The organism is Plantactinospora sp. WMMB782 (assembly GCF_049179135.1).
GTDB lineage: Bacteria > Actinomycetota > Actinomycetes > Mycobacteriales > Micromonosporaceae > Plantactinospora.
Genome location: NZ_JBMHMC010000007.1, coordinates 2501195 through 2730584, shown reverse-complemented (window position 1 = coordinate 2730584; position 229390 = coordinate 2501195). Strand labels below are relative to the sequence as shown.

At 71.9% G+C, this 229390-nt stretch carries 201 protein-coding genes, 5 tRNA genes, 5 pseudogenes and 1 riboswitch; of the genes and pseudogenes, 101 read left to right on the top strand and 110 right to left on the bottom strand.

Annotated features, from left to right (window positions below; translation table 11 throughout):
• Positions 1–130: 130 nt before the first annotated feature.
• Positions 131–820 carry a hypothetical protein gene (locus ACN28A_RS14565; protein WP_421395731.1) on the top strand — a complete coding sequence of 230 codons (690 nt, stop codon included), beginning with the start codon at positions 131–133 and terminating at the stop codon, positions 818–820.
• 611 nt (positions 821–1431) lie between these two features.
• Here ACN28A_RS14565 and ACN28A_RS14560 read toward each other — a convergent pair.
• On the bottom strand, positions 1432–1755 hold the full coding sequence (locus ACN28A_RS14560; RefSeq protein ID WP_278065295.1) for a hypothetical protein: 324 nt from the start codon (positions 1753–1755) through the stop codon (positions 1432–1434).
• On the bottom strand, positions 1755–2579 hold the full coding sequence (locus ACN28A_RS14555) for a GntR family transcriptional regulator (protein ID WP_421395729.1): 825 nt from the start codon (positions 2577–2579) through the stop codon (positions 1755–1757). The genes ACN28A_RS14560 and ACN28A_RS14555 overlap by 1 nt, the downstream gene beginning before the upstream one ends.
• Positions 2580–3116: 537 nt before the next feature.
• Between ACN28A_RS14555 and ACN28A_RS14550 the strand changes: the two genes are divergently transcribed.
• From ACN28A_RS14550 to ACN28A_RS14480, 15 genes are all read left to right on the top strand, one after another.
• A complete protein-coding gene (locus tag ACN28A_RS14550) occupies positions 3117–3356 on the top strand; it encodes a DUF6284 family protein (RefSeq protein WP_421395727.1) in 240 nt (79 codons plus the stop codon).
• The gene (locus ACN28A_RS14545) at positions 3356–3730 is read left to right on the top strand and encodes an RRQRL motif-containing zinc-binding protein (RefSeq protein WP_421395725.1); all 375 of its coding nucleotides are present in this window, start codon (positions 3356–3358) and stop codon (positions 3728–3730) included. The genes ACN28A_RS14550 and ACN28A_RS14545 overlap by 1 nt, the downstream gene beginning before the upstream one ends.
• The gene (locus tag ACN28A_RS14540) at positions 3727–4398 is read left to right on the top strand and encodes an NUDIX domain-containing protein (protein WP_421395724.1); all 672 of its coding nucleotides are present in this window, start codon (positions 3727–3729) and stop codon (positions 4396–4398) included. Before ACN28A_RS14545 ends, ACN28A_RS14540 begins: the two co-directional genes overlap by 4 nt.
• Entirely contained in the window at positions 4395–5189 is a 795-nt protein-coding gene (locus tag ACN28A_RS14535) for a DUF2637 domain-containing protein (RefSeq protein WP_421395722.1), read from the top strand. The genes ACN28A_RS14540 and ACN28A_RS14535 overlap by 4 nt, the downstream gene beginning before the upstream one ends.
• 93 nt (positions 5190–5282) lie before the next feature.
• A complete protein-coding gene (locus ACN28A_RS14530) occupies positions 5283–5705 on the top strand; it encodes a DUF3307 domain-containing protein (RefSeq protein WP_421395720.1) in 423 nt (140 codons plus the stop codon).
• A complete protein-coding gene (locus tag ACN28A_RS14525) occupies positions 5702–6106 on the top strand; it encodes a hypothetical protein (RefSeq protein WP_421395719.1) in 405 nt (134 codons plus the stop codon). The genes ACN28A_RS14530 and ACN28A_RS14525 overlap by 4 nt, the downstream gene beginning before the upstream one ends.
• Before the next feature lie 16 nt (positions 6107–6122).
• Positions 6123–8255, top strand: coding sequence for an FtsK/SpoIIIE domain-containing protein (locus tag ACN28A_RS14520; protein ID WP_421395717.1), 2133 nt, complete (start codon positions 6123–6125; stop codon positions 8253–8255).
• A 458-nt stretch (positions 8256–8713) separates the two neighbouring features.
• Positions 8714–9010: a hypothetical protein gene (locus ACN28A_RS14515; protein WP_421395715.1), complete on the top strand. Its 297-nt coding sequence runs from the start codon at positions 8714–8716 to the stop codon at positions 9008–9010.
• Positions 9007–9342 (top strand): hypothetical protein, encoded by a 336-nt coding sequence (locus ACN28A_RS14510; protein WP_421395713.1) that lies wholly within the window; start codon positions 9007–9009, stop codon positions 9340–9342. Before ACN28A_RS14515 ends, ACN28A_RS14510 begins: the two co-directional genes overlap by 4 nt.
• Positions 9343–9507: 165 nt before the next feature.
• On the top strand, positions 9508–10446 hold the full coding sequence (locus ACN28A_RS14505) for a bifunctional DNA primase/polymerase (protein WP_421395712.1): 939 nt from the start codon (positions 9508–9510) through the stop codon (positions 10444–10446).
• Positions 10443–11189, top strand: a complete 747-nt coding sequence (locus tag ACN28A_RS14500; protein ID WP_421395711.1) for a hypothetical protein — start codon at positions 10443–10445, stop codon at positions 11187–11189. Before ACN28A_RS14505 ends, ACN28A_RS14500 begins: the two co-directional genes overlap by 4 nt.
• Before the next feature lie 144 nt (positions 11190–11333).
• Positions 11334–12908 (top strand): hypothetical protein, encoded by a 1575-nt coding sequence (locus tag ACN28A_RS14495; protein WP_421395709.1) that lies wholly within the window; start codon positions 11334–11336, stop codon positions 12906–12908.
• Positions 12909–13394: 486 nt separating this feature from the next.
• Complete coding sequence (locus ACN28A_RS14490; RefSeq protein WP_421395707.1) at positions 13395–13562, top strand: hypothetical protein; 168 nt, start codon at positions 13395–13397, stop codon at positions 13560–13562.
• Positions 13559–13768, top strand: coding sequence for a helix-turn-helix transcriptional regulator (locus ACN28A_RS14485; RefSeq protein WP_421395706.1), 210 nt, complete (start codon positions 13559–13561; stop codon positions 13766–13768). Before ACN28A_RS14490 ends, ACN28A_RS14485 begins: the two co-directional genes overlap by 4 nt.
• Complete coding sequence (locus ACN28A_RS14480; protein ID WP_421395705.1) at positions 13765–15168, top strand: tyrosine-type recombinase/integrase; 1404 nt, start codon at positions 13765–13767, stop codon at positions 15166–15168. The genes ACN28A_RS14485 and ACN28A_RS14480 overlap by 4 nt, the downstream gene beginning before the upstream one ends.
• A 123-nt stretch (positions 15169–15291) precedes the next feature.
• Here the strand turns inward: ACN28A_RS14480 and ACN28A_RS14475 are convergent.
• Positions 15292–15378, bottom strand: a tRNA-Ser gene (locus ACN28A_RS14475).
• A gap of 245 nt (positions 15379–15623) precedes the next feature.
• On the opposite strand from ACN28A_RS14475, the gene ACN28A_RS14470 reads away from it, so the two are divergent.
• Positions 15624–16601 (top strand): NAD(P)H-quinone oxidoreductase, encoded by a 978-nt coding sequence (locus ACN28A_RS14470; RefSeq protein WP_421395703.1) that lies wholly within the window; start codon positions 15624–15626, stop codon positions 16599–16601.
• Here the strand turns inward: ACN28A_RS14470 and soxR (ACN28A_RS14465) are convergent.
• Positions 16584–17081, bottom strand: coding sequence for a redox-sensitive transcriptional activator SoxR (gene soxR / locus ACN28A_RS14465; protein WP_421395702.1), 498 nt, complete (start codon positions 17079–17081; stop codon positions 16584–16586). The genes ACN28A_RS14470 and soxR (ACN28A_RS14465) overlap by 18 nt on opposite strands.
• A 79-nt stretch (positions 17082–17160) precedes the next feature.
• Between soxR (ACN28A_RS14465) and ACN28A_RS14460 the strand changes: the two genes are divergently transcribed.
• A complete protein-coding gene (locus ACN28A_RS14460) occupies positions 17161–17889 on the top strand; it encodes a transketolase (RefSeq protein ID WP_421395701.1) in 729 nt (242 codons plus the stop codon).
• 105 nt (positions 17890–17994) lie between these two features.
• Positions 17995–18897, top strand: coding sequence for a transketolase family protein (locus ACN28A_RS14455; protein ID WP_421395699.1), 903 nt, complete (start codon positions 17995–17997; stop codon positions 18895–18897).
• 26 nt (positions 18898–18923) lie between these two features.
• On the opposite strand, the gene ACN28A_RS14450 is transcribed toward ACN28A_RS14455, so the two are convergent.
• The 5 genes from ACN28A_RS14450 to ACN28A_RS14430 form a co-directional block, all read right to left on the bottom strand.
• Positions 18924–19628 (bottom strand): glycosyltransferase family 2 protein, encoded by a 705-nt coding sequence (locus ACN28A_RS14450; RefSeq protein WP_278065278.1) that lies wholly within the window; start codon positions 19626–19628, stop codon positions 18924–18926.
• A gap of 215 nt (positions 19629–19843) precedes the next feature.
• A complete protein-coding gene (locus ACN28A_RS14445; RefSeq protein ID WP_421404382.1) occupies positions 19844–21265 on the bottom strand; it encodes a HAMP domain-containing sensor histidine kinase in 1422 nt (473 codons plus the stop codon).
• On the bottom strand, positions 21234–21947 hold the full coding sequence (locus ACN28A_RS14440) for a response regulator transcription factor (protein WP_421395697.1): 714 nt from the start codon (positions 21945–21947) through the stop codon (positions 21234–21236). Before ACN28A_RS14440 ends, ACN28A_RS14445 begins: the two co-directional genes overlap by 32 nt.
• A gap of 190 nt (positions 21948–22137) precedes the next feature.
• On the bottom strand, positions 22138–22716 hold the full coding sequence (locus tag ACN28A_RS14435) for a hypothetical protein (RefSeq protein WP_421395695.1): 579 nt from the start codon (positions 22714–22716) through the stop codon (positions 22138–22140).
• Positions 22717–22775: 59 nt separating this feature from the next.
• Positions 22776–23975: a thiolase family protein gene (locus ACN28A_RS14430; RefSeq protein WP_421395693.1), complete on the bottom strand. Its 1200-nt coding sequence runs from the start codon at positions 23973–23975 to the stop codon at positions 22776–22778.
• A 131-nt stretch (positions 23976–24106) separates the two neighbouring features.
• Between ACN28A_RS14430 and ACN28A_RS14425 the strand changes: the two genes are divergently transcribed.
• Positions 24107–24574, top strand: coding sequence for a PH domain-containing protein (locus tag ACN28A_RS14425; RefSeq protein WP_421404380.1), 468 nt, complete (start codon positions 24107–24109; stop codon positions 24572–24574).
• Between the two features lie 42 nt (positions 24575–24616).
• On the opposite strand, the gene ACN28A_RS14420 is transcribed toward ACN28A_RS14425, so the two are convergent.
• Positions 24617–25528: a rhomboid family intramembrane serine protease gene (locus ACN28A_RS14420; RefSeq protein WP_421395691.1), complete on the bottom strand. Its 912-nt coding sequence runs from the start codon at positions 25526–25528 to the stop codon at positions 24617–24619.
• An 80-nt stretch (positions 25529–25608) separates the two neighbouring features.
• Positions 25609–26139 carry a peptidylprolyl isomerase gene (locus tag ACN28A_RS14415; RefSeq protein WP_421395689.1) on the bottom strand — a complete coding sequence of 177 codons (531 nt, stop codon included), beginning with the start codon at positions 26137–26139 and terminating at the stop codon, positions 25609–25611.
• A gap of 189 nt (positions 26140–26328) precedes the next feature.
• Here ACN28A_RS14415 and ACN28A_RS14410 point away from each other — a divergent pair, with 189 nt between their 5' ends.
• Positions 26329–27036 carry a hypothetical protein gene (locus ACN28A_RS14410; RefSeq protein WP_421395687.1) on the top strand — a complete coding sequence of 236 codons (708 nt, stop codon included), beginning with the start codon at positions 26329–26331 and terminating at the stop codon, positions 27034–27036.
• Positions 27037–27107: 71 nt separating this feature from the next.
• Here ACN28A_RS14410 and corA read toward each other — a convergent pair whose 3' ends face one another.
• The 3 genes from corA to ACN28A_RS14395 all read right to left on the bottom strand — a co-directional run bounded on the left by corA (position 27108) and on the right by ACN28A_RS14395 (position 30233).
• Entirely contained in the window at positions 27108–28259 is a 1152-nt protein-coding gene (corA, locus tag ACN28A_RS14405; RefSeq protein ID WP_421395686.1) for a magnesium/cobalt transporter CorA, read from the bottom strand.
• Between the two features lie 401 nt (positions 28260–28660).
• Entirely contained in the window at positions 28661–29755 is a 1095-nt protein-coding gene (locus tag ACN28A_RS14400; protein ID WP_421395685.1) for a PLP-dependent aminotransferase family protein, read from the bottom strand.
• Positions 29756–29840: 85 nt separating this feature from the next.
• On the bottom strand, positions 29841–30233 hold the full coding sequence (locus ACN28A_RS14395; protein ID WP_421404378.1) for a cyclic nucleotide-binding/CBS domain-containing protein: 393 nt from the start codon (positions 30231–30233) through the stop codon (positions 29841–29843).
• 113 nt (positions 30234–30346) lie between these two features.
• Between ACN28A_RS14395 and ACN28A_RS14390 the strand changes: the two genes are divergently transcribed.
• The 5 genes from ACN28A_RS14390 (at position 30347) to ACN28A_RS14370 (ending at position 34337) form a co-directional block, all read left to right on the top strand.
• Positions 30347–30796 carry an NUDIX hydrolase gene (locus ACN28A_RS14390; protein WP_421395683.1) on the top strand — a complete coding sequence of 150 codons (450 nt, stop codon included), beginning with the start codon at positions 30347–30349 and terminating at the stop codon, positions 30794–30796.
• Positions 30793–31692 carry a hypothetical protein gene (locus tag ACN28A_RS14385; protein ID WP_421395681.1) on the top strand — a complete coding sequence of 300 codons (900 nt, stop codon included), beginning with the start codon at positions 30793–30795 and terminating at the stop codon, positions 31690–31692. Before ACN28A_RS14390 ends, ACN28A_RS14385 begins: the two co-directional genes overlap by 4 nt.
• Positions 31693–31847: 155 nt before the next feature.
• Complete coding sequence (locus ACN28A_RS14380) at positions 31848–32579, top strand: sugar phosphate nucleotidyltransferase (RefSeq protein WP_421395680.1); 732 nt, start codon at positions 31848–31850, stop codon at positions 32577–32579.
• Positions 32567–33634 (top strand): iron-containing alcohol dehydrogenase family protein, encoded by a 1068-nt coding sequence (locus tag ACN28A_RS14375; RefSeq protein ID WP_421395679.1) that lies wholly within the window; start codon positions 32567–32569, stop codon positions 33632–33634. Before ACN28A_RS14380 ends, ACN28A_RS14375 begins: the two co-directional genes overlap by 13 nt.
• Positions 33609–34337 carry a CDP-alcohol phosphatidyltransferase family protein gene (locus ACN28A_RS14370; protein ID WP_421395677.1) on the top strand — a complete coding sequence of 243 codons (729 nt, stop codon included), beginning with the start codon at positions 33609–33611 and terminating at the stop codon, positions 34335–34337. The genes ACN28A_RS14375 and ACN28A_RS14370 overlap by 26 nt, the downstream gene beginning before the upstream one ends.
• A gap of 60 nt (positions 34338–34397) precedes the next feature.
• Here ACN28A_RS14370 and ACN28A_RS14365 read toward each other — a convergent pair whose 3' ends face one another.
• The gene (locus tag ACN28A_RS14365) at positions 34398–35561 is read right to left on the bottom strand and encodes a glycosyltransferase family 4 protein (RefSeq protein WP_421395675.1); all 1164 of its coding nucleotides are present in this window, start codon (positions 35559–35561) and stop codon (positions 34398–34400) included.
• A gap of 84 nt (positions 35562–35645) precedes the next feature.
• Here ACN28A_RS14365 and ACN28A_RS14360 point away from each other — a divergent pair, with 84 nt between their 5' ends.
• The 5 genes from ACN28A_RS14360 to ACN28A_RS14340 all read left to right on the top strand — a co-directional run bounded on the left by ACN28A_RS14360 (position 35646) and on the right by ACN28A_RS14340 (position 41983).
• The gene (locus tag ACN28A_RS14360) at positions 35646–36518 is read left to right on the top strand and encodes an Fpg/Nei family DNA glycosylase (RefSeq protein WP_421395674.1); all 873 of its coding nucleotides are present in this window, start codon (positions 35646–35648) and stop codon (positions 36516–36518) included.
• A gap of 428 nt (positions 36519–36946) precedes the next feature.
• The gene (locus tag ACN28A_RS14355; RefSeq protein WP_421395672.1) at positions 36947–38515 is read left to right on the top strand and encodes a sugar transferase; all 1569 of its coding nucleotides are present in this window, start codon (positions 36947–36949) and stop codon (positions 38513–38515) included.
• Positions 38516–38698: 183 nt separating this feature from the next.
• Positions 38699–39919 carry a DUF4429 domain-containing protein gene (locus ACN28A_RS14350; protein WP_421395671.1) on the top strand — a complete coding sequence of 407 codons (1221 nt, stop codon included), beginning with the start codon at positions 38699–38701 and terminating at the stop codon, positions 39917–39919.
• A gap of 83 nt (positions 39920–40002) precedes the next feature.
• Positions 40003–41217: a sensor histidine kinase gene (locus tag ACN28A_RS14345; RefSeq protein ID WP_421404376.1), complete on the top strand. Its 1215-nt coding sequence runs from the start codon at positions 40003–40005 to the stop codon at positions 41215–41217.
• 10 nt (positions 41218–41227) lie between these two features.
• On the top strand, positions 41228–41983 hold the full coding sequence (locus ACN28A_RS14340; RefSeq protein ID WP_278065258.1) for a LytR/AlgR family response regulator transcription factor: 756 nt from the start codon (positions 41228–41230) through the stop codon (positions 41981–41983).
• Positions 41984–42153: 170 nt separating this feature from the next.
• Here the strand turns inward: ACN28A_RS14340 and ACN28A_RS14335 are convergent, their stop codons facing one another.
• The gene (locus ACN28A_RS14335) at positions 42154–43413 is read right to left on the bottom strand and encodes an RNA polymerase sigma factor (RefSeq protein ID WP_421395669.1); all 1260 of its coding nucleotides are present in this window, start codon (positions 43411–43413) and stop codon (positions 42154–42156) included.
• Between the two features lie 24 nt (positions 43414–43437).
• Entirely contained in the window at positions 43438–43803 is a 366-nt protein-coding gene (locus tag ACN28A_RS14330; RefSeq protein WP_421395668.1) for a YciI family protein, read from the bottom strand.
• Positions 43804–44057: 254 nt separating this feature from the next.
• Here ACN28A_RS14330 and ACN28A_RS14325 point away from each other — a divergent pair, with 254 nt between their 5' ends.
• Complete coding sequence (locus tag ACN28A_RS14325) at positions 44058–45359, top strand: D-alanyl-D-alanine carboxypeptidase family protein (RefSeq protein WP_421395666.1); 1302 nt, start codon at positions 44058–44060, stop codon at positions 45357–45359.
• A gap of 76 nt (positions 45360–45435) precedes the next feature.
• On the opposite strand, the gene ACN28A_RS14320 is transcribed toward ACN28A_RS14325, so the two are convergent.
• The 5 genes from ACN28A_RS14320 to ACN28A_RS14300 form a co-directional block, all read right to left on the bottom strand.
• On the bottom strand, positions 45436–45846 hold the full coding sequence (locus ACN28A_RS14320; RefSeq protein WP_421395665.1) for a VOC family protein: 411 nt from the start codon (positions 45844–45846) through the stop codon (positions 45436–45438).
• A 93-nt stretch (positions 45847–45939) separates the two neighbouring features.
• Complete coding sequence (locus ACN28A_RS14315) at positions 45940–46338, bottom strand: helix-turn-helix domain-containing protein (protein WP_421395663.1); 399 nt, start codon at positions 46336–46338, stop codon at positions 45940–45942.
• Between the two features lie 294 nt (positions 46339–46632).
• On the bottom strand, positions 46633–46929 hold the full coding sequence (locus ACN28A_RS14310) for a DUF5615 family PIN-like protein (protein WP_421395662.1): 297 nt from the start codon (positions 46927–46929) through the stop codon (positions 46633–46635).
• Between the two features lie 63 nt (positions 46930–46992).
• Positions 46993–47220 carry a DUF433 domain-containing protein gene (locus tag ACN28A_RS14305; RefSeq protein WP_421395660.1) on the bottom strand — a complete coding sequence of 76 codons (228 nt, stop codon included), beginning with the start codon at positions 47218–47220 and terminating at the stop codon, positions 46993–46995.
• A 324-nt stretch (positions 47221–47544) separates the two neighbouring features.
• Positions 47545–47949, bottom strand: coding sequence for a hypothetical protein (locus ACN28A_RS14300; RefSeq protein WP_421395659.1), 405 nt, complete (start codon positions 47947–47949; stop codon positions 47545–47547).
• 179 nt (positions 47950–48128) lie between these two features.
• Between ACN28A_RS14300 and ACN28A_RS14295 the strand changes: the two are divergent.
• From ACN28A_RS14295 to ACN28A_RS14275, 5 genes and pseudogenes are all read left to right on the top strand, one after another.
• A pseudogene (locus tag ACN28A_RS14295) lies at positions 48129–48578 on the top strand (GNAT family N-acetyltransferase); the annotation flags it as partial.
• A 41-nt stretch (positions 48579–48619) separates the two neighbouring features.
• A complete protein-coding gene (locus tag ACN28A_RS14290; protein WP_421395658.1) occupies positions 48620–49153 on the top strand; it encodes a tyrosine-type recombinase/integrase in 534 nt (177 codons plus the stop codon).
• Between the two features lie 484 nt (positions 49154–49637).
• Positions 49638–49922 carry a hypothetical protein gene (locus ACN28A_RS14285; protein WP_421395657.1) on the top strand — a complete coding sequence of 95 codons (285 nt, stop codon included), beginning with the start codon at positions 49638–49640 and terminating at the stop codon, positions 49920–49922.
• Between the two features lie 1344 nt (positions 49923–51266).
• On the top strand, positions 51267–51461 hold the full coding sequence (locus tag ACN28A_RS14280; RefSeq protein ID WP_278065249.1) for a hypothetical protein: 195 nt from the start codon (positions 51267–51269) through the stop codon (positions 51459–51461).
• Positions 51461–51880: a DUF6941 family protein gene (locus ACN28A_RS14275; protein WP_421395656.1), complete on the top strand. Its 420-nt coding sequence runs from the start codon at positions 51461–51463 to the stop codon at positions 51878–51880. Before ACN28A_RS14280 ends, ACN28A_RS14275 begins: the two co-directional genes overlap by 1 nt.
• Before the next feature lie 121 nt (positions 51881–52001).
• Here the strand turns inward: ACN28A_RS14275 and ACN28A_RS14270 are convergent.
• Positions 52002–52075, bottom strand: a tRNA-Gly gene (locus tag ACN28A_RS14270).
• A gap of 212 nt (positions 52076–52287) precedes the next feature.
• Between ACN28A_RS14270 and ACN28A_RS14265 the strand changes: the two genes are divergently transcribed.
• Positions 52288–53298 (top strand): zinc metalloprotease, encoded by a 1011-nt coding sequence (locus ACN28A_RS14265; RefSeq protein ID WP_421395655.1) that lies wholly within the window; start codon positions 52288–52290, stop codon positions 53296–53298.
• Between the two features lie 17 nt (positions 53299–53315).
• Here ACN28A_RS14265 and ACN28A_RS14260 read toward each other — a convergent pair whose 3' ends face one another.
• Positions 53316–53888 (bottom strand): pyridoxamine 5'-phosphate oxidase family protein, encoded by a 573-nt coding sequence (locus tag ACN28A_RS14260; protein ID WP_421395653.1) that lies wholly within the window; start codon positions 53886–53888, stop codon positions 53316–53318.
• Positions 53889–53988: 100 nt separating this feature from the next.
• On the opposite strand from ACN28A_RS14260, the gene dcd reads away from it, so the two are divergent.
• Positions 53989–54567 carry a dCTP deaminase gene (dcd, locus tag ACN28A_RS14255; protein ID WP_421395652.1) on the top strand — a complete coding sequence of 193 codons (579 nt, stop codon included), beginning with the start codon at positions 53989–53991 and terminating at the stop codon, positions 54565–54567.
• Positions 54568–54669: 102 nt separating this feature from the next.
• Here dcd and ACN28A_RS14250 read toward each other — a convergent pair whose 3' ends face one another.
• Entirely contained in the window at positions 54670–55710 is a 1041-nt protein-coding gene (locus tag ACN28A_RS14250) for an NlpC/P60 family protein (RefSeq protein ID WP_421395650.1), read from the bottom strand.
• A 12-nt stretch (positions 55711–55722) separates the two neighbouring features.
• Positions 55723–55863, bottom strand: a riboswitch (cyclic di-AMP (ydaO/yuaA leader).
• Positions 55864–56152: 289 nt separating this feature from the next.
• Between ACN28A_RS14250 and ACN28A_RS14245 the strand changes: the two genes are divergently transcribed.
• On the top strand, positions 56153–58177 hold the full coding sequence (locus ACN28A_RS14245; RefSeq protein ID WP_421395649.1) for an N-acetylmuramoyl-L-alanine amidase: 2025 nt from the start codon (positions 56153–56155) through the stop codon (positions 58175–58177).
• Between the two features lie 4 nt (positions 58178–58181).
• On the opposite strand, the gene ACN28A_RS14240 is transcribed toward ACN28A_RS14245, so the two are convergent.
• The 3 genes from ACN28A_RS14240 to ACN28A_RS14230 all read right to left on the bottom strand — a co-directional run bounded on the left by ACN28A_RS14240 (position 58182) and on the right by ACN28A_RS14230 (position 61661).
• Complete coding sequence (locus ACN28A_RS14240) at positions 58182–59222, bottom strand: hemolysin family protein (RefSeq protein ID WP_421395647.1); 1041 nt, start codon at positions 59220–59222, stop codon at positions 58182–58184.
• The gene (locus ACN28A_RS14235) at positions 59219–60655 is read right to left on the bottom strand and encodes a hemolysin family protein (RefSeq protein ID WP_421404374.1); all 1437 of its coding nucleotides are present in this window, start codon (positions 60653–60655) and stop codon (positions 59219–59221) included. Before ACN28A_RS14235 ends, ACN28A_RS14240 begins: the two co-directional genes overlap by 4 nt.
• A gap of 277 nt (positions 60656–60932) precedes the next feature.
• A complete protein-coding gene (locus tag ACN28A_RS14230; protein WP_421395645.1) occupies positions 60933–61661 on the bottom strand; it encodes a hypothetical protein in 729 nt (242 codons plus the stop codon).
• Between the two features lie 203 nt (positions 61662–61864).
• Between ACN28A_RS14230 and ACN28A_RS14225 the strand changes: the two genes are divergently transcribed.
• A complete protein-coding gene (locus ACN28A_RS14225) occupies positions 61865–62530 on the top strand; it encodes a DedA family protein (protein ID WP_421395644.1) in 666 nt (221 codons plus the stop codon).
• Between the two features lie 110 nt (positions 62531–62640).
• On the opposite strand, the gene ACN28A_RS14220 is transcribed toward ACN28A_RS14225, so the two are convergent.
• The 4 genes from ACN28A_RS14220 to ACN28A_RS14205 form a co-directional block, all read right to left on the bottom strand.
• Positions 62641–63285: a response regulator gene (locus ACN28A_RS14220; RefSeq protein WP_421395643.1), complete on the bottom strand. Its 645-nt coding sequence runs from the start codon at positions 63283–63285 to the stop codon at positions 62641–62643.
• Positions 63276–64529 carry a sensor histidine kinase gene (locus tag ACN28A_RS14215; protein ID WP_421395642.1) on the bottom strand — a complete coding sequence of 418 codons (1254 nt, stop codon included), beginning with the start codon at positions 64527–64529 and terminating at the stop codon, positions 63276–63278. Before ACN28A_RS14215 ends, ACN28A_RS14220 begins: the two co-directional genes overlap by 10 nt.
• 102 nt (positions 64530–64631) lie before the next feature.
• Entirely contained in the window at positions 64632–66791 is a 2160-nt protein-coding gene (locus ACN28A_RS14210; protein WP_421395641.1) for a (Fe-S)-binding protein, read from the bottom strand.
• Positions 66792–67012: 221 nt separating this feature from the next.
• On the bottom strand, positions 67013–67276 hold the full coding sequence (locus tag ACN28A_RS14205) for a cell division protein CrgA (RefSeq protein WP_421395639.1): 264 nt from the start codon (positions 67274–67276) through the stop codon (positions 67013–67015).
• 225 nt (positions 67277–67501) lie between these two features.
• On the opposite strand from ACN28A_RS14205, the gene ACN28A_RS14200 reads away from it, so the two are divergent.
• Genes ACN28A_RS14200 through ACN28A_RS14185 form a run of 4 tightly spaced genes read left to right on the top strand, consistent with a single transcriptional unit; the run spans position 67502 to position 71479 of the window.
• On the top strand, positions 67502–68311 hold the full coding sequence (locus tag ACN28A_RS14200) for a DUF881 domain-containing protein (protein ID WP_421395637.1): 810 nt from the start codon (positions 67502–67504) through the stop codon (positions 68309–68311).
• On the top strand, positions 68308–70509 hold the full coding sequence (locus tag ACN28A_RS14195; protein WP_421395636.1) for a class E sortase: 2202 nt from the start codon (positions 68308–68310) through the stop codon (positions 70507–70509). Before ACN28A_RS14200 ends, ACN28A_RS14195 begins: the two co-directional genes overlap by 4 nt.
• 6 nt (positions 70510–70515) lie before the next feature.
• Positions 70516–70821 (top strand): hypothetical protein, encoded by a 306-nt coding sequence (locus ACN28A_RS14190; RefSeq protein ID WP_421395634.1) that lies wholly within the window; start codon positions 70516–70518, stop codon positions 70819–70821.
• Positions 70822–70828: 7 nt separating this feature from the next.
• Entirely contained in the window at positions 70829–71479 is a 651-nt protein-coding gene (locus ACN28A_RS14185; RefSeq protein WP_421395633.1) for an aminodeoxychorismate/anthranilate synthase component II, read from the top strand.
• 83 nt (positions 71480–71562) lie between these two features.
• Here the strand turns inward: ACN28A_RS14185 and pknB are convergent, their stop codons facing one another.
• From pknB to ACN28A_RS14150, 7 genes are all read right to left on the bottom strand, one after another.
• On the bottom strand, positions 71563–73359 hold the full coding sequence (gene pknB, locus ACN28A_RS14180) for a Stk1 family PASTA domain-containing Ser/Thr kinase (RefSeq protein WP_421395632.1): 1797 nt from the start codon (positions 73357–73359) through the stop codon (positions 71563–71565).
• Between the two features lie 19 nt (positions 73360–73378).
• Positions 73379–74761, bottom strand: coding sequence for a serine/threonine-protein kinase (locus tag ACN28A_RS14175; RefSeq protein ID WP_421395630.1), 1383 nt, complete (start codon positions 74759–74761; stop codon positions 73379–73381).
• A 1-nt stretch (position 74762) separates the two neighbouring features.
• The gene (locus tag ACN28A_RS14170; RefSeq protein ID WP_421395628.1) at positions 74763–76268 is read right to left on the bottom strand and encodes a peptidoglycan D,D-transpeptidase FtsI family protein; all 1506 of its coding nucleotides are present in this window, start codon (positions 76266–76268) and stop codon (positions 74763–74765) included.
• On the bottom strand, positions 76265–77656 hold the full coding sequence (locus ACN28A_RS14165; protein ID WP_421404372.1) for an FtsW/RodA/SpoVE family cell cycle protein: 1392 nt from the start codon (positions 77654–77656) through the stop codon (positions 76265–76267). The genes ACN28A_RS14170 and ACN28A_RS14165 overlap by 4 nt, the downstream gene beginning before the upstream one ends.
• Before the next feature lie 145 nt (positions 77657–77801).
• Positions 77802–79229 carry a PP2C family protein-serine/threonine phosphatase gene (locus ACN28A_RS14160; protein WP_421395627.1) on the bottom strand — a complete coding sequence of 476 codons (1428 nt, stop codon included), beginning with the start codon at positions 79227–79229 and terminating at the stop codon, positions 77802–77804.
• A complete protein-coding gene (locus ACN28A_RS14155; protein ID WP_278065213.1) occupies positions 79226–79708 on the bottom strand; it encodes an FHA domain-containing protein FhaB/FipA in 483 nt (160 codons plus the stop codon). Before ACN28A_RS14155 ends, ACN28A_RS14160 begins: the two co-directional genes overlap by 4 nt.
• A 5-nt stretch (positions 79709–79713) precedes the next feature.
• Positions 79714–80502: an FhaA domain-containing protein gene (locus ACN28A_RS14150; protein ID WP_278065212.1), complete on the bottom strand. Its 789-nt coding sequence runs from the start codon at positions 80500–80502 to the stop codon at positions 79714–79716.
• A gap of 277 nt (positions 80503–80779) precedes the next feature.
• Between ACN28A_RS14150 and ACN28A_RS14145 the strand changes: the two genes are divergently transcribed.
• The 5 genes from ACN28A_RS14145 to ACN28A_RS14125 all read left to right on the top strand — a co-directional run bounded on the left by ACN28A_RS14145 (position 80780) and on the right by ACN28A_RS14125 (position 85129).
• Positions 80780–80862: transfer RNA gene (locus ACN28A_RS14145), tRNA-Leu, on the top strand.
• 113 nt (positions 80863–80975) lie between these two features.
• Entirely contained in the window at positions 80976–82061 is a 1086-nt protein-coding gene (locus ACN28A_RS14140) for an NAD-dependent epimerase/dehydratase family protein (RefSeq protein ID WP_421395626.1), read from the top strand.
• Positions 82058–82864, top strand: coding sequence for a WecB/TagA/CpsF family glycosyltransferase (locus tag ACN28A_RS14135; RefSeq protein WP_421395624.1), 807 nt, complete (start codon positions 82058–82060; stop codon positions 82862–82864). Before ACN28A_RS14140 ends, ACN28A_RS14135 begins: the two co-directional genes overlap by 4 nt.
• A 79-nt stretch (positions 82865–82943) precedes the next feature.
• Complete coding sequence (locus tag ACN28A_RS14130) at positions 82944–84353, top strand: hypothetical protein (protein WP_421395622.1); 1410 nt, start codon at positions 82944–82946, stop codon at positions 84351–84353.
• The gene (locus tag ACN28A_RS14125) at positions 84350–85129 is read left to right on the top strand and encodes a 3-ketoacyl-ACP reductase (protein WP_421395621.1); all 780 of its coding nucleotides are present in this window, start codon (positions 84350–84352) and stop codon (positions 85127–85129) included. Before ACN28A_RS14130 ends, ACN28A_RS14125 begins: the two co-directional genes overlap by 4 nt.
• Positions 85130–85193: 64 nt before the next feature.
• On the opposite strand, the gene ACN28A_RS14120 is transcribed toward ACN28A_RS14125, so the two are convergent.
• Positions 85194–87062, bottom strand: coding sequence for a S8 family peptidase (locus ACN28A_RS14120; RefSeq protein WP_421395620.1), 1869 nt, complete (start codon positions 87060–87062; stop codon positions 85194–85196).
• A 249-nt stretch (positions 87063–87311) separates the two neighbouring features.
• Between ACN28A_RS14120 and ACN28A_RS14115 the strand changes: the two genes are divergently transcribed.
• Positions 87312–87911: a hypothetical protein gene (locus ACN28A_RS14115; protein ID WP_421395619.1), complete on the top strand. Its 600-nt coding sequence runs from the start codon at positions 87312–87314 to the stop codon at positions 87909–87911.
• Here ACN28A_RS14115 and ACN28A_RS14110 read toward each other — a convergent pair.
• The 3 genes from ACN28A_RS14110 to ACN28A_RS14100 all read right to left on the bottom strand — a co-directional run bounded on the left by ACN28A_RS14110 (position 87879) and on the right by ACN28A_RS14100 (position 89625).
• Positions 87879–88319 (bottom strand): hypothetical protein, encoded by a 441-nt coding sequence (locus ACN28A_RS14110; RefSeq protein WP_421395618.1) that lies wholly within the window; start codon positions 88317–88319, stop codon positions 87879–87881. The two genes, ACN28A_RS14115 and ACN28A_RS14110, sit on opposite strands and share 33 nt — an antisense overlap.
• A 233-nt stretch (positions 88320–88552) precedes the next feature.
• A complete protein-coding gene (locus tag ACN28A_RS14105; RefSeq protein WP_278065204.1) occupies positions 88553–88774 on the bottom strand; it encodes a DUF397 domain-containing protein in 222 nt (73 codons plus the stop codon).
• Complete coding sequence (locus tag ACN28A_RS14100) at positions 88744–89625, bottom strand: helix-turn-helix domain-containing protein (RefSeq protein WP_421395616.1); 882 nt, start codon at positions 89623–89625, stop codon at positions 88744–88746. The genes ACN28A_RS14105 and ACN28A_RS14100 overlap by 31 nt, the downstream gene beginning before the upstream one ends.
• A gap of 587 nt (positions 89626–90212) precedes the next feature.
• On the opposite strand from ACN28A_RS14100, the gene ACN28A_RS14095 reads away from it, so the two are divergent.
• Entirely contained in the window at positions 90213–90515 is a 303-nt protein-coding gene (locus tag ACN28A_RS14095; protein WP_421395615.1) for a hypothetical protein, read from the top strand.
• A 355-nt stretch (positions 90516–90870) separates the two neighbouring features.
• Positions 90871–91554: a hypothetical protein gene (locus ACN28A_RS14090; protein ID WP_421395614.1), complete on the top strand. Its 684-nt coding sequence runs from the start codon at positions 90871–90873 to the stop codon at positions 91552–91554.
• Between the two features lie 22 nt (positions 91555–91576).
• Here ACN28A_RS14090 and ACN28A_RS14085 read toward each other — a convergent pair whose 3' ends face one another.
• Together ACN28A_RS14085 and ACN28A_RS14080 are read right to left on the bottom strand one after the other, a co-directional pair.
• Positions 91577–92362: a PASTA domain-containing protein gene (locus tag ACN28A_RS14085; protein WP_421395612.1), complete on the bottom strand. Its 786-nt coding sequence runs from the start codon at positions 92360–92362 to the stop codon at positions 91577–91579.
• A gap of 187 nt (positions 92363–92549) precedes the next feature.
• Positions 92550–93227 (bottom strand): PASTA domain-containing protein, encoded by a 678-nt coding sequence (locus ACN28A_RS14080; RefSeq protein ID WP_421395611.1) that lies wholly within the window; start codon positions 93225–93227, stop codon positions 92550–92552.
• A gap of 187 nt (positions 93228–93414) precedes the next feature.
• Between ACN28A_RS14080 and ACN28A_RS14075 the strand changes: the two genes are divergently transcribed.
• Positions 93415–94908 (top strand): hypothetical protein, encoded by a 1494-nt coding sequence (locus ACN28A_RS14075; protein WP_421395609.1) that lies wholly within the window; start codon positions 93415–93417, stop codon positions 94906–94908.
• A 121-nt stretch (positions 94909–95029) separates the two neighbouring features.
• Here the strand turns inward: ACN28A_RS14075 and ACN28A_RS14070 are convergent, their stop codons facing one another.
• Together ACN28A_RS14070 and ACN28A_RS14065 are read right to left on the bottom strand one after the other, a co-directional pair.
• Positions 95030–96508: a glutamate--cysteine ligase gene (locus tag ACN28A_RS14070; RefSeq protein ID WP_421395608.1), complete on the bottom strand. Its 1479-nt coding sequence runs from the start codon at positions 96506–96508 to the stop codon at positions 95030–95032.
• A 282-nt stretch (positions 96509–96790) separates the two neighbouring features.
• Entirely contained in the window at positions 96791–97375 is a 585-nt protein-coding gene (locus ACN28A_RS14065) for a YceI family protein (protein ID WP_421395607.1), read from the bottom strand.
• A 100-nt stretch (positions 97376–97475) separates the two neighbouring features.
• On the opposite strand from ACN28A_RS14065, the gene ACN28A_RS14060 reads away from it, so the two are divergent.
• Positions 97476–97967 (top strand): MarR family winged helix-turn-helix transcriptional regulator, encoded by a 492-nt coding sequence (locus tag ACN28A_RS14060; protein WP_421395605.1) that lies wholly within the window; start codon positions 97476–97478, stop codon positions 97965–97967.
• A gap of 206 nt (positions 97968–98173) precedes the next feature.
• Here ACN28A_RS14060 and ACN28A_RS14055 read toward each other — a convergent pair whose 3' ends face one another.
• The 3 genes from ACN28A_RS14055 to ACN28A_RS14045 all read right to left on the bottom strand — a co-directional run bounded on the left by ACN28A_RS14055 (position 98174) and on the right by ACN28A_RS14045 (position 103885).
• Positions 98174–100891, bottom strand: a complete 2718-nt coding sequence (locus ACN28A_RS14055; protein WP_421395604.1) for an ATP-binding protein — start codon at positions 100889–100891, stop codon at positions 98174–98176.
• 84 nt (positions 100892–100975) lie between these two features.
• Positions 100976–103255: an MMPL family transporter gene (locus ACN28A_RS14050; RefSeq protein WP_421395602.1), complete on the bottom strand. Its 2280-nt coding sequence runs from the start codon at positions 103253–103255 to the stop codon at positions 100976–100978.
• Between the two features lie 144 nt (positions 103256–103399).
• The gene (locus tag ACN28A_RS14045) at positions 103400–103885 is read right to left on the bottom strand and encodes a MarR family winged helix-turn-helix transcriptional regulator (RefSeq protein WP_421395600.1); all 486 of its coding nucleotides are present in this window, start codon (positions 103883–103885) and stop codon (positions 103400–103402) included.
• Between the two features lie 51 nt (positions 103886–103936).
• Between ACN28A_RS14045 and ACN28A_RS14040 the strand changes: the two genes are divergently transcribed.
• The 3 genes from ACN28A_RS14040 to ACN28A_RS14030 all read left to right on the top strand — a co-directional run bounded on the left by ACN28A_RS14040 (position 103937) and on the right by ACN28A_RS14030 (position 107291).
• A complete protein-coding gene (locus ACN28A_RS14040; RefSeq protein ID WP_421395598.1) occupies positions 103937–105256 on the top strand; it encodes a multidrug effflux MFS transporter in 1320 nt (439 codons plus the stop codon).
• A 154-nt stretch (positions 105257–105410) separates the two neighbouring features.
• Positions 105411–106673 (top strand): D-alanyl-D-alanine carboxypeptidase family protein, encoded by a 1263-nt coding sequence (locus tag ACN28A_RS14035; protein ID WP_421395596.1) that lies wholly within the window; start codon positions 105411–105413, stop codon positions 106671–106673.
• 66 nt (positions 106674–106739) lie between these two features.
• Positions 106740–107291 carry a DUF1697 domain-containing protein gene (locus ACN28A_RS14030; RefSeq protein ID WP_421395594.1) on the top strand — a complete coding sequence of 184 codons (552 nt, stop codon included), beginning with the start codon at positions 106740–106742 and terminating at the stop codon, positions 107289–107291.
• Positions 107292–107294: 3 nt separating this feature from the next.
• Here the strand turns inward: ACN28A_RS14030 and ACN28A_RS14025 are convergent, their stop codons facing one another.
• Positions 107295–108443, bottom strand: a complete 1149-nt coding sequence (locus ACN28A_RS14025) for an acyl-CoA dehydrogenase family protein (protein ID WP_421395592.1) — start codon at positions 108441–108443, stop codon at positions 107295–107297.
• 127 nt (positions 108444–108570) lie between these two features.
• Positions 108571–110103 carry an acyl-CoA carboxylase subunit beta gene (locus ACN28A_RS14020; RefSeq protein ID WP_421395591.1) on the bottom strand — a complete coding sequence of 511 codons (1533 nt, stop codon included), beginning with the start codon at positions 110101–110103 and terminating at the stop codon, positions 108571–108573.
• A 215-nt stretch (positions 110104–110318) separates the two neighbouring features.
• On the opposite strand from ACN28A_RS14020, the gene ACN28A_RS14015 reads away from it, so the two are divergent.
• A complete protein-coding gene (locus ACN28A_RS14015) occupies positions 110319–110897 on the top strand; it encodes a snapalysin family zinc-dependent metalloprotease (protein ID WP_421395589.1) in 579 nt (192 codons plus the stop codon).
• A gap of 195 nt (positions 110898–111092) precedes the next feature.
• On the opposite strand, the gene ACN28A_RS14010 is transcribed toward ACN28A_RS14015, so the two are convergent.
• The 3 genes from ACN28A_RS14010 to ACN28A_RS14000 all read right to left on the bottom strand — a co-directional run bounded on the left by ACN28A_RS14010 (position 111093) and on the right by ACN28A_RS14000 (position 114185).
• Complete coding sequence (locus ACN28A_RS14010) at positions 111093–111995, bottom strand: hydroxymethylglutaryl-CoA lyase (RefSeq protein ID WP_421404371.1); 903 nt, start codon at positions 111993–111995, stop codon at positions 111093–111095.
• An 8-nt stretch (positions 111996–112003) separates the two neighbouring features.
• A complete protein-coding gene (locus ACN28A_RS14005; protein WP_421395587.1) occupies positions 112004–113350 on the bottom strand; it encodes an acetyl-CoA carboxylase biotin carboxylase subunit in 1347 nt (448 codons plus the stop codon).
• A 226-nt stretch (positions 113351–113576) separates the two neighbouring features.
• Positions 113577–114185 carry a TetR/AcrR family transcriptional regulator gene (locus tag ACN28A_RS14000; RefSeq protein WP_278066450.1) on the bottom strand — a complete coding sequence of 203 codons (609 nt, stop codon included), beginning with the start codon at positions 114183–114185 and terminating at the stop codon, positions 113577–113579.
• A gap of 390 nt (positions 114186–114575) precedes the next feature.
• Between ACN28A_RS14000 and ACN28A_RS13995 the strand changes: the two genes are divergently transcribed.
• The 3 genes from ACN28A_RS13995 (at position 114576) to ACN28A_RS13985 (ending at position 117533) form a co-directional block, all read left to right on the top strand.
• A complete protein-coding gene (locus tag ACN28A_RS13995; RefSeq protein WP_421395585.1) occupies positions 114576–115883 on the top strand; it encodes an MFS transporter in 1308 nt (435 codons plus the stop codon).
• A gap of 205 nt (positions 115884–116088) precedes the next feature.
• Positions 116089–116937 carry a phosphotransferase family protein gene (locus ACN28A_RS13990; protein ID WP_421395583.1) on the top strand — a complete coding sequence of 283 codons (849 nt, stop codon included), beginning with the start codon at positions 116089–116091 and terminating at the stop codon, positions 116935–116937.
• Between the two features lie 26 nt (positions 116938–116963).
• Positions 116964–117533 (top strand): NUDIX domain-containing protein, encoded by a 570-nt coding sequence (locus ACN28A_RS13985; RefSeq protein WP_421395582.1) that lies wholly within the window; start codon positions 116964–116966, stop codon positions 117531–117533.
• Between the two features lie 292 nt (positions 117534–117825).
• On the opposite strand, the gene ACN28A_RS13980 is transcribed toward ACN28A_RS13985, so the two are convergent.
• On the bottom strand, positions 117826–118014 hold the full coding sequence (locus ACN28A_RS13980; protein WP_421395581.1) for a DUF397 domain-containing protein: 189 nt from the start codon (positions 118012–118014) through the stop codon (positions 117826–117828).
• Complete coding sequence (locus tag ACN28A_RS13975) at positions 118005–118817, bottom strand: Scr1 family TA system antitoxin-like transcriptional regulator (RefSeq protein ID WP_421395579.1); 813 nt, start codon at positions 118815–118817, stop codon at positions 118005–118007. Before ACN28A_RS13975 ends, ACN28A_RS13980 begins: the two co-directional genes overlap by 10 nt.
• Positions 118818–119389: 572 nt before the next feature.
• Between ACN28A_RS13975 and ACN28A_RS13970 the strand changes: the two genes are divergently transcribed.
• Both ACN28A_RS13970 and ACN28A_RS13965 read left to right on the top strand, forming a co-directional pair.
• A complete protein-coding gene (locus ACN28A_RS13970; protein ID WP_421395578.1) occupies positions 119390–119647 on the top strand; it encodes a flavin reductase in 258 nt (85 codons plus the stop codon).
• 139 nt (positions 119648–119786) lie between these two features.
• Complete coding sequence (locus tag ACN28A_RS13965) at positions 119787–121271, top strand: hypothetical protein (protein ID WP_421395577.1); 1485 nt, start codon at positions 119787–119789, stop codon at positions 121269–121271.
• Positions 121272–121366: 95 nt separating this feature from the next.
• Here the strand turns inward: ACN28A_RS13965 and ACN28A_RS13960 are convergent, their stop codons facing one another.
• Positions 121367–122269 (bottom strand): sulfurtransferase, encoded by a 903-nt coding sequence (locus tag ACN28A_RS13960; RefSeq protein WP_421395575.1) that lies wholly within the window; start codon positions 122267–122269, stop codon positions 121367–121369.
• A gap of 62 nt (positions 122270–122331) precedes the next feature.
• Between ACN28A_RS13960 and ACN28A_RS13955 the strand changes: the two genes are divergently transcribed.
• The gene (locus tag ACN28A_RS13955; RefSeq protein ID WP_421395574.1) at positions 122332–122943 is read left to right on the top strand and encodes a pentapeptide repeat-containing protein; all 612 of its coding nucleotides are present in this window, start codon (positions 122332–122334) and stop codon (positions 122941–122943) included.
• 3 nt (positions 122944–122946) lie between these two features.
• On the opposite strand, the gene ACN28A_RS13950 is transcribed toward ACN28A_RS13955, so the two are convergent.
• On the bottom strand, positions 122947–123717 hold the full coding sequence (locus ACN28A_RS13950) for an SGNH/GDSL hydrolase family protein (RefSeq protein ID WP_421404369.1): 771 nt from the start codon (positions 123715–123717) through the stop codon (positions 122947–122949).
• A 181-nt stretch (positions 123718–123898) separates the two neighbouring features.
• On the opposite strand from ACN28A_RS13950, the gene ACN28A_RS13945 reads away from it, so the two are divergent.
• Positions 123899–125668, top strand: coding sequence for a proline--tRNA ligase (locus tag ACN28A_RS13945; RefSeq protein ID WP_421395572.1), 1770 nt, complete (start codon positions 123899–123901; stop codon positions 125666–125668).
• Positions 125669–125672: 4 nt separating this feature from the next.
• Here ACN28A_RS13945 and ACN28A_RS13940 read toward each other — a convergent pair whose 3' ends face one another.
• Entirely contained in the window at positions 125673–126893 is a 1221-nt protein-coding gene (locus ACN28A_RS13940; protein ID WP_421395570.1) for an MFS transporter, read from the bottom strand.
• A 65-nt stretch (positions 126894–126958) separates the two neighbouring features.
• On the opposite strand from ACN28A_RS13940, the gene ACN28A_RS13935 reads away from it, so the two are divergent.
• Positions 126959–127357 (top strand): MerR family transcriptional regulator, encoded by a 399-nt coding sequence (locus tag ACN28A_RS13935; RefSeq protein ID WP_421395569.1) that lies wholly within the window; start codon positions 126959–126961, stop codon positions 127355–127357.
• 4 nt (positions 127358–127361) lie between these two features.
• Here ACN28A_RS13935 and ACN28A_RS13930 read toward each other — a convergent pair whose 3' ends face one another.
• On the bottom strand, positions 127362–127991 hold the full coding sequence (locus tag ACN28A_RS13930) for a dTDP-4-dehydrorhamnose 3,5-epimerase family protein (RefSeq protein WP_421395567.1): 630 nt from the start codon (positions 127989–127991) through the stop codon (positions 127362–127364).
• Positions 127992–128156: 165 nt separating this feature from the next.
• Between ACN28A_RS13930 and ACN28A_RS13925 the strand changes: the two genes are divergently transcribed.
• Together ACN28A_RS13925 and ACN28A_RS13920 are read left to right on the top strand one after the other, a co-directional pair.
• Positions 128157–128582, top strand: a complete 426-nt coding sequence (locus tag ACN28A_RS13925) for a CBS domain-containing protein (protein ID WP_421395565.1) — start codon at positions 128157–128159, stop codon at positions 128580–128582.
• Between the two features lie 23 nt (positions 128583–128605).
• On the top strand, positions 128606–129037 hold the full coding sequence (locus ACN28A_RS13920; protein ID WP_421395564.1) for a SufE family protein: 432 nt from the start codon (positions 128606–128608) through the stop codon (positions 129035–129037).
• A gap of 126 nt (positions 129038–129163) precedes the next feature.
• Here the strand turns inward: ACN28A_RS13920 and ACN28A_RS13915 are convergent, their stop codons facing one another.
• Complete coding sequence (locus tag ACN28A_RS13915) at positions 129164–130246, bottom strand: helix-turn-helix domain-containing protein (RefSeq protein WP_421395562.1); 1083 nt, start codon at positions 130244–130246, stop codon at positions 129164–129166.
• Positions 130247–130672: 426 nt separating this feature from the next.
• Between ACN28A_RS13915 and ACN28A_RS13910 the strand changes: the two genes are divergently transcribed.
• A complete protein-coding gene (locus ACN28A_RS13910) occupies positions 130673–130957 on the top strand; it encodes a hypothetical protein (RefSeq protein WP_421395561.1) in 285 nt (94 codons plus the stop codon).
• A gap of 296 nt (positions 130958–131253) precedes the next feature.
• Here the strand turns inward: ACN28A_RS13910 and ACN28A_RS13905 are convergent, their stop codons facing one another.
• The 3 genes from ACN28A_RS13905 to ACN28A_RS13895 form a co-directional block, all read right to left on the bottom strand.
• Complete coding sequence (locus ACN28A_RS13905) at positions 131254–131805, bottom strand: YbaK/EbsC family protein (RefSeq protein ID WP_421404367.1); 552 nt, start codon at positions 131803–131805, stop codon at positions 131254–131256.
• 78 nt (positions 131806–131883) lie between these two features.
• Positions 131884–132078 carry a hypothetical protein gene (locus ACN28A_RS13900; protein ID WP_421395559.1) on the bottom strand — a complete coding sequence of 65 codons (195 nt, stop codon included), beginning with the start codon at positions 132076–132078 and terminating at the stop codon, positions 131884–131886.
• Between the two features lie 350 nt (positions 132079–132428).
• Positions 132429–133004: an exonuclease gene (locus ACN28A_RS13895; protein WP_421395558.1), complete on the bottom strand. Its 576-nt coding sequence runs from the start codon at positions 133002–133004 to the stop codon at positions 132429–132431.
• A gap of 108 nt (positions 133005–133112) precedes the next feature.
• Between ACN28A_RS13895 and soxR (ACN28A_RS13890) the strand changes: the two are divergent.
• A pseudogene (gene soxR / locus ACN28A_RS13890) lies at positions 133113–133547 on the top strand (redox-sensitive transcriptional activator SoxR); the annotation flags it as partial.
• 443 nt (positions 133548–133990) lie between these two features.
• Positions 133991–138673: an HAD-IC family P-type ATPase gene (locus ACN28A_RS13885; protein WP_421404365.1), complete on the top strand. Its 4683-nt coding sequence runs from the start codon at positions 133991–133993 to the stop codon at positions 138671–138673.
• Positions 138674–138699: 26 nt separating this feature from the next.
• Here ACN28A_RS13885 and ACN28A_RS13880 read toward each other — a convergent pair whose 3' ends face one another.
• Positions 138700–139923, bottom strand: coding sequence for a TolB family protein (locus ACN28A_RS13880; protein WP_421395556.1), 1224 nt, complete (start codon positions 139921–139923; stop codon positions 138700–138702).
• Positions 139895–140443, bottom strand: coding sequence for a SigE family RNA polymerase sigma factor (locus ACN28A_RS13875; RefSeq protein WP_421395555.1), 549 nt, complete (start codon positions 140441–140443; stop codon positions 139895–139897). The genes ACN28A_RS13880 and ACN28A_RS13875 overlap by 29 nt, the downstream gene beginning before the upstream one ends.
• A gap of 231 nt (positions 140444–140674) precedes the next feature.
• On the opposite strand from ACN28A_RS13875, the gene ACN28A_RS13870 reads away from it, so the two are divergent.
• The 5 genes and pseudogenes from ACN28A_RS13870 to ACN28A_RS13850 all read left to right on the top strand — a co-directional run.
• The gene (locus tag ACN28A_RS13870; RefSeq protein WP_421395554.1) at positions 140675–142549 is read left to right on the top strand and encodes a PPC domain-containing protein; all 1875 of its coding nucleotides are present in this window, start codon (positions 140675–140677) and stop codon (positions 142547–142549) included.
• Positions 142550–142744: 195 nt separating this feature from the next.
• Positions 142745–143437 carry a cysteine hydrolase family protein gene (locus tag ACN28A_RS13865; protein WP_421395553.1) on the top strand — a complete coding sequence of 231 codons (693 nt, stop codon included), beginning with the start codon at positions 142745–142747 and terminating at the stop codon, positions 143435–143437.
• Positions 143434–144453 (top strand): GlxA family transcriptional regulator, encoded by a 1020-nt coding sequence (locus tag ACN28A_RS13860; protein WP_421395551.1) that lies wholly within the window; start codon positions 143434–143436, stop codon positions 144451–144453. The genes ACN28A_RS13865 and ACN28A_RS13860 overlap by 4 nt, the downstream gene beginning before the upstream one ends.
• 158 nt (positions 144454–144611) lie before the next feature.
• Positions 144612–145589, top strand: coding sequence for an aldo/keto reductase (locus tag ACN28A_RS13855; RefSeq protein WP_421395549.1), 978 nt, complete (start codon positions 144612–144614; stop codon positions 145587–145589).
• Positions 145590–145685: 96 nt separating this feature from the next.
• Positions 145686–147092, top strand: a pseudogene (locus ACN28A_RS13850) (protein kinase domain-containing protein); the annotation flags it as partial.
• 366 nt (positions 147093–147458) lie between these two features.
• On the opposite strand, the gene ACN28A_RS13845 reads toward ACN28A_RS13850, so the two are convergent.
• The 6 genes from ACN28A_RS13845 to gyrB form a co-directional block, all read right to left on the bottom strand.
• Positions 147459–147531 (bottom strand) — tRNA-Ala (locus tag ACN28A_RS13845).
• A 47-nt stretch (positions 147532–147578) separates the two neighbouring features.
• Complete coding sequence (locus ACN28A_RS13840) at positions 147579–147707, bottom strand: DLW-39 family protein (protein ID WP_278065155.1); 129 nt, start codon at positions 147705–147707, stop codon at positions 147579–147581.
• Between the two features lie 42 nt (positions 147708–147749).
• Positions 147750–147823: transfer RNA gene (locus tag ACN28A_RS13835), tRNA-Ile, on the bottom strand.
• A gap of 172 nt (positions 147824–147995) precedes the next feature.
• Complete coding sequence (locus ACN28A_RS13830) at positions 147996–149105, bottom strand: DUF3566 domain-containing protein (RefSeq protein ID WP_421395547.1); 1110 nt, start codon at positions 149103–149105, stop codon at positions 147996–147998.
• 3 nt (positions 149106–149108) lie between these two features.
• Positions 149109–152897, bottom strand: coding sequence for an intein-containing DNA gyrase subunit A (gene gyrA, locus ACN28A_RS13825; protein WP_421395545.1), 3789 nt, complete (start codon positions 152895–152897; stop codon positions 149109–149111).
• Between the two features lie 171 nt (positions 152898–153068).
• The gene (gene gyrB / locus ACN28A_RS13820) at positions 153069–155018 is read right to left on the bottom strand and encodes a DNA topoisomerase (ATP-hydrolyzing) subunit B (RefSeq protein ID WP_421395544.1); all 1950 of its coding nucleotides are present in this window, start codon (positions 155016–155018) and stop codon (positions 153069–153071) included.
• Between the two features lie 583 nt (positions 155019–155601).
• On the opposite strand from gyrB, the gene ACN28A_RS13815 reads away from it, so the two are divergent.
• The gene (locus ACN28A_RS13815; RefSeq protein ID WP_421395542.1) at positions 155602–156156 is read left to right on the top strand and encodes a hypothetical protein; all 555 of its coding nucleotides are present in this window, start codon (positions 155602–155604) and stop codon (positions 156154–156156) included.
• Positions 156157–156283: 127 nt separating this feature from the next.
• Here ACN28A_RS13815 and ACN28A_RS13810 read toward each other — a convergent pair whose 3' ends face one another.
• The 5 genes from ACN28A_RS13810 to dnaA all read right to left on the bottom strand — a co-directional run bounded on the left by ACN28A_RS13810 (position 156284) and on the right by dnaA (position 162992).
• Positions 156284–156952, bottom strand: coding sequence for a DUF721 domain-containing protein (locus tag ACN28A_RS13810; protein WP_421395540.1), 669 nt, complete (start codon positions 156950–156952; stop codon positions 156284–156286).
• The gene (gene recF / locus ACN28A_RS13805) at positions 156942–158117 is read right to left on the bottom strand and encodes a DNA replication/repair protein RecF (RefSeq protein ID WP_421395539.1); all 1176 of its coding nucleotides are present in this window, start codon (positions 158115–158117) and stop codon (positions 156942–156944) included. Before recF ends, ACN28A_RS13810 begins: the two co-directional genes overlap by 11 nt.
• 3 nt (positions 158118–158120) lie before the next feature.
• A complete protein-coding gene (gene gnd / locus ACN28A_RS13800; RefSeq protein ID WP_421395537.1) occupies positions 158121–158993 on the bottom strand; it encodes a phosphogluconate dehydrogenase (NAD(+)-dependent, decarboxylating) in 873 nt (290 codons plus the stop codon).
• Between the two features lie 26 nt (positions 158994–159019).
• Positions 159020–160153, bottom strand: coding sequence for a DNA polymerase III subunit beta (gene dnaN / locus ACN28A_RS13795; RefSeq protein ID WP_421395536.1), 1134 nt, complete (start codon positions 160151–160153; stop codon positions 159020–159022).
• Positions 160154–160883: 730 nt separating this feature from the next.
• Positions 160884–162992, bottom strand: coding sequence for a chromosomal replication initiator protein DnaA (gene dnaA / locus ACN28A_RS13790; RefSeq protein WP_421395535.1), 2109 nt, complete (start codon positions 162990–162992; stop codon positions 160884–160886).
• Between the two features lie 686 nt (positions 162993–163678).
• Here dnaA and rpmH point away from each other — a divergent pair.
• The 10 genes from rpmH (at position 163679) to ACN28A_RS13740 (ending at position 172903) form a co-directional block, all read left to right on the top strand.
• The gene (rpmH, locus tag ACN28A_RS13785; protein ID WP_278065146.1) at positions 163679–163816 is read left to right on the top strand and encodes a 50S ribosomal protein L34; all 138 of its coding nucleotides are present in this window, start codon (positions 163679–163681) and stop codon (positions 163814–163816) included.
• A 35-nt stretch (positions 163817–163851) separates the two neighbouring features.
• On the top strand, positions 163852–164292 hold the full coding sequence (gene rnpA / locus ACN28A_RS13780) for a ribonuclease P protein component (protein ID WP_421395533.1): 441 nt from the start codon (positions 163852–163854) through the stop codon (positions 164290–164292).
• 26 nt (positions 164293–164318) lie between these two features.
• On the top strand, positions 164319–164582 hold the full coding sequence (gene yidD, locus ACN28A_RS13775; protein WP_421404363.1) for a membrane protein insertion efficiency factor YidD: 264 nt from the start codon (positions 164319–164321) through the stop codon (positions 164580–164582).
• Positions 164579–165637, top strand: coding sequence for a membrane protein insertase YidC (gene yidC, locus ACN28A_RS13770; RefSeq protein WP_421395531.1), 1059 nt, complete (start codon positions 164579–164581; stop codon positions 165635–165637). The genes yidD and yidC overlap by 4 nt, the downstream gene beginning before the upstream one ends.
• A gap of 450 nt (positions 165638–166087) precedes the next feature.
• Positions 166088–166597 carry a protein jag gene (locus tag ACN28A_RS13765; protein ID WP_421404362.1) on the top strand — a complete coding sequence of 170 codons (510 nt, stop codon included), beginning with the start codon at positions 166088–166090 and terminating at the stop codon, positions 166595–166597.
• A 7-nt stretch (positions 166598–166604) separates the two neighbouring features.
• The gene (locus ACN28A_RS13760) at positions 166605–167486 is read left to right on the top strand and encodes a 16S rRNA (guanine(527)-N(7))-methyltransferase RsmG (protein ID WP_421395529.1); all 882 of its coding nucleotides are present in this window, start codon (positions 166605–166607) and stop codon (positions 167484–167486) included.
• 64 nt (positions 167487–167550) lie between these two features.
• Positions 167551–168192 (top strand): HAD family hydrolase, encoded by a 642-nt coding sequence (locus ACN28A_RS13755; protein WP_421395527.1) that lies wholly within the window; start codon positions 167551–167553, stop codon positions 168190–168192.
• Positions 168193–169143: 951 nt separating this feature from the next.
• Positions 169144–170241, top strand: a complete 1098-nt coding sequence (locus ACN28A_RS13750; RefSeq protein ID WP_421404360.1) for a ParA family protein — start codon at positions 169144–169146, stop codon at positions 170239–170241.
• A 27-nt stretch (positions 170242–170268) separates the two neighbouring features.
• On the top strand, positions 170269–171300 hold the full coding sequence (locus ACN28A_RS13745) for a ParB/RepB/Spo0J family partition protein (RefSeq protein ID WP_421395526.1): 1032 nt from the start codon (positions 170269–170271) through the stop codon (positions 171298–171300).
• A 571-nt stretch (positions 171301–171871) separates the two neighbouring features.
• Entirely contained in the window at positions 171872–172903 is a 1032-nt protein-coding gene (locus ACN28A_RS13740; protein WP_421395525.1) for a hypothetical protein, read from the top strand.
• 192 nt (positions 172904–173095) lie between these two features.
• On the opposite strand, the gene ACN28A_RS13735 is transcribed toward ACN28A_RS13740, so the two are convergent.
• Both ACN28A_RS13735 and ACN28A_RS13730 read right to left on the bottom strand, forming a co-directional pair.
• Entirely contained in the window at positions 173096–174130 is a 1035-nt protein-coding gene (locus ACN28A_RS13735) for a D-alanine--D-alanine ligase family protein (protein ID WP_421395524.1), read from the bottom strand.
• Positions 174131–174138: 8 nt separating this feature from the next.
• On the bottom strand, positions 174139–175452 hold the full coding sequence (locus ACN28A_RS13730) for a PLP-dependent aminotransferase family protein (RefSeq protein ID WP_421395522.1): 1314 nt from the start codon (positions 175450–175452) through the stop codon (positions 174139–174141).
• A gap of 525 nt (positions 175453–175977) precedes the next feature.
• On the opposite strand from ACN28A_RS13730, the gene ACN28A_RS13725 reads away from it, so the two are divergent.
• Positions 175978–176637: a GNAT family N-acetyltransferase gene (locus ACN28A_RS13725; protein WP_421395520.1), complete on the top strand. Its 660-nt coding sequence runs from the start codon at positions 175978–175980 to the stop codon at positions 176635–176637.
• A gap of 104 nt (positions 176638–176741) precedes the next feature.
• Here the strand turns inward: ACN28A_RS13725 and ACN28A_RS13720 are convergent, their stop codons facing one another.
• From ACN28A_RS13720 to murJ, 7 genes and pseudogenes are all read right to left on the bottom strand, one after another.
• On the bottom strand, positions 176742–177911 hold the full coding sequence (locus ACN28A_RS13720; protein WP_421395519.1) for an N-acetylmuramoyl-L-alanine amidase: 1170 nt from the start codon (positions 177909–177911) through the stop codon (positions 176742–176744).
• Between the two features lie 579 nt (positions 177912–178490).
• Entirely contained in the window at positions 178491–178814 is a 324-nt protein-coding gene (gene trxA, locus ACN28A_RS13715) for a thioredoxin (protein WP_278065134.1), read from the bottom strand.
• A gap of 36 nt (positions 178815–178850) precedes the next feature.
• On the bottom strand, positions 178851–179807 hold the full coding sequence (trxB, locus tag ACN28A_RS13710; protein ID WP_421395517.1) for a thioredoxin-disulfide reductase: 957 nt from the start codon (positions 179805–179807) through the stop codon (positions 178851–178853).
• Between the two features lie 274 nt (positions 179808–180081).
• Complete coding sequence (locus ACN28A_RS13705) at positions 180082–181320, bottom strand: hypothetical protein (protein ID WP_421395515.1); 1239 nt, start codon at positions 181318–181320, stop codon at positions 180082–180084.
• Positions 181317–182141: pseudogene (gene sigM, locus ACN28A_RS13700) on the bottom strand (RNA polymerase sigma factor SigM); the annotation flags it as partial. The gene ACN28A_RS13705 and the pseudogene sigM, both read right to left, overlap by 4 nt.
• 232 nt (positions 182142–182373) lie before the next feature.
• On the bottom strand, positions 182374–183999 hold the full coding sequence (locus ACN28A_RS13695; RefSeq protein WP_421395514.1) for a protein kinase family protein: 1626 nt from the start codon (positions 183997–183999) through the stop codon (positions 182374–182376).
• A gap of 492 nt (positions 184000–184491) precedes the next feature.
• On the bottom strand, positions 184492–186210 hold the full coding sequence (gene murJ, locus ACN28A_RS13690; RefSeq protein ID WP_421395512.1) for a murein biosynthesis integral membrane protein MurJ: 1719 nt from the start codon (positions 186208–186210) through the stop codon (positions 184492–184494).
• 205 nt (positions 186211–186415) lie between these two features.
• On the opposite strand from murJ, the gene ACN28A_RS13685 reads away from it, so the two are divergent.
• Entirely contained in the window at positions 186416–187894 is a 1479-nt protein-coding gene (locus ACN28A_RS13685) for a CCA tRNA nucleotidyltransferase (protein WP_421395511.1), read from the top strand.
• Between the two features lie 53 nt (positions 187895–187947).
• Here the strand turns inward: ACN28A_RS13685 and ACN28A_RS13680 are convergent, their stop codons facing one another.
• On the bottom strand, positions 187948–188679 hold the full coding sequence (locus tag ACN28A_RS13680) for an NIPSNAP family protein (RefSeq protein WP_421395509.1): 732 nt from the start codon (positions 188677–188679) through the stop codon (positions 187948–187950).
• On the bottom strand, positions 188676–189113 hold the full coding sequence (locus tag ACN28A_RS13675; protein ID WP_421395508.1) for an Rrf2 family transcriptional regulator: 438 nt from the start codon (positions 189111–189113) through the stop codon (positions 188676–188678). The genes ACN28A_RS13680 and ACN28A_RS13675 overlap by 4 nt, the downstream gene beginning before the upstream one ends.
• A 138-nt stretch (positions 189114–189251) precedes the next feature.
• Here ACN28A_RS13675 and ACN28A_RS13670 point away from each other — a divergent pair, with 138 nt between their 5' ends.
• Positions 189252–189914 (top strand): hypothetical protein, encoded by a 663-nt coding sequence (locus ACN28A_RS13670; protein WP_421395506.1) that lies wholly within the window; start codon positions 189252–189254, stop codon positions 189912–189914.
• Between the two features lie 120 nt (positions 189915–190034).
• Here the strand turns inward: ACN28A_RS13670 and ACN28A_RS13665 are convergent, their stop codons facing one another.
• From ACN28A_RS13665 to ACN28A_RS13650, 4 genes are all read right to left on the bottom strand, one after another.
• Positions 190035–191564: a flotillin family protein gene (locus ACN28A_RS13665; RefSeq protein WP_421395505.1), complete on the bottom strand. Its 1530-nt coding sequence runs from the start codon at positions 191562–191564 to the stop codon at positions 190035–190037.
• A 94-nt stretch (positions 191565–191658) separates the two neighbouring features.
• Complete coding sequence (locus ACN28A_RS13660; protein WP_421395503.1) at positions 191659–192180, bottom strand: hypothetical protein; 522 nt, start codon at positions 192178–192180, stop codon at positions 191659–191661.
• Positions 192181–192446: 266 nt separating this feature from the next.
• On the bottom strand, positions 192447–193670 hold the full coding sequence (locus ACN28A_RS13655) for a hypothetical protein (protein WP_421395502.1): 1224 nt from the start codon (positions 193668–193670) through the stop codon (positions 192447–192449).
• Positions 193667–194191 (bottom strand): SigE family RNA polymerase sigma factor, encoded by a 525-nt coding sequence (locus tag ACN28A_RS13650; RefSeq protein WP_421395501.1) that lies wholly within the window; start codon positions 194189–194191, stop codon positions 193667–193669. The genes ACN28A_RS13655 and ACN28A_RS13650 overlap by 4 nt, the downstream gene beginning before the upstream one ends.
• 182 nt (positions 194192–194373) lie before the next feature.
• On the opposite strand from ACN28A_RS13650, the gene ACN28A_RS13645 reads away from it, so the two are divergent.
• Positions 194374–194901: a hypothetical protein gene (locus ACN28A_RS13645; protein WP_421395499.1), complete on the top strand. Its 528-nt coding sequence runs from the start codon at positions 194374–194376 to the stop codon at positions 194899–194901.
• Between the two features lie 98 nt (positions 194902–194999).
• On the opposite strand, the gene ACN28A_RS13640 is transcribed toward ACN28A_RS13645, so the two are convergent.
• The 5 genes and pseudogenes from ACN28A_RS13640 to ACN28A_RS13620 form a co-directional block, all read right to left on the bottom strand.
• Positions 195000–197303: an MMPL family transporter gene (locus ACN28A_RS13640; protein WP_421395497.1), complete on the bottom strand. Its 2304-nt coding sequence runs from the start codon at positions 197301–197303 to the stop codon at positions 195000–195002.
• Positions 197304–197431: 128 nt separating this feature from the next.
• Positions 197432–197962 (bottom strand): annotated as a pseudogene (locus tag ACN28A_RS13635) (TetR/AcrR family transcriptional regulator); the annotation flags it as partial.
• Positions 197963–198190: 228 nt separating this feature from the next.
• Complete coding sequence (locus ACN28A_RS13630) at positions 198191–199696, bottom strand: alpha/beta fold hydrolase (protein ID WP_421395495.1); 1506 nt, start codon at positions 199694–199696, stop codon at positions 198191–198193.
• A gap of 349 nt (positions 199697–200045) precedes the next feature.
• The gene (locus ACN28A_RS13625; protein WP_421395494.1) at positions 200046–200336 is read right to left on the bottom strand and encodes a hypothetical protein; all 291 of its coding nucleotides are present in this window, start codon (positions 200334–200336) and stop codon (positions 200046–200048) included.
• Entirely contained in the window at positions 200333–200683 is a 351-nt protein-coding gene (locus tag ACN28A_RS13620) for an ArsR/SmtB family transcription factor (protein WP_421404358.1), read from the bottom strand. Before ACN28A_RS13620 ends, ACN28A_RS13625 begins: the two co-directional genes overlap by 4 nt.
• A 167-nt stretch (positions 200684–200850) precedes the next feature.
• Here ACN28A_RS13620 and ACN28A_RS13615 point away from each other — a divergent pair, with 167 nt between their 5' ends.
• The gene (locus ACN28A_RS13615) at positions 200851–201444 is read left to right on the top strand and encodes a methylated-DNA--[protein]-cysteine S-methyltransferase (RefSeq protein ID WP_421395493.1); all 594 of its coding nucleotides are present in this window, start codon (positions 200851–200853) and stop codon (positions 201442–201444) included.
• A gap of 187 nt (positions 201445–201631) precedes the next feature.
• Here ACN28A_RS13615 and ACN28A_RS13610 read toward each other — a convergent pair whose 3' ends face one another.
• The 3 genes from ACN28A_RS13610 to ACN28A_RS13600 form a co-directional block, all read right to left on the bottom strand.
• Entirely contained in the window at positions 201632–203779 is a 2148-nt protein-coding gene (locus ACN28A_RS13610) for a heavy metal translocating P-type ATPase (RefSeq protein ID WP_421395491.1), read from the bottom strand.
• Positions 203780–203908: 129 nt separating this feature from the next.
• Positions 203909–204988 carry an inositol-3-phosphate synthase gene (locus tag ACN28A_RS13605; RefSeq protein WP_278065114.1) on the bottom strand — a complete coding sequence of 360 codons (1080 nt, stop codon included), beginning with the start codon at positions 204986–204988 and terminating at the stop codon, positions 203909–203911.
• A gap of 23 nt (positions 204989–205011) precedes the next feature.
• The gene (locus ACN28A_RS13600) at positions 205012–205677 is read right to left on the bottom strand and encodes a PadR family transcriptional regulator (protein WP_421404356.1); all 666 of its coding nucleotides are present in this window, start codon (positions 205675–205677) and stop codon (positions 205012–205014) included.
• Positions 205678–205878: 201 nt separating this feature from the next.
• Here ACN28A_RS13600 and ACN28A_RS13595 point away from each other — a divergent pair, with 201 nt between their 5' ends.
• The 3 genes from ACN28A_RS13595 to ACN28A_RS13585 all read left to right on the top strand — a co-directional run bounded on the left by ACN28A_RS13595 (position 205879) and on the right by ACN28A_RS13585 (position 211076).
• On the top strand, positions 205879–206346 hold the full coding sequence (locus tag ACN28A_RS13595) for a DUF5318 domain-containing protein (RefSeq protein WP_421395489.1): 468 nt from the start codon (positions 205879–205881) through the stop codon (positions 206344–206346).
• 200 nt (positions 206347–206546) lie between these two features.
• Complete coding sequence (locus ACN28A_RS13590) at positions 206547–209423, top strand: transglycosylase domain-containing protein (protein ID WP_421395488.1); 2877 nt, start codon at positions 206547–206549, stop codon at positions 209421–209423.
• 150 nt (positions 209424–209573) lie between these two features.
• Positions 209574–211076: a glycosyltransferase family 87 protein gene (locus ACN28A_RS13585; RefSeq protein ID WP_421395487.1), complete on the top strand. Its 1503-nt coding sequence runs from the start codon at positions 209574–209576 to the stop codon at positions 211074–211076.
• Positions 211077–211133: 57 nt separating this feature from the next.
• Here the strand turns inward: ACN28A_RS13585 and ACN28A_RS13580 are convergent, their stop codons facing one another.
• Positions 211134–213731 (bottom strand): hypothetical protein, encoded by a 2598-nt coding sequence (locus tag ACN28A_RS13580; RefSeq protein ID WP_421395486.1) that lies wholly within the window; start codon positions 213729–213731, stop codon positions 211134–211136.
• A 12-nt stretch (positions 213732–213743) separates the two neighbouring features.
• On the bottom strand, positions 213744–214523 hold the full coding sequence (locus tag ACN28A_RS13575) for a deoxyribonuclease IV (protein WP_421395485.1): 780 nt from the start codon (positions 214521–214523) through the stop codon (positions 213744–213746).
• 958 nt (positions 214524–215481) lie between these two features.
• Between ACN28A_RS13575 and rpsF the strand changes: the two genes are divergently transcribed.
• From rpsF to rplI, 4 genes are all read left to right on the top strand, one after another.
• The gene (gene rpsF / locus ACN28A_RS13570) at positions 215482–215772 is read left to right on the top strand and encodes a 30S ribosomal protein S6 (RefSeq protein WP_101368798.1); all 291 of its coding nucleotides are present in this window, start codon (positions 215482–215484) and stop codon (positions 215770–215772) included.
• A 74-nt stretch (positions 215773–215846) separates the two neighbouring features.
• The gene (locus ACN28A_RS13565) at positions 215847–216398 is read left to right on the top strand and encodes a single-stranded DNA-binding protein (RefSeq protein WP_421395483.1); all 552 of its coding nucleotides are present in this window, start codon (positions 215847–215849) and stop codon (positions 216396–216398) included.
• 44 nt (positions 216399–216442) lie between these two features.
• Entirely contained in the window at positions 216443–216682 is a 240-nt protein-coding gene (gene rpsR / locus ACN28A_RS13560) for a 30S ribosomal protein S18 (protein WP_007073789.1), read from the top strand.
• A 14-nt stretch (positions 216683–216696) separates the two neighbouring features.
• Positions 216697–217146, top strand: coding sequence for a 50S ribosomal protein L9 (gene rplI, locus ACN28A_RS13555; protein WP_278065107.1), 450 nt, complete (start codon positions 216697–216699; stop codon positions 217144–217146).
• A 213-nt stretch (positions 217147–217359) separates the two neighbouring features.
• On the opposite strand, the gene ACN28A_RS13550 is transcribed toward rplI, so the two are convergent.
• Positions 217360–220122: a hypothetical protein gene (locus ACN28A_RS13550; RefSeq protein WP_421395480.1), complete on the bottom strand. Its 2763-nt coding sequence runs from the start codon at positions 220120–220122 to the stop codon at positions 217360–217362.
• Between the two features lie 458 nt (positions 220123–220580).
• Here ACN28A_RS13550 and ACN28A_RS13545 point away from each other — a divergent pair, with 458 nt between their 5' ends.
• Positions 220581–224753, top strand: a complete 4173-nt coding sequence (locus ACN28A_RS13545) for a replicative DNA helicase (RefSeq protein ID WP_421395479.1) — start codon at positions 220581–220583, stop codon at positions 224751–224753.
• 116 nt (positions 224754–224869) lie between these two features.
• Here the strand turns inward: ACN28A_RS13545 and ACN28A_RS13540 are convergent, their stop codons facing one another.
• The 6 genes from ACN28A_RS13540 to ACN28A_RS13515 all read right to left on the bottom strand — a co-directional run bounded on the left by ACN28A_RS13540 (position 224870) and on the right by ACN28A_RS13515 (position 229381).
• A complete protein-coding gene (locus tag ACN28A_RS13540) occupies positions 224870–225583 on the bottom strand; it encodes a maleylpyruvate isomerase N-terminal domain-containing protein (protein ID WP_421395478.1) in 714 nt (237 codons plus the stop codon).
• A gap of 176 nt (positions 225584–225759) precedes the next feature.
• A complete protein-coding gene (locus ACN28A_RS13535) occupies positions 225760–226173 on the bottom strand; it encodes a zf-TFIIB domain-containing protein (RefSeq protein WP_421395476.1) in 414 nt (137 codons plus the stop codon).
• Between the two features lie 19 nt (positions 226174–226192).
• Positions 226193–226828, bottom strand: coding sequence for a phosphoribosyltransferase (locus tag ACN28A_RS13530; RefSeq protein ID WP_421395474.1), 636 nt, complete (start codon positions 226826–226828; stop codon positions 226193–226195).
• 138 nt (positions 226829–226966) lie between these two features.
• A complete protein-coding gene (gene crcB / locus ACN28A_RS13525) occupies positions 226967–227335 on the bottom strand; it encodes a fluoride efflux transporter CrcB (protein ID WP_421395473.1) in 369 nt (122 codons plus the stop codon).
• Positions 227336–227372: 37 nt separating this feature from the next.
• Positions 227373–227885 carry a fluoride efflux transporter CrcB gene (gene crcB, locus ACN28A_RS13520; RefSeq protein ID WP_421395472.1) on the bottom strand — a complete coding sequence of 171 codons (513 nt, stop codon included), beginning with the start codon at positions 227883–227885 and terminating at the stop codon, positions 227373–227375.
• The gene (locus ACN28A_RS13515; protein ID WP_421395470.1) at positions 227882–229381 is read right to left on the bottom strand and encodes a glycosyltransferase 87 family protein; all 1500 of its coding nucleotides are present in this window, start codon (positions 229379–229381) and stop codon (positions 227882–227884) included. The genes crcB (ACN28A_RS13520) and ACN28A_RS13515 overlap by 4 nt, the downstream gene beginning before the upstream one ends.
• Positions 229382–229390: the final 9 nt, after the last annotated feature.

Genomic DNA, 229390 nt, shown 5'->3' with positions numbered 1-229390 from the left:
CAGCCGAGGCAGGCGGACGCCGGATCCAGCAGGCCAGTCAGAGCACGACACGGCTCCGTCCATCCGGGCGACGCCGTGGTGCGTTTGGCGGATCGTGATCACTTATGCACCGTCGGTACGGTAACCGGCCATGAGCCAGCCACCCGCCACCTCCGGCCCGCCCTACAACCCGCTCGGCGGAGACCCGCAGCCGCCCACCTACAGCACTCCGCTGCTCCTGCCCAGGAAGCGCAAGCCTTGGCCCTGGATCGTCGGCGGCTTGGCCGGCATCGTGCTGCTCTGCTGCGGCGGCCTCGGCGTTATCGGCGCTCTCAGCGACGACCCCACCACCAGCACCACGAACACCTCCGCCGCCGGCACCACGTCGACCACCGCGCCAGCCCCGGATACCACCAGCCCAGCGGCGATGCCGACGACCGCCTCGCCGATCCCGAACAAGACGACCGCCTCGCCGAAGCCGAAACCGGCTCCCAAGGTTACCTACAAGCCACTCACCGAGCGGCAGTGGAAGCTTGTCGTAAAGGACCCCGACAAGTACATCGGGAAGACGTACATCGTGTACGGCGTTGTGACGCAGTTCGACGCGGCGACCGGCACCGACACGTTCCGCGCCGACGTCGGGCACAAGAACATGCAATACGACTTCGAGTACGACACAAATACGCTGCTCACCGCGTCGGCCGCCAAGCTGGAAAACGTGGTTGAGGACGACGAGTTTCGAGCCACGGTCAGGGTGGTCGGCTCGCACTCGTACGACACCCAGATCGGCGGGAACACCACGGTGCCGCTGCTCGCAATCGCGTCCATCAAGGTGCTCTGACGCCGGACACGCAGAAGCGCCCTACCTCCAGGACGAGCCCGGCTGGTGGACGTTCATCGCTTCGTGGCGGCCGATCCACTCTCGGGAGACGGTCACCGGCGGACCGCCGGCCGCGTCGGCGAAAGGGAGGCGACCTACCCGGACACTCCTGGAGCACTGCCGGCGTCCAGTAGGGTCAGCGAGGAGAGCCGGGAAACCCCAGACACGCAAATGACACGACCTGTAGGATTCGGCGCTCCTCGGCGAGCCGAATTGAAGGTCATTCATGCCCGATCAAATCGCCCCGGATCAGCGTTTGTGCTGGTCAGGGGCGATTTGACTGTTCGGGGAGCGGAGGGCGTGGGATTCGAACCCACGAGGACGTTGCCGCCCTACCGGTTTTCAAGACCTTACCAATCAAGGCGTTCACCAGCACGAACACGCCTCGACCGGGACCCGACGACACGGATACGACATAAGGCCCCCTCTGTCCACCCTCACCGACATGGCTGGCCACGGCCAACGCGTCGCGCCCAGCTCGACGCGACGCTTCGTGTAAGGCCGCGCGGTGGAACGCGACGCCTCCGCTCGGTCATGGCTCATCGGCCCGGCTGCGAACCCCCTCTCTCAAGTCAATCTGAACGCGGTACGCGAGGCGAGCGATAGTCCTGCCCGAGGAATTCCCGCCTGTGATCGTCGATGTCTCCGATCACAGCGTCCATAGTTGCCTGCGCGCGGTCTATTTCCTCCTGCAAGCGTCGAATAACCTGGTGCCGTCCGGCGTTGATGAGGCCGGTTACGTCCCCGGCGTCTGAGACTTCGCTAGGTGGCACGTAAAAGCAGTCTTCGTCCGCATAGCGCATAAGTACATCCCGCGCCGTAAACATCACTTGATTCATGGCTCGCTGTACGCGTTCACGTGTCTCGGCGTCCCAAGATGGATCGGCTTCGCTCATCACAGCCCCTTCTCGGCCCGGCGTCGCTCGGCAAGCGGCCACCGCTTAAGTTCTATCGTGTAGGACAGTTGGGTACGGTCGCCCGCTAGGACGGAATCCGAGACCTCTACGACTCGACCATCAGTGTCGATCGAGGTTTTACGCAGCACAAGTACCGCAACCCCGACATCGATGCCTAGCTCCTCGGCCTCATCCGCCGATGGTGGCCTTGCTGTTACCTCTTCTACTATCCGATCAAGCTCGATGCCGATCGTAAATAGCTGATGTTGAGTGCCCCCGGGCCACGGTTCCTTAGTCACGTCGATCAAGTCCGGGTTCACTGCAACCATGTCGTACAGCAAGTAAGAATGACCGAGACCGAACGGGGCAGGCTCGGATCGGGGCCGAGTCCGATAGGTTCGCTCCAATAGCCTCGTGCCAGTCGGTACACCGAATGCCTTCGCTAGATCCTGGTCAGCGATGATCTCATTATATTCTGCATGAAATTCGAGATCTGGCATTTCAAGGCCGGTATCCCGCTCCGTTGAGCCGGTTCCATAGCGCCGATCGAGAGGTAAAAGGACCCTATCCTTTTCCCACTGATGGCGTTCGGATGTGCGCTTTACATGCTGCCTAGGGATGCGCACGAAGGTTCCGTGTCCATGCCGCTTCTCAATCAATCCCTCGGCAGCGAGTAGATCCAACGCTCTCCGCATCGTTACGAGGCTAACTCGGTAGGTCTCTTTCAGTACCGTTTCGGCTGGCATTTGATCTCCGGGCGCGAGGTCTCCGTCACGGATCTTTGCCCTCAAATCTGCCGCAATCCGGTCATACTTCGTCGCCATCTGACTGCCTGCTCCTTCGGTCGTGGGGTCACTCCAAGTTTAAGTCCTCTATAGCTCTTGACATCGGCTGACCGGCCCCTACGATGGTGTCCATCGGTCCTCTAGAGGACCAGAGGATAGGAAGTCCGCCGGTCGGATGTCGGCGTCGGCGTTGCGGCTTTGGCTGCGGCGTTCGCGTACGGACCGCCGCGCACCTGGTCTTTCTCAACTCCACAGCGACAGGAAAAGGCGCTTGCGAGGCCGCGAGCGGTATCCCTGCGACGACGCCGGTAGGTCCCGGTCGAGCGTGGCGAGCGGACGGATAGCGAGCGCTGAAAGCCCTGATGGATGGCCCCGGGCCGTGCCGTGTACCGGCCCGGGGCTCCCCGACCTGTTGAGGAGTGACCGCTATGAGTCTCGCTGGCTGTATCCGGGTGTCCGCCCGGAAGTCGAACCCGCTTCAGCAGTGCCGGTGCGGCGTGGTGTCCACGCGGACCGACCACTGCCCGCCGAAGCGCCGTCGCCGCCGCTGACCTGCCGAGAGGAACCGAGATCCCGATGAGCTTCCACCTGCACCCTGGCGAGCCGACCGCCGCCGACCTGGCCGCGATCGAGCACGAGTGGCCGCTGATCGCCGCTGAGCTGGACGTGTTGGACGCGCAGATCAGCATGATCTACGCCGAGGATCACGGCGGCCCGACCGCGCTGGACTGGCGCCGGCTACGCCGGGCCGAAGCCCGTGTCACGCGGGCCGCCGCCGACCTGACCGCCCGTTCCGACCCGTACCGCGCGGCCTGATGTCCCGGCTCCGCGCGGCCTACCACGACCCGGACGGCGCGCGGTACGGCATCCCTACCTACTGGTGGCAGGGTGCCCCGCCGGGCTACGCCACCCGCCGACAGTTGACCGCCGCCGGTCTACGGCCCGCCGGTCAGCCGGTCGCCGCGCAGATCATGTGGCGCGGTGTCGGCGGCACCCGCGTTGCCTACCTGTACCGGGTCGACCTGGCCCGGCCGAAGCGCACCGCCACCCCCGCTCAACGCGCCGCGATCGGCAAGGCGTTGACGGCCCGCCGGACCTGCCCGACATGCGGGGTGGTCCGGCCCTACTGCATCCCGCGCTCCCTCGGGGAGTGCGTCGACTGTGCCTATCCGCAGGAGGTAGCAGCATGACCCGCACCTTCACCCATCCCAGCGTGCTGGCCGGTATCGCGGCCGGAGCGTCGTGGGCCGATCCGGTGATGGACCCGACCGGCATCGACTGGACCGCCCGCCGGGCTACCGCCGCGATCCCGTTCCCGCTGGTCGACGGACGGCCGGTAAACCCGTACGCGCCTACCGGTGTCCGGTACGGCCGCAACGAGCTTGGCCACTGGGGTGAGCAGCAGTGCGCTGACGCGATCGTGACCGCCACCGACATCTACGGACAGCGGTGGCTGCTCATGGTCGAACGCTCCGACGGCCACGGGTGGGCACTGCCCGGCGGCTACGTCGATCCGGGCGAGACGCCGACCGACACGGCGTTTCGGGAGTTGGCCGAGGAAACCGGCCTGAACCTGGTCCGCAGCGTCCGGCACCGGGTCATGCCGGCCCGGTACGTGCCCGACCCCCGCGCCAGTGATGAGGCATGGATGGTCACCACCCCGGTCCTGATCGATCTCGGTGACGAGTGGCGGGTACTGCCCGACGTGTCCGGCCGTGACGACGCCCGCCGGGCCGCGTGGCTTCGCGCCACCGACTACCGGCACCTCCACCACCACCTGACCGCCACCTACGGCGGCACGGTGTTCCCCGCCCACCGAGACATGCTCGCCACGCTTCTGAACGGAGACCAGTCGTGACCCTGCTACAGCTCAAGCGCATCCGCTGGGCGGTCCGCCTCGTGCTGGCGCTCGGCGTCGCCGCTTCCATTGCCGGGAACGTGTTGCACGCCCGGGAGTCGCTGATCAGTCAGATCATCTCGGCGTGGTCGCCCCTGGCGCTGCTGCTGACCGTCGAGCTGATCTCGCGGGTTCCGGTACACCGCCGGGCGCTCGCGTTCGCCCGGTGGGCCGCTACCGCCGTCATCGCCGGTATCGCAGCCTGGGTGTCGTACTGGCACATGGCCGCTGTCGCCGCCCACTACGGCGAGACCGGCGCCGCGCCGTACCTGCTACCGCTGTCGGTCGACGGGCTGATCGTCGTCGCGTCTATCTGCCTGGTCGAACTGGGCGGACGGATCGCCGCCGCGATCGGCGCCACCACCCCGGCACCGGCCACCGTGCCGCCGCCGGCACCGCCCGCCGATCCGGTCACCACGGATGCCGGTGACGGTACCGACCAGGCGGGTTCCGTCACCACTGCGCAGGTGACGGCACCGGCCGTGCCGGATGACGTCAAGCCGCGCCCGGCCCGTTCCCGGCCGAAGACCCTGACCAGTGCGGAGAAGGTGGCCAGGGCCGCCGCCAAGCTGCCCGGCGCCACCCCCGCGCAGATCGCGGCGAAGGCCGGTGTCAGCGAGTCCACCGCCCGCCGTCACCTGACCACCAGCGGGCCGGTTCCGGTGGCGTCACCAACCGGGCCGGACGCTGCGGAAACGGCACCCGCACCGGCCACCAACGGCCGTCACCCCGACCTGATCGACGCAGCCTAGCCCCGCCCGGCGGCACAGCCTCACGGCCTGGAAACCAGTGCTGTGCCGCCGGCCCTACCTCCGCTGTCCGAAGACCTCGGAAAGGGAACCTTCATGCTCTCATCCGATCCGGTGGCCGTGTTCGCCGCCGTGTTCGCCACCCTCTATGCCGCGCATCAGTTCGCCGATCACTGGGTGCAGACCCAATGCCAGGCCGATCACAAGGGTTCGCCGGGGTGGCGTGGCCGGGCCGCGTGCGCCGCGCACGTCGGCACCTACACCCTGACCGCCGCCGCCGCGCTGGCCTGCCTGCCGCTGTTCCTCGACCTGGCGTTGCCGGTCGGGCCGACCGTCGCCGGTCTGGCGGTGTCCGGGCTGTCGCACTACTGGATCGACCGCCGCCGGCCGCTGCGCCGGTTGGCGGACAGGTTGGGAAAGGACCCGGGCTGGTTGGAACGGGGTGGCGGGTTGTACGCCCTCGACCAGTCCGCCCACGTCGCGTTCCTGTTCGTCGCCGCCCTGGTGGTGGCCGCATGAACCTTCACGCTCACCCGCTGGTCCGGATGCTACGCGCGTTGGACCTGCCCGCCGATGACTACGTGGTGTTCGGGTCCGGGCCGCTGCTGGCCCACGGCCTGCGCACGAACATCGGGGACCTTGACGTGGTGGCCCGTGGCCGGGCGTGGCAGGCGTTGACCGCCGCCGCCCGACCGGTGGCCACCCCGTCCGGGCACGGGCGGATGGTCCGACTCCAGATCGAAGCCGTCACCGACTGGCTTCCCGGGTTCGACACCGACCACCTGATCCGGTCTGCCGAGCTGCACGCCGGTATCCCGTTCGCCTCGCTGGCCGAGGTCCGTCGGTCGAAGCTGACCGCCCGCCGGCCGAAGGACTGGCCCGACCTGGCCCTCATCGACTCCGCACTCACCACCGTCTGACCAGGAGGAATTCGTCATGACGACCAATCCGCTTCTGCCCGACGGGCAGGATGCCGTGGACCCGGGTTCGGCCCGGATCGTTGACCTGAACAAGCGGCGGCAGGATCGGGCCGCCGCCGCTGACGGCCTGGTCACGGCCGATGAGTCCGACACGGAGACCGTGGCGCCGTCTCCGGTGGTGACCGGCGGGCCGGTCGACCCGCCGGACCGGCCCCGGTTCCTGGCCGACGTGTTGGACCAGCCCCGACGGGTGCCGATCCTGCCCCGCTGGCTGACCAGCGGCGATGAGGCACGCGCGACGGCCCGCCGGGCGGTGTCGGTGGCCGGCTATCACGCCGGGGTGCACGCCTTCCGGTCGCCGGTCTACCTGGGCAAGGTGGCCTGGTACGCGCCGAAGGGTGCCGCCCGGCTGGTCAACCGGGTCATCGGCTGGACGACCGCCGAGTCGGGTAACTGGACGTTGCGGCAGGATGCCGCCAACCGCAACGACCCGAAGACGTGGCTTGAGCTGGACCGGCACCGGCAGCGGCAAACGTCGTGGCGGTGGTGGGTGACCAGCGCCGGCACCCTCGCCGGTGGGACCGGCGGGGTGATCCTGTACTCCGACCTGACCCCGTGGTGGGTCAAGGCGCCCGTGCTGGCCGGTGGGCTGGTCGGGTTGGCCCGCTACGGCCGTCCCCTGGATCGGCCGATCATCGCCCGGACCGTGGTGCGGGCCGCGTACCGGAAGCTGACCGCCGAACTGACCCGTAAGGGCATCATGGCGACCGGGCTGGTGAAGCGGCCCGAGGACATCGTGTTCCCGGCCGGGGTCGGTGAGATCCGCCGCGACGGCCCCGGTTACCTCGCTGTGGCTGACCTGCCGGACGGGGTGATCGCGGTCGACGTGGTCGACAAGCGGGAACAGGTCGCCGGTGGCCTGCGTCTGCCGATCGATCAGGTGTGGCCCGAGGTGATGCCGAGGGAGCACCCCGGACGGTTGGCGTTGTGGGTGGCCGACCGGCCGGTGTCGGCGATGAAGCAACCGCCGTGGCCGCTGCTGCGGGGTGGGCAGACGGACTACTTCAAGCCGTTCGTGTACGGGTTCGACCCGCGTATGCGGCCGGTCGACTACCGGATGGACGAGCGGAACAGCCTGTTCGCCGGGTTCCCCGGGTCGGGTAAGAGCCTGTCCGCGCGGGTGGTGCTGGCCGGCATGGCCCTCGATCCGCTGGTCACGTTCGCGGTGTTCGACCTGGCCGGGCGGGGTGACTTCGACGCGTTCGAACCGCTGTGCGCGCCGGGTCTGTTCGGCTCCGGCGCCGACGAGGGCACCAAGCAGGCCGCGTACCGGATGCTGATGTGGCTGCTCAAGGAGTGCGACACCCGTGGGCCGCTGATCAAGTCCTACGCGACCAAGGGCCTGAACAGCGAGAACAAGCTGAACCGGGCCATCGCGCAGAAGGACGCGAGGCTGCGGCCGATCGTCGCCGCGATCGATGAGGTACAGGAGCTGATCACCGATCCGGAGATCGGCAAGAGTGCCGCCGCCGCGAAGACCAGCATCATCAAGCGTGGCCGGGCACTGGGTATCCACCTGGTGCTGATGACTCAGCGGATCGACAAGGAATCCCTGCCCAAGGGCGTCACGTCCAACATCGCGTTGCGGACCTGTCTGGCCGTGCCGTCGCACGTCGAGACGGATCTGGCGTTGGGTACCGGCGCCTACCGGATGGGTGCCCGGCCGACTCAGTTCGAGATCGGCGTCGATGCTGGTTGGGGCGTCCGGGTCGGGTACGGGCCGATGACCTCCGTCCGCGCCGCGTACCTGGACCGGGCCGCCGTGGAGCGGGTCTGCGCCCGTGGTGTGGCCCTGCGCGGCGGCACCGTCGCCGGGGTCGACCTGCCCGCAGCCCGGGACATCCTCGACGACCTCCGGGCCGTCTGGGTGGCCGGGGAACGGGGACAGCACTGGGACACCCTCGCCCCCCGGTTGGCCAACCGCTTCCCGGACGCGTACGGGTCACTGACCGCCGAAGCGCTCTCCGCGCTGGTACGGGCGAAGGGCATCGAGTCACGCAACGTCAAGGCGAACGGGTCGACCCGGCGGGGTGTCTACCTCGCCGAGATCACCACCGTGGTCGACCAACGCGACAGCGACGCCGGCTGAGCCCGGCCGCCGGGGCGGGTAGCAAACACGGCCGGGGTAGCGGCACCGCTACCCCGGCCGCTACCCGCCCCGCCAGCGTCAACACCCACCGGTAGCGGTAGCGGCCCACGGCCTCTACCGCCGGTAACCGTCTGTTGGGAGCCTCCCGTGACCTTCACCCACGCTGCTACCAGCACAAACACGCCCGAAATGTCCGCAGTCCTATTCGCCGGAATCCTCCTGATTGTCACTGTCGGTTATGCGGCCCGCTGCTGGCTGACCCCATTCACAGCCTGTCACCGCTGCGACGGGACTGGCGCCGCACCGCCGACCACGATGGACCGGCTCCGCCGCCGCACACCCCGACCCCGAGCCCTACGCGGACGGCCCGACTGCCGCCGATGCCGGGGCACCGGGCTCCGGCTCCGACTCGGCCGCCGCGCGTTCAACCACTTCCGCCGCATCCGGCGGGCCGCCCGGTGAAGCGCCGACCGACCCCACACACCGACTGGTGCGCCCGCGACCACCGCTGCAACCTCGGCGAGCACCGGTCGGAGGAAATCGTGGTCGACCTGCCCCGGTACGGCCGGGCCGTGCTGACCCGCGTCACCGCTGACGGCGGCACCGGCCACGCCGAGATCAGGCTCCGCGTGGTCCTGGCCGCTGCCGAGCCGGCCGCCCGCCGGCAACTGCTGACCATCCTCGGCGACCTACGCGCGCTGGTCACCCGCGCCGCGCTCGCCGGCCGCCCGACCCCCGGAAGGAGTCCCCGATGATCCTGCACCGCGTCTGCGTCGAACTGACCTGCGACACCGGTTGCGAAGAGCCGTGGGGCGACGAAGGTACGCCGCACTTCACCAGCGAACAGGAAGCCATCGCGTACGCCACGGCCGAGGGATGGACCTTCACCGACGGCACCGCCCGCTGTTCCGACTGCACCGACCGGCACGCCTGCCTGACCCGTGGCCACCAGTGGCAGCCGTGGGAAACCGGCCGAATCGAGAACATCACGCACCGCCGCCGCTGGTGCGGGCGCTGCCCTGACACCGAGTACAACCCGCCGTTGGCCGAACTCCGCGTGCTGATCGCGGCGGCCCGGCAGAGGTGACCCGTGGACCGCGACGCCGGTCGGTGCCGGCACTGGATCGGCACCGGGCGGCGGCACTGCAACGCGACTGACCGGGTGCGGATGTTCCTGCCCGGCCCGCGCTGCCCGCTGCACACCCCGGCCGTCCTCGCTGGCCGGGCTGTCCCTGATGAAGGGAGCTTTCCCATGCCTGATCTGCTCACCACCGCGCTCGACCACGCCGCACGCGGGTGGCACGTCTTTCCGCTGCGGCCGGACGACCGGCCCGGCGACCCGGACCACGCGAAACGGCCCGCGTTCCCGGCCCGCTGCACCGCCGAGCACTGCGACCGGACCGACCCGCGTTGCCGTGCCGCCGGCCGGCACGTCGGGTGGGAGGAACGCGCCACCACCGACCCGGCCCGCATCACCCGGGCATGGTCGCACCGGCCGTACGGGATCGGTATCGCGTGCGGGCCGTCCGGCCTGCTGGTGGTCGACCTGGACGTGTCGAAGGTGCCCGGCGGGCCGGACGGCATCGACACGTTCGGCATGCTCGCCGAGCGGCACGACGACCCGGCCGTGTGGGAGACGTACACCGTCAAGACCGGGCGGGGTGGCCTGCACCTGTACTACCGGCACCCGGCCGCCGGCCCCCGACTGCGGAACACCCAAGGCGACCGGGGTGGACTCGGCCCCGCCGTGGACACCCGATCCCACGGCGGGTACGTCGTCGCCGCCGGCACCACCGTCGCCGGACGGCCCTACGCGGTCGATGGGGACACCGACCCGGCGCCGCTGCCCGGATGGCTTGCCGGGCTACTCGCCCCGGCGCCGCTACCGCCGCAACGGCCGGTGCTGGCCACCATCGGAACCGGCCGCCAGGCGGCATACGTCACGGCCGCGATCGACCGTGAAACCACCCGCGTCGCCTGGTCGACACCCGGCGAGCGGAACCACGTCCTCTACACCGCGTCCGTAGCGCTCGGCCAACTCGTCGCCGGCCGGGCACTCGGCGAGGACGACGCCACGTCGGCACTGACCGCCGCCGCCGGCCGGGCCGGACTCGACACGACCGAGACCGCGCGGACGATCCGGTCCGGGCTGCGGGCCGGAGCGAAGCGGCCCCGGACGGTGGCCGCGTGAGGCGCCGGCCGCGTCTGCTCGACCTGTGCTGCTGTGCCGGTGGCGCTTCCGCCGGCTACCACGCGGCCGGGTTCGACGTGACCGGTGTCGACATCAACCCGCAGCCCTACTACCCGTTCCGGTTCATCCGCGCGGACGCGCTCACCGTGGATCTGACCGGCTACGACGTGATAGCCGCGTCGCCGCCGTGCCAACGCTGGTGCGCTTCCACACCGTCGCACCGCCGGCACGAACACCCGGATCTGCTCGGCCCGGTCCGGGAACGGCTCCGGGCCGCCGTCGCCGAGCCGGGCGGGCCGTGGGCGTACGTCATCGAGAACGTCCCCGGCGCACCGATGGTCGATCCGGTCACCATCTGCGGGGACAGCCTGCAACTCGGCGTGCGCCGGCACCGGCTGTTCGAATCGAACCTCCCGCTCGTCGGCACCCCGTGCTGGCACGATCGGCCCGGCCGACCCGTGCCGGTGTACGGCAGCTACGGGCAACGGACGGGACGAAACCGCACCGTCGATGGGGAACCGTCACCGAACACCGACCAGGCACGCGCCGCGATGGGCATCGACTGGATGCCGTGGCCGAACCTCACACAGGCCATCCCACCTGCCTACACGTTCTGGCTCGGCGTGCAACTCCTCACCCACCGACCCGCCGACCGTGACGTTTCCCCGTCGACGAGTACCCGTGACGCTTCCACCGCGGCAGCCGATGACGGTTCCCACCAGGCGGGTTTCCGTCATCGGTGACGCAACCCCGCCGGCGGGCATGCGTCACTGCCACTGCGGAAGGCCGCTGACCCGGCCCGCGACCGGCCGATGGCCGCGCCACTGCTCGCACGCATGCCGGCAGGCCGCATACCGCAACCGACACACGCCGAGAGGAGAGGCAGCATGACCGACAAGCGTGGCCGGTCGGTACAGGTCGGCACCGGCCCGGAAACGATCCGCGTCATCAAAGCCGCACTGGCCGATGGGCTGCTGCCCGACACCTACGTCTCGGGTGGCGCGCTGGTGCACATGGAGACCGTCTCCGGTGGCCTGCCGAACGTGGCCGCTGACGAGGACTCGCCGCTGCCGGTGTCCGCGTCCACCCTGGCCCCGGCCGGGTTGGCCGCACTGCTGGCCGAACACGCCTACGTCTACCGGCTCAAGACCCGCAAGGCCGACGGCGGACAGCCGGAGGTCTACGAAGACGAGGTGACCCCACCGAGGGACATCCTCGCCAGCGTCCTGGCGGGGAAGACGTGGCCTAACGTGGCCCCGTTGCGCGGGATCATCGGCGCCCCGGTGCTACGCCGTGACGGGACACTGTTGCAGCAGCCGGGCTACGACCCGGCAACCGGCCTCTACCTCGCCGCCAAAGTCGCCCTACCGCCGGTGCCGGACCAACCCACCGCCGAGCAGGTACGGGCCGCGCGGACGTTCCTACTCGGCCGGTTCCTGCGGGACTTCCCATGGTCCGGCCCGGCGGACCGGGCCAACTACATAGCGTTGTTGGCCACGCCGATCCTGCGGCACTTCACCCGATCCCTGACGCCGTTCGCGCTGATCGACGCGACGATGCCGGCCAGCGGTAAGACGATCCTGACCGCCGGACCCGGCATGCTCTACGGCCAGCGCGTCTTGCCGTGGACCTACTCCGAGGAAGAGTTACGGAAGTCGATCACGTCGGTATTCACCGAACAGGTCGGCTGCGTCATCTTCGACAACGTCGCCGAAGGAACCGTGATCGACTCGGCGATTCTCGCGCAACTGGTCACGACCGGGGTGTGGTCCGACCGGCAGCTAGGCGCGTCCCGGAACCTGGCCACCGTCAACGACCGGCTATGGATGGCCACCGGCAACAACCTCCAGGTCGGCGGGGACATGGCATCCCGAACCGTCCGGGTTCATCTCGACCCGAACATGCCCCGACCCGAGGAACGCGACCAATCCGGGTTCGGCATTCCGCACCTCGACCAGTGGATCACCGTCCCCGCCAACCAGTTGACCGTGTTGTGGCATCTGCTGGTGCTGGTCCTCGACTGGACCCGCCACGGGGCACCCCGGGCCGCCGGGGTGTCGATGCGGCAGTTCACCCCGTGGGCACAGTCGTTGGGCGGGTTCCTCGCCCACCACGAGATCGGCGGGTTCCTGACCAACGTCGCCGAGGTACGCGGGGTCGACCAAGACGAAACGCGCTGGCGCGCGTTCCTGTCCTGCTGGCATGAACGCCACACCGGTCGGCGTATGACCGCCGCCGAGCTACGCCGTGACGCCGAACCCCTGCACCTCGGCAGCGACATGCACGACCCGTGGGACGGCCAGTTCATCACCACCGACTCCGGACGCCTGCCGAACCCGCTGCAACTCGGCAAGCTGCTCACCGGGCAGGCCGGTCGGTGGCGCGGTGACCACGTCCTGCGGGCCGGGAAGAACGAGCGTGGCGACCGGGCCGTGTTCTGGGTCGAGCGACACGACGGGTAGAACCCGCTGGAACATCTCCGCATCTCCGCAACGCCGCACCAAACAGCCATCTACCAGCGGAAACACTCTGCGGAGATGGCCAGAGTCGACAACCAATCAATCTCCGCATCTCCGCAACCTCTGCGGAGATGAACCCCGGTTTGCGGAGATGAACCACCACCACCTCCCAAGATCTCCGCAGACGTTTGCACAGGTCAGCGGCATGTTTGCGGAGATGCGGAGATGCGGAGATGTTTCAGCCCCTCCGACAGGAAACGCACCGGGACCGACCTACCCGACCCGCATCGGTCGACCCACCCGTGCCGGCCCGGATCGATCCGTGACCAACGCTCTGAGAGCGACACAGACGGTTCCGCCCATCGCCTTACACCAACCCGCTACAGATCTTGGCTCTCCGTGGCTCTCAACGGGTTACCCAGAGCTGTTCTGTCGTACCGCCAAACCAACCCTCCACACCAGACCAGCAACGGCCGAAAGGTGCCCACGATGCGAATCAGGCTGCACGGCACCCCGACAGAAACGGCGGCAACCCTCGCCGCACTCGCCCGAGTGCTCGATATCCGCCACCAAAGCAGGCCCTACCCGGACCGGCCACCGTCCACCCTGCACCGGATCTACCTCGATGCCACCCCGAGGGAGGACGCCCACCGATGACCACCCGACCGCAGCGCACCACCCTCACCGGTCAGCTACTTACCCTCGCCGAAGTCCTCGACGAACTCCGCGTACCCCGATCCACCTTCTTTCGCTGGAAGGCCACCGGCCGCGCACCCCGAACCATCAAGTACCCCAACGGCAGCCTCTACGTCCGCCGCCGAGACCTCGATACCTGGCTCAACGATCACGAGGAGGCCGCTTGAGCACCTACGACGTACGAATCCACGCGATTCTGACCAATGGTTTGTCCGATAAAAAGAAGTCGTACACAGTGCGGTGGAAGGCTGCTAACAGGCCCTTTCGGAAGACGTTTGCCACCCGAGCATTGGCCGAGAGCTTCCGGTCGAAGCTGGTTGTGGCCCAGCGTGAAGGAACAGCCTTCGATGAAAAGAACGGGCTACCCGAACCCATGGCCCGCGAACTGAACAGCCGGAATTGGTACGATCTTGCCGTTGCTTTTGTCGACATGAAGTGGTCGCGCGCCGCTGCCACTCAGCGCAAGAGCATAGCCGATGCCCTGACCACTGTCACACTCGCATTGCTCACCACTTCGAGAGGAGCGCCAACCGAAGCAGAGATGCGCCACGCCCTCTACACGTGGATTCTCAACAAGGCGCAACGAGACCGGGACAACGGCGAACCGCCTAACGACCTCGCGGCGACGGTACGATGGATCAAAGCGAACACGCTGCCTCTACCGGAAGTAGCCGATCCGGCAACCGTTCGAAAGACGCTCGATCTACTGACCTGCCGGATCGACGGTAGCCCCGCCGCCGCAAACACAGTGGCAAGAAAGCGTGCAGTCTTGTACGGGGCTCTGAAGTATGCCGTCGAGCTGCGCTATCTCGAATCTCATCCGATGGACTTCGTACAATGGCGAGCACCGAAGAACACCGATCAGGTTGACCGGAAGGTGGTGGTAAACCCCGACCAGGCACGCGCGCTACTCCGGGAGGTACGCAACCGCGATGCGCACTTGGAAGGCTTCTTTGCGTGCATGTACTTTGCTGCCCTACGCCCGTCCGAGGTAATCCACCTACGGGCCGACGAATGCGAGCTACCCGAAGAGGGTTGGGGCTGGCTCCGCCTCAGCGGATCTACTCAGCAGGTAGGCGAGGATTGGAGCGATAGCGGCAAGTCGCTTGAGGATCGTGAACTGAAGCACCGGGCGAAGAAGGCGACGAGGGACGTACCGATCTGCCCGGAACTGGTGAGCATCCTACGTCGCCACCTACGGCAGCATTGTCGAGACGCCACCGGACGGATGTTCAACGCTGCCGGCGCTCGACTGGCCCCGATATCGAAAAGCACGTACCTACGCGCGTGGCGCCAGGCACGAGCGGCGGCCCTGACGCCGGTTCAGCAACGGTCGCCGTTGGCCCACCGGCCGTACGACCTACGCCACGCCGCTGTGTCGCTCTGGCTCAACGCCGGGGTGCCTGCCACACAGGTAGCACAGTGGGCAGGGCACAGCGTGCACGTACTGCTGAAGGTCTACGCGTCGTGCATCGACGGCCAGGATGAGGCCGCACGGAAGCGGATCGAGGGAGCGTTGGGTCCGGAGGAGCCGACCGGGGAGACGCCAAAAGGCGCCGACACGTAAACGACACGACCAGTGAGACGCGCCGGTCCCTGGTGAGACAGAGTGAGACGGACTCACCACCTACAGACATGCCCCCTGACTGGCGTTCGCGCTGGTCAGGGGGCATTTTTGCTGTTCGGGGTGCGGAGGGCGTGGGATTCGAACCCACGAGGACGTTGCCGCCCTACCGGTTTTCAAGACCAGCGCCATCGGCCACTAGGCGAGCCCTCCCGGGGCCGTGGTCGTCGATGGGACAGCGGTCCACGGCCGTGCCTAGTGTGCCATGACCGCCGGCCGGCCCGGCACGCCCGGCACAGACCGGCGGACCCGGACGAGAAGATGCCCCACCGGACAGCGGAACGCGGGGCACGACCCGAACCCCGGCGGGCGGTACCGGACCGGACCCCACGAACGGGTCAGGTGACGGCACCGGGTCGAGGCTTGGGCTGGGGACGAGATCGGGTAAGACTGGACCGGTGAAGGCGATCACGATTCCCGAGCCGGGCGGACCCGAAGCGATGGTCTGGGCCGACGTGCCCGACCCGACCCCCGGGCCGGACGAGGTGACGCTCGACGTACGCGCCGGTGCGGTCAACCGGGCCGACCTGCTGCAACGCCAGGGCCACTATCCACCGCCGCCGGGCGCGTCGCCGTACCCGGGTCTGGAGTGTGCCGGCGTGGTCAGCGCGGTCGGCGCCGAGGTGACCGGCTGGAGCGTCGGCGATCCGGCCTGTGCGCTGCTCAGCGGCGGCGGCTACGCCGAGCGGGTGGCGGTGCCGGCCGGGCAGCTCCTGCCGGTGCCGGACGGCGTCGACCTGGTCGACGCGGCGGCGCTGCCCGAGGTCGCCTGCACGGTCTGGTCCAACGTGGTGCAGCTGGCCCGGCTCGGCATGGGCGAGACGCTGCTGGTGCACGGCGGCGGCAGCGGCATCGGCACCTTCGCGATCCAACTCGGCGCGGCCCTCGGCGCCACGGTGCTGGCCACCGCACGGTCAGCCAAGCACGAGCGGCTGCGCGAGCTGGGCGCGAGTGGTGTGGTCGACTACGCCGAGGAGGACTTCGTCGAGGCGACCAAACGGCTCACCGACGGCCGGGGCGCCGACGTGATCCTGGACATCATGGGCGCCTCCTACCTGGGTCGCAACGTCAAGGCGCTGGCCACCGGCGGCCGGATCGTGGTGATCGGGCTGCAGGGCGGACGCAAGGGGGAACTCGACCTGGCCGCGCTGCTGGCCAAGCGGGGCTCGGTGGCCGCGACCGCGTTGCGCTCCCGGCCCGCCGCCGAGAAGGCCGCGATCGTCCGGGGCGTACGCGAGGAGGTCTGGCCGCTTGTCGAGTCGGGCGCGATCCGCCCCGTGATCCACTCCCGGATGCCGATGTCCGAGGCGGCCGAGGCGCACCGGCTGGTCGAGTCCAGCGACCACGTCGGCAAGGTGCTACTCACGGTCGGCTGAGCCACCCGTCGAGGTCAACCGCTGCACACCACTGGCCGGCGGGCCGGCCAGCATCCGGCGTGGGCCGGGACCCTCGGCGGCCAGCTCGTCGTCCGGGTTGTAGAGGTTGCAGCTGCGCAGCGACAGGCAGCCGCAGCCGATGCAGTTGGTCAGCTTGTCGCGCAGCCGGGTCATCAGCTCGATTCGCTCGTCCAGCCGGTGCCGCCACTTCGCGGAGAGCCGCGCCCAGTCCGCCTTCGTCGGGGTACGCCCCTCCGGCAGCTCGGCCAGCGCCGCTCGGATGTCTTCCAGCGACACCCCGAGCTGCTGTGAGATCCGGATGAACGACACCCGGCGCAGCTCGGTCCGGTCGAAGCGCCGCTGGTTGCCGCCGGTACGCCCGGCCCGGATCAACCCCAGCCGCTCGTAGTAGCGCAGCGCCGACGTCGCCACGCCGGAGCGGGCGGCCAACTCCCCGATGGTAAGCGTCTCCTGCCGCACATCGATCCTCCTCGTCCGAAATCCCGCCTCGTCGGAAAGGTATTGAGTTGAAGTGCGCTTCAACTTGCAGGGTAGCTGCATGACGACCACAGCCACCGCACCGGGGCGCACCCGGCAGACTGCGGCAGCGAGCGGGCTGCCACCCGAACTCGGAGCGCTGCTGCGCCGGCTGACCGGCGACGAGAAACACGCACCCAGCGCACACTCGACCCTGGACGTGCTCTGGGTGCTCTACGACCGGGTCCTCCGGGTCTCCCCGGCGAGCGTCGACGACCCCGACCGGGACCGGTTCCTGCTCTCCAAGGGGCACGGGCCGGCGGCCTACTACGCGGTACTCGCCGCCAAGGGCTTCGTCCCGGAGCACTGGCTCGACGACCTGGCCGGCCCGGAGAGCCGGCTCGGTCACCACCCGGACCGGATGCTGGTCCCGGGGGTCGAGATCGGCACCGGCTCGCTCGGCCACGGCCTCGGGCTGGGCGTCGGCACCGCCCTCGGGCTCCGCGCGCAGGGCGTGGCCGAACCCCGGGTGTACGTCCTGCTCGGCGACGCCGAACTCGACGAGGGATCGAACCACGAGGCGATGGCGTACGCCGGGGCGACCGGGCTGGACCGGCTCACCGCGATCGTCGTCGACAACCATTCTGCGAGTCACGGCTGGCCGGGCGGGATCGCCAGCCGGTTCACCGTGCACGGCTGGACCGCCACCACCGTCGACGGCCGGGACCACGACGCGATCGAGACCGCCCTCGCCGCCGCCCGGCCCCGGCAGCCGCACGTCGTCGTCGCGGTCGTCGACCCGAAGCAGTGACGGCAGGACCAGACCAGTGACGGCAGGACCAGACCAGATCAGTGACGGCAGGACCCGACCAGACCAGTGACGGCAGGACCCGACCACACCGAGGAGTGACCGACAATGCGTGACACCTTCGTCGACACCGCCGTCGCCCTGCTGGACGACGATCCGCGTACGGCGGTCGTGCTCGCCGACATCTCGGCGTCGAGCTTCACCGCCGCCGCGCGGGCCCACCCGGACCGGGTGCTCAACGTCGGCATCCGGGAGCAGTTGATGGTCGGGGTGGCCGGCGGGCTGGCCCTGACCGGGTTGCGCCCGATCGTGCACTCGTACGCCACGTTCACCGTCGACCGGGTCTACGAGCAGCTCAAACTCGACCTCGACCATCAGGGCGTGGGTGCCGTGGTGGTGAGCGTCGGGGCGTCGTACGACGGGGCGAGCATGGGCCGGACGCACATGTCCCCCGGTGACGTGGCCCTGCTGGACACCCTCACCGACTGGACGGTGCACGTTCCCGGGCATCCGGCCGAGGTGCCCGGCCTGCTCCGGGCCGCCGCCCAGCACGACGAGCGGGTCTACCTGCGGCTCTCCAGCCAGGTCAACGAGGCTCCGCTGCCCCGGGCGGGCCGGCTGGCGGTGGTACGCCGTGCAACGGCGACCGCCGCCCTGGTGCTGGCGGTCGGCCCGATGCTCCGCCCGGTGCTGGACGCGGTCGCCGGGCTGGACGTGACCGTCGCGTACACCCACACGCCGCGCCCGTTCGACGTCGCGGGGATACGGGAGCTGGTCGGTACGGCCACCGGGACCGGCACCGCCCCGGCGGTGGTACTCGTCGAGCCGTACCTGGCCGGCACCTCCGCCGCGCTGCTCTCCGCCGCACTGGGTGGGGTACCGCACCGGTCGCTCTCGCTCGGCGTGGGACGCACCGACCTGCGACGCTACGGCGCGCCGGCCGACCACGCCCGGTGGCACGGCCTGGACCCGGCGGGACTACGCCGGTCGATCACCGACTTCCTGACCTGAGCCCGCCGCCCCAGGGTGGGCACCGGTCAGCGGCGGCCGGGGGTGTCCCGGCGGCGGGTGCGCTCCCGGCCCAGGATCCAGAACGCCTCGACCCCGTCCTTCCAGGTGATCTTCTTGCCCTCTTCCCGGTTGCGGGCTCGGTAGCTGATCGGCACCTCGTACGGGCGGATGCGGCGGCGCAGCAGCTTGCCGGTGACCTCCGCCTCCATCCCGAAGCCCCGGGACCGGACGTCGAGCGAGCGGAACAGCGCGACCGGCATCAGCTTGAAGCAGGTCTCCAGGTCGCCGATGTAGGAGTTGAACAGCACGTTGGCGGCGGTGGTGACCGCCTTGTTGCCCATCACGTACCAGAAGCTGTAGGCGCTGTGGCTGCCGAATGTCCGATTTCCGTAGACGACCGTGGCCCGGCCGTCCAGCACCGGCGCCAGCAGCTTCGGGATGTCCTGCGGGTCGTACTCCAGGTCGGCGTCGAGGATCACCATGTACTCGCCCTCGGCGTTCTCCACCGCCGTACGGATCGCCGCACCCTTGCCGGCGTTGCGGGGATGGGTGATCACCCGGACCCGGGTGTCGTCGACCCGGCCGAGAATCTCTCCGGTACCATCACGGCTACCGTCATCGACCACGACGAGTTCGATCTCGCACGGGTAGTCGACCGCCAGGGCCTGCTTGAGGGCGTCCGCAAGGCGTTCTTCCTCGTTGTAGACCGGCATGAGGATCGAGAGCTTCACGGGAATCTCCACGGTGCCGACGACGGATCGGCCCTAGCCTAGCCTGACTACCCACCCGAGCCGTGCCTGGCATCCTGCCGCCGGCTCTTCTTCACGCCGGCCGGTGACCGGGTTCGCACCGCCGCGCCGGTGACCGGACGGCGATTCTCTGCCGCCGCGCCGGTGGGCAGACGGTGGGTTCCTACCGCTGCGCCCGGTGACCGGGCGCTGAGTTCCTACCGCTGCGTCGGTAACCAGACGGTGAAGGCCGCGCCACCCTCCGGGGCGTGGCCGGCCGTGATCGAGCCGCCCAGCCGGCGCACCAGACCGGCGGCGATCGCCAGCCCGAGCCCGCTGCCGACCTTGCGGACGCCCTGGTAGCGCTGGCGCAGCGCGCCGCGTTCGAAGGCCACCGCGAGGTCGTCGTCGGTGAGTCCCGGCCCGGCGTCGCGGACCTGCAACACCCCGCCGGGCGGCTCACCCGGCCCCGCCGGCCGGACCGCGAGCACGATCACCCCGCCCGGCGGTACGACCCGGAGCGCGTTCTCCAGCAGCCCGTCCACGACCTGCCGGATCCGGCCCGGATCGGTGTGCACCGGGGTCGGCCCGGCCGGCGCCTCGACCCGGAGTACGACGCCGAGGGCGGCACACCGGGCACTCCACACCTGTGCGGCGTCGGCGGTCAACTGGTTCAGGTCCACCGGTGCCGGTTCCAGGGCGAAGTCGGCCGCCTCCAGCCGGGCCAGCGACAGCAGGTCCCCGATCAGCCGGTCCAGGTGCTCCGCCTCGGTCAGCATGGTCTGCCCGGCCCGCTGCGCCCCCTCCGGGCCGACCACCCCGTCGGCGAGCGCCTCCGCGTAGCCCCGGATCGCGGTCAGCGGGGTACGCAGCTCGTGCGAGACGGAGAGCAGGAACTCCCGCTGCCGCCCCTCGCTCAGGGCCAGCGCGGCGGCCAGCTCGTTCAGCGCGTACGCCAGGTCGGCGGCCTCCTCCGGCGGTTCCACCGGAAGCCGTACCGCCCGGTCGCCGGAGCGTAGCCGGGCCGCCGCCGTCGCCGCGTGCCGGATCGGCCGGGCGAGTCGACGGGCCAGCAGGGCACCGGCCACCACCCCGGCGGCCAGCCCGGCGAGCAGCGGCAGCCAGAGCAGCCCGGCGACGTCTCCCCAGAGTCCGGTGGTGGGCGGTCGGGCCAGCACGATCCCGTTGCCGCCGGGCAGCCAGCGCCCCTCGACCATCGCCGGGTGGCCGCCGACGGGTCGGCGTCCGGAGAAGTTCCGGCCGCCGGCGATCCGGTCGACCAGTTCGGCGGGCAGGCCGGGCCGGTCGGGGCTGCCGGCCCTGATCAGGTACGCGTCGATGCCCTGGTTGCGCAACTGCCGGACGATCCGCTCCTCGTCGGCGGCCCGTCCCCGGTCCAACCGGTTGCGCAGCGCCTCGGCGGCGAGCCGGGCCTGCGCGGCCAGCGCCTCCTGGGCCTGCCGTTCCGCCGAGCGGGCGGCCAGCGGCACGGCGACGACGGCGGTGACGAGGACCGAGACCAGGGCCACTGCACAACTGACCGCCACCGCGCGGGCCGTCAGGGTACGACCGAACCGGCGCGGCCGCTCCGGTCCGCTCTGTGCTTCGTCAGCCGGCACAGGCGTACCCGACGCCGCGATGGGTCCGGATCACGTCGGCGGCCGGGCCGAGTTTGCCGCGCACCTGGGCGACGTGCACGTCGACGGTGCGGGTGCCGGTGTGCGCGGCGTAGCCCCAGACGCCGGCCAGCAGTTCCTCCCGGGTGAAAACCCGTCCCGGCCGGCCCATCAGGTGCGCCAGCAGGTCGAACTCGGTGGAGGTGAGCTGCACCGGTTCGCCGGCGACGGTGACCTGCCGGCGTACCGGATCGAGGGTGACCGGACCGACCACCCGGGGTTGCTCGGCGGCGTCCGGTGCGCCGCCGGTGCGCCGCAGCACCGCCCGGATCCGGGCCACCAGTTCGCGCGGGCTGAACGGCTTGGTCAGGTAGTCGTCCGCGCCGAGTTCCAGCCCGACGACCCGGTCCACCTCGTCGTCCCGGGCGGTCAGGAAGATCACCGGCGTCCAGTCGCCGGCCGCGCGCAGCCGGCGGCAGACCTCGGTGCCGGACAGGCCCGGCAGGGCGATGTCGAGTACGCAGGCGACCGGGCGCAGCCGCCGGGCCGCGGCCAGCCCGGCGTCGCCGTCGTGTTCCACGTGTACGCCGTAGCCGTCCCGGCCCAGGTAGAGCCGGACCAGGTCGGCGATGGACCGCTCGTCCTCGACCACCAGGACGAGTCCTCGGCTCGGGGCGCTGCCCGGTCGCGCACTGTCGACAGCCACCGGCCAATGATCGCCGATCGCCGGCCGGTTGCCCTCACCGGCAACGTTCGGATCCGGTACGGGTTCCGGATCCGCCCGCCAGTGACGCCACCGGCGACCCGACCTACGGCGTCAGGAGGTGTCGGTGAGTTCCGAGTCGCGGGTCCCGGTGCTACGGCGGGGCTGAGTCAGGGTGCTACGACCGGCCGGCTCAGAGTGCTACGGCGGGACTGAGTCGCGGTGCGCGGCTCGGGGTGGCCAGTCGGGCCGGCGGGGCTGGCGCGACCGTCGGCACCGGACGGTGCCGGCTGTCGAGCAGCGCCGGGCGGCCGACCGGTGCGGCACACTCCGCCACCCGGGACCGGACCGCCAGCTTCGGCCGGAAGACCTGGCTGAACAGGGCGTCGAGCTGCCAGAGCTGACTGGGCCGGTCGGCCCGGATCAGGAACCGCTCGCGTACCCCGTCGACGGCGGTCGCGGCCAGCTCGACCATCGAGGCCCGGGGGTCGGGATTCCAACTGACGTGGTTGAGGTGCCGCAGGTCGGTGTTGAGATGCAGGCGCAGCCGGTGCAGCAGCCGGGTCTGCTCGGTCACCACCAGCCGTCGGGTGGTGAGCAGCAGCAGGCAGCCGTTGCCGGGCTGGTCCGGGCGGGTGCATCGGGTCACCAGGACGGTGACGTCCCCGGCCTGCACGCAGTTGCGCAGGAACGGCAGGTGCCGGCTGACCGTCGGGCTGGCCACGCCGGTCTCGGCGGCGGCCGGTAGGAACGTTCGGCTGAACACATCCACGCATCTTCCAACGACATCCCGCCGTGGATGATGCGGCCGAGGGATGGACGAGAATCAGTTTATAGAAGTTCCACGATGGTCGCGTTGGCCATCCCGCCGCCCTCGCACATCGTCTGGAGGCCGTACCGGACGCCGGCGTCGCGCATGTGGTGCAGCATGGTGGTCATGATCCGGGCGCCGGAACCGCCGAGCGGGTGACCGAGGGCGATCGCGCCGCCCCGGGGGTTGAGCAGGGCCGGGTCGGCCTCGGTCTCGGCCAGCCAGGCGAGCGGCACCGGGGCGAAGGCCTCGTTCACCTCGTACACCCCGATCTCCTCGATGCCGAGCCCGGCCCGGCGCAGCGCCTTCGCGGTGGCCGGGACGGGTGCGGTGAGCATCATCACCGGATCGTCGCCGGTGACCACGGCGGTGTGGATCCGGGCCAGTGGTCGCACCCCCCGCTTCCGGGCCCACTCGGCGGTGGTGACCGCGAGCGCGGCGGCGCCGTCGGAGATCTGCGAGGCGGACCCGGCGGTGACCACCCCGTCGGCCCGGAACGGTGTCTTCAGCCCGGCAAGCCGTTCCAGGCTGGTGTCCCGGCGCACTCCCTCGTCGGCGACGACCTTGGTGCCGTCCGGCAGCACCACCGGGACGGTCTCCGACTCGAAGGCCCCGGCGTCCTGGGCCGCCGCCGCCTTCTCGTGGCTGGCCAGCGCGTACTCGTCGAGCTGCCGCCGGGTCAGCCCCCACCGCTGCGCGATCAGCTCCGCGCCGACGCCCTGGTTGAACGGCACGGGATCGTCGGCGGCGAAGCCCGGGGTACCCCGGTAGCGGTCCCGGACCAGGTCGCCGTAGGGCAGGCCGGTGCCGGGCGTGCCGCCGGCCGGGCCGGGCGCGATGCTGCTGCCCATCGGCACCCGGGTCATCGACTCGACGCCGCCGGCCACCACCAGGTCGGCCTGGCCGGAGGCGACCGCCGCCGCCGCGAAGTGCAGCGCCTGCTGGCTCGACCCGCACTGCCGGTCGAGCGTGGTGCCGGGCACCGACTCCGGCCAGCCGGCCGCGAGTACGGCGTTGCGGCCGACGTTCCAGGCCTGCTCGCCGACCTGGGAGACGCAGCCCCAGACCACGTCGTCCACCTCGGCCGGGTCCAGCCCGGTGCGCTCGGCCAGCGCGGTCAGCACCCGCGCCGAGAGGTCGACCGGGTGCACGCCGGCGAGCACTCCGCCGCGCCGCCCGACCGGGGTACGCACCGCACCGACGATCACCGCGTCCGCCATGTCTACTCCCCAGTAACTTGGCTGGACCTCGATAGTACGCGGTCCCGGGTCGATACCACCCTCGGCAGCGCCAGCGGTGTTCCGCGGGCGGCCCGGGCTCGACGGGCGGCGCTCGGCGGAGCGGTGGCATCCTGGGAGCCGTGGACTCCGAACCGGACACCTCCGCCCGGCAGTGGCGCGTCGACCGGGCGCTGCCGCTCTGCAAGCTCGGCGCCGCCGCCCTCTTCGTCGCACTCGGCGTCGCCTTCGCCGACGGCAGTCCGGTACGCCTCGGCGCCGGGCTCCTGGTCGCGGCCGTCCTGCTCGGCTGGGGCGTACGGGACCTGGTGGCGCCGGTCCGGCTCGCCGTGGACCCCGGCGGGGTCACCGTGATCGAGGGCTTCGCCGGACGGCGACACATCCGGTGGGCGGAGATCGAGCGGATCTCGGTCGACACCCGGGCCCGGCTCGGGCTGTCGACCGAGACGCTGGAGATCGACCGGGGCGCCACGCTGCACCTGTTCAGCCGGTACGACCTCGGGGTCGCGCCGCACGAGGTCGCCCAGGTGCTGCGCGCCGTACGCGCGACCGGCCCGGCCGGCGGCCCTCCGACCCGCTGAGCCGACCCGACCAGCCCCGGGCGGAGTCGGAGCGGCGGGTGGTCAGCCGAGCAGGGCGGCGGTCTGCATCAGGGTCAGGCCGATCAGCACCAGGCCGATCACCGCGCCGCCGCCGAACTGGAAGAGCGTCCGGCGGGCCCGGGGCGCGTAGGCGAGCACCAGGGCCATCGCGGCACCGACCGTCAGCCCGCCCAGGTGGCCGGCGATGGAGATCCCCGGCACGGCGAAGGTGAAGACCAGGTTGACCACCAGGATCGGGATCACCGAGGAGGTGTCCCGACCCAGCCGACGCATGATCACGAAGAGCGCGGCGAAGAGGCCGAAGATCGCCGTGGACGCGCCGACCGTACGCGCCTGCGGCACGCTGAACAGGTACGCCGCGACGTTGCCGCCGACGCCCGCGACCAGATAGAGCGCCAGGAACCGCAGCGGGCCCAGTACCGCCTCCAGGGAGCGACCGAGCACCCAGAGTGCCCAGCTGTTCATCAGCAGGTGCAGCAGCCCGTAGTGCAGGAACATCGCGGTGAAGAGCCGGTAGTACTCGCCGGCCGCGACGCCCTCCTCCTGGCCGAACGGGCCGAACCGGTCCAGCCCGAGCACCGCGCCCCAGTCGGTCAGCGGGGTCGCCCCGCCGAGCAGGCCGCCGAAGCCCGCCCCGGCCACCGCGTCGCCGCCCCGGGCGGTGTAGATGGAGATCAGGATCAACGCCACGTTTATCGCGATGAGCGTCTTGGTGACGTAGCCCCGGCGGCCGGCGGCACCGCCACCGAAGGCGGTACGCGCCGGCCGTTGCCCGCGGCGGCCCTCCGCCACGCACTCCGGGCACTGGTGCCCGACCGAGGCCTCCCGCATGCAGTCCGGGCAGATCGGCCGGTCACACCGGGTGCACCGGACGTAGGTCTCCCGGGACGGGTGGCGGTAGCAGACCGGCGTGGTCGGCGGAGACTCGCTCATCCCGCTCCTCCGCCACGCCCGACCATCTCCGACCTCCGCCCGCTACGAGTCATGCACGCAAAGGTACCCCGGGATAGACGTCAGCCGTCCTTACGCTCGATCTCGACGCGCTCGATGACCACGTCCTGGACCGGCCGGTCCTGCGCCCCGGTCGGGGCGTTGGCGATCGAGTCGACGACCTTCGCCGACTCCTCGTCGGCGACCTGGCCGAAGATGGTGTGCCGGTTGTTCAGGTGCGGGGTCGGGGCCACCGTGATGAAGAACTGCGACCCGTTGGTGCCCGGCCCGGCGTTCGCCATCGCGAGCAGGTACGGCCGGTCGAACCGCAGGTCCGGGTGGAACTCGTCGGCGAAGTTGTAACCCGGGCCACCCCGGCCGGTGCCGGTCGGGTCGCCCATCTGGACCATGAATCCGCTGATCACCCGGTGCGAGATGGTGCCGTCGTAGTACGGCCCGCTGCCCGGCTGGCCGGTGCGCGGGTCGGTGTACTGCCGGGTCCCCTCGGCGAGTTCCACGAAGTTGCGCACGGTCTTGGGGGCGTGGTTCGGAAACAGCTCCAGCCGGATCGGACCGGCGTTGGTGTGCAGGATTGCGTAGGCGGCCTCGGCCACGAGTACTCCTCGATCGACATGCCGCCGGCCGCGAGGTGCCGGCCGGCGGGGCGGTCCGCCGGCCAGGAGGCGCAGGCCGGCGCTGGTAGGTGGTTCTAAGCGGATCCTCCCATGTGCCCGTTCTGGCAGTGCGGGCGCATCCGAGGGTGCAGGATGACGGGGGAACAACACCCAAGGAGGTGGGGACCGGTGTTTGGATTCGGGGGGCGCAGATCCCGCAGGAAGCTCGTCAAGGCCGAACTGGGCGAGAGCCTCGATCACCTGATGCGGGCGGCCACCCACGCGGCGTCCGGGGTCGGGGCCACGGTGGGGCCGCGGGCGTACGCCGCCCGGGCCGTTCTCGCGCCGACGGCGAACAGGGTGCGGACGACGGCGTCGGACGGCTGGGAGTCGGCGGTGACCAGGTTCGCGCCGCTGGCCACGGCTGCCACGGACGGCGCCCGCCAGGCAGGCTCGGTCGCCCGCAGCACGAGGTCGAAGAAGATGAGGGCGATGCGGAAGAAGAACTCGACGATGCGTCGACGCTGGCCGGTGCTGGCCGGGCTGCTGGTCGCGGGGGCGGTGGCCGGTGTCATGGGTGCGGCCGCGATGCGGCGGCGCGGGCAGCGCCCGTGGGACGAGTACGACCCGGCGGCCACCCTGGACGCGGTACGGGACGACGCCGCCACGATCGTGGGCAACTCGGCGGGCGGCCCGACCCGGGGCGGCGACGCCGGACCGAAGTCGATGCCGACGGAGAAGCCGGACCGTACGGCGACGGCCGGCGAGAAGATCACGGCCGGCGAGAAGATCACGGCCGGTCCGATCACCGACGGGACCAGGAAGGCGGGCGGGAAGGGCGGCGACAAGTCCGACGGGCTGCTCGGCACCGCCGCCTCGCGCAACAGCGGCAACTGAAGCGGCGGTCGGTCCGCTCGGGCGGCGTGGGACTCCGGGTCCCACGCCGCCGCCGTGCCCGGCCCCGGAGATCAGAGCCAGCGGTTGCGGCGGAACCAGCGGTACAGGCCGAGCGAGATCACCAGCATCAGCGCGAGTACCACCGGATAGCCGTACTTCCAGCTGGTCTCCGGCATGAAGTCGAAGTTCATCCCGTAGATGCCGGCGATCGCCGTCCAGACCGCCGCGATGGCGGCCCATGCGGCGATCTTGCGCATGTCGTTGTTCTGGTCGACCGTCACCTGGGCAAGCCGGGCCTGGAGGATCGAGTTGAGCAGGTCGTCGTATGAGTTGACCTGCTCGACCGTCCGGGTCAGGTGGTCCTGCACGTCCCGGAAGTACCGCCGGATCTCCTTGGGGATCTCGCGGTTCACCTGGGCGGTCAGGGTCATCATCGGCCGTTGCAGCGGGACGACCGCCCGCTTGAACTCCACGAGTTCCCGCTTCATCTGGTAGATCCGCTGGATCCGGCCGTGCGCCTGCCGGGCGAAGACCTCGCCCTCCAGCAGGTCGAGATCGTCGCCGACCTGGTCGGTGACCTCCAGGTAGATGTCCACCACCCGGTCCATCACCGCGTACGCCACCGCCCACGGCCCCTGCCGGAGGATCTCCTGCCGGGCCTCCAGCTCGGAGCGGACCGGCGCCAGCCGGCAGGCGTCGCCGTGCCGGACGGTAAGCACGAAGTTCGGCCCGATGAAGAGCATCATCTGGCCGGTCTCGATCACGTCGGAGTTCTCGGTCAGCTCGCCGTGCCGGACATACCGGACGGTACGCAGCACCAGGAAGCTGACCTCGCCGAAGCGCTCCAGCTTGGGGCGCTGCTCCGCCTTGACGGCGTCCTCGACGGCCAGCTCGTGCAGCCCGTACGCCTCGGCGATGCCGGCCATCTCCGCCTGGCTCGGCTCGTGCAGGCCGAGCCAGACGAACGCACCGGACTGCTGCCGGGCGGTGGCCAGCGCCTCGGCATAGCCCAGCTGCCCCGGCTGCCGAACGCCGTCGACGTAGAGCCCGCAGTCGACCACGCCCTGCCCGTCCGGGCGGGAGTTCTCGGGGTTCCGCTGCTGCCCCACCTCGGTGCTGAGCATCCGGGTCACCGCCGCGCGGACCGGGGCGGCCCAGGCCCGGGGTCTCGGCCGGCTGTTCCCACTGACCGCCACTCGGTCGGAATCGGTCTGGTCCGGCATCGCCACCGCCCCCTTTCGGCCCGTTCGGGTGCGCGTTGCAGCGTACGCCGCCGGCGCCCGGGGCCCGACATGTCGCTGATCACCCCTGGTCGCACGGCAGGTGCGAAGGTCCGCCTCGGGGGGCGGAAAAGTGGTGCCGGGTGGACCGTCCACGTCGGGGGGTAAGGTGCGGACGGCCCACCCGGCACCGTTGGGGGCGGGGGTTCTGCTCTGGCGCACCAACCACGGCGGAAGCCCGCCGTCCCCGGGGGCCGGGGCGGGGGTCTCGACGCGAGTGGCGCTCGCAGCATTGTGGGCCGGCTACCGGCGCGTAGGAAGCCCCGAATTCGCCGTTGACCACTATTGTCGGATATCTGACAGAAGCCTTACGCCCTACCGCAGTCCTGCTACGGCAGACGCGGTCACTGGCGTACCGCCCGGACCGCGTCGGCGAGCCGGCGGACCCCCTCGTCGATCTGGTCGACGGTCACCCCGGAGTAGGCCAGCCGCAACGCGTGCCGACCCCCCTCGACCAGGAAGTCGCTCCCCTTCACCACCGTGACGCCCCGCTCGGCCGCCGCCGGCGCCAGCGCGTCCACGTGCACGCTCTGCGGCAGCTCGATCCAGAGGAAGTAACCGCCGTTCGGCTCGGTGAACCGGGCGTCCGGGATGTGCTCCCGCAGCGCCGCCGCCAGCCTGGCCGCCCGTTCGCCCAGGGCGGTGCTGACGGTCCGGATCGAGCGCTCCAGGTCGCCGTTGACACAGAACTGGTGGACGATCGCCTGGGCCACCAGGCCGGGCGAGATGTAGAGGTTCGTCGCCTCCTTGGCGATCTGCGCGATCAGCGGGGCGGGCCCGACCAGGTAGCCGACCCGGACCCCCGGGCAGACCGTCTTGGTGAAGCTGGAGGCGTGCACCACGGTGCCCTGCCGGTCCAGCGAGAGCATCGAGGGCAACGGCTCGCCCCGGAACCGGACGTCCGCGTACGGGTCGTCCTCGAAGATCGTGAAGTCGTACTCGGCGGCGAGGTCGAGCAGCGCCTGCCGCTTCTCCAGCGACAGGGTCACCCCGGCCGGGTTCTGGAAGTTGGGGATGATGTGCGCCAGCTTGGGGCGTACCCCGGACTCCAGGAGCTTGCCCAGCTCGTCGGTGTCCACCCCGTCCGGCGCGATGGTGACCGGGTGCAGCTCGCCGCCGAGGTTCTGCAGGTTCAACAGGGTCCGGTCGTAGGTCGGGCGCTCCACCACGACCGCGTCACCGGGGCGCACCAGGTGCTGGAACAGGAACGCGTCGGCCTGCAGCGATCCGTTGGTGACCAGCACCTGGTCGACGTCGACGCCGTGCTTGTCGGCGATCCACTTCCGCAAGGGTGGGTATCCGACGGATGTCCCGTACCCGGTGATGCCGGCCGGGTCGGCGTCGAAGGCGCGCACGGCCGCGGCCTTCAGCCCCTCGACGTCGACGATGTCCAGCGACGGCGCCCCACGGGCGAAGGAGATCAGTTGCTCGACAGTCATGACTACCCAGCGTACGGGCGCCGAAAGCGTCCCGGGCGCAGGCACGACAATGTCCGTATCTTGGGCGGACCCCGCCCGGCCGGCGTCAGATCGAGGCGACCGCCGGAGCGCCCACCCAGACCCGGACGATGTCCCGAACCGAGATCATCCCGACCACCTCGCCGTCGTCCAGCACCACCAGATGCCGGAAGCCGCCCCGGGACATCGCCTCGGCCGCCTCGTGCACGGTCCAGTCCGGCCCGGCGTAGACGGCGTCCCAGGTCAGGTGGGCGGCGGTGCGCTCCACGTCGACGTCGAGACCCGCGCCGACGGCCTTGAGCACGTCGCGTTCGGTGATGATGCCGACGCCCTCCGAGTCGGGGTCGACGACCACCGCGGAGCCGACGCCCCGCCCGGCCATCATCTCGGCGGCCTGCCGGAGAGTGTGCTCGGGACCGACCACCAGGACGTCCCCGGACATCGCTTCACGTACCCGCATCATTCATCACGTCCTCGTCGACGGAGATACCGGTAGGGACAGACTGGACGCCGTACCGCCGGAGTACAAGCCGGTGGTACGGGGGGCGGGACCGGGGTGGCTAGTCTCGACGCGTGTCCACAGAGCCCCTACGCTGCGCCGGAGCCCTGATCGTCGATGACGGGGGCCGGATATTCATCCAGCGGCGGTCCCCGAACCGGAAGCTCTTTCCCAACACCTGGGACATCGTCGGCGGTCACCTCGAACCGGGCGAGACGGTCGAGGAGGCACTGTTCCGCGAGGTCACCGAGGAGACCGGCTGGACCGTCTCGCTGGTGCTCGGCCCCGTCGGGGAATACCGCTACACCCCCGACGACGGCATCGAGCGGATCGAGACCGACTTCCTCGTCCGGGTCGACGGCGACCTCGACCGCCCCCGGCTGGAGGCGGGCAAGCACACCGAGTTCCGGTGGCTCGCCGAGGACGAGGTCGCGATCCTCGACGAGCACCGGGACGTCAACGACGGGCTGATCCGGCGGATCGCGGAGGACGGCTTCCGCGCCCTGCGCCTGATCGGCCTGTGAACGACCCGGTCCCGCTCGCCCCGCACCAGGCCGCCGCGCTGGTCTGGCCGGCCGTCGACCGGGTCTTCCGGGCCGTCCTGGCCACCGCCCGGATCCGGGGCGGCGCCGAGCTGGTGCAGAGGTACGGCGGCCCGGCCGCCACCGGTTTCCTGGTCGACTTCCGGACCAGGCTGGCGGCCCCCGGCGGCACCGTCGACCGCACCGGGCTGGCCGCCCTGTTCCGCTACGGCGACCCGGCTGAGTGCCAGCGGGCACTGGACAAGCAGGTCGCGCACGGCATGCTGCACCGGCTGCCGGACGGCGGAATCCTGGCCACCGAGCGCGGCCGGGCCTTCCTGACCGACCTGTTCGCGCTGCACGCCGAGCTGACCGGCGAGATCTGGGCGGCACATCCCGAACGGGTACGCCGGCTCGCCGCCATCCTCGGCCGGCTGCTCTCGGCCGCACTGGCCGACCCGGCCACCACCGCCGCCCCGGCCCCCGGAGCCGCCCCCGACCAGAGCTACGGCTACGGCCGCCTGCCACCCTTCCCCGGTGGGACCGGGCCGACCGACACCGTAGGTGTCCAGGGGCCGACCGACACCGTAGGTGTCCAGGGACCGACCGACGGGCGGGCGTTCGAGGCGATGGCGCCGCCCCACGAGCCGGACGGCACCCCGCCGGGCGTACTGCTGCTCAACCGGCTCGGCGTGCTGCGCTACCACCGCGCCGACGCGCACGCCGCCGCCTGGCAGGCCGCCGGGCACACCGCCCGGAGCATCGTCGAACTGGCGGCGGGACCGGAACGGCTCGCCATCGAGCTGGAGACGGACCGCCGGGCGGCCGGGCCGTACGCCGTGCTGACCCCGCCGGAGCGGCTCCGCCTGCTCGCCGACCTGGCCGCCCTGCCCGGCTGACCCACCAGGTCCGGTACCGCCCCCGGTGGGTCGTCGCGTCCCCTTCACCCAGGGTCACATCGACCCGGGTTGGCCGACCGTTCGCCGGGAATTCGTACTCCGGACACGCGGCGCTATCCTCCGTGCGTCGGACGTGTCGCGAGGAAGGACCCGGAATGATCGGTGTGGTACTGGCCGCGGGGGCGGGTCGCCGGCTGCGGCCGTACACGGACACCCTGCCCAAGGCGCTCATTCCGGTCGACGGCGAGACCACGATCCTCGACATCGCGCTGCGCAACCTGGCCCGGGTCGGGCTGACCGACGTGACGGTGGTGGTCGGGTACGCCGCCGAGGCGGTCCGGGCCCGGCAGTCCGCCCTGCAGGACCGGTACGGCGTCACGCTCACCCTGGTACAGAACGACCGGGCCGAGGAGTGGAACAACGCGTACTCGCTCTGGCTGGCCCGGGAGCACCTCGCCCAGGACGCGCTGCTGGTCAACGGCGACACCGTGCACCCGGTCGACGTGGAGCAGACCCTGCTCGCCGCCCGTGGCCCCGGCATCCTGCTCGCGGTCGACACCGTGAAGAAGCTCGCCGAGGAGGAGATGAAGACCGTCTTCGACGACTCCGGCCAGCTCACCCGGATCAGCAAGCTGCTCGACCCGGCGCAGGCGTACGGCGAGTACATCGGGGCGACCCTGATCGAGGGCCGGATCGCCGGTGAGCTGGCCGACGCGCTGGAGGCGACCTGGCGGCGTGACCCGAACCTCTACTACGAGGACGGCTACCAGGAGTTCGCCCGGCGCGGCGGCGAGGTGCGGGCGGCACCGATCGGCGACCTGCCCTGGGTCGAGGTGGACAACCACGAGGACCTGGCCCGAGCCCGGGAGATCGCATGCCACTACTAGCCCGTACCGTCAACACCCCGCTGGTGATCGACGTGCGCCGCGGCGCGGTCGCGGACCTCGGCGGGCTGCTGGCCGACCGGCGGATCTCGGCCGGCGGCGAGGTGGCGGTGGTGGTCGGCCCCGGGCAGGGTGAGCGGATCGCCGAGCTGTGCCGGCCCGGCCTGGGCAACGCCGACGTCTTCACGGTGACCGGCGGCACCCTGGACGCCGCCCAGGAACTCGGCGACAAGCTGCGCCGACGCTCCTACGACGCGGTGGTCGGGATCGGCGGCGGCAAAACCATCGACACCGCCAAGTGGGCCGCGTCGCGCTACGGCATCCCGATGGTGTCCGTGGCGACCAGCCTGGCGCACGACGGGATCGCCTCGCCGACCGCCTCGCTCGACCACGACGGCGGCAAGGGCTCCTACGGGGTGCACATCCCGATCGCCATCGTGGTCGACCTCGACTTCGTGGAGAACGGCCCGGACCGGCAGACCCAGGCCGGGATCGGGGACGCGCTGAGCAACCTCAGCGCGGTCGCCGACTGGGAGCTGGCGCACCGGGTACGCGCGGAGCCGATCGACGGCCTCGCCGTCACGCTGGCCCGCTCCGGCGCCGAGGCGCTGGTCAACCACCCGGGGAAGATCACCGACGACGCCTTCCTGACCACCCTGGCCGAGGCGCTGATCCTGGGCGGGATCGCCTCGTCGATCTGCGGCTCGACCCGGCCGGTCAGCGGCGGCTGCCACGAGATCTCGCACGCGCTGGACCGGCTCAACCCCGGCACCGCCTCGCACGGCGAGCAGGTCGGGCTCGGCGCGCTCTTCTGCACCTACCTGCGCGGCGACCTGGAGCGGTTCGGCCAGCTCGCCTCCTGCCTGCACCGGCACGGCCTGCCGACCACCCCCGCCGAGCTGGGGCTCGGCGACGACGAGTTCGTGGCGGCCGTCGGGCACGCCCCGAGCACCCGGCCGGACCGCTACACGATCCTGGAACACCTCGACCTGCCTGCTGCGGCGATCGGTGAACGGCTGGCAAACTACGTCGATGCAATCCGTGAACATCTCGGCTGACCTGGTGCCCCCGCCGACCGCCGCCGACTTCTACCGGGTCAACCGGGGCGGCGGCCTGTTCAGCGAGGCGATCAGCCAGCGGATCGGCGCCGCCCTGGCCCTGGCGGCGCACCGGACGGGACTGCCGCCCACCGCGCTGACCATGGCCAACCTGGTGCTCGGGCTGGCCGTGTCGGTGACCGTGGTGACCCTGGCCGGGCCGGTCGCCGCCGGGGAGGTGCCGGCCTGGCTGGTCGGGCTGGCCGCGCTGCTCGGCTGGCAGTTGGCGTACGCCCTGGACTGCGCGGACGGTCAGCTCGCCCGGGTCACCGGTCAGGGCAGCCCGGCCGGCGCCCGGGTGGACGTACTCTGTGACGTGGCGGCCCAGATCGCCCTGGTCACCGCGCTGTCGGCGACGGCGGTGGCGCAGCGGCCGTCGGCACCGACCTGGCTGGTGGCGGCGTTCGCCGGCACCTGGATGGTCAACCTGGTGACCTCGGTGATGGCGGCCGGCCCGAACGCGGCCAGCATGGTCACCTCAACCTCGCTGCCGGTACGCCTGGTGAAGCTGATCCGCGACTACGGCGCGGTGATCTTCCTGGCCGGGCTGGTGCTGACGGTGGTGCCGGAGTGGACCACCTGGCTGATCGCCGCCTTCACTCTCGTCAACGGCGGCTTCCTGCTGGCCAGCATCGCCTTCTCGGCCCGCGCCTCACTGCGCTGAGGTGCAAGGAAGGGCACCCTCTTATCGTTTTCTGTTGTAGCGGGGACCCTTCCTTGCACATCACAGCTGGGCGTAGACGTCCAGGAGTTGCTTGGTGACCACGTCGGGGTGGAAGGTGCGCTCGTAGCGGGCGCGGGCCAGCGGGGCGACGGTGCCGGCGCCGTTGCGGGCGACCGGCAGCCCGGCGGCCAGCGCCGCCGGGTCGGCCGGGACCAGCCAGCCGGCGGGTCCGGCCGGGTCGTCGGCGCCGACCAGGTACGGGATGCCGCCGAGCGCGGTACCCAGCACCGGGCGGCCGGCGGCCAGCGCCTCGATCACCACCGTGGGCAGCACGTCGTGCCAGGTCGGCACGGCCAGCACCACGGCGGTGGCCCGGAGCGCGGCGGCCACCCCGGCCCGGTCCAGCGGGCCGAGGAACTCGACGTCGGCCCGCTCGGCGGCCGCCGCCTCGGCCAGTGGCCGCAGCTCGCCGTCCCCGGCGATGCGCAGCGGCCCGAGCGCACCGACCGGGTGCCGGCGCCAGGCGTCGAGCAGCAGCCCGACGCCCTTCTCCGGGGAGAGCCGGCCGAAGAAGAGGAAGCCGTCGCCGAGCGGCGGCGGCGGGCCGGGGTCCGGGATGGCGTTCGGCTTGACCACGATCCGGTCGTCCGGGATGCCGTAGTCGCGCAGGTGCGCGGCGATCCCGGAGGTGAGCGCGATGTAGCGGTCCACCGAGCGCCAGGTCGGCCGGTGTACGGCCAGGGTGGTCGCCATCAGCGCGCTCTGCGCCCGGGATCCCCGGTAGCAGCGGTGCACGATCGCCGGCACCCCGAGCGCCCGGCCCCGGCAGTCCTGGCAGATCCGGCCGTCCCGGAAGTAGAGCCCGGAGGAGCAGACCTGGCGGTAGTTGTGCACCGTCTGCACCACCGGCACGTTGTGTTTGTGCGCGGTCCGGACCACCCAGGGCGAGAGCAGCGGGTACGGGTTGTGCAGGTGCAACACGTCCGGCCGGTGTTCGACGATCAGCCGGCTCAGCTCCTGCTGCGCCTTTGGCGCGTAGATCGGGGAGATCGGCAGCAGCGCCTTGGCGGTCGGGGAGAACTCCGCGATCTCGTCGGAACTTCGCAGGAAGGGGCGGACGGTCACCCCGGCGGCCCGGAGCTGGACGATCTCCTGGTCGACGATGGTGTTCTCGCCGGACGGCTGCGCCTCGCGGTACCGGTTGTGCGCGACGATCACCTGCACGCCGGTCGCCCCTCCTCCATGATCGGGTCCTTCCCGTCCCGCGCGTCGGGCGCGTGGCCGGGATTGAACGCTACCGTTTATCCCGTGCCTGAGTTACCTGAGGTGGAGGCGCTCGCCGGCTACCTGCGCGAGCGGGCGGTCGGCCGGCGGGTCGACCGGATCGAGGTGGCGGCGATAAGCGCCCTGAAGACGTACGACCCGGCGCCGTCGGCGGCCGCCGGGCGGCAGGTCACGGCGGCGGGCCGGCACGGCAAGTTCCTGGACGTGACGCTGGCCGGCGACGGTGTGCCGGACGTGCACCTGGTGGTGCACCTGGCCCGGGCCGGCTGGCTGCACTACCGGGAGTCGTTCAACTCGGGCGTGCCGCTCAAGCCGGGCAAGGGCCCGATCGCCCTGCGGGTACGCCTCGACGACGGGTCCGGTTTCGACCTGACCGAGGCCGGTACCCAGAAGAAGCTCGCCGTCTACCTGGTGACCGATCCGGCGCTGGTGCCCGGGGTGTCCCGGCTCGGGCCGGACGCGCTCGCCGCCGACCTGCCGACCTTCGCCGAGCGGCTGCGCGCCCGACGGGGCCAGGTCAAGGGCGTGCTGACCGACCAGGAGGTGCTGGCCGGGATCGGCAACGCGTACTCGGACGAGATCCTGCACACCGCGAAGCTGTCGCCGTTCGCGCTCACCAACCGGCTCGGCGACGAGCAGCTGGCGGCGCTGCACGCGGCGACCCGGCAGGTGCTCGGGGATGCCGTCGAGCGCTCGCTCGGCCAGCGGGCGGCGGAGTTGAAGGGGGAGAAGCGGGCCGGGCTGCGGGTGCACGCCCGGACCGGGCTGCCCTGTCCGGTCTGTGCCGACACGATCCGCGAGGTGTCGTTCGCCGACTCCAGCCTCCAGTACTGTCCGAAATGTCAGACCGGCGGCAAGCCGCTCGCCGACCGCCGGCTCTCCCGGCTGGTCCGTTGATCTCCCGACTGGTCCATGGACGGCCCGACGGCCCCGCTGTTGATCGATCGGGTTCGCTGGTTGCGCGCTCGTGTTTGTATGTTGAGCGAAACTGCTTGTACGTTGAGTGATCCCGGCCCGCACTCCGGGTCGAAACCGCCCACCGGGCAAGAAACCGGCAACCGCCGGGCTCTACCGCCACCGTGCTCCGTCGGTATAGTGACCCCGGTCTGCGACTCCGCTGCGGGCGGTCCGGCTCTCGTTGCTGGCGAGGCGGGCGGCGTGCTGTCCCTCGGGTCGGCGTCACCGACGATCACGATTCGCCCCGCCGCGCCGGGAGACGGCGCCGACGGACCGAACTGGGATCGGGGCCGGCATGGGAGAGACTGAGACGGTGGGCGACCCGAGCCCCTTACGGCAGAGGGGCGGCACGTGTCACGCGGGAGGACGTGGGTGAGGTGACGACAAGCCTCCAACGCCCGGTAGGCAACGGCCAACCGAGTACTCTGCGTCACGTCGACAGCTTCGAGATCCAGCCACCGACCGCTTCGCAGCCGAACGGGGTTCCCCGCTCGGCGTGGGCGCGGGCGCGCCGGCGGGTCTCCCGCTGGCACCGGCCGTACATCGCGATCCTGCTGCTGCTCGACTTCGGCGCGGCGGTCCTGGCGAGCTGGCTCGCGATCCAGTCGTTCGACCAGGCGGCAGCCGGTTTCACCGACGCGGACAAGGACCCCACCTGGTTCCACACGGTGTCGTACCTGCTGCTGCCGCTCGGCTGGCTGATCGTGCTCTGGGCCAACGGCGCGTACGACCGCCGCTACCTCGGGCTCGGCACCGACGAGTTCAAGCGGGTCACCCGGGCCGGTGTCGCGGTCGCGGCCAGTGTCTCGTTCCTCGCCTTCGCCACCAAGACCGACCTGTCCCGGTGGACCGTCGGCACCGCGCTGCTCGGCACCCTGCTGCTGGTCCTGCTCGCCCGCTCCGCCGCCCGGCTGCTGCTGCACACGGTGCGCCGCCGGGCCGGGCAGGCCGCCCAGCGGATCGTGCTGGTCGGCACCCTGCCGGAGGCGCTGGAGGTCTACAAGGCGATCAGGCGGGTGCCCGCCGCCGGGCTGGTGCCGGTGGCGATCCACCTCACCGACGGTTACGCCGCCGCCCGGGGCATCGAGACGCCGATCCCGGTCTACGCCGGCCGGGACATCCTCTCGCTGGTCCGGGAGGTCGGCGGCGACACGATCGCGGTCTGCGGATCGGCCAGCACCGAGCCCGGCGAGCTACGCCGGCTGGCCTGGCAGTTGGAAGGGTCCGGCGTCGACCTGATCGTGGCGCCGCAGCTCACCGACATCGCCGGCCCTCGGGTGCACATCCGGCCGATCGAGGGCCTGCCGCTGCTGCACGTCGAGGAGCCGACCCTCTCCGGCCCGGCGCTGCTGGCCAAGAACCTGCTGGACCGGTTCGCCGCCGGGCTGGGACTGCTGCTGCTGGTCCCGCTCTTCGTGGCGATCGCGGTGGCGATCCGGATCTCCGACCCCGGGCCGGTCTTCTTCCGGCAGCCCCGGGTCGGGCACGAGGGCCGGACGTTCCGGGTCTGGAAGTTCCGGACCATGTACGTCGACGCCGAGCAGCGGTTGGCCAGCCTGGTCGACCAGAACGAGACCGACGGCATGCTGTTCAAGATCAAGGAGGATCCCCGGGTCTTCCCGGCCGGGCGGTTCCTCCGGGCCAGCTCGCTCGACGAGCTACCCCAGCTGATCAACGTGCTCCGGGGCGAGATGTCCCTGGTCGGCCCCCGCCCGCTCCCGGCCGACGACGGTGACTTCCTCGGCGACGTCCGGCGCCGACTGCTGGTCCGGCCCGGCATCACCGGGCTGTGGCAGGTCTCCGGCCGTTCCGACCTCTCCTGGGACGAGGCGGTCCGGCTCGACCTCTACTACGTCGACAACTGGTCGCTGGCGTACGACCTGAGCATCCTGTGGCGGACCGTCGGGGTGGTACTGGCCCGCAAGGGCGCGTACTGAGGCACCGGACGGCGCGCAGCCGAGCCGGCACTCGGGCTCCACGGTGCGCTGTCGCATCTTCCGGGCGACTGGCACGGCGCACGAACAGCGACCATTTCCGGGCGAACCGAACGGCGCACGGAGACCCGACCGTCGAGCATCCGGCCGATAAACTTCGGCCCAGCGACGACCGGGGGAGGCTACGTGGCGAGTCGGCCGTTGACCGAGCGGGAACGCTGGCACTACGTCGGTGCACTGCACGGACTCCTCGGCGCCAACCGCCTCGATCTCGCCGGCTTCGAGAAGCGGATCGCCGGCGTCTGGGCGGCGGCCACGGTCGCGGAGGCGGAGGCCGTGCTCCATGACCTCTCCGTCGCGCCACTGCGACTCGTGGTCAAGGGGCTTGACGGCAGCGTGACGCTTGACCGCGACGAGGTCGTACTCGCCTTCGACCGCAGGTGGACGTCCCAGCGGATCAAGCGGGTGCGCAGCCCTCGCCGGATCGGTCTGCCCGCCATCGCCGACGTGGAGTTCCGGCCCCGGAAGTACCTCCGGGTCCGGCTGGCCGGGGAGACAACGGATTACCGCCCCCGAGCGGTGGCGTTCGACGTGCACGCCCTCCAACTCGGGTACGGCAACGAGTCGGAGCAGGCCGCCCTGGTCGCCGAACTGACCGAGCGGATCCGGTCGGAGCCTCGGATACCGGATCCGCGGCTCCTGCCACCGCAGGCCCGGATGGCGGGACTGCCCCCACCGCCGCCGGGTGAGCTCTTCGTCCAGGTGGTCACCGCCACCATGACGGTCACGCTGGACGAGAACGGCGTACTACTCGAAGCCCGGCGGGGACCGCTGCGGGGCAGCCGGAGGTGGATCCCGCTCACCGCGATCGCGGCGGTCGAGTTCGTGCCGGACCCTCCGGGGCTCCGGATGGGACACCTCCGGTTCGTCCTGGCCGGGCTGCCAGCGGGATACCTGCCGCCGAAGCCGGGGCACGACCCCGACGCCTTCGAGTTCGTCACCGGCAGCGACGAGGACGGGCTGGCCGAGGAGCTCGCCACGCAGGTGGCGGCTCGGATCACCCGGCCCCGGGTGGTCGATCCGACGCTGCTGCCCGGCAACGCCCCGGCGCACTGGTCGGCGGTCCCCGTGTCGGGGTGGGGGGCACCGCCGATGCCGACCGCCGGGCAGATGGCGGGCGATCCATATCGGCACCCACCGGCACCGCATCTGGCCGGGTCGAAGCTTCCGGCCAGCTATCCACCGCCCCCGCTCGCTTTGCCGGTTCAGGGCAACCCGGCGGGGCCGTTCTGGGCCGGGGCCGATGTGCCGCACCAACTGAGGGAGTTGGCCCGGCTGCGCGCCGAAGGGCTGATCACCGACCAGGAGTACGAGGCGAAAAAACGGGAGATTCTGGATCGTTGGTGAGGCACGCCGACGGCCCGGGGCGTACCCGGACTGATCGGTGACTTGGCGAACGAGCGGTAAGCCGTCACGATCTCTGGGTGGGGATGCCCGACCTGTCCACGGCGGTGGCCGTGGTGGCGATGATCAGTGCGCTGGCGGCTGCCCTCTTCGCCGTCGTGCGGCTGCGCGCCCGGCGGGGCATCGCCACCGCCACCCAGCGGGCCACCTACGACGTGCTGCACACCGCCGGGCTGGCCGCCGAGCCACTGCGGGCCGGGCTCACCCCGGCCGGTGCGGCGAAGGCGGTACGCCATCTGCGTACCCTGGTCGGCTCCGCCGGACTCGCGCTGGCCGAGCCGGACCGGCTGCTCGCCATCGACGGGCGCGGCGGCCACCACGGCGAGCAACTGCTGGCCGCCGCCGCCGGTACCATCCGAACCCGCCGGTCGACGGTGCTCGGCGAGTCCGACCTGCGCTGCGACCGGGTCGACTGCCCGGTCCGGGGCGCCGTGATCGCCCCGTTGACCGGCCCCGACGGTCGGGCCGGGGCGGCGCTGGTGGCGATCGCCGACGACCAGCCGGCACCCGGCCTGGTGCAGGCCGCCCTGGAGACCGCACACTGGGCGGGCGCCCAGCTCGCGCTCGCCGAGCTCGACTCGTCCCGGGAACGGCTGGCCCGGGCCGAGGTACGCGCCCTGCGCGCCCAGATCAGCCCGCACTTCATCTACAACGCGCTGACCGCGATCGGCTCGTTCGTCCGGACCGACCCGGAGCGGGCCCGGGAGCTGATCCTGGAGTTCGCCGAGTTCACCCGCTACTCCTTCCGGGCGCACGGCGAGTTCACCACGCTCGCCGAGGAGCTGCGCTCGATCGACAGGTACCTGACGATCGAACGGGCCCGGTTCGGCGACCGGCTCCAGGTGAAGCTCCAGATCGCCCCGGAGGTGCTGCCGGTCAGCCTGCCGTTCCTCTGCCTGCAACCGCTTGTCGAGAACGCGGTCCGGCACGGGCTGTCCCGCAAGCCCGGGATGGGGATGCTCAGCATCGAGGCCCGGGACGCCGGTGCAGAGTGCCACATAACGGTCGAGGACGACGGAGTGGGAATGGATCCGGCGGTGCTGGCCGCCGGGATCGCCGACGCCGCCGCCGACCCGGCCGACGACTCCGGCCAGCACGTCGGACTCTCCAACGTGGACGAACGACTCCGGTCGGTCTTCGGGGACCAGTTCGGCCTGGTCGTCGAGACCGACCTCGGATCGGGTACGAAGGTGAGCATGCGGATACCGAAGTTCCACCGTCATGTCCGGGCGAGCGCGTGAGGGCTGCACCGTGACCGGTTTCCTGCGCGTGCTGGCCGTCGACGACGAGCCACCGGCGCTCGACGAGCTGGCATACCACCTGCGGGCCGATCCACGGGTCTCCCGGCTGCACACCGCCGGGGACGCCACCGAGGCGCTGCGGGTGCTCCGGGACGCCGACGTCGACGTGGTCTTCCTGGACATCCGGATGCCGGGGCTGGACGGCATGGAGCTGGCCCGGGTGCTCCGCCGGTTCGCCCGGCCGCCCGCGATCGTCTTCGTCACCGCGTACGACGACGGCGCCGTCGACGCCTTCGACCTCGGCGCCACCGACTACGTCCGCAAGCCGGTCCGGGCCGAACGACTCGCCGAGTCGCTGCGCCGGGTCGTCGGCTCCCGGGTGGTGCCCGCCCATCCGGCCGCACTGGCCCGGGCCGAACCCGACCCGACGATCCCGGTCGAACTGGCCGGCACCACCCGGATGCTGCCCCGCTCCGCCGTACGCTGGGTCGAGGCGCAGGGCGACTACGCCCGGCTGCACACCTCGGACGGGTCACACCTGGTCCGGGTGCCGCTGGCCACCCTCGCCGAACGCTGGGCAGACGCCGGATTCGTCCGGATCCACCGGTCGTACCTGGTGCAGCTCCGACTGATCGCCGAACTCCGGCTCGCCAACTCCGGGTACGTGGTGGTGATCGACGACTCCGAACTGCCGGTCAGCCGCCGGCACACCCGGGAACTGAAGGACAAGCTGGTCCGCGCCGCCAAGCAGGACTGGAACCGCTGACGAACTCGACGAGCACTGACGGACCCGGGCGAGCACTGACGAACTCCGGCGAACGCTGACGGACCCGGGCGAGCAGTGACGAACTCCGGCGAACGCTGACGGACCCGGGCGAGCACTGACGAACTCCGGCGAGCGCTGGCGGACCGGCGGCGTCGGTCGCGTACCGCCGGTCAGGGGTGCTGCCGGGGGTCGAGTTCGGCGGCCCGCGCGGTGAGGTGACGCCGCTCGGGCAGGCTGGCGGTGCGCCGGGCCGCCGCCCGGTAGCCGGCCGCCGCCCCGGCCCGGTCCCCGGAGAGTTCGGCCAGGTGGGCGCGGGTGGCGAGCAACCGGTGATGGGTCGCCATCCGCCTGTCGGCGGCGACGGTCTCCAACAGCTCCAGCCCGGCCGCCGGCCCGCGCACCATGGCGACCGCGACCGCCCGGTTCAGCGTCACCATCGGGTTCCCCGGGATGAGCTGTTCGAGCAGCTCGTAGAGGGCGAGGATCTGCGGCCAGTCGGTCCTGTCGACGTGCTCGGCCTCGTCGTGCACCGCCGCGATCGCCGCCTGCACCTGGTAGGGCCCGACCGGACCCCGGGGCAGCGTCTCGGTGATCAGCGCGACCCCCTCGGCGATCCGCTGCCGGTCCCAGCCTTCCCGGTCCTGCTCGGCCAGCGGCACTAGGCTGCCGTCCGGCCGGGTCCGGGCCGGCCGGCGGGCGTCGGTGAGCAGCATCAGCGCGAGCAGCCCGGCCACCTCGGGATCCTCCGGCAGCAGCCGGTGCAGCCAGCGGGTGAGCCGGATCGCCTCGTCGGAGAGTCGCGGCGCGGTCAGCTCCGGCCCGGTCGACGCGGTATAGCCCTCGTTGAAGACCAGGTAGAGCACGTGCAGCACCGCGTCCAGCCGCTCGGGCCGGTCCGGCCCGTGCGGCGGCTCGAACGGCAGGCCGCTGCTCCGGATGGTCTGCTTCGCCCGGCTGATCCGCTGCGCCATCGTCGCCTCCGGCACCAGGAAGGCGGCGGCGATCTGCCCGGTGTTCAGGCCGCCGACCGCGCGCAACGTCAACGCGATCCGGCTGGCCTGCGACAGCGCCGGATGACAGCAGAGGAAGAGCAGGGTCAGCGAGTCGTCCCGCTCGGTTTCCGGATCGGCGTCCGCCGGCCGGCCCAGCAGCTCGGCCTGCGGGGTCGCCGCGAACACCGCGTCCTCCCGCCGCCGCCGGGACGCCTCGCTGCGGAACTCGTCAAGCAACCGGTGTACTGCGACCGTCACCAGCCAGCCCCGGGGATTGTCCGGGATCCCCTCGGCCGGCCAGCGCAGGGCGGCCCGGAGCAGCGCCTCCTGGGTGGCGTCCTCGGCCGCGTCGAACTGGCCGTACCGGCGGACGAGCGCGCCGAGGACCTGCGGCGCCAACTCGCGCAGCAGCCCCTCCACGGTCCGGTCGACGCTCACCGGTGATCGACGTTCCGGTGCACGTCAGGCCAGGTCGGCGGCGGACTCGTGCAGGATCGGCCAGACCTCGACCGGTTCCTGGTCCGCCCAGGGCATGTCGGCGGCGATCTCGTACGCCCGCGCCTCGCTGTCGCAGTCCAGCAGGTAGAAGCTGGCGATGTACTCCTTGGTCTCCAGGTACGGCCCGTCGGTGACGGCCGGGGCGCCGCCCTCGCGCCGGACCAGCCGGGCCGCGGCGGCGTCGGCCAGCCCGTACCCGCCGAGCAGTTCCCCGGTCTCGTGGTAGCGCCTGTTGAACGCGTCCTGCTTGGCGATCTCCTCCGGCCACGACTCCGCCAGGATCGAGTCCCACTTCTCCTGGTTGCCGTAGATCAGCAGCAGGTACTTCATCTCGGATCCTCCGCTTCGCGTCGTCCCGGGTGCCCGGTCGGCACGCCGTCACCCTACGGACGGAGCCGGCGCCGCGTCCTCGACATCGCCGGCCGGCCACGAGCGGCGGTGCTGTTGCCGGGCGGTGCGACAATGCACTACTTCGCGAGATACGTGCTGCCGGACCCGCCGGCAGCCCGGCCGGGCGATGCCGACACCAGCGCTCCGGCCGGGCCACGCGGCGGGCTGGCATGCCACACGGGGGGATTTGACCGATGCTCGACGCCGAGACGACCCAGGTACTCGAACCTGTGCCGCCACCGCCACCGCCGTCACCGCCGAAGCGGCGTCGAGCCCGCGGCTACTGGCTGCTCGCCATCGGGCTGCTTGTCATGCTGCTGGCCGGTGCCACGCTCTACGCGATCGCGCCGCTGCGCACCCCGCTGCCGACGGCTGCCGTCACGCGTACCTTGCCGGAGGCGACGAGGATTCCCGGCAAGGCGCCGGTGGTGCCGTGGCCGCGGACCGGGCAGGCGGCGCTCTCGGTCGAAGGGGTCGGCTCGTTCGGCACCTCCGGCGGGAACGAGCCGGTGCCGATCGCCAGCGTGACAAAGGTGATGACCGCGTACGTCATCCTCACCGAGCACCCGCTCGACCGGGGCAAGCAGGGGCCGAAGCTGACGGTCAGCGCGGCACAGGCCGCCGCGTACCCGGCGGAGCTGGCCCGGGGCGAGTCGCTGGTGCCGGTTGTCGCGGGCGCGGTCTTCACCGAACGCCAGGCGCTGCAGGCGGTGCTGCTGCCGTCGGCCAACAACATGGCCCGGATCCTCGCCGCCTGGGACGCCGGCAGCGTCGAGGCGTTCGTCGAGAAGATGAACGACACCGCCGACGCGCTGGGCATGAAGGACACCCGCTACACCGATCCGTCCGGGCTCGACCCGGGCACCGTGAGCACCGCCGTCGACCAGGTGATCCTGGCCCGCAAGGCGATGGAACTGCCGGCGTTCGCGGAGATCGTCGCGCAGAAGAGGGCCACCCTGCCGGTCGCCGGCGAGGTGAAGAACTACAACTCGCTTGTCGGCCGGGACGGCGTGGTGGGGATCAAGACCGGTTCCACCGACGAGGCCGGCGGTTGTCTCGTCTTCGCCGCCGTCACCAGGGTCGGCGGCCGGAAGATCACCATCGTCGGTGCCGTGCTGGGGCAGCCCGGCGCGAACACCCCGGTGCAGCTCGACCGGGTCTTCAAGGCGACCCGCCCGCTGGTGCGGACCGCCGCCGCCGCGCTCATTGTGCATCCGATCGTCAAGGTCGGCGACCAGGTCGCCACCGTGCAGGGCCCGCTCGGCACCGGCACCACGATCCACGCCGGGAAGGAACTGTCCGTGGTCGGCTGGCCCGGCATGCGGGTACGGCTGGACGTCGACATCCCGGCCGTACCGGAGCTGCTTCCGGCGGAGACCGAACACGGCTCGATCACCGCGGTCGCCGGTCTCGGGGCGCCGGTGACCGGCACACTCCGCTCCGGGGCACGCCTCGAACCGCCGAGCGACTGGGACCGGATCCGGCAGCACCGCTGAGCTGGCTCGGGCCCGGTCGGGACACTCATTTCGTCCGGGCCGGGCCCGCCAGCGTCAACGGGTTGCGGTAGCGGGTTCAGGACTTGAGCTGGGTGAACCGGATGTTGTTGCCGAACGGGTCGCGCAGGCCGCAGTCGATCCCGTACGGCCGCTCGGTCGGCTCCTCGGTGAACTCGACACCCCTGCCGAGCAGCGTCTCGTACGTCTTCCGGCAGTCGTCCGTACTGAAGATCAACCAGCCGCCGGTCGCGCCCTTCGTCACCAGCTCCCGTACCTGCTGCGCCGTCTCCTCGGAGAGGGCGGGCGGCCCCGGCGTCGTCAGCAGGACCTGCCGTACCGGATCGCCGGGGACGTTCACTGTCAACCAGCGCATGAAGCCGAGATCGGCGTCGGTGTTGACCTCCAGGCCGAGCTTGCCGACGTAGAAGTCCAGGGCCTCGTCCTGGTCGAGGACGTAAATCTGCGAGTGCGTGATGGCGTTGAACATGCCCCTCACGCTACGGCTCGGCCGGGGGAGAAACTTATCCGAAACTGCTCAGTCTGCTGTGCCGTATCCGCAGCTCAGCGGCTGCCGGGAGGGTCAGGCGGTGGGCCGGGTCCAGGCCATCGTGAAACAGTTGGGCACGTTCGGGGGCGCTGCCGGGCGCTGCTTCCGGTACGCCCTCGGCGAGCTGCCGACGATCTCCCGGAAGGTACGGCTGAAGGTGCCGAGGCTGCCGAAGCCGACACCGAAGCAGATGTCGGTGACACTGCGGTCGGTCTCCCGGAGCAGGAACATCGCCCGCTCGACCCGGCGCCGCTGGAGATAGCGGTGCGGGGTCTCGCCGAACGTCGCCCGGAAGGTACGCGTGAAGTGCGCCTCCGAGACGTGCGCGATCCGGGCCAACGCCGGTACGTCCAGCGGCTGCGCGTACGCCCGGTCCATCGCGTCCCGGGCCCGGAGCATCCGGCGGTTGCTCTCCTCGGCGGCCCGACTCACACTTCCATCACACCACGGCTTCCCGTCGCTTCAGCCGTCAGCCTCGCGGGCAACCCGGCCGACCGGGCCGACCTGGGTGGCGGTCGCCCGTCCTCGAGGCGACGGTAGGCCCAGCCCTTCAACGGCCCCCTCGTGCTCGTCGCCGCTGGTTGCCGTCAGCGCTGCTGTCGGTGGAATCCGGCCTGGTGCGCCGCACCGGCTCGGCAACGTCCCGCCACAGCCCTCGCATCAAGGCGCGGTGTCGATTGTCCTGCCCGAATGACACGCTAATGGCACGACAGGGTCCGCTCGCCCTTACCTTAACGGTAGAGGACGGATTCGGAGTCGCTCATTGATCAGAACCACGAACGCACCCTTCGCCAGATCGTCCGCAACCTCGGGAAGGTTCGCAACGAGGATCGACGTCAAGGACGCCGCCGATCGATCGGAGCGCCGGAACAGGACCACGCTGGGCGTGCCCGCCCCGGACCGGGCCAGGATCTCGCCAAAGTCCGTGTCGGCGGAGAGCAGGATCCGTCCGTCACCGACCGCCCTGCCAAGCACCCGGTCGTCAGGCTCTCCGGCCAGACCACAGTCAACGACATGAGGCATCGTGCCCGGCCGCCACGAGGAGGGCAGCGACCCTGATCGACAGACACTCGTCGACCAGGAACCTCATGCGGACAACTTCAACGGCAGTTCTCGCTCGTCGACCGCCCGTGCGGCGAAGCGCAGAGCCGCTATGACGTCGTCCTTCGTCAAGGTGGGGTGCTCCTCGATCACCTCACTGACGCTGTAGCCCTGGCCCAGCAGCCCGATCACTGTCGCCACGGGGATGCGGGTTCCGGCGATACACGGCACGCCACCCATGATCCGATGGTCGATGGAGATCCTGTCGTTCATACACCCATGATGTTCTGTCCCCGGGGCCGCTCGCCAGTAACAGGCGCTCGACAGGCCCGCAGTGCGAGGATCGGCGGAGCCCGACGCCAGGCGCCTCCACCGACCGGATTCCGGATCCCGTCCGACCAGGGCAGGCGCACGGCTGCCTTGAAAATCGAAAATGACAAGGGTCCGGTCTCAGAGAATCGACTTTGCAGCTGGGCCCTTGTCGGTCAAGCGGTGACGGGAATCGAACCCGCACTGGCAGCTTGGGACTTGGACCGAGGCGGGTCGTGGCACGGCGTTTTGCCTGGTCGGTCCCGGGCGGCCTGCCTCGGCCTGGGTCTATCTCGGCTTATGGCCCGTGGATGACCCGGCCTCCTGCTCCTCCGGCGTCGGCCGAAGGCGGTCCCACTGCACGTCGAAGCAGACCAGACCGCGCTCGACCGCCATGCGCGCGGCCTCGACTGACACCTCCTCAGCCAGGCTGTACCGCATAGCAAAGTAGACGATCGGACCTGACGCGTTGTTGATCAGCGGTCCATCAGACCACGGGCTCACGTCATCCTCGTCCTCGGTCAAGTCGATCCAGCGATCGAGTAGGGCCTCGACGTAGGCGCGGACACGCGGGGTCGGCGGCACAGCCTCGTCCGCCCCGATGTACCTCCCGTAGAGCTGCACGAAGGCGGCAGCGCCCGCGACATCGTCGGTCGGCTGGTCGCCCTCCCAGACGGCAAGGTCATGAGTCATGCCGGCAGTGTGCCGGTTCCCGCCGACGCTTAAGCGACGCCGGGGGCTCCAGCGACCCCAGCGGCTCGGTGGCAAGCCAGTCCCGGGGTTGGACTGGCGCGGCGGCCGGGAGCCAAGACCACGACGGCGGCCAGCCCCGCCGGCTCCCGTAACGCCTCGCGTGGACGAGGTGGGGAGCTAGAGTCGCGAGCATGAGCGTCGAGATCGAGGCTGTCCGTGCCGCCGCCGACGAAATCGTGAAGGCGTTCGGCCGACTCCTTCCGCAGTTGTCTCGCTCTGCAAAGCCGCTCGACCTCACGGCCTTGGGCGAGCTGGTGGCGTGGGACGGGAACACTCTGCTCATAGCTCGCCGAGAGGGCGAGATCGTCGGCGCGCTAACCCTGATCATGTTTCCGATTCCCACCGGCAAGCGCGCATGGATTGAGGACGTAGTCGTCGATGAGTCGGCGCGGGGCTTGGGGGTCGGGGCGGCGCTGACCCAAGAGGCTGTCAGGCTGGCTTGGGAGGCGGGCGTTCGGACTGTTGATCTAACGTCCCGGCCGTCTCGGGAAGCGGCGAACCGGCTGTACGAACGGCTTGGCTTCCGGCTGCGGGACTCGCGGGTCTACCGCCTGGCTCACGACGAGTAGACCAGACGGCCGCAACAGAGAGCTGGTCCCCGGCGCGGTTGATGCCGGCGGCGGTCCTGCCGGCGCTGCGCGACCACCTGGCGGCGTTCGTCGACGACAACCCGAACGCGCTGGTCTTCACCGGGCCGAACGGGCGGCCGATCTGGCGGGGCAATCTGAACAAGCTGATCGGCTGGTCGGCGGCGGTCGGCAAGCTCGGCGTGCCGGGGCTGCACTTCCACGACCTGCGGCACACCGGGAACAGCCTCGCCGCCCGGACCGGCGCCAGCATCCGCGAACTGATGGCGCGGATGGGTCACGACTCGCCACAGGCAGCGATGATCTACCAGCACGCCACCGCCGAAGCCGACCGCGCCATCGCCCAGGCGGCCAACGTCGCGATGAAGGCCGAGCGGAAGAAGGCGGACAAGGCGGCGGCCGGCGAGGCGCCTGCGAAGTCGAAGGGCAAGGGCGGCAAGCCGAAGAAGAGCGACGCCTCGAAGAAGGGCGACGGGTCGAAGAAGGCGGGCAGGGGCAAGCGGCGCGGCGGCGACCCGGACGGCGGGATGGCCGGCGTGGTGGCCCGGCGGCGCTAATGGCCCGTGGATGGCCCGAAGCATGATCGCGGCCCGGAACACATCGAAGGCCCTGGCTGGGACTGACGTCCCGACCAGGGCCTTTCGCTTGGAGCGGGTGACGGGAATCGAACCCGCACTGTCAGCTTGGGAACTCGCTGGGGAGCCGATCCGGGCCAAGGTCAACGGGCCGCGCTCCTGGTCACGGTGCCCGTGGTTGACCGCCGTTCCACGTGGCTTCCCGGCGCTACGGGCACGTAGGGGGCACGGGCGCCGGCTGCGTACGTCTGAGCGAGCGGGATCAGCGACGTCCATGACATGCAGCAACAGATCATCAGGTCGCCCGGGCGAGCCTCGCACCTAACGAACGCACAGACCCTCCGTGTCGGCCCAGAACTTGAGGGCCGCTGCGTGCTCTGGTGGGATCTACCTCGCAGGATCCTTGCCGACCTGCCGCGAACGTGTCAGGCTAGCTAGGAGGAGTTTCGTCAGACAAAATGGGGCCGTGGCTAGGCACAAGTACTCGTGGGCACGGGCTGCGACCAAGCATGGCATCGCTCGATCTCGGTCACAGTACGTGATCGAGCACTGCGGTCAGCACTACACCTTGGCCGCTGAACCCCCAGACCGTCCCGAACGCCTGCTGTTCCTCGGTGACGACGAGGACGGCGTGGCCCTGGAAGTTATCGCCGTCGAACTGCTGGACGGCACACTAAGAGTGATCCACTCCATGAACATGCGACCCCAGTACAACCGGCCTTACAGGGAGGCGAAGCCATGGCGCGTATGACTACGAAGGTGACAAAGAGTAGCGCGACCCGCAGCAAGCCCGAGGAGACGAGGGTGCAGGGCCGAGCAGTTCGGGGTAAGCGAGCAACCAAGCCCGAGACGGATTCTCCGACGTCCCGGGACGCGCGCAAGGTCACCCGGACCGCCAGACGGCAGACCAAGAGCGGGGTCACCCTTACCCCGCAGGTAGAGGCCGACCTCACGGCCGAAGCGGAGGCAGGATACGACGTCAGCAAGCTCACTCCTCGACGGGTCGGCCGACCATCCCTCTCGAAAGAAGGCGGGGCCTCGCACAGACTCAGTGTGCGAGTCGATGACCAGACTTTCCAGATGATCCAGAAGGTGGCAGAGCTGACGAACCGCCGCCCGAGTGATCTCGTTCGAGAGGTGCTACAGGCCGCGTACCCCCGCAAATAGATTTGCCGTACTCGCCAGAGCGGACCAGGGGCAGGGCCACATCCGATGGGCAAGATGGGTCGGGCGCGAAGTGCCGACGGTCCGAAGGACAGCCAGCATCCTGGTCGGCCACACGTTGCACGCAGCATGTTCGCCGCCCTTGAAGAACCAAGGCCCTGGCTGGGACTGACGTCCTGACCAGGGCCTCTCGGTTGGAGCGGGTGACGGGAATCGAACCCGCACTGTCAGCTTGGGAAGTGTCGAAGGTAGGCCGCCTGACCAACTGGCGCCCTGGTCACGGCGATCATCTAGCGGCCCCGGACGGCCTCCGCTGTCCTGGCCCAATGGCACGTTAATGGCACGCCGTCGACATGAGCGCTTGGTCGACCTCACGCGCGAGGCGTGGAAGTCGATAGCCATCGGTGCTGGCGTCACTTTGCGGATACCAGTTGATCTTATCCATGGGGTTCCCTCGGCTGCCGTTACAGCGCAGCCTCCTCAGCTCGGTCGACCTGTATCAATAGTCATGCGGGCCATCAAAGGCGAGTATCGGCCCGACCTATCCACCCAACAGCCAGTAGCGGCCAGAACACTGAGATATCTACCCTAAGCCTCTCGCGAGATTCACGGTGGTGACGATGGCTCGGCGTGCCGTCTGGGTGGCAGTGCTCAACATCAGCTGGCGAACCGCGGAGAAGATTGCGGCCAAACATCAACTGACCTGCGACGAGGTACGGGACGCCGTGGTCTGCGTTGCCGGGTTGACGTACAGCTGGGACATCGATGAACATCGTGGGGAGCGAGCGATCATCCAGGTCGAGCTTCGAGGAAGACGCGCCCTGGTTGTCCTATATCCATCCGATGACCCGATTGGGGACGTTTGGAACCTAGGCAGCGCTTACTTTGTTGATAGCTAGCCAGCCACACCAGGAGAAGGGATGATGACCCCATGGCCAGCAACGACGAGTTCTATGAGGCTGACGAGCCGGTAGACAAGATCATAGAGGCGTTCAACCGGGGCGAGAAGGGCGTCACAGGGCGGCCGACCTGGTCAAACACCTCGTACCTGAAGCTACCGGGACGGGTGGAGCAGATCATCAGCAACCTGACCAACAAGTCGACGCGAGAGTTACCCGCCCACTGATGGCTTCACCCGTCGAAGCGCAGCTCATCCTCTGCGACGCTGCGCAGGCTGAGTCTGGCAAAGTCCACATGCTGGGGGCAGGTTGGTCCGTTACGTCCTCCCCCACCGCGCCCCATGCCGTTGCAGTCCTGATCAAGATCCCATGGGATCGGGCAAACCAGCGCCTCCCCCTCAAGCTACAGCTACTGGACTCGGATGGGCGGCCAGTCAAGGTCCCTACAGCAGACGGTGAAGCCTCCATTGCAACCGAGGCCGGCGTCGAGGTCGGGCGACCACCCGGGTTGGCCCCTGGCACAATGCTTGATGCTTCTTTCGCTTTCAACGTCCCATCCCTTCCCCTCGCGCCGGGTCGCTACGAGTGGCGCATGACGTTTGCAGAACAAGAGTATGTAGCAGCATTCACGGTCGGTCGTCGCTAGCACGGACGACGACAGGGCCGACGCCCAGGTGTACCGGTGCTCATGGCGCACGACGTGAGTATGGATCCTGAATATCGAAGGCCCTGGCTGGGACTGATGTCCTGACCAGGGCCTTCGTTGTTGGAGCGGGTGACGGGAATCGAACCCGCACTGTCAGCTTGGGAAGCTGATGTTCTGCCATTGAACTACACCCGCGAGCGGACCCCACTGTACCCGGTCGGGTCCGATCATGCACTCACCTACCCCCGGGTCCCACCCCGACCCCCATCGCCACCTGCTCGAACAGGTAGCGAACCACGCCGCGCCACTTCGTTTGCAACAGAGACCGAGCCCGGTAACGTCCGCCCCACCTGCAACTATGGCTCTGTGTCATCACAGAACCACTCTCCGAAGGCAAGGGTGTGGCAATGGCGTTCCGTGGACTGCGCTGGTCGTCGCGTTCGACCGGCATGACGAGCGTGCTTCTCGTCCTGCTGCTCGGATCCGGTCCGGTGGCGGCGGCACCTCCGGACCCGGCCAGGGAATCCGGCGTAGCGGCCTGCACCGAGACCGCAAAAGGGCGCCCGCACACAGGGATCCCGCACGGCGTCGACCCGAACGCCAGGGCCAGGCCTGGAGCGCCGTACGCGGTCGAGCCCAACGAGCTGACTCCGGCCGAGGCGGCCGAGCGGGACCGCGCCCTCGACGCGGCGTACGCGCAACGGGTCGGGGTGGCGCCGTTCGGCGTACCGAAGAAACTGACGATCACCATCGACGTGGTGTTCCACGTGATCAGTGAGCGGCGGACCCGGGCTGCCGGGGACGTCCCGCTCTCCCTGATCCAGGCCCAGGTCAGGGTGCTGAACGAGTCGTTCGGCGGGCGTACCGGCGGGGCCTGGACACCCTTCCGCTTCCGGTTGAAGAAGGTGAATCGGGTGACCAGACCCGCCTGGTATCCGATCGCGCCGGAGAGCCCGACGGAGACCCAGATGAAGCGGGCGCTGCGGGTCGGCGGCAAGGACACGCTGAACATCTACACCGGGCTGCTGACGGAGAAGCTGCTCGGCTGGGCCACCTTCCCGGAGCGCAAGCTCGATCCGTACGACGGGGTGGTGGTGCTCGCCGAGTCACTGCCGGGTGGGACGGCGGCGCCGTACAACGCCGGTGACACGGCCACGCACGAGGTCGGGCACTGGCTGAATCTCTACCACACCTTCCAGGAGGGCTGTGGCGGGCAGGGCGATCAGGTCTTGGACACGCCTGCCGAGGCGGAGCCGGCCTTCGGCTGCCCGGAACGGCGGGACACCTGCACGGCGAAGCCGGGCGCCGACCCGATCCACAACTTCATGGACTATTCGGTCGACGCCTGCATGTACGAGTTCACGTACGGCCAGACGTTCCGGATGCTCAAGGCGTGGAAGGCGTTCCGCGAGCCGTAGGCGTGGCTGACGGCAGGTCAGGGCGCCGGGACGGGCTGCTCTTCCACCGCCCGGCGCCGGCCGCGCCGCCTCGACCCGGTGGTGGCGCCGACCGGGGTGCCCGGTGCGGCGCCGGCCGGGTCGAGCCAGACCTGCACGGCCGGTCGCTCGGACCGGTCTCCGGCCGCGAGCGGGGTGGCGCCGTTGCTGCCGTGCCGGGCCACCATCGCGACGTCGACGGTGAACTCGAAGAGCCGCCAGTCGACCTGTGGAGCCGCCCGCAGGTTGCCGGCGAGCTGGTCCACCCGGGCCTGGTCGGTCACCGGCCGGGCCCGACCAGCGACGTACGCCTCGTCGTCGCTGTCCTCGGGCGGGAACGAGTGCAGTGCGTAGCGGCCGTCGCGTTCGAGGTCGCGCCGCTTCGGAGAGTCGACGACGAAACAGAAGAGTCCCTCGTCGGTGATGACCGGGGACACCGGGTGCACCCGCGGCCCACCGTCGGCGCGCACGGTCGCCAGGTAGCCGAGACCCGGACCGTACTGCTGGATGAGGACGCGGATCGCGTCGGCGAGTCGTGGCTCGTCAGAGGCGAATTCGGACCAGGATGCCATGCCCACATTCTATCGAACACCTGTTCGATCACCTACCCCGGTCCCACCCATCGGCGAGGTCGCGGCCGGTCACCGTCGCGCCACTCGCTAAGGTGATCCGGTGCTGCTCTCCGACCACGACCTAGTGATCGAGATCAAGGCGGGCACCCTCGCGTTGGAGCCGTTCGAGCCCGCGCTGGTGCAGCCGTCGAGCATCGACGTACGCCTGGACCGGCTCTTCCGGGTCTTCAACAACCACCTCTACACGCACATCGACCCGGCGGTCCAGCAGGACGACCTGACCTCGCTCGTCGACGTGCCGGACGGCCAGCCGTTCGTGCTGCACCCGGGTGAGTTCGTGCTCGCCTCCACGCTGGAGGTGATCTCCCTCGGCGACCAGCTCGCCGGCCGGCTGGAGGGCAAGTCGAGCCTGGGCCGGCTCGGCCTGCTCACCCACTCCACCGCCGGCTTCATCGACCCCGGTTTCTCCGGCCACGTCACGCTGGAGCTGTCGAATGTGGCCAACCTGCCGATCCGGCTCTGGCCCGGGATGAAGATCGGGCAGCTCTGCATCTTCCGGCTCTCGTCGCCGTCCGCCCACCCGTACGGGTCGGCCGTCTACGGCTCGCGCTACCAGGGGCAGCGCGGCCCGACGCCGAGCCGTTCCTGGCAGAACTGGCGCACCTGGCCCACCCGCTGAGGCAAGGCGCCCCCCGTCGTCCGAACGGCAGAACCCCCGCCGCACCTGCGACGGGGGTTCTGCGTTGACTCGGTCGGCCCGGAGACCGTCGACCCGGAGATCTCAGCCCGGTCTGCCGAAGCTGTGGATCTCGCCGTCGTCCATCCGCTTCATCTTCACCGGCTCGCCGGCCCGGGAGGCGTGCACGATCCAACCGTTGCCGACGAACATGCCGACGTGACTGAGGTCGGCGTAGTAGAAGACCAGATCACCGGGGCGCAGCTCGGAACGGCTGATCCGCTTCGTCTGTCCGCGCTGGGCGCGGGCGTTGTGCGGCAGCGAGACGCCGCCCTTGGCCCAGGCGGCCAGGGTCAGACCGGAGCAGTCGTACGAGCCGGGGCCTTCGGCACCCCACTTGTACGGCTTGCCGATCTGGGCGCACGCGAACTTGACCGCCTGGCCGGACGGGCCACCGGGGTAGGTGGCCGGGCAGGGCGCGGGCCGCAGCGGGCCGGCGGAGCCGTTCCCGTACGCCTGGATCCGCAGCTTCTGCAGCCGCTCGACCTCGGCGTCGATCTCCTTCTTCTTCGCCGCCAGTTCCGCCTCGGTCTTGGTCAGCTGGGTGACCAGCCGGTCCAGCGGAGCCTTCTGGGCGGCGTACTTCTCCTTGAGGTCGACGACCTCCTGCACCTCGCGCTGCTGCTGGCGAGCGAACTGGTCGAGCACCGAGAGCTGGCCGACGAGCGCGGTCGGCGACTTCGAGGTGAGCAGGGCGTTGACCGCCGAGGCCTTGTCACCCTTGTACGCCTGCACGGCGAAGTCGCTCACCCTGTTCATCGCGGCGTCGATCTGCGACTGAAGCGGGGCGATCTTCTTCTGCAGGGCGGCGACCTGCTTCTTCTTCGCCGCGAGGTCCTGCCGGGTGGCGTTGTGCTTCTCGACGACCGGCTCCAGCTTGCGCCAAGCGGTGTCGATCTGCTGCTCGATCTCGGCCACCGACGGCTCGGCCAGCGCCGGCGTCGTGCCGGTGAACAGCACGGCGGCGCTGGCGAGTGCGGTGAGGGCGATGACGAGAATGGACCGTCGAGGGCGCGGTTTCGCGTTCCCGGCGTCGGCGGCTGCCGACGGGAGGGAGGGCGACCGCGGCGGGGCAGGGGAAGCCACCGGGGTCCGTACTCCTTCTTCCGTAGCCCGCCTACCGGGTTAGCTGACGGGTTCGGGCGGAAAGAGTGTCGCCCTACCGCAGAAGGCGCGGATTCACCCCAGGATGCTCGGGTCCCCGGTTCGCTCTGTGTGACGATTCGGCGGTGTCGAGACGTCGCCGCCCGGCTAGGCGGCCTGCCGTCGGCTCGACGGTCCCCAACCTTAGAGAAGGGTGTTATCCAAACGCAACCCCGCGATCTGAGTCGATTCGTTGTGTGTCGGAGCGGTCGCGGACGGTGCGAGCCGACCGTCGTCCGAGTCGACCCGCGAGAACCGAGCCGGACACGCTCGGTATAGGTGAAAGATTTCTACATAGCGACGAGCTTATTCGGCAGGTATTGACCACGGCCGTGTCCCGGGTGGAAGGTGATCGGCAGGCCCACCCCCGGCCCCTGGAGGTCCGATGCTTCCCACGACAACCCCGCTGAGCAGGAGAATCGCGATCGGGACCGCCCTGCTCGGCGCCGCCGCACTGCTGCCGGCCAGCCCCGCGCCCGCCGCGCCGCCACCGGCCGAGACCCGGCAGGCCGAGTCCGCCGAGACCCGGCAGTCCGAGTACGCCGCCGCGGCGGCCGAGTTCGGCGTACCCGAGAGCGTGCTGTTGGGCGTCTCCTATCTGGAATCCCGCTGGGACACCAACGCCGGCACCCCGAGCACCAGCGGCGGATACGGCCCGATGCACCTCACCGACGTCGCCGGGCTGGCCGCCGGTCCGGAACACCCGGAACACGGCGAGGACCGGCGCGGCGACCCGGCCCGGCCCGGCCGACCGGCACACCCACCCGCCGCCCCGTCCAGCGACCGGAACAACGACCGCAGCGGCGCGGCGGCACCGTCCGGCGGGCAGACCCTGGACGCCGCCGCCACGCTGACCGGCGTCGACGAGCGGGCACTCCGCGCCGAACCGGCGGCGAACATCCGGGGCGGGGCGGCACTGCTGGCGGCGTACCAGAAATCGCTGGCCGGGCCGACGGGGCGGGCCAGCGACCCGGCGGCCTGGTACGGCGCGGTGGCCCGGTACGCCGGCAGCGACCGCGCGGACGCCGCCGCCGCCTTCGCCGACGAGGTGTACCGGACCGTCGCCGAGGGCGCCAGCCGGACCACCGACGACGGGCACCGGATCACCCTCCCCGGCCATCCCGGGATCGTCCCGCAGCGGCACTGGCTGGACCGGCTCGGCCTGCCCGGCCGGCCCCGCCCGGACGGGCTGGAGTGCCCGCGCGACATCTCCTGCGAGTGGATCCCCGCGCCCTACCAGGCGTTCGGGGAGGGCGACTACGGCAACCACGACCTCTCCGACCGGCCCGCCCGGCAGAAGATCGAGTACATCGTCATCCACGACACCGAGGGCAGCTACGACACCACGCTGCGGCTGGTCCAGGATCCGACCTACGTGAGCTGGCACTACACGCTCCGCTCCGCCGACGGGCACATCGCGCAGCACGTCAAGGGCAGGGACGTGGCCTGGCACGCCGGCAACTGGTACGTCAACGCCAAGGCGATCGGCCTGGAACACGAGGGCTTCGCCGCACAGGGCACCTGGTACACCGAGGCGATGTACCGGACCTCGGCCAAGCTGGTCCGCTACCTCGCCGACCGCTACGACATCCCGCTGGACCGCGACCACGTCATCGGGCACGACAACGTCCCCGGCATCCTGCCGGCGAACGTGCGCGGCATGCACTGGGACCCCGGGCCGTACTGGGACTGGTCGCACTACTTCGACCTGCTCAGGGCACCGTTCCGGGGCATCGGCGCAGCGGCCGCCGGACTTGTCACAATCGACCCGGACTTCGCCGCCAACCGGCCGGCGTTCACCGGCTGCACGGCGGCCGGGGTGCCGTGCCCGGCGCGCGGGTCGTCGTCGGTGATCCTGCGCACCGCACCGGCCGCCGACGCGCCGCTGGTGAACGACCTCGGGCTGCGCCCGGACGGCACCCCGGACACGATGCACATCTCCGACCACGGGGCGCGGGCGTCGGCGGGGCAGACGTACGCGCTCGCCGGCCGGCAGGGCGACTGGACCGCGATCTGGTATCTCGGGCAGCGGGCGTGGTTCCACAACCCGAGGTCGAAGCCGACCGTGAAGTGGACGGTGGGGCTGGTCGCGACGCCGAAGCCGGGCCGGGCGACGATCCCGGTGTACGGCAGGGCGTACCCGGAGCCGGACGCCTATCCGGCCGGCGTACCGGTGCAGCCGGTCACCCCGTTGCAGTACACCCTCGCCGCCGGTCAGCGGTACGCCGTCGGGAACGTGCTGCCCGGCGAGTACTACCGGGCCACCACCTTCGACGGTTCGTCACCCGGCGACTGGACGGTGATCCGGGGCGACATGCGGTACGTCCAGATCCAGTTCGGCCACCGGATCATGTTCGTGAACGCCGACGACGTACGGCTGCTGCCGTCACCGGTCGGCGCACCACACTGAGCCGTCAGGCCGGCGCGGGCTGGCCGGTGCCGGTGGGGTCGGTGGTCGTCCCGACGACGGCGGTGAGCACGTCGTCCAGGGTGACCACCCCCATCGGCACCCGCCCGTCGCTGACCAGGACCATGTGCCGGCGCTCCCGGCGCATCGACAGCAGCAGGTCGGCGAGGCTGCGCTCCGGCGGCACCACGGCCAGCGGCCGGAGCAGTTCGGCCGGCACCGGTGCCCGGCGGGCCGCGCCGGAGTACCCGAGGACGTCCTTCACGTGCACGAAGCCCAGCACCCGGCGGTCGGCCCGCTGCACCACCGGGAACCGGGACCGGCCGGTCCGGGTCGCCAGCACCTCCAGGGCGGCCGGGGAGACGTCCTCGGCCACCGTGGTGACGCTGGCCCACGGGCGCAGCGCGTCGGCGGCGGTACGCCGGTTCAGCGCCAGCGCGGCGGTGATCCGGGCATGCTCCTCGAAGCCGAGCAGTCCCTCGGTACGCGCCTGCGCGACCAGCCCGGCCAACTCCTCGGCGGTGAAGACCGTCTTCACCGCGTCGGTCGCCTCGATCCGCCAGAGCCCCAGGATCCGGGCCGAGGTCCACTTCATCGCCAACAGCAGCGGCTTGGTCGCCACGCAGAAGGCCAGCATCGCCGGCCCGAGCCAGAGCGCCGACGGCTCCGGCCCGGCCAGGGTGATGTTTTTCGGCACCATCTCGCCGATCACCGTGTGCAGGAAGACCACCACGCCGAGCGCGATCACGAAGGCGACCGGGTGCACCACCCGGTCGGGCAGCCCGGCCGCGTGGAACGGCTCCTCCAGCAGGTGCGCCAGGGCCGGCTCGGCGATGGCGCCGAGGCCGAGCGAGCAGATGGTGATGCCGAGCTGGGCACCGGCGATCATCAGCGGGATCTGGTTCATCGCCGAGAGCGCCCAGCGGGCCCGCTGCGACCCGGCCGCCAGCGGTTCGAGCACGGTACGCCGCGACGCGATCAGCGCGAACTCGCTGCCGACGAAGAAGGCGTTGCCGAGCAGCAGCCCGAGCGTGACCAGCAGGTTCATCCGGCCGCCTCGTCGGGGCGGACCACCCGGACCTGCTCGATCCGGTGCCGGACCACCTCGACCACCGTGAACTCGAAGCCCTGCTCCTCGACGGTCTCGCCGCCCTTCGGGATGTGCCCGAACCGGGCCAGCAGGAAGCCGCCCAACGTCTCGTACGGCCCCTCGGGCAGCCGGAAGCCGACCTGTTCGGCCAGCTCGTCGGCGCGCAGCACCCCGTCGACGAGTACGGCGCGCTCCCCACCCGGGGCGGTCAGCTCGACCGGCCGCTCCTCGACCGCGCCCCGCCCGGCCCCGGCGGTGTACTCGACGGTTCCGGCGGCACCCGGGGCGGAACCGGCGCCACCCGGGGCGGGCCGGCCGGCGACCGGTACCGGCTCCTCGGCGACCGGGTCGAACTCGTCGGCGATCTCCCCGACCAGCTCCTCCACCAGGTCCTCCACGGTGACCACCCCGTCGGTGCCGCCGTACTCGTCGACAACTATCGCCAGGTCCGCCCCGGCCGCGCGCAGCGCCGCGAGTACGCCGTCCAGATCCAGGCTCTCCGGCACGTAGACCGGCTCGCGGGCCACCGCCGCCACCGTGGTGAACTCCCGCCGGTGCGGTGGCACGCCGAGCGCCTCGACCACCCCGGCCACCCCGGTGACCAGGTCGACGGTCTCCTCGTAGACCGGGAACCGGGTCCGGCCGGTCTGCTGGGCCAGGGCCAGCAGCTCGGCGACCGGCGCGGTGGCCGGCAGGGCGACCACGTCGACCCGGGGCGTCATCGCCTCGGCCGCCCGCTTGTCGCCGAACCGGATCGTCCGTTGCAGCAGCATCGCGGTCTCCCGGGGCAGCGCACCGGCCTGCGCGGAGATCGCCGCGAGCAGGCCGAGTTCCTCGGGGGACCGGGCGCTGGCCAACTCCTCCTGCGGCTCCACGCCGAGCCGGCGGACCAGCCAGTTCGCCGAGTTGTTCAACGCCCGGATCAGCCAGCCGAAGATCCGGGAGAACGTCCGCATCGGCCCGGCGGTGGCCAGCGCGGCCGGCATCGGCCGGGCCAGCGCGGCGTTCTTCGGCACCAGCTCGCCGAAGAGCATCGACAGCAGGGTGGCCAGGGCCAGCGCCAGCAGCGGGGTGACCCGCGAGGTGGCGTCCCCGGCGACCGGCCGGAGCAGCGGGGTGAAGAGCTTCGCCAGGGCCGGCTCGGCGAGATAGCCGGTCAGCAGGGCGGTGATGGTGATCCCGAGCTGCGCGCCGGAGAGCTGGAAGGAGAGTTCCCGCAGCGCCTTGCGGACCGTGCCGGCCCGCCGGTCCCCGCCGACCACCCGCCGGTCGAGTTCGGACCGGTCCACTGTGACCAGTGCGAACTCGGCGGCGACGAAGAACGCGTTGCCGGCGGTCAGCAGGGCGAAGCCGGCCAGCGGCAGCAGGGTGCTGAGGAGTAGGGCGTCGATGACTGGTTCACCTCGACCGTGGTTGCGTCCCGCCCGTGGCTATCGAGCACAGTACCGGCCCGACCAGGCGTCGGCTGCCCGGTGTCCACGCGCGGGCCAGCACCGCACCCCGGTACTGGCGAGCCGGCCGTCCGGAGTCGGCCGACACCGCGCCCCGGCGGTCGTGAGCCTGCCGCCCCGGGGTGGGCCAGCGTCGGGCCACGGCGTTGCTGGGTCGGCCGCCCCGGGTGGGCAGCGCCGGGCCGCGGCGATCGTGAGCCGGCCGGCCCGGGGTGGGTCAGCGCCGGAAGCAGCGCCAGCCGAACGGGTCGCGGGTGTCCGGGTTCTGCGCGAACGCGTCGTCGCCGTAGGTGTCCCGGCAGGCCCGGTCGATGTCGACGGTCCGGGACGGCAGCAGCAGCCGGTCGCACTCCCAGCCGCCGTCGCCACGGGTGTCCGCCCAACTCGCCGCGACATGCTCGTCGCAGTAGCGATCCATCATCCGGGTCAGCCCGTCCCGGCCGTCCGGGCCGAGCAGCTCGGGCTGCGCCGGCGTGGGCGGCGGGGCGGCCGGCGAGGGCGGGTTGGCGGTCGCGGATGGTGTGGGTACCGCCGCGCCCTGTAGCGGTGGCCGCGACGGTGTCGGCGGTGCGGGCGGGGTCGACGCACCGGCACCGCCGGCCCGGGAGGTCGGGCTCGGGGTCGCCGTCGGGGTGGGTCCGGGCGTACCGGTCGGCCCGGCGGTGTCCGGGGTCGGCGATGCCGGCGGCGGCTCGCCGCCCGGCCCCGGCGGGCTGGTCACCGCCGCCGGCACCTCGACACCCGGTTCGGTGCCGCCACCCCAGACCATGGTGCGCAGGGTGTCCGCCCCGAGCGGGATGGCGAGGAGCAGCAGCCCGGCTCCGAGACCCACCGTGGAGACCAGCCGGAGCCGACGGTTGGAACGGGCCCGGCGGTCGTCCGCCCCGGCCTTCCGGTGCCGTCCGCTCGACTCCGCAACCGTCCACTGTGCTGAGCTTTCCGCCACGCGGCGTCCGCCTCCTCGCGGTCCCAGGGCCGTTCCCGGCCCGTCATCGCCTGGTCGCCGGACCGCCGACGGCGGTGGCGATATCGACAGGTACGAACGGACGCCGTATGTGGTTCACCGCAGTCCGTGACTGTGGTGCGCGGCAGGCGATCGGGCGCCGCTCCACAGGGTTCGGACAGGTAGCACCGGCTAGCGTCGGATTCATGATCGATGATACGACTCCGCTGGCCGCCGAACCGACCCTGTCCGGGATCGCCGAGTGGGCGACCGACCTGATGGACCGGCTCGGTGCCCCCGGAGCCGGCCTGGCGGTGGCTCTGGAGAACCTCTTCCCGCCGCTGCCCAGCGAGATCATCCTGCCGCTGGCCGGCTTCGCCGCCAGCCGGGGCGAGATGAGCCTCTGGTCGGCGATCTTCTGGACCACCGTCGGTTCGGTGGTCGGCGCGCTGGCCCTCTACTACGTCGGCGCGCTGCTCGGCCGGGAGCGGACCCGGGCGATCGCCGCCCGGCTGCCGCTGGTCAAGCTCGCCGACGTGGACCGCACCGAGGCGTGGTTCCTCCGGCACGGGGTCAAGACGGTCTTCCTCGGCCGGATGGTCCCGATCTTCCGGAGCCTGATCTCCATCCCGGCCGGCATCGAGCGGATGCGGCTGGGCACCTTCCTGCTCTGCACCGCCCTCGGCAGCCTGATCTGGAACGCCGTCTTCGTCTTCGCCGGCTATCTGCTCGGCGAGAACTGGCACCTGGTCGAGGAGTACGCCAGCGTCTTCCAGAAGGTCGTGATCGCGGCCGTGGCGGTCGCGGTCGGCTGGTTCGTCGTCGCCCGACTGGCCCGGCGCGACCGCCCGCAGAGCCGGCACCGGATGTGACGAGGCGCCGCAGGGCCCTTCCCCGGGCGGGAAGGGCCCTGCGCTCCACAGGAGCAGCGGTTTCGAACGTTCTGCCAGGCGGCTTCTGCCGCACGGTCCCGCCGCGCGGTTCAGCCGCCGAGATAGCGGAGGACGGCGAGTACCCGCCGGCTGTAGCCGGTGACGTGGGCCAGGTCGAGCTTGTCGAAGACGGCGTTCACGTGCTTCTCGACGGCGCTCTGCGAGACGTGCAACTGCCCGGCGATGGCGGCGTTGGTGTGCCCCTGCGCCATCAGGTCCAGCACCGCCCGCTCGCGTACGGTCAGCCGGGCCAGCGGGTCGGTGTGGCTGGTCCGGGCCAGCAGTTGGCGTACCACCTCCGGGTCGAAGGCGGCGCCGCCCTCGCCGACCCGGGCCAGCGCGTCGAGGAACTCGCCGACCTGAGCCACCCGGTCCTTCAGCAGGTAGCCGACCCCGCCGCTGGAGCTGGTCAGCAACTCGACGGCGTAACGCTTCTCGACGTACTGGGAGAGGACCAGGACCCCGACGGCGGGCCAGCGGCGACGGATCTCCAGTGCGGCGCGCAGCCCCTCGTCGGTGTGCGTCGGCGGCATCCGTACGTCCGCCACCACCGCGTCCGGCGGGTCCGCCGCGACGGCCGCGACCAGGGCGCCCGCGTTTCCGACGGCGGCAACCACCTGGTGCCCCTCCTCGGCCAGCAGCCGGACCAGCCCCTCCCGCAGCAGGGTCGAGTCCTCGGCCAGCATCACCCGCACGGCAGCTCCGCCTCGATCGTCGTGGGCCCGCCGGCCGGGCTGGTCACCCGGAGGCGGCCGTCCAGCGCGGCGACCCGGCGGGCCAGCCCGGACAGGCCGGCGCCGGTCGGGTCGGCCCCGCCGACCCCGTCGTCGACCACCGTCACCACCAACCGCCCCTCCCGGACCGCGACCGCGACCTCGACCTGGCCGGCGCGGGCGTGCTTGGCGGCGTTCGTCACCGCCTCCGAGACCACGAAGTACGCGGCCGTCTCGACCTCCCGCGCGGGCCGGCCGACCAGCCGGCAGTCCACCCGGACCGGCAGCCCGGCGTGCTCGGCGACCCGGGCCAGCGCGTCGGCCAGCCCCAGGTTGTCCAGCGCGGTCGGATAGACCCGCCAGGCGACCTCGCGGAGGTCGTCGAGGACCCGGGCGGACTCCTCGTGCGCCTGGCGCAGCAGCTCGGTCGCCCTGGCCGGGTCGGTGGTCCGGCGGGCCCGGCCGACAAGCATGCCGAGCGCGACCAGCCGCTGCTGTACGCCGTCGTGCAGGTCCCGCTCGATCCGGCGCCGCTCCGCGTCGACCGCCGCCAGCACCCCGGCCCGGCTTGCGGAAAGCTCGGTGATCCGGCGCTCCAGCAGCTCCCGGCCACTCGGCCCGAGGAACCTCCGGGCCAGCCGGCGATCCAGCGCCGCCACGCCGACGACACCCTGCACGGCGAGGAAGAGCAGCACCACGGCCAGCACCCCGAAATACACCACGATCACCGGCGTGGCCTCGATGTCGTCCACCGGACGGCCGACCAGCCAGCCGACGATCACGGCGCCGACCACGATCGCGCCGTACAGCATCATCAGCAACACGATTCCGCCGAGTATGCCGACCGGAGCGCGGGCCGCGAGATAGCCCACCGCACGGGCGTCGCTGACCGTACCGGCCGGACTGTCCCCGAAATACCGCTCCACCCGCCGCCGGTCGTACTCGGCGAGCCGACGGGCGAGCCCGGCCAACCGGCGGCGGGAACTGGGAAATCTGGCGAGGACGGCGTACCCGGGTACGGCGCCGGCCAGGTAGCCGAGGTCGACGAGCGCGGTGGCGGCACCGAGCAGTACCCCGGTGCCGAGGCGCAGGCCGGACCGGAACGAGCGCCGGGGCGGGCGGTCGGCCGGCTGGCCCCACCACGCGGCGCGGCCCGGGGAGCCGGCCGATCCGTCCGGCACCGCGTCCGTCGTCCCGATCCCGATCCCGATCCCGTGCTGCGGCACATCCCGAAGGCTACCGTTGCGGGTTTCCACAGCTCGGAGGCGCCGGATCGCCACAGCCCCCGGCCGGAGTCGGGTCGGGTACCTGCCGTGGGGTGCCCGCCGTCAGGCTCCAGGCCTGACCGAGCGGAGCAGTACGGTGGCGACGTCGACCACCTCGACCTGCTCGCCGGCCGCCTTGCCGTTGACCCCGTCGGTGAGCATCGTCGAGCAGAACGGGCAGCCGACCGCGATCGTCTTCGCCCCGGTCGACATCGCCTCCTCGACCCGGTCGACGTTTATCCGCTTGCCGATCCGCTCCTCCATCCACATCCGGGCACCGCCGGCACCGCAGCAGAAGGAGCGTTCCTGGTTGCGCGGCATCTCGGTGATCCCGTCGGCCGCCGCCGCGCCGAGCACCTCGCGGGGCGGGGTGAAGACCCGGTTGTGCCGGCCCAGGTAGCACGGGTCGTGGTAGGTGAGCCCGCCGTCCACCGGCTGCACCGGAGTGAGCCGGCCCTCGGCGACCAGGTGGGCCAGCAACTGGGTGTGGTGCACGACCTCGAACTGCCCGCCGAGCTCGCCGTACTCGTTGCCGAGGGTGTTGAAGCAGTGCGGGCAGGTGGCCACGATCTTGCGCTTGGCCGGCTCGCGGTCGCCGAACGCCTCGTTCAGGGTCTCGACGTTCTGCTGGGCGAGCATCTGGAAGACGAACTCGTTGCCGATCCGCCGGGCGGGGTCGCCGGAGCAGGTCTCGCCCTCGCCGAGGATGGCGAAGTTCACTCCGGCGGAGTGCAGCAGGGTGGCCACCGCCCGGGTGGTCTTCTTCGCCCGGTCCTCGAACGCCCCGGCGCAGCCGACCCAGAAGAGATACTCGAAGTCGTCCACCTCGCCAACCCGGGGCACCTCGAAGTCGAGCCCCCTGGTCCAGTCCTCCCGGGTGTTCGGCGGGGCACCCCACGGGTTGCCCTTGCTCTCCAGGTTGCGCAGCATCACGCCGGCCTCGGACGGGAAGCTGGACTCGATGAGCACCTGGTAGCGGCGCATGTCGACGATGTGGTCGACGTGCTCGATGTCGACCGGGCACTGCTCGACGCAGGCGCCGCAGGTGGTGCACGACCAGAGCACGTCCGGGTCGATCACCCCGAGTTCCTCGGCGCCCCCGACCAGCGGCCGGTTCGCCTCGGCCAGTGCGAGTACGTCGACTCCCGCGAGCTGCGCCTCGGTCGCCTTCTCCTCGCCGGCCAGGTCCTTGCCACCCCCGGCCAGCAGGTACGGCGCCTTCGCGTACGCGTGGTCGCGCAGCGACAGCACCAGCAGCTTCGGCGAGAGCGGCTTGCCGGTGTTCCAGGCCGGGCACTGCGACTGGCAGCGCCCGCACTCGGTGCAGGTGGTGAAGTCGAGCAGTCCCTTCCAGCTGAACTGCTCGACCTGGGCGACCCCGAACTGGTCGGACTCCGGATCCGCCTCCTCGAAGTCCAGCGGCTTGCCGTTGCTGGTCATCGGGCGCAGCGCACCGAGCCCGGAGCCGGGCCGGCCGGGGTCGCGCTTGAAGAAGATGTTCGGGAAGGCGGCGAACCGGTGCCAGGCGACGCCCATTGTGACGTTCAGCGAGATGACGATGACCCAGGTCATCGAGATCGCGATCTTCACCAGGGCGGTGACGCTGGTTCCCGACTCCCAGGCCGGCAGCAGCGCGCCGACGGCGTGGCTGACCGGGGTGGCCCAGGCCGGGAACTCGAAGTGGTCGGTGGCGACCTTGAAGCCGCGGATCAGGAACCCGCAGACCAGTACGGCCAGCACCACCGCCTCGACGAAGTAGCCCTGCCACATGGTCGAGCCGGTGAACCGGGACCGGCGTTCCGGGTTGCCCGGCCGGTTGCGCAGCCGGATGCCGATCAGCACGCCGATGCCGAGGACGCCGAGGACGCCGATCAGCTCGGTGACCAGGCCGTAGCCGACCCAGTGTCCGACCAGCGGCAGGCCGCCGGTCGGGGTGACCACCTCGAAGTACGCCTCCAGGACCAGCAGCGAGAGGACCACGAAGGCGACCATCACGAACCAGTGCGCGGCGCCCACCACGCTCCAGCGCAGCATCCGGGTGTGGCCGAGCGTCTCCACGAGCATGTTCCGGGCCCGTACGCCCCGGTCGCCGAACCGGGTGGGGTCGGGCTGGCCGAACCGGATCACCGCGGTCATCCGCAGCACCGCGCGCACCGCCAGCCACACCGCGACCGCGGTGATGCCGGCGGCGAGGACCGTGGTGACGATCTGGACGCTGCCCATGCGTGTTGGCCTCCCCGTCCCTGCTGCCTGACCTTGTCTGCCGCGGGCCGGCGGTCGGTCGACCGGCGGCGGCGGCGATGTATGCAGCCTACGCGGCGAGGTTACTCGTTGGTAACGTGACTATCCTCGCAACCCGCACGACGGCACCCGAAGACGGGGCGAGTGCCCGAGACGGGCGACGGCGAGAACCGACGGCGGCCCAGGTCAGTGAGTGGTCCGGGTCAACGCCAGCGGGAGAGCAGGCCCAGCGAACCGACCATCGCGCCGAAGCCGATGGCGAGGTTCCAGTACCGCCAGGTGGCGACGGGGTATTCCATGTCGGACAGGTAGAAGACCACCAGCCAGCCGATGCCGAAGACGATCAAACCGACCGCCGTGGCCGGCAACCAGATCGGGCTAGGCTTGCGGGTCGCCGCGGTGGACGTGGGACGGACGTCCGTCGGCGGGGTGTACACCTTCTTCTTACGTACCTGAGACTTTGGCACGGCGCTCTCCTGAGGGGGTGGTGATCCTCGTCCGGCCTGACAACCGGACGCAAGGGCGACGGTCCATGGCCAATAATGTTCGACAGCTAGCGTAGTCGCGAGAACCCGTTCAGGCCACGGACCCGGGCAGCCGGGTACAGATGGTTGAACGCCCGGATCCCCTCGGTAATTCCCGCGATTGGGACATAATTATCAAATCAGTATAGTCGTGAAGGGGAAGACCCGATGGAGTACACCTCCGGCGTCGCCTCCTGGCGGAAGGTGATCCGCCGCGCCGCCGTGGGCCTGCTGCCCCGGCGGTCGGCCGAGCGCCGCCCCGGGTGGTCGGTGGGCGTACCCCTGATCGCGCTCGCCGCCGGTCTGCTCTTCACCACCACGGCCACCACCGCCGGGGGCACCTCGCTGCGCGAGGACCGGCGCCCCGAGCTGGCGCAGCTCATCGAGAACCGCCGCGACCAGGTGACCTCGGGCCAGGCGCGGGCCGCCGCGCTACGCGACCAGGTGGAGAGCCAGACCGAGTCGCTCGGCGGCTCCGACAGCCGGGTGGCGGCCCAACGGGACCGGGCCACGCGCAGCCGGCAGGCGGCCGGGTTCACCGCGCTGACCGGCCCGGGAATCTCCGTCGAGCTCGACGACGCACCGCAGTCGGCCGACGGCAAGCTGCCCGACGACGCCCGCAACGACGATCTGGTGGTGCACCAGGGCGACGTACAGGCCGTGGTCAACGCACTCTGGGCCGGCGGTGCCGAGGCGATGACAATCATGGGTGTCCGTGTCCTCTCCACCAGCGCGGTACGCTGCGTGGGGAACACCCTGCTCCTGCACGGCCAGGTCTATTCACCACCATTCAAGATCACCGCTATCGGCAATCCCGCCGCACTACAGCGAGCGCTCGCCGCGTCCGAGGGGGTCCGGTTGTTCAAGGACGCGGTCACCCACTACCACCTCGGATACCGCGAGGCGGTGGAGCCCACGGTGACGGTTCCCGCGTACGACGGCCCCGGTGGACTCCGGTCGGCCGAGGTCCCCGGGTGAGTCCGGTGACCGGCGACCCGAACTCCGCCCGCAACGGGCGGCACCGCGCACCGGACGGCGACGACCCGACCATGTTCATCCCCCGGCTGCCCGACGCCGACCCGTCGGACCGTCCGACGGACCGGGCAGCCCGCCCGTCCCACCCGCCCCGAACGGAGCCGGCCGAGCCGCAGGGTCCGGAGCCGGTTGGCCGCCGTGTGCGGATCACCGTCGACCACGTCCTGGCACCGCCGCCCGGCCGAGCGACCGGGGCACCCCAGCCGCCGCCGGCAATGCCCGACACCGCCGGCCTGGCCACGGGACACTCCGGCCGTTATCCGGACACCGATCCGTCCGGGCACCCGGGCACCGGCCGGGCCGGCCACCCGGGCTCCGATCCCGTCGGCCGCCCGGGTGAGGGCCAGGTCGGCTACCCGGGGACCGATCCGACCGGGCGGCGTGGCCCGTCCGGCCCGCCGGAGCCACGTCCGGGCGAGCACGGCCGTCCGGGCGAGCACGGCCGTCCGGGCGAGCACGGCCGTCCGGGCGAGCACGGCCGTCCGGGCGAGCACGGCCGCGCAGGCGAGCAGCGCAGCGCGCCGGAGGGTTACCGGCCGCAGCCGTACCCGCCGGTCGCGCCCGAGTTCCGGGACGCCCGCCCATCGACGGACCGTCCGGAGTCGACACCGCCCGCCACCCGGCACGACGTGGCCGCCGATCCCGAACGCTGGCCGCCTGGCCCGAACACGGTGCCCGACCGCTGGAAGCCGGCGGTCCGGCCTGGCGCCTTGGAGCCCTCGGCTGCCGCCGACCCCGGCCGCTGGGAGCCGTCGTCCCCACCGGGCGACCCCGGCCACCGGGCCGCGGCTGCCCCGACCTCCGCCGCACCGGCGGGCTGGCCGCCGCCGGTGGCATCCGCCGGCAACGCCCGAGCTACCTCCGGCGGTACGCCCGAGCGCCGTGCCGGCGCACCCGACCAGTTCGGCGGCGGCCCGGCGAGCGCCGCCGACCAGATCGGCCGGTACGCCGCCGGACAGACCGACCGGACCAGTCGAGCCGACAGCCCGACCACACTCATCCCGGCCGTCCCGACCCCGGACCCCGAGACCACCGCACCGATCCCCCCGATGCCGCAACGCGGCCCGGGAGCCGAACGCGGCCCGGGAGCCGAACGCGGCCCGGGGGTCGAACGCGGCCCGGGGGTCGACAGTCCCACCACCGCCCTGCCACAGCACGGCTCGGGAGCTGACAGCGTCACCACCGCCCCGCTGCCGCAGCGCGGCTCCGGAGCCGACGCCGCCACCACCGCCCTGCCGCAGGTCCGGCCGGCGGTCACGGCCCGCCGGGACGACATCGAGTCCACCGCGCTGATCGGCGCGATCCCGCCCCGCCCGGCCGGCAGCGACGACGCGGACGACCCGGACCCGGACGCCGAGCAGCGGCCCCGACGCGGCGAGCGGGTCGTCCAGCTCCGGCCGGAGCAGACCGGCGAGGGCTACAAGAGCGTCTACTCCGAGCTGACCCGGCCGTCGATCGCCTCCCGGATCCGCACCGGCGTCCGGGCCACCGGCGAGGTGCTGATCACCTTCGGCCTGGTCGTCCTGCTCTTCGCGGCCTACGAGGTCTGGGGCAAGTCGACGATCGTCAACGCGCACCAGGACGACCTGGGCCAGCAGCTGGCCCAGCAGTGGGACGAACCCGACCCGACGGTCGGCCCCACCCCGACCGCCACCGGCACGCCGAAGCCGCTCAAGCCCGTGCAGGGCAAGCCGATCGCCGGGCTCTACATCCCCAAGCTGGACAAGCAGTGGGTGGTCGTCGAGGGCGTCACCCAGAAGGACATCCGGTACGCCCCCGGCCACTACCCGAGCAGCGCGCTGCCCGGCCAGGTCGGCAACTTCTCGGTCGCCGGCCACCGGAACCGGGCCACCTTCTGGCGGCTGGACGAACTCGACGACGGCGACGCGATCGTGGTCGAGTCCCGGGACGCCTGGTTCGTCTACCACGTGTCGCAGAGCAGGATCGTCCGGCCGTCCCAGGTCGAGGTGGTCGCGCCGGTCCCGGGCAAGCCGGGTGCCAAGCCGTCGAAGGCGATGCTGACCCTGACGACCTGCAACCCGAAGTTCGACAACTACCAACGGTTGATCGTGCACGCCGAGCTGGTCCGTACCGAGCCGAAGAGCGTGGGCTCGCCCCGACCGCCCGAGCTGGGTGGCTGACCGGCCGTGTACGCGTGGATCTGGCGCAAGCTGCCGTTCGGGACTCCGGGCAAGCTGATCGGTTCGTTGCTGATCGTCACGAGCCTGCTCGCCCTGCTCTGGTATGTCGTCTTTCCCTGGGCCGAGCCGCTGCTGCCGTTCGACGACGTCCAGGTCACCCAGGAGGGCGGTGTTCCCGGCGATCCGGTCGACGGCGAGCCCGGGGTGGATGGCGACGATCCGAACCTCGACGGTGAGTCGCCCGGCGACGGGCACGACCTGCCGTACGACACCGATCGGAACAACACCCCGCCCCCGAGTCCTACCAGGTAGGCCGCTGATGCGCGTTCTCGTGATCGACAACTACGACTCGTTCGTCTTCAACCTGGTGCAGTACCTCGGCCAGCTCGGCGCCGACTGCGAGGTACGCCGCAACGACGAGGTCGAGCTTGCCGAGGTGGGCCGGCTCGACGTCGCCGGGGTGCTGCTCTCACCCGGACCCGGCACACCGGACCGGGCCGGCGTCTGCCTCGACGTGATCCGCGAATACGCGGGAAAGCTGCCGATCCTCGGCGTCTGCCTCGGGCACCAGGCCATCGGTGCCGCCTTCGGCGGGAGCGTGCAGCGGGCACCCGAGCTGCTGCACGGCAAGACGTCCGAGGTGCGGCACCGGGGGGTGGGGGTACTGGCCGGGCTGCCGGACCCGTTCACCGCGACCCGCTACCACTCGCTCGCCGTGCCCCGGGAGACGCTGCCGGAGCAGATCGAGGTGACCGGCTGGACCGGGTCCGGCGTGGTGATGGCGATGCGGCACCGTGAGCTGCCGATCGAGGGGGTGCAGTTCCACCCGGAGTCGGTGCTGACCGAGGGCGGCCACCTGATGCTCGCCAACTGGCTGGCCGACTGCGGCCTGCCCGAGGCACTGGACCGGGCTCCGGCGCTCGCCGCCGAGGTCGACGCCCGGCGCCGGGCCGCGTTCGTCACGGCCTGACCCGGCCGAACCCGCCCCGCCGGATCCCGGCCGCCTCCCCGGCGCGCCCGGCGGAAGGCACGCGTGATCCGGGCCAGGTACCGTCAGCGGGTTTCGGTCCGGGTGCCACCGTTCAACGGCGGGAAGATCCCGCCGCCGGCGCCCGGTCCGGAGGGGGTCGGCGTGGGCGTGTTGGGCGGCGGGTCGTCGTCCTCCTCCGCCACGTTGACGGTGATCGTCACGGTGGTCCCGGTGTTCCGCTTCTCCCCGGGGCGCGGGTTCTGATCGGTCACCTCGCCGGCCTCGGCCGGCGGCACCTCGTCACCGTCGACGACCTTCACCCTGAAGCCGGCGTCCTCCAGCCGCTCCCGTGCCTCGTCCTCCTGGAGTCCGGTGACCCTCGGCACCTCGACCACGTTGCCCTTGGAGACCTCGACGGTCACGGTGCTGCCCGGCTCGACCTCCCGGCCCTCGGCCGGGTCGACCTTGGTGACGATCCCTCTGGGTTCGCCGCTGTTGACGTCCTTGCGCTGCACGGTCAGCCCGAGGCCCTTGAGCTGGCTCTCGACCGCCTCGAAGCGCCCGCCCACCAGGCTCGCCGGGATCTCCACCGTCCCCGGGCCCGCGCAGACCCGGATCTCGACCTCGGTCTTGGGCTCGACCTGCGAGTTCGGCTGCTGGCTCTGCGCGGTGACCTGGCCCACCTCGCAGTCCTCGCTGGTGTCGGCCGCGCCGAGCGTGGGGGTCAGGTCGGCCTGGCGCAGGGTGTTCTCGGCCGCCTCCCGGGTGCTGCCGACCACGTTCGGCACCTCGACGGTGGACGGGTTGCCGCCGTTGTTGTCGGCGTTCTGCATCAGGGCGGCGACCAGGGCGATCACGGCGAGCACGCCGAGTCCGCTGAGGGTGGCGATCACCCAGGCGGATGCCTTGCGGCGCCGGGCGTCGCCGACCCGGGCCGGCGGCATCGGCCGGCCGGCCGGGATCGCCCGGGTGGTGGCGGTGTGCGACATCGCCATCGTCTCGTCCTCGCGCAGCACCGGGGTGGCCATCACCGGCCGGCCGGCGGCCGCGCGGAGCAGGTCGGCCCGCATCTCGGCCGCGCTCTGGTAGCGGTTGAGCGGGTTCTTCGACAGCGCCTTGAGCACGATCGCGTCGATCGGCGGGGTGACGTCCGGGTTCAGGTCGCTCGGCGACGGCGGGTCTTCCCGGACGTGCTGGTAGGCGACGCTTACCGGGCTGTCGCCGACGAACGGCGGATGGCCGCAGAGCAGTTCGAAGAGTACGCAGCCGGCGGCGTAGACGTCGGAGCGGGCGTCCACCGCCTCGCCCCGGGCCTGCTCCGGGGAGAGGTACTGGGCCGTGCCGATCACCGCGCTGGTCTGCGTCATGGTGGTGGCGCCGCTGGCCAGCGCCCGGGCGATGCCGAAGTCCATCACCTTGACCTGGCCGGTCTGGGTCATCATCACGTTGCCGGGCTTGATGTCCCGGTGGATGATGCCGTGCCGGTGGCTGAACTCCAGCGCGGCGCAGACGTCGGCGGTGATCTCCAGGGCCCGGCGGGGCATCAGCCGTCCCTCGGCGGCGAGCACCTCCTTGAGCGTCCGGCCGTTGACGAACTCCATCACGATGAACGGCAGCGTCTCGCCGGTCGGGGCGATCTCCTCGCCGGTGTCGTAGACGGCGACGATCGCCGGATGGTTCAGCGAGGCGGCGTTCTGCGCCTCCCGCCGGAAACGCATCTGGAAGGTGTCGTCACGGGCCAGATCGGTACGAAGCATCTTGATCGCGACATCGCGGCCCAGCCGGAGGTCGCGCCCACGGTGCACCTCGGCCATGCCGCCGTAACCGAGCAGCTCGCCGACCTGGTACCTGCCACCCAGCAGGCGGGCCTGCGCCGTCATCTCGTCTGTCGTCCTTCGCTCATCTGGTCACCCCGCCGGGGTCCACGGTCCGCTCCACCAGACGGTACGGCGCACCGGGCGGTGCGTCGCGTCCGGCTTCCGGCCGCAGTTCCGAAATCGCCGCCTGGGGCGCTGGCATGCTGTTGTTCTCGTTCTGGTTCTGTTTCCAGTTGAAGGCGATCACGCCCGAGCAGATCAGTACCAACAGGCCCAGCACGATGAAGAGCGCGATCAGCAACGAGCGGTTCCCGGGCGACGGCGGCGGTGGTCCGACCGGACGCCCCGGATACGAGTATGCGGCCTGCGGCTGGGGCCGGACCGGCTGCGGCACCGCCGCCGCACCCCGGTTGTAGCCGGCGGGCCCGACCGGCGCGGTGCCGGCCGGCGGGCGGTTCACCGGCGGTACGGCCGGCGAGTGTGGCGCCGGAGGCGGTGCCACCCGGGCCGCGACGGGCGGCACCCGGGGGGCGGGGGCGGGCGGGACCGAGGTCGGCCGGGGCGGCATCGCGGGGGACTGCGGCGGTCCGGGACGCTGCGGCGGCACCGGCAGCGAGGCCATCGGCCGGCCGGGCTGGTTGGCCATCCCGATGGTGGCGGCGGCCTGCCGGGCCACCGCGGCCAGCTCGGCGGCGGTCTGCCAGCGCGCCTTCGGGTCCTTTGCCATCGACCGCTCGACAATCGCCCGGACCGCCGGCGGGATGTCGCCGGGAAGCTGCCGGGGAGTGTCCCGGACGTGCTTCATGGCGATCTCGATCGCGCTGTTGCCCTCGAACGGCCGGCGGCCGGCGAGGCACTGGTAGGCGACCACGCCGAGCGCGTACACGTCCGAGCAGGCGGTGGCGACCTCGCCGGCCGCCTGCTCGGGTGAGATGTACGACGCCGTGCCGAGCACCGAACCGGCGGCGGTGAGCTGGCCGACCAGGGCCGAGCGGGCGATGCCGAAGTCGGTGAGCACGAGCGTGCCGTTCGGCCGGACCAGCAGGTTGCCCGGCTTCACGTCCCGGTGCACGATGCCCTTGTCGTGCGCGGCCTGCAACGCGTCGGCGGCCTGCGCGACGAGCGCCATGGTGCGGGCCGGGGTGAGCCGGCCGACCCGGCCCAGCGTCCGGGAGAGCGCGTCGCCCTCGACGTATTCCATCACCAGGAAGGCGATCTGCTGGTCGCTGCCGTAGTCGTAGACGTCGACCACCCCGGGGTGGTTGATGGTGGCCATCGTCCGGGCCTCGCCCCGGAACCGTTCGGCGAAGCCCGGCTCGTCGAGCAGCGCCGGGAGCAGGATCTTGACCGCCACCGTCCGGCCGAGCACCTCGTCGGTGCCCCGCCAGACGTCGCCCATGCCGCCGCCGGCGATCCGCTCGTCGAGGCGGTACCGGTTGCCGAGCAGCACTCCGGGCTTCAGCATCTCAGCGGCCTCCCCGGTCGGCGATGACCGCCCGCATTATCTGCTGGCTGATCCGGGCCGCCTCGGCGCTGCCGCCCGAGCCGGCGTTCTCCAGGAAGACGCAGACCGCCGAGATCGGCTTGCCGGCGCTGTTGATCGCGAACCCGATGAACCAGCCGTGGTCCTCGTTTCTCCCGCCGTTCTCGGCGGTGCCGGTCTTGCCGCCGACCCGGTAGCCGTTGATCCGGGCGTTGGTGCCGGTACCGTTCTGCACCACGCTGACCATCATGTCCTGGAGCTGCTTGGCGACGTCGGCGCTGACCGGCTCGCGCAGCTCCTTGGGGACCGCGGTGTAGTAGTCGGTGGTGCGGTCCGGGCCGAGCTGCTGCTGCACCAGGTACGGCCGCATCTGCCGCCCGTCGTTGGCGACGGTGGCGGCGATCAGCGCGCCCTGCAACGGGGTCATCCGGACGTTGTTCTGCCCGATCGAGGACTGGGCCACCTGCGGCGGGTCGTCGTTGCCACCCGGGGCGGTCATCTCGCCGGTGCGGCTGGCCGCCACCTTCTGGCCCGGGCCGTTCAGCCGGCCGACGGTGAGCTCCTCGTCCTCGAAGCCGAACTGCCGGGCCTCGTCCTTGAGCGTCTCGGCGCCGAGCTTGACGCCGAGCTGCGCGAACCCGGTGTTGCAGGACTCGGTGAGCGCCTGGGTCAACGTCACCTGGGCCTCGGGGCAGATGCTCGGCGCGGCGTTGCGGATCGGCTCGCCGGCGGTCGGTGCCAGATAGCTCGGGCCGGCCGGGATCCGGGTGCCGGGGTCGTACCCGTTCTCCAGGGCGGCGGCCGCGGTGATCACCTTGAAGGTGGAGCCCGGCGGGAAGGTCTCGGCGAGCGCCCGGTTCTTCAGCGGGCCGTTCTCGGCGGCGTCCAGCCGGTTGTACGCCGCCTCGGCCTTCTCGGTGTCGTGGTCGGCCAGCGGGTTGGGGTCGAAGCTCGGCATCGAGACGAGCGCCTGGATCGCCCCGGTGCTGGGGTCGATCGCCACCGCCGCACCCTTGGCCACGTTCTTGCGGTTGTCGGCCAGCTCGCGGAAGGCGGTCTCCTGCGCCCGGGGCGAGAGGGTGAGCAGGATGTTGCCGCCGGCCGTCTGGTTGCCGGTGAAGAGGTCCCGGACCCGGTCGCCGAAGAGCTGGTCGCTGGTGCCGGCGAGGAAGTCGTTCTCGCTCTTCTCGATGCCGGTGTCGGCCAGGTTGACCGGCTTGTAGCCGAGGACGTGCGCGTACACCTCGCCCTTGGGGTAGGTCCGGAGGAAGTTGAGCTTGCCGCCGGTCTCCTTGCTGGTGGCCAGGGGCGTACCGCCGGCCTCGATGATCCCGCGCTTGCGCTCGTACTCGGCGACCTGGACCCGGCCGTTGTAGTCGCTGTTGCGGTACTCGTCGGCCTTGTACGCCTGCACGTAGTTGAGGTTGACGAAGAGCAGGCCGAACAGGACCATCACGACGACGCCGACCTTGCGAAGCGGTGCGTTCACGGCCTGATCACCTCCGTCGTGGCGCCGTGCAACTGTGCCGGCGGACCGGCGGGTACTCCGGCGGGCCGGGCCGGGGAGGCCGAGTCGACCGGCCGGCGCGCCGCGTCGGAGATCCGCAGCAGGGCCGCGATCAGCAGCCAGTTCGCCATCAGCGACGACCCACCGGCGGAGAGGAACGGGGTGGTCTGTCCGGTCAGCGGGATCAGGCCGCTGACGCCGCCGATGATCACGAAGAGCTGGAGGCAGATCGTGAAGGAGAGGCCCCCGGCGAGCAGCTTGCCGAACGAGTCGCGGACGGCCAGCGCGGCACGCAGCCCCCGCTCGATGATCAGCAGGTAGATCACCAGCAGCGCGGAGAGCCCGAAGAGGCCGATCTCCTCACCCAGCCCGGCGAAGACGAAGTCGGTGTGCACCTCGGGGATCTCCGTCGGCTGTCCGGCACCCGGACCGGTCCCGAAGAGCCCGCCGGTGCCCAGCCCCAACAGTCCTTGCAGGGTCTGCCAGCCGGTGCCGTACGGGTCGCCGTACGGGTCGAGCCAGATGTCGACCCGGGTGTAGAAGCTGGCGAAGGGGCCGCCGACGGTGCTGCCGAGATACCAGGCGAGCACGGCGCCGCCGAAGAAGAGCAGCAGACCGATGATCAGCCAGCTGACCCGCTCGGTGGCGATGTAGAGGGTGACCACGAACATGCCGAAGTAGAGCAGCGAGGTGCCGAGGTCCTTCTGGAAGACCAGCACCGCGAGACTGATCAGCCAGACCACGATGACCGGGCCGAGGTCCCGGCCGCGCGGGAAGTCGACGCCGAGGAAGCGCCGGCTGGCCAGCGAGAGCACCTCGCGCTTACGGACCAGGTAGTAGGCGAAGAAGACCAGCAGGGCCAGCTTGGCGAACTCGCCGGGCTGGATGGTGAAGCCGCCGAAACTGATCCAGAGCTTCGCGTCGGACTGCGGGTTGACCTGCGAGTACCTGGCCGGGAGCAGTGCCGGGGTGATCACCAGTACGATGCCGGCCAGCACCAGCGTGTAGGCGTACCGGGAGATCGCCCGGTGGTCGCGGATCAACACCAGCAGGCCGGCGGCGAGCGCGACCGAGAGCAGAGTCCAGGCGAGCTGCCGGCCGCCGGTGCCGGAGAACATGGTCAGGTCGGCCCGCTCGTCCGGGTTTGCCCTGCTCAGGTCCAGTCGGCGCAGGAAGGCCACGCCGAGACCGTTCACCAGGGCGACCGCCGGCACCAGCACCGGATCGGCGTACGGCACCAGGAAGCGGACCACGACGTGCAGCGCCAGGAAGACGGCGGTGATCGAGGCGATCGGCACCCAGAAGTCGAAGGTCACCGTGTCGAGCAGGTTCGCCTCGGCGGTCGCCGCGTATGCCGCCACCACCACCATGGCGAGCAGCAGCAGTGCCAGCTCGGCGTTCCGCCTGGACCGGGCGGCGACTCGGACACGCGGCAGCTCGCCCGTCGGCGCGGGCGTCGATGCCGATCCAGGCGGGGCGGTCACGTGATTTCCCTCGGATCGTCGGAGCTGACGCTCACTCGATCGACCGGCAGCCCGCGGGGTCGCTGACCGGCGGGATCGGGTCGGACGGTGGCGCGTCGGGCGTGTCCGCCGGGGTGGCGGAGGCCCGCACGGTCTGGCCGGGGGTCGGAGTGGGTGCGGTCGGGGTCACCGCGCTGAGGGTCGGCGTCGGCGTCGGGGTGGCACCGGGGGCGGGGCTCGGCTGGCAGAGCGGCTTGAGGTTGGGGTTGCCCGGGTCCTCGTTCGTCAGCTCGGCGAGCCGGCGCTCCGCGTCCGGCTCGTCGTCGGCCTGGATGCCCTGCTTGACCTGTTCCTGGGCGGCGGCGGTCAGGTCTTCCAGCTTGGTGGGGCTGGTCGCGTGCACGTTCGAGAGTTCGAGCCCGGCGATCCGGCCCGGGATGCCCTGGAAGACCGCGAGCTGGCCGTCGTCGGTGGCGCCGACGTAGTACTGCCGCTGGCTGTAGTCCCAGCCGAACCAGAGTCCGGCACCGACCACCCCGAGCAGCGCCACCACGAGTACGGCGGTGCGCAGCGGGTGCCGGCGGGGCCGCATCGACTCGTCGTCGTCGACGGCCGGTTCGGACTCGGCCGGCTCGGGGCTGGCCGGACGGGGCGGCGAGAGCGCCGAGGCGCGGGCGGCCGGGGTCGAGTCGTCGGCCGAGGTCGCCATCCCGCGGTCCCGGGCGGCCGCACCGCCGACGATCGGGGCCGCCTCCAGGATGTCCTGGTCGCTCGCGTCCGCGATGATCACGGTGATGTTGTCCGGACCGCCGCCCCGCAGGGCGAGCTGCACCAGCCGCTCGACGCACGCCTGCGGGTCCTTGAGGTTGCGCATGGTCTCCGCGATGGTCTCCGCGCTCACCACGCCGGAGAGTCCGTCGCTGCAGATCAGGTAGCGGTCGCCGGTGCGCACCTGGCGTACGGAGTATTCGGGGTCGATGTCGCGGCCGTCCAGTGCCCGGGTGAGCAGCGACCGCTGCGGGTGGCTGCTCGCCTCCTCCAGGCTGATCCGGCCCTCGTCGACGAGCATTTGGACGTAGGTGTCGTCCTTGGTGATCTGGGCGAACTCGCCGTCCCGGAGCAGGTAGGCGCGAGAGTCGCCGATGTGCACCATCCCGGTCTTGCTGCCGGAGAAGAGCAGCGCGGTGAGGGTGGTGCCCATCCCCTCCAGGTGCGGGTTGGCGTCCACCGTGTCGCGCAACTGTTGGTTGGCGGTGTCCACGGCCGAACGCAGCGCGTCGACCAGGGCGTCACCGGGGACGTCCTCGTCGAGCGGGGCCATGGCACCGATGACGATGTTGCTGGCGACGTCACCGGCGGCCATCCCGCCCATGCCGTCGGCCACGGCGAGTAGCCGTGGCCCGGCATAGACGGAATCCTGGTTGCCGTCTCGGATCAGCCCGCGGTCGCTGTGCGCCGCGTAACGCAGGGTCAGAGTCATGGCCGTAATTCGAGAGAAGTGCGGCCGATTCGGATCGGCACGCCGAGGGGGACGGGGGTAGGTCCGGTGACCTTAGCGCGATCGAGGTAGGTCCCGTTAGTCGAGCCGAGATCTTCGACGAACCACTGGCCGTTGCGCGGCACGAGCCGGGCGTGCCGGGCCGAGGCGTAGTCGTCGGTGATCACCAGCGTGGAGTCCTCCGCCCGACCGATGGTGATCTGTGCCTCGCCGAGCGTTATCCGCGTGCCGGCGAGCTGGCCCCCGGTGACCACCAACTGGTGTGCCGCCCTGCCCCGCTTGACCTTCGCCGGTTTGTTCTGTCCCAGCGCGGCCCCCACCCCGCGCGGCGCGGCGACGAGCCGGCTCGACCTCGCACCGGCGAAGAGGTCCCGACGGATCACTCCGACCACCGTGAAGACGAAGATCCACAGCAGGACGATGAAGCCGATCCGGGCGACGGTGATGACGAATGGGGGCAAGGTGGTTAGCCGTCCACGCGGAAGGTCAGGGTGGTGGTGCCGAGCTGGATCATGTCGCCCGGGTTCAGCGCCACGGCGGAGACCCGCTGGCCGTTGACCATGGTGCCGTTGGTCGAGCCGAGGTCGGTGAGCACCACCTGGCCGCCGTCGAAGTCGAGCCGGGCGTGCCGGCGGGAGATGCCGACGTCCGGCAGTCGCAGGTTCGCCTGGTCGCCCCGGCCGATCACGGTCGAGCCCATCTGCAACGGGTAGGTGCGGCCGTCACCGGAGACCAGCCGGATGTTGCGGCCACCGGCGCCGTGCCCGGGTGGCGGACCGTACCCGCCGCCCTGGTCGTACGGCGGGTAGCCGCCGCCCTGGTCGTACGGCGACTGGTGCACCGGCGCCACGTCCCCGCCGGTGTAGACCTCGGCGGTGACCCGGAACATCCCCGTGTCGAGGCCGTCCCCGCGCTCGATCTCGACGATGACGTCGCCGTAGACGGTCCACGCCTGCTCGCCGATGAACTCCGCCTGCGACTGGGCCAGCTCCTGGGCCAGCGCGGCGGCGTACGGCGCCAGCCGACTGTGGTCGTACGGTGAGAGATCGATCACGTAGCGGTTGGGTACCAGGGTGCGCCCACCGGCGAGGATCGCCTTGTGCGCCTCTGCCTCCCGCTGCATCGCGTTGAGGATCTCGACGGGGTGCACGACCCCTTTGAACACCTTTGCGAAGGCCCCCTCGACCAGGCCCTCCAGACGCTTCTCAAAGCGTTGCAGCACGCTCACCGGCTCCTCCTCGGGTTCCGAGGACATGATGGTATCCGGCCGCCGCACGTGCGGCTCGCACGCCGCTCGGCCGCCTGCACCCGGCCTCTCCTCAGGGGCCGGGGTTAGTCGTGCTACTCTTCCATCCGCCGCGAGCGGTAACGCCCGCGGCGGCAGTAGGGACAGCGTAGTATGTCCCGGCACATGCCGAAGAGCGGGCTCCGGACATGATTGTTATTGTCCTGTGGCGCACTCGGCGGCGAGACCGGGTGGTTCCGGACCTCTCCTGGAGTGGTTCCGGGGCGATGCGGGTCACGCCTCGCAAGGGGAAGTGGCGGAATGGCAGACGCGCACGGTTCAGGTCCGTGTGCCCGAAAGGGCGTGGGGGTTCAACTCCCCCCTTCCCCACCGCTACGAGGGGCTCCGTGGTGACACGGAGCCCCTCGTTCATATCGGGGCGAAAGCGCCACCGCGCTATGCTCCGGTGGTTTCCGACCCCGAGGGCGACCCAGGAGTGACGTGTGACAGTCGCGTTGGTGACCGGATCCGGCGGCCTGATCGGATCCGAGGCGGTCCGGCACTTCGCCGGGCTCGGCCTGGACGTGGTCGGGATCGACAACGACATGCGCCGGCGGTTCTTCGGCCCGGAGGCCTCCACGGCGTGGAACGTGCTGCGGCTGACGAGTGACCTGGGCGACGCGTACACGCACCACGACGTGGACATCCGCGACCGGGACGCGCTGGCCGGGATCTTCCGGCGGTACGGCCGGGACGTCGGTGTGGTGATCCACACCGCCGCGCAGCCCTCGCACGACTGGGCCCTGCGCGACCCGTTCACCGACTTCGACGTCAACGCCGGCGGCACGCTCAACGTGTTGCAGAACGTCCGCGAGCACTGCATCGAGGCGCCGGTCATCCACTGCTCCACCAACAAGGTCTACGGCGACCGGCCGAACAGCCTCCCCCTGGTCGAGCAGGCCAGCCGCTGGGAGCTGGCCCCCGACCACCCGTACTACGACGGCATCAAGGAGGACATGTCGATCGACGGCTCGATGCACTCGGTCTTCGGCGCCTCCAAGGTCGCCGCCGACGTGATGGTGCAGGAGTACGGCCGCTACTTCGGCATGAAGACCGCCTGCTTCCGGGGCGGCACGCTCACCGGCCCGGCGCACTCCGCCACCGAGCTGCACGGCTTCCTGGCGTACCTGATGCGCTGCAACATGGAGCGCCGGACGTACAAGATCTTCGGGTACAAGGGGAAGATGGTCCGGGACGCGATCCACAGTCACGACGTGGTCGCCGCCTTCGAGGCGTTCTTCCGGGAGCCGCGCTCGGCCGCGGTCTACAACCTCGGCGGCGGGCGACACTCGAACTGCTCGCACCTGGAGGCGTTCGCGCTGGCCGAGCAGATCAGCGGCCAGGAGATGATCACCGAGTACCACGAGGCGAACCGGGTCGGTGACCACCAGTGGTGGATCGGCTCCAACGCCGCCTTCCAGCGTGACTACCCACACTGGAAGCAGATCTACGATGTGCCGATGATCCTCCAGGAGATCTACGCCGCGAACGTCGACAAGTGGGTGCCGCAGGGCGGGGAGACGCCGTGATCTCGCGGGGTAAGCGCAACGTCCTCGGCGTACTCGTCGACGCGGTCGACTACGAGTCCGCGACCGAGCAGGTGGTGGCCGCCGGGCGGGAGCGCCGGCCGATGGCGCTTACCGCGCTGGCCGTGCACGGGGTGATGACCGGGGTGCTGGACCGGGCGCACAACTCCCGGCTGAACGCCTTCGACCTGGTGACCCCGGACGGCCAGCCGGTCCGCTGGGCACTCAACCTGTTGCACCGCGCCGCCCTGGCCGAGCGGGTCTACGGCCCCGACCTGACGCTGGGCGTGCTGGCCAGGTTCGCCGACGAGGGGATGCCGGTCTACCTCTACGGCTCCACCGAGGAGACCCTCGCCCGACTGATCCCCGAGCTGGAGCGGATGTTCCCGGCCCTGAAGGTCGCCGGGATGGAGGCGTCGAAGTTCCGTCCGGTCCGGCCGGGCGAGGACGCCGAGATCGCCGACCGGATCCGCGCCTCCGGGGCCCGGCTGGTGCTGGTCGGGCTCGGCTGCCCCCGGCAGGAGGTCTTCGCGTACGCGATGCGACCGCTGCTCGACATGCCGCTGATGGCGGTCGGGGCCGCCTTCGACTACCACGCCGGCCTGCTCCGCAAGCCTCCGTCCTGGATGCAGCGGGTCGGCCTGGAGTGGCTGTGGCGGTTCAGCCAGGAGCCGAAGCGGCTCTTCCACCGCTACATGGTGCTCAACCCGGCCTACGTGGCCCGGCTGACCGCGCAGCGGCTCGGTATCTGGCGGCCCGACCCGCCGGCTCCGGCCAGCGACCGCCCGACCAGCTTCGCGGTCTGAACCGCCTCGGTCGGCTGGCGAGAAGTCCCGGCCCGGCCGGCGCTGGCGGCTCTGGATAGCGCTTTCCTATGCTGTGCCGATGAGGATCGACCAGGGGCTGACCCCGTCCGCGCTGCTACCGAAGATCGACCGGCTCTGGGAGGCATCGGCTCAGAAGATCGACTCAATCGAGCAGACCTGCCCGCCCGGGGCCGCCTCGCCGGTCTTCACCGTCGAGGGGCGGTACACGGCGCGCGGCTGGACCGAATGGACCCAGGGCTTCCAGTACGGCTCGGCACTGCTCCAGTTCGACGCCACCGGCGAGCGGCGGTTCCTCGACTCCGGGCGGGAGCGGACCGTCGCGGTGATGGCCAGCCACGTCAGCCACGTCGGCGTACACGACCACGGGTTCAACAACGTCAGCACGTACGGGAACCTGTGGCGGCTGATGAACGAGGGGCGGATCCCGGCCGACCGGGCCGAGCGGGACTTCTACGAGTTGGCGCTCAAGCTGACCGGCGCGGTGCAGGCCGCCCGCTGGCGGAACACCGCCGACGGCACCGGTTACGTCTACTCGTTCAACGGGCCGCAGTCGCTCTTCGTCGACACCATCCGGTCCTGCCGGGCGCTGGCCGTGTCGCACCTGCTCGGGCACGTGCTGATGGGCGAGCGGGACGAGCGGATCTCGCTGCTGGGCCGGCTGGTCGAGCACGCCGGCAACACCGCGCGGTGGAACGTCTACTACGGCGAGGGCCGGGACAGCTACGACGTCGCCGGCCGGACCGCACACGAGTCGATCTTCAACGTGAACGACGGCAGTTACCGCTGCCCGAGCACCCAGCAGGGGTACTCGCCGTTCAGCACCTGGACCCGCGGCCTCGCCTGGGCGATGCTCGGCTTCCCGGAACAGCTCGAATTCCTCGCCAGCCTGGCGGACGAGGAACTCGCCCCGTACGGCGGCCGGGCCGCCGTCGAGAAGACGATGCTGCGCGCCGCCACCGCCACCTGCGACTTCTACCTGGCGCACACCCCCACCGACGGCGTGCCGTACTGGGACACCGGGGCACCCGGCCTGGTCCACCTCGGCGACCACCTGGACCGGCCGGCCGACCCGTACAACGCGCACGAACCGGTGGACTCCTCGGCGGCGGCGATCGGGGCGCAGGGGCTGCTCCGGCTGGGCCGTCTGCTCGACCGGGCCGGCCGGACCGAGCAGGGCCGGAGATACTGGCAGGCCGGGCTGACCGTCGCCGGCACCCTCTTCGACGAGCCGTACCTGAGCACCGACCCCCGGCACCAGGGCCTGCTGCTGCACTCGGTCTACCACCGGCCGAACGGCTGGGACCACGTACCGGCCGGGCAGCGGGTGCCGAACGGCGAGTCGAGCATGTGGGGCGACTACCACGCCCGGGAGCTGGCGCTCTATCTCCAGCGGATCGCCCGGGACGAGCCGTACTACACCTTCTTCGGCCCGCTGCGCGACGAGGTACCCGCCGAGGTGACGGCGTGACCGGCCGACCGGTGGCGGTGGTCACCGGCGGCTCGCGCGGCATCGGTCGCGGCGTGGTGCTGGCGCTGGCCGCTGCCGGCCACGACGTGGTGGTCAACTACGCCAGCAACGCCGACGCGGCGGCACAGGTCGGCAAGGAGGTCGAGGCCCGGGGCGGTCGGGCCCTGCTGGTCCGCGCCGACGTCTCCCGGGCCGACGACCGGCGTCGACTTGTCGAGGAGACCACCGCGGCCTTCGGCCGGATCGACCTGCTGGTCAGCAATGCCGGGGTGGCGCCGAGCGTCCGGGCGGACCTGCTGGAGGCCGATGAGGAGTCCTTCGACCGGCTGGTCGGGATCAACCTCAAGGGGCCGTACTTCCTGATCCAGCTCGTCGCGAACACGATGATCGCGCAGCAGGCCGCCGGCCGGGTCGAGCGGCCCAAGATCGTGATCATCTCGTCGATAAGTGCCTACACCGCAAGCGTCAACCGGGGCGACTACTGCGTCAGCAAGGCCGGCCTGGCGATGACCGCCCAGCTCTACGCCGCCCGGCTGGCCGAGCACGGGATCAACGTCTACGAGATCCGGCCCGGAGTGGTCGAGACCGACATGACCGGCCCGGTGAAGGCCCGCTACGACGACCTCATCCACAACCAGGGCCTCACCCCGATCCGGCGCTGGGGGCAGCCGGAGGACGTGGGCCGCGCCGTCGTGGCGGTCGCCACCGACCTGCTCCCGTTCAGCACCGGCCAGGTCATCGACGTGGACGGCGGCTTCCACCTACGCACCCTCTGAGGTGCAGGGAAGGCCCCTTCTCATACAGAAAGCGAGAAGAAGGGGCCCTTCCCTGCACGGAAACCTAGAGGGTGAGGGTCCAGGCGTTGATGTAGCCGGTGTCGCCGGAGTAGACGTCCCGCACCTGCAACCGCCAGAGGCCGTTGCCCGGCTCCGAGGAGAGGTTGACGGTGTAGGTCGCGTTGACGTTGTCGGCACCGTCGAAGATGCTGCTGTTCTTCAGCCGGTAGCCGCTGCCGTCCGGAGCGATCAGGTCGACGACCAGGTCACCCCGGTAGGTGTGCACGATGTCCACCGCCACCGTGGAGGTGTTGGAGGCGTTCCGGTTGCAGCCGGAGAGGGTGATCCCGCTCGTCACGTTGACGTTGGTGTCCGGGATGGCCACGTCGGTCGTGTTGCTCGCCGTGCAGCCGGTGCTGGTGCCGGTCACCGTCAGGACGAACGGGGCGGTCCGGGTCGCCGACGCCCCGGTGCCGGTGATGGTCAGCGGGTACGTCCCCGGCGGGGTGCTGCCGCTGGTGGCGATGGTCAGCGTGGACGAGCCGCCCGAGGTGACCGTCGCCGGGCTGAACGTGGCGGTGGCGCCACTCGGCAGGCCGCTCGCCGAGAGCGTCACCGACTGCGCCGAGCCGGCCGTGGTGGCGGTGGAGACAGTCGCCGACACCGAGCCGCCCGGCGTCGTCGACCCGGCGCCCGGGGAGACCGAGACCGAGAAGTCGTTCGCCGGGGCGTCGTTCACCACGTAGAGCAGCTGGTTCGGGGTGCCGGTGCCGACGTTGGACACCGCGTTCGGCGTGGAGTTGGTCACCAGGTAGTCCCGGACCTGCTGGGGCGACCAGGTCGGGTTCGCGGAGAGCACCATCGCCGCCGCGCCGGCCACGTGCGGCGACGCCATCGAGGTGCCGCTGATCGTGTTTGTCGCGGTGTTGCTCGTCGACCATGCGGAGGTGATGCTCACCCCCGGTGCCAGGATGTCGACGCAGGTGCCGAAGTTGGAGAAGCTCGCCGCCGCGTCGGTGCTCGAGGTGGCGCCGACCGTGATGGCGTTCGACACCCGGGCCGGGGAGTAGTTGCAGGCGTTCTGCCGCACGCCGAGCGCATTGCCGTTGCCGGCCGCCACCACGTAGGTGATGCCGGCGTTTATGGAGTTGTTCACGGCGGTGTCGATCGCGCTGTCCGCCGAGCCGCCGAGGCTCATGTTCGCCACCGCCGGGCGCACCGCGTTCGCGGTCACCCAGTCCATCCCGGCGACCACCTGGGCGGTGGTGCCCTCACCGGCACAGTTCAGCACGCGTACGCCGTGGATCCGGGCCGCCTTGGCCACCCCGTACGACCCGCCGCCCAGCGTGCCGGCGACGTGCGTGCCGTGTCCGTGGCAGTCGTCGGCGGCGCCGCCGTCGATCGCGTCGAACCCGGTGACCGCCCGGCCACCGAAGTCGTTGTGACTGAACCGGATGCCGGTGTCGATCACGTACGCGTTCACGTCCGACGCCGTGTTCGGGTAGGTGTAGGAGCTGTTCAGCGGCAGGCTCCGCTGGTCGACCCGGTCCAGGCCCCAGGACGGGGGGTTCGGCTGGGTGCCGGTGATCCGGTACGTCTTGTTCTGCTCGACGTACGCCACGCTCGGGTCGGCGGCGATCCGCCGCGCGGCCTGTGCCGACGCGCTGATCTCGAAGCCCCGCAGCGCGGAACTGTAGGTGCGGCCAACCGTGCCGCCGTGCCTGCCGGTCAGGCCCCGGGCCGTGGTCGAGACGTTGGTCCGGGCCACCGCGGTGTCCCTGAACACCACGATGTAGCTGCCGGCGACGGCGTTCGGAGCGTCGACGCCCCGGACGGGTGCCTCCGGTGGTGCCGCGGCGGCCGGTAGGGCCGCGGCGGCAATCATGGCCAGAGTGGACACTCCGACGAAAACGGACCTGCGTGGGAGATTCATCTCCCATCCTCCCCTCCGATCGGCGCACGACTGCCCGCCCCCGTGTCAGTGACGGGTCAGCACGACCGATCGAGCTGAGATTAGTCAGAACCGTTGCCCGGCAGTAGATCCTGGAGTGGCTATCTCCGCGAAAAGATGGTCGTCTCTGTGCCGGGCGTCGGTTCCCGCGCCCCCTACGGGTGACTTTTCCGGGAATCGGTGGGGGCAGGCCCGGATTCACCGGAGCGAATTCCGGGCAAGGCTGTTGGCATGGACACCGACCTCGCCATCCTGCTCGCGATCTCCGCCGTGTGGCTGGCGGCCGGTCTCGTCGTCGAAGGGCTGCCCCGGCTACGGGCCGCGCGGGCGCTGCGCAGGCGTACCGGACTGCTTCTCGCACTTGTCGGGTCCGGCCTCGCCGGCCTGGCCGGGGTGCTGCTGACCGGTCTGGTCGAGACGGCGCCGACCCTCGCCGACCGGACCGCGGCCGGGCTCGCGCTGCCGGCGGTGCCCGCGACACTGGTGGCGGTGCTGACCGTACGCCGGCTGCGGCAGCTCCGGGTCGGTGCCGGCACCTTCGGCACGGCACCGGAGACCCCGGCCCCGCCCGCGCTGCGCGCCGCCGCCGCCCATCCGATGACCGCCCTGCCGGTGCAGGTGACCGGCCTGGTGATGCTGCCGGCGCTGGTCACCGCCACCGGCCTGGTGCCGCTGACCAGCCCAGCCATGATCGGGATGGTGCTCACCGCAGCCGTGCTGGCGGTCGGCACCATCGGGGTACGGCACGCGCTGCGGCACAGCCGGCTGGTCGAGCGGGCGGTCACCGTACGGTCCCGCTCAGCGCGAACGGCTGGCGTCCTGCACGTATAGCAGTTCGAGAATCGCCCGGGCCGCCTCGAACCAGCGGTCCAGCCACTCCGGGTCGGGTACGCTGCCCTTCGGCGGCAGTTCCAGCAGCAGCCCGCGCAGCAGCGGATGGTCGACGAGCGGCTCGGCCGGGGTCACGTCCGACCAGCCCGCCGGCGGGAAGACCGGCTCGGTCAGGTTGATGTCCAGCGACGGCAGCGTCGGCGTACGCTCCGGCGGGCTGGCCTGGGCCAGGCCGGCGGCGAGTTCGGGACCCCGCTCCAGCGGGACCGCCTCGGTCGACCCCAGCTCGGCACCGATCGGCGTCTCCGCCACACCGGTGCCGGTGTCCCGGCGGGCACCCCGGTACTTGCCACCGAACTGTTCCGGCTTGGCGGAACCGTTGCCCAGATTCTCCGACCCGATCGTCATCCGTCTCGCCTGCCTCGCTCGGTGTGCGAACCCCCTGAAGCGGCCGGTCATGCCGACTCCGCCGTCTGGTACAACGAGCCGGCCGGTCACCGGCGACGGGTGCGGCACCGGCCGTGGACGCGGCCGACGCGGCCGTCCGGTCGGCTCGGATGCCGACCGGCCGACCGCGCCGGGTTGCTCGCAGGTTCCGCTGACCGTCAGGCCAGGTCGACTTCTCAGGTCAGGTCGACTTCTCAGGTCAGGTCGAATTCGCCGTCCTTGGCGCCGCCGACGAAGGCGTCCCACTCGTCGGGGGTGAAGATCAGGGCCGGCCCGGTCGGGTTCTTGGAGTCGCGTACCGCGATCGCGCCGCCCGCGAAGGCCACCTCGACGCAGTTGTCACAATTCGGTCCGCTACGCGAACTCTTGTGCCAGGCTGCCCCGCTCAGGTCGACGCGGTACCCCTTTGTCTCCACTTCCACAATGGCTCCTCTGCCAGCTTCGAAATCAGCGCGACGGACTCCTCCGGGCGTAGGGCTGCCGCGCGGATGTGATCGAAGATGAATATGTATTTCTGTAGTTCATCCCGCTTCTCCAGAAAGAGACCCCCTGTGGCGTTTTCGGCGTACACCACATCCGGATCGCCCGGTTCCGGGAAGCCCAGGATGGTGAAAGTGCCGTCCATGCCGGCGTGCGCACCGGCCTCGAACGGCAGAACCTGGAGCGTGACGTTCGGTAGGTCAGCGGCTTCCACCAGCCGCTCCAACTGGGCCCGCATGACCGCGTCGCCGCCCACCGGCCGGCTGATCACCGCCTCATCGAGCACCACCCACAGATCGATCGGATCGTCCGGGTCAAGTAACGACTGACGACCCAACCGGACACGGACCCGCTGGTCGACTTCCTCGGCGACCCAGTCCGGCCGGGCGGACCGGATCATCGCCTGGGCGTACTCCTCGGTCTGCAGGAGCCCGGGCACGGTCTGCTGCTCGTACGCCCGGATCGAGGCGGCGGCCGCCTCCAGCCCGACGTACGCCCCGGCGAGCACCGGGCTGTACGGATGCCACCAGCCCTTCTGCCGGGCCTCCCGGGTGATCTGGATCAGCTCGTCGCACTCGGCACCGGTCACGCCGTAGATGCCGAGCATGTCGCGGACGTCCCGGACGGTGGCCGTGGTGTGCCCGGTCTCGATCCGGGACACCTTGGACGCGGAACACTCCAGCAACTCGGCGACGGCCTCTATCGTGACGCCGGCCTTCTCCCTGCGCTGGCGCAGTTCGGCGCCGAGCCGGCGGCGGCGGATGGTCGGGCTCCGGCGCTCGGTCACCGGGTCACCTCCGGGCGATCAATTAGGAGTCGGATTGCCGCCGCAGGGTTCGACCGCCGATCGGCGGGGGTCCATTCGTGGCGGATGGCGCGATGACCATGTCGGCCACAGGTGGCCGAAACCTGGTCCAGTGTGCCGGTTGGACGCAAGACGCGACAAGCGCCGTAACATCCACTATCGCCATCCCGGAGCAAAGGGCAAACTGCAACTTGCATTGATCATGTTCTTGATGCACCCTGTCCGTATGGCTCGGGCTACGCAGCGTTCCCATCTGGTCAGGCGACGCAATGCTCCCCCATTCTCGCCTGACCGCGGGGACGGTCGTGCCGGCGGTACGGCGAGAAGCCCCGCTCCGGGGTAAGAGCCCCCGCCGCTGTATGCCAGAGCCGCTACGGCGGCTGGCGCGTCCCGGAGTCGACAGGCGTCGGCCCGGGGCGATGTGATGGCAACGACACATCGCCCCGGCCGACGTCCCACACCGGGCCGGTCGACGCGGACGGCCATCCGAGGACCGCGCCCCGGACCACCACCAGACCCCCGCCCGCCACTTCCGCCGGCCCCCCGGCGCCAGTCGGACAGGAGCTGATGTGCCCCTTCCCCGCTCCGGTGATGTGCTCCACGTGACCCGCGCGGCAAGCGTCCAGTTCGCCGCGCCGATCTACTTCCGGGTGATCCGGGTGCACGACTGGCAGACCTATCACGGCTGGGTCTGGCTCGACGGGTACGAACTCAACCCGAGCGGTGACGCGGTCGAACGGCGGTCGATATTCGTGCAGGTCAACGGGCTGCGCCAGCTCCAGTCCAACTCCGGACGGCACAACTATCCGCAGCCCCGGCGTCCGCTCCGGACCAACTCCAGCCCGCTCGCCGCACGGGTCCGGGTCGGCTGACCCGCTCGCCGCACGGGTCCGGGTCGGCTGACCGCCACCCCGGTCCGGCGGCACCGGACACCGCATCCGACGGCGGGTCGGACGCCCGCCCGGCACCGCATCAGACGGAAGCCCGGGTACTCGGCGCATGCGACCGAGGGTCGGGTACTCGGCGCATGCGACCGAGGGTCGGGTACTCGGCGCCGCATGCGACGGAGGGTCTGCCACCCGGCGCCGCATTGGCCGGAAGCCCGGACGCACCGCAATCGCCGGAAGCCCGGGCACCGCGCCCGGCCACCGCAATAGACTGGGCGTGTCCCACCCCACCGCTTTGCCACCCGCGCGTCGTCGAGGGCCCCGATCCTGGGAGCCGCCGATGGCCGTCGAGACCTCCGACCGACACCGGACCACGTGTCGGAACATGCGGGTCAGCGTGCTGCTGATCCTGATCACCGTCGGCCTGCCCGGCTGCGCCACCGGCACCGGCACCGGCCGCCCACCCTCGGTACGGCATCCGGCTGCCAATCCGGCGCCGCCGGCCGAGCCGGCACCTGCCGACCCCGACCCCGAGCCGGCCCACTCCGCCGGCCACCGTGACCCCGCCAACTCCGCCGGCCACGGCGACCCCGCCAACTCCGCCGGCCACGGCGCGGCGGCGCTCTCCACACCCGATGCGACGGCGTCCTCCACACCCGGCCCGGCAATGCCCGCCGCACCCGGTGCGGCGGCCGCCGCACCCGACACCGACGCGGAACGGGGCTGGCCGGAGTGGCGCGGCCGGTCCTGGCACCGGTTGCCTGCCCGGGGCAGCCGGGCGGGCACAGCCGGCACCTCCGGCCCCGCCTCCCGGCCCGGCGACGACAGCCGGGGCGGCTATCCGACGCCGGCCGGCCCGGCGCCGGAACCGGCCGGAACCGGGGAACGGCGGGCCGGGCCGGCGCCGCACACCGACGGGCCGCCACCCGGCTACCGGCGGTCACTCGCGTACTCCGGCCTGCTCGGCCTGGTCATCTCGGCCGTCGGGCTGGTGATGGTCGGCACCCGACGCCGCTACTGGTGATCGGTCGGGGATGCGCCGGCGGTCAGCCGCCCGGAGTGGGCTGGGTCGGGCCGACCGGACCGGGTTCGGTGGTCGGTGCACCGGTCGGCGGCACGGCGACCACCAGGACGACCTCGGCACCCCGCTCGAGCTCCGTGCCCGTCGACGGATCCGTGTCCAGCACGGTCCCCGGCAACCGGCCCGAGGTCTGCGGCCGGATCCGGGCCACCAGGCCCAGTTGCTCCAACTCGGCCACCGCCTCCTGCTGGGACAGTCCGACGAGCGGGGGCACCAGGACCGGGGTTCCGGCCGTGGCGCTCGGGGTCGGCGCCGGGGTGCTGGGCGGCGGGGTGGTCGGCGGGACGGTGGTCGGCGTCGGTGCCGGGCTGGTCGCCGTCGGGGACGGGGCGGCGGGGCCGTCGCGCCGGGCCGAGTCGACGATCCACCATCCGGCGGCCGCCAGGACACCGAGCAGGATCACCGCCACCGTCCCGATCAGGATCGGCATCCACCAGCGCCGGTCGTCCGGATCCGGGTCGTAGCCCCACTCCGGCTGCGGCTGGCGGGGCGGCTGGACGCCCCGGGGCGGCACTCCGGCCCGGCCGGACCAGGCCGGCTCGCGGGGCGGGATCGGCGCGGTGGCCTCCGGCGTACCGGGTTGCCGGCGGGTCTCGCCGATCCGGCTGGTGGCGTCGTCCGGCCCGGCGGTCGGCCCGGCGGCGGTCGGCCCGGCGGCCGGGGGCGGCTGATTCCCGGGTATGTCGGAGACGCCCCGGTCTCCGTCCACTCCTCGATCGTCGTCCGAGGGCTGTCGTGGGTCGTCGGACATGGCACGTCCTCTCGCCATCGGAACTGACCGGGCGAACCCCGTCAAACCTATCCGCCCGGACGTGTCGACCACCAACGTCGCGACCGGGCGTGTCCGCGCCGGACCCCCGGGTGCACGAACCGGCTGTCCGCTGCTCCGACGCCCCGGCCGGGGCGGACCTCCCCGGCCGGCGCCGCCGACCCCCGGACTACGGCGTCGGGGTGCCGTCCGGTGCCGGGGCGTCGGAACAGTACAGCCGGACCCGGTCGTTCCAGCGGGCCACCGTCCCGCCGGTCGGGTCCTGGTTGCGCACCGCGCCCCGCTCCCCGGTCGGGTAGCTCGGATAGAGCCCGTCCTCGACCAGCCGGCGCGCGGACAGATTGCAGGACTCGCCGACAAGCGCGGGCACCACCACCTCCGGCGCCGCGCCGACCACTGTGACCCGCACCGTGATGCCCCGCTTCACCGCCGTACCGGCCTTCGGGTTGGTACTGACGACGGTGCGGTCGTCCCCCGCCCGACCGAAGACGAACTGCACGCCGAGACCGAGCCGCCGCAACTCCTCCCGGGCCGACTCGAAGTCCTTCCCGACCACGTTCGGCAGAGGCATCTGGCCGGTCGGCGGCGGGGTGCTGCTCGGCCGGCGGCTGGGCGTACGGCTCGGCGTACTCCGGGGTGGCTTGCTCGTCGCCTCGGCCGTCGGAGTCGGCCCGCCGGCGTCGTACCGGTCGTCCGGGTCGCCTCCGTCACCGGCCAGCAGGTAGCCGCCGAGTGCGCCGACGACGGCGCAGAGGACCAGTCCGACGGCCGCGCCCGCGAACAGACCCGTACGGCTCGAGCCACCGCCGTCGGGGTGCGGGTGTCCCGCCACAGCCTCATCCGTCATGTGCGACCCTGCCTCGCCGTCCGGCGTACGAAACTTCACGCCGTTGTCCCGTCCGACCCCTGGAAGTGTTGCCCGACAGCATCGGCGGACCGGCCACCGGAGCGCAACCGAACACGGTACGTGTCGGGCCGGCTGCCGCCGGTTCACGGCTCGCCGTGCACGTCGGATGGACGCTACGCTGCCCCGCATGGCCGCACGAGGCTGGGGAGGATCCGTCGCGACGGCGGTCGGCGTTGCCGCCGGCACCGGCGCCGCTCAACTGGGCTTCGGCTACGGGCTCGGCATCATCGCCTGGCTGCCGCCGGCCGGCGGGTCGAGCGAGGCGGCCTGGGTCGCCAGTCTCACCTGGGCCACCTGGATAGCCGCCACCTCGACCATCGCCGGTGCGGTCTGCGCCTACCGGCTCGGCGGCGGGGCGCGACGCTCCACCGCACCGGCGGGCAGTCGACAGCCGGCCCTGGGCGGGCTGCTGTGGCGGGCCGTGCTCGCCGTTGCCGCCGCGGCCGGCGCGCTGGTCACCGTGGTGCTTGTCGCCGTACCCGCCCGGGAGGCGGTCCGGGCCGACACGTCCGCTCCGCAGACCGTGGCCGCCGGTTATGCGGTGCTCGGCGTACTGCTCGGGCTGGTCGCGGCGATCTGGGCGATCTCGTCACCGGCGGTCGCCGGCAACGTCCTCGGTACGGTCTGCTGGCTCTGGGCACTGGCACTGATCTCGGTCGTCGACGGCGTACTCTCCGGGCGCGGGCTGGCCGCGGCACAGCTCGGCGTCTGGCAGTTGACCTCGGACGGCGAACGTTTCTGGTTCCGCGAGTACTTCTACTGGCCCGGTGCCGCCCTGTCGCTCGGTTCGGCGCTGCTGATCGGCGCGCTCGCCGCCCGCTCGGCGGCCCGTAGTCCGGCGACCCGGGTCGGTGCCGTCGTCTCCGGCATCGCCGGGCCGCTGCTGGTGGCGGTCGCCTACTTCGTCGCCGCGCCGCGGCTGGTGGGCATCCGCCCCGAGCAGGTGTCGGCGCACCTGATGGCGCCGTACGCGGTGGTGGCCGGACTCGCCGGGTCGGCGCTGGTGGCGGCGTTCGCCCAGCGGGCGGAGACGATGGCCGTGCGGGCGGACGCCGCCCCGGGTTCCGGGTCCGGCTCCGCGCCCGGGACCGATTCCGCCCTCGGCACCGACTCCGCGCCCGGGGCCGGCTCAAGGCCGCCCGGCGCTCGCCCGGAGACGCCGCCGGACGTCGACCCCGACACCGACTCGACCGAGCCGGCCGGCGTGGCGGCGCGATCCGCCCGGCTGCCCGGTCAGCCGACCGGACCGGACCGGCGTGGCACCGACGAGGCCCGGACCTCCCGCCACCGACGCCGCGCCACCGCCACCACCACCGACGCCACCGCCGACGCTGCCGACGAGCAGGACGCCGGGGCGAACAGCGGGCCCATCCCGCCCACCTCCGAGCCGTCTGACACCAGCGGCAGACCGGGTGCCAGCAACAGCCTCCGGCCGGAGAGCAGCAGCCGCAGATCGGAGACCAGCGCAGGCAAGGTGCCGGAGACCGGTGACGCCGAGCAGTCGACCTCGGGCGTCACCGCCGGGGCACCGGACTCGGCCGGGTCGGCGGAGACGACCGGGCCGGCCGACGAGGGTGGCACGAAGGGCAGGCTCGGCAGGTTCGGCCGCCGTTCCCGCTGAACGCTCCCGCTCGGCCGGCCCACCCGATCCGGCCCAGCGAGCCGGCCCCACCCGATCCGGCCCAGAGCTTCCGGGCCCAGCGCTCGCCGCTGTCCGGCAGGTGGCGGACGGGCAGCACGGGTCAGTCGACCGGCCAGGTGTGCACGGGCTCGTCGGTCCGCTGGAGTTCGCCGTACCGGTGCAGCATGTGGTGCAGTGCCTCGGACCGGTCCATCCCCCGGCCGCGTTCGGCGGCCTGCACCGCCTCGACCTGCCAGACCGCGCCGTTGCGCCTGGTACGGCAGCGCTGCTCGATGATCCCGAGCAGCCGATCCCGGTGCTCGGCGCCGACACCGAACCGGTCCAGCCCGGCGGCCGCCCTCGGCAGCAGTACGTCGAGCACCAGTTCGGTCACCTTCACCTCGCCGAGCCTGGGCCAGGTGACCACCGCGTCGATGCCCCGGCGGGCGGCGGCGTGGAAGTTCTCCTCGGCCGCGCCGAAGGTCAGCTGGCTCCAGATCGGCCGGTCGCCCTCGGCCAGTTCCCGGGCGAGCCCGAAGTAGAAGGCGGCGTTGGCCAGCATGTCGATCACGGTCGGCCCGGCCGGGAGTACCCGGTTCTCCACCCGCAGGTGCGGGCGGCCGTTCATGATGTCGTAGACCGGCCGGTTCCACCGGTAGACGGTGCCGTTGTGCAGCCGCAGCTCGGGCAGCCGGGGGATGCCACCGTTGTGCAGCACCTCGACCGGGTCCTCGTCGTCGCAGATCGGCAACAGCGGCGGGAAGTAGCGGACGTTCTCCTCGAACAGGTCGAAGATCGAGGTGATCCACCGCTCGCCGAACCAGACCCGGGGACGTACCCCCTGGGCCTTGAGTTCGTCGGGGCGGGTGTCGGTGGCCTGCTCGAAGAGGGCGACCCGGGTCTCCGCCCAGAGCTGCCGGCCGTGCAGGAACGGCGAGTTGGCGCCGAGCGCGACCTGGATCCCGGAGATGGCCTGGGAGGCGTTCCAGTAGTCGGCGAAGCTGTCCGGCGCCACCTGGAGGTGGAACTGGAGGCTGGTGCAGGCGGCCTCGGAGACGATCGAGTCGGTGTGCGTCTGCAACCGCTCGACGCCCCGGATGTCCAGCTCGATGTCCTCGCCCCGGGCGGCGACGATCTGGTCGTTGAGCACCTGGTAGCGCTCGTTGCTGGAGAGGTTGTCCCGGACCAGGTGCCGGGGGGTGAGGGTGGGGAGGATGCCGATCAGGATGATGTTGGCGTCGGACTTGACCGCCAGTTCTTCCGCCCGGCCGAGACTGGCCCGCAGGTCCTGCTGGTAGTCGGCGAAGCCGGCGCCCTCGATCAGCCGGGGCCGGGCGTTCAGTTCGAGGTTGAACTGGCCCAGTTCGGTCTGGAAACTGGGGTCGGCGAGGTTGTCCAGCACCTCCGCGTTGCGCATCGCCGGTTCGGCGTTCGCGTCCACCAGGTTCAGCTCGATCTCCAGGCCGGTGGTCGGCCGGTCGGCGTCGAAGCCGAAGTCGTCGAGCATGAGCGCGAAGACGTCCAGACACCGGCGGACCTTCTGCCGGTAGCGGATCCGGTCCTCCCGGGTGAAGGGGACCTCCGACACGTCCTGGCCCATCGACCCCTCCCGCCGCGAGGCGCTGTCTGCGCAGTCCAGAGGCGTTTGCCCCGGGGAAGCGCGTTCGAATCACTACCGTAGGAGCGCCGTGCGCGGATGGCCAGGACCACAGCGCCCGCCGCTGCGCGTGAGCGGACAGCCGCGCTGCGTCCACCCTCGCACACCATCGAATTGCCTCTTCCACCGGGCGCATTACCCAAAGAGGCGCCCCGGTCACCATCTGATCGGCAACCGGGGCATCCGGGTCTCGGATCCGACCGCGGCCGGTCGGGTGTCGGGGTGTCAGGCCTGGCGGATGGCCTCGCCCTCGATCTCGATCTTGATCTTCTTGCCGACCAGTACGCCGCCGGTCTCCAGCGCCACGTTCCAGGTCAGCCCGAAGTCCTCGCGGTCGATCTCGGTGCTGGCGGTGAAGCCGAAGATGTCCTGGCCGAACGGGCTGCGCCCGGCACCCTCGAACTCGACCTCCAGGTCGACCTGCTTCGTGACGTCCCTGATCGTCAGGTCACCGGTGAGCACGAACTCGTTGCCGCTGTGCGACTTGACCCCGGTGCTGCGGAACTCCAGGGTCGGGTACTTCTCCGACTCCAGGAAGTCGCCGCTGCGCAGGTGGTTGTCCCGGTCGTCGGCGCCGGTGTCGATGCTGGTGGCCTGGATGGTCGCGGTCACCGAGGACTCCAGCGGGTTCTCGCCGACGGTGATCGTCGCCTCCGCCTCGCGGAACTGGCCACGGACCTTGCTCACCATCATGTGCCGGGCCACGAAACCGACGCGCTTGTGCGCCTGGTCGAGCAGGTAGGTGCCGGCGGTGGGGATGGTCAGCCCTTCCCAGGTACGGGTGGTGGCGGACTCGGCGCTGCTGGTCATGGTGATGCCTTCCCAGGAGATAGGTTGTGTGACCGATGACTGACAGAGCAACTATAGTCACAGCAATATTCCCGGTGTCAACTACTGCTACGATTACCCCGTGACCCAGAACCTGCACGACGACGCCCGGATCACGGCCGTGGGCCTGGTCATGGAGGTGCATGCCGGGCTCGCCGCCAGATTTGCCGCACAGTACGAGGAGCACGGGCTGTCGACGGTCGAGTTCGAGGTCCTGATGCGCCTCGCCCGCTCACCCGAGCACCAGCTCCGGATGACCGACCTGGCCGCCCAGACCTCCCTCTCGACCAGCGGCGTGACCCGGGTCGTCGACCGGATGGAGCGGGACGGCCTGCTCCGCCGCCGCGCCTGCCCCTCCGACCGGCGCAGCGCGTACGCGGTGGTGACGGAGTCCGGGATGGCCCGCCTGGCGGAGACGCTTCCCGGCCACGTCCAACTGATCCAGGACTGGTTCATCGGTCAGCTCGAACCAGCCCAACTGGCGAGCCTGCTCGACTCGCTGCGGATCGTCCGGGACGCGGTCCATCCCGGTGCCACCGCCGGCAGCGCCGCCGAGGCGACCACCGCCTGCTGAGCCGGCGCCTACCTGTCGACACGCCGGTTCCGATGCCGATTTATGCCCCGGATGGGACGTCTGGCATCGGCATGCCCACCGGCAGAAAGACCGGCAGAAGTCACGTGCATATCGTCGCTTCACCCATCAAACGCATAAAACGGGCAAGCAAAGCTGGTTAGTCTTCAGGCAGCCGGGGGGCTCTGGGGACGTGGCGCGGGCGGGGATCAGTGAGGGCTCTGTCGGGGGGCTGTCTCGCTCGCGCCACGGCCCCAAGGTGGCTCGGCACGCCCCCAGGGTGGCTCCTCGTCCGTCAGGCCGACCAGCGCGCGTTCCCCGGGCAGCAGGACGATCCCGCCCTCCCGACACACCTGATAGAGGCGTCTGACCGCCGTCGCCCGCGCCACCGGATCGTCGGTGCTCGCCACCAGCCCGACCAGCGCCTCTGCCACGTCCCGCAGGTCCCGGGAGCCTTCGCAGGCCCGCACGGCCGCCGCGTACCACTCGGCCGCCCACTCCCGGTCACCCCGCTGCGTCGCCAGGTTCGCCTCGATCAGCGCACAGATCCCGTCGTCCCGGGGCGGGATCTCGTCCGGCCGGGAGGGCTCGGACTCCAACTCCGCCGGGCCGGCCTCGCCCGCCTTCCGGGCCCGCAGCTCGGCGAGTACCGCCGCCGCCTCGTCGAGCCGCCCGTCCTGGGTCAGGGCCAGACCGACGGTGCCGAGCGCCCGCCTGCGGTGCCCGGGGTCGCCGAGATCGGCCAGGGCGGCCACCACCCGCCGACCCTGCCGGACCGCGTCCGCGTACCGGCCCTCCAGCCGGGCCACCTCGGCCAGGTTGGCCCGGGCCAGCACCCGGAGCCGCTCCTCGCCGCACTCCCCGGCGAGCCGGTCCACCGCGGCCAGCCGGCGCCGGGCGGCAACCAGGTCGCCGACCCGGATCTCGTGCCAGGTCAGGTTGTTCTGCGCCACCGCCATCTCCCGGACCCGGCCGGTACGGGTGGCCAGCTCCAGCGCCGCCTCGCCGTGCCGCCGCGCCTCGTCGTGCCCGCCGAGCGCCGTCCACACCCCGCAGAGCACGTTCCGGGCCGCCAGCTCACCGGAGACGTCGGCGAGCCGCCGGAACGTCTCCACCGCCGCCTCGACGGTCGACAACTCCTGCGGCCCCGCGCCGTGCTCCTGGGCCAGCTGCGCGACGCCGACCTGCGCCCAGGCCCGGGCCGCCGGTTCGGCGTCGGCGGTACGCGGATCGTCCAGCAACCGGCGCAACCACTGCCGGCCGGCCACGTCCCGTCCCCGGTAGCGCCACCAGCGGGCCAGGTTCCCGGCCAGCCACAGCGCGGTGTGCGGGTCGTCGTTGGCCGAGTACGCGAGCGCGGTCCACAGGTCACCGGCCACCTCGTCGAGCCGGCCGACCGCCTCGACGAGCCGGGCGCCGGCCAGGTCCGGTGCCACCCGGGCGGCCAGCCCGGCGAAGACGGACGCGTGCCGACGCCGGATCGCGGCCAGTTCACCACTGGCGGTGGCACGTTCGGCGGCGAAGTCCCGCACCACGTCCAGGACCCGGAAGCGCAGCGGGCCGGTGCCCCGGGAGCCGATCAGCCCGTGTGCCAGCAGGCGGTCCAGCAACCGGACCGGGTCGACCGGCCAGCCCGACCGGTCGTCGGCATCCTCCACCGACCACGCCGAAGTGCCGGGCGGGACCGACCCGCCGGGGCCGACCGGCCCGCCCGGGCCGACCGACCCGTCGGGTGGGGCCGGGTCGGGGGCGAGCATCGCCTCGGCCAGCTCCACCGACCAGCGGTTGCGTAGTACCGAGAGGCGGCGCAGGGCGGCCCGCTCGTCGGCGTCGAGCAGCCGGTAGCTCGCCGCCACCGCGTCCCGCAGGGTCACCACCGCCTCGCCGGCCACCGGCGGTGCGCCGAGGTCGAGCAGGCGGTTGCCGTACCGGTCGAGCAGCTCGTTCAGGTTGAGCACCCGGCCGTGCGCGGCGGCGAGTTCGATGGCGAGGGGGAGTCCGCCGAGCCGGCGTACCAGCTCGACAAGCGCGGCCACCTCGTCGGGGTGCGGCGGTTCGCGGCCGATCTGGCGCAGCCGGGCGAGCAGCAGTGCCACGGCCGGGTAGTCCGCCGCCACCGCGAGGTCGGCCGGGGCGTCGGCGGGCGGCACCTCCAGCGGGGTGACCGGCCGGACCCGTTCGCCGGCCAGCCCGACCGGGTGCCGACCGGTGGTCAGCACCCGCAGCGTCGGCGCGATCTCGGCTAGCCGGGCCAGCGCCTCGGCCGCCGCCCCGGGCGCCCGTTCGACGGCGTCCACCAGCAGCAGCGAGGGTGCATCCGAGAGCCGGCCGGCGAGGTCGCTGGCCCGGCCGACGCCGAACACCGTGGCGACGACGGAGAGTACGTCGCCCACGGTGGAATTCTCGATCATCACGATCCCGCCGGTGCCGCCGGGAAAGTCGTCGCCGACCTCCCGGGCGACCTTGAGGGCCAGTCCGGTCTTGCCGACTCCGGCGAGGCCGACCAGGCTGACCACGCCACGCGCCACCCGGGACTGTTCGGTCAACATCGCGGCCAGGTCCGCCACGTCCCGGTCCCGCCCGATCAGCTCACCCGGCTCGGGCAGGCCGAAGCCGCGCGATGGCAGGCGTCGGGGCGGCGCGGCGGTGCCGGTGCCGAACTCCACCGCCGGTCCGGCCTGGCCCCGGGCCAGCGCGACGAAGTCGGCCCGGTCCCGACCGGCCAGGCCGAGCGCGGCGGCGAGCAGCTCGATCGTGGTGCGCTGCGGCCGGGACGCCCGGCCCCGTTCGAGGTCACGGACCGTCCGGATCCCGACGGCGGCCCGTTCGGCGAGTTCGGCCTGGGTCAGCCCGGCCGCCAGCCGGCACCGGCGGAGCAACTCGGCGAAGCCACCCGGAACCCGGTCAGTGCCATGATCCGGAGTCATGGGCAGGAAGACTACGCAGGCCCGAGGAACCCTCACATAGATACGTCGCGCTACCGACGGAAGAGGACACAGATATCCGACAGATCACTGATGACCGATTCCGGCCGGTGACGGGTCCCTCACGCCGGTCGCCGTCGGGCCGGTCGCTCCGGCATCGCCGGAGTACCGCCGGTGCAACCGGCGCAGCGGGGCCGGGGCCCACCAGTTCCACTCGCCGAGCAGGCTCATCACCGCCGGCATCAGCAGCCCGCGTACCACTGTGACGTCGAGGAGTACGGCCACCGCCATGCCGAAGCCGATCTCCTTGACGGCGGTCAGGTCACCGAGCAGGAAGCCGAGGAAGACGATGGTGATGCAGACCGCCGCCGAGGTCACCACCGGACCGGTCCGGACGATCCCGGCCAGTACGGCGCGCTGCCCGGCCCGGGCCCGGGCGTCCGGGGTACGCAGACCGGACCACCGCCGCCACTCCTCCCGGATCCGGGCCAGCAGGAACACCTCGTAGTCCATCGACAACCCGAAGACGAAGACGAAGAGCAACACCGGCGTCGTCAGGTCGATCCCACCCCAGGACTCCACCCCGAGCAGCCCGGCGCCCACGCCCCACTGGAAGACCACCACGAGTACGCCGAGCGTGCCGAGCAGGGTCAGCACGTTCATCACGAGCGCCTTCACCGGGATCACCAGCGAGCCGGTGAGCACGAAGAGCAGCCCGCCGGTGACCAACAGCAGCACGAGTACGGCGTACGGCAGCCGTTGCGCGACCGAGTCGCGGTAGTCGACCACCTCGGCGGCCGGCCCGCCGACCAGCACCGGCAGGGGCTGGTCGAGGGCGCGGACGGCGCGGACCAGTTCGCGGGACTCGGGGCCGCCGGTCGTGCCCCGGGGCGTCAGGTCGATCACCAGCGCCGCACCGGGTACGTCGGGGCGGGGTTGCATCCGGATCACCTGTGGCAGCGTGTTGAGCTGGTTCATCAGGTCCCGCACCTCGGCGCTGGCCGGGTCGGCCGCGACCACCAGGCTGACCGGGGCGGCCCGGCCCGCATCGAAGTCCCGCAGCAGCACGTCGTGCACCTGCCGGGCCTCCATCGAGCGGGGCAGCGCCCGGGCGTCGGAGTTGGCGAGGTTGGCGCCGGCCAGGAAGGGCAGGGCGAGCAGCAGCAGCCCGGCGGTGACGCCGAACGCCACCGGGCCGGGCCGGCTCTGCGCGTACCCGGCGAGCCGGCCGAGCAGGCCGGGGCGGGCGTCCGGGGCAGCCGGTCGGGATTCGGCGGTGCCGCGGGCCGGGCCGGGCCGGCGGACCGGGCGGGCGGCGGCGGCCAGCCCTCGGCGCACCCAGGTCCGGGCGCCTGGGGCCGGGATGTGCCGGTGGGTGACGGCGAGCAGCGCCGGCAGCAGGGTCAGGCCGGCGAGGGTGGCCAGCGCGACCGCGAGCGCGCCGCCGAGCGCCATCGCGGCGAGCAGCGGTTCGGCGAAGGCGTAGAGCCCGACCATCGAGGCCGCGACCGCCAGGCCGGAGATCAGCACGGTACGCCCGGCGGTCGCCATCGTCCGGGCCAGCGCCTCGACCGGATCGCCCTGCTCCGGCCCGTCGCCGCGTTCCTCACGGAACCGGGCGATCAGCAGCAGCGCGTAGTCCACGGTCAGGCCGATGCCGAGCAGGGTGACCACGTTGACGGTGAACTCGCCGACTCCGGTGACGGCGGTCAGGCCGTAGAGGCCGAGCAGGGTCACCGCGACGGCGGCGAGGGCGGCGAGCAGCGGAAGCACCCCGGCGAGCAGGCCGCCGAGGATCACCACGAGCGCCACCAGGAGTACGCCGAGCGCGATCGACTCGCCGACGGCCGCGTCGGAGATCGCCTGCTCGGCGAAGGCGCGCTCGGCCAGCTCCTCGCCGCCGACCAGCACCTGCGGCGCGTCGATCCCGCGCAGCAGGGCGACGACCCGGTCCTCGGCCGCCTCCCGCTCGGCAGAGGGCAGTCCGTCGACCAGTTCGACCCGGACCAGCGTGCTGCGGTTGTCGGCGCCGATCCGGCCGCCCGCCGCGTTGTAGAGGTCCTCCACCTCCGCCACCCCCGGTACGGCCCGCACCTCGGCGCGTACCCGGTCGACGCTGGCCACCAGCGCCGGGTCGTACGGGTCCCGGTCCCGGACGATCGCGACCACGGTCGGCCCCTCGGGGAGGAGTTCGGCGATCCGGCGGTCGGCCCGCTGCGACTCGGCGTCCGGACGGAGGTTGTCGGTGTCGTCGAGCCGGTCGAAGACCTGCCCGCCGAGGGTGGCTCCGGCGAGCACCAGGCCCAGCCAGCCGACGAGTACCGCCCAGCGCCACCGCCACAGCGACCGCCCGAACGCAGCGAACATCCCTCGAACCTCCCCCGGGCACGACCGTCGACAGTCGCCCTCGGCGCACATGCAAACACCCTGAGCAGTCGATCGTCAGCCCCTAACCGGTCAGAATCGACCGTCCGGTGTGCCGGGGCGGCGCCGTCTGTTCCGGGTCGGCGGTCAGCTCCGTTCGGTGGCGCGGCGGACCCGGAGGCGTTCGGCGAGCGCGCCGAGTGCCGGGGCGGCGTCGGCCAGCTCGGCCCGCTGCTCGTCGGTGATCTCGGCCAGCGCGGCGGCGAAGAGCCGGGCCCAGGCGTCCTCGATCCGGGCCGAGCCGTGCGCGGCGTCCACTGTCGCGTGCAGGCGTACGGCCCGCCGGTCGTTCGGGTCGGGCTCGCGGCGCAGCAGGTCGCGGGCCACAAGTGCCCGGACGGTCGCGCTGACGTTGCTGGCGTGCAGCCCGAGGTCGCGGGCGAGGGTGCTCACCGAGACCCCGGGGGAGTCGGCGACGTACCGCAGCACCTCCAGCTCGGAGGGCGGCAGCTGGCCGAGCCCCGCCTCGTCGGTGCCCTGTAGCCGCAGCACCCGGCTCAGCTGGTACAGAACCGGTACGAGTGTCCTCGCCTGCCGCAGCACCGTCTCGTCCGCCACGGTCACTCGTTTCACTTCACGAGGATAACGCTAGACATAGTTATATAGGTATAGTAACTTGCCGGCGTGACTTCCGCCCCCTCCCGAAGCGAAGAGTCCAGCCCGCCGTCGCCGCCCGCACAGCCCGCCGCACCGCCCGCCCGGTCCCGCCGGCTGCTGCTTCCCGCCCTGGTGCTGCTGGCCTTCGTGCCACCGATGGGCATCGACATGTACCTGCCGGCCTTCCCCCGGATGGCCGACGAGTTCCGCACCGACCCCGCCGGCATCCAGCTCACCCTGACCGCGTTCGTGGTCGGGCTGGCCCTCGGCCAGTTGGTGCTCGGCCCGCTCTCCGACCGGTACGGCCGCCGGCCGCTGATCCTCGCCGGCACGGCGGTCTGCGCGACCTCCGCCGCCGCCTGCGCCTTCGCACCGACCCTGGGAGCGCTTACCGCCCTGCGTCTCGTGATGGGCTTCAGCGCGGCCGCCGGGGTGGTGGTCGGCCGGGCGGTCATCTCGGACACCGCCCAGGGTCCGGCCGCCGCCCGGATGTTCGGCATCCTGATGGCGCTGAGCGGGATCGCCCCGATCACCGCTCCGCTGATCGGCGGCGTGGTGACGAGTGCGGCCGGCTGGCGGGCCGTCTGGGTCACCCTCGCCGCCGGGCTGCTGGTCACCCTGCTGGTCGCGCTTGTCGGCGTACCCGAGAGTCTGCCGCCGGAGCGCCGGCATGCCGGCGGGTTCCGCGCCACCCTGGCCACCGCCCGGTCGGTGCTGGCCGACCGGGTCTATCTCGGCTACACGTTCACGTTCGGCTTCGGGTTCGCGGCCCTGTTCTGCTACATCGCCGCGTCACCCTTCTTCCTCCAGTACGTGCTGGGGCTCTCCGTGCGGCAGGCGGCCGTCGCCTTCGCCGCCGGTGCGCTGCTCTCCACCCTGAGCGGCGCGGTGAACGCCCGCGTGGTCGGCCGGGGCGCCCGGCCGGCGCTGCTGCTCCGGATCGGCCTGGCCATCATGCTGGCCACCACCGCCGGCCTGCTCGCCGTCACGCTGGCCGGTCAGCTCGGCCGGGCGACGGCGGTCCCGCTGCTGCTCTTCTTCGTCGGACTCGGCATGTTCATGGGGAACGCCGCCGCGCTGGCGATCCAGCGGGTGCCGAAGGCCGCCGGCAGCGGATCGGCGGTGCTCGGCACCCTGCAAGGGGTACTCGCCGCGGTTGCGGCGCCGCTGATGGGACTCGGCGGCCGGGACAACGCCGTGGCACTGCTGCTCGGCATGACCGGCTGCGTCGCGGTCGCCTGCCTGGCGCTGCTGCTCACCCGGGACAGCGGCCGACGCCCGGTCACCGGCGCCGAGGGACAACCCGCGGAGGGACAACCCGCGGAGGGAGAACCACTTTCGCGCTGATACCACCAGGTCATCATGATGATCTGGTGGTATCACGCCCGTCGGGCACATCCGTCCGGGACCGCCGTCAGCACTGCCGGCCGACCTGGCAGGCGGCCTGGCGGCCTGGTCGATTCCGCCACCCGAACGGGTGAATCCGATTACTCTTCGGAGTATGAATCGACGGTTGCTCGTACTCAGAGTAGCCAGTGCTCTCCTGGTGCTTCCCGCGACGACGGCGGCCGGGGTGCCCGGACCCGCGGTTCCGAGGCTTCCGGCCCAGACGGTTCCGAGGCTTTCCGCCCAGACCGGGGCGGGTACCCCGGTCCGGCCCTGCCCGGCGCCGAGCCCGCCGGTGGCCCGGCCGAGCCGGCCCGCCCCGCCGCCGCTGGACCCGGCGAAGGCGGCGGTCGGCGGCCCCGCGCTGGCCACCCCCGGCCTGGTCACCCCGCCCGGGGTCGCCGAACCGCCCCGGGTCACCGCCACCTCGTGGCTGGTCGCCGACCTGACCAGCGGCGTGGTCCTCGGCGGCTGCGGCCCACACGAGTACGGCGTACCGGCGAGCGTGCAGAAGCTGCTGCTGGCGGCGGCGGTGCTGCCCCGCCTCGACCCACGGCAGGTCGTCGAGGTGACCGGGTCGGACCTGGACTTCGAACCGGGCAGCTCGGCGGTGGGGCTGGTGCGCGGCGGCCGGTATTCGGTCGAGACGCTCTGGCTCGGCCTGATCCTGAACTCCGGCAACGACGCCGCGAACGTGCTGGCCCGGCTCGGCGGCGGCCCCGCCGGGCAGCCTGGCGGGGTGGCCGCGATGAACGCCGAGGCGAACCGACTCGGCGCGCACCAGACGCACGCCGCGACACCGTCCGGACTGGACGGTCCCGGCCAGTACACCAGCGCGTACGACCTGGCGCTGATCGCCCGCGCCTGCTTCGCCCACCCCGACTTCCGGCGGTACGCGGCGACGAGGATGGCACAGGTGCCGGCCCAGGCGGCGAACAACACAAAGGGCTATCCGATCTGGAACGACAACCAGCTCCTGCACCGCTATCCCGGTGCGCTGGGCGGCAAGACCGGCTACACCGACCTGGCCCGGCACAGCTTCGTCGGGGCGGCCGAACGCGGCGGGCGTACCCTGCTGGTCACCCTGCTCGGCGCGGAGTCGCAGCCGCGGCGCGGCTGGGAGCAGGGCGCGGCGCTGCTGGACTGGGGTTTCGGGCTGCCCGCCGACGCGACCGTCGGCCGGCTCGTCAGCCCGGGGCAGGACGCCCGCGACCAGGTCTCCTCGCCGGTGGCCGGCGCCTCGGCGGCGAACCCCGACCGGAGCCGCCGCGCCGGCTGGTTGCTCGGCACGGTCGCCCCGGTGGTCCTGGTCGGTGCCCTGCTCGGGCTGCTGCTGCACCGTCGCCGCCGGACCGCGCAGCGTCGCGCCGGCCGCTGACCCGCAGCCGACCCTGCCGCAGGTTACGCTGCTCGGGCGTCGGACGGGGTCGATCGAGGGGGCGGGATGGTCCGGTACGCGGCACTGCTCCGGGGCGTCAACCTCGGCTCGCACAACCGGATCGGCATGGCCGACCTGCGCCGGATCGTCACCGAACTCGGCCACGAAGACGTGCGGACCTACCTGCAGAGCGGCAACGTCGTCTTCGGAGCCGCCGACGACGCCGACCCGGCACGGCTGGCCGACGACATCCGCCGCGCCCTCGCCGACCGGTCGACAGTGGACGTGGCGGTGATGGTCCGGACCGGCCCGGAGCTGGCGAAACTGACCGGCGGCAACCCGTACGCGTCCGGGCAGCCGGACGAGGTCAAGCTGCTGGTGGCGTTCCTGGCCGAGCCGCCGGGGTCCGACCGGGTGGCCGGGCTCGCTGTGCCGGGCGGCGAGACCGCCGAGTTCCGGTTCGCCGACACCGGCCGGGACGTCTACCTGCACTTTCCCGACGGGTACGGCCGGAGCAGGTTCAGCAACGCCTACCTGGAGAAGCGGCTCGGCGTCGCCTCGACCACCCGGAACTGGAAGACCGTCCGGGCCCTGGCCGAGCTGACCACTGTCGACTGACGGCTACAGCCCCAGGTCGCGGGCGATGATCATGCGCTGCACCTCGGAGGTGCCCTCGCCGATCTCCAGGATCTTCGAGTCCCGCCAGAACCGGGCCACCGCGAACTCGTTCATGAAGCCGTAGCCGCCGTGGATCTGGGTCGCCTCCCGGGCGTTGTCCACCGCGCACTCGCTGGCGTGCAGCTTGGCGATCGCGGCGTGCCGCTTGAAGTCCTCGCCGGCCAGCATCCGGGCCGCCGCGTCGTAGTACGCCAGCCGGGAGGTGTGCGCCCGCCGCTCCATGTCGGCGATCTTGAACTGGATCGCCTGGAAGTTGCCGATCGGTTGGCCGAAGGCGTGCCGGTCCCGGGCGTACCGGACGGACTCGTCGACGCAGCCCTGGGCGAGCCCGACCGAGAGCGCCGCGATGGCGATCCGCCCCTCGTCCAGGATGCGCAGGAACTGGGCGAAGCCCCGGCCGCGCTGGCCGAGCAGGTTCTCCGCCGGCACCCGGCAGTCCTCGAAGGTCAGCTCGTGGGTGTCCGAGGCGCACCAGCCGACCTTGGAGTAGCCGGGCGCGACGGTGAAGCCGGGGGTGCCGGACGGCACGATGATGGTGGAGAGTTCCTTGGAGCCGTCCGGGTTGCTGCCGGTGACCGCGGTGACCGTGACCAGGGCGGTGATGTCGGTGCCGGAGTTGGTGATGAACGCCTTCGAACCGTTGATCACCCACTCGTCGCCGTCCAGTACCGCCCGGGTGGTGGTGCCGCCCGCGTCGGAGCCGAAGCCCGGCTCGGTCAGCCCGAACCCGGCCAGCGCCTCGCCGGTGACCAGCTTCGGCAGCCAGCGGGCCCGCTGCTCGGCGGTGCCGAACCGGTAGATCGGCATCGCGCCGAGCGAGACCGCCGCCTCCAGGGTGATCGCCACGCTGGAGTCGACCCGGGCCAGCTCCTCCAGGGCGAGGCAGAGCGCGAAGTAGTCGCCGCCCATCCCGCCGTGCTCCTCCGGGAAGGGCAGCCCGAACAGGCCCATCTTGCCCATCTGCGCGACGATCTCGTACGGGAAGGTGTGCCGCTCGTAGTGTTCGGCGATCGCCGGCGCGACGACCTCGCGGGCGAAGGACCGCACACTGGATCGCAGCGCCTCGTATTCCTCGCTGAGCCGGAAGTCCATGGGGTTCCTCCATCGGTTCGGTCGGTCCGCCGGTCCGCTCGTGACGAACCCGGCCGGGGCGCTGCTGCTGGTGCGGCGGCTGCCGCGCGGGCGGTGCTGGTGGTGCGGCGCTGGCTGGCCGCTCCGGTCAGACGGGTGTGACGCCGTGCCGGCGGCGGGAGAAGCCGCGGTCCTTGCCCCGGGCGGCGGCGTACCGGCGGACGAGTTCGGCGCGCAGGTCGGCCGGCTCGACGATGGCGTCCACCACCAGCTCGCTGGCCAGCCGGACGACGTCGATGTCCTGCTCGTAGCCGGCGCGGCGCTCGGCGACGAAGGCGGCCCGCTCGTCCGGGTCCCCGATCGCGGCGATCTTGTTGGCGTAGACGGCGTTCACCGCCGCCTCGGCGCCCATCACCGCGATCTTCGCGGTGGGCAGCGCGATCGTCGCGTCCGGCTCGAAGCCGGGGCCGGCCATCGCGTAGAGCCCGGCACCGTACGCCTTACGGACCACCACGCAGATCTTCGGTACTGTCGCCTCGCTGATCGCCGTGATCATCTTGGCGCCGTGCCGGATGATGCCCTGCTTCTCCACCGCCGTGCCGACCATGAACCCGGGCACGTCGGAGAGGAAGAGCAGCGGCACGTTGAAGGCGTCGCAGAGCTGCACGAACCGGGTCGCCTTGTCGGCCGAGTCGACGAAGAGCACCCCGCCCTTGAACATCGAGTTGTTCGCCACCACCCCGACGACCTGGCCGTCGAGCCGGCCGAAGCCGATGGTCAGCTCCCTGGCCCAGAGCGCCTGCACCTCCAGGAAGGAGTCGGCGTCGAGCAGGCCCTTGACGTACCGGCGCATGTCGAACGCCTGCCGCTCGCTCGCCGGCACCAGCGCGGCCAGGTCGATCTTCTCCGGTGCGGCCACCGCCGGTGCGGCCGGCGGCGCCTGGGTCCAGTTCGCCGGCAGGTACGACAGGTAGCGGCGGACCACGTCGAGGGCGTCCGCCTCGGTCTTGCAGAGGAAGTGCCCGACGCCGGACTCGGCGCAGTGCACCCGCGCCCCGCCCATCTCCTCCAGGGTGGTCTTCTCCCCGGTGACCATCTCGACCATCCGGTCGGAGCCGAGGTACATGCTGGCGTTGCCGTCCACCATCGCCACCACGTCGCAGAACGCCGGGATGTACGCCCCGCCGGCCGCGCTCGGCCCGAACAGCGCGCAGACCTGCGGGATCGAGCCGGAGGCGCGTACCTGGTTCCAGAAGATCTTTCCGGCGCCGCGCCGGCCGGGGAAGAGGTCGACCTGGTCGGTGATCCGGGCGCCGGCCGAGTCCACCAGGTAGACCATCGGCTGCCCGTTGGCGTACGCCCGCTCGATGATCCGGATGATCTTTTCGACGGTACGGGCGCCCCAGCTGCCGGCCTTGACGGTCGAGTCGTTCGCCATCAGGCAGACCGGCCGGCCGTCGATGCTGGCCTGGCCGGTGACCACGCCGTCGGCGGGAAGCCCGTCGGCGAGCGCGTTGGCGTAGAGCCCGTCCTCGACGAACGACCCCTCGTCGACGAGCAGCGCGATCCTTTCCCGGGCGAAGAGCTTGCCCCTGGCCGCGTTGGCGGCGTGGTACTTCTCCGCTCCGCCGGCCCGGACCCGCTTGCCGAGTTGTTCCAGCGCCGCACCGTCGAGTGTCACGCCGACCCCCTCGTCTCCGCCCCCGGGGCTGGGTGGCAACCCCGGGTCGATTCCCTGAACGATCGTTAGGGTACCGCGCCCACCCCACCCCGGGCCAGCGGGTCGGCCGTCATACCGAACAACCACGTATCCGGACAGGATGGTGGAATTGACGTTTGTCCATACTATGCTGCTGGCACCCCCACAACCGGACCCCCGGATCGGAGAAGTGAGCCATGACCTCACGCATCAGCCGGCTGCTTGTCGCGTTCGTAGCGACCACGGGTGCCACCCTCGGCATCACGCTGGCCAACCCCTCGCCCGCGTCCGCCGCCATGACCATCTGCTACAACACCAGCCAGGCACCCAGCTACGCCAGCATCGCCAACCAGGCCGCCTCGATCTGGAACAACGCCACGTCGAACCTGACGCTCTCCGCCAACTGCGGCACCAACCTGCGGATCTACCAGATCACCGGCGGTGGCTCGTACGCCGTACGGACCAGCCTGGGCAACGGCCGGGTCTACATCGACACCCGGCAGGCGGCGCAGTACAGCCCGCTGCGGATCATGACGCACGAGATCGGGCACATCCTCGGGCTGCCGGACAACTACAACGGCAACTGCTCGCTGCTGATGTCGGGCGGCAGCGCGGGTACCAGCTGCACCAACCCGTACCCGAGCAGCGCCGAGGCGAGCCAGGTGACCCGGCTCTTCGCCGGCACCCGGGTCGGGCCGGAGCGCGCCGACAGCACCGGTGACCAGGTCTTCCGGGACAGCTGGCCGGCGACCACCATGCTCGCCCCGATCGGCTGACCCGACGGCCGAACGGCCAGCACGACCCAGCACCCGGAACGGGCCGGCGGTTCTCGCCGGCCCGTTCCGCTGTCGTTCCGTTGCCTCGCGGCTATTTGTTGTCGCGGCTGTGTTGTCGCGGCTACCTGTTGTCGCGGCTGTGTTGTCGCGGCTGTGTTGTCGCGGCTGTGTTGTCGCGGCTACCTGTTGTCGCGGTTAGCTGGTGAGCCGGGTGCGCGGGCCGGCGCGGAGCACCCCGGAGGGCAGCTCCCGGCCGACCAGCCGCTCGGCAAAGGCCGCCGCCTCCAGCAGCGCGTCCAGGTCGACTCCGGTCTCGACACCCATGTCGTGCAGCATGTGCACCACCTCCTCGGTGGCCACGTTCCCGCTCGCCCCCGGGGCGTACGGGCAGCCGCCGAGCCCGCCGACACTGGCGTCGTACTCGGTGACGCCGAGGTCGAGTGCGGTCAGCAGGTTCGCCAGCGCCGTACCCCGGGTGTTGTGGAAGTGCAGCAACACCGGGATGTCGGGCTGCCGGTTCCGCACGGCGGTGACGAGTTCCCGGACCCGGCGCGGCGTCGCCATCCCGGTGGTGTCGCCGAAGGCGACCCGGTCCGCACCGTCGGCCACCACCCGGTCGACGATGCCGGCCACCCGGGCCGGGTCGACGTCCCCCTCGTACGGGCAGCCGAAGCTGGTCGCCACGATCACCTCGGCGGTCGCCCCGGCCTCGTGCAGCAGGGCGATCAGCCCGGCGATGTCGTCGAGCGACTCGGCGGTGGACCGGTTGACGTTGCGCCGGTTGTGCGTGTCGCTGGCCGACACCACCACCTCGATCTCGGTGAAGCCGGCGGCCAGGGCCCGCTGGGCACCCTTCGAGTTCGGCACCAGCGCCGAGTAGCGCACCCCCGGCGCCCGGGTCGCCCGCGCCCACACCTGGTCGGCGTCGGCCATCTGCGGAATCGCCTTCGGGTGCACGAAGGAGACCGCTTCGATCCGCCGCACGCCGGTGCCGGCGAGCAGGTCGAGCAGCCGCACCTTGCCCTCGGTCGGGACCGGTTCCTCGTTCTGCAACCCGTCGCGCGGCCCGACCTCCCGGATCGAGACCGCGCCCGGCAGGTCGGCGCTCACTTCGTGCCCCGCATCCGGGCCACGATCCCGGTGTCGTAGCTGCCGTCCAGGAACTCGGGATTGTCGAACAATTCGGCGAAGAACGGCAGGTTGCACTTGGGGCCGGCGATCTCGAACCCGGCCACCGCCACCCGCGCCCGCTCGATCGCCTCGGCCCGGTCGGCGCCGTGGACGATCAGCTTCGCCAGCAGCGAGTCGTAGAACGGGGTGACGGTGGTGCCGAGGGCGTACCCGGAGTCGACCCGGACCCCGTCGCCGGCCGGCTCGGTCCACGCGGTGACCGCGCCCGGACCTGGCAGGAACCGCTTCGGGTCCTCGGCGTTGACCCGCAGCTCGACGGCGTGCCCGCGCGGGGCGAGCGCGTCGGGGTCGAAACTCGGGGCCAGCCCGGCGGCCACCCGCAACTGCTGCTCCACCAGGTCGACACCGTAGACCAGCTCGGTCACCGGGTGTTCGACCTGGAGCCTGGTGTTCATCTCCAGGAAGAAGAACTCCCCGGTGGCGGGGTCGAGCAGGCACTCGACAGTGCCCGCGTTGCGGTAGTCGACCGCCTCGCCGGCCCGGACCGCCGCCGCCAGCAGCCGCTCCCGCAGGTCAGCGTCGACCGCCGGGGACGGCGACTCCTCGACCAGCTTCTGGTTGCGCCGCTGCACCGAGCACTCCCGCTCGCCGAGCGCCACCACCCGGCCGTCGGCCAGGCCGAGGATCTGCACCTCGACGTGCCGCACCCGGGGGAAGTACCGCTCGATCAGCACCGAGCCGTCCCCGAACATCCGTTCGGCGAAGGCGCGCACCCTGTCGTACTCGGTCCGCAGGCCCGGCTCGTCGGCGGCGACCGCCATCCCCATCCCGCCGCCCCCGGCGGCGGCCTTGACCATCACCGGAAAGCCGATCCCGGTGGCGGCGGCGAGCGCCGCGTCGACGGTGCCGGCCGGGTCGGTGCTGCCGGGCGCCACCGGCACCCCGGCGGCGGCCATCAGGTTACGAGCATTGATCTTGTCGCCCATCGCGGCGATCGCGTCCGCGCCCGGCCCGACCCAGACCAGGCCGTTCGCCTCGACGGTACGGGCGAAGTCCGCGTTCTCCGACAGGAAGCCGTAGCCGGGATGGATCGCCTGGGCACCTGTCGACTTCGCGGCGGCCAGGATCGCCTCGGGGTTCCGGTAGCTCTGTGCCGGGTTCGCCGGCCCGATGCAGACCGCCTCGTCGGCCTCGCGGACGAACGGCAGGTCGGCGTCCGCCTCCGAGTGGACCGCGATCGCCCGTACGCCGAGTCGCCGGGCGGTCCGGATGATCCGGCGGGCGATCTCGGCACGGTTCGCGACGAGCAGAGACTCGATCATGTCGATGCGCTACCTTCCCGTACTCGACCGGCCGTAACCCGTGGTAGGCCCGGCCGCGACCCGGCTCGGTGAACCTCTCGTCAAGCTGACTCTCCGGTCCGGCGGACCGCAGGGTCGGACGCGGCGCCCGAGCGCCACACGGTTAGCTTAACGAACGTTCAGTCGACTGGGAACCGCGGCTCGGTCACCCGGGAACCGGGCTCGGTCGCGCCCGGAACCCGGCGGCTCAGTCGTCCGGGTCGGCGAGCAGCGCGGCCAGGGTGGCCGCCCGGAGCAGCGCGGCCCGCCGCTGGCGGTCCACCTCGCCGCCGAGGAACGGCGTGGAGTTCATCAGGCCGAACGCGGCGTGCGCGAGTACCCGCGCCTCGGCCGCAGAGAGTTTCGGGTGCAGCGCCGTCAGCACCCCCACCCACTCCTCGACGTAGAGCCGCTGGAGCCGCCGGATCTGCCGACGGGGCTCCTCCGGCAGCCGGTCCAGCTCGTGCAGGTGCAGCGCGATGACCGCCGGATTCGCCAGGGCGAACTCGACGTGGAAGTCGATCAGGGATTCCAGGGCCGCCCGGAAGTTGTCCGGATGCTCCGCGACCCGCTGCCGGCCGCCGGCCAGCAGCCCGTCACTCACCGGCATCAGCGCGGCGATCAGCATCGCCTCCTTGCCGGCGAAGTGGTGGTAGAGGGCCGGACCGGTCACCCCGGCGGCCGACCCGATGTCGTCCATCGAGACCCCGTGATAACCACGGGCCGCGAAGAGGCCGACCGCGATCTCCAGAATCTCGTCGCGCCGGGACCGGCGTCGCCGTACGCCGCTGGCGGGCGCGTCGGCCTCCGTCGCCATCACCTGCTCCTTCACCGTCACCCGACCAGCCTAGTCAGATGTCAATCAGTAGCTGCTCACGAAGTGTCGACCGCCACCAGTTGGACACCCCCGGCGGCCCCGGCAGGAGCGGACGCGGGCTGCCCGATTGGCGGCGGTAGCAGCCTTGCTTCCCTTATTGCCCAGGTGTCGGCCGCGGTGCCGTCGTCAGGGTTGGCGGTTATCGGTTGGCGGTGGTCGGTGGGTGGGTGGTCGGTGGCTTGACGTGGCTTGTCGTGGCTTGACTCTCGACCCGGTCGAGACCGCAGGGTCGACGGTCGGGTCGGCCTGGCGCTGCTCGGTCGGGTCGGCCTGGCGCTGCTCGGTCGGGTCGGCCGTGAGGTGGCGGTGGGTAGGCGGGTGGGAGGTCGGATGGGTGGGATCGGCGGGTTCTGGACACTGTGGACGGCGACCGTGCTGTCCCGGCTCGGCGACGCGCTGCGCACCCCGGCGCTGGCCCTGCTCGCCGCCTCGGTGACCCGCGATCCGCGCGCCGTCACGTTGGTGGTGGCCGCCGGTCAGCTTCCACCGCTGCTGTTCGGACTGGTCGGCGGAGTCTACGCCGACCGCTGGGACCGGCGCCGGACGATGGCCACAGTGGACGGCATACGTGCTGTCCTGGTCGCCGGCTTCGCCCTGCTGGTCGTCACCGGCGACGTGGGGATCGTCGCGCTCGTCGGCTGTACCTTCCTGCTCGCCACCCTCGGCGTCTTCTTCGACGCCGCCGCCTTCGCCGTACTGCCCGGCATCGTGCCGGCCGACCGGCTGGCGGTCGCGAACGGCCGGCTCCAGGCGGGTACCGCCGTCGCCGGTGGGTTCGTCGGCGCACCGCTGGCCGGGGTGCTCTTCGCCGTCTCGGCGGCTCTGCCGTTCGCCGTCGACGCCGTCACCTTCGCCGCCGCCGCCCTGCTCGCCCTGACCCTGACCCGGCGCCCGTCCCCGATCCTCCTGCCCGGTCCAGCGTCCGAGACCACCCCGGACCCCACCGCCGCTGCCGCGATCCCGAAGGCCGGTCCCGACACCGCTGCCGCGATCCCGAAGGCCGGTCCCGACACCGCACGTGCCGGCTGGCGGGCGGCCGGTGAGGGGCTGCGCTGGATCTGGCAGGACCGCATCCTGCGTCGAATCACCGGGCTGACCGTGGTCGCCAACCTGGCCACCAGCGGCCTGATCGCGATCTTCGTGCTCTATGCCCTGGAGGTGCTCGCGGTGCCCGCCGCCGGGTACGGGCTGTTCATGTCGGCGGCGGTGCTCGGCGCACTGGGCGGTGGACTCTGCGCGGGGCGGATCGCCGCCCGGCTCGGCACACTGCCGGGACTGCGTGCCGTACTGGTCGCCGAGACGCTGGCGGCCGCCGCGCTGGCGCTGGCCCGACACCCGGTACCGGGCGGGATCGCACTCGCCGTCTTCTCCGCCGGCACGGCGATCTGGAACGCGCTCTGGTCGGCGTACGGGCAGCGTAACGTCCCCGCCGAACTGCTCGGCCGGGTCGGCGGCGCCCAGCGTACGGTCGCACTGCTCGCGGCACCGGTCGGTGCGATCGGTGCCGGACTGCTCGGCTCCGCCACCGGGCTGCCCCCGGTGCTGTACGCCGTCACCGCCGTCTTCATCCTGCTCACCGTCCTTTCCTGGCCCTACCTCCGCCCGCCCCGAGCTGCGGGACCCGACACTGCCTCCTGACACAATCGCGGTGTGCGAGCAGCGTCGGTGCGAGCAGCGTCGGTGGGAGTAGTTCGGTGGGAGTAGTTCGGTGGGAGTAGTTCGGTGGGAGTAGTTCGGTGGGAGTAGTGCGGAAGCTGGTCCGTGGTGCGGCGTCGGATCGGTCCGGTCGGTCCGAGCCGACCCGGCGGAGGGCGGCACGGCCCGTACCCGCTCGGATGCCGGCATGACCGATCCGACCCATCTGGTACGCCGGCTGTTGGGCTCGGACGTCCGTACCCTGGTGCCGCTCGGCGAGGGCACCGACCACGTCGCGTACGAGGTGGACGGGGCGTACGTGGTCCGCCAGCTGAAGCCGGTCGACGGCACGGACGTGGCGGCGGCGATCGAACGGGAGGTCGCGCTGCTCGACGTCGTCGCCCGGGTTTCGCCGGTCCCGGTCTCCGAGGTGGTCGCCGCGGCGCCCGAGGCGGGCCTGATGGTGCAGCGCAGGCTGTCGGGTGTCTCGCTGCTCGACCGCCCGCCGGCCGATCCGGCTGCACTTGTCGACCAGCTCGCGGAGTTCCTGACCGCGATCCACGGCATCCCGGTCCGACAGGTCGCCGGCTTGGTCGAGGAGGACCGTTACCCGCTGGCGGACTACCTGGCCGAAACCGCCGCCGTGCTGCCGGAGGTCGCCGAACTGCTCGGGGCCGAAGAACGCCGGGCGGTGGACCGGTTCCTGGCTGCCGCGCCACCGGCCGAGCCGGACGTGCTGACGTTCTGCCACAACGACCTCGGCGCCGAGCACCTGCTCGCCGAACCGGACCGGACGAGGCTGACGGGCGTGCTCGACTGGTCCGACGCGGCGGTTGCCGACCCGGCGCACGACCTCGGCCGGATCTACCGGGATCTCGGCCCGGACATCGCCGCCCGGGTCGCCGCCCGACTGGAGCGGCCGGGGACCGGCCTGCTCGCCCGCGCCGCCTTCCATGCCCGCTGCGCGCTGGTCGAAGACCTGGCGTTCGGCGCGACGGCCGACCGGCGGTACGCCGACGCCGCGCTCAGCCACCTGGCCCGCACCTTCCGCGACTGACCCCTCGACGGACGGAGCTTCCTGCAATGCGTGACTCGGTCGCAGCGGTGCACGATCTCGTCTCCGGGCTCGTCGCGGCCGACGACCTGGAGGCCCGTCACCAGTCGGAGACGCTGGGCTGGTTGCGGAGCACCGACGACGTGTTCCGGCGGGTCAAGCCGGCCATCCCACCCCGCCACCTGGTCTCCTACGTCGTACCCGTCGACCCGGTCGACGGGGGCGTGCTGCTTGTCGACCACGTCAACGCCGGACTGTGGTTGCCGCCGGGCGGGCACGTGGACCCGGACGAGCATCCCACCGAAACCGCCCGCCGTGAGGCGTACGAGGAGTTGGGCGTACCCGTCGACAGCGGTCTGGTGGACGAGCGGCCGGCATTCCTCACTGTGACCCGTACCGTCGGGATGGACGCCGGGCACACCGACGTGAGCCTGTGGTACCTGCTGCGGATCGAGCGCGCACGGCGGCTCCGACTCGACAGCGGCGAGTTCCGGGAAGCCCGGTGGTGGACACCGGTAGACATAGCTGCCGCCGACCCCTCCGGTTTCGACCCGCACTTCGTCCGCTTCTGGACGAAAATCCAGCGGACAACTCCCTGAACGGCACCGCCGCCACCAATATCAATTGCCGAAAGGACGACACTGGTTTCGCGGCATATGCAGATTCGTGGCAGAGAACAGACCGCAACCAGTGGCATCGACTCGGCGACGATCCTGCTCAACCGAGCACCCCGCAAAGGACGACTTGGTTGCGACAGCCTGCTGGGCCGATTCCTGCCACCACACGCGACCTTGACCGTCTACGTCTCCTGGCAGCGGGTGACGCCGGCCGACCTCGCGTGGGGCGTCGCGCCCGCCGCTCGGCGACGGCGACGTGATCGGTGCGGGCGGGTCAGCGGGTGGCGACGTCCCGGACGAACGACCGCCACGCCTGCGTCGCGAAGGTGAGCGCGGGACCATCCGGGTCCTTGCTGTCCCGCACCCCGACGACCGCCGGCAGGTTGTCCGCCACCTCGACACAGTTGCCACTGTGGCCGTTGCTGCGGGTGCTCTTGCGCCAGGTTGCCCCGGTCAGGTCCATTGCTCCGCCGCTTCCAATATCAGCTTGGAGGACTGCTGGTGTGGCAGTGCCTCGCTCCGGACGACCTCCCACGCCTTGCCCATCGACACTACGTCCGACGGATCCTGTACCACCACACCCTTAAGGTAGTTGTCCAGAAAAGCGAGGTTCTCGCCACCAGGCAGTGTGGCAACCACGAAGGGCCCGGTCAGTCCGGCGTAGGCGCCGACCGAGGTGGGCACGATCTGCAACCGGACGTGCGACATCTCCGCTACCACCTTCGTCAAGTGCATCAGTTGGTCACGCATGACTTCCGGGCCGCCGATGGGACGGTGCAGCAGCCCTTCGTCCAAAACAGCGACAAGTTGCGGCGGCTTCTCCGAGCTGAGCAGATCCTTCCGCTCCATCCGGGCGGTGACCCGGGTAGTGATCTCGTCGGCGCTCAGCACGCCAGTACTGGCGAAGACTGCTCGGGCATACGCTTCGGTCTGTAGCAGGGCCGGGATGAGGGCGTACTCGTACCAGCGGAGGGTTTCGGCCTTTCGCTCGATCTCGATCCACTCCCGCAGCCAGCTCGGCTCGCTCTCCAGGCTGAGCTTGATCAGCATTCGCTCGAAGAGGCCGCCGGTCGCCAGCGCGCGGTCGGCGCCCTTGACGTACTGCCGGGTCAGCGTCCGCGTGCCGTTCTCCACCGAACTCACGTGCGTCGCGGAGAAGTTGGCGGCCCGACCGAATGCGTCCTGGGTCTGGTTGGCGACCACCCGGGCCCGTCGGATCTCGTCCGCGATAAAAGCGATCATGGATTGCTGGAGCGCCGTCAACATTCAGTCCCCCTCGAACAACAGATCAACTATTCAGTCCTACTCAATCCAACCCACCGACGAGCAGCGCAGTGCCGATTAATCACAAGGACGATCGACGTCTAACGAATTTAGGGGACTGCCGTCCAGAGTGGAAGGCATGCGGAACCGCCCGGGATCGGAATATGACGGGCGGAACCGCGCGGGGCCGTGCCGTCGACACCGGGCGGCCCCGCTTCCACAACACGATCGCACGAAAGGTGAATTCGAATGTCCAGACGGCATCGCCCACGCATCCGGCACCACCGCGCCTGGTACTTCCTCTGGATCTTCTGTGCCTGTGGCCGTCGTTGGCGGTGTCCGCGTTCGGTGCCGGCGCTGCACCGGCCGGGCCCACCGCCGGCAGGCTGTCCGGCGCCGGTTCGGATCACACCCGACCCTCCACCGCACCCGCCCCGGGCCCGGCGCAGCGGCAACCGCCCGGCCTGGCAGGCGCAGACCCGCCGTGAACCGGGCAACGGCCGCGCCGGCACGGCCGCCCCGGGACAGGCCCGCAGGACCCGCGAAGTCGAGTTCCGGTAGCCGGGGCAACGGTCGTGTACGGCCCACACGCGCGGTTCCGTCCGCACACACCCGCGAGACCGTCGTTCCGGTGCCGGACCTGCGGTGCGCCCTGGCCGTGCCAGCCGGCCCGACTCGGCCTGCTCTGGACCTACCGGAACGACCGCATCGGGCTACTTGTCTATCTCGCGGCGCAGCTCCAGCACGCGTTGCAGGACCTGCCCGGCGCCAACCCCCGCGACCTGGCCACCCGATTCCTCCGCTGGCTCCCCCACCCCACCCCACCCCCCTGACCCGATCTGCCCACTACCGACAGGCCCGCCAAGATTCTTGTTGTCCTGTGGTCAGCCACGCGCCACAGGACAACAAGAATCTTGAGCCCTTCGCGGGGTGGGCGAGGAACCGGCCGACCGCGTCACGCCTCTATCCGGCATGGCGACCGCAGCAGAGCGCGAACGCGACGAGACAACGGGGCGTGCCGGGACGGCCGGACCCGACCTGGCGGACCGGCCCGGCGGCACGGCCGGGCCGGTCGGTCCGGCGACGCGGCGGAGCGTGCTGCGGGTGGCCGGGGCGGTGCTGCTCGGGGCGGCCGGGGTCGGAGCGGTCTCGGCGACCGCCGGTTGCCGGTCCCGGACCGACGGGCGGACCGCCCGCCAGCAACCGGCACCACCGGACGCGCTCGTGGTCGAGCTGACCGACGGCAGACTGGCGGTGGTGGCGGCGGCGACCGGTCGGCTGCTGGTCCAGCCCGCACCGGCGGTGCTCAGCGGGGACGGCCGCCGGCTGGTCCGGGTCGAGCGCCCCGGCGGGGGTACCCGGTTGACCAGTCACCGGCTGCCGGACGGCGCCCCGATCAGCGCCGGCACCCTGACCGGCGCGCTCACCGCCCGGACCACCTCGGTCGACGGCGACCTGGTGGCGCTCGCCGACGACGCCGGGCCGGGGCGCAACCCGTACCGGCCGGCGCCACGGGAGCGGACCACGATCGTGGTCGCCGACGGGGCCGGCGAGCGGCGCCGGCTGGAGTTGCCCGGCAACCTCGAACCGGAGGCGTTCGACACGACCGAGCAGGCACTCTTCGTCCTCGACTACCTGCCGCCGACCGCGCCGGACCGCTACCGGGTACGGGTCGTCGACCTCGCCTCCGGACGGATCGAACCGCTGCTGACCAGGGTCAAGGCGGTGGTGCCGGCCGGCGCCGAGGAGGAGATGCGCGGCGAGGGCCGGCAGGCGGTCCACGACCCGGTGCGCAAGCGGCTCTTCACGCTCTACACCCACCAGCCGGACCACGTACACACCCGGGACCGGATCGCCGGCACGGCGGATCCGGACGGGGCACGCGACGACGCTCCGCACGTACACGCGTTCGTGCACACGCTCGACCTGACCGAACGGTGGGCGTTCTGCATCGACCTGCCGGCACCGTACGGGGAGGGGCCGGCGGCCGGGCACACGATCACGCTGAGCCCGGACGGCAGCCGGCTCTACGTGGCGGACACCGGCAGCGGGGCACTGGCCACCATCGATCCCGACGGACTCACCGTGCTGGAGAGCTTCCGGTTCGACCCGCCGACGGGCGGCGCCGGAGCGGGCGGCGCGGACCCGGGCGCCGGAGTCGGTGGCGCGGATCCGGGCGGCGGCGCGCCGGCCGCGTCGGCCGTGGACGCCGCCGGGACGGTGCTGGTCGGGGCCGGCCGTGAGGTGGTCGGCCTGGCGGGCTACACGCGCGGCAGGGACCCGCGGTGGTCCACCCCGGGCGAGGTACGCGGACTCGTCGCCCCGCCCGCCGGTGACCGGCTCTACGTCGGCCAGCCCGACGCGGTACTCCGGATCGATCCGCGCACCTGGACGATACGGCAGCGTATCGACGTACCCGGGTTGGTGGCCGTGCGGCAGGTCGTCCCCGCCGCATAGGGTCCCGGCAGGTCGTCCCCGCCGCGTAGGGTCCCGGCAGGTCGTCCCCGCCGCGTAGGGTCCCGGCACGGCGTCGCCCGCCGCGCCGTGCCGGGTCAGGAGCCGAGGCCGCCGGGCTGGTCGCCCTTGACCACGGGGGCCCGGACCAGGTTGCCCCACTCGGTCCAGGAGCCGTCGTAGTTGCGCACCCGGGGATAGCCGAGCAGGTGCCGCAGCACGAACCAGGTGTGGCTGGACCGCTCGCCGATCCGGCAGTACGCGATCACGTCGTCGTCCGGCGACAGCCCGAGCTGGTCGGCGTAGATCGCCCGCAGCTCGTCCGGCCCCTTGAAGGTGCCGTCGTCGTTCGCCGCCGACTTCCACGGCTTGCTCAGCGCGCCCGGGATGTGGCCGCCGCGCAGCGCACCTTCCTGCGGGTACTCCGGCATGTGGGTCAGCTCCCCGGTGTACTCCTTCGGAGAGCGGACGTCGACGAGGGGCCGCCCGGCGGCGATGTGCGCCAGCACCTGGTCCCGGTACGCCCGGATCGGCGCGTCGTCCCGCTGCGGGGTCGGATAGTCGGCCGGCGGCCGGTCGGTCTTCTCCCGGGTGAGTTCCCGCCCCTCGGCGACCCACTTCTGCCGACCACCGTCGAGCAGCCGCACGTCGGAGTGGCCGAAGAGGGTGAAGACCCAGAGCGCGTACGCCGCCCACCAGTTGAAGTTGTCGCCGTAGAAGACGATCGTGTCGTCCCGGCCGATGCCCTTGGCCGCGCAGAGCCTGGCGAACGCCTCGGCGTCGAGGTAGTCCCGGGTCACCTGGTCGTTCAGCTCAAGATGCCAGTCGACCTTGATCGCGCCGGGGATGTGACCGGTCTCGTAGAGCAGCACGTCCTCGTCCGACTCGACCACGACCAGCCCGGGTTGGCCCAGGTGCTCGGCCAGCCACTCGGTGCTGACCAGTCGCTGCGGGTCGGCGTAACCCTGGAGGCTCGGTGCGGGATCGCTCGGCATCGGCATGGCCCCACCGTACGCCGGACGGTCGGCGCGGGAGTGCGGCTCGCCTCGGTTACCGTCGTCACATGACGGAGCCGACCCGGACAGGCGTACGACACGAGGGTCGGACGTTCCGGCGCGAGGACTGGTACGGCGACGAGTTCGTCGAACACGAGTACGTCGACTGCGAGTTCTTCGACGTCGACCTGACCGAGGCGACTCTGGAGCGGAGCAGCTTCACCAACTGCGTCTTCGGCAACGTCCGGTTCAACGCCTCCCGGCACACCGACTCGGCGTTTCTGCGCTGCACCTTCACCAGGTGCAACTTCTTCGAGGCCGAGTTCGCCGGCTGCAAGCTGGTCGGCAGCACCTTCGCCTCCTCGGCGGTCCGGCCACTGACCGTACTCGGCGGGGACTGGTCCTTCGTCGGCCTCTCCGGTGCCGACCTGCGCGGTGTGACCATCCAGGGCGTACGGATGCGCGAGGCGGACCTGACCGGCGCGAACTGCACCGACGCGATCCTGACCGGGGTCGACCTCTCCGGTGCGCAACTGCGCGCCGCCCGGTTCGTCCGCTGCGACCTGCGCGGCAGCGACCTCAGCACCCTCGACCCGACCACTGTGGAACGCTCCGGCGCGATCGTCGACCCGACCCAGACGATAGTGCTCGCCCAGGCCCTCGGCTTCCAGGTCGGCTGACCCTCAACGGTCGACGTACGGCTCCAGCAGCGGGCGCTTGGCGAGGAGCGTGTCGCCGGACGACCGGCCGGTGAGCCGACGCCTGACCCACGGCGCGAGGTACTGCCGCAGCCAGCGCAGGTCCGCGCCACGGGCGGCCAGCCACGGTGTCGGTGCGGGATGCGGCGGGACGACCAGCCAGCCCTCGTCCGGGGAGACTCCGAGGGCGGTCAGCACCCGGGCCGCGACCCGGCGGTGCCCGGCGGCCGACAGGTGCAGCCGGTCGGGACTCCACAGCACCGGGTTGAGGAAGACGTCGTCGGCGTAGAGGTCGACCAGGGTGGCGTCGTGCCGCTCCGCGATCTCCCCGATGCCCTGGTTGAGGACCGCGACCCGGGGGCCGAGGATCCGCTGGCCGGGCAGCCGGGCCATCACGTTGGCGAACCGGAACAGCAGCACGTCCGCGCCGGTTGCCCGGATCTCCCTGATCACCTGGTCCGCGCGCTCGACCAGCGCGTACGGGTCGCAGCTGCGGCGCAGCACGTCGTTGCCACCGGCGGCGAAACTGACCAGGTCGGGGCGCATGTCGAGGGCGGCGGGCACCTGCTCGGCCACCACGTTGTCGAAGAGCCGGCCCCGGATCGCCAGGTTGGCGTACCCGAAATCCGGGCCGGCCGAGGCGGCCAGTGTCGCGGCCACCAGGTCGGCCCAGCCCCGGAAGCTGCCGTCCGGGTACGCGTCGTCAAGTCCCTCGGTGAAGCTGTCCCCCACCGCCACGAAGCTGCGCCAGCGCACCTCGCGCCTCCCCTGCACCACGTTCCACTCCCAGCGACCGCAGTCTGTCAGCCCGACGGCGGCCGGGGCACGCCCCAGGCCCGAAGGTGACCGGGACCGCAGCCATGCGAGCTGTCCGGCAAGGCCGGCGTCGGGCGACAATTCGGTGCCCGGGTTCCGGTCGCCGGTCTACGCTGCCCGGATGCTGCTCCGGATGTCCACGCTTTTTCTCCGTACGCTGCGCGAGGACCCGGCCGACGCGGAGGTGCCGAGCCATCGGCTGCTGGTGCGGGCCGGCTACATCCGTCGCGCCGCACCGGGCGGCTACACCTGGCTCCCGCTCGGCCGGCTGGTGCTGGACCGGGTCGCCGAGGTCGTCCGGGCCGAGATGGCCGCGATCGGCGGCCAGGAGGTGCTCTTCCCGGCCCTGCTGCCCCGGGAGCCGTACGAGACGACCGGCCGGTGGACCGAGTACGGCGACGACATCTTCACCCTGACCGACCGGCGGGGGGCCGAGTTCCTGCTCGGCCCGACCCACGAGGAGATGGCGGCCCTGCTGGTCCGGGACACCTTCACCTCCTACCGGGACTTCCCGGTGTCGATCTTCCAGGTGCAGCCGAAGTACCGGGACGAGGCTCGGCCCCGGGCCGGGCTGCTGCGCGGGCGGGAGTTCCTGATGAAGGACTCCTACTCCTTCGACCTGGACCAGCCGGGGCTGGCGGCGGCGTACGAACGGCACCGGGCGGCGTACCAGCGGATCTTCGACCGGCTCGGCTTGGCGTACACCATCGTCGCGGCGACCTCGGGCGCGATGGGCGGCTCGGCGTCGGAGGAGTTCCTCGCCGCCACCGAGGTCGGCGAGGACACCTTCGTCGGCTGTACCGCCTGCGACTACGCGGCCAACACCGAGGCGGTGGCCACCCCGCCGGCACCGGCCGGCGACCCGTACGCGCACCCCTCGGCGCAGGTGCACGACACCCCGGAGACGCCGACCATCGAGTCCCTGGTCGCGCTCGCCAACGACCGCCGGCTCGGCGGCCGGGCCGACTGGACCGCCGCCGAGACCCTGAAGAACGTGGTCGTCGAGCTGCGCCGGCCCGGGTCGGCCGAGCCGGAGCTGCTTGTCGTCGGCGTACCCGGGGACCGTGACGTCGACCTCAGGCGGCTCGCCGCGACGCTCAGCCCGGCCACCGTGTCGATGTTCGACGGTTTCGCCGACCGGCCCGAGTTGGTCCGCGGCTACATCGGCCCGCAGGTGCTGGCCAAGCTCGGCATCCGCTACCTGGTCGATCCCCGGGTGGCGCCCGGCACCGCCTGGCTGACCGGCGCCAACGAGCCGGGCCGGCACGCCACCGACGTGGTCTGCGGGCGGGACTTCACCCCGGACGGGACGATCGAGGCGGCCGAGGTCCGGGCCGGCGACCCGTGTCCGGCCTGCCGGCCGGGGCGGCTGACGATCCGCCGGGGCATCGAGATCGGGCACGTCTTCCAGCTCGGCCGGCGCTACACCGACGCGTTCCGGGTCGACGTGCTCGGCCAGGACGGCAAGCCGGTCCGGCTGACGATGGGCTGCTACGGCATCGGGGTGTCCCGGGCGGTCGCGGCGATCGCCGAACAGCACCACGACGAGCGGGGACTGGTCTGGCCGGCGGCGGTGGCGCCGTGCGACGTACACCTGGTGGCCGCCGGTAAGGGGCCGCAGTTGGAGGCGGCGCTGGAACTCGGCGGGCAGCTTGCCGGGGGCGGCCTGCGGGTGCTTGTCGACGACCGGACGCACGTCTCGGCCGGGGTCAAGTTCGCCGACGCCGAGCTGATCGGTATCCCGCGCACCGTCGTGGTCGGCCGCCGCTGGGCCGACGGGTACGTCGAGCTGCGCGACCGCGCCACCGGAGACCGCAGCGAACTCTCGGCGGCGGAACTGCTGGCCCGGCTGACCGGGTCGACGGGTCCCGGCTCGGCAGGTCCGGCATAGGCGCTCACCGGGTCGTCCGCACTCGCTCGGTGGGGAAACCATGTGTGCGGGCGACGATCACGACGACCAGCACCGGCACCAGCAGCGCAAGGACGCTCCAGGGCAAGGACGAGGTGCCGAGCCGGTCGAGGAGGACGCCACCGACGACTCCGCCACCGGCCATGGCCACGTTCCACAGGGTGACGAGCATCGCCTGTGCGGCGTCTGCCGCCTCGCCGCCCGCGTCGCCCACGGCAGTCTGTAGGAGGGTGGGGGCGCCACCCCAGCCGAGGCCCCAGAGCGTGACCGCGGCGTAGACCAGGGCGGGGCTGTCGGCCAGCACGGCCAGGATGGTGGCTGCCACGGCGACAAGGAACACGCTGGTGATGGTGAGAAGCCGCAGTCGGCGGTGGATGTGCACGCCCACGCTCCAGATGCTCACCATGGAGGCGGCGCCGAAGACCAGCAGTACGAGGTCGGTCGAGCCGCCCATGTCGCGGTGTTCGAGGAACGTGGCGACGTAGGTGTAGAGGATGGTGTGCGCCAGGACGAAGACCAGGGTGACGGAGAGGACTGCCGGCACGCCGGGGAGGGTGAACGCGTGCGACATCGGGGTGCGGCGGCCCTCGGTCCGCTGTCCGGGGTAGTCCGGAACAGCCGCGGTGATCCATCCGAGCAGGACGACGGTGAGCCCGGTCATGAGCAGGAACGCCACCTGCCAGTTCACCGCTCTGCCGACGAAGGTTCCCGCGGGCACGCCCAGCGACAGCGCGACCGGAATTCCAGCCATGGCGATCGCGATGGCCTTGCCCTGGAGATGGACGGGTGCCATGCGGCGGGCGTATCCGGCGAGCAGTGCCCAGGCCAGACCTGCGGCCACCCCGGCGACGAACCGGGCCGCCATGGTCAGGGGATAGCTCGCCGAGAGTGCGGTGACGGTGTTCGCGGCGGCGAAGCCTGTCATCGCCGTCAGCAGCAGACGCTTGCGCCGCCAGCCCGCGGTGGCCGCGGTCAGCGGGATCGCGGTGAGTGCGGTTCCGATCGCATAGATCGTCACCGTCTGCCCGGTGGCGGATTCGCTGACGTCGAGATCGGCACTCATCGCGGGCAGCAGACCGGCGGGCAGCGTCTCGGTCAGGCTGGTGATGAAGACCGCCGTGGCGAGTGCCAGGAGCGCCGGCAGGGGGAGCTCGCCGACGGTGCCGGAACCGGTTGGCCGTACGGGCTCCGTGGTGTGGGTTCGCATGCTGCGTATGCTCGAACCATCACATTGATGTGAAGGTCAAACCGCCGGTAGATGAGGTAGGTCACATGCGAATCGGAGAGCTGTCGGAACGCACCGGCACCCCCCGGCGGCTGCTGCGCTACTACGAGGAGCAGAGACTGATCCTGCCCGATCGCTGCACGAACGGCTACCGCACGTACGACGAACGCTCCGTGGACCGGGTCATGCAGATCAGGGGGCTGCTCGACGCCGGACTGCCGACCCGGATCATCAAACAGATCCTTCCCTGCCTCGACAAGCCCCGGGCCATCCACTTCGCCGACGCGACCCCGGAGATGATCGCCACGCTGGAGGACGAGCGCGATCGCATGGCCGAGCGCATCAGGTTTCTCACCCGCAACAGGGATGCGATCACGGAGTATCTCGACGCGGTACGCGGCGCCGATCGTCCGGATGCCGCCCCCGAAGCCTCTACGGCGTCCTGACCCGCTACACCTGGTCCGTCGGCCGGCTGCCCCGGCGGGACCGCTGTGCCTGGTAGAGCCGCTGGCAGTCGGCGTACCGGGGCAGCAGGTCGGCAGCGCGCAGCTCGGCCAGGCCGGGCGCGTCGGCGTCGCGCTCGGAGAGGATCGGGTCGACGTCGGCCGGCCAGGGCAGTGCGAGTTCGGGGTCCCGGACGTGCACGATCCGCTCCCGGGCCGGGGCGTACCGGGCGGAGCAGAGGTAGCTGACGACGCTCTCCTCCTCCAGCGCCACGAAGGCGTGCCCGACCCCCTCGGGCAGATAGACGGCCCGGTTGTCGACGGCGTCCAGCCTGGTCACCTCGTGCCGGCCGAAGGTCGGCGAACCGACCCGCAGGTCGACCACCATGTCGAGCACGGCGCCGCGCGGGCAGGAGACGTACTTCGCCTGGCCGATCGGCACGTCCGCCCAGTGCACGCCTCGGACCACGCCGCGCCGGGAGACGCTCTGGTTGACCTGGGCCACCGCGAGTTCGAAGCCGAGCGCGTCGGCGAAGACGGCCGCGTCGTACCAGACGAGTAGCCTGCCCCGGTCGTCGGAGAACTGCTGCGGGAGGAACTCCCAGGCGCCGGAGATGGGCAGCTCGGTGGCCTTCATCGCACCTCACTCAGGTCACGCGGGGATCGCAGGCGACTTATCCGGACCAACCGCACGCTACCGTCCGGCAACCCAAAGTGGCCGATCGGAAACCTGACATGGTGTTAGCGTGCCGGCCAGCGGGTAGCAGGTGGTATCGGTGAACCGGGGGTTCGGAGGCACGCTGTGACCGATGTCAGAGTCCGTGACGTCATGACGAGAAACATCGTCTATCTGCCGGTGGCCACCACTCTGGACGAGGCCGCCCGCGCGATGCGCGACGCCGACATCGGCGACGTGGTGGTGACGGACGGGTCGAGCCTGTTCGGCATGGTGACCGACCGCGACATCGTGATCCGCGCTGTCGCGGACGGCCGGGACGCCCGGCAGACCACCCTCGGCGAGGTGACCTCGCGGGAGATCGTGATGATCGAACAGAACTCCACGGCCGCCGAGGCCGCCTCGCTGATGCGGGAGCGGGCCGTACGCCGGATCCTGGTCTGCGACAGCGACCGCCAACTGGTCGGCATCGTCTCCCTGGGCGACCTGGCGATGCGCCTGGACCCGTCGTCGGCGCTGAGCGAGATCAGCGAGGCCAGTCCGGGCCGCTGAACCGGCTCGGTAGCCTGGGGTCCATGCCGCAGTCGATGCCGCCGAAGCTCGCCGAGATCGTGGCGGAGTTCGCCGCCGCTCCCCGGGACGTGGTCCTCGAGATGCTGCTGGAGTACTCCGACGCCGTGCCGCCGCTGCCGGCGGAGCTGACCGGGCACGCCGGGATGGAGCAGGTCCCGGAGTGCCAGACCGCGTTCTTCCTGCGGGCCGAGGTGGCCGCCGACCGTACCGTGACGACCTGGTTCGACTGTCCGCCGGAGGCGCCGACCACCCGGGCCTTCGCCGGGATCCTGGCCGAAGGGCTGGCCGGGGCGAGCGCCGACGAGGTGCTGGCGGTACCGGACGACCTCTACCAGCGGATGGGGCTGGCCCAGGCGATCAGCCCACTGCGGGTACGCGGCGGCAACGCCATCCTGGCCCGCCTCAAACGGCAGGTACGCGAACAGCTCGGCTGATGGGTGCGGCGCGCACGCCGGCCGAGCCCGGGCGACGTTTCACGTGCAACAGCATCGCCGATCGTCGATGAGTCTGGAGTTGCCGAGGGACGGGTCGGAAGCCGGAACCGAGGACGGGTCGAGTGCTCAGGGCACCGCGCCGGCCGCCCGTTCCACCTCGGCCAGCATCAGCCGCAGCGAGAGGCTGTGCCGCTCCGGCGGCAGCCGGTCCAGCGCCCGCCGGGCGTAGCCGAGTCCGCCGGCCGCGTCTCCGGCGGAGGCCATCAGCAGTCCCCGGTGCAGTTCGATGTGGGTGGCGAACCGGGGCAGGCTGTCCGGGCGGGTCCGGTCCGCCTGGTCCTGCGCGGCCACCGCCCTCGGATGGCCGAGCCGGGACAGCAGCATCGACTCGAAGGTGTGGAACCGCCACTGCGGCACCGCGAAGTCCGAGACCTGTTCCGAGCTGCCGGCGGTGTCGAAGATCCGGCGGGCGTCGTCCAGCCCGGCCAGCGCGGTGGCGGCGTCGCCCCGGCAGGCGGCGACGTGCGCCTGGGCGGTCAGCGCGGTCAGCCGGCCCAGGGTCGGCCGGTCGGTGAGCGCCACCGCCTGCTCGGCGAAGCGGGCGGCGACCGGCAGGTGCGCCCCCTCGTAGGCCAGCGCCAGGGCGGCCCGGCCGCGCACCCAGACCCGGGTGGCCAGGTCGCCGGAGCGGTCCGCCGCGATCGCGGCCATCTCGTACGACCGGATCGCTCCCCGGCCACCGTCGTTGCCGGGCAACGTCTTGCCGTGCACGGTCATCAACCGGGCGGCGACGCCCCACAGGTGCGGACTGTCCAGCTCCTGTTGCAGCACCACCAGGTCGGCGGCGAGCCGGGCCTGCAGTTGTGCGGCACCGAGCGACATGTAGTCCTGCCCGTACGCCTCGGCGCGGGCGACCCACTCGTCGACGTCCCGCCGGGGCGCGATGGCGGCGGCGAAGCCGTGCTGCACCAGCTCCGCGACGGCGGAGGAGACGACGACGGTCGCGGCGAGCGCGAGGGCACCTCTGCGGTTCACGCTGTCTCCCAACACGCGCTCGTAGGCCAGGACCAGGTCCGGGGTGGCCGGCCGTTTGCCGAGCTCGACGTTGCACAGATGACTCTTGCTGTAGTTGGTGCGGGCCGCCATCTGGGTCAGGGTGACCTGGGCGTCCGTGCGCGCCACCCTCAGCCTTGCGCCGACGTGATCCATCCGTCTACCGCCTGTGCGCTCCGGAAAACACCTGAAAACCGCGCCTACTATCGGTAGTTCTCTGATTACGGGAATGTGGGGATGTGGATCGCTTCAGTTCGATGACGCATCGATCAATGTTTTACCGCTTCCGGGCACAGATCGTAAGCCGGGAGTGACCTCGGGATCGATGCCCGGACAGAAGGTCCACGGCCCGCGGGTATGACACGACCCGACCTCGTCGGCCTCCAGGTCGGTCCGTGATCGGTCCGCGCGGGACCGGGCGCGCACCCGCTGTCTTCCCCCCTGGGAAGCGGGCGGCGCCCCATCGGGTGCGGCGGCCGTGCCGGCGGCCGCCGCACCTCCCGGGCAGCTCAGGAGGCGACTCGTGGATGCGGGTGGGCCGAGACGCGCCCCGGGCGGGCGCCGGAGTCGCGGCGGGCGGACGTGACCGACCCGGCCGCGCGCCGAATACGCAATCGGATGCTGCTCTCCGCCCGGCTGATCGTGATCGAACACTGGCCGCGGGACGACGGCCGTTGCCCTATCTGCAAATTGCCGCACTGCCGGGCCCTGTCGACGGCGCTGGCTTATTTAGAAATGGTGAACGATCCATTCGTACCCGCAGATGCGGTCGCCGATGTGGTAGACATCGACGGCCGTACCGCCCCGGCGGAGGGGGCGGCCGGCGCGGAGCCGGTCGACGGGGGCGAAGGGGAGTTTGCCGGATGAGCGAGACGACGCTGTGCCTGCCGTGCGCGCTCGCCCTACGCCCGCCGGTGACCGACCCGCCGCACTACTGCCCCGGGCAGGTGCGCCTGGTCTCCGGCACCGGCCAGGTCCGGGTCGTCCTCTGCCTGTGCCCGATCTGTTGGCCGGACCGCTCCGCCCACCGCCGCTCGGACCACTCGGCAGACCAAGCGGCAGAGCGCGCAGCGGGCCACCCGGTCGAACCCCCGCCCGAGACGTCAGCCGACCTTCCGGGCGGAGCCGAGGGCTCAGCCGGCCTGCCGGGCGAGGTCGAGGGCTCAGCCGGCCTGCCGGGCGAGGCCCTCGACGATCTCGGCGTTCGGCAGCAGCCCGAGGGCGGCGCCGGGTAGTGCGATCTTGCTGTGCCGTACCCCGGAACCGACGATCACGTGCGGCGTGCCGACCACCCGGGAGTCCACCAGGATCGGCCAGGAGTCGGGCAGCCCGATCGGGGTGATGCCGCCGTACTCCATTCCGGTCAGCTCGACGGCCTCGGCCATCGGGGCGAAACTCGCCTTGCGTACGTCGAGGTGCCGGCGTACCACCCCGTTCACGTCGGCCCGGGTGGTGGCCAGTACGACGCAGGCCGCGTACCGGACCGCCCCCTCCCGCCTGCCGGCCACCACCACGCAGTTCGCCGACACGTCCAGCCCGACGTCGTAGGCGGCACAGAAGGCGGCGGTGTCGGCCAGGGTGGCGTCGATCGCCGCGACCAGGACCTCGTCGACGCCTACCGGGGAGTCGGCGGGCCAGCGGTGCAGGGCCTCGGTCACCGGCGGCGCGAGCAGATCGTGGCGGGCGCGGGCCGGCTCCGTCTTCAGGGTTCCGATCACGCCCGTGATCCTCGCACCGGCCGTACCACCCGGGTACGCCGGCCGCGCCCGGCGGAGGTCCGCCGGACGACCGGGTCAGCTGCCGGCGAGGAAGGCGTTGTCGGGGACCAGGGTGCGCTCCTGGAGCCGGTCCAGTTCCGGTGCCTGGGCGGCCCGTTCCCGGCGCAGCTGGACATCCTCGATCGCGTGCCGCACGGCGAACCGGACGACGCCGTAGAGGAAGACGAAGCCGCAGACGTACAGCAGGGCGGCCAGAACCATGTAGATCATGCGTTCGAGGGTAGGCGCCAGATCCGGATGTTTTTCACGTTCCGTTCCACGGTCGCCCGGTCGGGTGTCGGGTGTGCCGACCGGCCATCCGGCGAGCACCGGCGCGGTCGCAGCGGATGGGGCGGCGTCGGGCGGGGCGGCGTGGAGCGGGCGGGGCGGCGTCGGGCGGGGCGTCCCGAATCGGCTGGTCGGCCGGTTCGCCCGTCACCCGTACGCCGGCCCTCTCTGCCGCCGCGATCGCCTCCCCCGGACGGCACGCTGGTTCCCCGTTCCGGCCCGATCATGCGACGAAGGCACCGTCCCCGGCGCCCCAGGTCGGGTCGGCACCCCGGTCGGTCGGATACCTCCGGTCAGTCGGAGTCCGCAGGCGGTCGTACCGCCGGCCGCCGTAGTACGGCGTCGAAGACCTGGGCCAGCTCCGCCGCGTCCTCGCCGGCATGGTGGGTGTGCGGGATCCCGGTCAGGCCGAGCGCGTGCTTGATCCTGCCCTTGTGCGTACCGGCCCACTCCCCGCCGGTCCTGCCCATCCAGTAGCTGCGCAGGTCCACCCCGGAACCGGTCGCCCCGAACGGACTCCGGCCGGTGAACCGGACGAAGTACCAGTGCACGAACATCCCGTCCCAGACGGCCGGCGCGGCCAGGAACACCGGCCGCCCCTGCCGGCGCAGCCCGTTCACCCACCTGGCCGCGGCGGCCATCGCCACCTCGGCCGGTGGCGCCTCGCGGAGCAGCCGGTCCCGGTCCAGCCCGGAGACCGCGAGTGCCTGCGGTACGAACTCGTCGGAGATCGGGCGCAGCTCGGTGTAGAAGGTCAGCTCGGGCCGCCCGGCCACCGCCATGCCCAACGAGATCATGCTGTACGGCCCGGGGATCGGGCCGTCCGCCTCGACATCGACGGCAACGTACAGCTCCGGAAGATCAGCCACAGCATGAGCTTGCGGTCGCCGTACGGCGCGGGTCCACCGAATTCCGCGCTCCGGTGCCGGCTCCGGCGCACCTGAACATTAGTTGAGGTAGTCGGCTATCCTCGACCGGTGACCGAACCCGCACCCACGCTCACCGTCGGGCAGCTCGCCGAGCGCAGTGGCGTCGCCGTGTCGGCGCTGCACTTCTACGAGGCGAAGGAGCTGATCAGCAGTACCCGGACCAGCGGCAACCAGCGCCGCTACGGCCGCGACACCCTGCGCCGGGTGGCCTTCATCCGGTTCGCCCAACGGGTCGGCGTGCCGCTGGCCCAGATCCGTGAGGCGCTGGCCAGCCTGCCGGAGGAGCGCACACCCACCCGGGCGGACTGGGCCCGGCTCTCGGCGAACTGGCGCAGCCAGCTCGACGAGCGGATAGTCGCCCTGCAACAGCTCCGTGACGACCTTTCCGAGTGCATCGGCTGCGGGTGCCTGTCCCTGGACCGGTGTGCGCTGTCCAATCCCGGTGACGCGCTGGCCAGCAGCGGCCCGGGACCGCGCCACCTGCTGGCCGGCCTCAGCGCGGCCATCCGCACCTCCGAGACGGCGGCCGCAGCGGCAGCTACCCCGGCGACAGCGGCCCCGACGCCGGCAGGCACGACCGGAACTTCCGCCGCCCGCGTACCCGAGACCCCGACCGACGAGACACCGGCGGGCGGGTCCCCGACGGCCGGGATCCCGGCTGCGGGCTGCGGCCGCACGGAATCCTGCGCTCCCGATGGTGCCGCCGACCCCGCGGTGGTCCAGGCCTGACGGCAGGGATTTCACGCCGTACCAGGGCATAGGGCCGCGCCGACCGGGAAGGCAGGGCCGGTCCACGGCTCTGGGAGGCTGATCATGCGGTACCCGAGTGCGGCCAGCGACCGCCGCCCCGCCGCCGGGCGGAGTGGCCGGCCAGCCGGCGGCTCCGGTCGATGACACCACTCGGGTTGAGGATCCCGCAGGTGGACCTGCGCCGTGTCCACCTGCCCGCCCTGCCCGCCCTGCCCGAAGCGCTGTCGCCGCGCAGCGTGCCGCAACTCGTCGCCGGAGTCGCGCAGAACGCCGAGTCGATGGTGACCCGTGCGGCCCGGGCCGCCGGACTTCGACGCCGGGCGGTCTGGTCCCGGCCCGGCCGGCACCACATCGAGGTGCACGGGATCGCCCAGCCCGGCGGCGATCGGCTGGCGGCGCAGATCGAGCGGGCCCTGGAGGAGCTGTCCGGGGTCGAGTGGGCCAGGGTCAACGCACCGTCGGGGCGGGTGGTGGTGGCGGTCGGTACCTCTCCGCCCCGGTTGCGGGAGCTGATCGCGGTGATCGCCGCCGTGGAGCGTACCGACGGACGGGAGCCCGACCCCGACTGTCCGGAACCGCATCCCCCGGAGGAGGGCCCACGGACCCGACGCGCGATGACCAGGATCGCGACGGACGCGTTCGGGCTCGGCCTGTCGGCGGCGGTCCGGATCATGCCGTTCACCCGGGCACCCGGCGAACTCGCCGGCCTGCTGCGCGCGGTGGACCTGCACCCGAGGCTGCGCTCGCTGGCCGACCGGGGGCTGCCCGGCGACCACCGGGCAGACTCCTGGCTCCCGTTCGCCACCGTGCTGGCCCAGGGGCTCACCGGCGGCTGGGCCGGAATCCTGCTCGACGGCGCCCAGCGGGTCCTCCAGTGGGGCGAGGCCCGCGCCCAGCTCGCCGCCTGGGAACAGGTCGAGCCGCTGCTCGCCGGCAGCCCGGAGCGGGCCTCGGCGGCACCGCCACCGGACGAGCGGCCGCACCCGAAGCCGGACGGCCCGGTCGAGCGGTATCTGGCCCGGGTACTCGAGTCCGGCACCGTCGCCGGCGCCACCGCGCTGGCGATGGCCGGTCGCAAGCGGGCCGCCGCGCTGGCCCTGGCCAGCATCCCGAGCGCGGCCGTCGCCGGCCGGGAGGCGTACGGTGCCCGGCTCGGCTGGCTGCTCGCCCGCCGGGGCGTGATCGCGATGGACCGTACGGTGCTGCGTGAACTTGAACGCCTCGACGTGCTGGTACTCGACGCCGCCGTGCTCCGCTCCGAACGGGGAGTCCTGACCGACCTGCTGCCGCTGCCCGGCGTCGACGCCGAGGAGGTGGCCGGACGGGCCTTCGACCTCTTCGACCCGGAGACCCCGGAGCGGGTACGCGAAGCCGACGGCTGGACCCTCGGCCCGCTCGACGCGCTGCGGCTGCCGGACGGGGCGGGTACGGAACAGGTCGAGCGCCTCCGCCCCGACGGCGGTACCCTGCTCGGCCTGGTCGACGGCGACCGGCTCGCCGCGGTGGTCCGGGTGGCCGCCGAACCCGCACCCGGGGTCGACGCGCTGCCGGCGGCTGCCCGGCGCGCCGGCCTGCGCCTGCTGGTCGCCGGCAACGGCAACAACGGCAGGGACAACCGAAAAGGCGCCGGAAAGAACGACGGCGACGGCAACGGCGGCCAGGGCGACGGCAACGGCATCGCCGACGGCGAGCACGAGTTCGGGGAGGACTTCGCGGACGGGTGGCTGCCCGGCGGGACGCGGCTGGCCGGCTCGATCCGGTCCCTACAGGCCGACGGGGCGACGGTCGCCCTGGTCTCCGCCGACCCGCGTGCGCTGGCCGCCGCCGACTGCGGACTCGGGATGTGGCATGCCGACGAGCCGCCGCCGTGGGGCGCCCACCTGCTCGTCGGCTCCGACCTGGGAGTGGCGGCGCTGGTGGTCGAGGCCGTCGGGCTGGCCCGCACGGTGGCCCGGCAGAGCATCGCGCTGGCGACCGGCGGCAGCGGGCTCGGGGCGGTGTCGGCGTTCACCGCCGCACCGGAACAACTTCCGGCCCGGACGATGGCGGCGGTGAACGCCGCCGCCGGGCTGGCGATCGGGAACGGCGTCTGGCGGGCCGGCCGGCTGCCGCAGCGGCGGGCGTCGACCGCCGCCCCGCCGACGCCGTGGCACCTGATGCCGGTACGGACCGTGCTGGACCGGCTCGGCAGCGACGACGCGGGTCTGTCCACCGCGGAGGTCGAGCGACGCGATCCGGCCGCGCCGGTCGGCCCGGCCGAGGCCCCCGACCTGCCCCGGGCCTTCGTCGAGGAGCTGGCGAACCCGCTCACCCCGGTGCTGGCCGGCGGTGCCGGGCTCTCCGCCGCGGTCGGCTCGATGGCCGATGCCGCGCTGGTCGGCGGCGTGATCGGGCTGACCGCGCTGATCGGCGCCGCCCACCGGGTCAACACCGAACGGTCGCTGACCGAGCTGCTGTCCCGGTCGGCGGTGACCGCCCGGGTCCGGCGGGACGGCACCGAGCAGGTGGTCGCCGCCGACCGACTGGTCCCGGGCGACGTCGTGGTGTTCGAGCCCGGCGACGCGGTACCGGCGGACTGCCGGGTGATCGAGGCGGACGGCCTGGAGACCGACGAGTCGTCGCTGACCGGGGAGTCGCTGCCGGTGTCGAAGACCAGCCAGCCGGTGGTGGCCTCGGCGGTGGCGGAGCGCCGGTCGATGCTCTACGAGGGGACCTCGGTCGCCGCCGGCCGCGGGCTGGCCGTGGTGGTGGCGACCGGGGCGGACACCGAGGTGGGCCGGAGCATGGCGTTGGCCGGCGAGGCCGCCCCGACCAGCGGGGTCGAGGCCCGGCTCGGCCGGCTGACCAGGATGTCGATCCCGCTCGCCGCGAGTTCGGCGGTGGCGGTCGCCGGGGCGGGGCTGCTCCGCGGCGTACCCCTGGCGGAGTCGGCCGGCACCGCCGCGAACCTCGCGGTCGCATCCGTACCCGAGGGGTTGCCGTTCCTGGTCAGCGCCGCGCAGCTGGCGGCGGCCCGCCGGCTGGCCGAGCACGGCGCACTGGTACGCAACCCGCGCACCATCGAGGCGCTCGGCCGGGTCGACGTGCTCTGCTTCGACAAGACCGGCACGCTCACCGAGGGCGAGCTGATGCTGGCCGGTCTCGGCGACGGCGACCGGTACGCCGAACTGGACTCGATCGACAAGCCGCTGCGGAGCGTACTCGCGGCGGCGCTGCGGGCCACCCCGGCGGCCGACCGCCCCGAGGAGGTCAGCCAGCAGACCGATCGGGCGGTGCTGACCGGCGCCCGCCGGGCCGGGGTCGGCACCGGAAGCCGGGCGCACCCCTGGCACCAGACGGACGCGCTGCCGTTCGAGCCGTCCCGGGGCTACCACGCCTCGGTCGGCCGGTACCGGGGCCGCCACCTGCTCAGCGTCAAGGGCGCGCCGGAGACGATCCTGCCCCGGTGCACCCGGCAGGGCGGCCGCACCCTCGACGACGCCGGCCGGCGGGCCCTCCAGGCGACGCTGGACCGGCACGCCGGTGCCGGGCAGCGGGTACTCGCGGTCGCCGAACGGGACCTGCCCGGCGACCGGAACCTGCCCGACGACACGGTCAGCGGGGACGGCGACCGGGACCCGTCCGGCGACACGGTCACCGAGGACGACGTCCGGGACCTGACCTTCGTCGGCTTCCTGGCCCTCTCCGACGGGGTGCGCGAGTCCGCCGCCCCGGCGGTGCACCGGATCCGGCAGGCCGGGGTGCACACCATCATGATCACGGGGGACCATCCGGCGACCGCCGAGGCGATCGCCGCGATCATCAGCACCGACGGCACCGAGCAGCGGGTCGTCACCGCCCCCGAACTCGACCGGCTCGACGACGACGCCCTGGCCGAGCGGCTGGCCCGGACCGACGTGGTCGCCCGGTGCACGCCGACGCACAAGGTACGGATCATCCGGGCGTTGCAGAAGTGCGGCCGGACCGTGGCGATGACCGGGGACGGCGCCAACGACGCGCCCGCGATCCGGCTCGCCGACGTCGGCATCGCGCTCGGCCAGCGGGGTACCCCGGCGGCCCGCGCCGCCGCCGACCTGGTGGTCACCGACGACCGGCTCGAAACGATCATCGCGACCCTGGTCGAGGGACGCGCCATGTGGTCCTCGGTACGGCACGCGCTGAGCATCCTGGTCGGCGGCAACATCGGCGAGATCGCGTTCAGCGTGCTCACCGCCGCACTCACCGGCCGGTCCGCGCTGAACGGCCGGCAGATGCTGCTGGTCAACCTGCTCACCGACCTGGCCCCGGCGATGGCGATCGCGGTCCGGGCACCCCGGCCGGAGCGGACGGACGGGCTGCTCACCGAGGGACCCGAGACCTCGCTCGGCGCCACCCTCAGCCGGGAGATCGCGCTGCGGGCCGGCACCACGACCCTCGGTGCGACCACCGGCTGGACGCTCGCCCGCTACACCGGCACCCGGCGCCGGGCCGGCACTGTCGCCCTCGCCTCGCTGGTCGGCACCCAGCTCGGCCAGACCCTGCTGGACGGCGGGCGGAGCCGCAGCGTGCTGGCCTCGACCGCCGCCTCGGTCGCGGTGCTGGCCGGGGTGATCCAGACGCCGGGGCTGAGCCACTTCTTCGGTTGCACCCCGCTCGGGCCGGTCGGCTGGGGAATCGCCGCCGGCAGCGCGCTCGGCGCCACCCTCACCAACACCGCCGTCGGCCGGCTGGTCACGCCGCCGGCCGCCGACGACCACCCCGACGGAACCGGCGAAGTCGGCCGGACCGGCGACCTCGACACGACCGGCGGTACCGCACCGGCCGGTGGTGCCACCGCGGCCTGCGGCGACACCACCGACTCCGGCCGGCCGGGCGGCTGAGCCGGCCGTTCCCTCGACGGCTCCGGTCAGGAGCCCCGGGGCCGGACGAACTCCACCGCCGGGTCCGCCGGCAGGTCGGTGACCCGGCCGACCGCGCCGGTGCCCGGATCCAACACCTGGAGCTCGTCACCCGCTCCGTCGGCGGTCCGCAGCCGCAGCAGCACCCCCTCCGGCAGGTACCCGACCGGCTCGGTCCACCAGTCACGGGCAGCCGCCGGGCTCGGTCCCGCCTTCGCCGGGCCGGGCCGGTCGGAGTACGGCAGCTCGATCCGGCGTACCGCGTTGCTGGTCAGGTCGACCCGCATCAGGTCACCACCGTGGTCGAGCCCCGGCATGCCCTGCCGCGGGTCCGCCACCTCGACCACGCTGAACAGCAGCGACCGGCCGTCCGGGGAGAGCATCGGCTGCTCGCTACCCACGCTCTCCAGCTGCCGCAGGTGCCGGCGCAGGTCGAGCTGGATCCGGGTGGGTTCGGCACCGCCCACCGGGTCGACGAGCCGGAGTTCGACGCTCGTCCGTCGGGTCGGCTCGGCCAGCCCGCCCAGCAGCACCACCTCGCCATCCGGCAGCACCGCGACGGGGGACCAGCGCTCCCGGTCGACGCCGGGGACCGGCCGCTGCTCCCCGCTCGTGACGTCGAAACGGACCGGCGGGGCGTTGTCGTCGCGATTGCCGAGCAGCAACCAGCGGCTCTCCGGTGACCAGACGATCGGGGAGAGCCCGTCCGCGAGCTGGTGCCGGGTGGTCCCGGTGAGGTCCCGGACGACGTACCGGCCGTCGCGCCGCTCACCGAGCCACCTGCCGTCCGGGGACAGGGTCGGCCGGGTGTGCGAGACCAGGACGGTCGGGGTGTACGACGGCACCGGCGACCACGTCGGCTCGGCGAGCCGGTGCTGCCGGCCGTCCTCGGTGAGCAGCACCGGTGCGAGTTCGTCCGGTCCGCCCTCGTAGACGAGTACACCCCGGCCGACCGGCCCGGTGGCCGGCAGCGGCTCCGGCGCCGGCAGGTCCAGTCGGGAGGGCAGCCAGTCGACGGTCGGCGTCACGGCGGCCAACTGCCCGACCGGCGGGTCCGGCCGCAACCCGACGACCGCGACCGCACCGAAGGCCACCACCGCGGCCGCCGCGGCCATCGGAGCGAGCCGGACGGCCAACCGCCGTCGCCGGGCCACCCGGACGGCGCGCCCGGTCACGTCGTAGACCTTCGCCTGCTCGGCGACCTCACCGAGCATGTCCCGCAACTCGTTCATCTTCCACCTCCGTCGGTTCCCGCATCAGTTCGGCGAGTTCGGGAGCCAGCTCCCGCAGCCGGCCCAGGGCGTGGTTGGTCTGGCTCTTCACGGTGCCGGCCGAGCAGCCCAGCACCGACGCCGTCTCGGCGACCGACAGGTCCTCGTAGAACCGCAGCACCAGCACCGCCCGCTGCCGCCAGGTGAGCCGGGCCAGGGCGCGCTCCAGCAGGAGCCGGGAGACGACACTGTCGGCCGCGTCCCCGGCCGGCCTGATCTCGGGTACGCCCTCGGCGGGTTGCACCACCTGCCGGCGCCACCTGCGCCAGGAGAGGATCCGCTCGTTGTACATGACCCGCCGGACGTACGCCTCGGGGTCTCCGGTCGCGGCAACCCGCCGCCACCGGGCCGCGACCTTGACCAGGGCGGCCTGCACCAGGTCCTCGGCGTCGTGGTGCCGTCCGGTCAGCAGGTAGGCCACCCGGGACAGTCGTACCAGCCGTGCCTCGACGAACTCCCGGAAGCCAGCGTCGTCCTCCACGATTCCTCCCGTACTCGCTCTGCCGGTTACATGCCGGGACGCGGCGACAGGTTGGAACCACCAACCGGGGAGGTACAGGACGAGAGAGGCAAATATCTCACTACTTCTATTAATTTCCCTTCGAGATAAGTAGCGTCACGTTAGCCATCGGTGGCGGGGGCCACCGAGTGATGGCACGACGGAGGGGGACGTATGCGTCGACCTATCGCCATTCTGGCCGCCGGAACACTGGTGGCCGCAGTTCTGACACCGGCCGGGGCGCAGGCCCGGCCGGGTTCCGACGAGAGCGCCAGCAGCGGCGCTGCCGCCGCCCGGCCCACCGGCCTGGCACAGGTCAAGCCGAACGCCGCGAAGCAGCCGTCCGGGCCGAACCCGTTCCTGGCACTGCTGCCGGATCCGGCCAAGGCGGACTACGTCGGTTGGAAGAACTGGTTGGTCAAGCAGGGCGACCAGCGGGCGCAGCAGCGGGCGCAACAGCGGTCGGTGGCCGCCGCGCCGGTGCTGGCCGACGAGGAGGAACCGGCCGGCATCCGGGGTGGCAACGACACGCCGGCCAACGCGCAACGGATCACCGGATTCGGTACGGGGGGCAAGGACAACCCGCGGCTGCGGATCCTCGGCTCGCTGTCACCGGAGCGGGTGGAGGCCACGGCGATCGAGCCGAACACCGAGGACGACGGCGCCATCCCGCTCGCCCGGGACACCGGTGTCGGTGCCACCGAGCAGGCGGTCAGCACCAGCGGAACGGTCGGGGACGGGCCGCACGGCAGTGCCGGCAGCGGCACCGGTGACTTCGACTTCTACCAGGTCACCGGCACCGCCGGCCGGACGCTGCAGGTCGACATCGACACCCCGACCGACGAGCTGGACTCGGTGGTGCTGCTCTACAACGCCGAGGGCGAGCTGATCGACCTCAACGACGACAGCCCGGAGGGCCTGGACAGCCTGCTGATCCACCAGTTCGCCGCCGACGGCGACTACTACGTGGCCGTGGTCGGCTTCCCGTCGATCCCGGAGGATCCCAACGACTCGGGCAGCGGTTCGGGTGCCGCCAGCGAGGGGCCGTACCAGGTCACCCTGGCGACCGCCGAACAGGACACCGACTTCTTCGCCGTACGGCTGCGGCCGGGTGACGTACTCGGTGCCTCGGTCGAGGGCTCGGCAGCGAAGATCACGGTGTACGACCCGGACGGTCGCGAGGTGCACGGCTCCAACCAGGACGTCTCCGGCATCTACCCGCCGACCAGCCCGCTGCCGGGCGGTGGCAACGCGGTCACCGAGCACGTGGCCGACAAGGCCGGCTGGCACTACGTCGGCGTCACCCTCGGCGACGGCATGTACGACATCACGGTCGAGGCGTACCGGTCGGCGCAGAAGCCCCGGCAGACCCTCTTCCTCGACTTCGACGGCGCCCGGATCAACACCGCCATCTTCGGCGGCCCGGGTGTGCGGACCCTCAGCCCGATGCGCGCCTTCCTCGGCCGCTGGGGGCTGACCGCCGCCGACGAGGACGCCCTGATCGACGGGATCATCGCCGAGGTCGAGGAGAACCTGCGGCACGACATGGTCGAGAGCGGGCTCAACCAGCGCTTCGACATCCGGATCCTGAACAGCCGGGACCACGCCGACCCGTTCGGGCAGGCGAACGTGAGCCGGATCATCATCGGTGGCAGCATCGAGGAGTCCGGCGTACCCACGATCGGTATCGCCCAGTACATCGACCCGGGCAACTTCGGCACCCAGGACTCCGCACTGGTGCTGCTGGACGTGCTGAGCGAGCCGGCCGGTGACGACCCGTCGCTGAACACGTACATCACGCCGGCCAGCGACAAGATCGCCTTTGTCGGCCGGGCGGTGGGCAACGTGACCGCGCACGAGGCCGGACACTTCTTCGGTGACTGGCACGTCGACCAGTTCAACGACCAGCCGAACATCATGGACCAGGGCGGGAACTTCCCGGTCCTGTACGCGGTCGGGCCGGACGGCGTCGGCGGCACCGCCGACGACACCGACGTCGACTTCGGCGAGGACGTCTTCAACCCGGGCGAGGGCTTCACCGGCGTCGAGGACACCCTCAGCCGGATCGTCTTCGGCGTCACCCGGTGACGTGATCCTGCACTAGCCCTGTCGACAGTTCACGGCGGCCCCTTCCGGACGTACCCGACCGGAAGGGGCCGCCGGCTGTCCGGGGCCACGGCGGCGGGGGCAGCCCCGAGGCGGCCGGGCTGGTTGACCGGATCGTTCCGGAGCCGGGCATGATGGTGTCTGCCGTCGCGGGTCCCGACCGGACAGGATCGTGGCATGACATCACGCGCGCTCGTCGTCATCGACGTACAGGAGTCGTTCCGGCAGCGGCCGATCTGGTCGGTCACCTCGAACCCGGAGATCGCCGACCGGGTACGCCGGCTGACCGAAGCGTTCCGGGCGGCAGGTGACCTCGTGGTCTGGGTACTGCACACCGAGCCCGGCACCGGCGACGTCTTCGACCCGGCTCTCGGCTTCGTCCGGTTGATGGACGGGCTCGAACCCGGGCCCGGCGAGCCGGTGCTGCACAAGACCTCGCACAACGCCTTCACCACCACCAACCTCCAGCAACTGCTGACCCGGGCGGGCGTGCTGGAGGTGGCGGTCTGCGGGATCCGTACCGAGCAGTGCGTGGAGACCACCGCCCGGCTCGCCAGCGACCTCGGCTACCGGGTGACGTTCGTGACCGACGCGACGGCGACGAACCCGATCGAGCACCCGGACGCCCCGCCCGGCCGTACCCTGGCCGAGATCCTCGCCGACCCGCGCACGCTCGGCGTCGACGAGATCCTCGCCCGTACCGAGTACGCGCTGGCCGGGCGGTTCGCCACCATCCGTACCGTGGCCGAGTTGACCGGCGGGCCCGCGGAGCCGGCCGCCGAGGGTGCGGGGGCGGATGCCGGACGTACCGTGCCGGAGCCGGCCGCCCCCGACCGGGCCGCCGCCGTGCCGGAGCCGGCCGTCGGGTGACGAAGGTCGTCTTCCTGCTCGCCGCCCGGCTGCACCTGCTCGACCTGGCCGGCCCGGCGCAGGCGTTCTCCACCGCCGCCGACTTCGGCGGCGGCTACGCCCTGCACTACGTCGGCGAGCGGGAGGAGGTCGACACCATGCAGGGCATACCGCTGCGGGCCCGGACCGACTGGCCCGAGCTGGGACCCGCCGACCTGATCGTGGTACCGGGCTGGCGTCCGGCCGACCGTCTCCCGGGCCCGTCCGGTGCCCCGGGTTCGGTCGGCCGGGACCGGAGCCGGAGCGGGTACGCCGGTTTCGCGGACACGACGTTGGAACGGCTGACCCGGCACCACCACCGGGGCGGCACGGTCGCCAGCGTCTGCGCCGGGGCGTTCGCACTGGCCGGTGCCGGTCTGCTGGACGGCCGGCGGTGCACCACCCACCACGACCTCCAGGACGACCTGGCCCGCCGCTACCCGCGGGCCACGGTGGTCCGGGACGTGTTGTACGTCGTGGACGACCGCGTGGTCACCTCGGCCGGCATCGCCAGCGGCATCGACCTGGCCCTGCACCTGCTCGCCGGGCGGCACGGGCCCGGCTTCGCCGCCCGGGTCGCCCGGGAGATGGTGGTCTACGCCCGGCGCAACGGCGACGAGCGGCAGGCCAGCGCGATGCTGCGGCACCGGGGTCACGTCAGTGACGTGGTGCACCGGGTGCAGGACGTCATCGACACCCGGTTCACCGAACGGCTGTCCCTGGCCGACCTGGCCGCCGCCGTCGGGGTCAGCGAGCGCACCCTCACCCGGGTCTTCGTCCGGGCCGTCGGCGTGACGCCGCTGCGTTACCAGCAACTGCTGCGGGTCGAACGCGCCGGACACCTGATCGGGCACGGTGCCACCGTGGAGGCCGCCGCCAGGGCGGTCGGCTTCGGCGACGCCCGGATGCTCCGCCGGCTGCGCAGCCGGGCCACGCCCGTCGCTTCCGGGGCCGATCGACGGAGCCACCGCTGGACGACCGGCAGTTCGGCAGGCTGACGACTCGACAGGCCAGCGGGGTCACCGGGCTGCGGGCTGCCGGTTACGGGCGTCACGTCCGGCTTCCTCGGCCGCCCCGGCCGCCGGTACGTTGCCTGGAGCCGGTGATCGCGGCTCGCCGGCCCACGACGACGGACGAGGCGGGGCGAGGAGTACTCATGCGGTACGTACGACTGGGCAACTCGGGACTGGAAGTGTCGCGCATCGTCCTCGGGTGCATGAGCTTCGGCGACCCGCGGCGCGGCGCCCACCCCTGGTCGGTCGGCCTGGACGAGGCGCGGCCGTTCGTCCGGCAGGCGATCGAGGCCGGCATCACCACCTTCGACACCGCCAACGTCTACTCCCTGGGCAGCAGTGAGGAGATCACCGGGAAGCTGCTCGGCGAGTTCGCCCGGCGCGACGAGGTGGTCATCGCGACCAAGGTGCACGGCCGGATGGGGCCGGGGCCGAAGGGCGGCGGGCTGTCCCGGGCGGCGATCCTCACCCAGGTCGACGAGAGCCTACGCCGGCTCGGCACCGACTACATCGACCTGTACCAGATCCACCGGTACGACCCGGAGGTGCCGATCGAGGAGACGATGGAGGCACTGCACGACCTCGTACGTGCCGGCAAGGTGCGCTATCTCGGGGCATCCTCGATGTGGACCTGGCAGTTCGTGCAGGCGCAGTACACCGCCGACCTGGGCGGGTGGACCCGGTTCGTGTCCATGCAGGACCAGTACAACCTGATCATGCGGGAGGAGGAGCGGGAGATGCTGCCGTTCTGCCTCGACCAGGGCGTCGGAGTACTTCCCTGGAGTCCGCTGGCCCGGGGCCGACTGACCCGGGACTGGGCGGCCAGCACCGCGCGCAGCGAGACGGACGAGTTCGGCGGCAGCCTCTACAGGCAGGCCGAGGAGGCCGACCGTCGGGTGGTCGGCGCGGTAGCCGACCTTGCCGGCGAACTCGGCGTACCGAGAGCGCAGGTCGCGCTCGCCTGGCTGCTGCACCAGCCGGCCGTGACCGCCCCGATCGTGGGTGCGACGAAGCCCGAGCATCTCGGCGACGCGGTCGCCGCGGTGGAGTTGTCGCTCGGCGCGGACGAGCTGCGCCGGCTCGGCGAGCACTACGTACCGCACGCTCCGGAAGGCTTCTGACCGCCGCCTCACAGCACCGCCGCACCGGCCTGACCACCGTCCGGCCGGTGCGGGCCATCGACCACCCGGCCCCGTGTCGACCGGTACGGTGATCGAATGTTGTCTCCGGGAGTCGTGCTCAACGACCGCTACCTGCTCGACGACCGGGTCGCGACCGGCGGCATGGGAGAGGTCTGGTCCGCCACCGACACCCTCCTGAAGCGACGCGTCGCGGTGAAGGTGCTGTTGCCGGTGCTCGTCTCGGACCTCGAGTTCATCACCCGGTTCCGCACCGAGGCCCGGCTGATGGCCGCGCTGCGGCACCCCGGCATCGTCAGCGTCTTCGACTACGGCGAGGACGCCGAGCTGGACGGCCGCCGGGTCGACTACCTGGTGATGGAACTCATCGACGGGATGGCGCTGTCCAAGCGGATCAAGCAGCTGGGCCGGCTCGGCGTCAGCGAGACCCTCTCGGTGTTGAGCCAGGCCGCCCGCGCACTGCACGTCGCACACCGGGCGAACATCGTGCACCGGGACGTCAAGCCGAGCAACCTGCTGGTCCAACCGGACGGCTCCGTCGTACTCGTCGACTTCGGGGTGGCCCGGTCGGCGAACGTGACGAGCATCACCGCCAGCAACATCATGCTGGGCTCCGTGCACTACATGGCCCCGGAACAGATCGCCGGCCGTCCCGTGTCGGCAGCCACCGACGTGTACGCGCTCGGCGCGGTCGCGTACTGCTGCCTTACCGGACGGCCGCCGTTCACCGGCGGCAACCCGCTGCACATCGTGACCCAGCATCTCCAGGATGCGCCGCCGCCGATGCCGCCGGACGTACCGGCCCCGGTGGCGATGCTTGTCGAACGGGCGCTGGCCAAGGAGCCGGGTCATCGTTTCCGGAGCGCGGCCGCGTTCGCCGACGCCATTCGTGCCGTCGAAGAAGCCCTGGCGTCGTCCTCGACCGTGCCGCTGCCCGCCGGCCGTCCGACGACCTCGTCCGGGCCGCCGGCCCCGTCCGGAGCGACGCCGTCCGGGCCGACGCCGTCAGGAGCGATCCCAACCGGGGCGGTGCCGCCCCTCCCTGCCGGATCGGGCCCACCGTTCGCTGCTGGCTCGGGCACACCCTTCTCCGCTGGATCCGGGGCGGTCGGCGGTCCGGGCGTCGGCGGGCGCCGTCGCCGTACGGCCCTGCTTGCCGGCACGGCTGCGGTCGTCGTCGCGCTCGTCGGTGTGGTCGCGCTGCTGATCGTCCGCCCCGGACCGGAGGAGGTGACCACGGATCCGGCGGACCGGGCCGGCACGTCGACCGGTCCGGCCCCGGAGGTCGGCGTCGCGACGCCGACGACCGGACCAGCGGCCCGGGCGACCGCGAACGCCGGGCCGAACCCGTCCGGGAGTGTCCCGGGCAGCGCCGAGTGGGCGTCGGACGGGCAGTCACAACCGGCCGGTCCGGGCGGAGCCACCGCAGCCCCGCGGCCCGGCACGAGTCGCCTGGAGGAGCCGGCCGGGCAGAACCCGTACGCGCCGGAGAAGGTCTGTGGCAGCGGCTACCAGGTCATCGACCAGGCGCCGGTGTCCGGGCCCGGCGGCATTCTGCTGGCCCGGGTCTACCTGCTCTACAGCGCCGCCAACGGCACCAACTGCACGGTCGTCATCAAGGTCAGCTCGGTCGGCACCCCGAGCCGGGTCTCCGCCCATCTCCAGGTGCAGGGCGCCGGCCGGCAGACCGACAGCGGCGCCTACGAGTACTACGCCGGCCCGGTACGCGCCGAGGCCACCGGGACCTGCGTCAAGTGGGGCGGCTCGGTCGACGGGGCCAGCTACACCAGCCCGTTCGAACACTGCGACTGACCGGCACCGCGAACGGTGGGCCGGAGGTAGAGAAACGTGTGGAGCCGAGGGGACTCGAACCCCTAACCCCTGCCTTGCAAAGGCAGTGCTCTGCCAGTTGAGCTACGGCCCCGGGCGGGACGAGCCGCCGACGGGTATGTGATCCTCCGGTGCGACGTCCTAGCGCAGGTCGGGCGCGGTGGTGGCCTCGTGCCAGAGGGCGCGCTCGTCGTTGGAGTCCTTGACCTTCTTGTAGACGAGGGCCGCGACGCCGACGACGCCGACGACGAGCAGGATCTTCTTCAACATGGACGTATCCTCACGCTCGACGAGCCGTCGGACGGTATGAAGTGGGGCTAGATGGAATCGAACCATCGACCTCAGAGTTATCAGCTCTGCGCTCTAACCGACTGAGCTATAGCCCCCCGTTGCGACGAGCAAGGTTACCGTACCTCCCGTGCCGATCCCAACTCGGGGGCGGCGGTTCCGGCGCCGGGGCGGCGTACCAGCTACGACGCAGACCGTACCGGAACGGCGGACGCCGGGGCCACCGCTTTGCGGCTGCCCCGGCGTCGGCGAAGCATGCTGTCGGGTCACTCAGTCGCGCTCGGCGAGGGTCAACTCGACGCCGCCGACCAGGTCGGCGCAGACGTTGTAGATGAACGCCCCCAGGGTGGCGAGCGCGGTGAACAGCACCACGTTCACCAGCCCGATCAGGCCGGAGGTGAGGATGACGCCCTTGGCGGTGATCTGGAAGGTGCTGCCGGTCTGGCCGCCGCTCGCGCTGATCATGTCGGTCAGCGTGCCGTTCACGCTGTCGAAGACGCCCATCGCGTCGAGCGCCAGGTAGAGCACGGAGGTCGCGACGATCACCACGATGAACAGCACCAGCGAGACCGCGAACGAGAACTTCATCACGGACCACGGGTCGATCCGCTTGAGGTTCAGCCGGGCCCGGCGGGGACCGCGCGAGGCGGCGGAGCTGACGGTACTCCGCGCGGCGCGCACCGCCTCGGTCACCCGGGCCGCACCTACCGCACCGGCACCGCCGACACCGCCGGCCGCCCCGGGGCCGACACCGCCGGCCACTCCGGTCCCGACCCCTCCAGGGCCGGGACCGGGCGCCGTACGCCCGGTCGGGCTGCCGAGGCCAAACCGGCTGGTGGCGGCTGTCTGGGTACTCCCGGTACTCCCGCCGGGCCCACCCGGACGGAAGGCGCTCTGCGACGCGGCGCCGATCCGCTGGGTCGCCTCGGCCCCGGAGGTGACACCCGAGGAACCGGGCCGCTCGGTGCGACCCGGAATCCGCTCGGTACGGCTTGCCGAGCCGGGCTGCTCCAGCCGGCTCGTCGCGTCCGGGTCACCACTGCCCGCCTGGTCGGACCGGTTCACCCCGGAACTGCCCCGGGAAGCCGCGGCGCTCGCCGCCGGAGACGTCGCGGCGCTCGCGGCTTCCATGCTGGCGGCCGCCGGCTTCCCGCCCTCGTCCGCCCCGGCCGACGGGGTGGTCGGCTCCTCGGGCAGCTGGTCGGGTGGCGGCGGCATGCCCGGCGCCCGGGTGAACTTGGGGGACGGCGTGTCGGCGCTGACCATCGCGCGGCCGACGGCCGCGCGGCCGGTCGCCGAGTTTCCGCCGGCGGCGGACTCCTCGTCGACCGGGTTGGCCGAGGTCCCCGCAGCCCCCGACTTCGCCTGTGTCTCCGTCATCAACTAGTCCTGTTCGTCAGGCTCGTCGGCATTGCGAGCAATCGCCACAATAGTCACGCCGTCTGGTAGGTCCATCAGTTTGACCCCCATTGTGTTCCGGTCGCGCGTTCGGCGTACAGGCTTCACGGGAGTCCGGATCACGCCGCCGTTGCTGGTGATGGCGAACAGCTCGTCGTCCGGGCTGATGACGACCGCGCCGACCAGACCGCCGCGGCGCTCCGTGATCTTCGCGGTCAGCACCCCTTTACCTCCCCTACCCTGCACGGGGTACACCTCGATCGGGGTACGTTTCGCGTAACCCCCGTTCGTCGCCACGAGGACATCCAGGTCCATGCCCTCGCGGACCACCTCCATCGCCAACAGCACGTCGTCGTCGGTGAAGCGCATCCCGATCACGCCCGAGGTGGCCCGTCCCATCGGCCGGAGCGCCTCGTCGGTGGCGTTGAACCGGATCGCCTGCGCCTTCTTGGACACCAGGAGGAGGTCGTCCCCCGGGCCCGCGAGCGCCGCTCCGACCAGCTCGTCCTCGTCGCGGAGGTTTATCGCGATGATGCCGCCGGAGCGGTTGGAATCGAACTCCTCCAACCTCGTCTTCTTCACCAGACCGTTCCTGGTGGCCAGGACCAGGTACGGCGCGACCTGGTAGTCCGGGATCTCGATCACCTGGGCGATCTGCTCGTCAGGCTGGAAGGCGAGCAGATTGGCCACGTGCTGGCCTCTGGCCACCCTACTGGCCTCCGGCAACTCGTACGCCTTGGCCCGGTAGACCCTCCCCTTATTGGTGAAGAAGAGCATCCAGTCGTGCGTCGAGCAGACGAAGAAGTTGCTGACGATATCGTCCTGGCGCAGCGTCGCACCACTGACCCCCTTGCCGCCCCGACGCTGCGAGCGGTAGAGGTCGACCTTGGTCCGCTTGGCGTACCCGGTGCGGGTGATGGTGACCACGACGTCCTCGCGGGCGATCAGGTCCTCCATCGAGACCTCGCCCTCGAAGGGCACGATCTTGGTGCGGCGCTCGTCGCCCCACTTGGCGACGATCTCGCCGAGTTCCTCGGAGATGATCCTCCGCTGCCGCTCCGGCTTGGCCAGGATGTCCTTGAGGTCGGCGATCTCCAGCTCGATCTTGGCCAGCTCGTCGATGATCTTCTGGCGCTCCAGCGCGGCGAGCCGGCGAAGCTGCATGTCCAGGATCGCGGTGGCCTGTACCTCGTCGATGTCGAGAAGCTGGATCAGGCCCTGCCGGGCCTCCTCCACCGTCGGCGACCGCCGGATCAACGCGATGACCTCGTCCAGCGCGTCCAGCGCCTTGACCAGACCGCGCAGGATGTGCGCCCGCTCCTCGGCCTTGCGCAGCCGGAAGGCCGTCCGCCGCCGGATCACGTCGATCTGGTGGTCGACGTAGTAGCGGATGAACTGCGCCAGGTTGAGCGTGCGCGGCACCCCGTCGACCAGGGCCAGCATGTTGGCGCCGAAGGTCTCCTGGAGCTGGGTGTGCTTGTAGAGGTTGTTGAGCACCACCTTGGCGACCGCGTCGCGCTTGAGCACCAGCACGATCCGCATACCGGTACGCCCGGAGGACTCGTCCCGGATGTCGGCGATCCCGGCGAGCTTCCCCTCCTTGATCAGCTCGGCGATCCGCTCGGCCAGGTTGTCGGGGTTGACCTGGTACGGCAGCTCGGTGACGACCAGGCTGGTCCGGCCCTTCTTGTCCTCCTCGACCTCCACCACCGCGCGCATCCGGATCGAACCCCGCCCGGTCCGGTACGCGTCCTGGATCGGCGTCGTCCCCACGATCAGGCCGTGGGTCGGGAAGTCCGGCCCCTTGACGATCCCGATCAGGGCGTCGAGGGTCGTCGCCTCGTCGTCCTCCGGGTGCTCCAGGCACCACTGCACCGCGGCGGCGATCTCCCGCAGGTTGTGCGGCGGGATCTTGGTCGCCATGCCGACCGCGATGCCCTCGGAACCGTTCACCAGCAGGTTCGGGATCCGGGACGGCAGGATCGTCGGCTCCTTGGCCCGGCCGTCGTAGTTGTCCTGGAAGTCGACGGTGTCCTCGTCGATGTCCCTTAGCATCTCCATGGCCAGCGGGTCGAGCTTGCACTCGGTGTTGTGGCTGACGAACCCGTTGCTGACGAACGAGTGGTCGTCGGTGTCCACCCGCAGGCTGTAGACCGGTCGTACGCCCGCGTCGGCGACCTCGGCCACCTCGGCGTAGTAGAACCGGCCGTCGACGAGCGGCTCGACGACGTCGCGTACCTCCGGCTCGGTGATCCGGGCGGCGATCTCGGCCCGGTCCCGCTCCCAACGCTCGATCCGGTCGACGTTGTGCCGCCGCAGCCAGTCCCGCTCGGTCCAGCGCCGAGCCCCGTGCGCCCGCACGAAGTCACCGACGTACGGCACGTGGTCGCTGGAGAGCGCCGTGCAGGTGGCCGGCACGCTGGCCAGCTCCGAGGAGAGCTTGGCCTGCTTGCGGCCGAGGAAGCCGACCCGCTGTGCGAACAGCCGGGCGTCCCGGCGGTTGGTCACCACGACCTTGATCTCGCCGCTGTCGTACCGGCACTGCCGGCTGACCACGCCGAACTCCAGCAGCAACTGCTGGACCTCCCGGGCCAGCCGCTCGCTGCGGGTCGAGTACGAGACCTGCATGGTGTTGCGGGGCAGCAACGACGACGAACCGTCCCCCTCGAAGAGGGCCTGCAGGAACGCCCGCTTGACCGCCGCCGGCCCCTGCCAGACGAACTCCGGCACGAACTTCGCCGCACTCCGCACCCCGACCAGCTCGCCGAGCAGGCTCTTTCGCAGCTCGGTGAGGTCGTGCACGTCCAGTTCGTGCAGAACGCTGCCGGAGGCGATCACCCGCTCGGAGACGTATCGGGGGCCGCCGACCGCAAGGTCGTAGGCGGCGAGCACCCGGACGAAGTACTTCCGGTCGACGTTGTTGAACCCGGCGCGGCCAGCCGAGACCCAGCCCTCGCTGACGAAGGCGCCGGCCAGGACCGCCGCCTCGACGTGCTCCAGCATCGGGTAGCCGATCTCGTCCGGCACCGTCCGCTGCAACACCACCCGGTCGCCGGGGCGGACCTCGGCGAGCAGCCTCCAGAGCAGGGTCGGCACCCCGGCGACCTGCACCAGGCAGAGCACCGGGTGGTTGTGCGTGCCGGTCAGCTCGTAGCCCTCGCGGGTGCGCAGCCGCAGCGTCGGGTGCTCGCCGGAGTGGAAGAACTTCGAGGCCCGGACCAGGTCGCCGTTGCGGTCCCGGACCTTGAGGTCGACGTCGGTCTCGGAACTGGGTGCGGCGTCGGGAACGACCTGGTCGATCCGGACGGTTCCCTCGGCGGTACGAATTAGTGCATCTCCGGACAAGCAGTAACGCATCGCCGCAGCTGGATCATTTCCGGGCGAGCCGAAGTTGCCGTTGCCGTCGACGAGCGGGTAGCGCAGCGACCAGGTCTGGGCCATCCGGACCAGCGCGTCGTAGATCGCCGAGTCGCCGTGCGGGTGGAACTGACCCATCACGTCGCCGACCACCCGGGAGCACTTCACGTACCCCCGGTCCGGGCGGTAACCGGAGTCGAACATGGCGTAGAGGATCTTCCGGTGCACGGGCTTCAACCCGTCCCGTACGTCCGGCAGCGCCCGCCCGACGATCACGCTCATCGCGTAGTCGAGGTAGGAGCGCTGCATCTCCACCTCGAGCCCGACCGGCTCGATCCGGTCGTGCTGGGCGACCGCGCTGGCGGCAGCCGCGTCCTGCTCCGGCTCGTTGGCGGTGGGCTCGGGAGTATCCGTCACTGTCAACCCTTATCAGACTCAAAGCCGCATTCCGCTGTGGATAACGGCTGTGGAAACCGTGGAAGCTGTGGATAACTGTGTGGAACGGCGGTCCCGGTTGACCGTTCGGCCGAATCGGTGCTGTCGTCCGGCCGACTGCGTCGGTCGGTGCCGGGGACCGCCGTACCGGCCCTAGATGTCGAGGAAGCGGACGTCCTTGGCGTTGCGCTGGATGAACGAGCGGCGTGCCTCCACGTCCTCGCCCATCAGCACGCTGAACAGCTCGTCGGCCGTCGCGGCGTCGTCCAGGGTGACCTGGCGCAGCGTTCGCGTCGCCGGGTTCATCGTGGTCTCCCACAGCTCCGGGTAGTTCATCTCGCCCAGGCCCTTGAACCGCTGGATGTCGTCCGGCTTGGCGTTCGGCTTCTTCTGCTGCCGCAGCGCGATCAGCCCGTCCCGCTCCCGGTCGGAGTAGGCGTACTGGGCGTCGTCGCCCTTGCGGTTCCACTTGATCTTGTAGAGCGGCGGTGCGGCCAGGTAGACGTGCCCCAGCTCGACGAGCGGCCGCATGAACCGGAACAGCAGGGTGAGCAGCAGCGTCTGGATGTGCTGGCCGTCCACGTCGGCGTCGGCCATCAGCACGATCTTGTGGTAGCGCAGCTTCTCGATGTCGAAGTCGTCGTGGATGCCGGTGCCGAGCGCGGTGATCAGCGCCTGCACCTCGTTGTTCTTCAGCACCCGGTCGATCCGGGCCTTCTCCACGTTCAGGATCTTGCCCCGGATCGGCAGGATCGCCTGGGTACGCGGATCGCGGCCCTGCTTGGCCGAGCCGCCCGCCGAGTCGCCCTCGACGATGAACACCTCGGACTCGCGCGGGTCGGTGGACTGGCAGTCGGCCAGCTTGCCCGGCATCGAGCCGGACTCCAGCAGCGACTTGCGCCGGGCCAGCTTCCGGGCCTGCTGGGCGGCGATCCGGGCCCGCGCGGCCTGGGTCGCCTTGGTGATGATCAGCTTGGCCTCGGCCGGGTTGCGGTCGAACCAGTCGACAAGCCACTCGTTGCAGACCCGCTGCACGAAGCTCTTCACCGGGGTGTTGCCGAGCTTGGTCTTGGTCTGCCCCTCGAACTGCGGGTTGGTCAGCTTGACCGAGATGATCGCCGCGAGCCCCTCCCGGATGTCCTCGCCGGAGAGCTTCTCGTCGCTCTTGAGCAGCTTCTTGTCCGTGCCGTACCGGTTGACGACGCTGGTCAGCGCGGCCCGGAAGCCCTCCTCGTGGGTGCCGCCCTCGTGCGTGTTGATGGTGTTCGCGAAGGTGTAGACCGACTCGCCGTACGACTCGTTCCACTGCATGGCGATCTCGACCGACATGCCCTCGCTCTCCTCCTCGGCGCCGAACTCGACCACCGTCTTGTGGATCGGGTTCTTGGAGGCGTTGAGGTGCCGGACGAAGTCGGAGATGCCGCCCTTGTAGCAGAAGGTCACCTCGCGTGGCTTGCCGTCCTCCTCCCGCACCCGCTCGTCGCGGAGCTGGATGGTCAGGCCACGGTTGAGGAAGGCGTACTCCTGGATGCGGCGGTAGATGGTCTCGAAGGCGAAGTCGACGGTCTCGAAGACCGACGGGTCCGGCCAGAAGGAGACGGACGAGCCGGTGGTGTTGGTGGTCTCGCCCTTCTCCAGCGGGGTGGGCTTGGAGTTGGCGTAGCTCTGCCGCCAGACGTACCCGTCCTTGTGGATCTCCACGAACATCCGGGTGGAGAGCGCGTTCACCACCGAGACGCCGACACCGTGCAGGCCGCCGGAGACCGCGTACGCCTTTCCGTCGAACTTGCCGCCGGCGTGCAGCACGGTCAGCGCCACCTCGACGCCCGGCTTCTTCAGCTTCGGGTGCAGGTCGACCGGGAAGCCACGGCCGTTGTCGGTGACCCGGACGCCGCCGTCGGCGAGCAGCACCACCTCGATGGTGTCGCAGTAGCCGGCGAGTGCCTCGTCCACCGCGTTGTCCACGACCTCCCAGACCAGGTGGTGCAGACCCCGTTCTCCAGTCGAACCGATGTACATACCGGGCCGCTTGCGAACGGCCTCCAGGCCCTCCAGAACGGTGATCGACTCGGCGCCGTACTCCTGCTTCTGCTGCGCTGCCACCTTGGCCACTTTCTCGCGCGGCCCGCGCCGGGCGGCGCGAGAGCGCGGGTTCGGTGGGCGGCCCGCGACTCGGCACGCGGACCGGCACCACGAGGAATTCCGGGTACGGTCGGAACGCGCCGGTCGCCGCGGCTGCCCACGGATCGCGATCGGCTCGGACCCGGCGCGGCGCCCGGCCGGGCCAGCCCGGTCCCCACGCCACACCGTGTCGTCGTCTCGCCGTCAATCCTACTGTGCCCAGATGACATCTTGGGTATGCGGCACCCCTGCGCGGCGCCCTGAGACCTCCGTAGACGGCTTCACCCCCTCGCCCACGACTCCCCCCACACGCCTGAGATCGAATCGGGGGCGGTTTCCGGCACCGTCGTACCCTCGCCGGCCGAGACCGCCCAGGTCGGTCCTGCCCGCCCAGCCGGGGCGAGCGCGGACGCCGGATCCGCTCGCCACGGCCGGGGGTCGCGCGGAGGGTGAGCGGTGCCGTAACTTGGCGACGCCGCAAGTAAGCTCCGTGGCCAGGATGCCCGGTAAGCGCACCGGGCGGTCCCACCGACCGGTTTCGCCAGGCATGGGAAGGTGACGCCCGATGGGGCTGGACAACGTCGCGGTGCGCTGGCCGCGGACCGGCCGCTTCTACGATCCGGTCGCGCCGGCCGAGTTCGTCGACTTCGGCGACCTGGCCGACGCGCCCGAGGTGGCCGCGCCGACCGCGGCCCTCGCCGGATACATCGCCAAGAACGGCTCGGTCCGGGCCACCGCCTACACCGAGCTGGTCGACCTGCTGCTGGGGCTCGACGGGGTGCTCTACGCCACCGAGGCGGCGGCCGAGGACGAGGACCCGGTGATCGACCCGGACGGCTGCGCCTGGATCGCCGGCGGGCTGGAGCGCTTCGTGGACGGGCACCGCGGGTACGGCGATTCGGTGACCTTCGACACGGTCGGCGCCGTACTCCGGGCCGCGCTTGCCGACGGGCGCCTGGCCGAGCAGCAGCTGCGCTGGCTGGACAGCCGGCTCGACGCGCTGCGCGACGAGTCCGGCGCTCCGCCGCAGTGGAGTTTCCCCCGCTCGGAGCTGGCGGTGCTGGCCGGCTTCTACCGCCGGTGCGCCGAGCGCGGCTTCGCCGTCTACGCCGACTCCTGACCCCGGGCCCGGCCGAGCCGAGCCGGGTCGGCTCGGTGCCGACCCCCACGCCGGCCGGTGTCGGCCAGGGAAGGCCCAGACCAGGTCGGGCTGGAAGCCCCGGACCCGGTCAGTCGGGGCAGCCGGGTCAGCCGTACGTGTCCCGGGGGCCGCGTCCGCGTACCCGTCGCGGGCCCCGGGACCAGGACGGCGCGGTCGGGCCGTGCACGTGCAGTCGGCGGACCACGCCGTGCCCGACCTCGGCGGCGATCCGGCGCAGCAGCGAGGCGGCCAGCAGTCGCAACTGGGTCGCCCAGGCCGTCGACTCCGCCTCGACGGTCAGCTCGCCGTTCTCCAGCTTCACCGGGCGGCTGTGCTCGGCCACGTCCGGCCCGACCACCCGCTCCCAGGCCCCGAAGACGGTCGCCTCGGCGGCCGGCTGCTGCCAGCCCCGGGCCTTCACCAGCCGGGCCAGCACCGTGCCGAGCAGTTGTGGATCACGGGGGTCGGGTCCGGGACCGGAGTAGCCGCGCGGGCGACGCCGCTGCCCGCCGGCCCGTCCGGCGGTCGCCCCGGCACCGCCGCCGCCGTCCGCCGACTCCGCGTCCGGGTCGGCTCCGCCGGGGGTACGCCGTCGCGGCGCCGGACCCTTCCGCTTGGCCAGCGCGGCGTCGAGTACCGCCCGGGCCAGCTCCGGACCGGACAGCTCGCCGTCACCGGCAGGCGCCGACCCGTTCTCCGCGCCCGCCGCACCGGAGCCGGACCGGGCCGTCCCCGACGGCTCCGCCGGGCGGGGTGACTCCGGATCAGTCGGCACGGCGTACCTCCCCGTCGGAGACCTCGAAGCGGGCCCCCCGCAGGGCCTGCGGCACGTCGTCGGCGACCGCACACGTCACCAGGAGCTGACTGGCCCCGGCGACGAGTTCGGCGAGCCGCTCCCGGCGGCCGCTGTCCAGTTCGGCGAAGACGTCGTCGAGCACCAGCACCGGCTCGACCCCCTCGGCGCGGAGCAGGTCGTAGGCGGCCAGCCGGAGCGCGAGCGCGTACGACCAGGACTCGCCGTGGCTCGCGTACCCCCGGGCGGGCAGGGTGCCGAGGGTCAGGGTCAACTCGTCGCGGTGCGGCCCGACCAGGGTCGTCCCACGGTCGATCTCCGCCTGCCGCGACTCGGCGAGCGCGCTCGACAGGGCCGCCTGCAGAGCCGACCGGTCCGGCGTCTCCGGCAGCTGCACCGACGGCCGGTACGTCATCGACGCCGCACCCCGGCCGGCGGCCACCGCGTCGTACGCCTTTGTCACGTGCGGGCCGAGCGCGGCGACCAGTTCCAGCCGCCCGGCCAGCAACTCCGCCCCGTGCCGGGCCAGGTGGGTGTCCCAGACCGCCAGGGTGGACAGGTCGCCGCCGCCCTCGTCCGCCGGTCGCTCGTCGTCGCCGCGTCCGGCCCGTCCCCGCCCACCGCCGGTCTTCCGGGCCAGGTAGGAGGTACGCAGCAACGCGTTGCGCTGCTTCACCACCCGCTCGTAGTCGGCGCGGACGGCGGCGTACCGGGGCATCCGGAGTACCAGCAGGTCGTCGAGGTAGCGGCGCCGCTCGGCCGGGTCACCCCGGACCAGTTCCAGGTCCTCGGGAGCGAAGAGCACCAGCCGCAGCGCGCCGAGGACGTCCCGGGCGCGGCGGGCCGGGGACCGGTTCAGCCGGGCCCGGTTGGCCCGGCCCGGGGCGATCTCCAGCTCGACGAGCAGTTCCCGGCCCTCGTGCACGATCGCGCAGCGCAGCACCGCCGTGGCGGCACCGGCCCGGACCAGCGGGGCGTCGGTGGCGACCCGGTGACTGGCCAGCGTCGCCACGTAGCCGAGCGCCTCGGCGAGGTTGGTCTTGCCGACCCCGTTCGGGCCGACGAGCACGTTCCCACCCGGCTCCAGGTCGACCCCGACCCGCTCGTACGAGCGGAAGTCGACCAGTTCGAGCCGGCGGACGTACACCGGTCAGTGCTTGCGGACGGTGTGCCCGCCGAACTGCTGGCGCAGCGCGGAGACGGCCTTCAGCGCGGGCGAGTCCTCCTGCCGGGAGGAGAACCGGGCGAAGAGCGAGGCGGTTATGACGTTGAGCGGCACGGCGAGCCGGACCGCCTCGTCGACGGTCCAGCGCCCCTCGCCGGTGTCCTCGGTGTAGTCGCTGAGCTGGGTCAGCTCCGGGTCCTCGTCGAGCGCCCGGTCGAGCAGGTCGAGCAGCCAGGAGCGGACGACGGTGCCGTCCCGCCAGGACTTGACCACGCCCGGCACGTTCGTCACCAGCTCGGAGGCGGAGAGCAGCTCGAAACCCTCGGCGTAGGCGTGCATCAGGCCGTACTCGATGCCGTTGTGCACCATCTTGGCGTAGTGCCCGGCGCCGACCGGCCCGGCGTGCACGAACCCGAACTCGCCGGCCGGCTTGAGCGCCTCGAAGATCGGCATCAGCCGCCCGACGTGCTGCTCGTCGCCGCCGACCATCAGGGCGTAGCCGTTCTCCCGACCCCAGACGCCGCCGGAGACGCCGACATCGAGGTAGCCGATGCCGTGCCGGTCGAGCTTCTCCGCCCGGGGCAGGTCGTCGACGAACCGGGAGTTGCCGCCGTCGATGACGATGTCACCGGCGGAGAGCACCTCGATCAGCCCGTCGACGGTCGGCTCGGTGTACTGCACCGGCACCATCACCCAGACCGCCCGGGGCGCGACCAGCCGCTCGGCCAGTTCGGCCAGGCTGGCGACGTCGGAGAGCTCCGGATTCTGGTCGTAACCGATCACCTCGTGCCCGGCGGCGCGCAGTCGCTCGCGCATGTTGCCACCCATTCGGCCGAGCCCCACCAGGCCGAGTTGCATGAAATTTCCTTCCGGAACCGGTGCGATCAGCGGGTCACGCGGATCGGCATGATCAGATAACGGTAGCCGGGGATGCTCTCCCCGTCCTCGCCGGAGGGCGAGATCACCGCTGGCTTGAAGGCGTCGACGAAGGAGAAGACCGCCAGAGCCGAACCGAGGTTCTGGAGTCCGTCGATCAGGTACTGCGGGTTGAAGCCGATGGTCAACGGCTCGCCGGTGAAGGTGGCGTCCATCGCCTCGCTGGCCCGGGCCTCCTCGGTGCTGCCGGCCTCGACAACCAGCCCGTCCGAGCTGAAGTTCAGCAGCACCGGCGTGGTCCGGCCGCCGACCAGCGAGACCCGCTTGACGACCTCGACAAGCGCGGCGACCGAGACCCGGGCCTCGGCGTTGGAGCTGGCCGGGAAGAGCGAGCGCACCGGCGGGTAGTTGGCGCCGTCCAGCAGCCGGCTGGTGGTCCGCCGGGTGCCGCCGGCGAAGCCGATCAGACCCTCGCCGGCCGCGCCCTGGGACAGCGCCATCGTGACGTCGCCGCCGAGCGGGCCGAGTGCCTTGGCGGTGTCGTGCAGGGTGCGGGCCGGCACCAGCGCGTTGATGCTGACCTCCGGGTCGTCCGGCCGCCAGTCGATCTCGCGCAGGGCCAGCCGGTAGCGGTCGGTGGCCAGCATGGACAGGGTCGAGCCGTTCAGCTCGATGCGTACCCCGGTCATCATCGGCAACGTCTCGTCCCGGCCGGCGGCGATCGCGACCTGGCCGACCGCGGCGGCGAAGGTGGCCGCGTCGATGGTGCCGGCGCTGCCCGGCATCTCCGGCAGGGTCGGGTAGTCCTCGACCGGCATGGTCGGCAGGGTGAACCGGGCGCTGCCGCAGACCAACTCCAGGTGCGCCCCGGCGGCGGCGATGTCGACCGGCTTCGCCGGCAGCGCCTTGGTGATCTCGGCCAGCAGCCGGCCGGAGACCAGCGCGGCACCCTCCGCCTCGCTCTGCACGTCGACGGTCACCTGGCTGGAGACCTCGTAGTCGAAGCCCGACACGTGCAGCCCGCCCTCACCGACCCGGAGCAGCACGCCGGCCAGCACCGGCACCGAGGGACGGTTGGGCAGACTCTTCGCGGTCCACGCCACGGCGTCGGCGAGCGCGTCACGCTCCACGCGGAACTTCATGCCATGCCTCCGGATCGACGTCAGCGACAACTGTCTCATGCCGGCGGCCGCCTTCCGGCCCCGCCAAGCGTGCGGGTCTCCATCGCACCTTAGGACCCGGGCGCATCGGCTGTGCGCCCGACCCCGGCACTTCGGCAGATCCTGGTGCCCGGGTACGACGTTTCCAAAGACTCCACAGGATGCCCAACGCCGATGATTGGTTTTTGTTCTCTTAGAAGAGATAACTCAATCGTCTTCATCGGTGCTGTGCAAACTGTGGAGAAGTCGTCTCTGTGCTGGTCAGCGGGTTGTCCACCGGTGTGCGGGCTGTGGACGACCGGGGTCGAAACCGGGCTCGCGATCCACAGCCGGCCCGGCCGCCGGAGTTTTCCACCCTTGTCCACCGGTCATCCACCGGCTTACCCACCGGCTTTTCCCCAACTGTGGGGACAGCCGTCGAAAGATCGACACGGACTGTCCCCAGAACCTTCAACAGGCGGTGCACAGCCGGCCGGAACCGGTGGACAACTTCGTGACTCCTGGTAATCGTCCACACACGTTTCCACAACCTTCGTCCACAGGTTGTGGGTTCCCGGTCCGGAGCGATGCTCGGGTTATCCACCGACGTGGACAACCGGCTGTGGACAACCTGGGTACGACGGGTCGCGGGTGCCCGGCCCGGATGCGACCGAGGGCCGGGTACGGACCGGATCGGTCCGTACCCGGCCCTCGCCGGTCCGCAGCTGTCGGGTCAGGTGTTCTGCTTGATCCGGTTCGTCAGCTCGGCGATCTGGTTGTAGAGCGAGCGGCGCTCCGCCATCTGCTGCCGGATCTTCCGGTCGGCGTGCATCACCGTGGTGTGGTCGCGGCCGCCGAACGCCTGGCCGATCCGGGGCAGCGACAGGTCGGTCAGTTCCCGGCACAGGTACATCGCCACCTGGCGGGCGTTGACCAGCACCCGGGACCGGGACTGCCCGCGCAGGTCCTCCAGGCTGACCCCGAAGTAGTCGGCCGTGGAGATCATGATCTGGTCCGCGGTGATCTCCGGCCCGGAGCCGTCCGGGATGAAGTCCCGGAGCACCTCCTCGGCCAGCGACAGTTCGACCGGCGACCGGGTCAGCGACGCGAACGCGGTGACCCGGATCAGCGCACCCTCCAGCTCCCGGATCGAGTTGGCGATCCGGGAGGCGATGAACTCCAGTACGTCCGGCGGGGCGAAGAGCCGTTCCTGGGCCGCCTTCTTCTGCAGGATCGCGATCCGGGTCTCCAGGTCCGGCGGCTGGATGTCGGCGAGCAGTCCCCACTCGAACCGGGTACGCAGCCGGTCCTCCAGGGTGGCCAGCTGCTTCGGCGACCGGTCCGAGGTGATCACGATCTGCTTGTTGGCGTTGTGCAGGGTGTTGAAGGTGTGGAAGAACTCCTCCTGGGTCCGCTCGCGGTTCTCCAGGAACTGGATGTCGTCGATCAGCAGGATGTCGACGTCGCGGTAGCGGCGCTGGAACGCACTGGTCTTGTCGTCCCGCAGCGAGTTGATGAAGTCGTTGGTGAACTCCTCGGTCGAGACGTACCGGACCGAGCGGGCGTTGCCGAGCGTCGTCGCGTAGTGCCCGATCGCGTGCAGCAGGTGGGTCTTGCCCAGTCCGGAGCTGCCGTAGATGAACAGCGGGTTGTACGCCTTGGCCGGCGACTCGGCGACCGCGACCGACGCCGCGTGGGCGAACCGGTTGGACGAGCCGATCACGAAGGTCTCGAACATGTACTTCGGGTTCAGCCGGTTGCCGCCGACGTCCCCGGCCCCGCCGACGCCACCCGGCCGGCGGTCGTCCCGGCCACCCGGCCGGTGCGGTGCGTTGCCGCCGCCCCGGCCCGGACCGCTGTCGCTGCCGACGTCCCGTCCCGGCCCGAGCCGCCCGGCTCCGTCGCGGGGATCGTGGTAGCGGCGGTCCGCCGTCCGGGGATCCCCGAACTGGCCGAGGTCGTCGGTGCCCCGCTCCTCGAAGCCCCGCCGCTCCTGCAGCGGTGCGGTCGGCCGGTACGGCTCCGGATAGGGGGCACTGAACAGGGTTTCCTGGCCGTCCCGACTGGCCGGGATCAGGTTGCCCCGGATGTTGTCGGCCCGCCCGGACGTTCGCCCGCCGCCGCCGGGGACCTGTGCCGAGCCGGTGAACGGCGGTGGCTTGCGGCCGCCCGCCTGCTCCGGCGCCGGCCCGCGATCCTCGGGTACGTCGGCTTCGCCGCCGGCCGCGAACTCCTGCTCCGGCCGCACCGGGTACTCGTGCTCGGCCTCGCCGGGAAAGCGGAGCGGCTCGGCCCGGTAGCCGCCGGCCGGACCCGGTTCGGGATAGCCGGCGGAGTCGCGGTCGCCGGGGCCACGGGCCGGATCCGGGCCGGGATATCCGCCGACCGGTCCGGTGCCGTCGTACCCGCCGGCCGGCTCGACGCCGCCCGGAAAGCCGGGCGCACCGCCCGGACCCGGGTAGCCGGATGCCCCGCCCTGGTCCGGATAGCCGGGTGCCCCGCCCGGGCCGGGATAGTTCGGCGGTCCGGCCGGTTCGGGTCCGGCCGGATAGCCGGTGCCGGTCGGGCGCGGCTGACCGTCCTCGGGCGGCCGTACGGTGACCGCCACCTGGACCGCCCGGCCCAGTCGCCGGGAGAGGGCCTCGGTGATCGCCGGGCGCAGCCGCGACTCGATCACGTCCCGGGTGAACGCGTCCGGGACGGAGAGCAGGGCGGTGTCCTCGATGATCGTGTGCAGCCGGGTCAGCCGGAGGTAGGCGCGTTGCTGAGCCGAAATGATCTCGTCGGCCAGTTCCTCGGTCGTCGCCGCCCACACCGCGCCAAGGTCGATCGTGTCGGCCACCGTCGCGCCACCCCCATCGCCTCTGCGTCTCCGGCCGCCGTTGCCGTCCCGGTCGACCGTTCCAGGCTTGCTGACGTGCTCGAACAGGCACGACGCGACGCTCGGCGGGTGCCGGCGTCGTCCACAGGTTATCCACAGCCTGTGTATCGACCGATTGTGTCGCCCGGCCGGATGTCCGTGTCGGCTGCCCCCGGCCCGACCTGCGTTGACGCGGGTTCATCTGTCGAACGATCGACGAGCTTGTCCGGTTTTGCCCGCCAGCGGCATCCCCACCCCCTGACGCTGACGTGCAATCGGGCACGCTAACAGCGTTGTCCACAACCCTTCAACCGTCGGCCCCGCCGGGACCTTGTCGACATCAGCGAAAACCGCCGCCGATCGCCGGTCCGGGCTGTGCCCCCGCGTCGGAACCCGGCGGCGGGACCCGACGTCGCCGGGCCCCGCCGGTGGGAGCCGGTCCGGTCGATGATCATGATGTTTGACGGGGGATGTCGGGCTGCGTAGGCTCCAAGGGTTGCTCTGTCGCCCTCTGCTAGGGTGATGAGAGTCGTATGATCGCGGCCCGGCACGGGCCGTGGTCGTTGCCTGGACGGCATCGACACGTGGCCGTCCCGGCGCCCGACGCCAGACAATCATCCGACCCCGCCGGGACACGAGGCGGGGCGTACGACGACGGAGAGCCTGACGTGAGCAAGCGCACCTTCCAGCCGAACACCCGCCGGCGCGCGAAGACCCACGGCTTCCGGCTGCGCATGCGCACCCGGGCTGGCCGCGCCATCATCTCGGCCCGCCGTGGCAAGGGTCGCACCCGACTGTCGGCCTGACGGCTGGCAGGGCCGGTCCGGGGATGTAGGCAGTCGTGCTGGCGGCCGCACAGCGACTGCGGCGCAGCAGTGACTTCGCCGCGGCGATCCGGGGTGGGCGCCGGGCCGGTCGAGGATCCGTCGTGGTCCATCTCGACCAGGCCGGCACTCCTGCCTCCCCCACTACTGCTTCTGCCAGGACCAGTTCGGCATCGCAGCCGGTCCGGAGCACCGGCGCGGGAGACCAGCCCGCGCCCGCCCGGGCCGGCTTCGTCGTCTCCAGGGCGGTCGGCGGCGCGGTCGTCCGGAACAGCGTCCGGCGCCGCCTGCGGCACCTGGTCCGCGACCGGCTGCCGGCCCTGCCCCCCGGCAGCACCCTGGTGGTACGCGCACTGCCCGCCGCCGCCGAATCCTCGTACACCCGGCTCGGTGCCGACCTGGACGCCGCGCTCGCGGCGGCACTGGCCCCCCGGAAGTCCCCCCGGCGGTCCCGATGACGACGTCGTCCGACGGTACGCCCGGGATGACACCCGGCGCCCGAGTGCTGGCCGGAGCCATCGTCGCGTACCGTCGTTGGATAAGCCCGGCGCTGCCGGCCCGCTGTCGGTTCTACCCGTCGTGCAGCGCGTACGCCCTGGAGGCGGTCTCGCGGCACGGTGCGCTCCGGGGAACCGTGCTGGCGGTCCGGCGGTTGTCGCGCTGCCATCCCTTCCACCCCGGTGGATATGACCCGGTGCCGGAGCCGGGCGCACGCCGCCATGCCGATGTGACTGGAGCCCCGAATTGAGTCTCGACTGGATCTACTGGGCGATCTCGTGGATCCTGCTGCTCTGGCACTCTGCCTGGGACGCCATCGGGGTCTCGGCGGGGGCGGTCCTGGGCACCAACTGGTCCTGGATCCTGGCGATCATCTTCCTGGTGGTCACCCTGCGGGTGATCCTCTTCCCGATCTTCGTCAAGCAGATCAAGTCGCAGCGCGCGATGCAGGCGATCCAGCCCCAGCTGAAGGCGCTCCAGGAGAAACACAAGGGTGACCGGGAGACGCTCCAGAAGGAGATGATGGAGCTCTACCGGAAGGAGAAGGCGAACCCGCTGATGGGCTGCCTTCCGATCTTCCTGCAGGCTCCCGTCTTCATCGGCCTCTTCCACGTGCTCCGCCGGCTCGACCCGGCCAACGAGGGCAAGACCCGGTACGGCTGGACCGTCGACCAGTTCGAGAGCGCCACCCACGCCCGGCTCTTCGACGTGCCGATCGCCGGCAAGTTCGGCTCCAGCGCGGCGGAGCTGGCCCGGCTGAACGCCAGCGGCGCCTCGGTGAAGATCCTGGCCGGCGTACTGGTGGCCATCATGATCGCCACCACCTACCTGACCAGCCGGCAGATGATCCTGAAGACCGGCTGGGCGGAGGACCCGCAGCAGCGCATGATCCAGCGGTTGATGCTCTACGGCATCCCCGCCTCGCTGCTGGTCTCCGGGGCGATCTTCCCGATCGGCGTGGTCATCTACTGGGTCACCAACAACCTCTTCACGCTCGGCCAGCAGCAGTGGGTGCTCCGCAAGTACCCGCCACCGCAGCAGCAGAACGCCGGCAAGCTGCCGAAGCCGGGCGAGTCGGCTCCCAGGCGTACCACCGCAGGTACCGGCGGCGGCCGGAAGGGCACCGACGCCCGCAACCCGGTGCAGCCCGGCAAGCCGGCCAAGCCCGCCGGGCGGTTCGGCCGCTCCAAGGCCAACGGTGCGCAGCCGGAGAAGCCGGCCGTCGACACCAGGGCGCTCGCTCCGAAACCGGGCGCCAAGCCGGTCAACCCCAAGAAGGGGCGCCCGGCGAAGCGTCAGGGTTGACGCGGACCGGCCACCGCCGGCAGTTGTCGGTCGGTGGCCGGGTGGGACTTCGGGCCGTGCTGCCGCCAGCGCTGGCGCCGGACCGGAATCCGCCGCGCCCCGTGACGACGGGCACCGTTGCCCGCGAAGACGTGCCCGTGGCACTCGGCGATCTCCCGCTGGGCCTCGGGAAACCAGCGGGACCGTACGGTCCGGCCGAGAGAGTACGGAGATGAGACGGTGACCGACACCAGTATTCCGCGCGCCGAGCAGCCCATCGGCGACACCGATCCGGCCGTACCGGCGGGCTCGCCCGCGGACGCCGAAACCACCGAGGCCGTCGCGGTTGCCGGACAGAGCGCGGACACCGGTCCGGCGCGGGACGACGACGATGTCGACGAGGACGAGACCGACGACGAGGCTGACGAGGTCGACGGCGACGAGGACGGCGACGCGGAGGCCGACGACGACGTGGCGGGGCGGGCCAGCAACGGCGGGAAGCCGGCGGCGCCGACAAGCGACGCCGACCTGTTCCGGCAGAGCGAGATCGCTGCCGACTACGTCGAGGGCCTGCTCGACATCCTCGACTACGACGGCGACATCGACGAGCTGGTCTCCGCCGGGCGACCGGTGGTGGAGGTCGTCGGCGGGCGGTTGCAGGCGCTGGTCGGACAGCGCGGCGCCACCCTTGAGGCGCTCCAGGAGCTGACCCGGCTCGCGGTGTTCCGGCAGACCGGCACACCGAGCCGGCTGCTGCTGGACGTCGGCGGTTACCGGGCGACCCGCCGCAAGGAACTCTCGGCGGTGGCCAAGAACGCGGTCGAGAAGGTCAAGCAGCACGGCGAGGCGGTCCGGCTGGAGCCGATGTCCGCGTTCGAGCGCAAGTGCGTGCACGACGTGGTCAACGCGATCGCCGGGGTGGAGAGCGAGTCCGAGGGCGTGGAGCCGAACCGCCGGATCGTCGTCCGTCCGGTCGACTGAGCGGTCCATGGCGTACCGATCCGTTTCCGGCCCGGGTGGCGAACCGCCGCCCGGGCCGGCGCCTGTCCGGACCGGGGGTGACGACCCGCCGGCCGTACCGCTGCCCGCCGAACTCGCCGGGCCGGCCCGTACCCTCTTCGCGGACCGGCTTCCACTCGCCGCCGCGTACGCGGAACTGCTGGCCGGTCCCGGGGTGCTGCGCGGCCTGATCGGCCCCCGCGAGACACCCCGGATCTGGGACCGGCACCTGCTCAACTGCGCGGCGGTGGTGGAACTGCTGCCTCCCGGTGTCTCCATAGTGGACGTCGGATCCGGTGCCGGGCTGCCCGGGATCGTGCTGGCGATCGCCCGGCCGGACCTGACCGTCACACTTGTCGAGCCGCTGGCCCGGCGGGCGGTGTTCCTGGCCGAGGCGGTCAGCACGCTCGACCTCACCGACCGCGTCACGGTGGTCCGGGCCCGGGCCGAGGAACTCGCCGCCCGCCGGCGCGAGGGTGGCCGCCGCCGGTCCGGCCGGTCCGCCGAGCCGGTGGCCGCGTCGCCCGGCGAGCCGGTGGAGCTGGCGGACCTCCCGGCCGGGCTGCCGGTGCCGGCGGACGTCGTCACGGCCCGCGCCGTCGCCCCACTCGACCGGCTCGCCCGGTGGTGCCTTCCGCTCGTCCTGCCCGGTGGGCGCATGCTGGCGCTCAAGGGAGCCAGCGCCGCCGAGGAGGTGGCCGAGCACGCCTCGGCGGTACGCCGGTCGGGCGGCTCCGCGCCGGTCGTCCGGCAGGCCGGGGTGGGAGTGGTCGACCCACCGACCACCGTCGTCGAGGTGGTACGGGACGGCGTCGCCCGTCCGGCGGCCCGGGGTACGGCGCGCAGCCGGCGCGGCGACACGGCCCGCTAGCAACTCGTCGACGCCGGCCGGTTGGTGGCTCGGCGACGCGCATTGGCGGCTATACCCTGGGCCGGTGACGCTGCCCCTGCCGTCCGGCGAGTTCCGGGCCTACCTCTTCGACTGTGACGGCACCATCGCCGACTCGATGCCACTGCACTACGTCGCCTGGCAGCGGGCACTGGCGGAGTGGAACTGCGACTTGCCGGAGGCGCTCTTCTACGCCTGGGGCGGCCGGACGGTGCTCGACATCATCGCCACGCTCAACGAGCGACAGGGCCTGGCCATGCCACCCGAGGTGGTGGCCCGGCGCCGGGAGGACCACTACCAGGAACTGCTGCCGCGCCTGGTAGCCGTACCCGAGGTACGGCAGCACATCGACCAGGCGCACCGGCGACTTCCGATCGCCGTGGTCTCCGGCAGTACCAGAGAATCGGTCACCGCCTCCCTGGAGACGCTGGGTCTGCTGGAGAAGTTCGACGTACTGGTCTGCGCCGAGGACTGCGCGAGAGCCAAGCCCGATCCGGAGGGGTTCCTGCTCGCCGCCCGGCTGTTGGGCGTACCGCCGGAGTTCTGTCTCGTCTTCGAGGACACGGACCTCGGCATCCAGGCGGCGACGGCGGCCGGCATGGCGTCGGTGCGGGTGCCCCCGCCATGGCAGCGTCGGACCTCCGGCGGCCGACCCGGCCGGCTCGGCGATGCGTCGGCGAGCCGCTGACCGGCGTCGCCGCCGACAGGTCGCGGGACCCGAGAAACGGGCCGGACGGGAGTGGCGTACCTCTCGTTCGGCCGACTGGCGGGCACAATTGTCGGCAGCAGGGCGAGACGTCGAATCTGCTGATCAGGGCCGGTTCCCGGGGAGAGGCCTCCGGAACGGCCGGTTTTCATCCTACGGACAGCCGTGGCCCAATCTGCCCAGCGGCCGTAGGCTGACCGCGCGTCGATAGTGTAGACCGGGCAGCGGGCGGCGCCGCAGGCCTCCGCTGCTTCTTTGCCGGACCGCACGCTACGCCCCAGGGCGCGGGCATGGGCGCTGACCGGACCGACACCATCCGAAGCTGGCAGGGATGAAACGGTGCATGACAACGGTAGGTATGAGGATCCAGAGATGACGGACTCCGGGGGCTACCACTCCGGCGGCGCCGATGTTTCACGTGAAACCGACTACGAAGGTTGGTCTGCCAGCGGCCGGGTCCGGCCGCCGGACCAGGGTGACGGGCCCGACGGCCAACCGACCGGGTACGACTCCGCTCCGCCATCCGGCCCGAGTCGCGGTACCGCCCGAGTCGTGCCCCCGGCCGGCGCTCCGGATCGGGCCGGCTCCGAGTACTCCCCGGTGGGATCGCCGTTCGCGCCGGGTGCGCCCGGCCCGGGAAGCACGACGGATCTGCCACGGCAGCCGGTACGCGCTCCGGGTCCGGAGGGCTCAGGCAACGGCGCGGAGCACCCGAGGCCGGCCGGCAGGGCCACCGCGCCGACGTTCTCGGCGCCGCCGGACGGCTCCTTCTCCGGGCCGCCCCGGGACGGTTCGTTCCCGGTGTCGGACGCCCCGCAGCGATCGGTGGCGCCGCACCAGCCGAGCGCCCCGCAACCACCGGTCGCCCCGGCGCCACCGGTCGCTCCGCAAGCCCCGGTCGCCGCGCAGTCACCGGTCGCCCCGCCGCGACCGGTGGCGCCGCCTTCCGGTCCGCACGCTCCGGCGGCACCGGCCGGAAACGGCCCCGGGACGGTCGGCCCGACCGGAGCGACGGAACAGGTCGACGGTGCGGCTCGCGGGCGTCCGGTCGCCGAGCCCGCGCCGGCCGACACGCCGCCGGCCGTACCGGAGACCTTCCCCGAGGACGCCGGGTCCGACGCGTACGTTTCACGTGAAACACCGTCGCGCGAACAGGACGATCCCCCGTTGGCAATGGAGGCAATGCGCGCTGTGCAGATATTGAACCCGAGCGGCGAGGTGACGATGCCTCGTCCGGACCGGCCGCGGATCATGTGTGTGGCGAACCAGAAGGGCGGCGTCGGCAAGACCACCACCACGGTCAACCTGGCGGTGGCCCTGGCGCTGCACGGAAACCGTGTCCTTGTCGTGGACCTCGATCCGCAGGGGAACGCCTCCACCGGGTTGAACGTGCCGCACCACGCCGGGGTACCGGACGTCTACGACTGCCTGATCGACAACGTGCCGCTGGCCGAGGTCGCGCAGGCGGTCGAGGGCATCCCCGACCTGTGGTGCGTACCGGCCACCATCGACCTCGCCGGAGCCGAGATCGAACTGGTCTCGGTGGTAGCCCGGGAGTCCCGCCTCGCCCGAGCCATCGCCGGCCACCCGACGGAGTTCGACTACGTCTTCATCGACTGTCCGCCCTCGCTCGGGCTGCTCACGGTCAACGCGCTCTGCGCCGCCCAGGAAGTGCTGATCCCGATCCAGTGCGAGTACTACGCACTTGAGGGCCTCAACCAGCTGATCAACAACATCAACCTGGTACGTCAGCACCTGAACCCGACCCTGGAGGTCTCGACCATCCTGCTCACCATGTACGACCGGCGTACCCGGTTGGCTGACGCCGTCGAGCAGGACGTCCGGAACCACTTCGGCGACAAGGTGCTGGAGGCGGTGATCCCGCGCAACGTCCGGGTTTCGGAGGCGCCGAGCTACGGCCAGTCGGTGATGACCTACGATCCCGGTTCGCGGGGTGCCACGAGCTACTTCGAGGCGGCCCAGGAGATCGCGATGCGCGGGGTGAAAGAGTCCGTTGGTCGCAATGCATAGCTCGGTCGAGGTGTCGGGAGGCGTGGCATGAAGAACCGTCCGCGGGGCGGGCTGGGTCGAGGACTGGGCGCGCTGATCCCCACCACCGCCCCCGAACCGGCAGCCGGGGTGGCGACCGCGCCGCCGCCGGCCGCTCGACCGGACGCCGGGACCCTGTCCGGGGAACCGTCCTGGACGGCGCCGGTGCCCGAGACGCCGGTCCAGCCGACCGGGCCGGAACTGGCACCCGTTCCCGGCGCCCGGTTCGCCGAGATCCCGCTCGACGCGATCGTGCCGAACCCGAAGCAGCCCCGGCAGATCTTCGACGAGGAGGCCCTGGAGGAACTCAAGCTCTCGATCCAGGAGGTCGGGTTCCTCCAGCCGATCGTGGTGCGCCAACTTCCCGACGACCGGTACGAACTGGTGATGGGTGAGCGGCGCTGGCGGGCGGCCCAGGCGGTCGGCCGCGAGTCGATTCCGGCGATCGTCCGGGACACCCGGGACGACGCGATGCTCCGGGACGCGCTGCTGGAGAACATCCACCGGGCCAACCTCAACCCGCTGGAAGAGGCGGCCGCCTATCAGCAGCTGCTGGAGGAGTTCGGCGCCACGCACGAGGAGCTGGCCCGGCGCATCGGCCGGAGCCGCCCACAGATCTCGAACACCATCCGGCTGCTGAACCTCCCGGCGGAGGTGCAGAAGCGGGTGGCGGCCGGAGTGCTCTCCGCCGGACACGCCCGGGCGCTGCTCAGCCTGGAGAGTTCGTCCGCGCAGGAGGACCTCGCCCGGCGCATCGTGGCCGAGGGGCTCTCGGTACGGGCCACCGAAGAGGTCGTCAAGCTGGCCGAGGATTCCCCGAGCCGCCCGAGCCCGGCCAAGCGCCGCGCCAAGGTGCACGCTCCTGGGCTGACCGACCTGGCCGATCGACTCTCCGATCGCTTCGACACCCGCGTCAAGGTCGACATCGGGCGCAACAAGGGAAAGATCACTATCGAGTTCGCCACGGTGGACGACCTCGAACGGATTGTCGGGCTGATCGGGATGACCGGCTCGGATGGCGACCCCGACGAGTCGACCTGAGCTATCCGGCCGACCGACGTCGCTGGACAGGACGGTACGCGCGGCCCTTGCACAGAGCCCAGATGGCCACGGCCCCGGGAAGTCCGGGGACCGTGGCCATCCGCCTAGCTGGCAGCCGAATATCGGGCACACCGATTTCACGTGAAACCTGTCCGTGCCTTCGAACGGGGCCACGGCGCGCGGGCCGGAGAGCGGACGTGAACTCCGTGGTGCACGGCCGCCCACCCGACTCCCGGACAGGCGAAAAGTAATCCACAGGCGTTGTCCACAGGGTGGCCCGGTTTCACGTGAAACAGCGCGTGGAATGAGGTGTCAGCCTGTGGATGACGGTGGTGAAAATCCGTCCGGACGGTCCTCGGCACGGGTGATTGTGCGCTGGGACGGAGGGCGGTCAAGGTGCCGGACGCCGGACATCGGGGGTAGGCGAGAGCCACTGCAGGCGTTGTCCGCGTACGGCCGGAGGGCCCTCGGGAGACGGGCCGGATGGTGCGGGCGAGGGCGGCACGATCACGATGATCGACAGTCGGAACGGGTAGGGACAGCGGTCCCGAACTCGGTTAGGGTCAGCGTCGTGTCCCACACCCCTCCCGCTGTACCAGACTTCACCAGGTGGCCTTCGTTCCCCTTCGAAGGCGATTTTCGGGTCAAGCAACTTGACGAGCCCGTAGCGGTCGAGCCGCCGCGCAAGGGCGAGGGTTCCGGCGAGTGTCACTCCTGCAACGCGCCTGACGAGGCGTACATCTGGGTCAGCGAACGCTGGCGGGTACGCGCGATGGACCGGCCCACCGGGCTGCCGATGGTGCTGATCCTCGAATCACGCTCGCATCTCGACCTGGGCGACCTGCCCAACCTGCTCGCCGCCGAACTCGGGGTGATGACCGTACGGCTGGAGCGGGCCATCCGATCCCTGGACGGGGTGGCGCGGGTGCACGTCAACCGCTGGGGTGACGGGGCGGCACACCTGCACCTGTGGTTCCTGGCGCGGCCGTACGGGCAGCTTCAGCTGCGCGGCACCTTCCTGTCGCTGTGGGACCACATCCTGCCCCCGATCCCGGAGGCACAGTGGCGGGAGAATCTCGCCCTCGTCGCCGCCTGGCTCGCCGAGTTCGGCGGGCGCCCGCTGGCGGAGCCACCCAGGATCCAGTGGCAGGCGCCGTCGAGCCTGGCCCAGCAGGTGAGTGCGGCGTCGTCCGGCCTGGCGCCGGACCCGCCGTCGACGTCACCCGCCCCGGCCCTGACCTCGGCGACCGGGACGACGACCGTGCCGGACACACCGGTCACCAAGCAGGTGCCCGCGCAGGCGACGCCGAGCGGAGCGGCGCCCACGGACCGAGCCGCCACGGAGGCGACGTCCACGGAGGCGACGTCCAAGGGAGCGACGTCCGCGGAGACGACGTCCACGGGAGCGACGTCCACGGAGGCGACATCGGCTGAAGGGACGTCCACGGCGGGAACCGTCACGGCGGGACGGGGCACGCCGGCGGGTGACGCGCCGGAACGGGAGACGGCACCCGGGGCGACGGAGGAGGCGGACACGGCATCCAGGTCGGATCCGTCCGTCCGACCTGAGACCGGCGGCGGGGCGACCGGCCGAACCCACTGAGCCCATCCGTCGTCCCACGGCAGACGCCCATCCGTCGTCACACGGCAGACGCCCACCCGGCGTTTCCGCCGGACCATCAGCTCTGCCCGACGATGACCGCTTCTCAGATCCGTCGAGCGTCTACCGCCGCCGCCGGCCATCGCGCCGACGGCGGCGAGCGGACCGGGACAGGGCAGACTGAGCGGCGACGGGTCAGTTGCCGGTCTGGGTGCGGCGCTGGGCGGCGCGGACGACCAGGGTACGCAGCAGCTCGCCGAAGTCGAGACCGGCGGCGTTGACGGCGAGCGGCAGCAACGAGGTCTCGGTCATCCCCGGCGAGACGTTGACCTCCAGCACGTGCGGCCGGTCGTCCTGGTCGACGATCAGGTCCACCCGGGACAGGTCACGCAGTCCGAGCGCGGAGTGGGCGGCGAGCGCGGTCTCCGCCACCCGGGCCGCCGCGACCGCCGACAGCCGGGCCGGTGCGTGCCAGGTGGTGAGCCCGGCGGTGTACCGGGCGGCGTAGTCGTAGACGCCGTTGCGGGGGACGATCTCGACGGCGGGCAGCGCCCGGGGACCGTCGCCGAGATCCACCACCGAGACCGCCACGTCCATCCCGGGTACGTAGCGCTCGACGAGTGCGGTCGAGTCGTACGCGAAACAGCCGACCATCGCCGCCGGCAGCGCGGCCGGGTCCCGGACCACGGCGGCGCCGAGCCCAGAGCCGCCCTGCGCCGGCTTGATCATCAGCGGCAGCCCGAGCCGGTCGACGATCCGGTCCAGCACCGCCACGGCACCGAGTTCGGAGAACCGGTCGTGCGGCAGCGCCACCCAGTCCGGAGTGGGGATGCCGTCCTCCCGGAGCACCGCCTTGGCCGACGGCTTGTCCCAGGCGAGCCGGGACGATCGGGCGTCACAGCCGACGTACGGCACGTCGCAGATGTCGAGTACGCCGCGCAGCGAGCCGTCCTCGCCGGTCGACCCGTGCAGGGCGATCACCACCGCGTCCGGCGGGTCCTCCCGGAGCAGCGGCAGCAGCGACACGTCCGCGTCCCGCTGCTCCGCCTCGATGCCCACCGAGCGGAGCGCGTCGAGGACCCGCCGGCCGGACTTCAGCGACACGTCCCGCTCGTACGACAGCCCGCCGGCGAGCACCAGGACGCGCGGCTCCGCCGGCTCGTCCCGCCGGGGTACCAGGTCGGGCCAGTCGGCGGAGCGGAGCGGATCGTCGGCTGAGTGCGTACCCATGCCGGAGATCATGCCAAGTCGGGACCCGGCACGTCCGCGCCGGCCTGCCCACGACGGCGGGCGGGGGCGGCCACGGCGCCGAAGACCTCGCGCATCGCGGTCTCCTGCTCCATCACCGTCGCCAGCCGGCGGACGCCCTCGCGGATCCGCTCCGGTGGCGGGAAGGAGAAGTTGAGTCGCATGTGCCCGGCGCCGGTGCCGTCGGCGAAGAAGCCGGTACCGGGGACGTAGGCGACCCGGGCGGCGATGGCGCGCGGCATCATCGCCTTGGCGTCGAGGCCGTCCGGCAGCGTCGCCCAGACGAAGAGGCCGCCACCCGGCTCGGTCCAGGTGGTGCCGGCCGGCATGTAGTCGGCCAGGGCGTCGAGCAGGGCGTCCCGGCGCTCCCGGTAGACCTCGCGGTAGATCTTGAGCTGCTGCCGCCACGGCATCGTCGACAGGTAGGTGGTGACGGCCGCCTGGGCGAAGGCGCTCGGGCAGAGGATCTGCGCCTCGCTGGCGATCACCAGCTTGTCGCGTACGGCGTGCGGGGCCAGCACCCAGCCCACCCGCAGCCCCGGGGCGAAGGTCTTGGAGAAGGTGCTCAGGTAGAAGACTCCGTCCCGGCGGCGGGCCCGCAGCGGCGCCGGTGCCTCACGGTCGAAACCGAGCTGGCCGTACGGGTCGTCCTCGACCACCAGCAGCCCGGCCCGCTCGCAGATGTCGAGCACCCGCTCCCGGCGCTCCTCGCTCAGCGTCACCCCGGCCGGGTTCTGGAAGGTCGGGATGGTGTAGAGGAACTTCGCCCGGCGGCCGGTGCGGGCGACCTCGGCGATGGCCAGCTCCAGCGCCTCCGGGATCAGCCCGTCGTCGTCCATCGGAACGTGCACCACCTGCGCCTGGGCGCTCTGGAAGACGCCGAGCGCGCCGACGTAGGTGGGTCCCTCGGCCAGCACCACGTCGCCGGGGTCGAGGAAGAGCCGGGCGATCAGGTCCAGCGCCTGCTGGCCGCCGACGGTCACCACCACGTCCTCCGGGGAGGCGCCGCAGCCGACGTCGATGCCGGAGAGCGCCATCACCTCGCAGATCCGCTCACGCAGCTCGAGGGTGCCCTGTCCGATGCCGTACTGGAGCGTGCTGGTGCCCTGCTCGGCGGCGAGCCTGTTGAGCATCTCGCCGACCGCGTCCAGCGGCAACGCGGCGATGTAGGGTGCGCCACCGGCGAGCGAGACGACCTCCGGACGGCTGGCGACGGCGAAGAGAGCTCGGATCTCCGATGCCGTCATCCCGCGTACCCGTCGGGCATAGCGATCCGTGTAGTCGTCCAGCGTCGTGCCGGTCATGCCGCCTCCTCGCTGCGTTCGCTCCTCGTCACGGCGTTCACGGCCGGGCCCCGGGGGACGTCGGTGCGGTGTCCGCACCCGCCCGTCCCGCATCCCGTCGCCCTCGCCGTGCCTGTGGTCATGGTGGCCACGGCGGTCCACCGGAGGCATTCCCGAAACAGGTCGACTGATCCCGCCCGGGTGCCCTCGCCGCACCTCGAACGTCGCGCCCGCACTCCGTCCCGGTCCGCTGGGAAGCCGCCGGGTGGGCGGAGCGGTGGGCTGCCGGCAGCTCCGCCGGTCGACGCTCGTCGTTCGATCGTAATCCGGATCACCCGATCCGGCTCTCGGCCCAGTGGGCCCGTCCACATGTCGGACCGGACGACCTGGCCGGCGGCCCGCCGACCGGGCGGAACGCTGGGTAGTCGTGCCGTCCTCTCCCGGGCCGGGAGGTTCCGGCGTACGATCACTCGTTGGGGGTAGGGGCCGGAGATGGCGATATTTGCGGTCTTCTGGACCCCTGGGACGATTTGTGGGGATGCGCCGATGTCGCGACGTCTGGTCAGTCTGACCCTCGACACGCTCGAAGACCTGCCCGGCCCCTGCCGCCGGTGCGTCTACTGGGAGCTGGATCCGGTGGCGGCCGACCGGGCCCGCGAGGCGGGCGATCCCGGCCTGGAAAAGGAAGCCTGGGTCTCGCAGACGCTGCTCGAGTGGGGCTCCTGCGGAAAGCTCGCCTACGTCGACGGAATGCCCGCCGGCTTCGTGATGTACGCACCGCCGGCCTACGTTCCCCGGTCGATGGCGTTCCCCACCTCGCCGGTCTCGGCGGACGCCGCCCTGCTGACCACGGCGCACATCATCACCGCCTTCGCCGGTGGCGGGCTGGGCCGGATGCTCGTCCAGGGCGTCGCCCGGGACCTGACGAAGCGGGGCATCAAGGCGATCGAGGCGTTCGGCGACGCGAAGTTCGGCGACGCGGGTGAGGGGGCCGGCGGCTGCGTCGCCCCGGCCGACTACTTCCTCTCCGTCGGCTTCAAGACGGTACGCCCGCATCCGCGCTTCCCCCGGCTCCGGCTGGAACTGCGTACCGCGCTGTCCTGGAAGTCCGACGTCGAGTACGCGCTGGAGAAGCTGCTCGGCTCGATGAGCCCGGAGGGACTGCTCCGGCCGGTACGCCCCGCGACCCGCTCGGCCGTCGGCTGACCGCGCCACCGCCGGCTGTCAGCCTGGGGCCTGCGGCGGCCCCGCGGTCTGCGGCTCTGCGGATCTGCGGCTCACTCGTGGGCGGCGGCCCCGCGGTCTGCGGCTCAGTCGTGCGTGGCGGCGCCGGCCGCCACCATCGCCCGCAACTCGCTGACGTCGATCGAGCCGGTCGGCACGTCCTCCTCGACCGGGAAGTACATCCGCTGCACCGCGGCGACGACGGCGTCCACCACCCGGTCCCGGAACCGCGGGTCGACCAGCCGCGCCCGGTCCGCGGGGGAGGTGAGGTAGCCGACGTCGACACGTACCGCAGGCATCCGGGTCAGCCGGAGCAGTTCCCAGGTCTTCGCGTGGGTGTGGCAGTCGCGCAGCCCGGTCCGGACCACGATCTCCCGCTGGACCAGCCCGGCCAGCCGTTCCCCGACGCTGGAGGTCACCCCGTTTGCGGTGCCGTAGTGGTAGGTGGCCACCCCGTCGGCCTCCGGGTTGGCGTGCCCGTCGATGTGCAGCGAGATGAGCAGGTCGCCACCGAGCTCGTTGGCCAGCTCGGCCCGGCTGAGGTCGGACAGCGGTGCGGCCGGCGCCGGGCCCCGGGTCAGGTGCACCCGCATGCCTGCGGCTGCCAGCCGTCCCTCCAGCCGGGCCGCGAGGTCGTAGCCGAGGTCCGCCTCGGTCCACCGCAGCGTGCCGTCCTGCACCACGATCCCGGGGTCGAACGGGTCGTGCCCGGGGTCGATCACGATGACCTTGCCGACCAGGTTCGGACCGGACTGCCGGAACGCGTCGGACTCGCGGAGCAGGGTCGGCCGGCCGCCGACCACCTTCCGGCCGAGCCGGCGCAGCGCGCCCATGGTCTGCGGGCCGCAGGCACCGTCCGGGGCCAGTCCCACCTCGCGCTGGAACTGGGCGACCGCGCGGGCCGTCCGGGCGCCGTAGACGCCGTCGGCGCGACCGACGTCGTAGCCCATCTCCAGCAGGCGCTCCTGGAGGGTACGCACGTCCTCGCCGACCAGCGGGTCGGGAATCGCCTGGTAGAGGGTACGGGCGCCGAGCCGCCAGCGGGCCGCGTCCAGCGCCCGCCAGGTCTCCGGACCGACCTGACCGTCGATGCTGAGCCCACGGTCCTGCTGGAAGGCGCGTACCGCGCGTTCGGTCTCCGCCTCGAACTCGTCGGCGCCCGGCGGGCCACCGGCGGGCAGCAGGCCGAGGCCGACCAGGACGGCCCGGATCTCGGTGACCGCGCGTCCCCGGTCACCACGTCGGATCGGACGCACGGACGACCTCCCTCTGCGTGCCTGCGGCTGGCTGCCCCGGTCGGGCCGGCGGTGCCGGATCGGCCCCGGGGACCGGTCCGGCGGCGGACGATTCGCGGCTCCTCCCTCGGCGGTCGGCACGGTGGACCGCTCGACCGGATCCGACCCGGTGGCGCCGATCCACCGCGAGGAGGAACGCTTCCGGAGCGTACCGTGGCCCTTCGCCGCCCGCCCGTCGTTGACCGTACGGTATCCGGCCAACCCCCTGTCGAGCTGCGGATATACCCGCCCGACCGGCGCTCGACGCATCCGCGGGGCCGTCGACCTCAGGGACGCGGTCGTCGACGGCGGGGGCCGAGCCGTCGACGTCGGCGGGGGCATCGACGTTCGGGGCCGGGAGAACAGTCGGCGGGGCGGAAGTCGTCGGCGGGGGCGGGAGATACCGACGCCGGGACGGAAAGCCGACGCGCCCACGTCCGGTGGTCCGGAGGCGGGCGCGTCGGCGCGGTCTGCCGTGGCGGTTACAGCGCTGTTCGTCGCGGCGCTGCTCGGCTACGGCACTGGTCGGCTACGGCACTGGTCGGCTACGGCACTGGTCGGCTACAGCGCCGTTTCGATGAGCTTGAGCAGGTCGCTCTTGGGCCGGGCGCCGGCGATGGACTGGACCGGCTCGCCGCCCTTGAACATGGTCAGGGTCGGCACCGACAGCACGCGGTAGGCGCGGGCCGTCTCCGGGTTGTCGTCGATGTTGAGCTTGACGATCCGGACCTTGTCCCCCAGTTCGCCGGCGATCTCCTCCAGCAGGGTGTCGACCTTGCGGCACGGCCCGCACCACTCGGCCCAGAAGTCCACAAGTACCGGCGTGTCGGACTGCAGCACGTCACTGGCGAAGTTGGCGTCCGTGACGGCGCTTGTTGCTCCCACTGGTCCTCCTCGGGGGTTGCTTTCGTACCGGGTGATTCAGTTCTCTTCGAGCGTCGCGAGGAACCGCTCGGCGTCCAGGGCGGCGGCACAGCCGGTGCCGGCCGCGGTGATCGCCTGGCGGTAGGTGTGGTCGACCAGGTCACCGGCGGCGAAAACGCCGGGGATGTTGGTGCGGGTGGCCGGTGCGTCGACCTTGACGTAGCCGTTGTCGTCAAGGTCGACCTGGCCCCGGAAGAGCTCGCTGCGCGGGTCGTGGCCGATCGCCACGAACACGCCACTGACCTCGAGCGTCTTGGCCTCGCCGGTGTGCGTGTTGCGCAGGCGTACCCCGGAGACCTTGCCGTCCGCGCCGAGCACCTCCTCGACCACGCTGTTCCACTCGACGTGGATCTTGTCGTTGGCGAGGGCCCGGTCCGCCATGATCTTGCTGGCCCGGAACTCGTCGCGGCGGTGCACGATCGTCACCTTGCTGGCGAACTTGGTGAGGAAGGTGGCCTCCTCCATCGCCGAGTCGCCGCCGCCGACCACCACGATCTCCTGGCCCCGGAAGAAGAAGCCGTCACAGGTGGCGCAGGAGGAGACACCGTGCCCGAGGTACTCCTGCTCGCCCGGCACGCCCAGTGGCCGCCAGGCCGAGCCGGTGCTCAGGATGACCGCCTTCGCCCGGTACGCCGTCTCGCCGACGTACGCCGTGCTCACCGCGTCCGAGGCGGGCACGCCGGTGTCGACCAGCTCCACCCGGGTCACGTCGTCGGTGACGAACTCGGCCCCGAACCGCTCGGCCTGCTTGCGCATCGAGTCCATCAGCTCCGGCCCCATGATGCCGTCGGCGAAGCCGGGGAAGTTCTCCACCTCGGTGGTGGTCATCAGGGCACCACCGGACTGCACACCCTCGATGACCAGCGGTTTGAGATTGGCGCGCGCGGCGTAGACCGCGGCGGTGTAGCCGGCCGGCCCAGAGCCGATGATGATCAGGTTGCGGACCTCGTCCACTGCCGTCTCCCGATGTGTGTCTCTGCGCCCCCGGCGCCAGGCGCCGACAGCGGTCCGAGCGCCGGCCGCGTACGGCACCGGCACCTGCAAGCCAGAACGTCATCGTACGAACCGGGGATTCCCGAGCCGGTCATCCGGTGGGTCATGTCACTGAACCTTCTTCAACCTCCCCATGCGGTCGAACGGACCCGCAGGGTCGCACGCCGTGCGGGAGGCCGCACGGCAGAGGTCGAGGGAAGTTCAGTGCGTCGACGGAACACCGGCGAGGCGCTGTTCACCCTACCCGGCTCTGGTAGGTGACGTCGGCACCGGCGGCAGCCGAACCGCAGTCCGGTCCGGTCACCCAGGCCCACTTGGCTCCCGAGCGGTCGGTGAAGACGACCACCAGCGCGGCCCGGCCCTCGAAGGTGGCGTAGTCGACCAGGTCGACCGCGAGCGGTCCCTGGGCGTGTGCCGCCGCGATCGCGTCCAGGCAGGCGGCGAGGACCGAGCGGTCGGTCAGCCGTTCCAGTGAGCCGTTCGCCTTCAACGGCAGGCAGCACGGCGTGGCGGCGGTCGCCCGATCCGGGCTCGACGTCGCGGCGTACGGGTCGGCGCCCTCCTGGGCGGGGCCCGAGGCGCGGGTTCGCGGCGAGGACTGGTTGGCGGCCGCCCCGGTCGGGCCGCTCTGCCTGGAGAGGCTGGAGACCGTGCCCGGCAGCGAGTCGGGGGTGTAGTCGGTGCCGGTGGAGAGGAGCCGCTCGGCGGAGGGTTCGACGACCGTCCGGGGCGGACCGGAACCGAGGACCTGCGGTGCGGCGGCATCCCCGGGGGCGTTGACCGCCGTGTCGGAGGCGCCGCCGCTGTCACCGGTCCCGACCATGCGGCTGACGGTGAACCCGGCGAAGCCGGCGACCACGGTGGCGACCAGGACCGGCGCGGCCATCCGCCGGCTCCAGCGCCGCCGCCGACCGGCCCTGCCGGGACGTTGGGGACCGCCGCCGGCCGGCTGCGCGGGTACCCCGGACGGCTGCCGGCGGGGTCGGCCGGCGGGATGCACCGGGCCGCCCGGCGAGCCGTTCGACGGTCCCTGTCCCACTCGCTGTCCCTGGTCCGGACGGGCCGCACCGGACCGGGCGCCGTCTGCCGGTGTCGGGTCGCCGCCCGACTGCTCCGCCCGGTCGCCCGGATCTGCTTCGCTCGCCGGCTCGGCCGGTGTAGCCGGCTTCGCCAGCTCGGCCGGGTCGGCCAGCTCGGCCGGGTCGGTGGAGCTGGTCAGGGCCGCACCGGCGAGCGCCGAGGTGAGCCGGTCGAGCACCGGAGCCGGCATCTGGGCAGGTTCGGCGGCCCAGCCCGCCAGGTCGAGGTGTACCGCGTCGAGCGCGGCGCCGAGGTCCGCGTGCGCCGCCGCCCAGGCCGGGTCCTGGTCGACCAGCCGGGCAACCTCGATCTCGTCCGGGGTGCCGTCCAGCGCGCCACCGACATAGTCGGCCAGCAGGTCCAGATCGACCTCCCGGAACTGGCCCCCGGTCACGATTCCTCCTGGTCCTGGTCGGCCCGACCGGCACGCCGGCCCGGTGCCACCTGTCGCCGGCCCGGCGCCGTCTGCTTTTCCGCCGCTCGCCGGATCGGCTCCGATCGGACGCCGCCACCGGAGCTGCGGTTCCCACCGGTGACCGAGGGCACCCTGGGATTCGGTGCCGGGTCCCGGCCGTCGGCGGCCCCGGGCCGGAGGTGGCCGAGCAGTACGGCGAGTCTGGCTCGTCCCCGGGCACAGCGGCTCTTCACGGTGCCCTCGGCCACGCCGAGGATCTCGGCCACCTCGGCGACCGGATAGCCCTGAAGGTCCACCAGCACCAGGGCGGCCCGCTGCTCGACCGGAAGTTCCGCGAGCGCCTGCCGCACCACGAGCGTGGTGTCGTGGTCGGTGGCCGGCGCGGCCGGCTCGACCCCGCCCTGCCAGCGGGGGCCGTCGAGCGGGCGGGTCGGTTCCGGCAGGGGCACGGTCGGATGGGCCTGCCGGCGGCGGATCCGGTCGAGGCAGGCGTTCACCACGATCCGGTGCAGCCAGGTGGTGACGGCCGCCTCGCCCCGGAACCGGGCCGCCGAGCGGTGCGCGGAGAGCAGCGCGTCCTGGAGGGCGTCCGCCGCCTCCTCGCGGTCGGCCACGGTACGCAGCGCGACTGCCCAGAGCCGGTCCCGGTGCCGGTGGAAGAGGGTCGCGAAGGCGTCGCGGTCACCGTCGACGTGCGCCCGGAGCAGTTCGGCGTCGCCGCGCTCCCCGTCGCCACGCGCCGGTCCGTCGCCACGCGCCGGCCCGTCGGCGGGCGGCGAACCGTCGGCAGCCGGCTCGCCGGCCGGGGTGGGGGTGTCGGCCGGAGCCCGGGAGTCGGGCCGGGCGGTCGGGTCGGGCCGTACCTCGGGTGCCTCGGTGGCGCCCACGGTGGTGCCCGCCGTCCGGGCCGGATCGGTCGGCGCCCAGGGGCGGACGGGAGGCGAACCGGCCCGGCCGGCAGCGTCGGAACCCAACCCGCCGGTCATGGCCGCACCATATCCGAGCCACGCACGCGCTGCGGCGGCCGGTGGCTCACCGACTCTGGACCGTGATCTCCTGAACACCGACCTTCCACCGGGCGGCACCCGGCTCGGTCTCGGGCAGGTCGGTGATCCACAGCATCAGGTACTGGTATTTCTGGCCGGGTACGAACCGGCTGAACGTGACCCTGGTGCTGTCGGTCTTCTCGTACGCGTCGCCGATCCGGGTGCTGTACGCCTGGACGAGCGCCTGGTCGCCGCTGGTGGTCGCGGGAAAGTCCTTGCCGCCCGCGCGGAGTTCGGCGGAGACGCCGCTATCGGAGAACTCCACCTGCACGCTCGTCACCTCCCGAGGCTCACCCAGGTTGATCAGGATGCCCATCCCGGACTTCTTGTTGCCGAACTTCGACCCGTTCCGGTAGGTCTCGGTCTCCCAGCCCTCGTTGGCGTCCCCGTCGACCACCTTCTCCACCTCGTCCAGCTCGCTCCGGGTGCCGTCCGGGTCGATCACCCGGACCTGGTCGCCCCTGAGCGTGACCTTGCGGGGAGGAGCGGCCGGCGGCTCCGGGTCACCGGCGACGGCGGGCTCGGTGCTGACCCCGGCGCTCGGGGTGGGCCCGGCCTGCCCGGTGTTCGGGTCCCTGTCGCCGACCAGCGCGTTGATGCCGAGCGAGAGCCCGACCAGGGCGAGCACCAGCAGGACGGCGATCCCGATCAGCATCCTGCGGTTGCTGGGGCTCGGCAGGTCGGGGCCGGCGTCGTCGCCGGAGGTGAAGCGGAGCGGCCCACTGTCGAGGTAGTGCTCCTCGGCGGCGGCGTCGAGCCGGCCCAACTCGGCGGCGAGGACGTCCGACGACGGCACCGCGAGCTGCGAGTCGAGCAGGTCCATGGTGAGGTCGTCGAGATAGGCGGGAACACCGGCGCGGACCTGCCGGGGAGCGGCGATGCTGCCGCTGGCGTCCCGTACCGCGTCGGGCAGCGGCGAGCGGGACCGCCGGGTCGAGCCGGCGGTCAGCGACGCCTCGGCGTGCGGCCAGTGGCCGGTCAGCGCGTAGTAGAGGATCCCGCCGACGGCGCGTACGTCGGTCTCGGGAGTGTCGGCACCGTCGGTGCGTGCGTCGGCGAGCACCACCCGGCCGTCGTCGGCGACCATCACGGTGCCGGGGTGCAGGTTGCCGTGCACCATGCCGGTGGCGTGGATGGCGGAGATCGCCCCGGAGACGGCGTGCGCGATGCTGGTGGCCCGGGCCGGGTCGAGCACGCCGTCGGCGACGAGTTCCCGCAGGGAGTGGCCGTCCACCCACTCGCGGACGACGTACGCCCGGTCCTCCTCGTCGATCGCGTCGTAGACGCCGACCAGGTTGGGGTGGATCACCCGGCTGGCCGCCACCGCGGCCTGGAGCATCTCCTTGGCAGACTCGCCGCCGGGATAGCGCAGCACCACGGCGACCGGCCGGCGCAGCACGACGTCGACACCGCGCCAGACCTGCCGGCCGGCGCTGTCGTCGTTGATGTGTTCGGCAAGCTCGTACCGCTCGGCCAGGATCTCACCGAGGGTGGGGGCACCGAAGGTCATCACGGACGGAGCCGCCTCGTCCGCCTCCTGACCTTCGCCGACCTGGGTCACCCGTCCTCCCTCGGTGATCGTGTCGATCGATGGACCCGTGCTGCTAGGCATCTGGCTTCCCGCTCCGCCTCGAAGGAAATCGGACGGCCACCGGCACTCCTAGCCTAGGCGCTCGCCGCACCCGTCGAGAGCGACCTTACCCGGGTCTGACTGATCCCCGACACGCCATCTTGCGTCCGTGCGCCAACCTGCTGGGCGGATGTGTCGGGAAGCGCGCCGGATCGCCCGCTGTCAGCCACTGATGGCCCGTACTTCTGACAATCTATAGGTTGATTTCAACGCTTTGCTACCTGCTGTGCCGGCTTCGCCCCCGACCCGGCCCCCTGTCGTGCCGGATGGGCGGACACCCGGCACCTTCCCGTGTGCGCCGGAAGTATGCCGGACGCGGGCATCCGGAAGCACCCGGGTCGCCGTCGCGACGGCGTCAGGTCGGTCACACCACACCGTCTCGTCGGGACACACACCGGCCCGGGGCCCGGAACACACCGACCCGGGGCACCGGGACACACCGACCCGGCGCTTCGCAGCGCACCGACCCCGCGCTCACCGGCCCAGGCGGCGCCGGACCATGCCGACCACCGCGCTTATCTCCTCCACCCGCAGCAGCAGCGCCAGGCCCATGTAGGTGGCGCCGATCGCCGTGCCACCCATCGCCACCTCCAGGAAGCCCAGCCAGCGGTTCTCGATCGCCTGGCCCGGCAGCAGCCACACCACCAGCAGACCGACGAGGGTGGCACCGAGAGCGGCCACGATCACCCGGCCGAACGTGTTGAGCATCGCGCGGAGGCCGATCGGCCCGATCCGGGGACGGAGCAGCCAGGCGGAGATCAACGCTGCGGCGACGTACGAGACGGCGTTGCCGGCCATCATGCCGGAGGCGAGTACCGAGGTGGAGAAGGCGACGAAGACCAGCACCTGCACCAGGATCCGGAGCAGTACCACCGGGATGTTGATCAGTGCCGGCATCCGGGTGTCGGGCAGTGCCCAGAACGCGAAGGTGAAGACCTGGCTGACCGCGAACGGGATCAGCGCCAGCGCGGCGACCAGCAGCACCGGCGAGATGGCTCCGGCGTCGCCCCGGGCCGCGCCGTAGTCGAAGAGGCTCACCGCGATCGGCTCGGCGAGTACGGCGTAGCAGACCGCGATCGGCGCGAGGACGGCGGTGACGGTCCGGACCGTACGGGACAGGTCGCCCGCCATGTCCCCGAACCGCCCGTCGGCGGCGGCGGCGCTCATCCGGGGCAGCAGGGCGGTGATGATCGAGACCGCGATGATGCCGTGCGCCATCATCAGCAGCAGGAAGACGTTGTTGTAGATCGCCGGCCCGGCCGACTCCCGGTCGACCTGGTTGAGCAGGTTGATCAGCACGACCAGGCCGATCGAGTTGACGGCGACGTAGCAGAACATCCAGCCGCCGAGCCGGCCCAGCTCGCGCAGGCCCAGCGCCCGGAAGTCGAACCGCCACCGCCAGCGGAAGCCGACCTTGCGCAGCGCCGGCAGCAGCCCGACGGCCTGCACGACGATGCCGAGCAGGGTCCCACCGCCGAGCAGCAGGATCCGGCCCGGACTCATCTGCCCCGGGTCGACGATCCGGGCGCCGTAGATGGCGATGTACAGCGCACAGGCGGCGATGATGACCAGGTTGTTGAGGATCGGCGTCCACATCGGCGCCGCGAAGTGCCCACGGGTGTTGAGGACCGCGGCGACCAGGGCGCTGAGGCCGGAGAAGAAGATGATCGGCAGCAGCAGGTAGGAGAGCTTGGTGACGAGGCCCTGGTAGTCGTCGCCGCGCCCCCCGGCGTAGATCGAGGTCAGTACCGGCGCGGCGGCCAGGGCGAGCACCAGGGCCACGCCGAGGGCGAGCACGGCGAGCGTGAGCAGGCGTTGGGCGTACGCCTGGCCGCCGTCGGCGTCGACCCGCCGTCGGCGTACCAGCACCGGCACCACCACGCTGGTCAGGATGCCGCCGAGCAGGAACTCGTAGACCATCTGCGGGATGAACAACGCGGTGGTGTACGCGTCGTTCACGGCGAACGCGCCCAGCGCGGCCGTCAGCATCAGGGTGCGCAGGAAGCCGGTACCCCGGCTCACCAGGCTGCCGATCGCCATGATCGCGCTGTTGCCGGCGGCGCTGCCGGCGGTCTCCGGCGGCGGCGTGGTGCTCTCGATGATCGGCGCCGTCGAGATCAGTGTGGCGCCGTCCTGGGGCGGCGGGACACCGTCGGGCATGGCGTTCGCGCTGCGGTACAGCCCGCCAGCCATGTCAGCCTCCCAAGGGGTACGGCGGGCAGGGCACCCGCCAGCACTGTTGGAACCTTAGTCAACCCGGTCACCCGCCCGCCGGGCCGGCCGCGTCGCCGGTCGATCCGATCACCCGCGAAACGCCCGGCCGCTCCGCCGCCGCCCCGCCACGGTCGGCGTGCCCGGCGCCGGGAGGTTCCGGGCGGTTAAGTAGGCTGGCGATCCCATGTCCGAAACATCCGCCCCGAACAGCGCCGCCGGCACGCCGTCCGCCAGCCGGTCGGCGCTGAGCGCTGCCCAGCGCAAGGCCGTAGCCGAACTGCTCCGGGTCTCGCCGGTCGCCGACGAGTTGGGCCGCCGGTTCACCCGGGCCGGCCACGAACTGCACCTGGTCGGCGGTTCGGTCCGGGACGCCCTGCTCGGCCGGCTCGGCGACGATCTCGACTTCGCCACCGACGCGCACCCGGACGAGACGCTCCGGCTGCTCAGGGGCTGGGCGGAGGCGACCTGGGAGACCGGGCGCGAGTTCGGCACGATCGGCGCACAGCGGGACGGGCTGCGGCTGGAGATCACCACCTTCCGCGCCGAGTCCTACGACCAGGTGAGCCGGAACCCGGTCGTCCGGTACGGCACCAACCTCGGCGACGACCTGCGGCGGCGCGACTTCACCGTGAACGCGATGGCGGTCAGCCTGCCCGGGCACGAGTTCACCGACCCGCACGGCGGGCTGGCCGACCTCGCCGGCCGGCTGATCCGGACCCCGGGCACCCCGGCCGAGTCGTTCGGGGACGACCCGCTGCGGATGCTCCGGGCCGCCCGGTTCGCCGCGCAGCTACGCTTCGCCGTCGCCCCCGAGGTGCGCTCGGCGATGCGGGCGATGGCGGCCGACCTGGACCGGATCACCGCCGAGCGGATCCGGGACGAGTTCACCAAGCTGCTCTGCGGAGCCGACCCGATCACCGGGCTGCGGCTGCTTGTCGACACCGGCCTGGCCGACCGGTTCCTGCCGGAGCTGTCCGGGCTGAAACTGGAGATCGACGAGCACGCACAGCACAAGGACGTCTACGAGCACACCCTGACGGTGGTGGGCAACGCGGTCCGGCTGGAGGAGGCGGGCTGCGACTTCGTACTCCGGATGGCGGCGCTGATGCACGACGTCGGCAAGCCGGCCACCAAGGCGGTCGGGCCGGACGGCCGGGTCAGCTTCCACCACCACGAGGTGGTCGGCGCCCGGCTGACCAGGCAGCGGATGAAGGCACTGCGCTACCCGAAGGACGTGACCGGCCAGGTGGTCGCGCTGGTCGGGCTGCACCTGCGGTTCTACGGGTACGGCCGGGGCGAGTGGACCGACTCGGCGGTGCGCCGGTACGTCACCGACGCCGGTGACCTGCTGCCCCGGCTGCACAGGCTGACCCGCTCCGACTGCACCACCCGCAACCGCCGCAAGGCCGCCGCGCTGGCCGCCGACTACGACGCGCTGGAGGAGCGGATCGCGCGGATCCAGGCCGAGGAGGACCTCGCCCGGGTACGCCCCGACCTCGACGGCAACGCCATCATGGAGCTGCTCGGCGTACCGCCGGGGCCGATCGTCGGTCGGGCCTGGCGGCACCTGAAGGAACTCCGCCTGGAACGTGGGCCGCTGGACCGGGACTCGGCCGAGGTCGAGCTGCTGCGCTGGGCCCGGGAGCAGGGCATCACCGACTGACCGGTGTCCCGGCGCCGCCGGTGGTGCCGGGCAGCCCCGATCCGGCCCCGCAGTCAGCGCAGGGCCGAGCGGGCCGTCGGAGCCAGCCGCAGCTGTCGCGGTGGCGTGCACAGCGGGCCGGACAGCTCGGGCAGCACCTCGTCCCGCCATCGGCGCGACCGGTCCAGGCGCCGGAGGTGGTCGTCGAGCCGGCCGGCGTCGGCGAACCGGCTGAGCCAGCAGACGACGTGCTCCCCGGTGCGCACCGGCAGGGCCGGAAAGGTGTTCTCGGCGTACTCGGTCGACAGGCAGGCGACGGGTGTGGCGCCGGTCTCGACGAGCAGCGGTCGGATCCGCCGGTGGAAGAGGTCGGCGAACGACGTGTCGACCGGCTCGGCCCGGTGGCAGAGCGTCGCCGTGAACAGCGACGCCGGCCGGTCCCGGTGACCGACCGGCGGGCGTACGGCCGGCGCCGGAAAGCCGGACCGTCCGTCGAGCGGTCGGAGCAGGAGTACGTCGTCGGAGTCGACCATGGTGGCGTTGGCCTGCTCCCGGTGCCGCCGCCAGATCGGGCCGCCGTAGAAATCGTGCAGTGCGGCGGCCCGGCGGGGCATGTCGGGGAACCCCCGGAGCCAGACGAAGCGGTCCGGGTCGGCCAGGTCGTGGAACTGCCCGACGACCGCCATCCCGGCCGCTTCCTGCGTCTCGACGAACTCGCGGTCGAAGAGGTCGACGAGCACGTCACGCCCACCGGCTCGCAGGGTGTACTGACGGAGTTCGACGACCGGGTGGCGCAGCCCGCTCATTCCTGTTCCGTTCCCAGGGTCTCGTGCAGCACCTCGGCGATCGACGTGCCGGCGAGTTCCCGGCGCAGCGCCCGGTCGACGTCGCCGTAGAACCGTCCGAGGGCCGGTCGGATGCCCCGGCCGACCGGGCACTCCTGATTCGGCTCGCTGGTGTGCAGGGCGAAGAGTGGCTCGCGCTCGACCGCGGTGTAGACGTCGAGCAGGGTGATCTCGTGCGGCGGGCGGGCCAGCCGCCAGCCCGCGCCGGCCCCGTGCCGGACGGTGACCAGGCCCGCCTGCCGGAGGTGGCCGAGACTGCGCCGGACGACCACCGGGTTGGTCCGCACGCTCGCCGCGACCCGGTCGGAGGTGAGCACCGGCCGGCCACGCCGCTCGGAGAGCGCCATCCAGGTCAGCACGTGGATCGCGATCGTGAGCCGACTGTTCGCCGCCATCGTGTCGCACCGCCTCCCGGGTTGGCTGTAACAGCTTCTGTTACAGCCAACCGGTTGTCAATGCCGGAACGGACGGTTCGCCGCCCCGACCACGTTCGATACCGTGCTATCCGGCGTACGACCGGCGGGGAGGTGATCGTGGCCGTCTCGGGTCGGCCGGGCCACCGTTCCTTCCTGGTGCCGATCGTGGCGCTGGCGTCAACGCTGCTGGCCCTCGTCGTCGCGACTGTGCTCGTACTCGTGCTCCGGCAGGCCGGCGCGCCCGCCCCGACCGGCGCCGGACCGACCGGCTCGACCGGCGCCGGACCGGACGGCTCGACCGGTTCGGGCCCCGCCACCGGCGGCACCTCCGCACCGCCGGGCACACCGAGCGGACCGGTCGCCGCCGACTGTCTGCCCGGCAACTGGCGGGTCGTCTCGCACCGGGAGGACGTCGACGTACCCGGGGTGGGGCGGCTGAGCTTCACCGGCGGCACCGGCTCGACCCTCTCGCTCAGCGCCACGGGCGTCGGGATCGCCGACTACGGCACCGGCACCGCCTTCGCCAGCAGTTACGCCGGCCAGCAGGTCGTACTCGAACTGCGGGGCCGGGTCGACTACCGCTACGCGCTGGTCGGCGACCGGATCGAGCTGCGGGACGTACGCTCCGCCGCCGAGGTGCGGCTCCGGGTCGGCGCTGGTACGGCCGGGCCCTGGCGGCCGTACACCGCCTCGACCGCCCCGTCGGACTACGTGTGCGCCGGTGACTCGCTCGACCAGCGGTCCCTGGTCTCCACCACGGCGTACGAGCGGATCCGGTAGGAAGCCCGAGCCGGGACGCAGGCCGCGTTCCCGCCCGGCGGGCACGGCCGCCCGGACGCCAGGCGGCCCGGCACCGGAACGGCAACTCCGGGCCGGGCCGCGGCTGGACGGTACCGCGGGTCAGCTCTTCGGCTCGACCGCCTTGCCGCCGTTGGTGAGCGTGCCGTCGACAACCTGGTCGGCGCCGCCCCGGGCCGTGCCGAGCCGGGCGAGCAGCCCGGTCAGGTCGACCCCGGTCAGGTCGCTGCCGAGCTGGAGCCCCTGGGCCACGTTCGCCGCCACCGACTTGGTGAGCGAGGAGGCACCGTCGGTGGAGATGACAGTGATCTTGTCGATCGCGCCGACCGGAGCACTCGCCGCCTCGACCACCTGCGGGAGCACCTTGACCAGCAGGTCGAGCACGGCCGCCTCGCCGTACGCCGAGAAGGCCTCGGCCTTGCGGGACATCGACTCGGCCTCGGCCTGGCCCCGGGCGAGGATCGCCGCCGCCTCCGCCTGGCCCTCCCGCTCGACCGCCTCGGCGATCGCGGTACGGCGGCGCTGCTCGGCCTCACCCTCCTTGGCACCCTCGATCGCGTTCGCCTCGGCCAGTGCCGCCCGGCGGGCCCGCTCGCCCTCACCGGTCAACCGGGCCTGCTCGGCGGCGGCCTGGGCGGCGGCGATGGTGGCCTGCCGCTCGGCGTCGGCGGCCAGCACCGCCGCGTTGCGGGACGCCTCGGCCTCCTGCTCCACCTTGTACCGGGCCGCGTCGGCCGGCTTGCGGACCTCGGTGTCGAGCTGCCGCTGCTTCAGCTCGGCATTGCGCTCGGCGACCTTCTGCTGCTCGGTCAGGATCGCCTGGTCCCGCTCGGCCTGGGCCAGCGGTCCGGCGGCGGCGGACTTGGCCCGGGCCGCGTCGATCTCGGCCTGGATGCCAGCCTGCTTCAGCGCCAGGTTCCGGTTCGCCTCGGCGATCTTCTCCTCGGCCAGCAGCCGCTCCTGCTCGGCGACCTGCCGGGCCCGCGCCTCGGCGATGGCGGCGTCCTTGAGCACCCGGGCGGCTTCCGGCCGGCCCAGGTCCTGCAGGTAGGAGCCCTCGGCCAGGATGTCCTGGAGCTGGAAGGTGTCCAGCACCAGACCCTGGTTGGTCATCGAGTGCTCGGCCTCCTCGGCGACCGCGCTGGCGAAGGCCGCCCGGTCCCGGATGACCTCCTCGACGGTGAGCCGGCCGACGATCGAGCGGAGCGCACCGGCCAGTACCTCCCGGGTGAAGCTCTCGATCTCGTCCTGCTGGTGCAGGAACCGCTGCGCCGCCGCCCGGATCGCGTCCTCGGTGCCGCCGACCTTGACGATCGCCACGCCGTGCAGCTCGGCCCGGATGCCCTGCTTGCTGACCGCACCCTTGATGCTGACGTCGATCCGCCGGCTGGACAGGTCGAGCGACTGGAGCTTCTGCACCACCGGCAGGACGAAGACCGAGGCGCCGAGTACGACCTTCTGCCCGGACATGTCGGTGGACCGGCTGCCGTCGGCGCTCTGTGTCGTACGGCCCTTGCGGCCGGTGACGATGAACGCCTCGTTCGGCCCGGCGACCTTGATCCGGGAGAGCACGAAGAGGACGAGGATGAGGGCCAGGAGTACTGCTCCGCCGATGGCGACGAGGATCAGCATGACAGGCGTCCGTTCGGTGAGGGGGTTGGCGTGTGCGGTCGGCCACCCGCGCGCGCGTGGGTGGGTTCGGTCGTGCGTGGGGTGGGTCGGTGGGTCAGTAGGTCTCGACGAGAACGCTGGTCTCGGTCAGTGCCTCGACGACGAAGATCTGTGCGCCGAGCGCGATCGGTCGCTCGGCTCTGGCGTTGAGCTTCACCGGCTGGCCGCCGACCCGGACCCGTACCTCGCCGTAGCCGGTGCCGGGAATCGGGGTGACCACCACGCCGAGTGCGCCGACCAGGTCGTTGCGGGTCGGCGTGGCGTCGGTGCGCATGTCCCGGGCCGCCCGGGAGAGCCGGGCCGCGAACCAGCCGGCCGGGACCGCCGCCAGCGCGCCCAGCCCGCCCGCGGCGACGACCTGGCCGACGGTACGGCCGCCGATCAGCTCGTTGGCGATGGCCCCGCCGAAGCCGAGTACGCCGGCGAACGCGGCGATCGCCTCCAGGCTGATCGGGCCGTCGACGTCCGGGTTGCCGATGTGCGCCAACTCCGTGCCGAGCAGGGCGAGCACCAGCACCGCGACTCCGGCGCCGCCGATGATGAGGAAGATCAGAGTCCCCGCTGCCACGACTTGCAAGGTAACCGGCCCGGGCAACCTGGACGTCCGCTGAACGCGACCACCTGGGCTCCGGGCCGGTGCCGGCCGGTGGCGACAGGAGGCCGGACGTCCACAGTGGGGTGGTCCGGTTTCGGCTCGGACGCCGGCCGGTGGGCAGCGGATCGGGGCCTGGTCACCGTACCCACCCCGGCCGGACGTCCGTGCGACATTAGCCGTTCGGCGTCGGCTGTGGGTGCGGATCCATGCGGTGTCCGGGCCCTGCGTACCGGATCGTTACCCGAGGATCACCTGACCGCGACGGTGAACTCGTCGCTGCGTAGTAGCCCGGCGGGAAGTTCGACCCGCTCGTGCTGGGTCCCGACCACGTCGGCGAGCAGCGCGACAAGCGTGCCGGGCTTACCCTCGACGTCCAGATGGAGCAGTCGATCGGGCCCGACCCAGGCGACGTCGGCGCTCGGCAGTTGCCGGAGCACCCTCCCGGTGTCCGTCGAGACGAGCTGTGCCGTCGTCCGCACCTCGCCCTTGCGGCCCGCGGCATCCGTGGCCCGCGGTATCGCGCCACTTCTGGCTCCCGAGGCCGGCGACAGTACCGAGACCACCACCATCGAGCCGTCCGGAGACCACGCGGTCGAACGGAGGATGTCACCCTGGACCGGCAGGAACCGGGTCGGCATGCCGTCGTCGACCGCGAAGAGTTGCAGGCCGGATTTCCCGGCCGGCGGGTTCGCCCCGGAAAGGTCGACTATCGGGCCGGCCAGCGGCAGTGCCACCTCCTTGCCGCTCGGCAGCCAGGTGAACTGGCATGCCTGGACGCAGCCCAGCTCACGCGTCTTGAGGGGGTAGCGCTGGAAGGAGCCGTTGTCGGGAGCCAGCAGGCCGATCGAGTACACCCCGGTCTTCCGGTCCTGGAGGGTGACCAGCAGCCGGCTCCCGTCCGGTGACCAGTCGAGCGCCAGGACGGTGCCGCCGGCCCTGAACCAGCGCGGCTTGCCGGTCGCCAGGTCGTAGAGCCCGACGTCCGTCGGACGGTCGTTGCGGCGCACCGCCGCCACGCTCCGGTGCGGGCTGGCCCGGACCGCCGTGTAGGTCGCCGGCAGGCTGACGTAGCGACGGTTGGCCGGGTCGTACACCCAGGTCGGGCCGGCAGCCCCGGTCGAGCCGGCGGTCAGCAGCAGCGCGCCGCCGGGCAGCTCGACGGGGCCGCTCGACCAGTCCCCGCGGGGGGTCGGCCGAGGGGTCGGCGAACCGGTGGCGGTCGCGACCGGAGTGGTCGCCGCCGGTGGCCCGCCGACCGCCAGCGGTGGCCGCGAGTCGGGCCGCAGCCAGACGTACGGCGCCACGATCGCGCCGATCGCGACCACCGCCGCCGCCGTGGCCACCGTCTGCCGGCGCCGACGGATCCGCCGCCCCTGCGCGATGGCGGCGGACGCGAAGTCCTGCGGCTGGTGGGGAGTACCGGCCAACTCGCGTACGGCCTCCCGCAGCAGCCGATCCGCGCGCTCACTCATCGCAGTGCCTCCGCCCGCTCGGTCAGGTCCGCGAACTCCGGCACGAGTTCACGAAGTTTGCCCAGGGCCCGGGATGCCTGGCTGGCGACGGTGCCGGGGCGGCAGCCGAGCGCGGCGGCGGTCTGCTCCACCGTCTGGTCCTCCAGATAGCGCAGCACCAGTACCGCCCGCTGCCTGGGCGGCAACATCATCAGCGCGTCCCGGAGCATCATCCGGACCGCCGTCTCGTGGTCGTGCTGGGTGTCGGCGGCCGGGGGCTCCGGCACCTCGGCGTGCGGCACCTCGGCCCGCCGGCCGCGCCGCCGCCAGACCGAGACCTGGTCGTGGTAGAGGATCTGCCGGACGTACGGCTCCGCGTCACCCCGGATCCGGGGCCACCGGGCGTACGCCTTCGCCAGCGCGTTCTGCAACAGGTCCTCGGCGGCGTAGCGGTCACCGGCGAGTGCCTGGGCGACGCGGAGCAGCACATCGCCCCGCTCGTGCACGAACGCGGTGAATTCCCGCTCGGACGCCCGACCCACGGCACACCTCCCGCTGTCCTAGACGCCGCCGACCGGGAAAAGTTTGCTCCCTCCGGAAAACGCGCCGGCCAGCGGCATCACCATCAGTGACCGATACAGTCGCCGCCGGACGTGCGGGCCGGATGCGGTACCCGGACGTGCGGCGGTATGGCGGGCCGGGACGACGGGCTGGGGAGAGGGCGTTGGATCGACGGTTTGCCGACCGGAAGTGGCTGGCGGCGGTGGTGCGGGACGGTCTCGGCACCGACCGGCGGATCGACGAGCTGACCCGGCTGCGCGGCGGCACGAAGAAGGGCGTCTACCGGCTCGGCCTCGACGACCGCTCGACGGTGGTCGCGTACGTCTGGAGCCCCGACGAGAACTACTGGCCCGAGCGGCTCCGATCGGCCGGTGACGATCCGTCCGGTACCGCCGGCCGTGTTGACGACCCGGCCCGGGACGTGTTCGGGGACGCCTCCGGCAGCGAGCTGTTCGAGGCGGCCGACGCCGTACTCGTGGCGGCCGGAGTCCGTACCCCGGAGGTCCGGCACTACTCCCCGCTGGCCGTCGACGGCCTCGACGAGCGGCGACTCCGGCTCTACCAACTCGCCCAGCACCTGTCGCTGGTCGCCGGTCCACTGCGGCTGCTCGACGGGGACTTTCCCGACCGCGACTTCATGCGGGGCATCGCGGCACACCACGCCGAACGCGTACTGGCCTTCCGCCCCTGACCCTGGCCCCGACTGGGCGGGTGCCGGTCGGCGCCGGAACGGACCGTGGGCTGCCACCCCCCTCGGCAGGGTGGTGACAGCCCACGGTGACCCGTTGCTCAGACCCCGGCCGGGACCCGCTCGGACTCGGTCTCGTCGGCCAGGTGGTGGCGCAGCCGCTCGCCCTCGATGTCGACGTTCGGCAGGACCTTCGACAGCCAGCCCGGCAGCCACCAGGCACCACGGCCGAGCAGCGAGATCACCGCCGGCACGATCGTCATCCGGACCACGAAGGCGTCGATGGCCACCCCGACGGCGAGGGCGAAGCCCATCGACTTGATCACCGGGTCGTCGAGCAGGATGAAGCCGGCGAAGACCGAGGTCATGATGAGTGCGGCGGCGGTGACCACCCGGGCACCGTGCCCCATCCCGTTGATGGTGGCCTGGGTCGGGGTGTCGCCGTGCACGAAGTCCTCCCGCATCCGGGAGACCAGGAACACCTCGTAGTCCATGGCCAGGCCGAACAGGATGCCGATCAGCAGGATCGGCAGGAAGCTGACCAGCGGACCCGGTGTGTCCAGCCCGACGAGTTCACTGAGGTGGCCGTGCTGGAAGACCAGTACGGTGAGCCCGAACGTGGCGCCGACGGTGAGCAGGAAGCCCAGCGCCGCCTTCAGCGGCACCAGCACGGACCGGAACACGAGCATCAGCAGCAGTACCGACAGCCCCACCACGAGCAGCAGGTACCACGGCATCGCGTCGGCGAGCTTCTCCGAGACGTCGATCCCGATCGCCGTCTGGCCGGTCAACGCCACCTCGGTGTCGGCGAGCCCGTCGATCGGGGCGACCTTCTCGCGTACCTGGTGCACCAGGGTCTCGGTCGCCGGGTCGGTCGGACCGGTCGTCGGGATCACCGCCAGCACGGCGGTCAGCCGGTCCCGGCTCAGGTTCGGCGGGCTTACCGCGAGCAGGTTCTCGGTGCCCTGGAGCATGCCGGTCACCTCCTGGGCGACCGTGCCGGTCCGCTCCGGCGAGTCGCTGGAGACCACCAGCGCGAGCCGGTTGTTGAAGCCCGGCCCGAACCCCTCGGTGATCAGGTCGGCGGCCTCGCGTTGCGGCGTACCGTGCGGTGCGGTGCCGTGGTCCGGCAGCGCGACCCGCATGTCGGCGGCCGGCAGCGCCAGCGCGCCGAGGCCGAGCACGGCGACCAGGATCAACGGTACCCGCAGCCGGATGACCAGCCGCGCCCACCGGAACCCGAACCCCTCGGCGCCCGCGCCCGCTCCGGCGTCTGCGCCCGCGCCCGCTCCGGCGTCTGCGCCCGCGCCCGCTCCGGCGTCTGCGCCCGCGCCCGCGTCCGCTCCGGTGGCAGCGCCGGATCCGGTACCGGCGGCCGGGGCCGGCGCGGTGCGGCGCAGCCGGCGCGGCAGGATGCGCCGGCCGGCGAAGCCGAGCAGCGCGGGAAGCAGCGTCAACGCCACGAGTACGGCGACCGCGACGGTCCCGGCGGCGGCCAGACCCATGACGGTCAGGAACGGGATGTTCACCACCGCCAGTCCGGCGAGTGCGATGACCACTGTCACCCCGGCGAAGAGCACCGCCGAGCCGGCTGTGCCGATCGCCCGTCCGGCCGCCTCCTCCGGCTCCAGTCCTTCCAGCAGGTTCTGCCGGTAGCGGGAGGTGATGAAGAGCGAGTAGTCGATCCCGACCGCGAGGCCGAGCATCAGGGCGAGTACCGGCGCGGTGCTGGTCAGCTCGACGACGCTGCTGAGCGCGTAGAGGCCGGCCATTCCGGCGCCGACCCCGATCAGCGCGTTGAGCATCGTCATCCCGGCCGCGACCAGCGAACCCAGCGTCACGACCAGTACGACCAGGGCGACCACCACGCCGATCGCCTCGGTGCCGCCCACCTCGGGCACGCTGGACATCACCTCGCCGCCGTGTTCGACCCGCAACCCGGCCGCCGTCGCCGCCGAGCCGCTGCGCTCGTACGCCTCGCGCTGGGCGTCGGTGACGTCGTCGGCCCGGTCGGCGAACTGCACCTGCACCAGTGCGTGCCGGCCGTCCTGGGAGAGCGCCCCGGTGGTGAACGGGTCGAGCGCGCCGACCACGCCGGGCAGCCCGTTCGCCTCGCGCACCAGCTCGGCCACTGCCGCCTGGCGTTCCGGCGTGCCGAGCTGCTGGCCCTCCGGAGCGGCGACCACGATGGTGCCGGTCGCGCCGCTCGCCTCCGGGAACTCCTGCTTGAGCGCGTCGATGGCCCGCTGCGACTCGGTCCCGGGGATGGTGAAGTTGCTCGATGTCGGGCCCATGAACGCCGCTGCGGCCCCGCCGAGCGCGGCCAGCAGGACGAGCCAGAGGACCACCACGAGCCGGCGGCGCCGGAACGAGGTCCGGCCTAGCCGGTAGAGGACAGTCGCCATGTGTCGTTCGCTTCCTTGGTCGTCGGTCGGATCGGGGTGTCTGGTTCTGCTGTGGCGGGGGTGTCTGGTGTGGCTGGGCTGTCTGGTGTGGCGAGGGTGTCCGGGGGTGTGGCGGTGGTCCGGCTGTCGGGGCGGAGGGCGCGACGGGCGACCCTGACCAGCGCGGAGCGGAGTTCGCCCGCGTCGTCGTCGGGATGGTCGATGACGATCGCGGTGATCCCGGCGAGCAGGACGTGCGCGGCGATCTCGTCGGCCGGGTCGGCCGAGCGGCCGGCGAAGGCCGCGACCAGCCGGGCGGTCGCCGGTTGCAGGTCGGCGAAGGCGGGGTGGTCGAGCAGGTACGGCAGGTCGTGGTAGATCAACGCCACCTCGCGCCGGTACGTCACCACCAGGTCGACGAAGCCGTCGATGGCGGCTTCCCGGGCGTCGTCGTCGTGCAGCGCGGCGAGTCGGGTGTCGAGGGCGACCAGCCCGCCGGCGGCCGGAGCGACCAGGGCGAGCAGGATCGCCTCCTTGCTGTCGAAGTGGTAGAGCAGGGTGGCCTTGGAGCAGCCGACCTCGACCGCGATGTCGTGCAGGGACGTGCCCTTGAATCCCGCGTGCGCGAACTGCCGGGCCGCTACGGCCAGGATCTCGGCGCGGGTCCTGCCGCGTGCCATCGCCGTCACCTCCGCGCCCCAGCGTGCCCTGACCGTTCGGTCAGTAACTAACCGAACGGTCAGACTGTGACCCGAATAACTGAACCAACCTCACCTTGCCGCGCCACCGCCGAGGGCGGGCACGGCGCAGACCTGGACACCAGAGGCGTTACCGAGCGGCGGTGACGCCTCTGGTGTCCAGGTGAGCAGGGCGGCTGCCCCGCAGTGTGCGACGTTGGTCGGCGAAGGTCAGCGGGCCGGGACCGCGGCGGGGCGGGCTGCGGGGCAGCTGGCACCTCGGGGCGGCACGACGAGGTCGACGAGGTAGCGGTCGACCGTCCCCCGGGTGCACTCCGTTGCGGTGTAGACGCCGTGCCCGGCACCTTCGTAGCTGAGCAGCACGCCGTACCGGCCGAGTTGCCGGGTCACGTTGGTGGCCCAGTCATAGCCGGTGACCGGGTCGTGCACCGCGTTGAGCAGCAGGATCGGGCGGTCCACCCGGACCCGCAACCGGTGCTGCGGATGCTCCACCCTCGGCGCGCCGAGGCAGGACTCCACCCCGGCCAGCGCCCGTGGGTAGGGCAGGTCGGTCCCGAGCCGGGCCATCTCCCGCAGCCGGGCGGCGTACTCCCGGTAGTTCCGGATCGGCAACTCCCAGTCCTGGCAGAAGACCGCCTGCGGATCGGTCCTGGTCGCCGACCCCGGTCCGGTCGGCTCGCCACGCCAACCCGACAGCGCCGACCCCGACAGCGCCGACCCCGACGGGTCGGCCGACCCCGACGGCTTGGCCGAGGACGGGCCGGCCAGCCCGGCGATGCTCTCGGCCAGTTCGGCGTAGTGCGGCTCGTAGAGCGCGCGCGGGGCGAGGAAACCGCTCAGGGCGTACGGGGTGAGTGTCGCCGAGGGGTTGTCCGGGTCCGGTACCTCGCCACGCCCCGCCCGGCCGAGCAGGTCCGCCCAGACCGCCCGGACGTCCCGCCCGTGCAGGGCGCAGCTCCTGGTCCGGTCGCACCAGTCGACGAAGGCGTCGAACGAGTCCTGCGCGGCTGAGGTCTGTGCGTTCAGGAAGTCCCGGGTGCCGACGCTGTGGTCGAGGACGCTCTCCAGCACCATCGCCCGGATCCGGTGTGGGAAGAGTTCGGCGTAGCGCTGGCCCAGCAGGGTGCCGTACGAGCTGCCGTGGAAGGTCAGCGTCGACTCGCCGAGGGCGGCCCGTACGGCGTCAACGTCGCGGGCCATGCTCGACGTGTCGACGTGGTCGAACAGCGGCCCCGTCCGGGCCCGGCAGTCCGCCCGGAGCCGCCGGTTGTACGCCACCGTGGCGTCGAAGTCCTGCTGGTTGGTCAGCACGGGGGCCGGGCGCTGGGCCAGCAGCTCGGTCGAGCAGCGCACCGGGTTGCTCCGGCCCACTCCGCGCGGGTCGAAGCTGACGATGTCGAACCGGCCGGGCAGTTCGGAGCCGAACCGACCGGCGCCCTTGACGATCCGGTCGACGCCGGAGTCTCCGGGGCCGCCCGGACCGAAGAAGAGCGTCCCGATCCGGGTTGCCGGGTCGGTGGCGGTACGCCGGGCCAGGGACAGGTCGAACCTCGGCCCGTCGGGACGCTTCCAGTCGACCGGTACGGACAGGGTGCCGCACTCGGCGGAGCGGTCGTCCGGGCACGGATGCCACTCGACGGCCGGACCCGACGCGCCGGACGGCACGGTGGCCGCCGCGGTGGCCGCCGCGACAGCCGGAGGCGGTCCAGAACCCACCGAGGACGCCGGTCCGGCTGTCGCGGGCGGCGCGCTCAGGGCAAGGGAGGTGACGAGACCGGCCAGTACGACGGCGCTACGCCGCGGCGCGCGTCGGCCGGATGCCCCGGGTGGGGCGCCGGGAACGGATGGTTTGCTTCCGGGCAGCATGAAGTGCTGTCCTTTCTGTCGAAGGAGCGTTGCGCTGAGAACTCGCCCTCGGACGAGGTGGTGCTTCTTCCTCCTGGGCCGTCGAGTTGGCGCTCGACGGCCCAGGGCCGGCGGCCGGTCGTCCCGGCCCGGGTCACCGCGCTTCGGGTCCCGGCCCGGGTCACCGCACTTCGGTCGTCCCGGCTATCGGTCGTCCCGGCTACTCGACGTCCTTGAGCACCCGTTCGAGGGAGACCATCCGGGCCTCCATCGCGGCCAGCCGGGCACCGACCTCGGTCAACTGCCGCTCGGTGTTCTGCTGGCTCCGCACCGCCGTCTCGGCGAGCGCCTCGTACCGGTCGGCGCGGTTGGCCGCCATCCTGGCTCGCCTGGTCCGGAAGACCTGGATGACGACGGTGGTGACCACGATGATGACCAGGGCGAAGAGGCCGATCGCGCCGACCACCTCGATCACGTCGTCGCTCATGCCCGCCCAGTCGTTTCCATTCATCCCCGTGATCCCTTCTCGCTGTCCGGAGCTTCCGAAGCATCCGGATCGTTCGGAGCATCCGGGCCGTCCTGCTCCGACGGCGGCAGTGTCCGGGCTGCCGCCGCCACGGTCTCCGGAGTCAGCCGTACGTCGAATCGGTTGACCTCGTAGAACTTCATCGCCTTCCCGTCATCGGAGATCTCCAGGTGGGCCGAGACCAGACCGGCCGTCTCCAGCTTCCGCAGGTGGACCTGGAGCAGTGCCCGGCTGATGCCGAGGTCGCGGGCCAGCTGGCTCACGTAGTTGCGCCCGTGGACCAGTGCCGCGACGACCCGGATCCGGTGCGGGTTGGCCAGGGTCGCCAGCATCCGGACCAGGTCGTCACCGCTCGGCTCGGCGCGGATCACAATGAAACCCTGCACATGCCAAAGAAACTTAGCAGGTGCAGAGAAACTTTGCGATGCCGCGGCCGGGCAGCGCCCGAGCGCCGCATCCGGGTGCAGGTGCGGGTGTAGCGCGGGTGGAGAATGGCCGAATGCGTTGGACCGAGTTCGACTCGCCGATCGGGGTGCTTGCCGTCGGGGTCGACGATGTCGGCGTCTGTGGCGTGCACTTCGGACCGGTGGAGGGGGCGCTGCCCGCCACCGCACTGTCCGGGGCCGCCGACCCGGCCACCGCCGACGCGGAGACCGCCGACCCGGCCACCGCCGACCCGGCCACCGCCGACCCGGCCACCGCCGACCCGGCCACCGCCGACGCGGAGACCGCCGGGCTGCGGGCGGCGGTCGGGCAGTTGCGGGCGTACTTCGCCGGGGAGTTGACGGAGTTCGGCGTGCCGCTCTCGGTACGCCGGGGCTCGGAGTTCGAGCGGGCGGTCTGGACCGAGATGTCGAAGATCCCGTACGGCGAGACGCGCACCTACGGCCAGGTGGCGGCGGCGGTCGGCGATCCCGGGGCGGCCCGGGCGGTCGGGGTGGCCTGCAACCGGAACCCGATACCGGTCATCGTGCCCTGTCACCGAATCGTCGGGGCCGGCGGCAAGCTGGTCGGCTTCGGCGGCGGCCTGCCCCGGAAGCGGCAGCTGCTGGAACTGGAGGCACGCATCGCCTTCGAACGCGCCTGGACCTGACAGGCGCGCCGCCGACGAGCCGCCGCTGCGAACCAGCCGCGGCTGGTTCGCCAACCGCCGAGGTAGGCCGATCGCCGACGTAGGCCGATCGCAGAGGTAAGTCAGCCGCCGATGTGGACCAGCCCCGCGCACGGGCACCCGTCGGCGAACCCGGCACTCTGTGGGCCGGCCGTACCCGGCGGCGGACTCAACGTTCCTGTGGGGCCAGCCTTACCCGGCGGAGGAGTTGGGCGTTCAACGCCACCACGATTGTCGAGCCGGACATGAGTACCGCGCCGACCGCCGGGCTCAACGCGACCCCGGCCCAGGCGAACACCCCGGCGGCGAGCGGCAGCGCCACCACGTTGTAGCCGGCGGCCCAGGCCAGGTTCTGCAACATCTTCCGGTACGAGGCCCGGGACAGCCGGATGACGCCGGTGACCCCGCGCGGGTCGGAGGAGGCGAGTACCACCCCGGCGGACTCGATCGCGACGTCCGTGCCGGCCCCGATGGCGATCCCGACGTTGGCCCTGGCCAGTGCGGGGGCGTCGTTCACCCCGTCACCGACCATCGCCACCGTGGCACCCCGGTGCTGGAGGTCGGTCACCTTGTCGTCCTTGTCGGCCGGAAGCACCTCGGCCAAGACCTCGTCCACCCCCGGCCGGAAACCGAGCTTCGCGGCGACGGTCTCGGCGACCGGCCGGGCGTCACCGGTGATCATGGCGATCCGACGTACCCCCTCGGCCCGCAACTCGGTGAGTGCGTCGGCGGCCTCGGGGCGTACCTCGTCCTCCAGGGCCAGCGCGCCGAGCACGCGCGGCCCGGCGTCGTCGAGGCGTACCAGATAGAGGACGGCGGCGCCGCGCGCGGACCAGTCCCCGGTGATCCGGTCGAGACCGGCGCCGGGCCGGGCGGACAGCTCGCGCAGCAGCGCCGGCCCGCCGACGGCGAAGTCCCGCCCGTCGACGGTGGCCCGCACGCCCCGGCCGGTGAGCGATTGGAAGCCGGTGGCGGTCGCCGCGCCGCCGCGGCCGGCGGCGGCCGTGACGATGGCCCGGGCGAGCGGGTGCTCGCTCTCCGCCTCGACGGCACCGGCGAGCCGGAGTACCTCGTCCTCGGCGTCGGCCGGTCCGCCCCGACCGTCGGCGCGGTGTTCCGGGTCGGCGGCGTTGTTTTCCGGGTCGGCGGCGACGGCGGTGACGGTGTGCGCGCCCCGGGTCAGGGTGCCGGTCTTGTCGAACAGCACGGTGTCCACGGTGCGCATCCGTTCCAGCGCCAGGCGGTCCTTGACCAGGATTCCGGCCTTGGCGGCGACGGCGGTGGAGAGGGCGATGACCAGCGGGATCGCCAGGCCGAGCGCGTGCGGGCAGGCGATCACCAGCACCGTGACGGTACGCACCACCGCCTCGTCGACGTCGCCGAGCGCGGACCAGACCACGAAGGTGACCGCAGCGGTGGCGGTGGCGACGTAGAACAGCCAGGCGGCGAACCGGTCGGCGAGTAGCTGGGCGCGGCCGCTGGACTGCTGCGCCTGGCTCACCAGCCGCTGGATGCCGGCCAGCGCGGTGTCGTCGCCGACGGCCTCGATCCGGACCCGGATCGCGGAGTCGGTCGCCACGGTGCCGGCCACCACCCGGTCGCCGGCGGTCCGGGAGACCGGTCGGGACTCGCCGGTGATCATCGACTCGTCCAGCTCGGCGGTGCCGGCCACCACCTGGCCGTCGGCCGGTACCCGGGCGCCGGGGCGGACCAGCGCCACGTCGCCGATGCGCAGCTCGGTCAGGGCGACCCGGTGTACGCCACCCTCGTCGTCGACCCGTTCGGCCTCGTCCGGCAGGAGTGCGGCCAGGGCGGCGAGGGCACCCCGGGCCTGCCCGATCGCCTTCATCTCCTGCCAGTGCCCGAGCAGCATGATGGTGACCAGGGCGGCCAGTTCCCACCAGAAGTCGAGGTCGAAGGCGCCGAGGCTGGTGGCGAGCGAGGCGACGTACGCCACCGTGATGGCCATCGAGATCAGCAGCATCATTCCCGGCGTGCGGCCGCGCAGCTCGTGCACACCGCCGACCAGGAACGGCCAGCCGCCGTAGAGGAAGACCACCGAGCCGAGCACCGGCCCGACCAGCGAAATGCCGGGGAAGTCGAGCGAGTAGCCGAACCAGTCCATCACCATGTGGCTGGTGGCGACGATCGGCACGGTCAGGGCCAGGCTCAGCCAGAACTTGCGCCGGAACACCTCCGGATCGTGCCCGGCATGCTTGTCGTGCCCGGCATGCCCACCGTGCCCGCCGGGCTCGTCATGCCCGTGTTGCTGGTGGTCGTGTTGCTGGTGGTCGTGCTGCTGGTGGTCGTGCTGCACGACAGATCACCCCCTCGGAGAACGAATATACCCCCCGGGGGTAATACGGCAAGCGGTTCGGCCGGACAGCACGGAAGCGGGGTCGGACCTAAGACGGTCCGACCCCGCTTGGCGCAGGTGTCGTGGGGCTCAGCGCTCGATGGTGCCGGCGATGAAGTTCTCGACGGCCTGGTGGGCGTCGTGGTCGGCGTACTGCTCCGGCGGCGACTTCATGAAGTAGCTCGACGCGGAGAGGATCGGGCCGCCGACGCCCCGGTCCAGGGCGATCTTCGCGGCCCGGACGGCGTCGATGATGACCCCGGCCGAGTTCGGCGAGTCCCAGACCTCGAGCTTGAGTTCGGCGTTCAGCGGTACGTCGCCGAACGAGCGCCCCTCCAGCCGGATGTACGCCCACTTGCGGTCGTCCAGCCACGGCACGTGGTCCGACGGCCCGATGTGCACGTCACCCTTGTTGATCTCGTGCGGGATCTGCGAGGTGACCGACTGGGTCTTCGAGATCTTCTTCGAGACCAGGCGGCTGCGCTCCAGCATGTTCATGAAGTCCATGTTGCCGCCGAAGTTGAGCTGGTACGTGCGCAGCAGCTCGACTCCCCGGTCCTCGAAGAGCTTGGCCAGCGCGCGGTGCACGATTGTCGCGCCGACCTGGCTCTTGATGTCGTCGCCGACGATCGGCAGCCCGGCGTCGGTGAACTTCTGCGCCCAGGCCGGGTCGGAGGCGATGAACACCGGCAGCGCGTTCACGAAGGCGCAGCCCGCCTCGATCGCGGCGGTGGCGTAGAACTTCGCCGCGTCCTCGGAACCGACCGGCAGGTAGCAGACCACCACGTCGACCCGGGCCTCGCGCAGCGCCGCCACGACGTCGGCCGGCTCGCGGTCGGACTCCTCGACGATCTCCCGGTAGTACTGGCCGAGACCGTCCAGGGTCGGGCCGCGCTGCACGAGCACGCCGGTCGGCGGTACGTCGCAGAGCTTGATGGTGTTGTTCTCGCTGGCGACGATCGCCTCCGCGAGGTCCATGCCCACCTTCTTGGCGTCGACGTCGAACGCCGCTACGAACTCCACGTCCGAGACGTGGTAGTCGCCGAAGGTGACGTGCATGAGACCCGGGACGCGGTCGTTGGGGTCGGCATTGCGGTAGTACTCGACGCCCTGGACCAGGGACGAGGCGCAGTTACCCACACCGACGATGGCGACGCGGACGGAGCCCATCGCGTTTGCCTCCTTTGTGTTCATCACGGCCGCTCCGACTCGTTCCTGGACCGTCCAGGCTCGTTCCTGGACTGCCCAGGCGGAGGCGGGATGTTCTCTTCTGACGATCCCGGGGCGGTGCCCGGGGTGGACCCATCCGGGGTCCGGCCGGAGCGCTCGTTGGCGATGAGCTCCTCCAACCAGCGGACCTCTCGCTCACAGGCGTCGAGTCCGTGACGCTGAAGTTCGAGCGTGTACGCGTCGAGCCGCTCGGCCGCCCGGCTCAACACGTCGCGCAGCCCCTCGCGTCGCTCCTCCACCTTGCGGCGCCGACCTTCCAGGATCCGGAGCCGGGTCGCCCGGTCGGTACGGGCGAAGAACGCGAAGTGCACCCCGAACCCGGTGTCCTCGTAGCTCTCTGGACCGGTCTGGGCGATCAGTTCGGCGAACCGTTCCTTGCCCTCCGCGGTGATTTTGTAGACGACCCGCCCCCGGCGGCTGGTCAGCGCCGGGATCTCCTCCGCGCCGGCCGGTGTCTCGGCCGCCTCGGTGATCCAGCCGGCCGCCTGCAACCGACGCAGGGTCGGATAGAGCGAGCCGTAGCTGATCGCCGCCCGGATCGCCCCGAGCTTGGCGGTGAGCTCCTTGCGGAGTTCGTAGCCGTGCATCGGGGACTCCTGCAGGAGACCGAGGATGGCGAGCTCGAGCACGAGCACCCCTCTCTCCGCATCTCCGTGGGACCCCGGCGGCTTCCCGCCGTTGGGAACCCGTTCACCGGGTCGATGTATCGGCCCGATACATCGCACCGTAGACCCTCCGGGCCGACGAGGCAAACCCCCGCACGGCACAGGTTTGATCACAGTCAGTGACGAGAGTCGCCTCGTCCGGCCGGAGCCAGTACTCTTCTGCCCATGCGTTCGCAGCGCCAGGTCGTCGACTACTCGCTACAGAAGCGAGCGGTGCTGCGTGAGGTGCATTCGGGCCGGGTGGGGACGTACGAGGTGTGCGACGCCTCGCCCTACCTCAAGAACGCCGCCCGGTTCCACGGCGAACCGACCGAGACGCTCTGTCCGGTATGCCGGCGGGAAAATCTGACCCACGTCCACTACATTTACGGCGATGAACTCAAGCAGTCGGCCGGTCAGGCCCGCACCCGAGCGGAGTTGTCGGTGCTGGCGATGACCCTGCGTGAGTTCCAGGTGTACGTGGTGGAGGTGTGCCGCGGCTGCGACTGGAACCATCTCGTCGAGCAGTTCCTGCTCGGCCGGGACGGCCTCGCCGCCGACGACGGTGTCGGCGCCGCCGAGCCGGCCGCCGGTGCGGCCGTGGCCGCGTCGACCGGCACTTCGGTCAGACGAAGGCGTGAGGCGCGCCGGTGACCTCGACTCGTTCCCCGGCCTATGGGATCTTCCTCCGCCGGCGGGACGAGTCTTATCCAGCAAACCGGATAAGTCCGGTTTTTCCTGAAGTTGCGACATCCGTGGAGCGGCGGGACCGATCCCGGATGAAGCGTGTTCCAACTCACGGCAACCCGGTGGTGGCGCGCATGGCCATCACCGCGACCGGCAGGGTGTGACGAATGAACTCGTACGGCGATCCCAGTTCCGCGCGCGGTCGGGCCCAGTACCCGAGCGCGAACGGCGACCACGGACCAGCGGACGATGCATACCAGCGCCCGTCCTGGGACGACCCGGGAGCCGCTCGCCGCTCGTCCGACGGCGACCGTGGCGGCTGGCCCGCCAACAACGGCCGGGCCGGCGGCGCGTCGGCCCGGGCCAGCGTCAGCGGCCGGGGCTCGGCCGGCCGGGCCACGCCGCCGGGGCGGGACTCCGGCGGCGGTTGGGCCGCGCCGGTGTCGCCCGCCTCCGGCTCCGCCTCGGTCGGCTCGGCTTCCCCCGGGCGGGCCCGGGTCGGCGGCCGGGCGGGTGTCGGCAGCGCGTCGGTGCCCGAGGCGCCCGGCTCCGGTGGCGGCTACGGCGCCGGCCGGGCCTCCGCCGGCCGGGCCAGCGTCGGCACCGCCTCGGTAGGTGGCGGCGGCGCGAACGGTGCCGCCGGTCGGGCCCGGGTCGGCCGCGCCGCCGTACCGGTCTCGCCGGCCGGTCCGGGTGGACCGGACGACCCGGACGGCCCCGGCGGCCGGCGCGGGCGCCGGGGCGGCGGTGCCCTCGACCCGGCGGCGCAGAAGCGGGCCAAGAAGCGCAAGCGGGTCAACATGCTGATCGCCGCGTTTGCCGTCTTCATCATGCTGGCCGGTGGCGGCGTGGTCGCCGCGACCTACTACTCGACGAACGTCCCGATGCCCGACCAGCTCCCGCTGCCGCTGGCGACCACCATCTACGCCGCCGACGGGAAGAACCCGATTGCCAAGCTGGGTGAAGAGGCTCGGCAGATCGTCACGATCAAGCAGGTCCCGGCCTACGTCCAGAAGGCGGTCGCCTCGGCCGAGGACCGCAAGTTCTACGAGCACGACGGGGTGGACTACGTCGGCATCGCCCGGGCCGCCTGGAACAACTTCACCGGCGGCAGCAAGCAGGGTGCCTCGACCATCACCCAGCAGTACGCCCGGAACGCGTACGAGAACCTCCAGGACGACAGCTACCAGCGCAAGGCCAAGGAGGCGATCCTCGCCTCCAAGCTGAACGAGAAGTTCAGCAAGGACGAGATCATGCAGCACTACCTGAACACGATCTACTTCGGCCGTGGCGCGTACGGCATCGAGATCGCCGCACAGACCTACTTCCGCAAGCCGGCCGCCAAGCTGACCGTCGCCGAGGGTGCGGTGCTGGCAGCGGTGATCAAGCAGCCGCAGGTGGACACCTCGACCGGACACAAGGGCTTCGACCCGGCGGACAACCCGGAGGAGGCCAAGGCCCGCTGGGAGTACGTGCTCAACGGCATGGTCGAGAAGAAGTGGTTGAGCCCGGAGGAGCGGGCCAAGCAGACCTATCCGGAGGTCGAGAAGCGGAAGAGCGCCAACGAGGCCTTCGGGGTCAAGACCCCGAGGGGCAACGTGGTGAACTACGTCAAGGTGGAGATGGCGGAGCGTGGCCTCTGCACCATGGGTGCGCCGCCGCCTGGCAAGGTCGACTGCTCCACCGCGCTCCGGGACGGCGGCTACAAGATCAAGACCACGATCAACTGGAAGATGCAGGCGGAGGCGGAGAACGCGGCGCAGCGCAAGAAGGGCTCGCCGATCTACGACGAACGCAAGAACCTGATGGCCGCACTGGTCTCGGTCGAGCCGAAGACCGGCAAGGTGCTCGCCTACTACGGCGGCGACGACGGGTCGGCCTACGACTACGCGGGCCTGAACAACATTGACGGAGTCGTCAGCGGCGGCCACCCGCCGGGTTCGAGCTTCAAGGTCTACACCCTGGCGGCGGCGATCAACGAGGGCATCTCGATCGACTCGATCTGGGACGCCCGGCCCTTCACGGTCAAGGGCACCAAGATCAAGGTGCAGAACGCCGGTCGGGACGTGACGAAGAGCTGCGACCAGGCCTGCACGCTGAAGGAATCCACGATCAAGTCCTACAACGTGCCCTTCTACCACGTCACGGAGAAGATCGGCGCGGACAAGGTGCTGTCGATGGCCCGGCAGGCCGGCGTCCGGACCATGTGGGAGACCAAGGACATCCCGCCGAAGTGGCACGACCTGACCAAGGAGAAGCCGGAGGACCTGGCCCCGGACCCGTTCTTCAACGTGGTGGCGTACGGGCAGTACCCGATCACCGTGCTCGACCACGCCAACGGGCTGGCCACGCTGGCAAACGGCGGCGTCTACAACAAGGCCCACTTCATCGAGCTGATCGAGCAGCAGGACCCGGCGACCGGTCAGTGGAAGAAGATCGGCGGAGCCAAGGCCGACCCGAAGCAGCGCATCCCGAAGGACGTGGCCGACCAGGTCACCTCGGTGCTGAAGAACATCCCCAAGGTCAGCAACGGCAACATCGAGGGCCGCGAGGAGGCCGGCAAGACCGGCACCTGGGAATACGACAAGAAGGACAACGCGCACGCCTGGATGGTCGGTTACACCCCGCAGGTCGCCACGGCGGTCTGGGTCGGCAGCAAGGACCCGAAGACGCCACAGATCAAGACCAAGGGCGGCGACCCCATCGGCGGTAGCGGGCTGCCGGCCGAGATCTGGCAGCAGTACATGAGCGACGTACTCAAGGGCAAGGAGGCGCTCTCCCTGCCGGACTCCAAGGAGATCGGCGACAAGGAGGCCGGCAACGGCAAGGAGAAGCCGACGCCTCCGCCGGTCCCGCCGAACCCGGGCGGCGGCAACCCCGGCGGCGGCAACCCCGGCGACAACCCGCTCTGCCAGGGCCCGAACCCGCCGCCGCTGATCTGCGGTGGTGGTGGTCCGGGCGGCGGTGGACCGGGTGGCGGTGGCCCGGACACTCCGCCGAATCCTGACGACGGTGACGATGGCCGAGCTGGCGGCGGAGGCTAGCCATTCGCCTCGCACCACAGCGCACCGAGTGCTGATACGGCCGGCGGCCGGGTCCGACGACCCGGCCGCCGGCCCGTTTCCGACACCATCCGCCGACACGGATGGGCCGGGCCGGACAGAAACCGACCCGGTACGGCAGGATGCCTGTTCATGAGCGCGCAGTCGCCGGCTGGCATCGACGGACCTGAGCAGGCTGACCACCCGTCCCGGTCGGACGGCTTCGTCCGAGGGCTCTCCGAGGTGATCGGTGGCCCGATGGGCGCACACGCCAGCGGCGTCGAGCGCCGGGGCACCCAGAACAGTGGCCGGTTCTGGACGGCGGCCCGGATCGTGCTCGCGCTGACCTGCCTGACCCTGGCCCTGCACTGGGTGCAGAAGTCCCCCTGCCAGGACGGCGCCTGGCAGAACAACGTCCAGTACACCCGGTTCTGCTACACCGACGTGCTCGCCCTCTACTACGCGGAGGGGCTCAACGAGGGCAAGGTGCCCTACCGGGACCACCCGGTGGAATATCCCGTGGTCACCGGCTACTTCATGGGGGCGCTCGGCCTGCCGGTGCACAACATCGGGGTGGACCGGCCCGACATCAACCAGGCGCAGTGGTTCTACAACCTCAACGCACTGGTCCTCGGCGCGCTCGCGGTGGCCACCGTGGCGATGATCCTGGCCCTGCGCCGCCGCCGGCCGTGGGACGCGGCGCTCTTCGCCCTCTCCCCCGCGCTGCTGGTCACCGCCACCGTCAACTGGGACCTGCTGGCCATCGGACTCGCCGCGATCGGCATGTACGCCTGGGCGAAACGACAACCACTGGCTGCCGGCATCCTGCTCGGCCTGGCCACCTCGGCGAAACTGTGGCCGCTCTTCGTGCTCTGGCCGCTCTTCCTGCTCGGGCTGCGTACCGCCCGGGTCAAGGAGATGCTTGTGACGATCGGGACGGCAGTCGTCACCATCGTGGCGGTGAACCTGCCGGTCGCGATCCTCTATCCCGAGAACTGGCGGCGCTTCTTCGACCTGAACAGCGAGCGGGCGGTCGACTGGGGCACCCTGTGGTATATCGGCCGCTACCTGGACAGCAAGTGGAACAGCGGCAGCCCCGGTGACCAGGGGCCGTTCCAGTGGCTCAGCAACAACATCCCCACCCTGAACACCCTCTCGTACGCCCTGATCACCCTCGCCTTCCTCGCCATCGGCGCGCTGGCGCTCTTCGCCAAGCGCCGCCCCCGGCTGGCCGCGCTGGTCTTCCTGATGGTCGCGGCGTTCCTGATCTTCAGCAAGGTCTGGTCCCAGCAGTTCAACCTCTGGCTGTTGCCGCTGCTGGTGCTGGCCCGGCCGCGCTGGGGCGCCTTCCTCGCCTGGCAGTTCGCGGAGGTTGGCTACTTCCTCGCCTTCTACGGCGAGCTGCTCGGCGCCGGTGGCAAGCAGGTCTTCCCCGAGGGTGTGTTCGTGCTCGCCGCGACGCTCCGGCTGACCACCGTCGTGGTGCTCTGCGTACTCGTCGTCCGGGACATCCTGCGGCCCGAGGACGACCCGGTCCGGAGCACCTACCCCGACGACCCCGACGGCGGGGTCTACGACGGCGCTCCGGACGGCTCCTGGCTCAACCGGCTGCGCGGCCGACCGGCACCCGCCGAGCCGGCATCCGCCACGACCTGACCGGGTCGGGGCAGGGCGGCCCGGGAGCAGCCGCCGGCCGGATCGCCGTCGGCCGGGTCAGAGCCGGTAGACGACCGTCTCCCCGACGTCCTCGCGGCTGATTCCCAGGCTGTCCACCGGCAGGTCGACGGTGGCCTGCAACGGGGTGCCGGCCACCCGACCCCGGAGCACGATCACGGTACGCACGCCCATGTTCCGCAGGTAGTCGATGCTCGCCTGGTCCGGGAAGTTCGCCGTCGCCTGGCGCACCTCGGCGAGCCGGTTCGGGGTGAACCCGCTGCCGCCGTTGACGATGTCCTGGAACCGGCTGGTCGACCAGAGCATCACGTGCTGGTCGGTCTTCTGGTCCGACGGAAGCACCAGAAGCGGGCCGGTGGCGACCCGCATCGACTCCGGCTGCACCGGCACCACCGGATGCGGCGTGGTGTTCAACCCCTCGACCAGCACCAGCACGATCGGCAGCAGGGTGACCAGCCGGAGGAACGGACCGGGTCGGGGCGGCACCCGTTCGGCGGCCGAGATCTCCCGGGCCCGCCGCGCGAACGCGCCGACCGAGCCGGCGGCGAGTACGGCGAGCAGCAGGGTGACCCAGATCATCAACCGGCCGGGCGTACGCAGGCCGTCCCAGCCGGGCAGGTGCTCGAAGAGCGGAAGATAGGTCCAGGTGCCGCCGAAGAACCGGGTACCCGACGCCAGCACCCCGACGACGAGTACGGCCGCCAGCAGCAGCAGGCGCTGGCGCACCGTCCAGATCGAGAAGAAGAGGCCGGCGAGGGCGAGCGCGAGCAGGACGTACCCGGGCAGCAGGGTCGTCTCCGGCAGTCCGGGCAACCCGGCCCGGACGGGCTCGTGCAGGTCGCCCCAGATCAGCGACTCCGGCGGGGCGGTCAGGAAGCCACCCGGCGGCGGGGAGTAGGTGTGCACCTCCTCGGCGGTCCGCCGGGCGTAGGGGTGCAGTTCGGCGACCTTGAAATAGGGGATCGCCAGCAGCGCGCCGGTGGCGGCGAAGGCGGCGCCGCCCCAGAAGTCCGCCAGCAGCAGCCGGAACCCGACCGGCTGGCGGGGACGGCGCATGATCCGCCGGACCAGCCAGCTCAGCAGCACCACTACCGCGATCAGACCCAGCGCGTACGCGAAGACGAGCCCGATGCCGAAGCCGAGGCTGAGCTGCCAGGCGGCGACCAGCCAGCCGGCCAACGCCCAGCCGGATCGTCGACGCTCGGGTCGGTAACCGTGCCGCAGCGACCAGCCGTGCCCCCGGGCCAGCATGGCCAGGGCGAGCGGGATACCGCCGTTGGAGATCACGTGCAGGTGACCGGCCTGGCCGAGCAGCCATGGCGCGTACGCGAAGCCGATCCCGGCCACGACGGCGCCGATCCGTCCGGCACCGAGCTGCCGCACCAGCGCGTACGCCCCGACGGCGGCGAGCGCGTGGGCCAGTACGAAGAGGATGTTGTAGCGCAGGATCGCGGCCTCCGGGCCCTGGCCGAGCATGCCCGCCGGGGCGTACCCGAGCAGGGTGTCGGAGAAGGCGAAGGTCCAGGTCTCCGGGAAGAAGGCGTTGCTCTGCCACAGCTGGGCCGGCTTGGTCAACAGGATGTGCCCGGACCAGGCGACCTGCCAGGCCTGAAGCGTCGGATCCCAGTAGTCCTGCGGCAGGGTGTGCCGGGGGTAGCGCAGCGTCGGCCAGGTCATCAGCACCGCCAGCGCCAGCGCACCGAGCCCGGCAAGCGTCCACTCGTGGACGAGTCGACGGCCGACGGCCTGGCCGATCCGGCGGAGACGACCCGGTACCAGCTCCGGAGCCGGCCCGAACGAGGCGAACGGGTCGGCGGGCTTCGCAGGCGACTCCGCGGCTGCGGCGTCCTTGTCCGTCCCGGCGTCCTTGCCCGTCCCGGCAGAGCTGTCCGTCCCGGCGTCCTTGCCGTTTCCGCTCTGCCCGCCGCTCTTCCCCTTCTCCGCGTCCGTGCCGGTCCTGGCCTCCGTGCCGGTCTTGGCGTCTTCGTCGGCCTGGGTGTCGGTGCCGGTCCTGGTGCCCTCGTCGGACTTGGCGTCCGTGCTGGACTTGGCGTCCGTGCTGGACTTGGCGTCCGTGCTGGACTTGGCGTCCGTGCTGGACTTGGCGTCCGTGCTGGACTTGGCGTCCGTGCTGGACTTGGCGTCCGTGCTGGACTTGGCGTCCGTGCTGGATCCTGTGGTCCCGCGGGGATTGGACTCCGTGCTGTTCTCGGCGTCCCTACCTGGCGTCGCGGACCCGTCGGTCGACTCGGAGTCCTCGCCGGTCGCCCGCTTCCTGACGTCCTGCTGTGCCCTGTCCCCGGCGCCGTCCGCCGGCTTCCCGGCATCGGCGGCCTGCTCCGCGCCGGAGATCTGCGTGGCGTCGAAGGCTTGCGTGGCGTCGAGGGTCTGCGTGGCCTCGGGGGATTGGGTGGCGCCGGGAGTTCGCTCCCCGACGGGGGGCCGCGCGGCGTCGGCGCCGCCGTCCTGCTTGCCCGGGGCGGCCGGCTCGACAGCCGGGCCGGTGGTGGTCGCCCCGGTCGTGGTCCCGTCCGGGGCGGCGGGGCCGGTCGGGGCGGCGGGGCCGGTCGGGGCGGCGGGGCCGGTCGGGGAGCCGGACCGGGTGGTCTCGTTGGCGTTGGACTGGTCCGTCGACATCGGGTCCTCGTCCTACCGGCCCACGCGGTCACGCAGGTAGGCGATGTCCGCGGCCTGGCCCTCGACCCCGCCGGGGGTCTCGACGATGGCGGGCGCGCCCGCGGCCCGGACCACCGCCACCACCAGGTCCGGATCGATGCTGCCGCCGTCCAGGTTCTCGTGGCGGTCCCGGCCGGAGTCGAAGGCATCCTTGGACCCGTTGGCGTGGACCAGGTCGATCCGGCCGGTGATCGCCAGCACCCGGTCGACGATGTCCAGCAGGTCCTCGCCGCCCGCGTGGGCATGGCAGGTGTCCAGGCAGAAACCGACGTCGTACCCGCCCACCGCGTCCCAGAGCCGGGCCAGGTTGTCGAACCGGCGGGCGCAGGCGTTGTCACCACCGGCCGTGTTCTCGATCAGCACCGGCACGGCGTGCCCACCGGACTCGGCCGCCTGGGCGAACGCCTTGCGCCAGTTGTCGAAGCCCTTGGCGATGTCGTCGCCCGCGTTCACGTGCCCGCCGTGCACGATCAGCCCCTTGGCGCCGACCGCGGCGGCGGCGGTGGCGTGTCCGAGCAGCAGCTTCCGGCTGGGGATGCGGATCCGGTTGTTGGTGGTGGCAAGGTTGATGACGTACGGCGCGTGGATGTAGACGTCCACCTCGGAGTCGCGTAGCCGCTCCGCGTCGGGCCTGGGCTGCGGGGTCTTCCAGTCCTTCTGCGGATCGGCGAGGAAGAACTGGACCGCGTCCGCCTTCCGCAGGGCCGCCTCGTCCAACGGATCCGTCGCGTCGACATGGGCTCCGATACGCATGAAGGCGAGCCTACGTCGCGCCGACCGACCGGGCGGGGACGGGCGCACCTCCGTGGCCGCCGGCTCGGTGCGGTACGGCCCCGGGCGGTCCGCGTCACCGGCCGGGGGATGGATCGTTTCTCCAGGTGAGATCCGTTCGCCCGGCGCAGGTGAGCTTCGTTCACCTCGGGTCGGCGGCGGATCGGTCCACGAACACGCCGGAAAGAGGGAAGACGTGGCCCTGTCGGTCCGACGCCGCCGCGCCACCGTTGCGGTCGACCCGCTCGTCGCGGTCGCCACCGCCGCTGGCCCGCGTCGCGGCCGACGGATCGCAGGCCACTGGCCGGGGTCACACCGGTCCGGGTTTTCCCCGCCGGGTCGCCTCGGGCGGATCGAGGTGGGGTCGGGTGCCGCATGGTCCCGATGTGGTCGACCCCGGAGCGCCGGGCGCCGCTGCGACGCGGCGCCGGGCAGCCACCCTCCGCCGCCCGACCGACCCGGCGGGGGTGCCACCGTGCTGCCCCGTGCCGACCGGCCAGGTCCGGTCGCTGGCCGGACCGTACGGTCGGGCCCGGCGGCACCCGGGGGTGTGGCAAGCGTCTCGGCAGGAGTAATTGGGGCATTTTTCGCTCAACGCACAACACCGACTGTTGTCGCGTAAGATGACAATACAATAGGCTCCGCGGGGCGCGTTCCGTCCAACTCATCGGTGTGGTCGTTCCTCCCCAGGTCCCACCCAAAGAATGCGGACGGGATGCGCCCCGCGGCTCTACGTCGAAGAACCTCCTCCGGTCGGCGACCGGAGGAGGTTCTCGCGCCGGTACGCCGGGTCTGGCGACGCCCCGATCCGGCGGACCGGGTATTCTGCTCAGGTTGTCCGTGAGCGTGCCGGGATCCCTCCCGGGAGCGCGCGGCAACGACGCATGACCTCCTGCCACGGAAGGACCGTGGCCGCTAGCCCAGAGGAGGTGAGCACGTCTTGCGTCATTACGAGATCATGGTCATCCTCGATCCAAGCCTCGAGGAGCGCACCGTCGCCCCGTCGCTCGACACGTACCTCAACGTGATCCGGACCGCGGGTGGCTCGGTGGAGAAGCTCGACGTGTGGGGTCGGCGACGCCTCGCGTTCGAGATCGACAAGAAGGCCGAGGGGATCTACGCCGTCATCGACCTGCAGGCGACGCCTGCGGCGGTGGCCGAGCTGGACCGGCAGCTCCGACTCAACGAGTCCGTGCTGCGCACCAAGGTCATCCGGCCGGAGACGCGCTGACGCGTTTCCGGCACGCCCGGATCAGCCTCATCCGACCTGTCGTACTGCTCTGGCAGCCTGGCAGGGACTGATGAGTGCGCGAGGAGATGGTCATGGCAGGAGACACCACCATCACGGTCATCGGCAACCTGACCGACGACCCCGAGTTGCGTTTCACCCCCTCCGGCGCCGCGGTCGCCAAGTTCCGGGTCGCCTCGACGCCCCGGTTCATGGACCGGACGACAAACGAGTGGAAGGACGGCGAGCCGCTCTTCCTCTCGTGCACGGTATGGCGCCAGGCGGCGGAGCACGTCGCCGAGTCGCTGCAGCGCGGTGCCCGGGTGATCGTGTCGGGCCGGCTCCGGCAGCGGTCCTACGAGACCCGTGAGGGCGAGAAGCGCACCGTCATCGAGCTGGAGGTCGACGAGATCGGCCCGTCGCTGCGGTATGCCACGGCGAAGGTGCAGAAGATGTCGCGCTCCGGCGGCGGCGGTGGCGGGTTCGGCGCCTCCGGTGGTGGCGGCGGCGGTGGCCAGGGCGGTGGCGGCGGAGGCAACTTCGACGACCCGTGGGCCACGGCGGCTCCGGCCTCCTCGCGCTCGTCCGGTTCGGGCGGCGGAAACTTCGACGACGAGCCCCCGTTCTGACCCGCGTGCCGAGCACACGGGATCGTAAACCAGGAGCAAGAGCAATGGCGAAGGCTGCGGCACTGCGCAAGCCGAAGAAGAAGGTGAACCCGCTCGACAAGGACGGGATCACCTACATCGACTACAAGGACACCGCGCTGCTGCGCAAGTTCATCTCCGACCGCGGCAAGATCCGCGCTCGGCGGGTGACCGGGGTCACCTCCCAGCAGCAGCGGCAGATCGCCCGTGCGGTCAAGAACGCCCGTGAGATGGCGCTCCTGCCGTACACGGCCACGGCCCGCTGAGAGGAGGCGCCGACATGAAGATCATCCTGACTCAGGAGGTGTCGGGCCTCGGCGGTCCCGGCGACATCGTCGAGGTCAAGGACGGCTACGGCCGTAACTACCTGCTGCCGCAGGGCTTCGCGATCGCCTGGACCAAGGGCGCGGAGAAGCAGGTCACGGTCATCCAGCGGGCCCGCGCGGCCCGGGAGATCCGGGACCTCGGGCACGCCAACGAGGTGAAGGCCCAGCTGGAGGGTCTGAAGGTCAACCTGACCGCGCGCGCCGGCAACGGCGGGCGGCTCTTCGGCTCGGTGACCCCCGGCGACGTGGTCGACGCGGTGAAGGCGGCCGGTGGGCCGTCCCTCGACCGGCGTCGGCTGGAGCTGCCCGGCACCATCAAGTCGATCGGTAGCCACCAGGTGCGGGTCAAGCTGCACCCGGAGGTCACCGCACGGTTCGACCTCAAGGTCGTACCGGGCAAGTAGCCGGTCCAGGCGACGATGCGTTCCGGGGTGCCGTCCGAGTGACGGCACCCCGGATCCGTCTTTACCGGCCTCCCGCCACACCCGCCCGGCTCTCCGCGGCCCGTCGGCTTTCTGCGGCCTCACGGACTTTCCGCGACCCGTCCGGCTTTCCGCGGCCCTCGGCTCCGTCGCGGGCCGATCGTCCGGCTCCGCGCCGCGGGGCGGTCCCGGCGCTCAGCTGATCGGCTGGCCGCTGAGGGCGGTGAAGAAGACTGTGGAAAGCCCACCACCGACGACCGCCGCCGCGAACCCCACGGTGACCGCCCGCCAGGTGCGGTTGAACCAGCGCATCAGGACGGCGACCACCAGACCGGTGGCGAGCGCGGCGAGGAACCGGGGCACCCCGGCCAGCAGCGCGGAGATGGCCTGGCCGCGCTCCGACTCACAGGCACCGGAAGCCCCGGGTACGCAGTCCACCGGCACACTGCCGTCGAGGGTGAGTACCCAGACGAAGATGGCCAGTACGGCGACGGCGTTCCAGGCGGCGGTGTAGAGGACGGCGGGCAACGAGCCACTGGGCTGCGAATCGAGCAGATCGTCTTCGAGTCGTCGGCTCAGTGGGCTGGGCCGGCCGGTCCTGTTCACCGGGGAGAGCAGGCTGTCACCCGGGGTACGGCGTCGGGTCGTCGTACCCACCGCGCCGACGCCCCGGGCGGAGCCGGCCGTACCCGGGCGACCGCGACCGGGCGGGCCGGCGGGCCGGCGGCCGGGTGAGGTCGGTTCGCTCGGCCGACGCGCCGGTGACACCGGCCGGGCTGGTGGCGGGTACGCGACTGCCGGCGACCGCGGTGCCGAGTCCGGGATGCCCATCCAGCGCGGATCGTCCCCGGCGAGCCGGGTGCCGGACCAGAAGGTGTCGGCAGCGTCCGGCTCGCCCCGTGCCGCCTCCCGGAAACCACTCCCGGCCTGGTCTTCGCGCCCGCTCCGGGCCGAATCGTCGCGCCCGGGTCGCGCGTCCGGGGCCAGGCCGGCGAGTTCGCCGCGCCGCCACTCCGTGGTGTCGGTGAACCGGTCCCACTGGCCGCTGTCGGTGAACCTGTCGAACTGGCCGGTGTCGGTGCTCCGGTCGCGGCGACGACCGGAGCCGGAGCGGTCCGGCGGATCGGAGTCGGCGACCGGATCCAGCATGCCTGTGTCGGTGAGCCGATCCCACGGCCCCGCATCGGTACGCCATCCCGGGCTGGTGGCGTCCCAGCGCCGCTCCTCCGCGCCGGAACCGGAATGCCGGGCGCGGCGGTCCCGATCGCCCCGCGCGTCGGGGTCCGCGCCGGCCCGGCGCACCGGTCCGGCCTCCCGGGAGCGGCGCACCGGCTCGGCGTCCGGCTCGGATCGCCGGCGCCGGGCACCGGTGCCACCCGACTTCGACAGCGGGTCGGCACCGCGCGACCGGCGACCGCCACCGGAACCTGTCTCGTCCGCCGAGCGGACCCAACGGGCGGCTGACCTCGACTGCCCGGCACCCGAAACCGGCTCGGCCGAGGCGGTGGCGTCCGGCCGCTCCGCGACCTCCGGCGGATCTTCGGCGCGATGCCGCGAGCGGCGTCCGGGCGGTGCCGTACCGGTCGGATCGTCGGGATCCCAGCCGGCCGGTTCGGCGCGGCGGCGCCGACCCGGCACGGGCTGCGCCGAGCCGTACGTCGTGCCTTCCTCGCGTTCGCCGACCCGGCCCCACCGGCCGGCACCGGGTTCGTCGACCCGTTCCCGCCAACCGGTCGGGTCGGCCCTGTTCCGGCGGTCGCTGTCGCCGGCCGGCGACTCGGCGGCCCCGACACCCCAGCCCGAGGTGGGTACGGCCGTCGGGTCGTCGTCCGGATCGGCCCGGCGGCGCCGGCCCCGCCTGGAACTCGCGGAGCGGCCGCCGGGTCCGCTGTTGGCGCCGGCGCCGGTGGTGGGTGCGTCGGCAGCCCAGCCGCCCGAGGTGGGTGCGTCGGCAGCCCAGCCACCTGAAGTGGGTGCGTCGGCAGCCCAGCCGCCCGAGGCGGGCGGGTCGGCAGCCCAGCCGCCCGAGGCGGGCGGGTCGGCAGCCCAGCCGCCCGAGGTGGGTGCGTCGGCACCGGCGCCGGTGGTGGGTGCCGCGCCGACCCACCCGCTGGTCGGTGCCGTGCCGGCGGCCCAGTCGCTGGTGGATACGTCGCCGACCCATCCGCTGGTGGGTGCGGCGGCGGCCCAGTCGTCGGCCTCGTCCGAGTGCCGTCCGGTTCCGGTCCGCCGCCTGCCGTGCCGGCCGGCGACTCCGAACTCGTCACCCGCCGCGGCAGCGCTCCCGGTGGCCGCACTCCTGCCGCTCCCGGCCACCCCGTCGCGCCAGCCGCCGGTTCCGCCGGCCCCACCGCTCGACGCACCCCAGGGATCGTCGGTGCGCTCGGCGCCGGAACCGGCGCCCGCTGTGCCGCCGGACGTCCGCCAGGTGTCCTGGGTGCGCTCGGCGGCGGCGCCTGCTGTGCCGCCGGACGTCCGCCAGGTGTCGTCGGCCTGCCCGGCGCCGGTGTCGTCGCCGGTTCCGGCGCTCGGACCGCGCCAGTATTCGCCGCTGCTGTCCCAGGTCACGTCCGGGGCGACCCGGCGACGCCCGACTCGACCGCTTTCCGTCGCCGATCCGGTGGCCGCGTCGGGACGCTGGTGCCGGCCTCCCGGGAGCCCGCCCGGCTCAGGGTCGGCGGACCAGGCAGGGCGGTCGGTGCTGTCGGGGTACGGCCCGGGGGTGGTGGACCGGAGCGGCTCGGTGGACTCCCGGGCCCAGGACGGCGTGTAGCTGTCGACCGGCTCCGGTGCGCCCCGGCGCCGGGCCCGCCGCCGGCTCGGAGTGCGATAGGTGACGTCCGGCCGCGAATAGGGATCATCCGACCAGGACGGCGTCGGGTCGCCCCGGCCGGCGCTCTCCTGCCACTCATGTCGGGCGAGCTCACCCCGCCCTCGATCCCGATCCCGATGGTCCACAGCCGAGGCGTGACCTTTCTGGTTAGTCGATCGCGAGGAGTCTGGTAGGTCGTTCGCGAGTAGCCGTACGCAAGATTCCCGTCGCCCGATGATACGCCGTCCCGGTGGCCCGGATTTGACCAGTTTCTTTCCTCCACAAGGTGGGGATCGAGTCGGCGCAGGTCAGACGCGCTCCAGGCTATCTTCCCCAATCGGTATCCACAGCCTGTGCACAGGGCCGCACACACCTGGCCGGGAACCGTCCACAGGTTGTCCCGAGCTCCGTCCACCGCTCTGCTTGAGGCCCTGACCTCTGCGTCCGTATGGTTGCGGCCTGACCCTGCCATCCGTGTCGGCATCCCCCGGTCGAGCCGGCTGGCCAGGGCAGTGTGGTCCGTCGGCGAGCCGGAGCCGTGGGTCGGTCGAGAAATGTCGTACGTCGGCGGTTCGCTAGGGGCCAGCCGGTATGGCGGAGGGGGATGCCCGTGTCGGTCGCCGACGACATCCGTGGGGAGTCGCGCCCGCCGCATGGGCCGGCGCGACCGCCGTCCCCGCCGTCGACCGAGGCCCCGCCGGCCCGCGACGGACAGTTCGACAAGACTCCACCGCAGGACATCGCGGCCGAGCAGTGTGTGCTCGGCGGGATGCTGCTCTCCAAGGACGCGATCGCGGACGTCGTCGAGATCCTTCGCACCAACGACTTCTACCGGCCGGTGCACTCGACGGTCTTCGACGCGATCCTGGATCTCTACGGTCGGGGTGAGCCGGCCGACGCGATCACCGTCGCCGCCGCGCTCGCCGACTCCGGCGACCTGGCCCGGATCGGCGGTGCGCCCTACCTGCACACGTTGATCGCGAGCGTGCCGACCGCCGCCAACGCCTCCTACTACGCCCGGATCGTCGGCGAGCGTGCGGTGCTGCGCCGCCTGGTCGAGGCGGGCACCCGGATCGTGCAGCTCGGCTACGGCTCGTCCGGCGGCGGTGGGCGGGACGTCGACGACGTGGTGGACCTGGCCCAGCAGGCGATCTACGACGTCACCGAGAAGCGGGTCAGCGAGGACTTCGCCGTGCTCGCCGACATGCTGCAGCCGACGCTCGACGAGATCGAGGCGGTCGGGGCGCAGGGCGGGGTGATGACCGGGGTGCCGACCGGCTTCACCGACCTGGACCGGCTGCTCAACGGCCTGCACCCGGGTCAGTTGATCATCGTGGCCGGCCGGCCCGGTCTCGGCAAGGCCCTGGCGCTGGACACGCCGCTGCCCACGCCCGACGGCTGGACCACGATGGCCGAGGTCCGGGCCGGTGACCATCTGCTCGGCGCGGACGGTCGGCCGACCCGGGTGACCCACGCCTTCGAGGTCATGCACGACCGGCCGTGTTACGAGGTCGAGTTCTCCGACGGGTCGATCCTCGTCGCCGATGCCGAGCACCTGTGGCGGACCACCAGCGGAGCGGTCCGTAGCCGGGCCGGTGGAGCGCTCCGGCAGCTCCGCCGATCCGGCGAGCCGAGGCGCCAGCCGTCGAGCCCCGCCGAGCCGGAGCCCACCACCACTCCGGACTTCCTGGTCAGCGCCGCCCGGTCGCAGTCGCACTCGCGGTCGCTGATGCAGGCGTGGTCGCAGCCGCAGCCGCAGTCGCGGTCGCTGATGCAGGCGTGGTCGCAGCCGCAGCCGCAGTCGCGGTCGCTGATGCAGTCGCAGTCGCAGCCGCAGTTGCAGGCGCGGTCGCTGGTGCAGGCACAGTCGCAGTCGCTGGTCGGCGTCGACGACGGCCGCCGGTCGTCGGCTGGGCTGCTCGCCTTGGCCGAGCCTCCGGTCGCTCCGGTCAGCAGCGCCGTCGCCGCGACGCGGGTCGACGTCGTCACCACCGAGCAGATCAGGGCGACCCTGCGGACCACCGACCGGGAGCGGCGACCCAACCACGCAGTCGAGAACTGCGCGCCGCTGGAGCTGCCCGAACGCGACCTGGCCGTTCCGCCGTACACGCTCGGGGTGTGGGTCGGCGCCGGTCACCGCGTCGCCGGCCGCTTCGGCACCCTCGAACCCGAGGTCGTCGCCGGGGTCGAGCGGGACGGATTCCGGGTACGGCCCTCGGGCACCGACGACGGCTACACCATCCTCCCGGGTTCGCCGCCGTCACCGATGCCGGCCCGGGATCTCGTCGGTGGCCTCGGCGCGCTGGGCGTGCTCGCCGACAGGCACCTGCCTGTCGCGTACCTGCGGGCGTCCGAGGCGCAGCGTCGTGCCCTGCTCGCCGGGCTGATGGACGCCGGCGGCACGGTCACGCCGAGCGGCGTTCTCCGGTACACGTCGACATCGCACCGGCTGGCCCTCGACGTGCGGGAGCTCGTGGTCGGCCTGGGCTACCACTGCACGGTCACGACCGGGAGCGGAAGTGCCGCCGGCACGGAGCCGTCGACCGGGTACACCGTGGACTTCGACACCCCCGACGAGATCTTCCGGCTAGGCCGCAAGCGCGCGGCGCACCGCGCCCGTCGCGGTGCAACCGATCCGTGCCGGTCGCACCCGGGTTACCGCAGGTCGGACCCGAGTTACCGCAGGTCGGGCGCGAGGCACATCGTCGCGGTACGGCCGGTGCCGAGCGTGCCGGTGCGCTGCGTGACCGTGGACAACACCGACCACCTCTATCTGGCCGGCCGGTCGATGATCCCGACGCACAACTCGACGGCCTCGATGGACTTTGCCCGGAACGCCGCGATCCGGCACAACTGTGCGAGCGCCATCTTCTCGCTGGAAATGAGCAAGGTCGAGATCGTGATGCGGCTGCTCTCGGCCGAGGCCCGGGTGCCGCTGCACGTACTGCGCAGCGGGCAGCTCTCGGACGACGACTGGACCAAGCTGGCCCGCCGGATGGGCGAGATCAGCGAAGCGCCGCTGTTCGTCGACGACACCCCCAACATGAACCTGATGGAGATCCGGGCCAAGGCCCGCCGGCTCAAGCAGCGGCACGACCTCAAGATGATCGTGGTCGACTATCTCCAGCTGATGAGTTCGCCGAAGCGCACCGAGAGTCGTCAGCAGGAGGTCGCGGAGCTGTCCCGGGGGCTGAAGCTGCTGGCCAAGGAGGTCGAGTGCCCGGTGATCGCGGTCAGTCAGCTGAACCGCGGCCCGGAGCAGCGTACCGACAAGCGGCCGCAGTTGTCCGACCTGCGTGAAAGTGGCTGCTTGACCGCCGAGACTCGTGTCCTGCGCGCGGACACCGGCGCCGAGACGACGATGGGTGAGCTCTTTGCCACGGGCGCCCGGGACGTGCCCGTGTGGGCGCTCGACGACCGGCTGCGATACGTGCGCCGGCACCTCACGCACGTGTTCAGCACGGGCGAGAAGCCAGTGTTCCGGCTGCGGCTGGCATCCGGCCGGGAGGTCCGGGCAACCGCCAACCACCCGTTCCTCACCTACGAGGGTTGGACCGCCCTCGGGGAACTCGCCGTCGGCCACCGGGTCGCAGCCCCGCGCCATGTCTGCGCACCAGAGCAGGTCACAAGCTGGGACGATCGGCAGGTCGTCCTCCTGGCCCACCTCATCGGGGACGGGTCGATGCTGCCGCGGCAGTCGATTCGCTACGCCAGCGTCGACGAGGCCAACATCGAGGCGGTCCGCGACGCCGCGACCCACTTCGGCATCACCGCAGCCAGAGACGACTACCAGCAGGCAAGGTGCACAACGCTTCGACTGGTCGCGCCGTACCGGCTGACGCATGGCAAGCGGAATCCCGTCGCGGCCTGGGCCGACTCCCTCGGGCTGCTCGGCAGGCGCAGCCACGAGAAGTTCGTGCCGACGGAGGTGTTCAGCCTCCCGAAGGACCAGATCGCGTTGTTTCTCCGACACCTGTGGGCCACGGACGGCTGCGTCTGGACCAAGCCGGACAACGCGAAGGGGCCCACCGGCCGGATCTACTACGCCTCCACCAGCCGGCAGCTCGTCGACGACGTGTCGCGCCTCCTGTGGCGCTTCGGCATCCAGTCGCGGACCAGGACCGTCAGGAAGGGCGGCTACCGGGACAGTTATCACCTGCACATCAACGGCGTCGGTGACCAAGAGGCGTTCTGCCGGGTGATCGGCGTCCACGGCAAGCGTGGCGAAGCCGCAGCTGCACTGCACCAGCGGCTGCAGGGCGTCAAGGCCAACACCAACGTCGACACCATTCCCCGAGTCGTATGGGAGCGGGTGCGGGACGTTCTCGCGGAACGCGGGATGACGCACCGGCGGTTCGCCGCAGAGATGGGCACGCAGTTCTGTGGCACCGCGATGTGGAAGCGCAACCCATCCCGGGACCGCATCGCCCGCGCGGCGGCAATTCTCCAGGACAACGAGCTGGAGATGCTCGCCACGAACGACGTGACCTGGGACGAGATCGTTTCCATCGAGCCTGACGGCGTCGAGACGGTCTACGACGCGACGGTGGCCGGGGCGCACAACTTCGTGGCCAACGGCATAGCCGTCCACAACTCGATCGAGCAGGATGCCGATGTTGTCATCCTGTTGCACCGTGACGACTACTACGACAAGGAGTCGCCCCGGGCCGGCGAGGCGGACTTCATCGTCGCCAAGCACAGGAACGGACCGACGGACACCGTGACGGTGGCGGCGCAGCTCCACCTGTCGCGCTTCGTGGACATGGCCATCGTCTGACCAGCGCCCCGAGTGTCGACCGGGGCGCGCGACGACTCGGTGGATCCTGACGGCGCAGGGCCGCGAACAAGCCCGGCCCACCGGCTGTGACAGCCCGAGCGAGCAGCGGGAACAGTTCAGCCGAGCAGCGGGAACCAGCCGGCCGCCTCGCCGAGCACCTGCCGGTCGTGCGCGGTCAGCGGAATCCGCCCGGTCCCCTTCAACAGGTAGTCGACGTCGGACCAGTCGGCCGGACGGATCGCCTCCGCGCTGAGCAGCCCGTCCAGGGTCGCCACCGCGATGGCGACACCGTCCCGCTCCGGCTCCGGGGCGCCGGACAGGTCCACCGTCAGGTCGAGGTGGTGCACGACCGCCTCGGTGACCAGGGTGGCGAGGAAATCGGGTACCGCCAGCACGTGACCCTGGGTGCTGACGTACCCGAGCGGGTCGGTCGCGGCGGCGGCCCGGACCGCCGCCGGTGCCGTTTCGGTCCAGAGCCGGACCACCCCGCGCGGCCGGTCGAAGGCGGCGGCGGAGCGGCGCACCCAGGCGGCGTGCCGCCCCTCCGCCGGATCGCCCGGGGAGAGCCAGTAGCTGACGGCGTTCACGTCAGCCGGCCCGACCGCCGGGCTGGCGAACGTGACCAGGGCGCGCTGCGCGTCGAGGACGAGGTGCAGCAGCAGGTCGACGACGAACCAGCCCCGGCACCGGGTCGGCCGGTGCAGGTCGGCGTCGGCCAGGCCGTCGACGGTCGCGGTGATCCGGGCGTACGCGGATTCGAGCGCACGCCACGGCGCCGCCACCCGGCCGACCATGCTGCCCGCACCCTCGGACCCGTCCGTGCCGTTCACCCGGCTCACCTCCGCACATGCCGGATCCCCGCACCCGGCGACGTTCCTCCGCCCGCCCGTCGAGGACGCGCGAGGTCCGTTGCCCGGCACGGGGATCCGCGACGACGCCGGTCACCGGCGGATCCGCTCACCGGTCTCCCCGGGGAGCACCGGGACCGCCCTGCCGGCGGGACCGGTCAGTCGAAGAAGTCGTTCAGGAAGCTCTTCCGCTTCTTGTGCCGGTAGTGCCCGTGGTAGCCGTAGTGCGGCTGTCCGTGCTGCCCGTACGCGGGAGCCGGTGCCGGCGGGTAGCCGTGGCCGGGCGGTGGCGGCGGCGGTGGCGGTGGCGGTGCGTGGCTCGGACCACCGTAGGCGGGCTGGTGCGGTGCCGGGGGAGGGGGAGGCGGCGGATATCCGGCGCCCGGGGCGGATGCGGGTCGCGGCGCCTGGGACTGCTGCTGGCTCCAGTTGGCCTCGGCCTCGAACAGCTTCTCCAACTCGCCACGGTCCAGGAAGATGCCACGGCATTCGGTGCACTGGTCGACCGTGACGCCGCTGCGCTCGTACTGCCGCATCTCGCCACGGCACTTCGGACAGGTCATCTGCATCACTCGACGGTACCCGGTCGGGTCACCGAGGTCCCGTCAGCGCGGCCACCACTTCCGCGTCCGGCACCTCGTGGAAGTCGTCGTAGTACCGGCTGACGGCGCCGAAGTCGGCCGGCCGCTCCGGGCAGACGACCTCGTCGGCGGCTCGGCTGAGCAGGTCGTACGCCTGCGGCGCCCCGACCGGGACGGCGAGCACCACCCGTCGGGCACCCAACTGCCGGGCGACACCGACGGCGGCCCGCGCGGTGGCACCGGTGGCCAGCCCGTCGTCGACGACCACCGCGATCCGGCCGTCCAGCCGCAGCGGGGGACGGCCGGACCGGTAGAGCCGTTCGCGCCGTTCCAGTTCGGCGGTCTCGGCCCGGACGACCTGCTCCACCTCCTCCGGGCCCAGCCGGTCGGCGATCTCCTCGTTGAGTACCCGCAGCCCGCCGGGCCCGACCGCCCCGAAGGCCACCTCGGGTGCCTCCGGCAGCCCGAGCTTCCGGACCACGAGTACGTCCAGCGGGGCGCCGAGCCGCTGCGCCACCGCCGCCGCCACCGGTACGCCGCCCCGGACCAGGCCGAGGACGACGGCGTCGGGGTCGCCGGTGATCGAACCGAGCCGGTCGGCGAGTACGGCACCGGCGTCCGCCCGATCCCGATAGGTCGCGTCCATGCCTCAGGTTTACGCCCCGTCGGCCGTCTCCGCTCGGTAGGCCGCACAGAAAGCCGCGTCCGGGCGCGGTGCCCGCCGGGGCCAGCAGGGCGCTTCAACCGTCGAGTGCGGCCGGGCCGGGACATCCCGGCCGGGTGGCTATCCGAGGTTGCCGAGCCACCAGCCGAGGGCGGCGGCGGCGAGCCCGGCGGCGAGGGTGGCCAGCACGTTCAGCAGCGCCCGGCGGTGGCCGGCCGGCCCGTCCCGGAGCAGCTGCACGGTCTCGTAGCCGAACGTCGAATAGGTGGTGAGCGCGCCGCAGAAGCCGGTGCCGACCAGCGCGCCGAGCCAGCCCGGCAGGGTGGCGCCCGCCCCGGCCAGCAGGCCCAGCACCAGCGAGCCGACCACGTTGACGGCGAAGGTCGCCCACGGCGCGGGGCGCGACCGGCGCTCCACCAGCCAGTTGACGGTGAGCCGGCCGGTCGCCCCGGCCGCGCCCCCGACCAGCACCGCCACCCAGATCAACATTGTCGTCCCGGCGAGCGTCGCCGTTCCGCCGCGCCGGTCACGGCCGCACCCGGTCCGCGAGCCACATGCCGAGGCGCACCGCCAGCAGCGCCCCGGCGAGCGTGCCGAGCAGGTAGCCGACGGCGGCACCGGGTCGGCCGGCCGCGAGCAGTCCCCGGGTCTCCACGGCGTAGGTGGAGAAGGTGGTGAAGCCGCCCAGGATCCCGGTGCCGAGGAACGGCCGGACCAACCGGTGCGGGGCGGCGGCGGTGGTGACGAGCCGCATCAGCAGCCCGATCAGGGCACAGCCGGCGAGGTTTGTCAGCAGGGTCGCCCACGGTACGCCGGCCGGGGCGTGCGGCCAGAGCACCGCCAGCCCGTACCGGCCGGCCGAGCCGAGCGCCCCGCCGAGGGCGACGGCGGCGAAGACGTCCCAGCCGGGCCGACCCGGCAGCGCGGATGGCTCGTCGGGCCCGTCTGGTTCGCCGGACCCGGCGCGGCGGTCCGGGTCGACAGGGCGGTCCGGGTCGGCGCGGCGGTCCGGGTCGACGGGGTGGCCGTGGGCGTTCACGAGCTCCTTGCCGGCGTTTCCCGGGTGGTCGCCGATGCCGGGTCCGCGTCCCCGCTGGTGGCGGCCGTGTGCTCGGGCTCAGGGGTGGCGGCGAGCCGGAGAGCGGGGACCCAGGCCAGGAAGGCGACCGGATAGAGCAGGTACCCGAACCGGGTCGACGGCATCAGCAGGATCGCGGCGAGCAACCCGTACCCGCAGAAGAGCGCGGCGGAGGCGGCCGTGCGTGGCGGACGGCGCAGTAGCAGCACGGCGATCAGCAGCCCGGTCGCGACCAGCAGCCCGGCGGCCACCACCCGGCCGGCCGGCAGCGACTGCGCGATCAGGTAGCCGGGGAACGGCGAGGCGGCCGGGCTGTTGACCAGGCCGTGTCCGAGCGGGAAGCGCAGCACGTTCTCGACCAGTGCCGCCGAGTCCACGAGCTGGGCCGGGACCAGCGCGACGACGGGCAGCCCGAGTGCCCCGACGGCCAGCCGCAGTCCTGGCCGGCGGCCCCGGACGGCGGCGTGCACCAGCAGCACCAGCCCGACCGGCCAGGCGAAGAGCTTAAGTGCCGCCGCAAGCCCGACCGCCAGCCCGGCGCCGACGAAGCGGTCCCGGGCGGCGTAGCCGAGGGCGAGCAGGCAGAGCGCGAGGACCGGCAGGTCGTCGCCGCCGGTGGCCAGGGTCAGCGCGCAGACCGGCAGTACCGTCGCGAGCTGTACCGCCCGGACCAGCGCCGCGTCCCGGAGCGCCGACACCGCGCGACGGTCGCTGCCGCTCGTGCTGTCGTGGTCGTTGTTGTGGTCGCTGTCGCGTTCGTTGTTGCCGCGCGCCGGTGCCGGGCCCGCGTCGCGAGGGGCAGGTGCCGGGACCGCCGGGCGGCGCAGCAGCAGCACCGCCAGGCCGAGCGCGACGGCGGTGGCCACGGCGAACCAGATCCGGGCGTCCGTCCACCAGGCGGTCCCGGCGAGGGCGCGGGGCAGCCCGAAGAGGGCCATGCCCGGCTGGTACGGGGTGTAGCCGAGAAGTTGCTCGCCCCCGGGCAGCGCCGCGATGGCGTCCCGGGTGAGGTACGGCGTGCCGTGCTCGACCAGCCGGGCGCCGGAGTTCTCGACCACCACCACCTCCTCCTGGGCGCGGTCGAGCCGTCCGCCGACCCGCTCGACCGCCTGCCAGACGAGCGGCAGCAGGGCGGTGGCGACCCAGGTGAGGACGGTCAACCCGCCCCGGGCGGCGGTGCCGGCGAGCCACGAGCCGGGCCGGCTGCGCCGGACGAGCAGCTGTCCGAGCACCAGGATGCTGGCGGCGAGGTAGCCGAACGCGGCGACGCTTCCCCAGGCACGGTGCGGCAGCAGGGTGGAGGTGGCCGCGGTCAGCGCGGCGAATCCGGTGGAGAGGAGGTAGAGCACCAGGTCGGCGGCGAGGCCACCGGCGGCCCGGTCGGCCCGGCGCCAGTATCTCCGGCCTGCCGTTGCCCGGGTCGCCGCTGAATCGTCCCGTTCGTCCGTGCCACTCACGCGGGCAAG

Excerpts from the sequence above, each read along its gene's own strand:
- ACN28A_RS14225 (WP_421395644.1), top strand. The coding sequence starts at position 61,865 with ATGATCGATGATACGACTCCGCTGGCCGCCGAACCGACCCTGTCCGGG.
- ACN28A_RS14330 (WP_421395668.1), bottom strand. The coding sequence starts at position 43,803 with ATGAAGTACCTGCTGCTGATCTACGGCAACCAGGAGAAGTGGGACTCG.
- ACN28A_RS13915 (WP_421395562.1), bottom strand. The coding sequence starts at position 130,246 with ATGGATCACGTCGGCGCAAGGCTGAGGGTGGCGCGCACGGACGCCCAG.
- ACN28A_RS14565 (WP_421395731.1), top strand. The coding sequence starts at position 131 with ATGAGCCAGCCACCCGCCACCTCCGGCCCGCCCTACAACCCGCTCGGC.
- ACN28A_RS14345 (WP_421404376.1), top strand. The coding sequence starts at position 40,003 with ATGCCCGACCTGTCCACGGCGGTGGCCGTGGTGGCGATGATCAGTGCG.
- ACN28A_RS13605 (WP_278065114.1), bottom strand. The coding sequence starts at position 204,988 with ATGGGCTCCGTCCGCGTCGCCATCGTCGGTGTGGGTAACTGCGCCTCG.
- ACN28A_RS14490 (WP_421395707.1), top strand. The coding sequence starts at position 13,395 with ATGCGAATCAGGCTGCACGGCACCCCGACAGAAACGGCGGCAACCCTC.
- ACN28A_RS13960 (WP_421395575.1), bottom strand. The coding sequence starts at position 122,269 with ATGCCGATGCCGAGCGATCCCGCACCGAGCCTCCAGGGTTACGCCGAC.
- ACN28A_RS14110 (WP_421395618.1), bottom strand. The coding sequence starts at position 88,319 with ATGACGATCGGGTCGGAGAATCTGGGCAACGGTTCCGCCAAGCCGGAA.
- ACN28A_RS13545 (WP_421395479.1), top strand. The coding sequence starts at position 220,581 with ATGCCCGTGTCGGTCGCCGACGACATCCGTGGGGAGTCGCGCCCGCCG.
- ACN28A_RS13955 (WP_421395574.1), top strand. The coding sequence starts at position 122,332 with ATGACGGAGCCGACCCGGACAGGCGTACGACACGAGGGTCGGACGTTC.
- ACN28A_RS14520 (WP_421395717.1), top strand. The coding sequence starts at position 6,123 with ATGACGACCAATCCGCTTCTGCCCGACGGGCAGGATGCCGTGGACCCG.
- ACN28A_RS14085 (WP_421395612.1), bottom strand. The coding sequence starts at position 92,362 with ATGTCCGACGACCCACGACAGCCCTCGGACGACGATCGAGGAGTGGAC.
- ACN28A_RS13620 (WP_421404358.1), bottom strand. The coding sequence starts at position 200,683 with ATGCTGGCGACCCTGGCCAACCCGCACCGGATCCGGGTCGTCGCGGCA.
- ACN28A_RS13680 (WP_421395509.1), bottom strand. The coding sequence starts at position 188,679 with ATGAGCGGGCTGCGCCACCCGGTCGTCGAACTCCGTCAGTACACCCTG.
- gnd (WP_421395537.1), bottom strand. The coding sequence starts at position 158,993 with ATGCAACTCGGCCTGGTGGGGCTCGGCCGAATGGGTGGCAACATGCGC.
- ACN28A_RS14325 (WP_421395666.1), top strand. The coding sequence starts at position 44,058 with ATGCTCGACGCCGAGACGACCCAGGTACTCGAACCTGTGCCGCCACCG.
- ACN28A_RS14175 (WP_421395630.1), bottom strand. The coding sequence starts at position 74,761 with ATGCTGAAGCCCGGAGTGCTGCTCGGCAACCGGTACCGCCTCGACGAG.
- ACN28A_RS14265 (WP_421395655.1), top strand. The coding sequence starts at position 52,288 with ATGGCGTTCCGTGGACTGCGCTGGTCGTCGCGTTCGACCGGCATGACG.
- ACN28A_RS14245 (WP_421395649.1), top strand. The coding sequence starts at position 56,153 with ATGCTTCCCACGACAACCCCGCTGAGCAGGAGAATCGCGATCGGGACC.
- ACN28A_RS14165 (WP_421404372.1), bottom strand. The coding sequence starts at position 77,656 with ATGGTGGTGGTGGCGGCATACGCGGCGACCGCCGAGGCGAACCTGCTC.
- ACN28A_RS14530 (WP_421395720.1), top strand. The coding sequence starts at position 5,283 with ATGCTCTCATCCGATCCGGTGGCCGTGTTCGCCGCCGTGTTCGCCACC.
- yidD (WP_421404363.1), top strand. The coding sequence starts at position 164,319 with ATGACACCCGGCGCCCGAGTGCTGGCCGGAGCCATCGTCGCGTACCGT.
- dnaN (WP_421395536.1), bottom strand. The coding sequence starts at position 160,153 with ATGAAGTTCCGCGTGGAGCGTGACGCGCTCGCCGACGCCGTGGCGTGG.
- ACN28A_RS13575 (WP_421395485.1), bottom strand. The coding sequence starts at position 214,523 with ATGCGTATCGGAGCCCATGTCGACGCGACGGATCCGTTGGACGAGGCG.
- ACN28A_RS14035 (WP_421395596.1), top strand. The coding sequence starts at position 105,411 with ATGAATCGACGGTTGCTCGTACTCAGAGTAGCCAGTGCTCTCCTGGTG.
- pknB (WP_421395632.1), bottom strand. The coding sequence starts at position 73,359 with ATGACGGCGCAGGCCCGCCTGCTGGGTGGCAGGTACCAGGTCGGCGAG.
- ACN28A_RS14005 (WP_421395587.1), bottom strand. The coding sequence starts at position 113,350 with ATGATCGAGTCTCTGCTCGTCGCGAACCGTGCCGAGATCGCCCGCCGG.
- ACN28A_RS14505 (WP_421395712.1), top strand. The coding sequence starts at position 9,508 with ATGCCTGATCTGCTCACCACCGCGCTCGACCACGCCGCACGCGGGTGG.
- ACN28A_RS14300 (WP_421395659.1), bottom strand. The coding sequence starts at position 47,949 with ATGACTCATGACCTTGCCGTCTGGGAGGGCGACCAGCCGACCGACGAT.
- ACN28A_RS13760 (WP_421395529.1), top strand. The coding sequence starts at position 166,605 with ATGGCGTACCGATCCGTTTCCGGCCCGGGTGGCGAACCGCCGCCCGGG.
- ACN28A_RS13675 (WP_421395508.1), bottom strand. The coding sequence starts at position 189,113 with ATGGCGGCGAACAGTCGGCTCACGATCGCGATCCACGTGCTGACCTGG.
- ACN28A_RS14320 (WP_421395665.1), bottom strand. The coding sequence starts at position 45,846 with ATGTTCAACGCCATCACGCACTCGCAGATTTACGTCCTCGACCAGGAC.
- ACN28A_RS14455 (WP_421395699.1), top strand. The coding sequence starts at position 17,995 with ATGCGTGACACCTTCGTCGACACCGCCGTCGCCCTGCTGGACGACGAT.
- corA (WP_421395686.1), bottom strand. The coding sequence starts at position 28,259 with ATGCCGGACCAGACCGATTCCGACCGAGTGGCGGTCAGTGGGAACAGC.
- ACN28A_RS14485 (WP_421395706.1), top strand. The coding sequence starts at position 13,559 with ATGACCACCCGACCGCAGCGCACCACCCTCACCGGTCAGCTACTTACC.
- ACN28A_RS14015 (WP_421395589.1), top strand. The coding sequence starts at position 110,319 with ATGACCTCACGCATCAGCCGGCTGCTTGTCGCGTTCGTAGCGACCACG.
- ACN28A_RS14025 (WP_421395592.1), bottom strand. The coding sequence starts at position 108,443 with ATGGACTTCCGGCTCAGCGAGGAATACGAGGCGCTGCGATCCAGTGTG.
- ACN28A_RS14090 (WP_421395614.1), top strand. The coding sequence starts at position 90,871 with ATGGCCGTCGAGACCTCCGACCGACACCGGACCACGTGTCGGAACATG.
- ACN28A_RS13935 (WP_421395569.1), top strand. The coding sequence starts at position 126,959 with ATGCGAATCGGAGAGCTGTCGGAACGCACCGGCACCCCCCGGCGGCTG.
- ACN28A_RS14115 (WP_421395619.1), top strand. The coding sequence starts at position 87,312 with ATGGACACCGACCTCGCCATCCTGCTCGCGATCTCCGCCGTGTGGCTG.
- ACN28A_RS14275 (WP_421395656.1), top strand. The coding sequence starts at position 51,461 with ATGGCTTCACCCGTCGAAGCGCAGCTCATCCTCTGCGACGCTGCGCAG.
- ACN28A_RS13900 (WP_421395559.1), bottom strand. The coding sequence starts at position 132,078 with ATGATCTACATGGTTCTGGCCGCCCTGCTGTACGTCTGCGGCTTCGTC.
- ACN28A_RS13980 (WP_421395581.1), bottom strand. The coding sequence starts at position 118,014 with ATGGACCTGACCGGGGCAACCTGGCGCAAGAGCACCCGCAGCAACGGC.
- ACN28A_RS14070 (WP_421395608.1), bottom strand. The coding sequence starts at position 96,508 with ATGGGCCAGGACGTGTCGGAGGTCCCCTTCACCCGGGAGGACCGGATC.
- ACN28A_RS14395 (WP_421404378.1), bottom strand. The coding sequence starts at position 30,233 with ATGCGGGTACGTGAAGCGATGTCCGGGGACGTCCTGGTGGTCGGTCCC.
- ACN28A_RS14560 (WP_278065295.1), bottom strand. The coding sequence starts at position 1,755 with ATGAGCGAAGCCGATCCATCTTGGGACGCCGAGACACGTGAACGCGTA.
- ACN28A_RS13585 (WP_421395487.1), top strand. The coding sequence starts at position 209,574 with ATGAGCGCGCAGTCGCCGGCTGGCATCGACGGACCTGAGCAGGCTGAC.
- ACN28A_RS13725 (WP_421395520.1), top strand. The coding sequence starts at position 175,978 with ATGTCGCGACGTCTGGTCAGTCTGACCCTCGACACGCTCGAAGACCTG.
- ACN28A_RS13595 (WP_421395489.1), top strand. The coding sequence starts at position 205,879 with ATGCGTTCGCAGCGCCAGGTCGTCGACTACTCGCTACAGAAGCGAGCG.
- ACN28A_RS13625 (WP_421395494.1), bottom strand. The coding sequence starts at position 200,336 with ATGAATGGAAACGACTGGGCGGGCATGAGCGACGACGTGATCGAGGTG.
- ACN28A_RS13685 (WP_421395511.1), top strand. The coding sequence starts at position 186,416 with ATGTCCGAAACATCCGCCCCGAACAGCGCCGCCGGCACGCCGTCCGCC.
- ACN28A_RS14400 (WP_421395685.1), bottom strand. The coding sequence starts at position 29,755 with ATGACTGTCGAGCAACTGATCTCCTTCGCCCGTGGGGCGCCGTCGCTG.
- ACN28A_RS14290 (WP_421395658.1), top strand. The coding sequence starts at position 48,620 with ATGCCGGCGGCGGTCCTGCCGGCGCTGCGCGACCACCTGGCGGCGTTC.
- murJ (WP_421395512.1), bottom strand. The coding sequence starts at position 186,210 with ATGGCTGGCGGGCTGTACCGCAGCGCGAACGCCATGCCCGACGGTGTC.
- crcB (WP_421395473.1), bottom strand. The coding sequence starts at position 227,335 with ATGTTGATCTGGGTGGCGGTGCTGGTCGGGGGCGCGGCCGGGGCGACC.
- ACN28A_RS13665 (WP_421395505.1), bottom strand. The coding sequence starts at position 191,564 with ATGCTGATCCTCGTCGCCATCGGCGGAGCAGTACTCCTGGCCCTCATC.
- ACN28A_RS14065 (WP_421395607.1), bottom strand. The coding sequence starts at position 97,375 with ATGACCAGCAGCGCCGAGTCCGCCACCACCCGTACCTGGGAAGGGCTG.
- rplI (WP_278065107.1), top strand. The coding sequence starts at position 216,697 with ATGAAGATCATCCTGACTCAGGAGGTGTCGGGCCTCGGCGGTCCCGGC.
- ACN28A_RS14375 (WP_421395679.1), top strand. The coding sequence starts at position 32,567 with ATGCCACTACTAGCCCGTACCGTCAACACCCCGCTGGTGATCGACGTG.
- ACN28A_RS13990 (WP_421395583.1), top strand. The coding sequence starts at position 116,089 with ATGACCGATCCGACCCATCTGGTACGCCGGCTGTTGGGCTCGGACGTC.
- ACN28A_RS13655 (WP_421395502.1), bottom strand. The coding sequence starts at position 193,670 with ATGAGTGAGCGCGCGGATCGGCTGCTGCGGGAGGCCGTACGCGAGTTG.
- ACN28A_RS14000 (WP_278066450.1), bottom strand. The coding sequence starts at position 114,185 with ATGGCGACGGAGGCCGACGCGCCCGCCAGCGGCGTACGGCGACGCCGG.
- ACN28A_RS13985 (WP_421395582.1), top strand. The coding sequence starts at position 116,964 with ATGCGTGACTCGGTCGCAGCGGTGCACGATCTCGTCTCCGGGCTCGTC.
- ACN28A_RS14185 (WP_421395633.1), top strand. The coding sequence starts at position 70,829 with ATGCGCGTTCTCGTGATCGACAACTACGACTCGTTCGTCTTCAACCTG.
- ACN28A_RS14430 (WP_421395693.1), bottom strand. The coding sequence starts at position 23,975 with ATGGCGGACGCGGTGATCGTCGGTGCGGTGCGTACCCCGGTCGGGCGG.
- ACN28A_RS14545 (WP_421395725.1), top strand. The coding sequence starts at position 3,356 with ATGTCCCGGCTCCGCGCGGCCTACCACGACCCGGACGGCGCGCGGTAC.
- ACN28A_RS14150 (WP_278065212.1), bottom strand. The coding sequence starts at position 80,502 with ATGTCCTCGGAACCCGAGGAGGAGCCGGTGAGCGTGCTGCAACGCTTT.
- ACN28A_RS13920 (WP_421395564.1), top strand. The coding sequence starts at position 128,606 with ATGCCGCAGTCGATGCCGCCGAAGCTCGCCGAGATCGTGGCGGAGTTC.
- ACN28A_RS13945 (WP_421395572.1), top strand. The coding sequence starts at position 123,899 with ATGCTGCTCCGGATGTCCACGCTTTTTCTCCGTACGCTGCGCGAGGAC.
- ACN28A_RS14370 (WP_421395677.1), top strand. The coding sequence starts at position 33,609 with ATGCAATCCGTGAACATCTCGGCTGACCTGGTGCCCCCGCCGACCGCC.
- ACN28A_RS14525 (WP_421395719.1), top strand. The coding sequence starts at position 5,702 with ATGAACCTTCACGCTCACCCGCTGGTCCGGATGCTACGCGCGTTGGAC.
- ACN28A_RS13745 (WP_421395526.1), top strand. The coding sequence starts at position 170,269 with ATGAAGAACCGTCCGCGGGGCGGGCTGGGTCGAGGACTGGGCGCGCTG.
- ACN28A_RS14495 (WP_421395709.1), top strand. The coding sequence starts at position 11,334 with ATGACCGACAAGCGTGGCCGGTCGGTACAGGTCGGCACCGGCCCGGAA.
- ACN28A_RS14240 (WP_421395647.1), bottom strand. The coding sequence starts at position 59,222 with ATGAACCTGCTGGTCACGCTCGGGCTGCTGCTCGGCAACGCCTTCTTC.
- ACN28A_RS13940 (WP_421395570.1), bottom strand. The coding sequence starts at position 126,893 with ATGCGAACCCACACCACGGAGCCCGTACGGCCAACCGGTTCCGGCACC.
- ACN28A_RS13840 (WP_278065155.1), bottom strand. The coding sequence starts at position 147,707 with ATGTTGAAGAAGATCCTGCTCGTCGTCGGCGTCGTCGGCGTCGCGGCC.
- ACN28A_RS14540 (WP_421395724.1), top strand. The coding sequence starts at position 3,727 with ATGACCCGCACCTTCACCCATCCCAGCGTGCTGGCCGGTATCGCGGCC.
- ACN28A_RS13965 (WP_421395577.1), top strand. The coding sequence starts at position 119,787 with ATGGCGACCGCAGCAGAGCGCGAACGCGACGAGACAACGGGGCGTGCC.
- ACN28A_RS14160 (WP_421395627.1), bottom strand. The coding sequence starts at position 79,229 with ATGACTCTGACCCTGCGTTACGCGGCGCACAGCGACCGCGGGCTGATC.
- ACN28A_RS14310 (WP_421395662.1), bottom strand. The coding sequence starts at position 46,929 with ATGCCTCATGTCGTTGACTGTGGTCTGGCCGGAGAGCCTGACGACCGG.
- ACN28A_RS14050 (WP_421395602.1), bottom strand. The coding sequence starts at position 103,255 with ATGTTCGCTGCGTTCGGGCGGTCGCTGTGGCGGTGGCGCTGGGCGGTA.
- ACN28A_RS14555 (WP_421395729.1), bottom strand. The coding sequence starts at position 2,579 with ATGGCGACGAAGTATGACCGGATTGCGGCAGATTTGAGGGCAAAGATC.
- ACN28A_RS14510 (WP_421395713.1), top strand. The coding sequence starts at position 9,007 with ATGATCCTGCACCGCGTCTGCGTCGAACTGACCTGCGACACCGGTTGC.
- ACN28A_RS13855 (WP_421395549.1), top strand. The coding sequence starts at position 144,612 with ATGCGGTACGTACGACTGGGCAACTCGGGACTGGAAGTGTCGCGCATC.
- ACN28A_RS14080 (WP_421395611.1), bottom strand. The coding sequence starts at position 93,227 with ATGACGGATGAGGCTGTGGCGGGACACCCGCACCCCGACGGCGGTGGC.
- ACN28A_RS14280 (WP_278065249.1), top strand. The coding sequence starts at position 51,267 with ATGGCCAGCAACGACGAGTTCTATGAGGCTGACGAGCCGGTAGACAAG.
- ACN28A_RS13530 (WP_421395474.1), bottom strand. The coding sequence starts at position 226,828 with ATGGACGCGACCTATCGGGATCGGGCGGACGCCGGTGCCGTACTCGCC.
- ACN28A_RS14030 (WP_421395594.1), top strand. The coding sequence starts at position 106,740 with ATGGTCCGGTACGCGGCACTGCTCCGGGGCGTCAACCTCGGCTCGCAC.
- ACN28A_RS13975 (WP_421395579.1), bottom strand. The coding sequence starts at position 118,817 with ATGTTGACGGCGCTCCAGCAATCCATGATCGCTTTTATCGCGGACGAG.
- ACN28A_RS13930 (WP_421395567.1), bottom strand. The coding sequence starts at position 127,991 with ATGAAGGCCACCGAGCTGCCCATCTCCGGCGCCTGGGAGTTCCTCCCG.
- ACN28A_RS14200 (WP_421395637.1), top strand. The coding sequence starts at position 67,502 with ATGGAGTACACCTCCGGCGTCGCCTCCTGGCGGAAGGTGATCCGCCGC.
- ACN28A_RS13815 (WP_421395542.1), top strand. The coding sequence starts at position 155,602 with ATGGGGCTGGACAACGTCGCGGTGCGCTGGCCGCGGACCGGCCGCTTC.
- ACN28A_RS14075 (WP_421395609.1), top strand. The coding sequence starts at position 93,415 with ATGGCCGCACGAGGCTGGGGAGGATCCGTCGCGACGGCGGTCGGCGTT.
- ACN28A_RS14055 (WP_421395604.1), bottom strand. The coding sequence starts at position 100,891 with ATGACTCCGGATCATGGCACTGACCGGGTTCCGGGTGGCTTCGCCGAG.
- ACN28A_RS14305 (WP_421395660.1), bottom strand. The coding sequence starts at position 47,220 with ATGAACGACAGGATCTCCATCGACCATCGGATCATGGGTGGCGTGCCG.
- ACN28A_RS14120 (WP_421395620.1), bottom strand. The coding sequence starts at position 87,062 with ATGAATCTCCCACGCAGGTCCGTTTTCGTCGGAGTGTCCACTCTGGCC.
- ACN28A_RS14460 (WP_421395701.1), top strand. The coding sequence starts at position 17,161 with ATGACGACCACAGCCACCGCACCGGGGCGCACCCGGCAGACTGCGGCA.
- ACN28A_RS14260 (WP_421395653.1), bottom strand. The coding sequence starts at position 53,888 with ATGGCATCCTGGTCCGAATTCGCCTCTGACGAGCCACGACTCGCCGAC.
- rpsR (WP_007073789.1), top strand. The coding sequence starts at position 216,443 with ATGGCGAAGGCTGCGGCACTGCGCAAGCCGAAGAAGAAGGTGAACCCG.
- ACN28A_RS14550 (WP_421395727.1), top strand. The coding sequence starts at position 3,117 with ATGAGCTTCCACCTGCACCCTGGCGAGCCGACCGCCGCCGACCTGGCC.
- ACN28A_RS13735 (WP_421395524.1), bottom strand. The coding sequence starts at position 174,130 with ATGGGTACGCACTCAGCCGACGATCCGCTCCGCTCCGCCGACTGGCCC.
- ACN28A_RS13730 (WP_421395522.1), bottom strand. The coding sequence starts at position 175,452 with ATGACCGGCACGACGCTGGACGACTACACGGATCGCTATGCCCGACGG.
- ACN28A_RS13640 (WP_421395497.1), bottom strand. The coding sequence starts at position 197,303 with ATGGCGACTGTCCTCTACCGGCTAGGCCGGACCTCGTTCCGGCGCCGC.
- ACN28A_RS14420 (WP_421395691.1), bottom strand. The coding sequence starts at position 25,528 with ATGAGCGAGTCTCCGCCGACCACGCCGGTCTGCTACCGCCACCCGTCC.
- ACN28A_RS13880 (WP_421395556.1), bottom strand. The coding sequence starts at position 139,923 with ATGAACGAGTTGCGGGACATGCTCGGTGAGGTCGCCGAGCAGGCGAAG.
- ACN28A_RS14380 (WP_421395680.1), top strand. The coding sequence starts at position 31,848 with ATGATCGGTGTGGTACTGGCCGCGGGGGCGGGTCGCCGGCTGCGGCCG.
- ACN28A_RS13590 (WP_421395488.1), top strand. The coding sequence starts at position 206,547 with ATGAACTCGTACGGCGATCCCAGTTCCGCGCGCGGTCGGGCCCAGTAC.
- ACN28A_RS14130 (WP_421395622.1), top strand. The coding sequence starts at position 82,944 with ATGAGGATCGACCAGGGGCTGACCCCGTCCGCGCTGCTACCGAAGATC.
- ACN28A_RS13995 (WP_421395585.1), top strand. The coding sequence starts at position 114,576 with ATGGGTGGGATCGGCGGGTTCTGGACACTGTGGACGGCGACCGTGCTG.
- ACN28A_RS13580 (WP_421395486.1), bottom strand. The coding sequence starts at position 213,731 with ATGTCGACGGACCAGTCCAACGCCAACGAGACCACCCGGTCCGGCTCC.
- ACN28A_RS13615 (WP_421395493.1), top strand. The coding sequence starts at position 200,851 with ATGCGTTGGACCGAGTTCGACTCGCCGATCGGGGTGCTTGCCGTCGGG.
- ACN28A_RS13865 (WP_421395553.1), top strand. The coding sequence starts at position 142,745 with ATGACATCACGCGCGCTCGTCGTCATCGACGTACAGGAGTCGTTCCGG.
- ACN28A_RS13830 (WP_421395547.1), bottom strand. The coding sequence starts at position 149,105 with ATGACGGAGACACAGGCGAAGTCGGGGGCTGCGGGGACCTCGGCCAAC.
- ACN28A_RS14210 (WP_421395641.1), bottom strand. The coding sequence starts at position 66,791 with ATGGGCAGCGTCCAGATCGTCACCACGGTCCTCGCCGCCGGCATCACC.
- ACN28A_RS13695 (WP_421395514.1), bottom strand. The coding sequence starts at position 183,999 with ATGCCTAGCAGCACGGGTCCATCGATCGACACGATCACCGAGGGAGGA.